This is a genomic window from Erythrobacter sp. (assembly GCA_019739335.1).
In the GTDB taxonomy this organism is placed as follows: domain Bacteria; phylum Pseudomonadota; class Alphaproteobacteria; order Sphingomonadales; family Sphingomonadaceae; genus Alteraurantiacibacter.
This window is the reverse complement of sequence record CP073261.1, coordinates 2709377-2939517: the sequence shown is the minus strand read 5'-3', so window position 1 is coordinate 2939517 and position 230141 is coordinate 2709377. Positions and strand designations below refer to the sequence as shown.

226 protein-coding genes and 3 tRNA genes (2 of these 229 running past the window's edge) are annotated in these 230141 nt (G+C 63.1%); 110 read left to right on the top strand and 119 right to left on the bottom strand.

Annotation, left to right across the window (positions count from 1 at the left end; all coding sequences use genetic code 11):
* Window positions 1-586, bottom strand: the 5' portion of a protein-coding gene (locus tag JY451_14390) for a cysteine hydrolase (GenBank protein ID QZH74818.1). 110 nt of this gene lie to the left of the window's left edge; only the first 586 of its 696 coding nucleotides appear in the window; it begins with the start codon at window positions 584-586; the stop codon falls past the left edge of the window.
* 147 nt (window positions 587-733) lie between these two features.
* Between JY451_14390 and JY451_14385 the strand changes: the two genes are divergently transcribed.
* Entirely contained in the window at window positions 734-1024 is a 291-nt protein-coding gene (locus JY451_14385; GenBank protein ID QZH74817.1) for a hypothetical protein, read from the top strand.
* A gap of 51 nt (window positions 1025-1075) precedes the next feature.
* Here JY451_14385 and JY451_14380 read toward each other — a convergent pair whose 3' ends face one another.
* The 4 genes from JY451_14380 to JY451_14365 form a co-directional block, all read right to left on the bottom strand.
* Window positions 1076-2242: an indoleamine 2,3-dioxygenase gene (locus JY451_14380; protein QZH76748.1), complete on the bottom strand. Its 1167-nt coding sequence runs from the start codon at window positions 2240-2242 to the stop codon at window positions 1076-1078.
* 98 nt (window positions 2243-2340) lie between these two features.
* Window positions 2341-2844, bottom strand: coding sequence for a PH domain-containing protein (locus tag JY451_14375; GenBank protein ID QZH74816.1), 504 nt, complete (start codon window positions 2842-2844; stop codon window positions 2341-2343).
* Window positions 2845-2871: 27 nt separating this feature from the next.
* Window positions 2872-3372 (bottom strand): vgr related protein, encoded by a 501-nt coding sequence (locus tag JY451_14370; GenBank protein QZH74815.1) that lies wholly within the window; start codon window positions 3370-3372, stop codon window positions 2872-2874.
* Window positions 3369-3872 (bottom strand): copper chaperone PCu(A)C, encoded by a 504-nt coding sequence (locus JY451_14365; protein ID QZH74814.1) that lies wholly within the window; start codon window positions 3870-3872, stop codon window positions 3369-3371. Before JY451_14365 ends, JY451_14370 begins: the two co-directional genes overlap by 4 nt.
* 185 nt (window positions 3873-4057) lie before the next feature.
* On the opposite strand from JY451_14365, the gene dnaK reads away from it, so the two are divergent.
* Both dnaK and dnaJ read left to right on the top strand, forming a co-directional pair.
* Window positions 4058-5992 (top strand): molecular chaperone DnaK, encoded by a 1935-nt coding sequence (gene dnaK, locus JY451_14360; GenBank protein ID QZH74813.1) that lies wholly within the window; start codon window positions 4058-4060, stop codon window positions 5990-5992.
* Between the two features lie 72 nt (window positions 5993-6064).
* Complete coding sequence (gene dnaJ, locus JY451_14355; protein ID QZH74812.1) at window positions 6065-7177, top strand: molecular chaperone DnaJ; 1113 nt, start codon at window positions 6065-6067, stop codon at window positions 7175-7177.
* A gap of 6 nt (window positions 7178-7183) precedes the next feature.
* Here dnaJ and JY451_14350 read toward each other — a convergent pair whose 3' ends face one another.
* Window positions 7184-9496 carry a patatin-like protein gene (locus JY451_14350; protein QZH76747.1) on the bottom strand — a complete coding sequence of 771 codons (2313 nt, stop codon included), beginning with the start codon at window positions 9494-9496 and terminating at the stop codon, window positions 7184-7186.
* A 109-nt stretch (window positions 9497-9605) separates the two neighbouring features.
* On the opposite strand from JY451_14350, the gene radA reads away from it, so the two are divergent.
* From radA to JY451_14310, 8 genes are all read left to right on the top strand, one after another.
* Window positions 9606-10973, top strand: a complete 1368-nt coding sequence (gene radA, locus JY451_14345; GenBank protein QZH74811.1) for a DNA repair protein RadA — start codon at window positions 9606-9608, stop codon at window positions 10971-10973.
* Window positions 10974-10984: 11 nt separating this feature from the next.
* On the top strand, window positions 10985-11515 hold the full coding sequence (locus JY451_14340; GenBank protein QZH74810.1) for a CvpA family protein: 531 nt from the start codon (window positions 10985-10987) through the stop codon (window positions 11513-11515).
* Window positions 11516-11541: 26 nt separating this feature from the next.
* Window positions 11542-11943, top strand: a complete 402-nt coding sequence (locus JY451_14335) for an iron-sulfur cluster assembly scaffold protein (GenBank protein QZH76746.1) — start codon at window positions 11542-11544, stop codon at window positions 11941-11943.
* Window positions 11944-11973: 30 nt separating this feature from the next.
* Complete coding sequence (locus tag JY451_14330) at window positions 11974-13599, top strand: MFS transporter (protein ID QZH74809.1); 1626 nt, start codon at window positions 11974-11976, stop codon at window positions 13597-13599.
* The gene (gene alr / locus JY451_14325) at window positions 13586-14632 is read left to right on the top strand and encodes an alanine racemase (GenBank protein QZH74808.1); all 1047 of its coding nucleotides are present in this window, start codon (window positions 13586-13588) and stop codon (window positions 14630-14632) included. Before JY451_14330 ends, alr begins: the two co-directional genes overlap by 14 nt.
* 76 nt (window positions 14633-14708) lie before the next feature.
* Window positions 14709-15278 carry a polyhydroxyalkanoate synthesis repressor PhaR gene (gene phaR / locus JY451_14320; protein ID QZH74807.1) on the top strand — a complete coding sequence of 190 codons (570 nt, stop codon included), beginning with the start codon at window positions 14709-14711 and terminating at the stop codon, window positions 15276-15278.
* Between the two features lie 104 nt (window positions 15279-15382).
* Window positions 15383-16927: a proline--tRNA ligase gene (locus tag JY451_14315; protein QZH74806.1), complete on the top strand. Its 1545-nt coding sequence runs from the start codon at window positions 15383-15385 to the stop codon at window positions 16925-16927.
* Between the two features lie 115 nt (window positions 16928-17042).
* Window positions 17043-17543: a DUF805 domain-containing protein gene (locus JY451_14310; protein ID QZH74805.1), complete on the top strand. Its 501-nt coding sequence runs from the start codon at window positions 17043-17045 to the stop codon at window positions 17541-17543.
* A 6-nt stretch (window positions 17544-17549) separates the two neighbouring features.
* Here JY451_14310 and JY451_14305 read toward each other — a convergent pair whose 3' ends face one another.
* Complete coding sequence (locus JY451_14305; GenBank protein QZH74804.1) at window positions 17550-19559, bottom strand: Zn-dependent oligopeptidase; 2010 nt, start codon at window positions 19557-19559, stop codon at window positions 17550-17552.
* Window positions 19560-19674: 115 nt separating this feature from the next.
* Here JY451_14305 and JY451_14300 point away from each other — a divergent pair, with 115 nt between their 5' ends.
* On the top strand, window positions 19675-21024 hold the full coding sequence (locus JY451_14300) for a M20/M25/M40 family metallo-hydrolase (protein QZH74803.1): 1350 nt from the start codon (window positions 19675-19677) through the stop codon (window positions 21022-21024).
* A gap of 18 nt (window positions 21025-21042) precedes the next feature.
* Window positions 21043-23343: a VacB/RNase II family 3'-5' exoribonuclease gene (locus JY451_14295; protein QZH74802.1), complete on the top strand. Its 2301-nt coding sequence runs from the start codon at window positions 21043-21045 to the stop codon at window positions 23341-23343.
* Here JY451_14295 and JY451_14290 read toward each other — a convergent pair.
* Window positions 23340-23792, bottom strand: coding sequence for a universal stress protein (locus tag JY451_14290; GenBank protein ID QZH74801.1), 453 nt, complete (start codon window positions 23790-23792; stop codon window positions 23340-23342). The two genes, JY451_14295 and JY451_14290, sit on opposite strands and share 4 nt — an antisense overlap.
* Before the next feature lie 151 nt (window positions 23793-23943).
* Between JY451_14290 and JY451_14285 the strand changes: the two genes are divergently transcribed.
* From JY451_14285 to JY451_14270, 4 genes are read left to right on the top strand one after another with little or no spacing between them, the layout of a single operon-like run.
* A complete protein-coding gene (locus tag JY451_14285) occupies window positions 23944-25359 on the top strand; it encodes a 2-oxo acid dehydrogenase subunit E2 (protein QZH74800.1) in 1416 nt (471 codons plus the stop codon).
* A gap of 42 nt (window positions 25360-25401) precedes the next feature.
* Window positions 25402-25740, top strand: a complete 339-nt coding sequence (locus JY451_14280; GenBank protein ID QZH76745.1) for an acyl-CoA thioesterase — start codon at window positions 25402-25404, stop codon at window positions 25738-25740.
* Window positions 25741-25746: 6 nt separating this feature from the next.
* On the top strand, window positions 25747-27156 hold the full coding sequence (gene lpdA, locus JY451_14275; protein ID QZH74799.1) for a dihydrolipoyl dehydrogenase: 1410 nt from the start codon (window positions 25747-25749) through the stop codon (window positions 27154-27156).
* Between the two features lie 12 nt (window positions 27157-27168).
* On the top strand, window positions 27169-27591 hold the full coding sequence (locus JY451_14270; protein ID QZH74798.1) for a hypothetical protein: 423 nt from the start codon (window positions 27169-27171) through the stop codon (window positions 27589-27591).
* Window positions 27592-27604: 13 nt separating this feature from the next.
* On the opposite strand, the gene JY451_14265 is transcribed toward JY451_14270, so the two are convergent.
* Window positions 27605-27694 (bottom strand) — tRNA-Ser (locus JY451_14265).
* Window positions 27695-27833: 139 nt separating this feature from the next.
* Between JY451_14265 and JY451_14260 the strand changes: the two genes are divergently transcribed.
* The 11 genes from JY451_14260 to mazG all read left to right on the top strand — a co-directional run bounded on the left by JY451_14260 (window position 27834) and on the right by mazG (window position 37803).
* Entirely contained in the window at window positions 27834-28694 is an 861-nt protein-coding gene (locus JY451_14260) for a hypothetical protein (GenBank protein QZH74797.1), read from the top strand.
* A 99-nt stretch (window positions 28695-28793) separates the two neighbouring features.
* A complete protein-coding gene (locus tag JY451_14255; GenBank protein ID QZH74796.1) occupies window positions 28794-29825 on the top strand; it encodes a lytic murein transglycosylase in 1032 nt (343 codons plus the stop codon).
* On the top strand, window positions 29809-30852 hold the full coding sequence (locus JY451_14250) for an SPOR domain-containing protein (GenBank protein ID QZH74795.1): 1044 nt from the start codon (window positions 29809-29811) through the stop codon (window positions 30850-30852). Before JY451_14255 ends, JY451_14250 begins: the two co-directional genes overlap by 17 nt.
* Before the next feature lie 61 nt (window positions 30853-30913).
* Complete coding sequence (locus JY451_14245; GenBank protein QZH76744.1) at window positions 30914-32038, top strand: D-alanyl-D-alanine carboxypeptidase; 1125 nt, start codon at window positions 30914-30916, stop codon at window positions 32036-32038.
* Window positions 32035-32661, top strand: coding sequence for a dTMP kinase (gene tmk / locus JY451_14240; protein QZH76743.1), 627 nt, complete (start codon window positions 32035-32037; stop codon window positions 32659-32661). The genes JY451_14245 and tmk overlap by 4 nt, the downstream gene beginning before the upstream one ends.
* Window positions 32658-33617: a DNA polymerase III subunit delta' gene (locus JY451_14235; protein QZH74794.1), complete on the top strand. Its 960-nt coding sequence runs from the start codon at window positions 32658-32660 to the stop codon at window positions 33615-33617. Before tmk ends, JY451_14235 begins: the two co-directional genes overlap by 4 nt.
* Window positions 33618-33628: 11 nt before the next feature.
* On the top strand, window positions 33629-35197 hold the full coding sequence (locus tag JY451_14230; GenBank protein QZH74793.1) for a methionine--tRNA ligase: 1569 nt from the start codon (window positions 33629-33631) through the stop codon (window positions 35195-35197).
* The gene (locus JY451_14225) at window positions 35197-35973 is read left to right on the top strand and encodes a TatD family hydrolase (protein ID QZH74792.1); all 777 of its coding nucleotides are present in this window, start codon (window positions 35197-35199) and stop codon (window positions 35971-35973) included. The genes JY451_14230 and JY451_14225 overlap by 1 nt, the downstream gene beginning before the upstream one ends.
* The gene (locus tag JY451_14220) at window positions 35970-36737 is read left to right on the top strand and encodes an MBL fold metallo-hydrolase (protein QZH74791.1); all 768 of its coding nucleotides are present in this window, start codon (window positions 35970-35972) and stop codon (window positions 36735-36737) included. The genes JY451_14225 and JY451_14220 overlap by 4 nt, the downstream gene beginning before the upstream one ends.
* On the top strand, window positions 36712-36924 hold the full coding sequence (locus JY451_14215) for a hypothetical protein (protein ID QZH74790.1): 213 nt from the start codon (window positions 36712-36714) through the stop codon (window positions 36922-36924). Before JY451_14220 ends, JY451_14215 begins: the two co-directional genes overlap by 26 nt.
* A 117-nt stretch (window positions 36925-37041) precedes the next feature.
* Window positions 37042-37803, top strand: coding sequence for a nucleoside triphosphate pyrophosphohydrolase (gene mazG / locus JY451_14210; protein ID QZH74789.1), 762 nt, complete (start codon window positions 37042-37044; stop codon window positions 37801-37803).
* On the opposite strand, the gene JY451_14205 is transcribed toward mazG, so the two are convergent.
* The 8 genes from JY451_14205 to dusB all read right to left on the bottom strand — a co-directional run bounded on the left by JY451_14205 (window position 37800) and on the right by dusB (window position 47919).
* Entirely contained in the window at window positions 37800-38549 is a 750-nt protein-coding gene (locus JY451_14205) for a hypothetical protein (GenBank protein ID QZH74788.1), read from the bottom strand. The genes mazG and JY451_14205 overlap by 4 nt on opposite strands.
* Before the next feature lie 32 nt (window positions 38550-38581).
* Window positions 38582-39907 (bottom strand): GTPase HflX, encoded by a 1326-nt coding sequence (gene hflX / locus JY451_14200; protein QZH76742.1) that lies wholly within the window; start codon window positions 39905-39907, stop codon window positions 38582-38584.
* Window positions 39907-40533, bottom strand: a complete 627-nt coding sequence (hfq, locus tag JY451_14195) for an RNA chaperone Hfq (protein ID QZH74787.1) — start codon at window positions 40531-40533, stop codon at window positions 39907-39909. Before hfq ends, hflX begins: the two co-directional genes overlap by 1 nt.
* Before the next feature lie 156 nt (window positions 40534-40689).
* A complete protein-coding gene (locus tag JY451_14190) occupies window positions 40690-42075 on the bottom strand; it encodes a sigma-54-dependent Fis family transcriptional regulator (protein QZH74786.1) in 1386 nt (461 codons plus the stop codon).
* Window positions 42076-42095: 20 nt separating this feature from the next.
* Window positions 42096-44261 (bottom strand): HAMP domain-containing protein, encoded by a 2166-nt coding sequence (locus JY451_14185; protein QZH76741.1) that lies wholly within the window; start codon window positions 44259-44261, stop codon window positions 42096-42098.
* A gap of 145 nt (window positions 44262-44406) precedes the next feature.
* Window positions 44407-45816 (bottom strand): sigma-54-dependent Fis family transcriptional regulator, encoded by a 1410-nt coding sequence (locus JY451_14180; protein ID QZH74785.1) that lies wholly within the window; start codon window positions 45814-45816, stop codon window positions 44407-44409.
* 19 nt (window positions 45817-45835) lie between these two features.
* On the bottom strand, window positions 45836-46837 hold the full coding sequence (locus tag JY451_14175; GenBank protein ID QZH76740.1) for a PAS domain-containing sensor histidine kinase: 1002 nt from the start codon (window positions 46835-46837) through the stop codon (window positions 45836-45838).
* Between the two features lie 65 nt (window positions 46838-46902).
* Entirely contained in the window at window positions 46903-47919 is a 1017-nt protein-coding gene (gene dusB, locus JY451_14170; GenBank protein QZH74784.1) for a tRNA dihydrouridine synthase DusB, read from the bottom strand.
* 74 nt (window positions 47920-47993) lie between these two features.
* On the opposite strand from dusB, the gene JY451_14165 reads away from it, so the two are divergent.
* Both JY451_14165 and JY451_14160 read left to right on the top strand, forming a co-directional pair.
* Window positions 47994-49169: a bifunctional 2-C-methyl-D-erythritol 4-phosphate cytidylyltransferase/2-C-methyl-D-erythritol 2,4-cyclodiphosphate synthase gene (locus tag JY451_14165; GenBank protein ID QZH74783.1), complete on the top strand. Its 1176-nt coding sequence runs from the start codon at window positions 47994-47996 to the stop codon at window positions 49167-49169.
* Window positions 49166-49663 carry a CinA family protein gene (locus tag JY451_14160; GenBank protein ID QZH74782.1) on the top strand — a complete coding sequence of 166 codons (498 nt, stop codon included), beginning with the start codon at window positions 49166-49168 and terminating at the stop codon, window positions 49661-49663. The genes JY451_14165 and JY451_14160 overlap by 4 nt, the downstream gene beginning before the upstream one ends.
* Here JY451_14160 and JY451_14155 read toward each other — a convergent pair.
* Window positions 49624-50085, bottom strand: coding sequence for a type II toxin-antitoxin system RatA family toxin (locus tag JY451_14155; protein ID QZH74781.1), 462 nt, complete (start codon window positions 50083-50085; stop codon window positions 49624-49626). The genes JY451_14160 and JY451_14155 overlap by 40 nt on opposite strands.
* 11 nt (window positions 50086-50096) lie before the next feature.
* Window positions 50097-51038: a lipoyl synthase gene (gene lipA, locus JY451_14150; protein ID QZH74780.1), complete on the bottom strand. Its 942-nt coding sequence runs from the start codon at window positions 51036-51038 to the stop codon at window positions 50097-50099.
* A gap of 95 nt (window positions 51039-51133) precedes the next feature.
* Here lipA and JY451_14145 point away from each other — a divergent pair, with 95 nt between their 5' ends.
* The 3 genes from JY451_14145 to JY451_14135 all read left to right on the top strand — a co-directional run bounded on the left by JY451_14145 (window position 51134) and on the right by JY451_14135 (window position 53789).
* Window positions 51134-51769 carry a carbonic anhydrase gene (locus tag JY451_14145; GenBank protein QZH74779.1) on the top strand — a complete coding sequence of 212 codons (636 nt, stop codon included), beginning with the start codon at window positions 51134-51136 and terminating at the stop codon, window positions 51767-51769.
* 192 nt (window positions 51770-51961) lie between these two features.
* Window positions 51962-52696 carry an NYN domain-containing protein gene (locus tag JY451_14140; protein QZH74778.1) on the top strand — a complete coding sequence of 245 codons (735 nt, stop codon included), beginning with the start codon at window positions 51962-51964 and terminating at the stop codon, window positions 52694-52696.
* 283 nt (window positions 52697-52979) lie between these two features.
* Window positions 52980-53789: a DUF1206 domain-containing protein gene (locus JY451_14135; protein QZH74777.1), complete on the top strand. Its 810-nt coding sequence runs from the start codon at window positions 52980-52982 to the stop codon at window positions 53787-53789.
* On the opposite strand, the gene JY451_14130 is transcribed toward JY451_14135, so the two are convergent.
* Both JY451_14130 and mutL read right to left on the bottom strand, forming a co-directional pair.
* Window positions 53790-54284 carry a hypothetical protein gene (locus JY451_14130; protein QZH74776.1) on the bottom strand — a complete coding sequence of 165 codons (495 nt, stop codon included), beginning with the start codon at window positions 54282-54284 and terminating at the stop codon, window positions 53790-53792. It lies immediately after the preceding gene.
* A gap of 8 nt (window positions 54285-54292) precedes the next feature.
* Window positions 54293-56104 (bottom strand): DNA mismatch repair endonuclease MutL, encoded by a 1812-nt coding sequence (gene mutL / locus JY451_14125; protein QZH74775.1) that lies wholly within the window; start codon window positions 56102-56104, stop codon window positions 54293-54295.
* A gap of 187 nt (window positions 56105-56291) precedes the next feature.
* Here mutL and JY451_14120 point away from each other — a divergent pair, with 187 nt between their 5' ends.
* From JY451_14120 to JY451_14085, 8 genes are all read left to right on the top strand, one after another.
* Complete coding sequence (locus JY451_14120; GenBank protein ID QZH76739.1) at window positions 56292-57338, top strand: rod shape-determining protein; 1047 nt, start codon at window positions 56292-56294, stop codon at window positions 57336-57338.
* Between the two features lie 32 nt (window positions 57339-57370).
* Window positions 57371-58303: a rod shape-determining protein MreC gene (locus JY451_14115; protein ID QZH74774.1), complete on the top strand. Its 933-nt coding sequence runs from the start codon at window positions 57371-57373 to the stop codon at window positions 58301-58303.
* Window positions 58303-58857, top strand: coding sequence for a rod shape-determining protein MreD (locus tag JY451_14110; GenBank protein QZH74773.1), 555 nt, complete (start codon window positions 58303-58305; stop codon window positions 58855-58857). The genes JY451_14115 and JY451_14110 overlap by 1 nt, the downstream gene beginning before the upstream one ends.
* Before the next feature lie 3 nt (window positions 58858-58860).
* Complete coding sequence (gene mrdA / locus JY451_14105; GenBank protein ID QZH74772.1) at window positions 58861-60888, top strand: penicillin-binding protein 2; 2028 nt, start codon at window positions 58861-58863, stop codon at window positions 60886-60888.
* A complete protein-coding gene (gene rodA / locus JY451_14100; GenBank protein QZH74771.1) occupies window positions 60885-62003 on the top strand; it encodes a rod shape-determining protein RodA in 1119 nt (372 codons plus the stop codon). Before mrdA ends, rodA begins: the two co-directional genes overlap by 4 nt.
* A 103-nt stretch (window positions 62004-62106) precedes the next feature.
* A tRNA-Lys gene (locus JY451_14095) sits at window positions 62107-62182 on the top strand.
* Between the two features lie 618 nt (window positions 62183-62800).
* Complete coding sequence (locus JY451_14090; protein QZH74770.1) at window positions 62801-63532, top strand: SDR family oxidoreductase; 732 nt, start codon at window positions 62801-62803, stop codon at window positions 63530-63532.
* 5 nt (window positions 63533-63537) lie between these two features.
* The gene (locus JY451_14085) at window positions 63538-64686 is read left to right on the top strand and encodes an alpha-hydroxy-acid oxidizing protein (GenBank protein QZH74769.1); all 1149 of its coding nucleotides are present in this window, start codon (window positions 63538-63540) and stop codon (window positions 64684-64686) included.
* Between the two features lie 62 nt (window positions 64687-64748).
* Here JY451_14085 and JY451_14080 read toward each other — a convergent pair whose 3' ends face one another.
* A complete protein-coding gene (locus JY451_14080; protein ID QZH74768.1) occupies window positions 64749-64973 on the bottom strand; it encodes a hypothetical protein in 225 nt (74 codons plus the stop codon).
* Window positions 64974-65225: 252 nt separating this feature from the next.
* On the opposite strand from JY451_14080, the gene JY451_14075 reads away from it, so the two are divergent.
* Window positions 65226-66188: a hypothetical protein gene (locus JY451_14075; protein ID QZH74767.1), complete on the top strand. Its 963-nt coding sequence runs from the start codon at window positions 65226-65228 to the stop codon at window positions 66186-66188.
* Here JY451_14075 and JY451_14070 read toward each other — a convergent pair.
* On the bottom strand, window positions 66185-66703 hold the full coding sequence (locus tag JY451_14070; protein QZH74766.1) for a flavin reductase family protein: 519 nt from the start codon (window positions 66701-66703) through the stop codon (window positions 66185-66187). The genes JY451_14075 and JY451_14070 overlap by 4 nt on opposite strands.
* A gap of 105 nt (window positions 66704-66808) precedes the next feature.
* On the opposite strand from JY451_14070, the gene ribB reads away from it, so the two are divergent.
* The 5 genes from ribB (at window position 66809) to JY451_14045 (ending at window position 71061) form a co-directional block, all read left to right on the top strand.
* Window positions 66809-68077: a 3,4-dihydroxy-2-butanone-4-phosphate synthase gene (ribB, locus tag JY451_14065; GenBank protein QZH74765.1), complete on the top strand. Its 1269-nt coding sequence runs from the start codon at window positions 66809-66811 to the stop codon at window positions 68075-68077.
* Between the two features lie 3 nt (window positions 68078-68080).
* Entirely contained in the window at window positions 68081-68500 is a 420-nt protein-coding gene (locus tag JY451_14060) for a 6,7-dimethyl-8-ribityllumazine synthase (GenBank protein ID QZH74764.1), read from the top strand.
* Entirely contained in the window at window positions 68497-69465 is a 969-nt protein-coding gene (locus JY451_14055) for an aldo/keto reductase (GenBank protein QZH74763.1), read from the top strand. The genes JY451_14060 and JY451_14055 overlap by 4 nt, the downstream gene beginning before the upstream one ends.
* 218 nt (window positions 69466-69683) lie before the next feature.
* Complete coding sequence (locus JY451_14050) at window positions 69684-69938, top strand: hypothetical protein (GenBank protein QZH74762.1); 255 nt, start codon at window positions 69684-69686, stop codon at window positions 69936-69938.
* A 115-nt stretch (window positions 69939-70053) separates the two neighbouring features.
* The gene (locus tag JY451_14045; protein ID QZH74761.1) at window positions 70054-71061 is read left to right on the top strand and encodes a hypothetical protein; all 1008 of its coding nucleotides are present in this window, start codon (window positions 70054-70056) and stop codon (window positions 71059-71061) included.
* A gap of 136 nt (window positions 71062-71197) precedes the next feature.
* On the opposite strand, the gene eno is transcribed toward JY451_14045, so the two are convergent.
* Window positions 71198-72484, bottom strand: a complete 1287-nt coding sequence (gene eno / locus JY451_14040; protein ID QZH74760.1) for a phosphopyruvate hydratase — start codon at window positions 72482-72484, stop codon at window positions 71198-71200.
* 162 nt (window positions 72485-72646) lie between these two features.
* Here eno and JY451_14035 point away from each other — a divergent pair, with 162 nt between their 5' ends.
* The 6 genes from JY451_14035 (at window position 72647) to JY451_14010 (ending at window position 75259) form a co-directional block, all read left to right on the top strand.
* Complete coding sequence (locus JY451_14035; protein ID QZH74759.1) at window positions 72647-73225, top strand: hypothetical protein; 579 nt, start codon at window positions 72647-72649, stop codon at window positions 73223-73225.
* Window positions 73226-73363: 138 nt separating this feature from the next.
* Entirely contained in the window at window positions 73364-73705 is a 342-nt protein-coding gene (locus JY451_14030; GenBank protein QZH74758.1) for a phage holin family protein, read from the top strand.
* On the top strand, window positions 73698-74060 hold the full coding sequence (locus JY451_14025) for a hypothetical protein (protein QZH74757.1): 363 nt from the start codon (window positions 73698-73700) through the stop codon (window positions 74058-74060). The genes JY451_14030 and JY451_14025 overlap by 8 nt, the downstream gene beginning before the upstream one ends.
* A 21-nt stretch (window positions 74061-74081) precedes the next feature.
* Window positions 74082-74573, top strand: coding sequence for a hypothetical protein (locus JY451_14020; GenBank protein ID QZH74756.1), 492 nt, complete (start codon window positions 74082-74084; stop codon window positions 74571-74573).
* A gap of 102 nt (window positions 74574-74675) precedes the next feature.
* On the top strand, window positions 74676-74906 hold the full coding sequence (locus JY451_14015) for a DUF4170 domain-containing protein (protein QZH74755.1): 231 nt from the start codon (window positions 74676-74678) through the stop codon (window positions 74904-74906).
* A gap of 32 nt (window positions 74907-74938) precedes the next feature.
* Window positions 74939-75259, top strand: a complete 321-nt coding sequence (locus JY451_14010; GenBank protein QZH74754.1) for a four helix bundle protein — start codon at window positions 74939-74941, stop codon at window positions 75257-75259.
* A 107-nt stretch (window positions 75260-75366) separates the two neighbouring features.
* On the opposite strand, the gene greA is transcribed toward JY451_14010, so the two are convergent.
* The 4 genes from greA to carA form a co-directional block, all read right to left on the bottom strand.
* Window positions 75367-75846 carry a transcription elongation factor GreA gene (gene greA, locus JY451_14005; GenBank protein QZH74753.1) on the bottom strand — a complete coding sequence of 160 codons (480 nt, stop codon included), beginning with the start codon at window positions 75844-75846 and terminating at the stop codon, window positions 75367-75369.
* Window positions 75847-75930: 84 nt separating this feature from the next.
* Window positions 75931-79260: a carbamoyl-phosphate synthase large subunit gene (gene carB / locus JY451_14000; GenBank protein ID QZH74752.1), complete on the bottom strand. Its 3330-nt coding sequence runs from the start codon at window positions 79258-79260 to the stop codon at window positions 75931-75933.
* Complete coding sequence (locus tag JY451_13995; protein QZH74751.1) at window positions 79260-79517, bottom strand: hypothetical protein; 258 nt, start codon at window positions 79515-79517, stop codon at window positions 79260-79262. The genes carB and JY451_13995 overlap by 1 nt, the downstream gene beginning before the upstream one ends.
* A 65-nt stretch (window positions 79518-79582) precedes the next feature.
* The gene (gene carA, locus JY451_13990; GenBank protein ID QZH74750.1) at window positions 79583-80761 is read right to left on the bottom strand and encodes a glutamine-hydrolyzing carbamoyl-phosphate synthase small subunit; all 1179 of its coding nucleotides are present in this window, start codon (window positions 80759-80761) and stop codon (window positions 79583-79585) included.
* 152 nt (window positions 80762-80913) lie between these two features.
* Here carA and JY451_13985 point away from each other — a divergent pair, with 152 nt between their 5' ends.
* The 3 genes from JY451_13985 to rpoD all read left to right on the top strand — a co-directional run bounded on the left by JY451_13985 (window position 80914) and on the right by rpoD (window position 85531).
* Window positions 80914-81366: a GatB/YqeY domain-containing protein gene (locus JY451_13985; protein ID QZH74749.1), complete on the top strand. Its 453-nt coding sequence runs from the start codon at window positions 80914-80916 to the stop codon at window positions 81364-81366.
* Window positions 81367-81601: 235 nt separating this feature from the next.
* Complete coding sequence (dnaG, locus tag JY451_13980) at window positions 81602-83485, top strand: DNA primase (GenBank protein QZH74748.1); 1884 nt, start codon at window positions 81602-81604, stop codon at window positions 83483-83485.
* Window positions 83486-83494: 9 nt separating this feature from the next.
* Window positions 83495-85531 (top strand): RNA polymerase sigma factor RpoD, encoded by a 2037-nt coding sequence (gene rpoD / locus JY451_13975; protein ID QZH74747.1) that lies wholly within the window; start codon window positions 83495-83497, stop codon window positions 85529-85531.
* A 19-nt stretch (window positions 85532-85550) separates the two neighbouring features.
* Here rpoD and JY451_13970 read toward each other — a convergent pair whose 3' ends face one another.
* Complete coding sequence (locus tag JY451_13970) at window positions 85551-86213, bottom strand: hypothetical protein (protein ID QZH74746.1); 663 nt, start codon at window positions 86211-86213, stop codon at window positions 85551-85553.
* Between the two features lie 74 nt (window positions 86214-86287).
* Between JY451_13970 and JY451_13965 the strand changes: the two genes are divergently transcribed.
* Entirely contained in the window at window positions 86288-86830 is a 543-nt protein-coding gene (locus tag JY451_13965; protein QZH74745.1) for a pseudouridine synthase, read from the top strand.
* A gap of 3 nt (window positions 86831-86833) precedes the next feature.
* On the opposite strand, the gene JY451_13960 is transcribed toward JY451_13965, so the two are convergent.
* Window positions 86834-88057 (bottom strand): sterol desaturase family protein, encoded by a 1224-nt coding sequence (locus tag JY451_13960; GenBank protein ID QZH74744.1) that lies wholly within the window; start codon window positions 88055-88057, stop codon window positions 86834-86836.
* 96 nt (window positions 88058-88153) lie between these two features.
* On the opposite strand from JY451_13960, the gene rpiB reads away from it, so the two are divergent.
* The 7 genes from rpiB to rpsD all read left to right on the top strand — a co-directional run bounded on the left by rpiB (window position 88154) and on the right by rpsD (window position 92543).
* On the top strand, window positions 88154-88615 hold the full coding sequence (rpiB, locus tag JY451_13955) for a ribose 5-phosphate isomerase B (protein ID QZH74743.1): 462 nt from the start codon (window positions 88154-88156) through the stop codon (window positions 88613-88615).
* A gap of 1 nt (window position 88616) precedes the next feature.
* Window positions 88617-89927: a serine hydroxymethyltransferase gene (locus tag JY451_13950; protein QZH74742.1), complete on the top strand. Its 1311-nt coding sequence runs from the start codon at window positions 88617-88619 to the stop codon at window positions 89925-89927.
* Window positions 89927-90163 carry a hypothetical protein gene (locus JY451_13945; protein ID QZH74741.1) on the top strand — a complete coding sequence of 79 codons (237 nt, stop codon included), beginning with the start codon at window positions 89927-89929 and terminating at the stop codon, window positions 90161-90163. Before JY451_13950 ends, JY451_13945 begins: the two co-directional genes overlap by 1 nt.
* A gap of 23 nt (window positions 90164-90186) precedes the next feature.
* A complete protein-coding gene (gene nrdR / locus JY451_13940) occupies window positions 90187-90648 on the top strand; it encodes a transcriptional repressor NrdR (protein ID QZH74740.1) in 462 nt (153 codons plus the stop codon).
* Window positions 90632-91363, top strand: a complete 732-nt coding sequence (locus JY451_13935; GenBank protein ID QZH74739.1) for an RNA methyltransferase — start codon at window positions 90632-90634, stop codon at window positions 91361-91363. The genes nrdR and JY451_13935 overlap by 17 nt, the downstream gene beginning before the upstream one ends.
* 68 nt (window positions 91364-91431) lie before the next feature.
* The gene (locus tag JY451_13930; GenBank protein QZH74738.1) at window positions 91432-91755 is read left to right on the top strand and encodes a hypothetical protein; all 324 of its coding nucleotides are present in this window, start codon (window positions 91432-91434) and stop codon (window positions 91753-91755) included.
* Between the two features lie 173 nt (window positions 91756-91928).
* Window positions 91929-92543, top strand: coding sequence for a 30S ribosomal protein S4 (gene rpsD / locus JY451_13925; protein ID QZH74737.1), 615 nt, complete (start codon window positions 91929-91931; stop codon window positions 92541-92543).
* Window positions 92544-92718: 175 nt separating this feature from the next.
* Here the strand turns inward: rpsD and JY451_13920 are convergent, their stop codons facing one another.
* The 7 genes from JY451_13920 to JY451_13890 form a co-directional block, all read right to left on the bottom strand.
* Complete coding sequence (locus JY451_13920; GenBank protein QZH76738.1) at window positions 92719-92997, bottom strand: chorismate mutase; 279 nt, start codon at window positions 92995-92997, stop codon at window positions 92719-92721.
* A 32-nt stretch (window positions 92998-93029) separates the two neighbouring features.
* Window positions 93030-95006 (bottom strand): S9 family peptidase, encoded by a 1977-nt coding sequence (locus JY451_13915; protein QZH74736.1) that lies wholly within the window; start codon window positions 95004-95006, stop codon window positions 93030-93032.
* 33 nt (window positions 95007-95039) lie between these two features.
* Window positions 95040-96179, bottom strand: coding sequence for a tRNA guanosine(34) transglycosylase Tgt (tgt, locus tag JY451_13910; GenBank protein QZH74735.1), 1140 nt, complete (start codon window positions 96177-96179; stop codon window positions 95040-95042).
* Entirely contained in the window at window positions 96169-97122 is a 954-nt protein-coding gene (locus JY451_13905) for a DUF481 domain-containing protein (GenBank protein ID QZH74734.1), read from the bottom strand. Before JY451_13905 ends, tgt begins: the two co-directional genes overlap by 11 nt.
* A 17-nt stretch (window positions 97123-97139) precedes the next feature.
* On the bottom strand, window positions 97140-97913 hold the full coding sequence (locus JY451_13900) for an ABC transporter permease (GenBank protein ID QZH74733.1): 774 nt from the start codon (window positions 97911-97913) through the stop codon (window positions 97140-97142).
* Entirely contained in the window at window positions 97910-98857 is a 948-nt protein-coding gene (locus JY451_13895; protein QZH74732.1) for an ABC transporter ATP-binding protein, read from the bottom strand. Before JY451_13895 ends, JY451_13900 begins: the two co-directional genes overlap by 4 nt.
* 90 nt (window positions 98858-98947) lie before the next feature.
* The gene (locus tag JY451_13890; GenBank protein QZH74731.1) at window positions 98948-99472 is read right to left on the bottom strand and encodes a hypothetical protein; all 525 of its coding nucleotides are present in this window, start codon (window positions 99470-99472) and stop codon (window positions 98948-98950) included.
* 233 nt (window positions 99473-99705) lie between these two features.
* Here JY451_13890 and JY451_13885 point away from each other — a divergent pair, with 233 nt between their 5' ends.
* Window positions 99706-100383, top strand: coding sequence for a hypothetical protein (locus JY451_13885; protein ID QZH74730.1), 678 nt, complete (start codon window positions 99706-99708; stop codon window positions 100381-100383).
* Here the strand turns inward: JY451_13885 and queA are convergent.
* The 5 genes from queA to JY451_13860 all read right to left on the bottom strand — a co-directional run bounded on the left by queA (window position 100380) and on the right by JY451_13860 (window position 104022).
* Window positions 100380-101426 carry a tRNA preQ1(34) S-adenosylmethionine ribosyltransferase-isomerase QueA gene (gene queA / locus JY451_13880; GenBank protein ID QZH74729.1) on the bottom strand — a complete coding sequence of 349 codons (1047 nt, stop codon included), beginning with the start codon at window positions 101424-101426 and terminating at the stop codon, window positions 100380-100382. The genes JY451_13885 and queA overlap by 4 nt on opposite strands.
* A gap of 20 nt (window positions 101427-101446) precedes the next feature.
* Window positions 101447-102157, bottom strand: coding sequence for a peptidylprolyl isomerase (locus JY451_13875; protein ID QZH74728.1), 711 nt, complete (start codon window positions 102155-102157; stop codon window positions 101447-101449).
* Between the two features lie 180 nt (window positions 102158-102337).
* A complete protein-coding gene (coaD, locus tag JY451_13870) occupies window positions 102338-102853 on the bottom strand; it encodes a pantetheine-phosphate adenylyltransferase (GenBank protein ID QZH74727.1) in 516 nt (171 codons plus the stop codon).
* Complete coding sequence (locus JY451_13865; GenBank protein QZH76737.1) at window positions 102850-103749, bottom strand: polyprenyl synthetase family protein; 900 nt, start codon at window positions 103747-103749, stop codon at window positions 102850-102852. Before JY451_13865 ends, coaD begins: the two co-directional genes overlap by 4 nt.
* Window positions 103750-103773: 24 nt before the next feature.
* Window positions 103774-104022 (bottom strand): exodeoxyribonuclease VII small subunit, encoded by a 249-nt coding sequence (locus tag JY451_13860; GenBank protein QZH74726.1) that lies wholly within the window; start codon window positions 104020-104022, stop codon window positions 103774-103776.
* A gap of 63 nt (window positions 104023-104085) precedes the next feature.
* Here JY451_13860 and JY451_13855 point away from each other — a divergent pair, with 63 nt between their 5' ends.
* Window positions 104086-104484: a DUF2177 family protein gene (locus JY451_13855; protein ID QZH74725.1), complete on the top strand. Its 399-nt coding sequence runs from the start codon at window positions 104086-104088 to the stop codon at window positions 104482-104484.
* Between the two features lie 38 nt (window positions 104485-104522).
* Here JY451_13855 and JY451_13850 read toward each other — a convergent pair whose 3' ends face one another.
* Window positions 104523-104975 (bottom strand): hypothetical protein, encoded by a 453-nt coding sequence (locus tag JY451_13850; GenBank protein QZH74724.1) that lies wholly within the window; start codon window positions 104973-104975, stop codon window positions 104523-104525.
* Between the two features lie 127 nt (window positions 104976-105102).
* Here JY451_13850 and purL point away from each other — a divergent pair, with 127 nt between their 5' ends.
* The 4 genes from purL to JY451_13830 all read left to right on the top strand — a co-directional run bounded on the left by purL (window position 105103) and on the right by JY451_13830 (window position 108900).
* On the top strand, window positions 105103-107337 hold the full coding sequence (purL, locus tag JY451_13845; GenBank protein QZH74723.1) for a phosphoribosylformylglycinamidine synthase subunit PurL: 2235 nt from the start codon (window positions 105103-105105) through the stop codon (window positions 107335-107337).
* A gap of 17 nt (window positions 107338-107354) precedes the next feature.
* Entirely contained in the window at window positions 107355-107762 is a 408-nt protein-coding gene (locus tag JY451_13840) for a DUF3052 family protein (GenBank protein QZH74722.1), read from the top strand.
* Window positions 107759-108445 carry a nitroreductase family protein gene (locus JY451_13835; GenBank protein ID QZH74721.1) on the top strand — a complete coding sequence of 229 codons (687 nt, stop codon included), beginning with the start codon at window positions 107759-107761 and terminating at the stop codon, window positions 108443-108445. The genes JY451_13840 and JY451_13835 overlap by 4 nt, the downstream gene beginning before the upstream one ends.
* 125 nt (window positions 108446-108570) lie before the next feature.
* The gene (locus JY451_13830; GenBank protein ID QZH74720.1) at window positions 108571-108900 is read left to right on the top strand and encodes a PEP-CTERM sorting domain-containing protein; all 330 of its coding nucleotides are present in this window, start codon (window positions 108571-108573) and stop codon (window positions 108898-108900) included.
* A 37-nt stretch (window positions 108901-108937) separates the two neighbouring features.
* Here JY451_13830 and JY451_13825 read toward each other — a convergent pair whose 3' ends face one another.
* Entirely contained in the window at window positions 108938-110068 is a 1131-nt protein-coding gene (locus JY451_13825) for a hypothetical protein (protein QZH74719.1), read from the bottom strand.
* Window positions 110069-110211: 143 nt separating this feature from the next.
* Between JY451_13825 and JY451_13820 the strand changes: the two genes are divergently transcribed.
* Window positions 110212-110946, top strand: coding sequence for a cistern family PEP-CTERM protein (locus tag JY451_13820; GenBank protein ID QZH74718.1), 735 nt, complete (start codon window positions 110212-110214; stop codon window positions 110944-110946).
* 78 nt (window positions 110947-111024) lie between these two features.
* Here the strand turns inward: JY451_13820 and JY451_13815 are convergent, their stop codons facing one another.
* Window positions 111025-112542 carry a tetratricopeptide repeat protein gene (locus JY451_13815; protein QZH74717.1) on the bottom strand — a complete coding sequence of 506 codons (1518 nt, stop codon included), beginning with the start codon at window positions 112540-112542 and terminating at the stop codon, window positions 111025-111027.
* A 127-nt stretch (window positions 112543-112669) separates the two neighbouring features.
* Here JY451_13815 and ychF point away from each other — a divergent pair, with 127 nt between their 5' ends.
* Window positions 112670-113770 carry a redox-regulated ATPase YchF gene (gene ychF / locus JY451_13810; GenBank protein QZH74716.1) on the top strand — a complete coding sequence of 367 codons (1101 nt, stop codon included), beginning with the start codon at window positions 112670-112672 and terminating at the stop codon, window positions 113768-113770.
* On the opposite strand, the gene JY451_13805 is transcribed toward ychF, so the two are convergent.
* A complete protein-coding gene (locus tag JY451_13805; protein ID QZH74715.1) occupies window positions 113760-114632 on the bottom strand; it encodes a DUF2167 domain-containing protein in 873 nt (290 codons plus the stop codon). The genes ychF and JY451_13805 overlap by 11 nt on opposite strands.
* 114 nt (window positions 114633-114746) lie before the next feature.
* Window positions 114747-116018 carry a hypothetical protein gene (locus JY451_13800; protein QZH74714.1) on the bottom strand — a complete coding sequence of 424 codons (1272 nt, stop codon included), beginning with the start codon at window positions 116016-116018 and terminating at the stop codon, window positions 114747-114749.
* 289 nt (window positions 116019-116307) lie between these two features.
* On the opposite strand from JY451_13800, the gene gyrA reads away from it, so the two are divergent.
* Window positions 116308-119133 carry a DNA gyrase subunit A gene (gyrA, locus tag JY451_13795; GenBank protein ID QZH74713.1) on the top strand — a complete coding sequence of 942 codons (2826 nt, stop codon included), beginning with the start codon at window positions 116308-116310 and terminating at the stop codon, window positions 119131-119133.
* Between the two features lie 36 nt (window positions 119134-119169).
* On the opposite strand, the gene JY451_13790 is transcribed toward gyrA, so the two are convergent.
* Window positions 119170-119862 (bottom strand): lysoplasmalogenase, encoded by a 693-nt coding sequence (locus JY451_13790; GenBank protein ID QZH74712.1) that lies wholly within the window; start codon window positions 119860-119862, stop codon window positions 119170-119172.
* A 65-nt stretch (window positions 119863-119927) separates the two neighbouring features.
* On the opposite strand from JY451_13790, the gene trmFO reads away from it, so the two are divergent.
* Entirely contained in the window at window positions 119928-121304 is a 1377-nt protein-coding gene (gene trmFO / locus JY451_13785; protein QZH74711.1) for a methylenetetrahydrofolate--tRNA-(uracil(54)-C(5))-methyltransferase (FADH(2)-oxidizing) TrmFO, read from the top strand.
* Between the two features lie 76 nt (window positions 121305-121380).
* Here the strand turns inward: trmFO and JY451_13780 are convergent, their stop codons facing one another.
* A complete protein-coding gene (locus JY451_13780; protein QZH74710.1) occupies window positions 121381-121845 on the bottom strand; it encodes a hypothetical protein in 465 nt (154 codons plus the stop codon).
* 32 nt (window positions 121846-121877) lie between these two features.
* Window positions 121878-122516, bottom strand: a complete 639-nt coding sequence (locus tag JY451_13775; GenBank protein ID QZH74709.1) for a hypothetical protein — start codon at window positions 122514-122516, stop codon at window positions 121878-121880.
* 176 nt (window positions 122517-122692) lie between these two features.
* On the opposite strand from JY451_13775, the gene JY451_13770 reads away from it, so the two are divergent.
* The 6 genes from JY451_13770 to JY451_13745 all read left to right on the top strand — a co-directional run bounded on the left by JY451_13770 (window position 122693) and on the right by JY451_13745 (window position 128525).
* Window positions 122693-124282 carry a hypothetical protein gene (locus JY451_13770; protein QZH74708.1) on the top strand — a complete coding sequence of 530 codons (1590 nt, stop codon included), beginning with the start codon at window positions 122693-122695 and terminating at the stop codon, window positions 124280-124282.
* Window positions 124279-124737 (top strand): pilus assembly protein, encoded by a 459-nt coding sequence (locus JY451_13765; GenBank protein QZH74707.1) that lies wholly within the window; start codon window positions 124279-124281, stop codon window positions 124735-124737. Before JY451_13770 ends, JY451_13765 begins: the two co-directional genes overlap by 4 nt.
* A gap of 2 nt (window positions 124738-124739) precedes the next feature.
* Complete coding sequence (locus tag JY451_13760; protein QZH74706.1) at window positions 124740-125171, top strand: pilus assembly protein; 432 nt, start codon at window positions 124740-124742, stop codon at window positions 125169-125171.
* A 182-nt stretch (window positions 125172-125353) separates the two neighbouring features.
* On the top strand, window positions 125354-127237 hold the full coding sequence (locus JY451_13755; GenBank protein ID QZH74705.1) for a VWA domain-containing protein: 1884 nt from the start codon (window positions 125354-125356) through the stop codon (window positions 127235-127237).
* A 41-nt stretch (window positions 127238-127278) separates the two neighbouring features.
* Window positions 127279-127827: a pilus assembly protein gene (locus JY451_13750; GenBank protein QZH74704.1), complete on the top strand. Its 549-nt coding sequence runs from the start codon at window positions 127279-127281 to the stop codon at window positions 127825-127827.
* Complete coding sequence (locus tag JY451_13745) at window positions 127824-128525, top strand: hypothetical protein (GenBank protein QZH74703.1); 702 nt, start codon at window positions 127824-127826, stop codon at window positions 128523-128525. The genes JY451_13750 and JY451_13745 overlap by 4 nt, the downstream gene beginning before the upstream one ends.
* Here JY451_13745 and JY451_13740 read toward each other — a convergent pair.
* The 3 genes from JY451_13740 to JY451_13730 form a co-directional block, all read right to left on the bottom strand.
* Window positions 128522-129910, bottom strand: a complete 1389-nt coding sequence (locus JY451_13740; protein ID QZH74702.1) for a pyruvate dehydrogenase complex E1 component subunit beta — start codon at window positions 129908-129910, stop codon at window positions 128522-128524. The genes JY451_13745 and JY451_13740 overlap by 4 nt on opposite strands.
* A gap of 3 nt (window positions 129911-129913) precedes the next feature.
* Window positions 129914-131005: a pyruvate dehydrogenase (acetyl-transferring) E1 component subunit alpha gene (pdhA, locus tag JY451_13735; protein ID QZH74701.1), complete on the bottom strand. Its 1092-nt coding sequence runs from the start codon at window positions 131003-131005 to the stop codon at window positions 129914-129916.
* Window positions 131006-131138: 133 nt separating this feature from the next.
* Window positions 131139-131459, bottom strand: coding sequence for a septum formation initiator family protein (locus tag JY451_13730; GenBank protein ID QZH74700.1), 321 nt, complete (start codon window positions 131457-131459; stop codon window positions 131139-131141).
* Between the two features lie 117 nt (window positions 131460-131576).
* Here JY451_13730 and hppD point away from each other — a divergent pair, with 117 nt between their 5' ends.
* The gene (hppD, locus tag JY451_13725) at window positions 131577-132686 is read left to right on the top strand and encodes a 4-hydroxyphenylpyruvate dioxygenase (protein QZH74699.1); all 1110 of its coding nucleotides are present in this window, start codon (window positions 131577-131579) and stop codon (window positions 132684-132686) included.
* Window positions 132687-132800: 114 nt separating this feature from the next.
* Window positions 132801-133349: a hypothetical protein gene (locus tag JY451_13720; protein QZH74698.1), complete on the top strand. Its 549-nt coding sequence runs from the start codon at window positions 132801-132803 to the stop codon at window positions 133347-133349.
* Window positions 133350-133355: 6 nt separating this feature from the next.
* Here the strand turns inward: JY451_13720 and JY451_13715 are convergent, their stop codons facing one another.
* Window positions 133356-134645, bottom strand: coding sequence for a winged helix-turn-helix transcriptional regulator (locus JY451_13715; GenBank protein ID QZH74697.1), 1290 nt, complete (start codon window positions 134643-134645; stop codon window positions 133356-133358).
* 714 nt (window positions 134646-135359) lie between these two features.
* Here JY451_13715 and JY451_13710 point away from each other — a divergent pair.
* The gene (locus JY451_13710; GenBank protein QZH76736.1) at window positions 135360-138446 is read left to right on the top strand and encodes a TonB-dependent receptor; all 3087 of its coding nucleotides are present in this window, start codon (window positions 135360-135362) and stop codon (window positions 138444-138446) included.
* Window positions 138447-138751: 305 nt separating this feature from the next.
* On the opposite strand, the gene JY451_13705 is transcribed toward JY451_13710, so the two are convergent.
* The 4 genes from JY451_13705 to grxC all read right to left on the bottom strand — a co-directional run bounded on the left by JY451_13705 (window position 138752) and on the right by grxC (window position 140457).
* Window positions 138752-138828, bottom strand: a tRNA-Arg gene (locus tag JY451_13705).
* A 38-nt stretch (window positions 138829-138866) separates the two neighbouring features.
* Entirely contained in the window at window positions 138867-139355 is a 489-nt protein-coding gene (locus tag JY451_13700) for a DUF1178 family protein (GenBank protein ID QZH74696.1), read from the bottom strand.
* 2 nt (window positions 139356-139357) lie between these two features.
* On the bottom strand, window positions 139358-140182 hold the full coding sequence (locus JY451_13695; GenBank protein ID QZH76735.1) for a carbon-nitrogen hydrolase family protein: 825 nt from the start codon (window positions 140180-140182) through the stop codon (window positions 139358-139360).
* 11 nt (window positions 140183-140193) lie between these two features.
* Window positions 140194-140457 (bottom strand): glutaredoxin 3, encoded by a 264-nt coding sequence (gene grxC, locus JY451_13690; GenBank protein ID QZH74695.1) that lies wholly within the window; start codon window positions 140455-140457, stop codon window positions 140194-140196.
* 129 nt (window positions 140458-140586) lie between these two features.
* Between grxC and JY451_13685 the strand changes: the two genes are divergently transcribed.
* Window positions 140587-141063, top strand: a complete 477-nt coding sequence (locus tag JY451_13685; GenBank protein ID QZH74694.1) for an Hsp20 family protein — start codon at window positions 140587-140589, stop codon at window positions 141061-141063.
* Window positions 141064-141398: 335 nt separating this feature from the next.
* On the opposite strand, the gene JY451_13680 is transcribed toward JY451_13685, so the two are convergent.
* The 3 genes from JY451_13680 to JY451_13670 form a co-directional block, all read right to left on the bottom strand.
* Window positions 141399-143036 carry a CTP synthase gene (locus tag JY451_13680; GenBank protein ID QZH74693.1) on the bottom strand — a complete coding sequence of 546 codons (1638 nt, stop codon included), beginning with the start codon at window positions 143034-143036 and terminating at the stop codon, window positions 141399-141401.
* A 103-nt stretch (window positions 143037-143139) separates the two neighbouring features.
* A complete protein-coding gene (gene secG, locus JY451_13675) occupies window positions 143140-143523 on the bottom strand; it encodes a preprotein translocase subunit SecG (protein ID QZH74692.1) in 384 nt (127 codons plus the stop codon).
* Between the two features lie 96 nt (window positions 143524-143619).
* Complete coding sequence (locus JY451_13670; protein ID QZH76734.1) at window positions 143620-144378, bottom strand: triose-phosphate isomerase; 759 nt, start codon at window positions 144376-144378, stop codon at window positions 143620-143622.
* A 244-nt stretch (window positions 144379-144622) separates the two neighbouring features.
* Between JY451_13670 and JY451_13665 the strand changes: the two genes are divergently transcribed.
* Both JY451_13665 and trpE read left to right on the top strand, forming a co-directional pair.
* Window positions 144623-146533, top strand: coding sequence for a peptidyl-prolyl cis-trans isomerase (locus JY451_13665; GenBank protein QZH74691.1), 1911 nt, complete (start codon window positions 144623-144625; stop codon window positions 146531-146533).
* 10 nt (window positions 146534-146543) lie between these two features.
* Window positions 146544-148058 carry an anthranilate synthase component I gene (gene trpE, locus JY451_13660; protein QZH74690.1) on the top strand — a complete coding sequence of 505 codons (1515 nt, stop codon included), beginning with the start codon at window positions 146544-146546 and terminating at the stop codon, window positions 148056-148058.
* A gap of 1 nt (window position 148059) precedes the next feature.
* On the opposite strand, the gene JY451_13655 is transcribed toward trpE, so the two are convergent.
* On the bottom strand, window positions 148060-148461 hold the full coding sequence (locus tag JY451_13655; GenBank protein ID QZH74689.1) for a hypothetical protein: 402 nt from the start codon (window positions 148459-148461) through the stop codon (window positions 148060-148062).
* Between the two features lie 95 nt (window positions 148462-148556).
* Here JY451_13655 and JY451_13650 point away from each other — a divergent pair, with 95 nt between their 5' ends.
* From JY451_13650 to lexA, 8 genes are all read left to right on the top strand, one after another.
* A complete protein-coding gene (locus tag JY451_13650) occupies window positions 148557-149342 on the top strand; it encodes a phosphodiester glycosidase family protein (protein QZH74688.1) in 786 nt (261 codons plus the stop codon).
* The gene (locus JY451_13645) at window positions 149339-149959 is read left to right on the top strand and encodes an aminodeoxychorismate/anthranilate synthase component II (GenBank protein ID QZH74687.1); all 621 of its coding nucleotides are present in this window, start codon (window positions 149339-149341) and stop codon (window positions 149957-149959) included. Before JY451_13650 ends, JY451_13645 begins: the two co-directional genes overlap by 4 nt.
* Window positions 149956-150948 (top strand): anthranilate phosphoribosyltransferase, encoded by a 993-nt coding sequence (gene trpD / locus JY451_13640; protein QZH74686.1) that lies wholly within the window; start codon window positions 149956-149958, stop codon window positions 150946-150948. Before JY451_13645 ends, trpD begins: the two co-directional genes overlap by 4 nt.
* Window positions 150945-151736, top strand: a complete 792-nt coding sequence (gene trpC, locus JY451_13635) for an indole-3-glycerol phosphate synthase TrpC (protein ID QZH74685.1) — start codon at window positions 150945-150947, stop codon at window positions 151734-151736. Before trpD ends, trpC begins: the two co-directional genes overlap by 4 nt.
* Window positions 151737-151814: 78 nt before the next feature.
* Window positions 151815-152219, top strand: coding sequence for a DUF3597 domain-containing protein (locus JY451_13630; GenBank protein ID QZH74684.1), 405 nt, complete (start codon window positions 151815-151817; stop codon window positions 152217-152219).
* A gap of 183 nt (window positions 152220-152402) precedes the next feature.
* Window positions 152403-152885 carry a cyclic pyranopterin monophosphate synthase MoaC gene (gene moaC / locus JY451_13625; GenBank protein QZH74683.1) on the top strand — a complete coding sequence of 161 codons (483 nt, stop codon included), beginning with the start codon at window positions 152403-152405 and terminating at the stop codon, window positions 152883-152885.
* Window positions 152882-154087 (top strand): molybdopterin molybdotransferase MoeA, encoded by a 1206-nt coding sequence (locus JY451_13620; GenBank protein ID QZH74682.1) that lies wholly within the window; start codon window positions 152882-152884, stop codon window positions 154085-154087. The genes moaC and JY451_13620 overlap by 4 nt, the downstream gene beginning before the upstream one ends.
* 72 nt (window positions 154088-154159) lie before the next feature.
* Window positions 154160-154822: a transcriptional repressor LexA gene (gene lexA / locus JY451_13615; GenBank protein QZH74681.1), complete on the top strand. Its 663-nt coding sequence runs from the start codon at window positions 154160-154162 to the stop codon at window positions 154820-154822.
* A gap of 27 nt (window positions 154823-154849) precedes the next feature.
* Here the strand turns inward: lexA and JY451_13610 are convergent, their stop codons facing one another.
* Window positions 154850-157033, bottom strand: a complete 2184-nt coding sequence (locus JY451_13610; protein ID QZH74680.1) for a ComEC/Rec2 family competence protein — start codon at window positions 157031-157033, stop codon at window positions 154850-154852.
* Between the two features lie 8 nt (window positions 157034-157041).
* On the opposite strand from JY451_13610, the gene JY451_13605 reads away from it, so the two are divergent.
* Together JY451_13605 and JY451_13600 are read left to right on the top strand one after the other, a co-directional pair.
* Window positions 157042-158496, top strand: coding sequence for a glutamate--tRNA ligase (locus tag JY451_13605; protein ID QZH74679.1), 1455 nt, complete (start codon window positions 157042-157044; stop codon window positions 158494-158496).
* Window positions 158497-158520: 24 nt separating this feature from the next.
* Window positions 158521-159807 carry a citrate synthase gene (locus tag JY451_13600; GenBank protein QZH74678.1) on the top strand — a complete coding sequence of 429 codons (1287 nt, stop codon included), beginning with the start codon at window positions 158521-158523 and terminating at the stop codon, window positions 159805-159807.
* A gap of 94 nt (window positions 159808-159901) precedes the next feature.
* Here the strand turns inward: JY451_13600 and JY451_13595 are convergent, their stop codons facing one another.
* From JY451_13595 to JY451_13580, 4 genes are all read right to left on the bottom strand, one after another.
* Entirely contained in the window at window positions 159902-161266 is a 1365-nt protein-coding gene (locus tag JY451_13595) for a HAMP domain-containing histidine kinase (GenBank protein ID QZH74677.1), read from the bottom strand.
* 5 nt (window positions 161267-161271) lie between these two features.
* A complete protein-coding gene (locus tag JY451_13590) occupies window positions 161272-162231 on the bottom strand; it encodes a hypothetical protein (GenBank protein ID QZH74676.1) in 960 nt (319 codons plus the stop codon).
* A 34-nt stretch (window positions 162232-162265) separates the two neighbouring features.
* Window positions 162266-163312, bottom strand: a complete 1047-nt coding sequence (locus tag JY451_13585) for a hypothetical protein (GenBank protein QZH74675.1) — start codon at window positions 163310-163312, stop codon at window positions 162266-162268.
* A 186-nt stretch (window positions 163313-163498) separates the two neighbouring features.
* Window positions 163499-163816: an Hpt domain-containing protein gene (locus JY451_13580; GenBank protein ID QZH74674.1), complete on the bottom strand. Its 318-nt coding sequence runs from the start codon at window positions 163814-163816 to the stop codon at window positions 163499-163501.
* A gap of 70 nt (window positions 163817-163886) precedes the next feature.
* On the opposite strand from JY451_13580, the gene JY451_13575 reads away from it, so the two are divergent.
* The gene (locus JY451_13575) at window positions 163887-166472 is read left to right on the top strand and encodes an ATPase (GenBank protein QZH74673.1); all 2586 of its coding nucleotides are present in this window, start codon (window positions 163887-163889) and stop codon (window positions 166470-166472) included.
* 3 nt (window positions 166473-166475) lie between these two features.
* Here JY451_13575 and JY451_13570 read toward each other — a convergent pair whose 3' ends face one another.
* The 26 genes from JY451_13570 to JY451_13445 form a co-directional block, all read right to left on the bottom strand.
* A complete protein-coding gene (locus JY451_13570) occupies window positions 166476-166751 on the bottom strand; it encodes a DUF1467 family protein (protein QZH74672.1) in 276 nt (91 codons plus the stop codon).
* 10 nt (window positions 166752-166761) lie between these two features.
* Window positions 166762-168408 carry a ribonuclease J gene (locus tag JY451_13565; protein ID QZH74671.1) on the bottom strand — a complete coding sequence of 549 codons (1647 nt, stop codon included), beginning with the start codon at window positions 168406-168408 and terminating at the stop codon, window positions 166762-166764.
* Window positions 168408-169196 (bottom strand): type III pantothenate kinase, encoded by a 789-nt coding sequence (locus JY451_13560; protein ID QZH74670.1) that lies wholly within the window; start codon window positions 169194-169196, stop codon window positions 168408-168410. The genes JY451_13565 and JY451_13560 overlap by 1 nt, the downstream gene beginning before the upstream one ends.
* The gene (locus JY451_13555) at window positions 169196-169912 is read right to left on the bottom strand and encodes a biotin--[acetyl-CoA-carboxylase] ligase (protein QZH74669.1); all 717 of its coding nucleotides are present in this window, start codon (window positions 169910-169912) and stop codon (window positions 169196-169198) included. The genes JY451_13560 and JY451_13555 overlap by 1 nt, the downstream gene beginning before the upstream one ends.
* 10 nt (window positions 169913-169922) lie before the next feature.
* Complete coding sequence (nuoN, locus tag JY451_13550; GenBank protein ID QZH74668.1) at window positions 169923-171386, bottom strand: NADH-quinone oxidoreductase subunit NuoN; 1464 nt, start codon at window positions 171384-171386, stop codon at window positions 169923-169925.
* The gene (locus tag JY451_13545) at window positions 171386-172915 is read right to left on the bottom strand and encodes an NADH-quinone oxidoreductase subunit M (GenBank protein QZH74667.1); all 1530 of its coding nucleotides are present in this window, start codon (window positions 172913-172915) and stop codon (window positions 171386-171388) included. Before JY451_13545 ends, nuoN begins: the two co-directional genes overlap by 1 nt.
* Complete coding sequence (gene nuoL, locus JY451_13540; protein ID QZH74666.1) at window positions 172915-174984, bottom strand: NADH-quinone oxidoreductase subunit L; 2070 nt, start codon at window positions 174982-174984, stop codon at window positions 172915-172917. Before nuoL ends, JY451_13545 begins: the two co-directional genes overlap by 1 nt.
* Window positions 174985-175099: 115 nt before the next feature.
* A complete protein-coding gene (nuoK, locus tag JY451_13535) occupies window positions 175100-175405 on the bottom strand; it encodes an NADH-quinone oxidoreductase subunit NuoK (protein ID QZH74665.1) in 306 nt (101 codons plus the stop codon).
* A complete protein-coding gene (locus tag JY451_13530) occupies window positions 175402-176019 on the bottom strand; it encodes an NADH-quinone oxidoreductase subunit J (GenBank protein ID QZH74664.1) in 618 nt (205 codons plus the stop codon). The genes nuoK and JY451_13530 overlap by 4 nt, the downstream gene beginning before the upstream one ends.
* A gap of 30 nt (window positions 176020-176049) precedes the next feature.
* Window positions 176050-176535: an NADH-quinone oxidoreductase subunit NuoI gene (nuoI, locus tag JY451_13525; protein ID QZH74663.1), complete on the bottom strand. Its 486-nt coding sequence runs from the start codon at window positions 176533-176535 to the stop codon at window positions 176050-176052.
* Window positions 176532-177677, bottom strand: a complete 1146-nt coding sequence (nuoH, locus tag JY451_13520; protein ID QZH74662.1) for an NADH-quinone oxidoreductase subunit NuoH — start codon at window positions 177675-177677, stop codon at window positions 176532-176534. Before nuoH ends, nuoI begins: the two co-directional genes overlap by 4 nt.
* A complete protein-coding gene (locus tag JY451_13515; protein ID QZH74661.1) occupies window positions 177674-177910 on the bottom strand; it encodes a hypothetical protein in 237 nt (78 codons plus the stop codon). The genes nuoH and JY451_13515 overlap by 4 nt, the downstream gene beginning before the upstream one ends.
* On the bottom strand, window positions 177907-179919 hold the full coding sequence (locus tag JY451_13510; protein ID QZH74660.1) for an NADH-quinone oxidoreductase subunit G: 2013 nt from the start codon (window positions 179917-179919) through the stop codon (window positions 177907-177909). The genes JY451_13515 and JY451_13510 overlap by 4 nt, the downstream gene beginning before the upstream one ends.
* Window positions 179912-180544 (bottom strand): hypothetical protein, encoded by a 633-nt coding sequence (locus tag JY451_13505; GenBank protein QZH74659.1) that lies wholly within the window; start codon window positions 180542-180544, stop codon window positions 179912-179914. Before JY451_13505 ends, JY451_13510 begins: the two co-directional genes overlap by 8 nt.
* A 3-nt stretch (window positions 180545-180547) precedes the next feature.
* A complete protein-coding gene (locus JY451_13500; GenBank protein ID QZH74658.1) occupies window positions 180548-181351 on the bottom strand; it encodes a hypothetical protein in 804 nt (267 codons plus the stop codon).
* On the bottom strand, window positions 181351-182106 hold the full coding sequence (locus tag JY451_13495; GenBank protein ID QZH74657.1) for a hypothetical protein: 756 nt from the start codon (window positions 182104-182106) through the stop codon (window positions 181351-181353). Before JY451_13495 ends, JY451_13500 begins: the two co-directional genes overlap by 1 nt.
* Complete coding sequence (gene nuoF, locus JY451_13490; protein QZH74656.1) at window positions 182103-183398, bottom strand: NADH-quinone oxidoreductase subunit NuoF; 1296 nt, start codon at window positions 183396-183398, stop codon at window positions 182103-182105. Before nuoF ends, JY451_13495 begins: the two co-directional genes overlap by 4 nt.
* A complete protein-coding gene (locus JY451_13485) occupies window positions 183395-183553 on the bottom strand; it encodes a hypothetical protein (protein ID QZH74655.1) in 159 nt (52 codons plus the stop codon). Before JY451_13485 ends, nuoF begins: the two co-directional genes overlap by 4 nt.
* Entirely contained in the window at window positions 183553-184221 is a 669-nt protein-coding gene (gene nuoE / locus JY451_13480) for an NADH-quinone oxidoreductase subunit NuoE (GenBank protein QZH74654.1), read from the bottom strand. The genes JY451_13485 and nuoE overlap by 1 nt, the downstream gene beginning before the upstream one ends.
* 118 nt (window positions 184222-184339) lie before the next feature.
* A complete protein-coding gene (locus JY451_13475) occupies window positions 184340-184663 on the bottom strand; it encodes a nuclear transport factor 2 family protein (protein ID QZH76733.1) in 324 nt (107 codons plus the stop codon).
* A 198-nt stretch (window positions 184664-184861) separates the two neighbouring features.
* Window positions 184862-186076, bottom strand: a complete 1215-nt coding sequence (locus JY451_13470) for an NADH-quinone oxidoreductase subunit D (protein QZH74653.1) — start codon at window positions 186074-186076, stop codon at window positions 184862-184864.
* Window positions 186073-186924 carry an NADH-quinone oxidoreductase subunit C gene (locus tag JY451_13465; GenBank protein ID QZH74652.1) on the bottom strand — a complete coding sequence of 284 codons (852 nt, stop codon included), beginning with the start codon at window positions 186922-186924 and terminating at the stop codon, window positions 186073-186075. Before JY451_13465 ends, JY451_13470 begins: the two co-directional genes overlap by 4 nt.
* The gene (locus JY451_13460; GenBank protein QZH76732.1) at window positions 186921-187394 is read right to left on the bottom strand and encodes an NADH-quinone oxidoreductase subunit B; all 474 of its coding nucleotides are present in this window, start codon (window positions 187392-187394) and stop codon (window positions 186921-186923) included. Before JY451_13460 ends, JY451_13465 begins: the two co-directional genes overlap by 4 nt.
* 143 nt (window positions 187395-187537) lie before the next feature.
* On the bottom strand, window positions 187538-187924 hold the full coding sequence (ndhC, locus tag JY451_13455) for an NADH-quinone oxidoreductase subunit A (GenBank protein ID QZH74651.1): 387 nt from the start codon (window positions 187922-187924) through the stop codon (window positions 187538-187540).
* An 82-nt stretch (window positions 187925-188006) separates the two neighbouring features.
* On the bottom strand, window positions 188007-189323 hold the full coding sequence (locus JY451_13450) for a hypothetical protein (GenBank protein ID QZH74650.1): 1317 nt from the start codon (window positions 189321-189323) through the stop codon (window positions 188007-188009).
* A 33-nt stretch (window positions 189324-189356) separates the two neighbouring features.
* Entirely contained in the window at window positions 189357-190784 is a 1428-nt protein-coding gene (locus tag JY451_13445; protein ID QZH74649.1) for a coniferyl aldehyde dehydrogenase, read from the bottom strand.
* Between the two features lie 134 nt (window positions 190785-190918).
* On the opposite strand from JY451_13445, the gene JY451_13440 reads away from it, so the two are divergent.
* From JY451_13440 to JY451_13430, 3 genes are all read left to right on the top strand, one after another.
* Window positions 190919-192115 (top strand): acetyl-CoA C-acyltransferase, encoded by a 1197-nt coding sequence (locus tag JY451_13440; protein ID QZH74648.1) that lies wholly within the window; start codon window positions 190919-190921, stop codon window positions 192113-192115.
* 91 nt (window positions 192116-192206) lie between these two features.
* Window positions 192207-192662 carry a hypothetical protein gene (locus JY451_13435; GenBank protein QZH74647.1) on the top strand — a complete coding sequence of 152 codons (456 nt, stop codon included), beginning with the start codon at window positions 192207-192209 and terminating at the stop codon, window positions 192660-192662.
* A 37-nt stretch (window positions 192663-192699) separates the two neighbouring features.
* Entirely contained in the window at window positions 192700-193089 is a 390-nt protein-coding gene (locus JY451_13430; protein ID QZH74646.1) for a hypothetical protein, read from the top strand.
* A 68-nt stretch (window positions 193090-193157) separates the two neighbouring features.
* Here the strand turns inward: JY451_13430 and JY451_13425 are convergent, their stop codons facing one another.
* Window positions 193158-193631, bottom strand: coding sequence for a hypothetical protein (locus tag JY451_13425; protein QZH74645.1), 474 nt, complete (start codon window positions 193629-193631; stop codon window positions 193158-193160).
* 132 nt (window positions 193632-193763) lie between these two features.
* On the opposite strand from JY451_13425, the gene JY451_13420 reads away from it, so the two are divergent.
* Window positions 193764-195089, top strand: coding sequence for an ammonium transporter (locus JY451_13420; protein QZH74644.1), 1326 nt, complete (start codon window positions 193764-193766; stop codon window positions 195087-195089).
* A gap of 28 nt (window positions 195090-195117) precedes the next feature.
* On the opposite strand, the gene JY451_13415 is transcribed toward JY451_13420, so the two are convergent.
* The 6 genes from JY451_13415 to lepB form a co-directional block, all read right to left on the bottom strand.
* Window positions 195118-196524 carry a nitronate monooxygenase gene (locus JY451_13415; protein QZH74643.1) on the bottom strand — a complete coding sequence of 469 codons (1407 nt, stop codon included), beginning with the start codon at window positions 196522-196524 and terminating at the stop codon, window positions 195118-195120.
* On the bottom strand, window positions 196514-197302 hold the full coding sequence (locus tag JY451_13410) for a class I SAM-dependent methyltransferase (GenBank protein QZH74642.1): 789 nt from the start codon (window positions 197300-197302) through the stop codon (window positions 196514-196516). Before JY451_13410 ends, JY451_13415 begins: the two co-directional genes overlap by 11 nt.
* A 41-nt stretch (window positions 197303-197343) precedes the next feature.
* A complete protein-coding gene (locus JY451_13405) occupies window positions 197344-198192 on the bottom strand; it encodes an SGNH/GDSL hydrolase family protein (GenBank protein QZH74641.1) in 849 nt (282 codons plus the stop codon).
* Window positions 198189-199103, bottom strand: a complete 915-nt coding sequence (gene era, locus JY451_13400; GenBank protein ID QZH74640.1) for a GTPase Era — start codon at window positions 199101-199103, stop codon at window positions 198189-198191. Before era ends, JY451_13405 begins: the two co-directional genes overlap by 4 nt.
* A 115-nt stretch (window positions 199104-199218) precedes the next feature.
* Complete coding sequence (gene rnc, locus JY451_13395; GenBank protein ID QZH74639.1) at window positions 199219-199890, bottom strand: ribonuclease III; 672 nt, start codon at window positions 199888-199890, stop codon at window positions 199219-199221.
* Window positions 199887-200729 carry a signal peptidase I gene (lepB, locus tag JY451_13390; protein QZH74638.1) on the bottom strand — a complete coding sequence of 281 codons (843 nt, stop codon included), beginning with the start codon at window positions 200727-200729 and terminating at the stop codon, window positions 199887-199889. The genes rnc and lepB overlap by 4 nt, the downstream gene beginning before the upstream one ends.
* 218 nt (window positions 200730-200947) lie before the next feature.
* On the opposite strand from lepB, the gene pgi reads away from it, so the two are divergent.
* Window positions 200948-202474, top strand: coding sequence for a glucose-6-phosphate isomerase (gene pgi, locus JY451_13385; GenBank protein QZH74637.1), 1527 nt, complete (start codon window positions 200948-200950; stop codon window positions 202472-202474).
* A gap of 130 nt (window positions 202475-202604) precedes the next feature.
* On the opposite strand, the gene JY451_13380 is transcribed toward pgi, so the two are convergent.
* From JY451_13380 to plsY, 7 genes are all read right to left on the bottom strand, one after another.
* Entirely contained in the window at window positions 202605-203996 is a 1392-nt protein-coding gene (locus JY451_13380; protein QZH74636.1) for an MFS transporter, read from the bottom strand.
* A gap of 31 nt (window positions 203997-204027) precedes the next feature.
* Entirely contained in the window at window positions 204028-204798 is a 771-nt protein-coding gene (locus JY451_13375) for a hypothetical protein (GenBank protein ID QZH74635.1), read from the bottom strand.
* A gap of 58 nt (window positions 204799-204856) precedes the next feature.
* A complete protein-coding gene (locus JY451_13370) occupies window positions 204857-205039 on the bottom strand; it encodes a hypothetical protein (GenBank protein ID QZH74634.1) in 183 nt (60 codons plus the stop codon).
* Window positions 205036-207642, bottom strand: a complete 2607-nt coding sequence (gene topA, locus JY451_13365; GenBank protein QZH74633.1) for a type I DNA topoisomerase — start codon at window positions 207640-207642, stop codon at window positions 205036-205038. Before topA ends, JY451_13370 begins: the two co-directional genes overlap by 4 nt.
* 92 nt (window positions 207643-207734) lie before the next feature.
* Complete coding sequence (locus JY451_13360) at window positions 207735-208259, bottom strand: hypothetical protein (protein ID QZH74632.1); 525 nt, start codon at window positions 208257-208259, stop codon at window positions 207735-207737.
* 53 nt (window positions 208260-208312) lie between these two features.
* Entirely contained in the window at window positions 208313-209422 is a 1110-nt protein-coding gene (gene dprA / locus JY451_13355) for a DNA-processing protein DprA (protein ID QZH74631.1), read from the bottom strand.
* On the bottom strand, window positions 209419-210012 hold the full coding sequence (gene plsY / locus JY451_13350) for a glycerol-3-phosphate 1-O-acyltransferase PlsY (GenBank protein QZH74630.1): 594 nt from the start codon (window positions 210010-210012) through the stop codon (window positions 209419-209421). The genes dprA and plsY overlap by 4 nt, the downstream gene beginning before the upstream one ends.
* Before the next feature lie 95 nt (window positions 210013-210107).
* On the opposite strand from plsY, the gene murI reads away from it, so the two are divergent.
* The 3 genes from murI to JY451_13335 all read left to right on the top strand — a co-directional run bounded on the left by murI (window position 210108) and on the right by JY451_13335 (window position 214562).
* Entirely contained in the window at window positions 210108-210878 is a 771-nt protein-coding gene (gene murI / locus JY451_13345; protein ID QZH76731.1) for a glutamate racemase, read from the top strand.
* A 121-nt stretch (window positions 210879-210999) separates the two neighbouring features.
* The gene (hemA, locus tag JY451_13340; GenBank protein QZH74629.1) at window positions 211000-212220 is read left to right on the top strand and encodes a 5-aminolevulinate synthase; all 1221 of its coding nucleotides are present in this window, start codon (window positions 211000-211002) and stop codon (window positions 212218-212220) included.
* Between the two features lie 131 nt (window positions 212221-212351).
* Entirely contained in the window at window positions 212352-214562 is a 2211-nt protein-coding gene (locus tag JY451_13335) for an EAL domain-containing protein (GenBank protein QZH74628.1), read from the top strand.
* Here JY451_13335 and JY451_13330 read toward each other — a convergent pair.
* The 3 genes from JY451_13330 to JY451_13320 all read right to left on the bottom strand — a co-directional run bounded on the left by JY451_13330 (window position 214559) and on the right by JY451_13320 (window position 217386).
* Window positions 214559-215440, bottom strand: coding sequence for a hypothetical protein (locus JY451_13330; GenBank protein ID QZH74627.1), 882 nt, complete (start codon window positions 215438-215440; stop codon window positions 214559-214561). The two genes, JY451_13335 and JY451_13330, sit on opposite strands and share 4 nt — an antisense overlap.
* A gap of 56 nt (window positions 215441-215496) precedes the next feature.
* Entirely contained in the window at window positions 215497-216702 is a 1206-nt protein-coding gene (locus JY451_13325) for a type III PLP-dependent enzyme (GenBank protein ID QZH74626.1), read from the bottom strand.
* A gap of 135 nt (window positions 216703-216837) precedes the next feature.
* The gene (locus JY451_13320; protein QZH74625.1) at window positions 216838-217386 is read right to left on the bottom strand and encodes a LemA family protein; all 549 of its coding nucleotides are present in this window, start codon (window positions 217384-217386) and stop codon (window positions 216838-216840) included.
* 72 nt (window positions 217387-217458) lie between these two features.
* On the opposite strand from JY451_13320, the gene JY451_13315 reads away from it, so the two are divergent.
* Window positions 217459-218409, top strand: a complete 951-nt coding sequence (locus tag JY451_13315; protein QZH74624.1) for a DUF3137 domain-containing protein — start codon at window positions 217459-217461, stop codon at window positions 218407-218409.
* On the opposite strand, the gene JY451_13310 is transcribed toward JY451_13315, so the two are convergent.
* Genes JY451_13310 through JY451_13300 form a run of 3 tightly spaced genes read right to left on the bottom strand, consistent with a single transcriptional unit; the run spans window position 218406 to window position 220672 of the window.
* Window positions 218406-218906: a GNAT family N-acetyltransferase gene (locus tag JY451_13310; GenBank protein ID QZH74623.1), complete on the bottom strand. Its 501-nt coding sequence runs from the start codon at window positions 218904-218906 to the stop codon at window positions 218406-218408. The two genes, JY451_13315 and JY451_13310, sit on opposite strands and share 4 nt — an antisense overlap.
* Entirely contained in the window at window positions 218903-219589 is a 687-nt protein-coding gene (locus JY451_13305; protein QZH74622.1) for a hypothetical protein, read from the bottom strand. The genes JY451_13310 and JY451_13305 overlap by 4 nt, the downstream gene beginning before the upstream one ends.
* A 24-nt stretch (window positions 219590-219613) precedes the next feature.
* A complete protein-coding gene (locus JY451_13300; GenBank protein ID QZH74621.1) occupies window positions 219614-220672 on the bottom strand; it encodes a deoxyhypusine synthase in 1059 nt (352 codons plus the stop codon).
* Between the two features lie 89 nt (window positions 220673-220761).
* Here JY451_13300 and JY451_13295 point away from each other — a divergent pair, with 89 nt between their 5' ends.
* The 3 genes from JY451_13295 to JY451_13285 all read left to right on the top strand — a co-directional run bounded on the left by JY451_13295 (window position 220762) and on the right by JY451_13285 (window position 222767).
* Complete coding sequence (locus JY451_13295; GenBank protein QZH74620.1) at window positions 220762-221739, top strand: pyridoxal-phosphate dependent enzyme; 978 nt, start codon at window positions 220762-220764, stop codon at window positions 221737-221739.
* Between the two features lie 67 nt (window positions 221740-221806).
* Entirely contained in the window at window positions 221807-222229 is a 423-nt protein-coding gene (locus tag JY451_13290; GenBank protein QZH74619.1) for an MAPEG family protein, read from the top strand.
* Between the two features lie 97 nt (window positions 222230-222326).
* Window positions 222327-222767: a response regulator gene (locus tag JY451_13285; protein ID QZH74618.1), complete on the top strand. Its 441-nt coding sequence runs from the start codon at window positions 222327-222329 to the stop codon at window positions 222765-222767.
* On the opposite strand, the gene JY451_13280 is transcribed toward JY451_13285, so the two are convergent.
* From JY451_13280 to JY451_13255, 6 genes are all read right to left on the bottom strand, one after another.
* On the bottom strand, window positions 222764-224164 hold the full coding sequence (locus JY451_13280) for a trehalose-6-phosphate synthase (GenBank protein QZH74617.1): 1401 nt from the start codon (window positions 224162-224164) through the stop codon (window positions 222764-222766). The genes JY451_13285 and JY451_13280 overlap by 4 nt on opposite strands.
* Window positions 224165-224185: 21 nt before the next feature.
* Window positions 224186-226012: a glycoside hydrolase family 15 protein gene (locus tag JY451_13275; GenBank protein QZH74616.1), complete on the bottom strand. Its 1827-nt coding sequence runs from the start codon at window positions 226010-226012 to the stop codon at window positions 224186-224188.
* A complete protein-coding gene (gene otsB, locus JY451_13270) occupies window positions 225997-226737 on the bottom strand; it encodes a trehalose-phosphatase (protein QZH74615.1) in 741 nt (246 codons plus the stop codon). The genes JY451_13275 and otsB overlap by 16 nt, the downstream gene beginning before the upstream one ends.
* A gap of 73 nt (window positions 226738-226810) precedes the next feature.
* Window positions 226811-227518: an OmpA family protein gene (locus tag JY451_13265; GenBank protein QZH74614.1), complete on the bottom strand. Its 708-nt coding sequence runs from the start codon at window positions 227516-227518 to the stop codon at window positions 226811-226813.
* Between the two features lie 136 nt (window positions 227519-227654).
* Complete coding sequence (locus JY451_13260; protein ID QZH74613.1) at window positions 227655-228383, bottom strand: OmpA family protein; 729 nt, start codon at window positions 228381-228383, stop codon at window positions 227655-227657.
* A 200-nt stretch (window positions 228384-228583) separates the two neighbouring features.
* Window positions 228584-229963, bottom strand: a complete 1380-nt coding sequence (locus tag JY451_13255; GenBank protein QZH74612.1) for a M23 family metallopeptidase — start codon at window positions 229961-229963, stop codon at window positions 228584-228586.
* A gap of 117 nt (window positions 229964-230080) precedes the next feature.
* On the opposite strand from JY451_13255, the gene JY451_13250 reads away from it, so the two are divergent.
* Window positions 230081-230141: the beginning of a serine/threonine-protein phosphatase gene (locus JY451_13250; protein ID QZH74611.1), read on the top strand. Its footprint extends 701 nt past the window's final position; 61 of the gene's 762 nt are visible here — the first part of the coding sequence; its start codon is at window positions 230081-230083; its stop codon lies beyond the right edge, outside the window.

Genomic DNA, 230141 nt, shown 5'->3' with positions numbered 1-230141 from the left:
TTAGCGCCGCGCAGGCATCGGCGGCGACGATCACCTTGTAATTCATCTGCATTGCATCGCGCGCGGTGCTTTCGCAGCAGCAATTGGTCAGCGTGCCGCTGATGATCAGCGTGTCGATCCCGCGCGCCTTGAGTTCGGCATCGAGCGTGCTGGTGCCCGGCGTAAAGCCGCTGAAGCGGTGCTTGTCGACCATCACGTCCTGCTCGGCCACGTCCAGCGTAGGCCACAATTGCCAATAATGGGCGCCCTTAGTGAAAGCGGCGCGGTGCGCGGCGATGCCTCCACCCATCCGCTCGGCAAACACCGGCCATGCCGCGGGTCCATGCGGATCGGGCGTGGTGAAACGAAGGAAGACATTCGTGCCACCAGCAAGGCGAACCGCGCGGCTCAGGCGGTTGATTTCCTCCACCACATCGCGGGCGGCAGGGACTTCAACGGGAGCGCCCGGCTCCATGAAGCCGCTTTGCATATCGACAACCAGGTGCGCAGTCTTCGCCGGGTCGATCGTGTCCCAGATGTTGTGCACCCCGCCGCGCGCGTCTGCGTAGCGCTCCAGTATCGCGGTATGATCGACAGTGTGCGGCATGGTGGCTCTCCTTGAGGACAGTTATCCGCTGCCTTTGTCCATCATGCAAGATAGCCCGATGAGCTGTCGCGTATCTCCGGATTGCGGAACCCACCACACCTTCAATCGTAACATCCTGACAACAGGGTAATTTGTTGGAGAACTGCCATGAATACGAAACTGCTGCTGGCTCCCGCCCTGATTGCATCCTCGCTTTCGCTGGGCGCCTGCGCCGAAAACTACGCAGTCGAAGGCGGTTTGGCCGGTGCTGCCGCCGGAGCGGGCCTGGCCGCCATCACGGGTGAGGATCTCACCACCTATGCGCTGGCCGGAGCCGCCATCGGCACCGTCGTGGGCTATGTGTCGGACAAAAATGACCGGTGCGACGGCTACTATGATAATCGTCGCTATGTCGATGACGATTGCCGCTACGACGATAGATACTCGCGCTACTTCTGACTGTGCGAGGATCGCCAGAAGGGCCGTCTTAACAGGCGGCCCTTTCCCGCATCAGCCCACCAGTTGCGCCGCGTTCTCGTCCCGGTGCTTTTTCAGGTAGCGCATGAACGGCGTGCCGCCCGTTCCCACATCGGGATCGTTGCCGGCGATGCTGCCTGCCTGCTTGTTGATATAGCTTGCCGCATATTCCAGATGCCGGGTGCGGAAGCGGGCGGACTGGTTGAGGCAGGCGTTGAAGGCATCCTTCAGACTGGCTGAACCCGAGCCCGCGACAAATTCCCGCAGGGTCGATTGTGCCGCCAGATCCTCGATAAAACGGCGATGCTGCACCGGACGATAGGCGTGCAATTCGTCGAGGAAGTGCTTGAGCGGATCGTCGCTGTGGCCGACCTGGAACAGTGCATCCATCGCGGGAACAATGGATGATTGTGAGCCGGTCTGCCCACGCAGCGCTTGCGGCTTGCCGGCGTATTTCTCCACGCCCTCGTAGATCATCCCGCCGCCCGCCAGCGCCGGATTGTTCGCCCAGCCGTGGATGTAGGGGCGCACGCGGTGGAAATAGACGTAGGGATCGCAGCGCTCGGGCATCCGCGCGAAATGGGTGTAGATTCGCTCCCACGCGGCATCCATTTCGATCAGTAGCCGCTCTGCCTCCACCGTGTCACCTTGCTTCGCTACACTGACCAATCGCGCAGCATTATCGAGCAACACGCCCGCCTCGGCTTCGATCGCAACGTGGATCATCACGAACCAGTTCTCGTCCGCGCCTCCGAGGAAGTTCTGCACCATGCGGATATTTTCGAGGATGATCGGACCAGTTTTGTCGATCCGCGCCCAGTTATCCAACACGTAGGCCGAATAGGGGAGCAGCGGTGCCTGATCGAGCCGGTCGGCAATCGCTACCATCGGCTGGGCGAGATTGGTGGGAAGGTGCGGGGGAGGCGTTGGCTCGCCCCAGACATAGGCCTGCACCAGGAAGGAGTAATGCACCATCGCGGTGCGCACTTGCTCGTCGGGAGCTTCGCGCGCCCAGTCTTCCAGTCCCGGATCGGCCAACTGGTCGAGCCAGTGGCGGATGCGGCCGGTGGAAAGCAGGCCGGAGAGATTTCCCGCCGTCGCCACTACCTCGGCAAATCGCGCGGGGAGGGTCACTTCGTCGATTTCGTAATGCGAAAGGAAGCCGCGCTCGCGCGACATGCCGTAGTCGGATAGCTGCATGTGATGAACCATCGCGCCGGGCGCGGGTTGGGCCGCCCGGATCAATAGACAATTGGTATCATTTGAAACCGACTGCGACAAGCCGCCTGTGGAGAGTTTCAGAAATCCTCGTGGACCATGTCGATTTCGCGCACCCCGCGTTCACGCCGCGCGGCATCGACCAGCCGACGAATTTCCTCCCGCCGAGCCTGCGCCTTGGCGATATGCGCCATCGATAGCTTGCCGTTGCGGGTGGTTTCGTCGCTGGAGGAAATCGTCAGGTTGCCGATACCCGCCATCTGGTTGAGCAGGCTGAAATCGAGCCGCACGTCCTTGATCCGATACAATTCGATCTCGTCGACGCTCTTCATTATGATCCCCCGCCGGACGATGACCCGCTGGGCGGTGATCTGAAAGCTCTCGCTCATCACCTGGAGCCATTTCCAGCCGACGATCAGCACTGCCAACGCGGTTAGCAGGAGGGGGTAAGGGCCATAGTTGCCCGCCGAGCCGACCATCACCGCGAACCCCGCCAAACCGAGCAGCAGAGTGCCCAGTCCCGCAGAAGTTCCCACCAGCCAGCGCCCCAGCGAAGACCGGAACGAATCGCGCACTTCATCCATGTCGAAAGTCTCCCCGTTTGCCGCAGCCTAAGCTGCCCCCGGAAAATTCACCAGTGCGGCGTAGGCCGCCTTGTCCGCTACCCCCGGCAAGCGTGCGCCGTTGCGCAGCAGGAAGGCGTGTTCGACGATCTTGGCCTGCTGCTCGATGCCGTACTGTTCCAGTTTCCAACCGGGTTTCAGCGCGTAGTCGTAGCGCGCCCACGGCATGCGGTTGAGCACCAGATACCAGTCGCCGCGCGTCTGGGTTTGCCAGACGTGGGTCATTTCATGGATGAACAGCGCCTGCCGGTGCAGCGGAGCATGGGCGAAATCGTCGCAATAGACATCGCCCAGCGGGTGAAAATGAAGGTGCCCGCGCGGGGCCATCGTCACTCTCTTCGGCTGGAAGAAGGCCCACTTGCGGCGGCGGATCGTCACCTTCGCGTAATCGATGGCCTCGCCGAACATGCTGCGGGCGAGCTTCACTTCGCCCGCACTCAGGCGGCGCTCCCCGCCCACGCGGCAGGCGAGCGCCGCGCCGGTGTTCATTCGGCGCTGCCCTCGGGCATCTGACCCGTCGGATAGGCGGTAACGGGGAAGCTACACTTGTCGCCGCCGACGAAGGTCAGCGTGACTTCGGTCTCGCCGCCCGGCTCCACCCCTTCGCCCATGCCGAATGCCATCACGTGCTTGCCGCCCGGTTCGAACAGCATCGTTTCACCGGCCGCCACGGGCTGCTGGAACAGCTCCTGCATATCTACTTCGTTGCTCCAGGTGGCGGTCTCATGCAGCATCGCGCTTTCCGCGCCCAGCACGCTGGCGGCGCGGATCGTCACCTGCGAATCGGTATCGTTGGCGATCGAGAAATAGACCGCGCCCGGATTGCCCGCCACGCCAGGCAGCGCCATCCAGCCACCGGTGACCGTAATCCCCGGCGGACAATCGCCGGGCGCTTCGGCCACCGGCGCTTCCGCCTCGCCCCCGCACGATGCCAGCAGAACGGCCATGCCAACGGTAGCAAGACTGGCGAAAACCTGACGAGACTTCATGTTATTCCCCTTGTGGTCCCATGATGGGAGGCGCCGATTTTCTAGGGGCTGGCATGTCTTGTGCCAAGCAAAAGCGCACCTATATCCGGCCCCGTTACACAGCTTTTTTCAGAGCTGCCGAATGGCCTTGCCGAACTGGCGGGAGGCCGACGTGCGGCGTCCAACATCGAGAGAGTGGGGAATACATGAGCAAGATTATCGGTATCGACCTTGGCACCACCAACAGCTGCGTCTCCGTTATGGAAGGCGGCAAACCCAAGGTGATCGAAAATTCCGAAGGCGCGCGCACCACGCCGTCGATCGTCGCCTTTACCAAGGACGGCGAACGCCTGATTGGTCAGCCGGCGAAGCGCCAGGCGGTGACCAATGGCGACAACACGATTTTCGCGGTGAAGCGCCTGATCGGCCGCCGCTTCGATGACCCGGTGACCAAGAAGGATACCGAGCTGGTTCCGTACCACATCGTCAAGGGCAAGAATGGCGATGCCTGGGTGCAGGCCGGTGGCGAAGACTATTCGCCTAGCCAGATTTCCGCCTTCATCCTGCAGAAGATGAAGGAAACCGCCGAGAGCTATCTGGGTGAGAACGTGACGCAGGCGGTCATTACCGTTCCCGCATACTTCAATGACGCGCAGCGGCAGGCGACCAAGGACGCCGGGCAGATCGCGGGCCTCGAAGTGCTGCGCATTATCAACGAGCCGACTGCGGCTGCGCTGGCCTATGGCCTCGACAAGGACGATGGCAAGACCATCGCCGTCTATGACCTCGGCGGCGGCACTTTCGACGTCTCGATCCTCGAGATCGGGGACGGCGTGTTTGAGGTGAAGTCGACCAACGGGGACACTTTCCTCGGCGGTGAGGACTTCGACAGTGCCGTGGTCGAATATCTCGCGGATTCCTTCAAGAAGAAGGAAAACATGGACCTCAAGACCGACAAGCTGGCGCTCCAGCGGCTGAAGGAAGCCGCCGAAAAGGCCAAGATCGAGCTGTCGTCGGCGCAGTCCACCGAAATCAACCTGCCCTTCATTACCGCCCGCATGGAAGGTGGCGCGACAACGCCGCTGCATCTGGTGGAAACGATCACCCGGTCGGATCTGGAAAAGATGGTGGCCAAGCTGATCGAGCGCACCAAGGAACCGATGAAGAAGGCGCTCGCCGATGCCGGTCTCACCGCCAAGGACATCGACGAAGTGGTGCTGGTGGGCGGTATGACCCGGATGCCGAAGGTCCGCGAGCATGTGAAGGAGTTCTTCGGGAAGGAACCGCATACCGGCGTCAACCCCGATGAAGTGGTGGCGATGGGCGCGGCGATCCAGGCAGGCGTCTTGCAGGGTGACGTCAAGGATGTGCTGCTGCTGGACGTCACGCCGCTTTCGCTCGGCATCGAGACGCTGGGCGGGGTGTTCACCCGCATGATCGATCGCAACACCACGATCCCGACCAAGAAGGCGCAGGTCTATTCCACTGCCGAGGACAACCAGAATGCGGTGACCATCCGCGTGTTCCAGGGCGAGCGGGAAATGGCAGCGGACAACAAGATGCTCGGCCAGTTCGATCTCGTCGGCATTCCGCCTGCACCGCGCGGCGTGCCGCAGGTGGAAGTGACCTTCGACATCGACGCCAACGGCATCGTCAACGTCAGCGCCAAGGACAAGGGCACCGGCAAGGAACAGCAGATCCGTATCCAGGCTTCGGGTGGTCTCAACGATGCCGATATCGAGCAAATGGTCCGCGATGCCGAGAAGTTTGCCGAAGAGGACAAGAAGCGCCGCGAGGCTGCCGAAGTCCGCAACAATCTCGACTCGATGGTCCATGCCACCGGCAAGCAGCTGGAAGAGAACGGCGAGAAGATCGACGCCGGGCTGAAGGGCGAAATCGAAGCGGCGATTGCCGAGGCGAAGACCGCGCTCGAAGGCGGCGAGACCGACGCGATGAAGGAAAAGAGCCAGAAGCTCACCGATGTCGCGATGAAGATGGGTCAGCAGATCTACGAAGCGAGCCAGGCTTCGGCCAGTGCCGGTGCTGCCGATGCGGCAGCCAGCGCCGATGCGTCTTCCGCTCCGGAGGAAGATGTTGTCGAGGCCGAGTTCACCGAAGTGGACGACGAGAAAAAGTCGTAACGCCGATCATGGAAAAGCGCACCGCCACCGACGCCCCGCGCGCCGGTGGCGGAATGCTTTGGGGAATCGCGAATGTCCGCTGAAGTCGATCTATACGAAGTACTCGGTGTCGCCCGCAATGCAGATGGCGCAGTGCTCAAGGCTGCCTATCGCAAGCTGGCGATGGAATTTCACCCTGACCGCAACCCCGGCAATGCCGAGGCGGAAGCGCGGTTCAAGGCGGTCAGCGCCGCCTACGATGTGCTGAAGGACCCGCAGAAGCGGGCCGCCTATGATCGCTTTGGTCACGCCGCCTTCCAGAACGGCGGCGGCGGGCAGCAGGATTTCGGCGATATCGGCGATATTTTCGAGACGATTTTCGGCAGTGCCTTCGGTGGCGGTGCCGCTGGCGGTCGCGCGCGTCCCCGGCGCGGGGCGGACCTGCGCTACGACATGCAGGTGACGCTGGAAGAGGCGTTCCACGGCAAGCAGAGCCAGATCGAAGTCGAAGTCTCCACTGCCTGCCAGCCATGTTCGGGCTCAGGCGCGGAACCGGGCACTTCGCGCCGCCGCTGCGAATTGTGCCACGGCGCGGGCAAGGTGCGCGCCAAGCAGGGGTTCTTCGTGATCGAGCGCCCCTGCCCGAATTGCCACGGCGCGGGGGAAGTGCTTGAAAGCCCCTGCCGCAATTGCCGCGGTGAGGGCAGGGTAGACACGGTGCAGACGCTCGATGTCGAGATGCCCGCAGGGGTGGACAACGGCACCCGTATCCGCCTTTCCGGCCGCGGCGAGGCCGGGCCGCGCGGGGCACCGGCGGGTGACCTGTACATTTTCATCCATGTGAAACCGCACACCGTGTTCGAGCGGGAGGGAACCTCGCTGTTCACCCGCGTGCCGGTCAGCTTCACCACCGCAGCGCTCGGCGACACCATCGAAATTCCCGGTCTCGACGGGGAAACCCACGCCATCGACATTCCCGCCGGCATCCAGTCAGGAAAGCAATTGCGCAAGCGCGGCGCCGGTATGCCAGTGCTGCAAGGGCGGGGGCGCGGCGATCTGGTGGTGGAAGTGCAGGTGGAAACGCCGACCAAACTCTCTACGCGCCAGAAAGAAATCCTGCGTGAATTCCGCGAGACCGAGACGGGTGACGAATGCCCTGAAAGCCGGGGCTTCTTCGAGAAGATCAAGGAAGCGTTCGGGGGTTAGGCCTGCCTAACCGAGCTTCGCCAGTATCTCCGCCCGCAATTCCGCCACCAACTTCGCGCTGCACAGACCGCGCCCGTCCTCCTCGTCGCAGATCGCCAGAAAGGCATCGCGCTTGAAGGACAGGAGCTCGGTATCGTCGAACCCGCCGGGCACCGTCGAACATACCAGATCGATCATCCGCTCCGCCCCGTGCAGGCGGCCCCAAAGGTAATCGTTCTCGCGATAGGCGCGGCTGAAGAAGGCGCCGAAGTTGAAGAATTCGGTCCCGCGCAGGGTCTCTGCCGTGCCGCCTTCTCGCAGGGACCGGGCATCGTCCGGGCTGATGCGATCGACCTTCACCGGATCGTATTCGGTCAGCCCCTCGTTGCGCAGAAGGGGCAGGGTGGCGACATCGTAGAAGGGGAAGCCGAGATAGGTCAGCAGTGCGCGGCGGCGCAGGTCCTTCGGCATGGCCTCCAGTGCTTCCGAGATGATCTTCTCGGCCTCGGTATCGGTTTCACGCAGCGCGCGTCGTTCGGCCAATGTGTCGAGCAAGTTCTCCGGATCATCCAGGACAGAAGCGGCGATGGCGGGGAAATCGGGTCCAAGGCCTTCAGGCTCTTCCCGCTGCTGGTATAGTGCCAGTGCGAGATAGACCTGCTCGCGTGCGGCCTCCAGATCGTTGTCCGGGATTTCGGGATCCGCATCCCATTCCCGCGAAAGCCGCCGCGCGAGCAAGCGCAGGCGGCGGATCCGGAAAGCGAGATCGTGATCGCGAAGGAAGTGGATTGCCGCTTCGCTCGCGCCGCCGCCCGGTGCGCTCAGGCTGTGAAGCCCACGCGCCTCCACGGCCTCATGCAGTCGCGCGGAGATGGTATGGACTTCGGGCCTTTGCATATAGGGCGTGGAATTGTGTGCTAGCTCGGCGATCCGCTCCACAATGCTCGCCAGTTTCGCCTGTGCATAGGATTGGAATGCGTAACCCGCCTGCTCTGCCGCGGCATTTTGCGCACGCGCGCGCCATGTGGCCAGCCTGGGGGGAGTGGGGTGATCGAGGAAGAAGGTGCGCCCGAAGAGCTTTTCGACGGCGCTATCCACTTCGGGTCTTAGTGCGGCCACCAGCTTGCGGAAACGGTGGGCTTCGCGGGTCTGCCGTTCCAGGGATTCCAGATTGTCGCGGATCGGCTGCTCACGCGGAATGGTCGAAAGCGAACCGACAATTGCGGAAAAGAATCCGACAGGGCGGACGGCCTCGCCGCTTGTCGCAATCCGTCGGTGCGGGGTGGGGTCAATGTAGACGAAACGACGATCCACCTCGCGTTGCGCGGGGCGTGCGCCAAGCCCCGCCATCGCTCCCTCGAACGGAGCGTTCACGAGCACCGAACCATCGATCAGGGCGACATGCTCGACAGTTGCGCGTTCGACATGGGTCGGCATCACGCGCCGCAGGAAGGCATCGCGGCTGTGCCATTCGCCGGGATAGAGCCGGTCGATCTCGCTCACCTGCATCGGCGGGAAGGCACCGGGAAAGCTGGCGGTGGCGCGTGCGGCAAAGGTCAATTCACACAGATGCGCCAGACCTTCCCCTCCGGCAGCGGGCGCATGCGAACGGAATGCGATCGGCATGCGGTGTTCACTTTCCTCCACGACGGGAGGGCTGTTGAGCCGGAGCATTTCGCGGTGGCCGCGATAGTCGGTGGCAGTCACTACGAGGTCCAGGGGATGGCCGGGCGGCAACAGCGGCTCCTCCGCCGCGCCCGTCTCCATCGCGCACAGCGCATCGTGCAGCAGATCGGTGAAGCCGGGGCCGGAGAAGGGTGGTTCGAACCAGCGCCCGCGCACGAGGTTCGACAGCTTGCGGCGCACTTCGGCGCGGGTTTCCACCGCCACGCTTTCGCTCACGGCATTGCCCGGGCGGTTGGTGAGATACCAGACGAACGGCCGCATGAATGGCTTGGCAGCAATGACCGACCAGGGGCGTGCTTCCTCGTCCACCAGCTTGTCGACATCGGCGTTCTCGAGCCACATCTCGGTCAGCGGCTCCAGGCTCTGTCCGGAGTGGATAGCCTGCGCGAGAAACACCGCATTGATGCCGCCCGCGCTCGCCCCGGTGACGATATCGGGCAGCATCCGCAGCCGCAGGGAATAGTGGCGCTCGATCCGCCGCAGCAGCTTGAGATAGACCGCTTCCACCCCGGTCTCCAGCTCGTCCGGCTTGGCGTGAAAGGTGCGACTGGCGCGGGCGAGTTTCCAGATCTCCTTGGTGACGCCATGCATGTAAACCGCCAGGCTCACCCCGCCATAGCAGACCAGCGCAATCCTCAGTTCCTTCTGCCGCATGGGGGACATGACTGGCAGATGTGCGCTTGCCTGCCTAGAGCGGGAAGCTGGCTATCCGCCGTTGTGAACCGCGCTTGTGTTCTTAATCTGTTCCGGTTAGTCGGGCTGCATGGCCAAGCCGAAGAAGCGTTACGTCTGTACCGAATGCGGCAGCATTGCCTCTCGCTGGCAGGGGCAATGCCCAGATTGCGCCGAGTGGAACACGCTGGTGGAGGACGTTCCCGAAACCGCCTTTGCCGCCAAGCACCACCTCGCCAGCGGGGGCCGCGCGATCATGTTCGAATCGCTCGATGCGCCGACCGTGCCGCTCGTGCGCCGCAGCACCGGCATCGCCGAGTTCGATCGGGCGCTGGGTGGTGGCCTGGTGCCCGGCTGCGCGATCCTGATGGGCGGGGAGCCGGGAATCGGAAAGAGCACCCTGTTGTTGCAGGCCGCCGCCGCGATCGCGCGGACGGGCGGCGAGGTCGTCTATGTCAGCGGAGAGGAAGCGACCGGGCAAGTGCGGCTTCGCGCGCAGCGGCTCGGGCTGGCCGATGCGCCTTTGAAGCTGGCCGCCGCGACCTCGGTGCGCGATATCCTGACCTCGCTGGGGAAGGGCGGAGCGCCCGACCTGCTGGTGGTCGATTCGATCCAGACGATGCATTCGGACATGATCGAGGGCGCTCCCGGCACTGTCAGCCAGGTGCGTGCGAGCGCGTTCGAACTGATCCGCTACGCCAAGGAAACCGGCACCTGTCTGGTGCTGGTCGGCCATGTCACCAAGGACGGAAGCATCGCCGGGCCGCGGGTGCTCGAACACATGGTCGATACAGTGATGAGTTTCGAGGGCGAGCGCAGCCACCAGTATCGCATCCTGCGCAGCCTCAAGAACCGCTTCGGCGCGGTGGACGAGATCGGTGTATTCGCGATGGAAGGGCACGGGCTGGCGGAAATCGCGAACCCGTCCTCGCTGTTCCTGTCGGGGCGGGAGGAGCCAATTGCGGGCAGCGCGGTGTTCCCGGCGATCGAGGGGACGCGGCCGGTGCTTGTGGAAATCCAGGCGCTGATCGTGAGGCTGCAATCGGGCGCTACCCCGCGCCGCGCGGTGGTGGGGTGGGACAGCGGGCGGCTGGCGATGCTGCTGGCGGTGCTCGAATCGCGCTGCGGGTTGAGCTTTTCCACAGCCGAGGTCTATCTCAATGTCGCGGGCGGTTATCGCCTATCCGATCCGGCGGCGGACCTTGCGGTGGCCGCTGCGCTGATCTCCGCGCTGGCGGACCGGCCGCTTGCAGCCGATGCTATCTGGTTGGGAGAAGTGGCGCTTTCGGGCGAAGTGCGGCCGGTGGCGCATTCGGCCCTGCGGCTGCGGGAGGCGGCCAAGCTGGGGTTCAAGCGCGCCAGCGGGCCGGTGGACGGGGGGCGCGAAGTGAAGCAAATCGGCTACACCGAAATCGGCGGTGTCGCCTCGCTCGTTGACCGGGTGATGGCCTCGGCATAGTTACGTAAGCGATGACGGGATTTGATCTGATCGTGCTGCTGATCGTCGGGGTCGGCGCGGTAGGCGGCTTCCTGCGCGGATTCGTGCAGGAAGTGCTGTCGCTCGCCGCCTGGGTGCTGGCGGTGCTGGCAATCTATTTCCTGCATACCGACCTGACTGCAGCGATCTTCGAATTCATCGGTTCGCCGGTCACCGCCAGCATCCTTGCGTTTTCCCTGTTGCTGCTGATCCCCTATGCGGCGATGAAACTGATCGCGAGCGTCGCAGGACGCAAATCGCGAAGCTCGGTACTCGGCCCGATCGACCGCGTGCTCGGTTTCGGTTTCGGGGCGGTGAAGGGTGTCATCATCGTCGTGATCGCCTTCTCGCTGCTGGTGCTGGGTTACGACACGATCTGGGGTGCGACTGGCAGGCCACTCTGGATTTCCGAAGCACGGAGTTATCAGCTCGTCGACGCCGGTTCGCGGGCGATGGTGCAGATGATCGAAGCGCGCAGGGCGCAGGTGCTGGCCGAAGAAGCCGCCATCGCGGACGAAGAGTGAGCGCGGAGAAGCTCTACACGCCCGAAATGCTGGCTGCTGCGGTCGAGTTGGCGCGTTATCCGGCACTGGCCGGTGCACCGCTGCACGGTTCGGCGCGCTCGGTCACTTGCGGTTCCACGCTCGATCTCGATCTGTGCGCCGATGCCGCCGGAGCCATCACGGAGCTCGGCCTCCGGGTGCGGGCTTGTGCCGTCGGTCAGGCCTCTGCCGCCATTTTCGCTCGTCATGCCGCGGGTCAATCGCTTGGCGAAATCGCGGCCATGTATGCCGCGATGCAGGCATGGCTCGAAAGCGACGGCCCGCAACCCGATTGGCCCGACATCAGCCTGATCGCTCCGGCGCGTGATTTTCGCGGGCGGCATGGGGCAATGTTGTTGCCGTGGAAGGCGGCAGTCGAAGCCCTTTCCAGCCTGCCATCGCCGCGCTAGTTGCGATAGCTCAATCGACCGGGGGAGCGCATGGCAGACGAGGCCGCACAGGACATCCGCGAACCGAGCGCAAAGGAAATTCGCCTCGTCATCGCCGCCAGTTCGGCGGGGACGATTTTCGAATGGTACGATTTCTTCATCTACGGCACGCTCGCGGCACTCATCGGCGCAGCGTTCTTCCCGTCAGATAACGAAACGCTGCAATTGCTGCTGGTCTGGGCCGGGTTCGCGGTCGGCTTCGGATTTCGCCCGCTGGGTGCGATCCTGTTCGGCTATCTGGGCGACAAGCTGGGGCGGAAATACACCTTCCTCGTTACCGTCACGCTGATGGGCGTGGCTACGGCGGGCGTAGGGCTGGTACCGACTGCAGCCAGCATCGGCATCGTCGCGCCGCTGATCGTTCTGTTCCTGCGTATCCTGCAAGGGCTGGCGCTGGGCGGCGAGTATGGAGGCGCGGCGATCTACGTCGCAGAGCATGCCCCTCCGGAAAAGCGCGGGTTCTACACCAGCTTCATCCAAGCCAGCGTAGTCGGCGGTTTCGTGCTGTCCATCCTTGTGGTGGTGACTTGCCGGGCGCTGATCCCGGCAGAAGATTTCGCCGCATGGGGCTGGCGCATTCCGTTCCTGCTCAGCCTGATCCTGCTCGGCATTTCGCTTTGGATGCGGCTCAAATTGTCCGAAAGCCCGGTGTTCCAGGCGATGAAGGCAGCGGGGGAAATGTCCGGCAATCCGTTTGTCGAGAGCTTCACCTATCCGGGCAACAAGAAACGCATCTTCGTCGCGCTGTTTGGTATCACCGGCATTCTGACGACGATCTGGTACACCGCCTTTTTCTCCGGCCTGTCGTTCCTGCGCGGACCGATGCGGATGGAGGAAGGCACGGTGGAACTGGTGCTGCTGGTGGCCGGGTTGATAGCGATGGGCTTCTATCTGGTCGTCGGCAAATGGTCGGACCGGGTCGGGCGCAAGAAGCCGATCGTGATCGGCGCGCTGCTGACGCTGGTACTGCTGTTTCCGATTTTCTGGGGCATGGGCGCACTGGCCAATCCAGGCTTGCAGCGGGCAGCGGCGGAAGCGCCCGTTTCGGTGAGCGGGGCGGCTTGCGAATTCGATCCGTTCGCTGACAGGCAGGCGACCGCTTGCGGGCGGGTGTTGCAGGATCTCACCGCGCTTGGTGTGCCATACACACTTCAGGACCAGGCAGCGCAAGGTTCGGTAGTGACCATCGGCGATTTCAGTCTCGATTACACCGATCTGGGCGATGACGAGCGCGGCGAGATCATCCGTGGCTCGCTGGAAGCGGCGGGGTACGACTTCGAACGGCAGTCTCCGCCGCTAACCCGCGTGCTCGGCATTATCGGCCTGCTGCTGGTTCTGGGCGCGCTTTCGGCGCTGACCTACGGTTCGGTGGCGGCGCTGCTGGCGGAGATGTTCCCGCCCAAGATCCGCTACTCCTCGATGTCGATTCCTTATCATATTGGCGCGGGCTATCTCGGTGGGTTCCTGCCGCTGATCGCCGGATACATCGTGGCCCGGACAGGGGATGTCTACTCGGGCTTGTGGTACACCTGGGCGGTGGTTGCCTTCGGGGTGGTGGTTGCATGGTGGGGCCTGCCGAACGGCCCGCCGCGAGATTTTGCCGATGATCCTGCCTGATCCGCCGCAGCGCAGCCTGCGCCTGCGGGTGGACAAGGATGCGCTGGCAAGCAACTGGCGGGCGCTGGATCGGCTTTCGGGCAACGCCAGTGCTGGCGCGGCGGTCAAGGCCAATGCCTATGGTCTGGGCGTGGACGCGGTAGTGCCTGCATTGCGCGATGCCGGGGCGCGGCAGTTCTTCCTGGCACACTGGAGCGAAGTTCCCGCCGTGCTGGCCCATGTGCCCGGCGATGCTATTGCCCTGCTCCACGGTGTCCGTAATGGCGCGGAGGCGGGCTATGCGCGGGCTACAGGTGTGCGGCCGGTCATCAATTCGCTGCAGCAGGCGCAAGTCTGGAACGCCAGTGGCGGGGGGACCTGCCATTTGATGGTAGACAGCGGGATCAACCGGTTGGGTCTGGCTCCGGGCGAATTATCCGATCCGGTAGTGCAGGCGCTGGAGGTAGATACGTTGCTCTCGCACCTTGCCTCGGCAGATGAGGATAGCCCTCAGAATGCCCGACAGCTGGCTACTTTCCGCGATGCCGCTGGGCTTGTGAAAGCGCGGCGGCTGAGCCTCGCCAATTCTGCGGGGATCATGCTGGGGGCGGACTATCACTTCGACCTGACCCGACCCGGTATCGCGCTCTACGGCGGCATTCCAAATCCTTCACTGGCAGGTAAAATCGGACAGGTCGCCTTTCCGCAGGCAGCGGTGATCCAGTTGCGCAATCTCTCGCCCGGCGATGCGGTTGGCTACAATGCAACATGGACGGCAAACCACCCGATCCGGGCTGCCACCGTCTCGATCGGCTATGCCGATGGATTGTTGCGGCAGATGGGCCCGGGATGTGCGTTGCAGCATGGGTGCAGCATGTTCCCGGTCATCGGCCGCGTATCGATGGACATGATCGTTGTCGATGCGGGAGAGAGCGGCATAAAGGAAGGCGATTTCCTAGACTTGCCTTTCGATTTGCAGAGCGTATCGCAACGCAGCGGCCTCTCGCAATACGAGCTGCTTACCGTACTCGGCCAGCGCTTTGCGCGAAATTAAGCTCATCTCTTTACCGCAATTGCAAACTCATTGCTGCAAGTGCTAAGGTGGGATTTCCCGAACAGAGGTATTATCCATGGCCGATAAGGCTGACAAAGGCTCCGAACCGGTCATCATCAAGAAGTACGCCAACCGTCGGCTCTACAACACCCGTTCCTCCAGCTACATCACGCTGGACGATCTGGCGGTGATGGTGCGTGAGGGTGTGGATTTCCAGGTGCTCGATGCAAAGACGGGCAACGATATCACCCATTCGATTCTGACCCAGATCATCATGGAGGAAGAAGCGAGCGGCGAACATATGCTGCCGGTCAGCTTCCTGCGCCAGTTGATCGGGATGTACGGCAATTCGATGCAGGCGATGATGCCTCCCTATCTCGAAGCGGCGATGGCCAACTTCCAGACCAACCAGAGCAAGCTGCAGGACGCGTTCAAGGCCAGTATCGGCCCCGATGCCTTCACCCGGATGGCCGAAACCAACATGGCGATGTTCCAGGCTGCAGCGAAGGCTTTCATGCCGGGTGCAGGGGGCAATGGTCCCGCGCCTGCGCCAACGGCGAGTGAAAGCAAGGGCGGCGAGGATATCGACGCACTGCGAGCACAGATGGCGGAAATGCAGCGCAAGTTGGACAAACTGGGCGAGTAGTCTCGCGCGGTATTTCGTTCTGAGTTCACGACACAAGTCTCGACAGGCTGCCATCTCGGCGGCAAGGGGGCTGCTTCCGTTCCATCCAGACAGGAAGCCACCCGATGTCCGCCATCCGCCACGCCCTGAATACCAAGCGCGAGGACGATTTTGCCGCCTGGTACCAAGAGGTTATCGCCGCTGCCGACATGGCAGAGGAATCGGGGGTGCGCGGTTGCATGGTGATCAAGCCGTGGGGCTATGGCATCTGGGAACGGATGCAACGGCTGCTCGACAACCGTATCAAGGCTGCGGGCATCCAGAACGCCTATTTCCCGCTGTTCATCCCGCTCGCCAATTTCGCCCGCGAGGCCGAGCATGTTGAAGGCTTTGCCAAGGAAATGGCAGTCGTTACCCATCACCGGCTGATTGCGGACGGGAAGGGCGGGCTGATCCCCGATCCCTCCGCCAAGCTGGAAGAGCCGCTGGTCGTGCGGCCAACCTCCGAAACGATCATCGGCGACGCGATGAGCCGCTGGGTGCAGAGCTGGCGCGACCTGCCGCTCAAGCTGAACCAGTGGGCAAACGTGGTCCGCTGGGAAATGCGCACGCGGATGTTCCTGCGCACCAGCGAATTCCTCTGGCAGGAAGGCCACACCGCCCACGCCACTGCGGAAGAGGCGAAAGCGGAAACCATGCGCGCGCTGGAAATGTACCGCGCCTTTGCCGAGGAAGACGTCGCCCTGCCGGTGATCGCGGGCGAGAAACCGGAGAACGAGCGGTTCCCCGGTGCGCGCGAGACATGGTCGATCGAAGCGATGATGCAGGACGGCAAGGCGCTCCAGGCGGGTACCAGCCACTATCTCGGCACCAGCTTCGCCGAGGCCTCGAACATCCGCTATCAGGACAAGGAAGGCGCGCAGGCGCTGGCGCATACCGCCAGCTGGGGCGTCTCCACCCGCATGGTCGGCGCGATGATCATGGCGCATGGCGACGATGACGGACTGCGAGTGCCCCCCGCGCTCGCTCCCCAGCAGGTAGTGATCCTGCCGATGTTGCGCGAAAGGCCGGAAGACGATGCCTTGCTGGCGTGGTGCGAGGAACTGCGCGCCATGCTCGCCGGGCAGGCGGCGCTGGGCGAACCCCTGCGCGTGCTGCTCGACACCCGGCCTGGCAAGGCCGCCGCCAAGCGGTGGGACTGGGTGCGGCGTGGTGCGCCGGTGATTATCGAAGTCGGATCGCGCGATATGGAAAATGGAGTGGTCAGCTTGCTGCGCCGCGATGCGCTGTGGGATATGGCAACCGGAAAGCCGGCGTTCCAAGCCCCTTCGCGTGAACTTGCGGTGCAAACCGTTCCTTCGATCCTCGCAGATATCCAGAACGCCTTATTCACCGAGGCGCAGGACCGGCGCGATGCGAACATCGTCCGCGACATGACCGATCTCGACGCGCTCGCCGCCTACTTCGGCGGGGATCGCAAGTATCCCGGCTGGGTCGAGGTACAGTGGTCGAAGCCTACCGGTGAGGGTTTGAAGGCGGTCGAAGAACAGCTGAAAGCGCACAAGCTCACATTCCGCAACGTGCCAATGCACGCCCTTCCTGCCGAAGGTCGGTGTATCTTCACTGGCGCACCAGCAGTGGAGCGGATATTCGTCGCGCGCGCTTACTGACGGCGCAAGACGGAGGGGGACGGGGCAATGGAACTGATACCCGCTATCAAGCATAACCTGACGCATCTTACCGTTTTTTTCCGGTCGCGACGCCCGGCCCACTTTCTGGTGGTATGTGCTGTTCCTGATTATCGCGCAATTCGTGGTGGGAATGTTGGCCAGCGTGCCGCTGCTGGCCTCTGGGATGGGATCGGCCTTCGAAGCCGCGCAGTCCGGGGCGGATCCGTCACAGCTAGAGGCGCAGATGATGGCGGGCATGGCGGACGGCCTTGCCGCTACAGTCTGGATTTCGGTCGCCACTGCCGCCCTTACTGCATTGCTGCTGGTGGCGTCATTCGTTCGCCGCCTGCACGATGTCGGCCAGCCGGGATATTGGGCTGCAATTCCGCTGGTAACGCAAGCCGCTGCACTGTGGGCAAGCATCGGTTCGGTCGATAAGGTCCGCGAGATGATGCTCTCCGCGCAATCGGCAGCGGAATTGCAGGCGATGCAGGGAGAGGTCGCCGGCGATCCGCTCAACTATGTCGGCTGGCTCGGCTACCTCGTGATTATCGTCTTTGGCATCATGAAGTCGCAGGAAGGCACCAACCCGTATGGCCTGCCCCCGGCCGCCTGATCCCGGCTATTCCTCCGGCAGCCCCCGCTCCAGCTCGGCACGGAACGCATCGAGCGAAATGTCGCGCCCGAGGAAATCGCGCACCAGTTCCGCCGCCGGTTTGGTGCCGCCGGGCGCCAGTATCAGCGTCCGGTAATCGCTGGCGGTTTCCGGATTGGTGATCCCTTCCGCAAGGAAGCGGCTGAACAGGTCGGTCGAGATCACCCGGCTCCAGCCATAAGTGTAATACGCAGCGCCATAGCCATCGAGGTGGCCGAAACTCGTCTGCATCTGGGACGTTTCGGAAACCGGGATGAGGCTGTATTCGTTGCGCCACTGGCGCGTCGCTGCACCCAGATCCGCAGGCACCGGCCGGGTGTAGAAGTTGAGCGACACGTTGCTCAGGCCCAACTGTGTCATTTCTCCCATGCCCTGGTTGAAATAGCGCGCCCGATTCATCCGCTCGACCAGATCGCGCGGGATCGTCTCGCCTTCCGCGTTCACCGCGAAAGTGGCGAGCGTATCGTAATCGTAGACCCAGTTTTCCAGCATCTGCGACGGGGCTTCGATGAAGTCCCACTCCACCCCGAACACGCCGCTGCCGGTGTATTCGTGGGCATTGCCGAACATCACGTGGAGGATGTGGCCGAATTCGTGGAGGAAGGTCTCGACCTGCCCGTGCTCCATAAGCCCGGTGGAATGATCGCCGCGGGGCAGGTTCTGCACCAGCGCCGCCACCGGCACGCCGCCATCCGGATCGCCGGGATAGAGCGGGACGACATTGGCATGGGTGTACTTGCCGGGGCGGGGGTGGCTGTCGAGGTAGAAGCGCCCGATCACTGCGCCATTCTCAACCAGTTCGAAAGCTTCCACCGATTCGTGCCACAGCGGCGTATCCCAGGCCCGTACTTCCACGCCGAACAGCCGCTGGGTGAGGGCAAAGATGCCGTCGCGCACGTTGTCATAGGCAAAATACTGGCGCGCTTCCTGCGGATCGAAATCGTAATTCGCCTGCTGCACCTTGGGGGAGAGCCAGCCGACCTGCCACGGTTCGATCCGGGTCGCCGCCGGATCGATGGTCTGGAGCACCGCCAGTGTCTGCGCGTAGTCGGCCTCGGCCACCGGGCGCGCTGCCTCGACCGTGGTGGCGATCAGGTCGGTGACCTGCTCCGGCGTGTTGAGCATCCGGTTTTCGAACTGCCAGGCGGCATAGTTCGGGTAGCCGGTCAGCGTTGCCAGCTCCTGCCGCAGAGTGAACATGCGGCGCAGCGGCTCCTCGTTCATCGGGTATGCGCGCTGGCCGTACAGCTCCGAATAACGGCGGCGGAGATCGTCGCTGTCGGCATAGGTCATCACCGGCTGGTAATCGGTGGAAGCGGTGGTGAGGGTGATCATCCCGTTCGCGCCGACTTCGCGCGAGGTGATGAAATCGTCCGGCAGGCCCGCCAGTTCTGCGGGCGACACTTCGATCGTGCGCACATCTTCGGCGATGTTGCGGGCGAAGACGGTGGTGATTTCCGCCAGCTCGCCGTTGATTTCCTGCACCCGCGCGCGGCCCGCATCGTCCAGCGCCACGCCCGAGCGGCGGAAAGTGGCGAGCGTTTCGGCCAGGTAATCCTGCACCACGCGGTCCTCTGCGGAGGCATCGAGCGCCGACAGCCGTTCGAAGATCGGCCGCGACAGGCCGATTTCGCTGTTTAGCGAGGCGATCCGCACCGAACATTCGCCCCCGGCAGCGCGCGCTTCCGGCGTGGCGAGAACCTGCTGGTAGAGCTCCATCTCGCCGCCTGCGCCCTGGCTCAGCGCCACAATGTCATCGAAGCGTTCGAGCGTGTTGGGAACCGTGGCCGCGTCGGCATCGCCTGCCAGCGCATCGCGGCGCAGATCGATCTGGTTGAGATAATAATCGCACCGCTCGGCGATCTGGCCGGGGGAGGGGTCGTGCATGATCGGGCCGAACAGGCCGTAGACGTCTGCTGCCTGCGCGGGTGCGGCGAGCGCGGTGGTGGCCAGCAATGCCAAGGCGAAGTGCTTCATCGATGATTCCCCCGTTGTGGCCGAGCGGCCATCACGCGGTCAGAATTACCCCGAATTGGTTACTCCTGCAATCGCCCAGCTTGCCAAACGGCAGGCAATCGGTAACTCCTGCAACATGCTGAAATTCCTCCCCGCTGCCGCTCTGGCCACCACCGTCCTGTCCTCACCGATTCTCGCGCAGGAGACGCCCGTTTCGCAGGAACGCCTGCAAGCCGATGTCGAAACGATGGTCGGCTTCGGTACTCGCCATACGCTGTCCAGCCAGACCGATCCGGAACGCGGCATCGGTGCGGCGCTGGCTTGGGGGAGGGGCGAATTCGACGAGGCCAGTGCAGCCTGCGGCGGCTGTCTTGAGACACGGTTCATTGAGGGCACTGTTACGGGGCGGCGAATTCCCGAGCCGGTGCTGATCCGCAATGCGCTGGCAATCCAGTGGGGCAGCGAGCGGCCGAATGAAGTGGTCATCATCCAGGGCCATATAGACAGTCGCGGGTCTGACGTCATGGACGCGCAAGTCGAAGCCCCCGGCGCGAACGACAACGCCAGCGGTTCGGCGCTGGTGCTGGAAGCGGCGCGAGTGCTCAGCGAGCGGCAGTTCCCGACCACCATCGTCTATGCGCTGCTCTCCGGTGAGGAGCAGGGACTCTATGGCGGACGCCTGCTGGCCGAATATGCGCGCGAGCAAGGCTGGACGGTGAAAGCCGTGCTCAACAACGATATTGTCGGCGGGTCCTGCGGCAGCGACGGTGTGTGCGATGCCGCGCACGTGCGGGTCTTCTCCGAAGGCACCCGCGCCGACGCCGATGACGCAACGCGCGCGCGGATGCGTAGCATGGGCGGCGGCAACGACAGCCCGAGCCGCAATCTCTCGCGCTGGGTCGATAGTCTTGCAGAGAATGGCGCGGAGGAACTCGACGTCCGGCAGGTCTGGCGCAGTGACCGGATGGGGCGGGGCGGGGATCACATCCCGTTTCTGGAAGCCGGCTTCCCGGCGATCCGCTTCTCGGTCGCCATCGAGGATTACGAACACCAGCATCAGGACCTGCGGGTCGAGAACGGGGTGACCTATGGCGATACGGCAGACGAGATGGACTTCGCCTATCTCGCCAGCGTCACCCGCCTGAACATTGCCGCCGCCGACGCACTCGCCCGTGCGCCGATGCCGCCGGTGGTTCAGATGGACGGCGTGGTGCGCGCCGATGTGCTGCTCGAGTGGCTGCCGGTGGAAGGTGCAGCCAGCTACAACGTTTGGCGCCGGGCCACCGACGCGCGCGACTGGACCTTGCGCGACACGCTGGTCAGCGATCCCGGAGCGGACCTCAACAGCCTGACGCTGTCCCCCGATCGCGGCGACGACTGGATCTTCGGCGTCAGCGCGGTGGCGGCGGACGGGGCCGAAAGTCCGGTCGCCAGCGCCGTGCCGGGCGGGGACTTTTACCCACTGCCGGTCGACAGCGCCGAGTAAAGCCCCATATAGCGGCGCATGAACAAACGCCCCGCCACGCGCAAACCCCTCGGCCTGCCCAGCAAGGAGCAAGTGCTCGAATTCGTGAAGACCGCCGATGGCCCCGTCGGTAAGCGCGAGATCGCCAAGCATTTCCGGCTGGCGGCGCAGGACAAGATCCTGCTCAAGGCGATGTTGAAGGATATGGCAGAAGAAGGCCTGATCGACGGAAGGAAAAGCGCTTTCCACCGCATGGGCGGCGTGCCGAAAGTCACCGTGCTGCGGATCGTCGAGATCGACGAGGGCGAACCGGTTGCCATTCCCGAAAGCTGGCAGCCCGACTCTGATGGCTCAGGGCCAACCCCGCCGCCGCGCCTGCGGGTGATCGAGAAGAAGAAACAGGCCGCCCTGCGCAAGGGTGACCGGATCCTCGCGCGCACCGAGGAAGCGGGGAAGGGCTGGATCGCCCATCCGATGAAGAAACTGCCTGCCGAAGAAGGCGCTATGCTCGGCGTGATCGAGATCGACGCCAGCGGTCAGGCCTGGCTCGCCCCGGTGGACAAGCGGGTGCGAACCTCCGCCAAGGTGGTCGATCGCGGCGCGGCCGAAGCCGGGCAACTGGTGCTGGCCGAACCGACCGGGCGCGGGCGTCATGCCGGGGTCAAGGTGATCGAAGTTCTCGGCGATCCGCTCGCGCCGCGCGCCTACAGCCTGATCGCGATCCACAAGTACGGCATCCCCAACGTGTTCACGCAGGAGGTGCTCGACGAAGCCGAACTGGCGGCGAAACTGCCGCTGAGTGAGGAGCACCGCGAGGACCTGCGCGCGCTTCCCATCGTCGCCATCGATCCCGCCGACGCGCGCGATCATGACGATGCGATCTGGGCTGAACCCGATGGTGCGGGCGGCTTCCGCGCCGTGGTCGCCATCGCCGATGTCTCGCACTATGTCCGCCCCGGCGGGAAGCTCGACCGCGAAGCGCGCAAACGCGGCAATTCGGTCTACTTCCCGGACCGCGTGGTGCCGATGCTGCCCGAAGTGCTTTCCGCCGATGTCTGCTCGCTGAAAGAAGGCGAGGACCGCGCGGCGATGGCCTGCCACCTCGTAATCGACGGGAAGGGGCAGGTGACGTCATGGCGCTTCACTCGCGCCACGGTGAGGATTGCGCATAACATTGCCTATGAGGACGCGCAGGCTGCAATCGACGCAGGCGATGCGCCCGAACACCTGCAAAACCTCTGGGCCGCATGGAAACTGCTCGCCGATGCGCGCGCCGGTCGTGATCCGCTCGATCTCGACTTGCCCGAACGCCGCGTTGTGCTGAACGAGCAGGGCCAGATCACCGAGATCGCCCTGCGCGAACGGCTCGATGCGCATCGGGTGGTGGAAGATTTCATGATCGCGGCCAATGTCGCGGCGGCGAAAGCGCTGGAAAGCAAGGCGCAGCCTATCGTCTATCGCATCCACGAACCGCCGACGCGCGAGAAGCTGATCGCCCTGCGCGAGTATTTCGATTCCATCGGCAAGAACCTGGCACTGGGGCAGGTCGTTACACCTGGGCTGTTCAACCGGATGATGAAAGACATCGGCGATCCGGCGGAAAAGGCGCTGGTGATGGAAGCGGTGCTGCGCAGCCAGACGCAGGCCTATTACGGCCCCGCCAATGCCGGACACTTCGGGCTGGCGCTGGGGAGCTACGCGCATTTCACTTCGCCGATCCGGCGTTATGCTGACTTGCTGGTGCACCGCGCTCTGGTCGATGCCTTCGCGCTGGAGCAGCCCCGCCCGAAGGGCAACCTGCCGCCGACCAGTGGACTGGCCGACAGGGACCGCGAGGATCTGGGCAAGATCACCGATGCCATCAGCCTGACCGAACGCCGGGCGATGGAAGCCGAGCGCGACACCATCGACCGCTATGTCGCGGCCTGGCTATCCGCGCGGGTGGGCGAGGTGTTCCCGACGCGCATCACCGGAGTGCAGAAGTTCGGCTTCTTCGCCACCATTGTCGGGCTTGGCGGGGACGGACTGGTGCCGATCTCCACGCTGGGGCGCGAATATTTCAGCTATGACGAGAACGCGCGCGTGTTGGTCGGCGAGCAGACCGGGACGCGCTACACCGTCGGCGATCTGCTCGACCTGCGGCTCGGCGAGGCCAACCCGCTCACCGGGGCGCTGAAATTCGAGCTGCCCGATGGTGGGGGGAACCAGCGTGTCGAACCTCGCGGAGCTCGCCCGGAAAAACGCGAAAGGCCGCGCAAGGATCACAAGGGCAAGCATCAAGTCGGCCAGCGTGGCAGGCCCGGAAATATCCGCCACCAGGGGCGAGGCAAGAAACGCTAGCTCAGCCGGTCGATCTCTTCGGTGGAAAGTCCGCCTGGAATAATGAACAGCGGGCAACTCAGAGAACCTGCATGGGTGGAAAAGTGCGTCACCAGCGGTCCCGGTGCGCCTTCCGCTGCTGCACCCAGCACCAGTGCCGCCACTTCGGGATGGTCCTCGAGGTATTCGGCGATCACGCCCTTGCCGTCCCCTACGCGCACCGCGATCTGCGGCATTTTCCCGCTTTCGTAGGCCAGTTCGCCTGCCGCGCTGTTTGCGAGCACTTCAGCCCGGTCGCGCGCTTCTTCCTCAATGGTCGCCTGCACTCCGCCAAATGCGCTGAACGCCTGTTTTGGCACCAGCGCCAGCAGGTTCACCATGCCGCCGGTCTTGGCCGCACGGCGGGCGGCGAAACGCAGCGCTACGCGCGCCTCGTCGGTTTCATCGATGATGACCAGATAGACGCGCATTCCTATTTCCCCGGCCCCCAAGCCCCCCGCGCTTGGATTACCCGCCTTTGCGAGGGATAAGCAAGACACCTTGCCCCGCGAGACGATTTTGGCCAATGAGCCTCCACGATCCAATTCCTGCAATTTCCTGCCGAGGGAGCCTGCCCCGCCCATGCCGATTGCCATCAAGATGCCCGCGCTTTCCCCGACGATGGAAGAAGGCACGCTCGCCCGCTGGCTGGTGAAAGTGGGCGACAGCGTTTCCTCCGGCGACATCATGGCCGAGATCGAGACCGACAAGGCGACGATGGAATTCGAAGCGGTGGACGAAGGCGTAATCGCCGAGATCGCAGTGGCCGAGGGAACCGAAGGTGTGAAGGTCGGCACGGTGATTGCCACGCTGACGGTCGAGGGCGAGGATGCTTCGGCTCCAGCGCCAGCTGCGGCTGCGGAACCTGCCACCAGTTCCGATGACGGAATCAAGATTTCTCCGAGCGCCCGCAAGCTGGCGGAAGAGAAGGGCGTCGATCTGGGCAGCGTGAAGGGCACCGGGCCCGAAGGGCGGATCGTCAAGGCGGATATCGAGAATGCGCCGGGTGGGGCTGTGAAGGCGGTGGCGCCAATGGCTGCGGTTGCTCCAAGCCCTTCGACAGGCTCAGGGCGAGCGGATGAAGGTGACAGGGTCATTGCCTCGCCCTTGGCCAAGCGGATTGCCGAGCAGAAGGGGTTGAGCCTTGCGCAGGTGAAAGGCACGGGCCCGAATGGCAGGATCGTCAAGGCGGACGTCGAAAACGTCCAACCCATCACCTCCGCTCGCGCTGAGCCTGTCGAAGCGCCGCGCGCAACGCCTGCCCCAAGTGCTCCAGCACCCACCCCAGTCGCCGCCAACGATTTCGGCATTCCGCACGAGGTCGAAAAGCTTTCCACCATGCGCAAGGTCATCGCCAAGCGGCTGACCGAGAGCAAGCAGACCGTTCCGCATATCTACCTCACGGTCGATATCCGCCTCGATGCCATGCTCAAGCTGCGCGGGGAGCTGAACAAGGCCCTCGAAGCTCAGGGCGTGAAGCTTTCGGTCAACGACATGCTGATCAAGGCACTGGGCAAATCGCTGGAGCTGGTGCCCGCCTGCAACGTGCAGTTTGCGGGCGATACGATGCTCAAGTTCAGCCGCGCGGACATCTCCGTGGCCGTCAGCATTCCCGGCGGTCTTATCACTCCCATTGTCACCGATGCGGGAGCCAAGTCGATCAGCAAGATCAGCACCGAGATGAAGGACCTTGCCGGTCGCGCCAAGGAAGGCAAGCTGGCCCCGCATGAGTTCCAGGGCGGCACTGCCAGCCTCTCCAACATGGGCATGTTCGGGATCAAGCAGTTCGAAGCCGTCATCAACCCGCCGCAGGGCATGATCATGGCCATCGGCGCGGGCGAGAAGCGCCCCTACGTGATCGACGACGCGCTCCAGATCGCCACCGTCATGAGCGCCACCGGCAGTTTCGACCACCGCGCCATCGACGGCGCGGACGGCGCGCAATTGATGAAGGTATTCAAGGAACTGGTCGAGGCACCGCTGGGGCTGGTGGCCTAGATCGCCGTCGTGGACCGCAACCCCGCCATCCGCGTCACCGCCATGCCCGCCGACGCCAATGCCTATGGCGACATCTTCGGCGGCTGGCTGGTGAGCCAGATGGATATGGGCGCTGGCCTTGTCGCCGCGCGCCATTCGCATGGCCGTGCCGTCACCGTGGCGATGGACGGGATGGTGTTCCACCAGCCGGTGAAGGTGGGGGACGAGGTCTCGGTCTATGCCACTATCGAGAAAGTTGGCCGCAGCAGCATGGTGATCGCTACCGAGAGCTTCCGCCGCGAACGGCATTCCGAAGAAGAAGTGCTCGTCACCTCGGCCAAGTTCACCTTTGTCGCCGTGGATGACAGCGGTCGCCCGCGCCCGATTGAAGAACAGGAGTAATCCAGCGTGTCCAATTACGACGTCATCATCCTCGGTTCCGGACCCGGCGGCTATGTCGCGGCGATCCGCTGTGCGCAGCTGGGGCTGAGCACGGCGATCGTGGAGCGCGAGCTGCTCGGGGGCATTTGCCTCAACTGGGGCTGCATCCCCACCAAGGCGCTGCTGCGTTCGGCGGAAATCTTGCACTATGCGCAGCACGCCAAGGACTACGGGCTGAAGATCGCCGGGACTATCGAGGCGGATATCGAAGCCGTGGTGAAGCGCAGCCGGGGGGTGGCGAAGCAGCTCAACCAGGGCGTTACCCATTTGATGAAGAAGAACAAGATCGCGGTGCATATGGGCGAGGGCACGCTGACCGGCCCCACCTCGATCACCGTAAAGGGCGAGAAGGGCGAGGAAAAGCTCACCGCCAAGCACGTGATCGTCGCCACCGGTGCCCGCGCGCGCGACCTGCCGTTCGCCAAGGCCGACGGCAAGCGGGTGTGGACCTATCGCCACGCCATGACTCCTGCCGAAATGCCGAGCAAGCTGCTGGTGATCGGCTCGGGCGCCATCGGGATCGAATTCGCCAGCTTCTACAACGATATGGGCGCGGAAGTTACCGTGGTGGAGATGCTCGACCGGATCGTGCCGGTGGAAGACAAGGACGTCTCCGCCTTCCTCGAAAAGAGCCTCACCAAGCAGGGCATGACGATCATGACCGGCGCAGGTGTGGAGGACATCAAGGCGCTCGACAAGGGCGTGACCGCGAAGATCAAGGGCAAGGACGGCACGGTCACCACCAATGAATTCAGCCATTGCATCGTCGCCATCGGCATCGTGCCAAATACAGAGAATATCGGACTGGAAACGCTGGCAGAACTGGATCGCGGCTTCATCCAGATCGATCCCTACGGCCGGACGAAATCGAAGGGTCTCTGGGCCATCGGCGACTGCACTCCCGGCCCGTGGCTGGCGCACAAGGCGAGCCACGAAGGCGTCACCGCCGCCGAGGCCATCGCGCAGGAACTCGGCAAGCCCGGCCTGCACCCGCACCCGCTCAATCGCGACGCCATCCCCGGCTGCACCTACTGCCACCCGCAGATCGCCAGCGTCGGCCTGACCGAAGCCAAGGCGAAGGAAGCAGGCCATGAGGTCAAGGTCGGCATGTTCCCCTTCATCGGCAACGGCAAGGCAATCGCGCTCGGCGAAGCGGAAGGCTTCACCAAGACGGTGTTTGACGCGAAAACCGGCGAACTGCTCGGTGCACATATGGTCGGCGCGGAAGTGACCGAGATGATTCAGGGCTATGTCATCGGCAAGACGCTGGAGACGACCGAAGCGGAACTGATGCAGACCGTTTTCCCGCACCCGACGATCAGCGAGTCCATGCACGAGAGCGTACTCGCGGCCTATGGGCGGGCGCTGCATATTTGAGGTAGATGGGGCATGTGGGGCGAGCTTTTCACTGACGGCCAGCCGGTCGAAATTGCGAAAGTGCTGTTGGTTCTGGCTGGAGTAGGATTCGTCATGCTGATCCCATTTGTTTGGGTGTGCAGCAAAATTCTCGCCTTGAAAGAGCAACCCGAAAGACGAGCGCTCTGGACCATAGCAGCTTCATATGCGGGCGCTGCGTTGATCCTGATCTTTGCTAGCGGGGAGTTCATAACCCCTTGGTTCGCTCCCCTTGTCCCCCTGCCGGGTGCGGTAGTTGTCTATTTTTGGTTGCGTTACACGTACCGCAAGGGTTGGATCGACGATGATCTCGTGCCCGATGGTACGAAGCTTGAAAACAGCGACTGGCGCGTCGGTGTTGGCGTGGTGGTGGGGGCAATTATCATCGCGGCAATCAAAGTGACCTTGAGTCGCTAACGGCTACCACCGCTGGCGGACAGGGTGGGATTCGAACCCACGGTAGATTTGCACCTACGGCGGTTTTCAAGACCGCTGCCTTAAACCACTCGGCCACCTGTCCGCACTAGCAAAGCGCCGTTAGCGCCTCAGAATCGAAATGTCACCAACCCCGTGACAGCGGCCCAGCCACGCGCTAGGAATCTCTTTGACAATGTCCGGACGCACTCCGGCACGCCATTCTGGAGAGGATCGCAACCATCATGAACCGCAAATTCTGCGCCCTGCTTGCCGCCGCCGCTACACTCGCCACTGCCACCCCCGCGCTTGCCCAGGGTTCCTGCACCCGCGAGCATTTGCAGGGCATGGCGGACGATTGGGTGGAGGCCATCGAAGCGGGCACCATGATGCGGATGCAACTGGGCGAGTGGGTCGATTATAACGAGAATTTCCAGCGCTCCTCGCTCGGCAGTTTCATGGATCGTCCGCGTGAAGTGAACTGGCATATGATCTTGCTCGATACCACCACCTGCCGGGTGTTCGTCGAAGCGGTGATGCTCGATCCCGAACGCCCGATCGTCACCGCCACCCAATTCGGCAGCGGGTTCTTCGGAGTCGGGCCGTTCGACAATATCCTCACCGATGCGGGCGACTGGCTATTTGATGCCAATGCCACCTACGAATATGCCCGGCGCGAAGACTGGAGCGATATCCCCGAAGGCGAGCGCGCCTCTCGCGAGGAACTGATCGCGGCAGCCGATGCATATCTCGACCTCTTCAACGACCCCACGGTGGAAGTGCCCTGGGGCGAGCCCTGCGCACGGCTCGAAGGCGGGGTTTATACCGGGCGCGGACTGCCCACCGACAGTTGCAATGTCGGGGTGCCGCAGGGCGTGCAGCTGGTCAACCGTCGCTACATTGTCGATCCGGTGAAGGGCGCGGTAAACGTGTTCCTCGAATTCGGCGAGAATGCCCTGCCGGACAGCCACACGTTCCGCGTCGAAAACGGTCGCTTGCGCTACATCCACACCGTCACCGCCTGCGAAACCGACAACTGCGGTTTCCGCCCGTTCGCGGAAATGCTGGCGGAGAATCCGGAGATGCAGCCGCCCTACGCCGATTGATCGCAGCCACAGGTCTGTTCGCCGCAGCAAGGAGTCACCCGGTCGCATGGGGTGAAAACAGGGATTTGCGGCGCGGGCGGCTTGGCATAGGGTAGAGCCATGAACCGCGCTCCCTTCCGCCACTTCGGCCTCGTTATCGCCGCCTGCCTGCTGACTGCCACTCCCGTGGCGGCGCAGGATCAGTCCTTCTCCAGCTATCTCGACAGCGTGGCCGTGCAGGCGCGCGCCGAAGGGGTGAGCCAGGCAACGATCAGCCGCGTGTTCGGCGATCTGACGCCAAACAACCGCGTGCTCGAACTGGACCGCGATAACGTCTCTTCCAGCGGCAGCAACACCTCGACCGGGTTCCCGTCGATGGCGGCCTATCTGGCGCGACACAACACCCAGGCGCGCATCAACGGCGGGGTACGGACCCTCTCGCGACTCGGCCCGCTCGCAGCGCAAGTAGAGCGCGAATACGGGGTTCCGGCGGAAATCATCGTTGCCATCTGGGGCCACGAGACGAGCTACGGCGCGGTGATGGGCAGTTTCGACCTGCCGCGCAGCCTTGCCACGCTGGCGTGGGATGGTCGGCGGCGGGCGCTGTTCGAGCGGGAACTAATCGACGTGCTCAAGATGATGGACCAGGGCGTGGCGCGCAGCCAACTGGTCGGAAGCTGGGCAGGGGCCTTCGGTAACGGCCAGTTCCTCCCCAGCGTTTACCTGCGCCTCGCCGTGGACGGAGACGGGGACGGGGATCGAGACATCTGGAACTCCGACGCCGATACCCTTGCTTCGATTGGCAATTATTTCCGCGATGCAGGCTGGCGGACCGGCCAGCCATGGGCCGTTCGCGCCTATGTGCCCAATTCGGCGGATCGCTCCGGCATTGAAAGCCCGACTACGTCGCCGGTCTGTCCGCGCGTCCACGAACGCCATAGCCGTTGGCTGACGGTGCGCGAATGGCGCGCGCGCGGCGTGGAACCGATGGCTCCGATCGGCGACGATGTGATGGCGGCGCTGTTCGAACCCGATGGCCCGGCCGCGCCCGGATATCTCTTAACTCAGAATTATAGGGTTATCCTCGAATATAACTGCTCGAATTACTACGCCATGAGTGTGGGGTTGCTTGCAGATGAGATTGCCCGATGACGTTCGCCCAGCCGCCTTTGGCCGCGGCCTGTTAACCCTTTCCGTTGTCGCTGGCCTGTCGGCTTGCGGCACTTTGGGCGGCGGTTCAGGAGGCTCAGACCTCGCAAGTGCCAGCAGCGCTCCCACGCCCATCGGCCAGCGCGCCAATGCGCCGCGCGCCGATTACCCGGCTACGGTGGGCGATCCCTACTTCGTGGGCGAAGTCGAATACGTCCCTTCCGATACGCTGAATTACGATCACGTCGGCTACCTGGCGGTTGATGCAGGGGCCATGGGCTACAGCGGCGCGCACCACACGCTGCCAGTACCAAGCTATGTCGAAGTGACATCGCTGGAAAGCGGGCGCACCGTGCTGGTGCGGCTGGAACGGCGCGGACCGATGGATTCGAACCACCTGCTCGCCTTATCCCCCGCAGCGCTGGCGCAACTGGGCGCAACTGCCGAGACTCCAGTGCGGGTACGCCGGGTCAATCCGCCCGAGGAACACCGCTATCTGCTGCGCGCGGGCGAACCGGCGCCGCTGCGGATGGATACGCCTGCCTCCTTGCTCACGGTGCTGCAACGGCGCTTACCTGCAAGCGGAGCGGCTCCGCTCCAGCCTGCTGCGCCCGCGCCTCTCGCCGAACCGGATAGCGGAATCGAGACCATCGAACTCGCGGCATCCGAAGCGGCGCAGTCGCCCGCGCCCGTTGTTGAGCCAGCACCCGCCGCCGCCACAGTTGCCGCAAACCGCGCCTTGCCTCCGGAACTTCCGGCGCTTGACGGTACGTCGGAGGCAGAAGTCATCGCACCATCCGTAGCTGTCGCACCCGTTGCCGAGGGCAGTTTCCACGTTCAGGCCGCCAGTTTCTCGACCATGGAACGCGCCGAAGCCGCTGCCGAAACGCTGGGCGGATCGGTCAGTCCTTCAGGCCGCTACTTCCGCGTCCGCACCGGGCCGTTCACCACCCGTGGAGAAGCCGAAGCCTCGCTCGCCAATGTCCGCCGCGCAGGCTATAGCGACGCCCGAATCCTGACCAGCGGCTGACCGGCTTTTCCGACTGTCCGTCGCCTCAAGCAGCGGAGTAGGTGTGAGGCAGTTTGCAGCGATGGCCGTAGCGGCTCTGGCAATCGCCGCACCTGCCAGCAGCCTCGCCGCGCCTGTTCCGCAAGACATTCCCGTCGCGCTGCTGGTCGATATCACCAGCGGGCAGGTGCTCTACGCGCGGGAGGCGCAGCGCCGCTTCATGCCTGCGTCGGTCACCAAGGTGATGACCGCCTACACCGCTTTCCGGCTGGTGGATGCGGGCGACCTGCGGCTCGATATGCCCTACCTCTACAGTCAGGCGCTGGAGGATCAGTGGTACAACGAAGGCTCCACGATGTTCCTCCGCGCGGGCGAACGACCCACGGTGGCGCAGTTGTTGCTGGGCATCACCACCGTATCGGGCAACGATGCCAGCGCCGCGCTGGCCGAGGCGGCAACGGGATCGCAAGCCGAATGGCTGGAGCTGATGAACGCCAACGCCCGCGATCTGGGGATGTATGACACGCATTTCGGATCGCCCAACGGCTTTCCCGATGGTGGGCAGACCTACACCACCGCGCAGGATCTGGTGCTGCTGGCCGAGGCGCTGACCGAGCACTATGCTGCGCTGTACCGCCGCTTCTTCGGCAGGCGCGCGCTGGCCTGGGGCGGCTATACGCAGCAAAACCACGATCCGGTGACCGGGCGCGTCGCGGGCGCGGACGGGATCAAGACCGGCTATACCAACGAGGCGGGCTTTACCTTCCTTGGATCTGCCGAACGGGACGGAAGGCGGCTGGCGATGGTGTTGGCAGGCGCACCCTCGGGGTCGATGCGCGATGCGGCCGCGCGCGCCATGCTCGAATGGGGTTTCGCCGGATTTGCCCGGCAGACCTTGCTCGAACGCGGGACGCTGGTGGGTACCGCGCGGGTGCAGGACGGGGCAGACAGCGAGGTCGGACTGCGGCTAGCGGAGGATTTCACCGTCGCCCTGCCGCCTGGCGCGGGTGCCGATCGCTGGCAGGTCGATCTGGTGTACAGCGGCCCGATCGAGGCACCGATTGCGGCGGGTGATCCTGTTGCCCGCCTGCGGCTGACGCTGGACGGTGAAGTGGTGCTGGAAACGCCGCTTGAAGCCGCTATGGACGTTCCGCGTGCCAATCCCTTCCAGCGCGTGGGCAATGCCTTCCGGACTTGGTTATCGTGACGCGCGGGCGGTTCATCACCTTCGAGGGCGGAGAAGGGGTGGGCAAAAGCACCCAAGCGCGGATGCTCGCGGAGGCGCTACGGGCGCGTGGGCTTGAGGTGCTGCTGACCCGCGAACCGGGGGGAACGCCGGGGGCCGAGGCGATCCGGGCGCTGCTGCTGGACAAGCAATACGACTGGGATGCACCTGCCGAAGCGCTGCTGTTCGCCGCTGCGCGCGCCGACCATGTCGATCACGCCATTCGCCCGGCGCTGGAACGCGGTGAATGGGTGGTGTGCGACCGGTTCGTCGATTCCTCGCGTGCTTATCAGGCGGGGGGAGGGGGCCTGTCGGATGAGGCGATATTGTCGCTGCACTCAATCGGCTCGCGCAGCCTGCTGCCCGACCTCACGATCCTGCTCCAAGCCGACAGCGCGGCAGTGGCGCGGCGGCTTGCCGAGCGCGACGGCGATAATGCCGACCGCATCGGCAGCCGCTCCGCCGATTATCACGCCCGCGTGGCACAGCGGTTCCGCGATCTTGCCGCGATGGACCCGGCGCGTTTCTTGCTGGTCGATGCCGATGGAACGCCTGAGCAGGTCCATGCCCGCGTCCTTAGCAGTCTGCCGGAAGCGGACGCGTGAGCAGCTACATCGGCCATGACCTCGCCTGGTCACAATGGCGCGATGCCATGGCGGGCGAGCGGATGCACCACGGCTGGATTCTCTCGGGCCGCCGGGGAGTGGGCAAGTCCGCCTTTGCCCTCGCCGCAGCGCGCGAACTCGTGGCAGAACCCGGCGTGCCACAGCCGACGGGGGATCACGCCGATATCCTCTACCTCACCCATGGGCCGAAGGACGACAAGGAAGAAAAGAAGCGCCAGGACGGCAAGCCTTTCGAACTGGCCCGCAACATCAAGATCAAGCAGATCCGCGATCTCCAGCGGCGGTTGACGACCCGCCCTACGCTTGGTGCGCGCAGGGCGGTCATTATCGATCCTGCCGATGATTTGGAGTCCGGCGCGTCCAACGCGCTGCTGAAAAGCCTCGAAGAACCGCCGCAGGGCACTTTCTTCCTGCTCGTCGCGCACCGGATCGGGCGGTTGCTGCCGACGATCCGCTCACGCTGCCGGGTGCTGCATTTCCCGCGCGTGTCCGACGCCGACATGGATGCGGTGCTGGCGCGCGAATCGCCGCAAGCCAGCGCCGAAATGCGCGCCGCAGCCATCGCCGCGGCCAGCGGTTCACCCGGCGCAGCGATCGATTTCGTCGAACTCGATCTGGGCAAGGTTCACGGCGCGATGCAGGCGATTGCCGATCACGGTGACCCTGACTTCACCCTGCGCAGCCGGCTCGCCAGCGCGATGGGGACCCGCCCGAACCGCGAAAAACAGCTCGCCGCCATTGAACTGGCCCGCGCAGTCGTGACGGCGCGGATGCACGGCGTTACCCCGGCGCAGATCCCGCAGCTGGTTGAAACGCACAGCGCACTGGTACGACTGGCCGGGCAGGCGCCCACCGCCAATTTCGACGCCGGACTGCTGGTGCTGGAAGTCGGCACGCTGCTCAGCAGTGTTGCGGCATCCAAGGGCGCGCACTAGGGACAGCAGCAATGGCTGATCCCTTCTATCTCACCACGGCGATTCACTATCCCAATGGCAGGCCGCATATCGGCCACGCCTATGAAACCATCGCCGCCGATGTCCTCGCCCGCTTCCACCGGCAGATGGGGCGCGAAGTGCGCTTCCAGACCGGTACCGACGAGCACGGCCTGAAGATGGCGCAGAAGGCGCGCGATCTGGGCACGACTCCTCGCGCACTCGCGGACGAGATGTCGGGATATTTCCGTGAGCTGTTCGATGCTCTGGACATTTCCTATGATCGCTTCATCCGCACCAGCGAAGACGAGCATCACCGCGCCAGCCAGGCAATCTGGAAAGCGATGGAAGCCAATGGTGACCTCTATCTGGATCGCTACGAAGGCTGGTACTCGATCCGCGACGAGGCCTATTACGACGAAAGCGAATTGGTCGCGGGCGAGGGTGGGGAGAAACTCTCCCCGCAAGGCACTCCGGTAGAATGGACGGTCGAGGAAAGCTGGTTCTTCCGCCTCTCGGCCTATCAGGACAAGCTGCTGGCGCTCTATGCCGAGCAGCCCCACTTCATCCGCCCCGAAAGCCGCCGCAATGAAGTGCTGCGCTTTGTCGAAGGCGGCCTGCGCGATCTTTCGGTCAGCCGCACCAGCTTCGACTGGGGTGTCAAGGTGCCGGGGGCCGAGGACCACGTGATGTACGTGTGGGTCGATGCGCTCACCAACTACCTCACCGGGCTGGGCTATCCCGATGCCACCGAAAACATGGCGAAGTTCTGGCCGGCGGACCTGCACCTGATTGGCAAGGACATCACCCGGTTCCACACCGTCTACTGGCCGGCCTTCCTTATGAGTGCGGGAATTTCCCTGCCCAAGCAGGTGTTCGCCCACGGCTTCCTGCTCAATCGCGGGCAGAAAGAATCGAAGTCGGTCGGCAATGTCACCGATCCCGGCGAACTGGCCTCGCTCTATGGCGTGGACGTGCTGCGATATTTCCTGCTCCGCGAATTCAGCTTCGGGCAGGATGGCAGCTATTCGCGCGAAGCCATTGTAAGCCGTAATAATTCCGAACTGGCGAACAGTTTCGGCAATCTGGCCCAGCGCACGCTCTCGCAGGTGTTCAAGAACTGCGAGGGCTATCTGCCCGCCATTTCCGGCCACACCGAGGCAGACGCCGCGCTGTTCGATCACGTCGACCGGGTGGTCCGTCACGAAATGCCCGCCGATTACAGCGATCTCGCCTTTGCCCAGGCGCTGGAAGCGTGGATGGGCGCAGTCTTCGCCTGCAACGCCTATATCGATTCCGAAGCACCATGGGCGCTGAAGAAAACCGATACCGAGCGGATGCAGACCGTGCTGGCCACGCTCTACATCTGTATCGCGCACCTTGCGGTGGCGGTGATCCCGGTGATGCCGGGCTCGATGGCGAAGCTGCTCGATGCGATGGGGATTGCCCCCGAACTGCGCACGCCTGAAGCGATCGGCTCGCACTGGTATTCGCCGCTGGCCGAGAGTGACTACCAGATTGCGCAGCCACAAGGCTTGTTCCCGCGGCTCGAATTGCCCGAGGTCGAGGAAGCGGCGGGCTGATGCTGATCGACAGCCATTGCCACCTCAATTACGCCGGGCTTGCCGAGCGGCAGGACGAAGTGCTCGCCAATGCGCGCGCCGCCGGGGTGCGCGGTTTTCTTAACATCTCGACCCGCGAAAGCGAATGGGGCGATGTCGTCGCCACGGCGGAGCGGGAAAGCGATGTCTGGGCCACCGTCGGCATCCACCCGCACGAGGCCGACAAGCACGCTGACCTGGGGCGCGAAGTGCTGCTGGAGGCGAGCCGCCATCCGCGCGTGATCGGACTGGGGGAAAGCGGGCTCGATTACTATTACGACAAGTCGGACCGGCAGGTGCAGCAGGCACTGTTCCGCATGCACATGGGGGTGGCGCGGGAGACCGGATTGCCGCTGGTGATCCACACCCGCGATGCCGATGCCGATACCGGCGATATCCTGGCCGAAGAGATGGGGAAGGGCGCCTTCCCTGCGCTGATCCATTGCTTCACTGCGTCGCCGGAATTCGGGCGGCGCGTGCTCGATCTGGGGCTGACGATCTCGATTTCGGGAATAGTCACCTTCAAAAATGCCACCCAACTACAGGAATTCACGAGAGAAATTCCTGGGGATCGCCTGCTGGTGGAAACCGACAGCCCCTTCCTCGCTCCGGTGCCGCATCGGGGCAGGAAGTGCGAACCGGCCTATGTTCGCGACACCGCGCAATTCGTCGCCAACCTGCGCGGGACGAGCGTGGAAGCACTGGGCGAGACGACCTCAGCGAATTTTTTCCGCCTGTTTGGAAAGGCCGCGACGTGAAACTGCTGGTGCTCGGTTGCGGCACCTCGACCGGAGTTCCGCGGATCGGCAACGACTGGGGGGAATGCGATCCCTACAATCCGAAGAACCGCCGCACCCGCGTTTCGATCATCGTCGAGAGCAATGCGGGATCGCGGCTGCTGGTCGATACGTCGCCCGACCTGCGCCAGCAATTGCTCGACAACAATGTGGCCAAAATCGACGGCGTTTTCTGGACCCACGATCACGCCGATCACTGCCACGGGATCGACGATTTGCGGCCGCTGCGGTTCGGGCGGCAGGCGGGAATTCCCGGTTTTGCCTCCGTCGAAACGGTGCGCCGGCTGCGGAATCGCTTTTCCTACGTGTTCACCGGCCAGTTCGGTTATCCCAACATTGTCGAGCTCAATACGCTGGATACTTTACGCATCCACGCAGGGTTCGGGGTGGAGACGATGGAAATGCCGCACGGGCCGATCCACACCACGGCCTATCGATTCGAGGCGGACGGTAAATCAATTGGTTATGCCACGGACTTCAGCGAATTGACCGATGAGATGGTGAATTTCTTCACCGATGTCGACGTGCTCGTTAGCGATTGTCTGCGTCGCGAGCCGCATCCCACCCATGCCAGCCTGCCGATTGCGCTGGAGTTTGCAGAGCGCACGAATGCCGGGGTGACCGTGCTTTCACATCTCGACAAGAGCATGGACTATGTGACGTTGGGTCTGGAAGTTCCTGCCAATGTGTTGGTCGGCTATGACGGCATGGAACTGGCGGCGTGAGGAGCACAGGCTGATGGGGTTTGGCGAGACGCAGTGGATTTCGATTGTTGCTTTGGCTGGCTGGCTGATCCTTGTGCTGGGTAGCTATCGCTCTTACCAGGTCAATGCCTCGCAGACGATCCGGATGGCACTGATCTGGGGCGCAGTGTTTGCGGGAGTGGCCTTCGTGTTCAGTCTTATCGTGTAATTTCAACGACACGGGAGCCTCGAAGGCCTCTCCATACTGTTCTCCATTTAACATAATATATATTATCATTTTCAAGGATCGTCCTTAGGACTGGCACCGCCACACCGCTCCCCTGCCATGACAGAACAACTCGACCGCCTTCTTGCCATCATGGCCCGCCTGCGCGATCCGCAGCACGGTTGCGAATGGGACCTCGCGCAAAACTTCGCGACGATCGCGCCGTACACGCTCGAAGAAGCCTACGAAGTCGCCGACGCCATCGAGCGTGCCGACATGGGCGACCTGCGCGGAGAACTTGGCGACCTGTTGCTCCAGGTCGTGTTCCACGCGCGCATGGCCGAGGAAGCCGGCCATTTTGCCTTCTCGGACGTGGCCCGGGCGATCAGCGACAAGATGGAAGCACGCCACCCGCACATTTTCGGTGACGAAGGCGGCGTGATGGACGGCGCGCGTTGGGAAGATCTCAAGGCTGCCGAGCGTCAATCCGAAGGCGCACGAAGTGCGATGGATGGCGTCGCCCGCGCGCTCCCGGCCTTGCTGCGTGCCGAAAAGCTGCAAAAGCGCGCCGCGCGCGACGGGTTTGACTGGCCCGATGTCCAGGGCCCGGCGGACAAGCTAACCGAGGAGATGCAGGAGCTGCGCGAAGCTCCTGCCGAGAAGCAATTCGAGGAAGCGGGCGATCTGCTCTTCGCTGCGGTCAATCTGGTGCGGGCGTACGGTATAGCGCCCGAGGATGCCCTTCGCGCTGCGAATGCCAAGTTCGAGCGGCGTTACCGCGCGATGGAAAGTCTGGCAGCGGCGGATGGCAAGGACTTTGCCGCGCTGTCGCTCGACGATCAGGAAGCCTATTGGCTGAAGGTCAAGCGCGGCGAAGGCTAACCGATCGCGTTTCGCCAGGCATCGCCTGCTGGCGCCTGGCGTTCGATCTGCGGCACCGCCACCCGCGCTTCCGGATCGAGCGCGACACCCAGAAAATCCGCAACCTGCCCCATTGCACCCGGCGGATCGGCAACCGCGTCTTCATACCACAGCACCAGCGGCACAATGCGAAGCGCGGCGAACATCTGAGCCCACGCACCTTCCTGCTCGTCCACCAGCGCCAGCGCGCGATCGAGAGCGGCTTGCGAGAATTGCGGCTCCGCCGCGCCAAGGCGCTCCTGTTCCTTGCGCCACACGCCCGAAAGCATGGCGCGAGCGTATGAAATGGCGTGGGCGGTGCGGTCACGGCGGCGGAGCTGCACCACCCTCGCCCCGCCCGGTGCGCCGAGCACGGTGCGCATCACTTCCCCCGTCAAAGCGGAATTGACCTGCTGCAAATGCTCCATCTGCAACGGAAACGCCTTGAGCCCGAACACCCCGTTGGACGATGTGCGATGCGCCAGCGCCCGCCGCCACAGCGCGCGCTGCGCAGCAGGATCAGCCTCCGCGAAACCCTGCGGCCCGGCTGGTTCGAAATTGCAGTATTCCAGCGGCGCGCCCAAGCATCCGCTTTCCCACAACAGGTGGCTGACAAAGGTGCTGCCGGTGCGCGGCACGGTCGCCAGCAGCCACGGCAGGGCAGGTGCGTCATGCGATTGCGGAAAGTCGAATTTCGCCTCGTATCCTGTCTCGATGCCGTCGATCATTACGTCAGGCTGGCCTGCAACGCCTGTGAAGGTCAAGCGTCAAGCATCTCGTAACGGCCGAATTCCTTATCGGTCAACCGCACGTCGACGCGCCGCAACGGGCCATGTTCGTCGGCACCCGCCTCTTCCTCGCCGATCACTTCGCCATGCGCGTGGAGCCAGGCAATTCGCGCACCGTCGCTCGCAGGTACAACGATCGAATGAGTGCGTGCGCCCTTGGTCAGCAGGGTGCCCAGGCTCTCCCGCAGCGCCTCGATCCCTTCGCCGGTGATCGCCGAAATCGGAAGCACGGAATCATCCACCGCGGCAATCCCGGCCAGCTCCTCGCGGGCATCGGCATCGAGCAGGTCCCACTTGTTCCACACCTCGATCACCGGGGCGTCCACCCCCTGCCCCGCTTCGTCGACCACGCCAAGTTCGTGCAGCACCGCCAGCACCTGCTTTTTCTGCTGCGCAGTATCGGGATTGGCGATATCGCGCACGTGCAGCACGACATCGGCGGCGGTCACTTCCTCCAGCGTGGCGCGAAAGGCGGCGACTAGCTGGGTCGGCAGGTCGGAAATGAACCCGACGGTGTCAGAGAGGATCGCCTTGTCCACCCCTGGCAAGCCGATTGCCCGCATGGTCGGATCAAGCGTAGCGAAGAGCAGGTCTTCCGCCATCACATCTGCGCCCGTCATCCGGTTGAAAAGCGTGGATTTCCCCGCATTGGTGTAGCCCACCAGCGCGATCACCGGCCACGGTGCCCTGCCCCGCCTCTTCCGGTGCAATTCGCGGGTCTTGCGCACCTGTTCCAGCTCACGGCGCAATTTGGCCATGCGATCGCGGATCAGGCGGCGGTCGGCCTCGATCTGGGTCTCGCCCGGACCACCAAGAAAGCCGAAGCCACCGCGCTGCCGCTCAAGGTGGGTCCAGCTTCGGACGAGCCGGCTCTGTTGGTAATCGAGATGTGCCAGTTCGACCTGCAACCGACCTTCGGCCGTTACTGCGCGTTCCCCGAAGATTTCGAGGATCAGGCCGGTCCGGTCGATTACTTTACGGCCGATCTTGGTTTCCAGATTGCGCTGCTGGATCGGCGACAAGGCGCCATCGATGATGACCAGCTCGGCCTCATACAGTTCGCAATCGGTGGTGATGCGCTGCACCTGACCTTCACCGAATAGCGTGTTCGGGCGCTTGTCGCGAATGGGGATGATGTAGCTTTCAGCCACGACAATGCCGATGGCGAGCGCGAGCCCCCTCGCCTCCTCCAGCCGGGCCTCGGGGTCTTCCCCGCTGCGCTTGCCGCGAATATCCGGGCACACCACGAGGGCCCGCGCGCCGCGCGTTACCTCGCCTTCGATGTCGCTATCGACAATCAGTTGCTGTCACCTTCAATTGGACGTTCTTCATCTTCATCTTCATCATCCTCGCCGAAGCCATCGTCCGTCAGGTCGACATGGGTGGCGGGCTGGATGGTGGAAACAGCGTGCTTGTATGCCAGTTGCACATAGCCATCGCGTTCCAGCAGCATGCAGAACAGGTCGTAGGCGGCAATGCGGCCCTGCAGCATCACGCCGTTGACGAGGAACATCGTCACCTGCACCCCGGCATCGCGCACCCGGCTGAGGAAAATATCCTGCAAAAGCCGCTGCTTGCCGTTGCCATTGAAGCCGGTGTCGAAGCTGTCTGCATCGATGGGGCTGCCCGGCATGATGGTGGAAATCGCATGCTTGTAAACCAGCTGCGATTGCCCGTCCCGCCGCAGCAGGATGGAGAAATTGTCGAACCAGGTAACAATGCCTTGCAGCTTCACGCCCTTGACGAGGAACATCGTTACCGGGGTCTTGTCCCGGCGAAGCTGGTTGAGGAAGAGGTCCTGCAGGTTGCCGCTCTTAGCCACCGCCGATGCAGCCTTTGCAGCCTTCTTGGCAGGCTTGTCGGCCGCGGGCTCGGGCTCCGGCTTGGGAGGACGCGGCTTTGCAGTCAAAGTTCCTTTGGCCATTCAAATGACTCCATGTGTTTTTGGCGAGCCGCCAGAGCGGGCCGCAGTCTGGCCACGTGTGAACCGGAGTTCAGTCGGCAACCGCATACAGTGTGCACGTGCAACATGGCACTTGTAGAAGTAAATTTGAAGACACGGAAATGGTTCCGGCCCGAATTATTCCTTTTCGTCTTCGTCGGCGCGATCGGTCATGCCCAGCAGTTTGAGTTTCCGGTGCAGGGCGGAGCGTTCCATGCCGATGAATCCCGCAGTCTTGGAGATATTGCCCGAGAAACGGCGGATCTGGATGCGGAGGTATTCGCGTTCAAAGCTCTCCCGCGCCTCTCGCAGCGGCACGCCCATGAGGCTCGACATGCCCGAGCCGCCTTCGCCCGATCCGCCAGTTATTTCCTCCGGCAGCATCCCCGGCGTGATCGTGGCGAACTTCTCGCGCGGGGCCAGGATTACCGTGCGTTCGATGACGTTGCGGAACTGGCGGACGTTGCCCGGCCAGTCATAGGCCTGCAACGCGGCCATTGCTTCAGCGGTTATCGTGGGCGGAGTAAGCCCCTGTTCGCGCGCATAACGGGTAAAGAAATGCTCGGCCAGCGCCGGGATATCGTCGCGCCGATCGGCCAGTTGCGGGATCGCGATGGGCACCACGTTGAGGCGGTAGAACAGGTCCTCGCGAAACCGGCGCTCGGCGATTTCGCCCAGCAGGTCCTTGGCGGTGGAGGAGACCACCCGTACGTCCACCCGCACCTGCCGGTTGCCACCCACCCGCACGAAGCTCTGCTCGGTCAGCACCCGCAAGATACGCGCCTGGGTGTTTTCCGGCATATCCGCCACTTCATCGAGATAGAGAGTGCCTCCGTCTGCCAGTTCGAGCAGGCCGGGCCGCACCAGCCTGCCCTCAGCCTCCTCGCCGAACAGCTCGTTCTCGAATTTCTCGGGGGTAATGCGGGCGGAATTGACCGTGACGAAGGCCTTGTCCGCGCGCGGGCTCCAGGCGTGGAGCAGCCGTGCCGCGACTTCCTTGCCCGCGCCCGCGGGACCGTTGATCAGCACCCGGCTGCCGGTATTGGCGACCCGCTTCAGCGTGGCACGCACCTGGTTGATGACCGAGGAATTGCCGGTGAATTCGTCGGGTGACGCCATGCCTTCACGTAACCGCTCGTTCTCGCGCCGCAGCCGCTCGGTCTCGGTCGCACGCTCGACAAGGTGGAGCAGCTTGCCCGCCTCGAACGGCTTTTCGATGAAGTCCATCGCCCCGCGGCTGACGGCGGAGACGGCGGTATCGATATTGCCGTGGCCGGAAAAGATGATGACCGGAAGCCCCGGCTCGCGCGCCTTGATCGCATCGAGCACTTCCAGCCCGTCACGCGGGGAGCCGTGGAGCCAGACATCGAGCAGGACGAGGCTTGGTCGGCGTTCATCGACCATGGCCAGCGCGGTCTCGCTATCCCCGGCGGTGCGGCATTCGTAGCCCTCGTCGCTCAGCACGCCGGCCACGAGATCGCGGATATCCCGCTCGTCATCGACTACGAGGATGTCCAGAGCCATTCAGTATGTCCTTCCGGTATTCATTCGGGGGTGTCGGTGTAATCGTGGTTTAAATCGGCGGGATCGGGGGCGAGATCGGCAGGGTGCATGGCGAAGCGCAGCGACACGCGGGTGCCGCCTTCGGGCAGGCTGGTGAAGGTGAGTTCGCCGCCGTGCTCCTCGACGATCTTCTTGACGATGGCGAGGCCGAGCCCGGTGCCCTTTTCGCGCGTCGTGACATAGGGCTCGATGATGTTGACACCGGACTGCGGGAGGCCAACCCCGTTGTCGCTGACATCAACCTGGATGAACTCGCCGTCCACCCGGACCCGGACCGAAATCCGCGCGCGCCAATCGATCGGCGCATCTTTCCTTCGGGTTTCAGTCGCTTCGGCGGCATTCTTGAGGACATTGGTCATCGCCTGCCCGAACTGGTGTCGGTCACATTCGATGGGCGGGACCTTGTCGTCGGTAGCGAAGGCGTAGGTGATCTCCGGGTGCGCGACCTCTTGCAGGAACAGCGACTGACGCACCAGATCGACCGCATCCTCGTTGCGGAACAAGGGCTTGGGCAGGCGGGCGAAGCTCGAGAACTCGTCCACCATCTTGCGCAGTTCGCCGACCTGCCGGATGATCGTACCAGTCAGCTCGTCGAACAGCTCGACATCCTTCTCGATCTGCTTGCCGTAACGCCGCTTGATCCTTTCAGTGGCGAGCTGGATCGGGGTGAGCGGGTTCTTGATTTCATGCGCGATCCGCCGCGCAACGTCGGACCAGGCGGCCTGCCGCTGATCGAGCAACTGGCGGGTGATATCCTCGAAGGTGATGACCATGCCTTCGGTTGCGGGCGCAAGCTGCACCGCCAGCGTCAGCAATTCGCCACCGCGCTGGTACTGGATGATTTCGCTAAGCGATCCTTCGTCCACCAGCTTGGCCAGTTCGGGGACTACGTCCGCCAGTTGTTGTCCCACGATTGCCGAATCGGGCTTTTCCAGCAGCAATTGCTGCGCGGAACTGTTGATGAGCAGGATGCGCCCTTCCCCGTCGAGCGAGACGATTCCAGCAGTAATCGATTCGAGCACCGCCTCGATAAAGGCGCGGCGTTCGGCGAGCTGGTGGTTGGCGCCTTTGAGCGCATCGGTCTGCCGTTCGATCTGCGCGGTCATGCGGTTGAAGGCGCGGTTGAGCAGGCCGATTTCATCCTGCCCGGTGCGTCCCTCCACTCGCATGGCGTAGTTGCCCATGCCGATTTCGCCCGCCGCCTCGGCCAGATCGGCGAGCGGTTTCACTTGCCGGTCGGCAAAGCGCAGAGCCGCATAAACCGCCAAGCCGACGAGCGCGAGGCTGACCATGAACAGCGCGACGTTGAACTGCAATTGCAGCACCCGGGCGCGCTGGGTGAGATCGGCGTAGGAACTGACGACAGTCTGCGCCTGGCCGTATAGGCGGGCCGCATCGGCCTGTGCTTCGCGCGCGACGTAAAGATAGGCATCGGAATCGCGATCAAGCAGCGCAATCCCCTCCACGCGCGTTTGCGACGTGCGCGCAACAAAGGACGTGCCAGTGTCGATGATTTCCATATCTTCCGGCAAGATCCGCACACGCTCGCGATCATCCTGCGGGTCGATAATGGCAACGAGACGGGCATCCCCTTCTTCCGAACGGCGATAGATGGCGCCCTCGCTCAGTTCGCGGGTGTAGAGTTGCTGGAGGAACTGATCCTGAAATTCGGGGCTGGTGACGGGCATGTTTTGCAGCACAAACCGCACATCGACCGCCATTGCCACCGCTTCGCGACCCACCGCTCGTTGGTTCTCGTCGTAATAGCCTTCCGCCAGTTCATTGGCGTTTTCCATGATTCCGCGCGAGCTATCGGAGAACCAGAACTCCACCCCGGACTGGAACAGGACCGAGGCAAAAACCGCCACGAACAGCGTCGGTATCGCTGCGATCAGCGAAAAGAAGAACACCAGATTGACGTGCAGCCGCGCCGTTGTTCCGCCTGCGCGGCGGATCGCCATCCGCCTGCCCCACAGTACCACGATACCCAGCGCCGGGATCAGCGTGCCCAACAGCAGCGCCGCCGCCTGTTCTGACGGCATGAGATTATTGCTATTGGCTCTCGCCGCTATCGTCAGGTAGGCGGTGACGAGCATCGCCACCAATGTCAGGCCGCAGAGGATTTCCAGCCACAGGAAAAGGTTCATCCGGCGCGCAGCCAGTTGCGCCCGCCGCCACCAGCGCGATCTCTTCGCTGCGGTTGTCTCCGCTCCAGGAACTGGCGTGCTGGCCACGTGGCAAGCTTACAACAACAGTGTTGCCCATTTGCAAGTGTTTTCTGGCGGCGTGGTGTCAGCCGTGCGTGAAATGCTCTGGATCGATGCCGAGTTCGCCAAGGCGCTTACGCAGAGTGTTGCGATTGATGCCCAGCATCTGCGCTGCCTTGAGCTGGTTGCCCCCAGTGCGAGAGAGAGCATGGCGGAACACCGGGCGCTCCAGCTCGGCCAGCGCGCCATCGTAGAGTTCACCGTCGGGAAACTCCGTCCGGGCCAGCCACTGCGCGATGGTTTCGGCCAGATCGGTGTGGTCGGCAGGTTGCGTTGTGAAGCCGCGATCATCCAGCAACCCTGCAATCGTCCCGGCATCAATCTCATCTTCGCGCGCCAGGAGGGCCGCGCGATAGATCAGGTTCTGCAATTCGCGGACGTTGCCGCGCCAAAGCTGCTTGTTGAGAAGGCGCGCGGCATCTCCAGACAAGGTCCGCTGCGGCAGACCTTCCTTCACCGCCCTGGCAAGGAAATGCCGCGCCAGCGGCTCCACGTCCCCTGCCCGCTCACGCAGCGGCGGCAATTTGATCGGCACCACGTTGAGGCGGTAATAGAGGTCCTCGCGGAACCGCCCGTCGGCGATCAGCGGCGCCAGATCGCGGTTGGTCGCAGCCACGATGCGAACATTCACTTCGATCTCCTCGTTCCCGCCCACCCGGCGAATGCGCCCCGATTGCAGCGCCCGCAGCAGCCGGGTCTGCGCCTCGGCAGGCATGTCGCCGATTTCGTCGAGGAACAGCGTGCCGCCGTTGGCCTGTTCGAACTTGCCAATATTGCGCGCGGTGGCCCCGGTGAAGGCCCCCTTCTCGTGCCCGAACAGTTCGCTTTCGATCAGCTCGCGCGGGATCGCGGCGGTATTGACCGCCACAAAGGGGCCGGTCTTGCGGCTGCCGAGCTGGTGGATCGCTTCCGCCACCAGTTCCTTGCCCGTCCCGCTTTCGCCCAGCACCAATACAGTGAGATCGTTGCGCAGCACGCGGGTGATGAGGCGATAGACCTCCTGCATCGGCTGGCTGCGGCCGATCAGCGGCAGGCCTTCGGGCTGATCCTCGGGCGCAATGCCCTTGATACCGTGCGAATCCGCCGCCTGCCGCGCCGCGCGCACCACTTCGTCCAGATCGAACGGCTTGGGAAAATACTCGAACGCCCCGCCATCGGTGGCGCGCACGGCGGTATCGAGGGTGTTCTGCGCCGAGAGAATAATCACCGGCATATCGGGATATTTCTGCCGCACCTCACCCAGAGTGGCGATCCCGTCCCCGTCGGTGAGCATGACGTCAGTCAGCATGACGTCATAGTCCGCAGCCGCCAGAGCGGCATCGCGCCCCGCCACGCTGTCGCGCACCGCCACGCTGAAGCCGTCGTCTTCCAGCCCGGCGACGATCACGGTGACGATGGCATTGTCGTCCTCGACCAGCAAAGCCTTGCGGCCCATGCCTCTTGTCCTCTCTCTTTTATCGCGAGACCGGCAGATGCACGCGGAAATGCGTCCATCCGCCAGTCTCGTCGCGTTCGTGGCCCACGCGCCCGTCCATGTCGCGCACCAGCTTCTGCACCAGTGCCAGGCCCAGCCCCTGCCCCTGTGGCTTGCTGGAGACGAAGGGTTCGAAAATGTGTTCGCCCAGCGCCGGATCAATGCCGCTGCCGTTGTCGCTCACCGTCACCTCGATCGGAAGCTTCACTGGGCGCCCCAATCGCATCACGTTCATTACCAATCCGCTGACGAAGCGGGTGCGGATCGTCACCTGCGGGGCGACATTGTCCATCGCTGCATCACGCGCATTGCCGAGCAGGTTGACGAGCACCTGCACCAGCGCCCCCTCATTGGCGAGCACCGGGGGCAGCGAGGGATCGAACTCCTCGCGCCATGCCACCGCTTGTTCGCTGGTCAGCTTCACCGTCTCGATTGCGCGGCGAATCGCCTGGTGGAGGTTGACCGGGGAAACCGGCTCGGACCGTTCGCGGCCCAACCGCTGCATCCGGTCAATAAGTTGGGCAATCCGGTCCACTTCGTCGGTGATCAGCGTAGTGAGCCGTTGCTCGTTCTCGCCCGCCTTGCGCGCCACCAGTTGCGCCGCTCCGCGTATCGCGGCGAGAGGATTTTTGATCTCGTGTGCCAATACGGCGGGGCCGCGCAGCGCCGGGCGGCGTTCCTGTTCCTCGAACCGCTCGCCCTGGCTGGCATCGGACAAGGTAACGATCCGCCACCCGGGATGGGTGACGATGGTGGAAACCGTGAGATTGAGGCGCAGGCGGCGCTCCCCCACCTGCACATCGAGCCCGCGCGCAACCAGTTGCGCTTCGGGCTCATCAAGCACCTGCGTCACCCGGTCCTGCGTCAGTTCCATCACATCGAGCAGGCTGCGACCGGCAAGGCGCGAAGCACTTGCTCCCAGCAAGACTTCGGCAGCGGGATTGGCTTCGGCAATGGCGAGATCGGGGCCAAGCAGCAGCATGGCAAAACTCAGCCCGGCGATCTGTTCGCGCGGGCCGGGAACGCCGGCGGGAATGTCCGATGGCGTCACGCGGCGCGGCGGATCAGGAAGGGTTCGTAGAACCGCTCCAGTTCACCCAGCACTGCCTGCGCATCGTCGATGAAGTTCACCTTCTGGCGGAATTCGGCGCTGCCGTGCAGCCCCTTGGTGTACCAACCGAGGTGCTTGCGGGCGATTTTCACCCCGACACCCTGCCCGTAATGCTCCAGCATGGCGGCATAGTGTTCGACGATGGTCTCGTACTGCTCGGCCAGCGGCGGGGTTTCCAGCATCTCGCCCGTACGCCACCAGTGCATCACCTGCCCCAGCAGCCACGGCTTGCCGTAGGCTCCGCGCCCGATCATCAGCCCGTCCGCGCCCGATTGCTCCAGCGCCATGGCGGCATCGGCGACGCTGCAAATATCGCCGTTGACGATCACCGGGATCTGCACCGCCGCCTTCACCTTGCGCACAAAGGACCAGTCGGCGCTGCCCTTGTACATCTGGTTGCGGGTGCGCCCGTGGACCGTGACCAGCTTCACGCCCAGGTCCTCGGCGATATGCGCCATTTCAGGGGCATTGAGGCTGTCATGATCCCAACCCATCCGCATCTTGACGGTGACGGGGACGTTGACGGCCTTCACCGTCGCTTCCATCAGCTTGCGCGCTAGCGGCACCTCGCGCATCAGCGCGCTGCCGGCGAACTGGCCGACCACCTTGCGCACCGGGCAACCGAAATTGATGTCGATGATCGCTGCACCCTGGTCCTGGCTTAGCCGGGCGGCGTCGGCCATGCTGGCAGGATCGCAGCCGACAAGCTGCATGGAGACCGGGTCCTCGCTTTGGTGCCAGCGCGCCTTTTGGATCGACTGGCGCGTTTCACGGATCGCCGCTTCGCTGGCAATCATCTCGGTGACATTGAGTCCGGAGCCATAGCGGCGCACCAGTTGGCGGAACGGCATATCCGTCACCCCGGTCATCGGGGCGAGCACGACCGGGCAATCGACCTGCACCGGGCCGATGGCGATGGGCGTGACGGGGGGAGGAACTGGGGCGCTGGTCATTGGTCTGCCTAAAATATGGGCAGGCGCATAGTGGATTGCGAGGGGCGGCTCAAGCGGGTAGCGCGCGAAGCCCGATGCCCGATGCTCCCGCGCCTCTCCCCCCATTCGCCGCCGTGGTCGTTGCGGCGGGCAAAGGCCTGCGCGCGGGGCAGCCATTGCCCAAGCAGTTTGCCCTGTGGCGGGGCAAGCCGGTGCTGCGGCATTCAGTAGAGGCCTTCGCGGCTGCGGGGGCGGCTCCGCTGGTGGTGATGATTCCAGATGGCGCGGACGCTGTGGCGCGCGACGCGCTGGCAGGTATCGAAGATATATCTCTGATAACAGGTGGTGAAACCCGGCAGGACAGCGTAAGGCTGGGGCTGGAGTTTTTCGCGAACACCGGTCCGGCCAACGTGCTGATTCACGATGCCGCCCGCCCCGATCTGCCCCGCGAGGTGATCGCGCGATTGCTTGGCGCTTTGCAGCAATCTCCCGGCGCAATCCCCGTCCTCCCGGTGGTGGACAGTATGATCCGCGCCGAGGGTGCCCTGATGGCAGGCGATGCGCAGCGCGAGACCCTGCGCCGGGTGCAGACCCCGCAGGCGTTTCACTTTGGCGAGATCCTCGCCGCGCACCGTGCGTGGGAAGGCCCAACCGCTGCCGGGGACGACGCGCAAGTGCTTCGCGCCGCTGGTCATGAGGTCGCGCTGGTCTCCGGCGACGAACGGCTGCGCAAACTCACTTTCGCGGAGGATTTCATGGACCGGCCCACCCCTCCCCCGCCCGCGATCCGCGTCGGCAGCGGTTACGATGTCCATCGCCTGGCCGAAGGCGAGGAATTGTGGCTGTGCGGCCTCAGGATCGAACACGACAAGGGACTCGCAGGGCATTCCGACGCCGATGTCGGCATTCACGCGCTGGTCGATGCGATTCTCGGCGCCTGTGGGCAAGGCGATATCGGCCAGCATTTCCCGCCGTCCGATCCGCAATGGCGCGGTGCGGCTTCGTCGGCTTTCCTCGAACACGCGGCCAAGCTGGCAAGACAGGCAGGCTGGGCCATCGGCAATGTCGATCTCACCCTGATCTGCGAAGCCCCGAAAATCGGTCCGCACCGGGACGCCATGCGCGCGCGGCTTGCCGAACTGCTGGGGGTGGGCCTAGACTGCGTCAGCGTAAAGGCCACCACCACCGAACGGCTCGGCTTCACCGGCCGCGGCGAAGGCATTGCTGCCCAGGCCGTGGCCACCCTTTCAGCAATAGCAGGCCCGAAATGAGTGATTCCAACCTCCCCGCCGATATTGTCGCCCTCGCCCAGCGGGTGGTCGACGAGAACGTCGCCGCCGGTCGCAAGATTGTGCTGGCGGAAAGCTGCACCGGCGGGCTGGTCGCCGCCGCGCTGACCGAGATTCCCGGCAGTTCGGAGGTTCTCGATCGTGCTTTCGTGACCTATTCCAACGCGGCCAAGCAGGCCGATCTGGGCGTGCCGCTCGATATTATCGACGCCTTCGGCGCGGTCTCGATCGCCTGCGCTTTCGAAATGGCCAAGGGTGCACTGCAACGCAGCCAGGCCGATGTCGCGGTGGCGGTCAGCGGTATTGCCGGACCGGGCGGCGGCACCGATCTGAAGCCCGTTGGCACGGTTGTTTTCGCCCGTGCCATTCGCGGCGAGGAACAGCCCGAAGCCGACGAACGCCTGTTTGCGGGCGAGAGCCGCGCCGGGGTGCGCCGTCAGGCGGTGCTCTGCGCGCTGGAACTGCTGCTGCCGTAAAGGTCTGCCGCCCGCGCTTCGAAGGCGGAGACCATCTTGCGGAAAGCGCGGTCGATGTATTGACCTGCCAGTGCTTCGAACATCATGTTCTTGAACGTGAAATCGACGCTGAATTCGATGTCGCAGCACTGTTCCCCGCAATTGCGGAAGGTCCAGTTGTTGTCGAGATCGCGCAGCGGCCCATCGACATAGTGCACATTGATAGAGTCCGGGCGGTGCTTCACCACCTTGGAGGTGAACTTCTCCCGCAGCGCCTTGAACCCCACCAGCATGTCGGCGGTCATCTCGCTGTCGCTGTCATGTCGCACCCGCGTGGCAACGACCCAGGGCAGGAATTCCGGATAGCGATCGACATCGGCCACAAGGTCGAACATCTGCTCTGCGCTGTAGGGGAGCCGCCGGGTTTCACGGATCGCGGGCATCAGGTCAGGTCCTAATTTGGCCGCTTGGCCAGCTTTGCTTCGCGCGCGGCGCGCATCTGCGCGAAATCATCGCCCGCGTGATAGCTGGAACGGGTCAGCGGAGTGGCTGCCACCTGCAGGAAGCCCTTCGCCCTCGCGATTGCGCCGTAGGCATCGAACGCCTTGGGCGGGACGAATTCCTCAACCGCCGCATGCTTGGGCGTCGGGCGCAGGTACTGGCCCATCGTCATGAAATCGACGTCCGCACAGCGCATGTCGTCCATCACCTGGTGCACTTCGAGCCGCTGCTCGCCCAGCCCCAGCATGATGCCGGACTTGGTGAAGATCATCGGATCGTGATGCTTCACTTCCTCCAGTAGCCGCAGCGAGGCGTAGTAGCGCGCGCCGGGGCGGATAGTCGGATAGAGCCGTGGCACGGTTTCGAGATTGTGGTTGTAAACGTCGGGCCCGGCTTCACAAATCGCCTCCACCGCCGCGCGCATCTTGCCGCGGAAATCGGGAGTGAGGATTTCGATGGTGGTGTTGGGCGTTTCCCGCCGCAGCGCCTTGATGACCTTGACGAATTGGCCCGCCCCGCCATCGGTCAGGTCGTCCCGGTCCACGCTGGTGATGACAATGTGTTCCAGCCCCATCTTGCCTGCCGCGACCGCGACGTTGTCCGGCTCCAGCGGATCGACCAGACGCGGCATCCCGGTCTTGACGTTGCAGAATGCACAGGCGCGGGTGCAGACATCGCCCAGGATCATCACCGTGGCGTGCTTCTTCGTCCAGCATTCGCCGATGTTCGGGCAAGCCGCTTCCTCGCAGACGGTGTTCAGCCCCAGATCGCGCATCAGCCGCCGGGTTTCGTGATAGCCCTTGCTGGTCGGTGCCTTGACTCGAATCCAGTCCGGCTTGCGCTCGCGGAGCGGATTCTGGTTGTCTGGAGCGGGCGCGGAGGAGAGATCGTTCATTGCGTGGCTCACTTAGTGCCCCCACCCTCCCCCGGCAACCCGATTGACCGCCTGCCCCCTTGCGAAATCCGAAAATCCGCGCCAGCGAAGCAGGCATGAAGACATTTGCCGAAATGATCGAAGGCTACGCCCGCTTCCGCGAAGGCGACTGGCATGAGCAGAAGGAACGCTGGGAGCAGCTGCGTGACGGCCAGTCCCCGCAGGTGATGGTAATCGCCTGTTCTGACAGCCGGGTGGACCCGGCACAGATCTTCGATGTCGATCCGGGCGAAATTTTCGTCGTCCGCAACGTCGCGGCGCTGGTGCCGCCCTTCGAAACTTCGCCCGGCCGGCACGGTGTATCCGCCGCGCTCGAATTCGCAGTGCAGTTCCTCAAGGTGCGCGAGATCGTGGTAATGGGGCACGGCATGTGCGGCGGCTGCCAGGCGGCGCTGACGCAAGACCTGCACGGCAACGAGCCGGGCGAAGGTGGCTTCGTGGCGCACTGGATTGATATGCTGGACGAGGTACGCGAACCGATCGCCGCTGAGCTTGGAACAACCGGACGCCCCGCCGAGCGGGCGATGGAGCAGGCAGCGGTGAAAGTGAGCCTCGCCAATCTTCGGACCTTCCCGTGTGTGCAGCACAAGGAAGCGAGCGGAAAGCTCACCCTGCGCGGTGCGTATTTTGCGATCTCGGATGGAATGCTGCACGTTCTTGACGAGGCGTCAGGCGCGTTTAACCCCGCTTGATTTCTATCGGGCTTGCGCTTGGCGCATCAGTCTTCCACACTATTGCGAACGATTCGCGAAAAACCCCTTCCACGCAGAGAGGGGCGGGACTCCATCGGGACTCCTGTCGTGAGCCAGTCCCCCTGACGGACCTGGAGAACCACTGGCAAGCCCCGCCTTGCATTCACCCCACCCCTTCGCCATCACGCTCCCATGCCTGAACCTGCACTCAAGAACATCGCCCTTCTGATCGACGCAGACAACGCCAGCCATGCAGGTATCGATCCTGTGCTGACCGTGCTGGCCGAACTGGGGCAGGTGAATATCCGCCGGGCTTATGGCAATTGGGCCAAGCCCGCACTCAGCAACTGGAACAAGATCACTCACCGCTTCGGCATCCAGCCGATGCAGCAGTTCGATCTGACCAAGGGCAAGAACGCTACCGACATCGCAATGGCCATCGATGCCATCGACCTGCTCAACGCCGGCAAGGTGGACGGCTTCGGGATCATGAGCAGTGACAGCGATTTCACCCCGCTGGTAACGCGGCTGCGACAGGACGGGATGATCGTTTACGGTTTCGGCAGTAGCTACAAGGCACCCGATGCCTTCAAATCGGTATGCACGCGCTTTATCGATGTCGACGCCCTTATCGCCACTGCGGACAGCGATGTCGAAGCTCCCCAGGCCGCGCCGAAAGCGACCGGCACCAAGACGCCGATAGACGATGAAGTGATCGACTTGCTCGGCAGGGCGTGGAAGGCGTCTCGCCGCGATGCGCAGGGCTATGCCAGCCTGGCGGAAGTCGGCAAGATCGCCAACAATCGCTCCAGCTTCGACGTGCGCAACTATGGCTTTGCGCGTCTCTCCGACCTGATCGAGGCCTGCAGCGATAACTTCAAGGTGGAACGGCGCGAGGACGGGGTGTTTGTCAAGCGGCTGAGGTAGGGTCCGCGCGCGCAGGACACTTTCCTACAGCGCAAAAATCCTACAGCGCAAAAATTTGCTGGGTGCGATGGCATGATAGTTCCGCCCGATTCACCGCTGAGCCTTCCTTCACCGCCATCCAGCAGCAGCCGACTTTTGCAGCCGCTCTTGGTGTCATCTTCGTGTCAACTTTCGTCATCCACACGATTGCTCCACACGATTGCCCCACACAATCGCTTAGACACCCAGGCACCAATCGCCCGCTGGGCCGTTCCCCTTGCAACGCAGGAGGAGCAGCAGCGCAATGGTCGATAAGTCGGAGAAATTCAATTGGCTGGTGCGTCTCGGGTACTTCAGCCGGGCCGTCCTCTATTCGGTGTTGGGACTCATCGCGCTTACCAGCGCCGAGCGCATCGCCGAGGGAACCAATGGAATCTTCCAGGCGATCGAAGGCTATCCGGCAGGCACCGCGATCCTGTGGCTGATGGTTGTGGGCCTAACTGCCTATGCGCTGTTTCGCTTCACCTCCACGGCTTTCGATATCGAGAACAATGGCAGTGACACCAAAGGTTGGGCGACCCGGGTCGGCCATGCTGGAAGCGGGATAGGGCATCTGGCGCTGGCGTGGTCTGCCTATCAGTTCGCTTCGACCGCAGGAAACGGCGGCGGGTCGGGCGGCGATGGAGCACAGGAAGCGGCGGCTGGTGTCCTGTCGGTCAATTTCGGCGGAGTCGTGCTGGGCCTGCTCGGCGTGGCGTTTCTGGCCACCGCCCTGTTCCAGTTCAAGAAAGGGATCTCCGGCAGCTTCATGCACCGCATTTCCGGTGCCGCACCCGACGCCACACGTTGGCTTGGAGGCGCGGGATATTGCGCGCGCGGCGTGGTTTACGGTGTGATCGGCTGGTCCCTGTTCAAGGCTGGATTCATGTCGGGCGGATCGCAGCAGGTGAAAACGCTGGGTGATGCCGTGGCGAGCCTGGCGGGAGAGGGCATCGTCTTCACGCTGACCGCTATCGGATTGTTGCTGTTTGGCTTGTTCAGCCTGGTTCTGGCCCGCTATCGGATCATTCCCGATATGAGCCCGAACGGCAAGGTGCCAAGCTTCCGGGCCTGATCAGGCGCCGCAATTGGCAGTTCCGCTGCCGGTGTAGACGACCCTATCGAAGCGATCGTAAAGCCACATAGTCCCTTCGTAGGTGGTATCCTCGATCTCGCCTTCCGCAACAACGTCCTCAACCGCTAGCCGGAGCGAGTATTCCCGACCATTGTAGAGGGTGCGCGACTTGGCCGGCAATTCACGCGATCCAGGGTCAGCGGCGAAGCGGACCATCTCACCGTCAATCTTCATGTAAGCATCGGTTTCCCGCGCAATCGCCCGTACCCCCATGCTGGTTCCAGGCGCGTATGAACAGGAAAGGCCGAGCAGGTCGTTGGCTTCCATGTCGGAATAGCCGATCACTTCGGGGAGGATCTCTTCCAGCGGACTGGCTGTGGCATTCGCCTCGCGCACCCGCTCTGCGATCGCTTCGTTCCGGGCGCGCTCCTCTTCCTCGGAAACGGTTTCACCGCATCCGGCCAGCAGCAACGCGGCAAGGAGTGCAGCAGTCAAAGGTCGCATCAATGCCTCCCAAACAGCTTTTCGACATCCTGCATGGACAGCTTCACCCATGTAGGCCTGCCATGATTGCACTGTCCCGAACGCGGAGTCGATTCCATCTCACGCAGCAGCGCGTTCATTTCGGCCACACTTAACGTCCGCCCCGCCCGCACCGATCCGTGGCAGGCCATGGTGGCGAGGACGTGCTCGATCTTCTCGGCCAGCAGCAACGAGGCTCCGTGCTGGGCCACATCGTCCGCCAGATCGCGCAGCAGTGCCTGCGGGTCTGCATGGCGGAGCGACGAGGGGATGGCGCGTACCAGCATGGCATCCGGGCCAAAGCGCTCCACAGCCAAGCCCAGGGCGGCGAAATGCTCCGCCTGCTCCTCCAGCCGATCACAGTCGGACTCGTCCAGCTCGACAACTTCGGGCATCAGCAATGCCTGACTGGCGGCGACCTTGTCCCCTGCCTCTGCCGCGCGCAGACGTTCGAGCACGATCCGCTCGTGCGCGGCGTGCTGGTCGACCAGCACCAGCCCATCCGCCGCCTCGGCAACGATATAGGTGTTGGCGACCTGCCCACGCGCAATGCCGAGCGGGTAGTCCGGCGCATCCTCCGGCAAGGGTTCTGCCGCCTCCGCCCGGCCCAGTGGCAAGGCGTGATCGGCGACGGGTTGGCTCCAGACCCCACTCGTCTCGGCGAGCCGGGCCGGTTCAGGCGCGGTCCAGTCCCGACCGGCAAAGATCGAGCGCAGCGCAGCGGTAGGCTCCGCCAGCGGTTCCGCCTGCCAACGCCCCATCGCGCCGCCATCGGGTGCCTGGGCACTGCGGCGATCTCCGGTGGAAAGCGCCTGCCGCAGTCCGCTGACGATAAACCCGCGCACTGCCGCAGCATCGCGGAACCGCACCTCGGTCTTGGCCGGATGCACGTTCACATCCACATCGGCGAAGGGTATTTCGAGAAACAGTGCCAGCACCGCATGACGATCCCGCGCCAGCATGTCGGCATAGGCTCCGCGCACCGCCCCGGTCAGCAAGCGGTCCTTCACCGGGCGCCCGTTGACGAACAGATACTGGTGATCTGCAACGCCCCGGTTCCATGTCGGCAGGCCGGCAATTCCGCTGAGCCGCATAACGCCCTCATCCGAAGGCCGCTCAAGATCGATTATCACGCTATTGTCCGCCAGGTCCCGAGCAACGATCTGCGCCACCCGTTCGGCGGCGTCCTGCCCCGGCTGAACGGCGATAATGCGCCGATCTCCATGTGTGAAAGCAAAACCGATATCCGGCCGCGCCATCGCCAGGCGACGGATAACGTCGTGGCAGGCGGCATATTCGCTGCGGGCGCTACGCAGGAACTTGCGGCGGGCGGGCACTTTGCCGAACAGGTTTTCAACCAGCACACGGGTTCCCGGCGGTAGCGCCGCAGGGCCTTCCCCGGCCAATACGCCGTGATCGATCACCCGTCGCCAGCCCTGCGGCGCATCGGCGGGGCGGCTCTCGATGGTAAGCCGGGCGACGCTGGCGATGCTCGGCAGCGCCTCGCCGCGAAATCCCAGCGTGGCGACCTGTTCGATAGCGTCGTCGGGCAGTTTCGAGGTAGCATGGCGCTCCAACGCCAGCGCCATTTCCTCGGACGTCATGCCGCAGCCATCATCGGTGACTTCAATCGAACCCAGTCCGCCCTCGACAATCGCCACTGCGATCCGCCGCGCACCCGAATCCACCGCGTTTTCCACGAGTTCCTTGAGCGCGGAAGCCGGGCGCTCCACGACCTCGCCCGCCGCAATGCGGTTGACCAGGGTTTCCGGAAGACGGCGAATGTGCGGCATAGATCCGGTCCCTACAGGCCACCCGAAGCCTTTTCGAGCCAAAGCGCGGCAAAACCGTGCACTTCTCGACAAATATTTTGGCCTTTCTCCCGGTCACGCGCTAAGGGGCGAGACCTTTCGCAACGCGCAGGTCTTCCACACGCGGACTCTCGCGTCTCCCGCGGCTATCATGACTACGGATTTCTCAATGGGCTCCTTCTTTTCCAATCTCTTCAAATTCGGTTCGCAGAATATGGCCATCGATCTCGGCACGGCGAATACGCTGGTTTATGTGCAGGATCGCGGGATCGTGCTCAACGAGCCTTCGGTGGTGGCGATTGAAACGATCAACGGCATCAAGCGGGTCAAGGCCGTGGGCGAGGACGCCAAGCTGATGATGGGCAAGACGCCCGACAGCATCGAAGCGATCCGCCCGCTGCGGGATGGGGTGATTGCCGACATCGAAATCGCCGAGGAAATGATCAAGCACTTCATTCGCAAAGTCCACGGCAAACGCACCCTGCTGCGCTATCCGGAAATCGTCATTTGCGTGCCTTCGGGTTCGACTTCGGTGGAGCGCCGCGCCATTCGCGATGCCGCCAGCAATGCCGGGGCTTCGGAAGTGTTCCTGATCCTCGAACCGATGGCCGCGGCCATCGGTGCGGACATGCCGGTCACTGAACCGGTTGGGTCGATGGTGGTCGATATCGGTGGCGGCACCACTGAAGTCGCGGTGCTCTCATTGCGCGGCTTGGCATACACCACCTCGGTTCGCACCGGTGGGGACAAGATGGATGAAGCCATCGTTTCCTACGTTCGCCGCCATCACAACCTGCTGATCGGTGAAGCCACGGCCGAGCGGATCAAGAAGGAGTATGGTGTTGCCACGGTGCCGGATGACGGCGTGGGTGAAACCATCGTCATCAAGGGCCGCGATCTGGTGAACGGCGTGCCCAAGGAAATCCAGATCAACCAGGCGCATGTGGCCGAAGCCCTTTCCGAACCGATTGGGGCGATTGTGGAGGGTGTGCGTATCGCGCTGGAGAACACCGCGCCCGAACTGGCGGCCGACATTGTCGATCAGGGTATCGTCCTCACCGGCGGCGGCGCGCTGATCAGCGGGCTGGACGCGCATATCCGCGAGGAAACCGGATTGCCGGTCAGCATTGCCGAAGATCCGCTCACCTGCGTGGCGCTCGGCACCGGCAGGGCAATGGAGGACCCGATCTACCGCGGGGTCCTGATGACGGCATAGAGGCGCAACACCAATAGGGGGAGCGGGCCGCAATGGCACCGCCTTCGGCACAAATATCCGGAACCAATAAAAAGGCGCAACTGGGCCGCTTTACCGGCTATGTCTTCGCCAGTGCGGGGGCAGCCATCGGTGCGCTCTTGCTGATCGTTTCGCTGTGGCGGCCCGAGGCCTTCTACGGCCTGCGGAGCATGGCGACCGACGCTGCCTCTCCCGTAGGAGAGGCGGGCGCAGTCACCCGCACCGGTTCGCGCAGCTTTTTTGAAGCTATCGCAGGTTATTACAACGCCGGATCGAAGAACGCGGAGCTGGAGGAGGAAATAGCCGTTGCCCGGGTGCAACTGGCCGAAGCACGCGCGCTGGAGCAAGAGAACGAGCGGCTGAAGGCGCTGCTGGGACTTGTGCAAAGCGATTTGCAGCCCGTCGCAACCGGGCGCCTTATCGGCTCCACCTCTGCTAGTACCCGGCGTTTCGGATACCTTTCCGCCGGAAGAAGCGATGGCGTTCGGGTGGGAATGCCGGTCACATCGCCGATGGGCTTGGTCGGGCGCATCCTCGAAACGGGTCGCTCTACTTCGCGGGTGCTGCTGTTGACCGATCCCGAAAGTATTGTTCCGGTGCGCCGGGCCACCGATGATGTCGTGGCATTTGCCGAAGGCCGTGCTGATGGTTCGCTGCGGATCCGGCTGATCAACCTGGGTATCAATCCGCTGGAGGAAGGTGATATCTTCGTCACTTCCGGTGCGGGCGGGCTTTTTCGCCCGAATGTTGCGGTAGCAATGGTGACCCGCCTCACCGACGACGGCGCGATCGGCCAGCTGCTGAGCAATCCTGCGGCAACCGATTACGTTGCTGTCGAACCGATGTTCGAGCCCGAATCCGTCGCCGCTGCGCAGGCGCCGTTGCTGACAGACCAACCGGTTGATTCGAATGCCGGTGAGCCGACCGCCGGGGATGGCGGCACCTGATGGACCGTCTTAACCCCGCATCCCGCCGCGACCGGTTCGGCAGCAAGATCAACCGCGATCACTCGCCGATCCTGGCATATGGCCTACCATGGATCACGATACTGCTCGGTTCAATGGCACCGATGTGGCCTATCATCGCGCCTGCACCAATCCTGCCACCGTTGGGTTATTCCCTGCTACTGGCGTGGCGGGTCTCGCGTCCCGGTCTTCTGCCGCTTTGGGCCGGACTGCCACTCGGATTTGCCGACGATCTCTTTTCAGGGCAGCCACTCGGCTTCGGCATCCTGTTCTTCTCGCTTACAATGATTGCACTCGATCTCATCGAAGTGCGTTTTCCCTGGCGGGGCTTCTGGCAGGACTGGGGGGTGGCGGCGCTGTGCATCGCCCTTTACCTTGTTCTGGGCGCACTGTTATCCGGGGCAGGTTTCTCGCTGGTTCAGCTAGGCCTCATCGTGCCACAGCTAGCTTTGTCGATCATGCTTTTCCCCGTTCTTGCCCAGTTTGCCGTCATGCTCGACAGGATCAGGCTTACGCGCATAAAGCGCATCGGCTGAATCATGGAACCCAAGCAATCTGCCAATTCCCTGAAGCAGACTTTTGAACGCCGCAGCTTCGTGATCGGCGGGATACAGGCCGGCATCGGTTGCCTGCTCGCGGCGCGGATGGGATATATCGCAGTCGCCGAGAACGAGCGGTACACGCTGGAGGCGGAAAGCAACCGGGTGAACCTTTCGCTCATTCCTCCACGCCGCGGCTGGATCCTTGATCGCGATGGCTCCCCGCTCGCTTCCAACCGCGCCGATTTCCGCGTCGATATTATTCCCGAACGTCTCCACGACGCAGACCGCACAGTCGATATCCTGAGCGAATTGCTCGAGTTCGATGCAGTTGCGAAGGCTGACTTGCTAGACCGGTTGAGGGAAAGCCGGGGCTTCGCCGCAGTACCTGTGGCAAGCGGGCTGGAATTCGACAAATTCGCCGCCGTCAGCGTCCGCTTGCCAGAATTGCCCGGCGTAATCCCGCAGCGCGGATTCTCGCGCTACTACCCCACCGGTCCGGCCGTCGGTCACCTGATCGGCTATGTCGGCGCTCCCAGCCGCGAGGAGTACGAGGTCGAACCCCAGCCGCTATTGCTCACTCCCGGCTTCAAGATGGGCAAGGACGGGCTGGAACAGCAGTTCGAACAGACGCTGCGGGGAGAGCCGGGTGCGCGGCGAGTAGAGGTGACGGCTTCCGGGCGGATCGTTCGTGATCTCGAAACGCGCGAGGATGTGCAGGGCAATCCGATCCGCCTGACCATCGACGGACCGTTGCAGGACTATGCCGCACGTCGCATCGGTCTGGAATCCGGCTCGGTGGTAGTGATGGATTGCCTTACCGGCGATCTATTGTGCATGGCTTCGATGCCCAGCTTCGATCCCAACAGTTTCTCCGATGGCATCGGCCGCCTCGAATACTCGATGCTGAGCGAGAACGAACGGGTCCCGCTCCGCAACAAGGTGCTACAGGGGCTTTACCCCCCCGGCTCCACGGTGAAGCCGACGGTCGGCATGGCGTTACTCGGGGCAGGGATCGACCCCGAGGAAACCGTGAACTGCGGCGGCGGCCTGCGCGTTGGCAACCGCGTGTTCGGTTGCTGGAACCGCAGGGGTCACGGCGCGGTCAATCTCGCCAAGGGCATCTACCAGAGTTGCGACGTTTATTTCTACGCCATGGCGCAGCGAACCGGCATGTGGCCGATCGCGGAGGCATGCAAACGCTACGGGATGCAGGAACGGTTCGACCTCCCGGTGGCCAGCCAGTTTTATGGGACAGTACCCGATCCGGATTGGAAGATGCGGAAATACGATGCCGAGTGGCAGCCGTTCGACACCGTCAATGCAACCATCGGCCAGGGCTATATGCTCGCCAATCCCCTACAGCTGGCCGTTATGGCTTCACGCCTCGCGACCTCCAATATGGTAACTCCCCGACTGCTACTCTCGAACACCGCGCCGAGTTTCGCGAGCATGGGCGTAAGCGCTGAATACAAGACCTATATCCGGCAGGCGATGAGTGATGTCGTCAACGGGCCGGGCACGGCCGGTCGCGCGAGATTACCTATCGATGACGTATTAATGGCGGGCAAGACAGGTACAGCCCAGGTGGTGGGCCTGAACCTTTCGGACGGCAGAACCGGCCCATGGCGCTTTCGCGACCACGGGCTGTTCATCTTCTTCGCCCCGTTCGATAATCCGCGTTATGCCGGAGCGGTGGTGATCGAGCACGGCGGCGGCTCGGGCGCTGCCTATCCGGTGGCGCGTGACGTGATGACATTTCTGTTCGATCCGCAGAAGGGGCTGGAAGCGCTCCATTCACTGGAGCGCCAGTGGGGCGGAACGGCGCAACAACGCCTGGATTCGCAATACGTCGCCTATGCCAGCGCAGCCGGAGTTGACCTGCCACCTGCGCCGCCGCCAGTCCAGCTTGCGCGCCAGGTCGATGCCGAAGCACGCGCAGCAGCGGCCGAGCCGGAGCAACCGGTAAACGATGCATTTACCCCGCGCGAAGATCCCAATCCTCGCGCCCCGGAATCGTTGACATGAAGGGCGGTATTGCCCTTCCCAGCCAGATCGCGGATTTCCCTTGGCGCGTTGTGATTCCGCTGACCTTGCTTGTGATGTTTGGCGCCGCTGTGCTTCATTCTGCGGCTGGCGGCTCGATGAGTCCTTACGCCACGTCGCACCTGGTCCGCTATGCGGTTTTCCTGATTGTGGCGCTGGTAATTTCGCTCATCCCGCGGGACTGGGCGAGGCTGGCGGCGATACCGGCCTATCTCGCGGTCCTGGTCCTCCTGATCGGCGTCGAGATTGTCGGGCAGGTTGGCGGGGGAAGCCAGCGGTGGCTCGAACTGGGATTTATCCGGCTGCAGCCTTCGGAGGTGATGAAGCCGGGAATCGTGCTCATCCTGGCCGCCTTCTACCATGCTCTGCCGGTGGGGATGATCGGGAATTGGCGGGCTCTCCTGATCCCGCTCGGGCTGATCGCAATTCCGATGGGATTTGTGTTGCTTCAGCCAGATCTTGGCACTGCTCTCGCCATCGGGTTTGGCGGAGTGGTCGTCATGTTTCTGGCAGGGTTACCGCAGAAATGGTTCATCGGTGGCGGAATCGCCGCGTTGATTGCCGCCCCTCTCGCCTTCTTCTTCGGATTGCAGGATTACCAGCAGCAGCGGGTGCTCACGTTCCTTGATCCCGAAAGCGACCCCCTTGGAACGGGATACCACATCACCCAGTCGAAGATCGCTATCGGTTCAGGCGGAATTGCCGGCAAGGGCTTTGGCGAGGGATCGCAGAGCCATCTCGATTATCTTCCGGAACCCCACACAGATTTCGTATTCGCGACGATGGCGGAGGAATGGGGGCTGGTGGGAGGACTGTTCGTATTGCTGATCTTCGGCATTATCCTGCGGTGGGGACTGATCGTGGCGCGCGAGGCCCCGGATCGCTTCTCGCGGCTGCTTGCTGGCGGATTGACGGCAACGATCTTCTTCTATGTCGGGGTGAATCTGATGATGGTAATGGGTATGGCCCCGGTCGTCGGCATCCCCCTGCCCTTCATGAGCCACGGCGGATCATCGATGATGACCAATATGCTCTGCGTGGGCGGACTGATGATGGTGGAACGCTGGACAAGGCAAGCGGGGCGCGGCGGACTCTAACCGCGAAATACCCCCTTTAACGCTGGCTCGGAATCGCTATACGGACGCCTCCCGGCGATTCGCTTGTGTGCATCAAAGGGCTTCCCGCGATATCCGCCGGAATGGACGCATAGCTCAGTTGGTAGAGCAGCTGACTCTTAATCAGCGGGTCCTAGGTTCGAGCCCTAGTGCGTCCACCATTTTTTTCAGAGATTTGGAAGAAGGCGGCGGGCATCAATCCCAGCCAATGTAACGAGCTAGCTAACGCAGCTAAGCGAGCGACGATCCCTCTGCCAGGTCCGCAGAAGCATCGGGACCGAACATCTCGAACTTGGAGATGCGCTCCAAGTCCCAGCGCACCAATTCGAGCAAGATCCTGCCGTACGGCAGGACGCGGTGAACGCTGTCACTGATCGCTTCCATTTTTCATCAGGAGCGCGCTGCCAGTTCGCGTCGGCCTCCCCAGCGTCGCATCAGGCGCACGGGAATGCGTGACTTCCAGCAAGGCGGCGCGGGCGCATTCATCGGCCACCGCGGCCATGCATTGAAATTGTCAGCAGAGATCTGCCACGCGCATAGGGCTGGCCGTGCAGCAGGCGATAGGCCTGCCAGTTGAGCGTTGGGGCAGCTGTCGATGGAAACCAACCGCCCATTGTCGAAGCTGTTGGCCTGAAGACCCATTGCGAATAGCGCAGTTTGCGCTGGGGCGTGACGCAGAATGAGCAGGCCCCAGGTTCGGCGCTGTTGCGGGCTCCTATTCTTTTTGTTGACTTTGTCCCGCCGTAATCGGCAACAGGATCTCTCGAACGGGAGGATCTATGATGAGCATACTTGCGGGCCGGGTCGCGGCGATCACGGGCGCCAGCTCCGGCATCGGTAAAGCTTGCGCCCTTGAGTTCGCGCGGAAGGGCGCCAAAGTAGTGCTCGCCGCGCGCCGGGCCGAGCGGCTGACAAGGTTAGTTGCGGATATCGAGAATATGGGAGGCGAAGCGCTGGCTGTGACCACCGATGTTACAGACGAAGCCGCTGTGGCGAACCTTTTTTCGAGTGCATTAGAGCGATTTGGCACGGTCGATGTGCTGATAAACAACGCCGGAATTGCCGACAGCACCCCTGCACACAAGCTTGATCTGGAGTTGTGGCGCAAGATTATCGATACCAACCTGACCAGCGCCTTCATCTGCGCCAAGCACGTCTGGCCGATATTCCTGACCGGCCGGCGCGGCAGGATCATCAATATTGGCTCGATCTCGGCCCGCGTCCCGCGTGCCGAAAGCCCGGCTTACACCGCCAGCAAGTTCGGGCTTGATGGGCTTACGAGAGCTCTTGCAGTAGATGGCCGCGAGCACGACATTGCGGTCTCAATCTTCCACCCCGGCATTGTTGCCACGGAAATCATGCCAGGGTCGGTCAAATTGCCCGAAAACTTCGCCGCTACGCCCGAAGAAATCGCTCAAGTGATCGTCCATATGTGCGATTTGCCAGATCATCTGAACTTCTATGAGGCGCTTGTTGTCCAGAACAAGCTGCCATTCCTCGGTCGCGGCTAATACGCGTGGCAGGAGTTTCCGACTGCCTCAATATCGCAGATTTGCGGCGCAGGGCCCGCGGCAGATTGCCCCGCGGCGTATGGGAATATCTTGAACGCGGGGTGGAGGACGAGACGGGACCCGCGCGCAATCGGGAGTCCTTCGATCGCATTGCGTTTTACCCCCGCGTACTGCGTGACGTTTCGGCAATAGATACGAGAACCACGATCCTCGGTAAGCCGAGCACCCTCCCCTTCGCCATCGCGCCTACGGGGGCGGCTGGGACGATGTGGTATCGTGGCGATGCAGAACTGGCGCAAGCGGCTGCGCGCGCTGGAATCCCCTTCACGATATCCAGTGCCAGCACGATGGACCTCGAGGAGATCATCCCGGCGGGAGGGCGGCAGTGGTTCCAGTTATATTTGTGGGAGAACCGCGAACTTTCGTGGGGGGTGCTGGATCGCGCCCATGCCGAGGGATGCGATACGCTATTTGTCACACTCGACCTGCCAGTGCCACCAAATCGGGAATATCTGCATCGCAACGGCTTCGGATCGCCCTTCGGGGTCAATCGCCGAAACGTGCCTGATATTCTTGCCCACCCCCGCTGGTTCGCAGCGGTAATCGGCAGATATATGCTGAATGGTGGATTGCCGCAGCAGGCGAATCTTCCGCCGCATTTGAAAAGTTCGGTAGTGAGAGGGGCAAAGCCGGGCGCACAGTTCAAGCAGGACGATCTCGACTGGGACGGGGTCGCACAAATCCGCGCCCGGTGGCCGGGGAAGCTGGTCCTGAAGGGTATCCTTCACCCGGATGATGCGCGGAAAGGAGTAGCGCTAGGTGCAGATGGCATTGTGGTTTCGAACCACGGCGGCCGCTCGCTTGATCACGCCATCGCAGCGATCGATGCCCTGCCCGAGATTGCCGAAGCAGTGAGAGAACAGACGACAATTTTTCTCGACAGCGGAATAAGGAGAGGCAGCGATCTGGTTAAAGCGCTCGCGCTTGGCGCGCATGCGGTGATGATTGGGCGCGCGCCGCTCTACGGATTGGCGGCCGCGGGCGAATCCGGAGTAACGCGAGCGATTGAGTTGCTGGCGGAAGAGCTCCGACGTGTGATGGCTATGGTTGGCGCACGCAGCATCGAGGAAATCGACCGCAGCCTTATTGCCTGAAATGTTGCGAAAAAGAAAAAGGCGGGACATGCCCGCCTCTTCCGTGTCAGAATTTCAAGTGCTTACGGGCTGACAGGCGGCTCATCCTCGTCGGCATCGCCGACCACGACAATCACAACGCCAGCCAAAATCAGCAAACCAAGCAGCCAACCCAAGCCCTTCATACCTGCCAGCTCGCTCTCGGCAATCGGAGCAGATGTTCGTGCATCGATCGGCATAGCAGAGGCAGCGGTGCTACCGATAAGAAGTCCCGCAGAAGCGAGGCCCAGAACAATCTTGCGAAGCATGACATTACCCTTTGTTCAATCCGCTTGCCGAATTAACAGCGGATATGACCATGTCAACGCGTTTATGCCGCAGATGCAGCATAAATCGGTTTCAGGTAAGTTCCCAGGTAATATTAACGAATTCAATGTGGTTTTGCGGACACATTATACCAAGCTGCATCGGGAAAGTATGTTGCGCTTGCTGCTGTCTCGCAATCAGGCCACAAAGGCTTGATGGGTTGCCAAAGCATCATCCGTGGCTTGGCCGCTGTGTTGACGCTCGTGTCGGTTGCTGGATTCGATGTTGGACAAGCGCGCGCGCAAAATGTGACCCAGTGGTCAGCGCTACAACGTGAAGACCTGCGTCTTGCATCGGTCGCTGATGGACTCTTGCGAGCCAATGCGCATCTGTGCCGCAATACAATGCCTGTAACTGGGCTGATCCTGCATAGCGCTGACCAATATCCTGACGGTGCAGCACAGGCGCGCTTTGCCAATGGCCCGGTTGCGGTTGCCGCAATAGTTCCCGGTTCTCCTGCGGCCCGAGCCGGCATCCTGCCTGACGACGGCATTCTGGAGATCGGGGGGGAGCCAACCGATGCGCTTTTAACGATGGGTAGGGGCAATCTGCGTGAATCTGCCTTCGACCTGCTCACTCGGCAGCCGTCTGGAGACTCCTTCCAGCTCCGGATCGCTCGGAACGGTGTAGATCTTGATTTCATCATTTTGGCCCCTCCTGGCTGCCGCACGCTGGTGGAGATTTTGGTCGGAACGGGTCCGCGTGCGCGCTCCGATGGCCGGGTAATCCAGATGCAGTATGACTTCGCGGGCGAGCTCGACGATGCGCAGATGGCAATCGTGCTGGCGCATGAACTGGCGCATACGGTACTAGAACACCGCCGGCGCAAGGAAGAAGCCGGAATCGACAATGGCATGTTCGCTGAACTGGGGCGCAATCAGCAGGCGAATCGTGCGGCGGAAGTGGAGGCCGACCGGCTCTCGGTCCACCTGCTGGCCAACGCAGGATACGATCCAGCCATTGCGCCGTTCTTCTGGCGTTCCGATGTCGGCCACAGGCTCGGCGGCGGGGCGATGCCCAGCTTCGTCTATCCCTCGCAAGAAGCGCGCGCGCAGCTGATCGAGCAGGAAATCGCCCTCTACCTGCCGCAGCGGCGGGGGCCGAGCTGGCCGGGTCACCTTTTAGCCTCGCGAGAACGCGGCTTCAGCGCCGACTAGCCGCGCCGCGATCGCTCCGGTGCAGCGCTGATGTCGATATAGTGGCGGTCGAAATAGGTCAGCGGAGTGGCATCCTCACGATGATTGGCTTCGATTAGCGCGCCGATGAAGATGGTGTGAGTGCCGAATACGTGCCGGTCCGCAACGGTACAAATGAGGCTCGATTGCGCGGAGGCGAGCACCGGAACGCCCTGCTGGTCGATCCAGTCACCCACGGCAAAGCGATCGGGCGTCGGCAGCATGAAATGTTCTGCAACATCACGATTGGCCAGCCCCAACACGTTGACGCAGAATCGCTCCGCCTGCGCCAATGGCTCGTGCAAGGATGCTTCCCGATTGATGCAGGCCAGCAGCGATGGCGGGGAAAAACTCAGCGAACTGACAGCCGTGGCGAGGATGCCGAACCGCTCGCCTTCATGTGCAGTAGTGACAGCGTAAACAGTCGCGGCAACGTGCCGCATCGCCGAACGGAACGCCTCGCCAAGCTCGATATCGCTCTGTTCTGCAGGGTGCATTGGACTTCATTGGCGGGGGATTGATAGAGGCGCAAGGGGGGAGAGGCTTTGGAGCAATGTGATGATCGCGCTTGTGCACACATTAGAATGTGCTAACGCCATTCCATGATGGAAACGACGATCGATAAGGTCCGCAAATTGGTAGCGGACGGGAAAATGTCCCGCACCGGTCTCGCCCGTGCTGCTGGGTTGCATGCAAATACCTTGCGCGATTGCACCGAGGAGGAGTGGAACCCCACCGTCGAAACCCTCGGGAAGCTCGACCGCTTTCTGGCGGAGAACGACTCCACCCCCGTTCTCGTCGGGATCGAGGAGATCATCGAGGAAGCGCGCAACGGCCGGATGTACATCCTTGTCGATGACGAGGACCGCGAGAACGAGGGCGACCTTATCATCCCGGCGCAGATGGCCACCCCCAACGCGATTAACTTCATGGCCACCCACGGGCGCGGGCTGATCTGCCTCTCGCTCACGGCCCGGCGGGGCAAGGAGCTCGGCCTCGAAATGATGAGCGCGCGCAACCGCACCCGTCACGAAACCGCCTTCACCGTGGCGATCGAGGCGCGCGAGGGCGTCACCACCGGCATCAGTGCCGCTGACCGGGCGCGCACAGTTTCGGTCGCCATCGACTCCTCAAAGGGGCCGGACGATATTGTCACTCCCGGCCACGTCTTCCCGCTGATCGCCCGCGAGGGCGGCGTGTTGGTGCGCGCCGGGCATACCGAAGCGGCGGTGGACATTTCCCGTCTCGCCGGGCTCAATCCCAGCGGCGTGATCTGCGAGATCATGAACGAGGACGGCACCATGGCGCGGCTGGAGGACCTGATCACCTTCGCCCGCAAGCACGGCCTGAAGATCGGCACGATCCGCGATCTCATCGCCTACCGGATGCGCAACGATCACCTCGTCAAGCGCACCAGCGAAAGCAGCCTGCAATCCGATTACGGTGGCGACTGGCGGGTGATGACCTACCGCAACACCGTCGATGGCTCGGTCAACGTGGTGCTGCAAAAGGGCCATGTCGTCCCCGGCCAGCCGGTGCTCACGCGGATGCATTCGATCTCCATTTTCGACGACATCCTGGGCCGCCCCGGAGAGAAGAAGCGCGCACTTCAACGCTCGATGGAAGCCGTCGGCAAGGAAGGTAGGGGGCTGATCGTGGTACTGATCCCCAACAAGCCCGACCTGTTACAGGACGAGATCGCCGGCCTGCCACGCGATACCTCCGAACTGCGCGAATACGGCATTGGCGCGCAGATCCTTGCCGACCTTGGCGTTACTGACATGATCCTGCTGTCCAATTCGCACCACAACGTCGTCGGCCTTGAAGGCTACGGCATTACCGTGGTCGAAACCCGCGCAATTCCGGAGTAATTCATGGCTCATTTCCTGATCATCGAAGCCCGTTTCTACAGCCATTTGAATGACATGCTGATCGCCGGAGCCAAGGGCGCGCTCGAAGCGGCAGGGCATTCGGCGGAAGTCGTCACCGTTCCCGGCGCGCTGGAAATTCCCGGCGCGATCGCGCTGGCCGCCGAGAGCGACCGCTATGACGGGTTTGTCGCCATTGGCGTGGTGATCCGGGGTGAAACCTACCACTTTGAAATCGTTGCCGGGGAAAGCGCCCGCGCGATTATGGCGCTGACGATGGAGGGCCTCGCCATCGGCAACGGCATTCTCACCACCGAAAGCGAGGCGCAGGCACTGGTCCGCGCCGATCCGGCGCAGAAGAACAAGGGCGGCGAAGCGGCTCAGGCGGCGATACGGATGCTGGAGCTGCGGGAGCAGTTCGCTTGACCGCGCACCCGGCCATCTCGGGCATTCCGCTGGTGCTCGGCGGCAATGTCTTCGGCTGGACCGCAACGGGCGACGAGGGCTTCGCCGTGCTCGACGCTTTCTACGAAGCGGGTGGGCGGATGATCGATACGGCCGATGTCTATTCGGCCTGGATTCCCGGCCATGTCGGCGGGGAATCAGAGACTTATATCGGGCAATGGCTGGCCTCACGTGGAGTGCGCAAGGACATGCGCATCCACACCAAAACCGGGATGCTGAGCGCTGCCAAGCCCGCCAGCCCCGGCGATATGGGCGATCCCGGCCTCTATGCGCCCGAGAAGGTGCTCGAACATCTCGATGCCTCGCTGGCGCGATTGCAGACCGACTATTGCGATCTCTACTACGCCCACCGCGACTTCGCGGAGCTGGAGGTGGGCCAGATTGTCGAGGCCTTCGACGGGGCGATGAAGACCGGCAAGGTCAAGTCACTGGGTGCTTCCAACTTCACCGCCCCGCGACTGCTCGCCGCTCTCGATTATGCCGATGCCAACGCGCTAACTCCCTTCATTGTGTTGCAAAACCAGTACAATCTGGTCGCGCGTGATGCCTACGGTCCTGAACTGCAACAGCTCTGCGTCGAGCGCGGTATTGCGATGCTGCCTTTCTTCGGACTCGCGGCCGGCTACCTGACCGGCAAGTATCGCGAGCCTGTCGACTTCGAGACAACTCGCGGCTATCGGGCCAGGGACTATGCCGAAGCAGGGCCGCCGGTGCTTGCCGCGATGGATGCGATAGCGGCGGAAACGGGCGCCAGCTTGCCCGCCATCGCGCTGGCTTGGCTGGTCCGCCAGCCCGGCATCCCTGCCCCGCTGGCGAGCGCGCGCAATGTCGAACAATTGCTGACTTTGCTCGAATTCACGCGAGTGGAATTGACTGAAGCGCAACTGGCGCGGCTTACAGGGGCGCTGCAAGTCGACGCACAATAGATTCAATCGGTCCCATTCCGTTCGTGCCGGGTTAGTCGAAGCATGACCGCTTTGGGCTGAGAATGTAGGAGCACCCTCGGCTGAGCGGGTTCCGGGTATCACATCGATTCACATTGAAATGTGATCGTGTTGGATTTGCGCCCTGCCTTTTGACGATTTTAGCGACGCACAACAGCGGCATAAAGGAACCTAACGGCATCAGGCGGCTTTAGCAGAGCATGGACGGACCACTCGAATGGGTAGCCGCAATCGGCACAATCATCGCTGCTTCTCTGGTCGCGTTCGACTTGGGCCGCCGCACCACAGCATGGGGCTTCGTCCTGTTCTGCCTCGTGTCTGCGCTCTGGATCGGCATCGGGCTGACCAGTGACGCCATGCCCATTGCGGCAATGAATCTTATCCTGCTGCTGATCAACGCTTGGGGTGTCTGGCAATACTGGTTCCACCCGAAGAACCGGAAGGCGAAGGATTGATCTTGCTCCGCAGACCCTCACCTTCTCCCGAAATGGAGTGGGCTTGAAGGTACCCCGCTGGTCAGCACGGTCGAACCGCGATAGGCTGCTGCTCATAGCCAAAGGAGAGCACCTGATGTTCGCACGAATTTCGCTAATCGCAACGACTGCAGCGCTGCTGCTCAGCACCTCCGCTTCTCTCGCACAGGATATCCCCGAGAGTGCGGCTGTCGATATCCGCGAATGGCCGGTGCCGTGGTCGGACACCCGCCCGCGCGATCCCTTTGCTGTGTCAGACAGCGAGGTGTGGTTCGTCGGCCAGCAAGGCCATTATGCCGCGCGGCTCAATCCGCAATCGGGCACATTCGAGCGGATCGACCTGCCCGAAGGCGCGGGTCCGCACAACCTGATCGTCGCCGACGACGGGGCGATATGGTATGCCGGAAACCTGACCGGGCACATCGGCAGGATCGACCCCGTCACCCGCGAAATCGAGCAGATCCCCATGCCCGATTCCGCCGCGCGCGATCCGCATACGCTCACTTTCGATGCTGCGGGCGATATCTGGTTCACCGTCCAGAACGGCAACTTCATCGGCAAGCTGACCGTGGCAACGCGCGAGGTGCAACTGATCCCCGTGCCGACCGAACGGGCGCGTCCCTATGGCATCGAGGTGGCAGCGGACGGGACCGTCTGGGCGGTGCTGCTGGCGACCAACAAGCTTGCCCGCATCGATCCCGCCACGATGGAACTGACCGAAATCCCCCTCCCCCGCGAAGAAACCCGCCCGCGCCGCATCGGCCTGACCGACGATGGCCGCGTCTGGTATGTCGACTGGCGTGAGGGTTTTCTGGGTGTTTACGATCCCGCAACCGGAGGCTTCGAGGAATGGGTCGCGCCCTCGGCCGAAAGCTCGATGCCCTATGGCATGGCAGTGGATGGCGAAGACCGGATCTGGTTCGTCGAAACCGGGGTGCAGCCGAATCGCTTCGTCGGCTTCGATCCGGAAACCGAGGAGTTCTTCGCCGGTGCCGATGTACCGTCAGGGGGTGGCTCGGTGCGGCATATGCATTACCATGAAGGCACAAACGCGATCTGGTTTGGGGCGGATGCGAATACGATCGGGCGGGTGGCGCTGGATTGAGGGGGCCTTAGTTTTTTTCCTAAACTTCGTCACCCCGGACTTGATCCGGGGTCCCGCTTTGATAGTCATGCGAGCGAGCGAAGCGGGACCCCGGCTCGGGGGCCCGGGTGACGAGAATCCTAGCTCAAACCCAGTCCTACCCAGCAAGCCGCCCGAAGCACCCCTTCCCCGCATAGAAAGCGCTCGAACCCAGCTCTTCCTCGATCCGGATCAGCTGGTTGTACTTCGCCAGCCGGTCGGAACGCGCGAGCGAGCCGGTCTTGATCTGGCCGCAGTTGGTGGCAACCGCGAGATCGGCGATGGTCGCGTCCTCGGTCTCGCCCGAGCGGTGGCTCATCACGCTGGTGTAGCCTGCGCGATGGGCAATATCGACGGCTTGCAGCGTCTCTGTGAGCGTGCCGATCTGGTTGACCTTCACCAGCAGCGAATTGGCCAGCCCCTGCTCGATCCCCATCCGCAGGCGGCTGGGATTGGTGACGAACAGGTCGTCTCCCACCAACTGGACCTTGTGGCCCACGGCATCGGTGATCGCCTTCCAGCCCTCGAAGTCGTCTTCGGACATTCCGTCCTCGATCGACTTGATCGGGTAATCTTCGCACAGCTTGGCGAGGTAATCGGCCATCTCATGGGGCGAGAGCGACAGCCCCTCGCCCGAAATTTCGTACTTGCCGTTGCGGAAGAATTCGGTTGCGGCGCAGTCCATTGCCAGCGCCACGTCGGTGCCCGGCGTGAACCCGGCCCTTTCGATCGAGGCCATGATGAAATCGAGCGCGTCACGGGTGCTGGCAAGGTTCGGCGCGAAGCCGCCCTCGTCGCCGACCGATGTCGCCAGGCCCTTTTCGTGCAGGCCCTTCTTGAGCGTGTGGAAGATTTCCGAACCCCAGCGCACCGCTTCGGCCAAAGTGGGAGCGCCCACCGGCATCACCATGAATTCCTGGAAATCGATCGGGTTGTCGGCGTGTTCGCCGCCATTGATGATGTTCATCATCGGCACCGGCAGCACGTGCGCGGAAACGCCGCCGAGATAGGCCCACAGCGGCATTCCGCGCGCCTGCGCCGCCGCCTTGGCCACCGCCATGCTCGCGCCAAGAATGGCATTGGCGCCGAGCGCAGACTTGTTGGCGCTGCCGTCGAGCGCGATCATGGCCATGTCGATATCGCGCTGGTCCTCGGCGTCCATTTCCAGCAGCAGATCGGCAATCGGGCCGTTCACTGCCGCCACCGCCTTGGTCACGCCCTTGCCGAGATAGCGGGTCTTGTCCCCGTCGCGCAGTTCGACGGCCTCGTGCGCACCGGTCGAAGCGCCCGATGGCACCGCCGCGCGGCCCATGCTGCCGTCCTCCAGCAATACATCGACTTCCACCGTGGGATTGCCCCGGCTGTCGAGAATTTCGCGGCCGTGGACGTCGATGATGGCGGTCATGCAAAGGCTCCTGTATGTCTGTTTGCGCGCGTCCTATAACCCGGAACCTTGCACTGCAACACGCGTTGAGTCCTTGAACATCGGTGTGTTACAACCATAACACAACCAAGGGACAAATTTATCGCGAGGGGTTCCCCCTCCATTACGGAAAGGGAAGTTGACATGGCTACCACGAAATCGACTGGCGGCACGACCCAGCCGCAGACCGCAACCATCGCTGCCACCGATGGTGCGGCCGAGACTGTCGGCACGACCGGCGCCGAGGCTACCGCCGCTGGAACCACTGCAGCTTCGCCGCGCACTGAAGAGGCTAAATCGCGCTTCAACGCCGCCCTGGAAGAGGCCAAGGCTGGCGCTACGGTCCTTACCGAAGAAGCCAAGGCACGCGCTGGCCAGTATCGTGATGATGCGAAGGCGCGCGGGCAGGACTGGTCGGTCGAGGCGAAGACCAAGGCGAGCGAACTGGCTGTTGAAGGCAAGCACAAGGCGAGCGAAGCACTGTCCGGCCTGTCGCGTGTGATCGACGAGAATGCCGCTACGCTGGATGAGAAGCTGGGCGCGAAATACGGCGATTATGCCCGCAGCGCTTCGCAGGCATTGCAGGAAAACGCCCGCAAGCTCGATGAAAAGAGCCTCGATCAATTGGCCGACGATTCGCGCGAAGCGATCCGCAAGAGCCCGGCAGCTGCTGTCGGCCTCGCGGCGCTGGTCGGCTTCCTGTTTGCCCGCCTGTTCCGCTGATCTTTCATGTTGGGACGCGCTGAAGAAAGCTCATTCGATCACCCCGGGAGCGGCTCTGTCCAACGGCCAGAGTCGCTCTCGAGTGAAACCGTAGCGTCAACTACCGATGATCAACCATCGGAAGGCCCGCGCCGTTCGTTGGTCGACGACTTCGAAGCGCTGATTGACGATGGGCGGACTTATTTCGAGGCCGAGCTTACCTACCAGAAAAGCCGCGCGGGATTTGTTGCCAACCGGCTGAAACTGGCGATCGTTTTCGGTGTCGTGGCGGCATTCTTTGCCGTTCTGGCAACAATCGGTCTGACTGTCGGCCTGATCATCGCCCTCACCCCGCTGATTAGCGCCTGGGGCGCCACTGCCGTGGTCGTGCTCGCATGGCTGCTGATTGCCTACCTGTTGGTGCGCCGGGCAAGCGGCGCATGGGCCGAGCTTTCGGCTGCAATGGATCCCTCGGCGAACGAAACGAGAGAAGATGTCTGATACCCTCATCCACCTCGAAGCGGACCGGCTGATGCGCGATGCGGCCAAGCGGCTTGTCCAAGCCGATATCCGCAACATTCGCGGCGATGTGAACGAACAGGGCGTCGGTTCCCGGATGGCACTGCGACTGCGCGAAGGTGCTGAAGGCGTGGGCGACGACATCGCTGCCTATACGCGCGAAAACCAGGCGCAGGTGGGAACGGTTCTTGTAATGGGCGCTGCCGTTTTGTTCGGATGGCTTTTCCGCGACTCGCTCGGCGATGCGATCGAGAAAGTCTGGCAAGATATCACGCTCACTCCCGAACCCACTCTTTCGGAACGTATCGCTGCCAAGGCGCGTTCGTTCACCGACTGAACAACCGACAGGAAACCATTCATGACCGACCAGAAAAGAGAAGAAATCAAGGCGCGGATTGCTGCTGCCGAGGAGCGCGAGAAGAGCCGTTCGGGCCAGACCCTCACGGAGCGCGCGAGTGAAGGTGCCAGCGATGCCGCCGATGCCTTCACCGACTTCGTGAAGAAGCATCCGCTCGCCGCAGCCGCAGGTGGGGTTGCGATTGGCATCCTGATTGCCGGCATGTTCAAGGGGCCGCGTCAGGCCGCCGCCCGCGGCGGAGCCAAGGCTGCCGGGCTGGCCGCCATCGGTGCCGAAATCGCGAGCGGCTTTGCCTCGCAACTGCTTGACGGTGCGACGGATCTGGGCCGCGAAGGCGCTCGCCGTGCAGGCGATCTGACCGACACCGCTGGAGACAGGGCGCGAGCAATCGGACGCACGACCACTCATAAGGTCGGCGATGCCGCCGATGCAGCGCGGATCGCCCGCCGCGAAACCGGCAAGGCTATCGCCCGCACACTGGGTCGCCGCTGATCTACTAAATTTGCCGCAATTTACCCCTTGCGCCGTCTGCCAGATTGTCTGACAGGCGGCGCAATTGCTTTGTTCATCAGTGCTCTAAAAGGGGAATATCCGATGCCAGAAGGCCAGCAACTGCTCCACCTCGTAATCGGCGGCCGGGTAATCGATCCGCAGGGCGTGCAGTTCCAGGACCTCAAGGACATCCACGTCGTCGGCTTCTACCCCAGCTATGCGGAGGCCGAGGAAGCCTGGCGCGCCTGGGCGCAACGCACCGTTGATGATGCCGAAATGAAGTATGTGATCGTGCATTTGCATCGGCTGTTGGAACCGAGTTTGGGGCGGTAGGCAGCAGGCAATAGGCAATAGGCAATAGGGCGGTGAGTTCGGTAAAATCTCATCGCGATCTGTTGGTTTGGCAGCGGGGCATAGTGCTGGCTGAAGAGGTGTATCTGCTCAGTCGCTCTTGGCCCAAAGACGAGTTGTACGCTCTCACCTCGCAAGCACGCCGAGCGGCTGTCTCGATTCCGTCAAACATTGCCGAAGGTTATGGGCGTCAAAGCCGTGCGAGTTATGCCCACCATCTTAAAATCGCGCGAGGATCACTGCTCGAACTGGAAACCCATTTGCTACTCGCGGAACGAGTGAGTGTCGCGAAAGACGGCAGTTGCAATGCGGCGCTCGCCAAGACTGAGGAGTGAGCAAAATGCTTGGCGCGCTAATCCGATCACTCGAATCGAAGGGCAATCAGCAGCAATAGTCCACTATTGCCTATTGCCTATTGCCTATTGCCCAATCCCTCCAATCCTCAAATAAACTCAATCTTCTCGATCGAATAAAACTTCTCGCCCGAAGGCACCGTCACTTCCACCTCGTCGCCAACGCTCTTGCCGATGAGCGCACGCGCCAGCGGGCTTTCATAGGAGATACGGCCGACCTTGGCGTCGCTCTCCGCAAGGCCGACGATCTGGTACTTCAGCGGCTTGTCGTCCTCATCTAGCACCGTCACCGTGGCGCCGAACATCACCTTGTCGCCCGAAAGCGAGGCCGGGTCGATGATCTGCGCGCGGCTGGTGCGGTCTTCGAGATCGGAAATCATCGCTTCCACCTGGCCCTGCCGTTCCTTGGCGGCGTGATACTCGGCGTTCTCGGAGAGATCGCCGTGCGCGCGCGCTTCCTCGATCGCGTCAACGATCTTCGGCCGTTCGGCCCGCAAGGCCTTGAGGTCTGCTGTCAGCTTTTCATAGCCTTCCGCCAGCATCGGCACTTTCTGCATCGTCTTGCCCATCTTTCCTGAGCCACCCGTCAAAACGGCCCTGCCCCGCCTGCAAGGCGGATGGCGCGGGCCTGAACTGGGTGGGGGGTGAGGTGTCTAGTCCTGACTATAATAGTCCTGCAGGCTCTTAACTGCAAGATCAGCCGCCGAAACGGTGACAATGGCATTCGCCGCCGCCGCCGATGCGGCCGCCGTGGTGTAGTAGGGCACCTTCATTTGCAGCGACGAAGCACGGATCGACTCGCTGTCCTTGTGGCTCTGCCAGCCTTCGGTCGTGTTGAACACCAGCGCGATCTCGCCGTCGCTGATCTTGTCGACGATGTGCGGGCGGCCCTCGGCCACCTTGTTCACCCGTTCGACTGCCAGCCCCTGTTCGGCAAGGTATCGCTGCGTTCCACCCGTCGCCACCACCCGGAATCCGTAACCGAGCAACTGCCGCACGGGTTCGATGATGTGCAGCTTGTCGCTGTCTTTCACCGAGACGAACAGGGTGCCGCTTTCGGGCAGCATCGACCCTTCGGCGATCTGCGACTTGATGTAGGCAGTGGCAAAATCCTTATCGATTCCCATCACTTCGCCGGTGCTCTTCATTTCCGGTGACAGCACCGGATCGGAACCGGGGAAGCGGGCAAAGGGGAACACCGCTTCCTTCACCGCGACATAGTCGAACTCGCGCTTCACCTTGGGGAGGTCGGCGAGCATTTCGCCCGCCATCACCCGCGCTGCGATCTTGGCGATCTGCGATCCGGTGGCCTTGGCGACGAAGGGCACGGTGCGGCTGGCGCGCGGATTGACCTCGATCAGGTACACCTCGCCGTCCTTCACCGCGAACTGCACGTTCATCAGCCCGCGCACCTTGAGCGCGAAGGCGAGCTGCTGCGATTGCCGTTCCAGCTCCGCAACGATTCCGTCGGGCAGGCTGTAAGGCGGCAGCGAGCAGGCGGAATCGCCGGAATGGACGCCGGCTTCCTCGATATGCTGCATCACGCCCGCGACAATTGCGTCGACTCCGTCGCACAGCACGTCGACATCGCATTCGATCGCGTCGCGCAAATATTGGTCCACCAGCACCGGGCTCTGGCCGGAGACATCGACAGCGGTGGCGATGTAGTTGTCGAGCTGCGCGTCACTATCGACGATTTCCATCGCCCGCCCGCCGAGCACGTAGCTGGGACGCAGCAGCACCGGATAACCGATGCGGTGCGCCACGGCCATCGCCTCATCACGGCTGTAGGCGATGCCGTTTTCCGGCTGCTTCAGCTTCAACTGGTTGACCAGCCGGGCAAACCGTTCGCGGTCTTCGGCCAAGTCGATGGCATCGGGCGAAGTGCCGAGGATCGGGATGCCCGCTTCCTCCAGCGCTGCCGCCAGCTTCAGCGGGGTCTGGCCGCCGAACTGCACGATCACGCCCTTCAGCTTGCCGCGCGTGTGCTCGACGCGGAGGATTTCCAGCACGTCTTCGGCGGTCAGCGGTTCGAAGTAGAGCCGGTCCGAAGTGTCGTAGTCGGTCGAGACCGTTTCCGGATTGCAGTTGACCATGATCGTTTCATAGCCCGCTGCCGAAAGCGCGAAGCAGGCGTGGACGCAGCAGTAATCGAATTCGATCCCCTGCCCGATCCGGTTCGGCCCGCCACCAAGGATCACAACCTTCTCGCGGTCGCTCGGCCATGCCTCGTTTTCCGCCTCGCCGAAGCTGGGAGCTTCGTAGGTGGAGTACATGTAGGGCGTGATCGCTTCGAACTCGGCGGCGCAGCTGTCGATGCGCTTGTAGACCGGCAGCACGCCGAGCTTCTGGCGCAACTGGCGCACTTCGGCTTCGCTGGTCGCCCCGGCCATCGCGCGCAGGGCATCGTGGAGCAGGCCGGAGCGCTTGGCCTGCGTTTCCGCCAGGCCGCCGGCCACGCCGACCGAACGCACGGCCAAGGTGGCGAGGCGTTTGTCCGAAAAGCCCATCGCTTTCAGGCGGCGCAGGTCCGCAGCATTGTTGGGCAGGCCTTCGTGGCCGATCATCGCCTCTTCGTGGATGATTTCCTCGATATGGCGCAGGAACCACGGATCGTAATGGGTGATCGCCTGAATTTCCTCGACGGTGAAGCCTTCGCGGAAGGCCTGGCCGACCTGGAGCAGTCGGTCCGGCGTGGCGCGGCTCAATGCGGCGGTGATGATCTCGCGGTTCGCGCCCTCGAGCGCGGGGACGCGGTTGAACCCGTCCAGCCCGGTTTCCAGCCCGCGCAGCGCCTTTTGCAGCGACTCCTTGAAGTTGCGTCCGATGGCCATGACTTCGCCGACCGACTTCATCGCCGTGGAGAGCAGGTTGTCCGCGCCCTTGAACTTCTCGAAGGCGAAGCGCGGGATTTTCGTCACCACGTAGTCGATGGTCGGTTCGAAACTCGCAGGGGTCGCGCCGGTGATCTCGTTGGTGATCTCGTCCAGCGTATAGCCCACTGCCAGCTTGGCAGCGACGCGGGCGATCGGGAAGCCGGTGGCCTTGGAAGCGAGCGCCGACGAGCGCGAGACGCGCGGGTTCATCTCGATCACGATCAGGCGGCCATCCTTGGGATTGACCGCGAACTGGACGTTCGATCCCCCCGTCTCGACCCCGATCTCGCGCAGCACCGCGATGCTGGCGTTGCGCATGATCTGGTATTCCTTGTCCGTCAGCGTCAGCGCCGGGGCGACGGTGATCGAATCCCCGGTGTGGACGCCCATCGGATCGACATTCTCGATCGAGCAGACGATGATCGCATTGTCCGCCTTGTCGCGGACCACTTCCATCTCGAATTCCTTCCAGCCGAGGAGCGATTCCTCGATCAGGACTTCGGTGGTAGGGCTGGCGTCGAGCCCGCTTTTGACGATCTTCTCGAACTCGGCCTTGTTGTAGGCGATGCCGCCGCCGGTGCCGCCCATGGTGAAGCTGGGGCGGATGATCGAAGGCAGGCCGGTGCGTTCGAGGATCGCGAAGGCCTCGTCCATCGAATGCGCTACGCCGGAGCGCGCGCTTTCGAGCCCGATCTTGTCCATCGCCTCGCGGAATCGCTGGCGGTTCTCGGCCTTGTCGATGGCATCGGCCTTGGCGCCGATCATCTCCACGCCGTATTCGGCCAGCACGCCAATTTCTTCCAGCTTGAGGGCGCAGTTCAGCGCGGTCTGCCCGCCCATCGTCGGCAGCAGTGCGTCGGGACGTTCCTTGGCGATGATCTTGGCGACGATATCGGGAGTTATCGGCTCGACATAGGTGGCATCCGCCATGTCCGGATCGGTCATGATCGTGGCGGGATTGGAATTGACGAGGATCACCCGATACCCGTCCTCCTTCAGCGCCTTGATCGCCTGGGTGCCGGAATAGTCGAACTCGCACGCCTGCCCGATGATGATGGGGCCTGCGCCGATGACGAGGATCGAGGAGATGTCAGTGCGTTTGGGCATTATTGGCCTTCATCTGGCGTCACATAGCGTTCGTTTCCAACAAAGCCGAACTTTGTCAGACCCGACTGTCTGATCTGGGTGAGTACACATGCGGCTGTTTCGTAATCCGGTGGGTTGGCGCCGCTCGCAAACTCTTCTTCCATTATAGGGATAAATCGCAGCTCAGAGCCTTCGAGCGACAGCCACTCACGTGGAGCGCTGCAAGCATCAGACATAGCATCAAGTTCTGCCTGTGTTGGGTTATCAGGGTCGGCCACATGAACTGTCGACTGCGCCGGCGCGCACGCAACCAGCAAGGCACCGGACCCGGGTAAAAAATATTTCACCCCAACATCCCCACAAACTTTTCGAACAGGTAGAACGAGTCCTGCGGCCCCGGCGAAGCTTCCGGGTGGTACTGCACTCCGAAGGCCTTCTTGCCCGCAATCGCGATCCCGCAGTTCGAGCCGTCGAACAACGACACGTGGGTTTGCTCCACGCCCGCCGGCAGGGTCGCTGCGTCCACTGCGAAGCCGTGGTTCATCGAGGTGATCTCGACCAGCCCGGCAGAGGCACCCCAGCCCTCCCCCACGCGCTGCACCGGATGGTTCGCGCCGCGGTGGCCCTGGTGCATCTTGAGCGTCTTCGCGCCCGCCGCCAGCGCCAGCATCTGGTGGCCGAGGCAAATGCCGAACAGCGGCACGTCGCGTTCCAGCAGCGCCCTGATCACCGGCACTGCATATTCCCCCGTCGCCGCCGGATCGCCGGGGCCGTTGGAGAGGAACACGCCATCGGGCTGGAGCGCCAGCACTTCCTCCAGCGTGGCCTTGGCCGGAACCACCGTCACCCGCGCCCCGGCGCGCACGAGGTTGCGAAAGATGTTGTCCTTGCTGCCGTAATCGATGGCGACGACATGCGACCGCGCCTCGCGCGAAGCGCGGCCATAGCCGTGGCCGAGCCGCCAGTAGCCGCCTTCCCAGCTTTCCTGCTTCTCCCGGCTCACCCGCACCGCCAGGTCCATCCCTTCCAGCCCCGGCCATTCCTGCGCGCGCTGGAGCAGCGCATCGACATCGAAGCGGCCCTTGGGATCGTGCGCGATCACCGCGTTGGGTGCGCCGTTCAGGCGGATGCGGCGGGTGAGCGCACGGGTATCGACGCCCGAGACGCCGATCTTGCCGTGATCCTTCATCCACTGGACGAATTCGCTGGTGGAGCGGAAGCTGGACTGGGGCGTCACTTCCTCGCGCACGATGCAGCCCACCGCGCCTTCGACCCGGCTTTCGAAATCCTCGTCATTCGCGCCGACATTGCCGATATGCGGGAAAGTGAAGGTGACGATCTGCGCAGCGTAGCTGGGATCGGTCAGCACTTCCTGATAGCCGGTCATCGCGGTGTTGAAGCAGATCTCGCCCACGGCAGAACCGACAGCGCCGAAGCCCATGCCCCAGACGATGGTGCCATCGGCGAAGACGATGCAGCCCGTCGCTTCCTTGTGCGCAGGCGAAGAGGCGAGAAAGGCCATATTGGCTCCCGTTGGACAAGTTAAACCGGCGATGTGTGCTAAGTCCCAGCGGCTAGATGGCGCGGGGCCATGCGTCAAGCACAAGGCTTGGCTTTATTTCGCCCGCGCCTTAGGTGGGCGCATTCATCCACAGGACAAACAAGAGAGACCCCATGCTGAGGGACCAGATCAAGGCCGAAACGCTCACCGCCATGAAGGCGGGCGACAAGACCCGCGTCGCCGCGCTGCGGCTGATCGCCGCGAAGATCAAGGATCGCGATATCGAGGAGCGGGTGAAGGCCAGCACCGGCGATGATGACGCGATGGTGATCGACGTGCTGCAGAAGATGGCCAAGCAGCGCCGCGAATCGATTGTGATGTTCGAGGACGGTGGCCGGCAGGAACTCGCCGAACAGGAAAAGGGCGAGCTGGCGGTGATCGAGGAATTCCTCCCGCAGCAGATGGACGAGGCCGAAACCAAGGCGGCGATCGAAGCGATCAAGGCCGAGCTTGGCGCCGGCGGCATGAAGGACATGGGCCGGGTCATGGCCGAACTGAAAGCGCGCCACGCGACCCAGCTCGATATGGGCCGGGCAAGTGGCTGGGTGAAGGAATTGCTTTCGTAGCGGCCCTCTCCCCCAAGCCCGCCCCCAAATACAACACCCGCTCACCCTGAGCTTGTCGAAGGGCAGCCACGGCCTCAGCCCAGCGAGGCGAACATGGTGGCTGTGCTTCGACAAGCTCAGCATGAGCGTGTTTTTGGTTTATAGAGGCGAGTGATCGGACTTTCTGTCTGGTCGCATCTTGCAATCTGGGGACAGCGCAATGGCGCGAATCGCGCCTCTCGCCTAAGGGGAGGTAATGGCCCTCACCCCGCAATGGCTGGACGAACTGAAGAGCCGGACCACGTTGTCCGCGCTCGTCATGCGCACGACCAAGCTCCAGCGCGCTGGGCGCGAGTGGAAGGCCTGTTGCCCGTTCCACCACGAAAACACCCCCAGCTTCTACGTCAACGACCAGAAGGGGTTCTACCACTGCTTCGGCTGCCAGGCGCACGGCTCTGCAATCGACTGGATGATCGAGCAGCGCGGGCTGGAATTCATGGATGCGGTGAAGGAACTGGCGGCGGCGGCGGGGATGGAAGTTCCGGCGATGGACCGGCAGGCGGCGCAGGCCGCGGAAAAGCGCGCCAGCCTCCACGATGTGATGCAGGCAGCGCAGGAATGGTTCGTCGGTCGGCTCCATTCGGACGAGGGCGTGGGCGCGCGCGACTATCTGGCACGACGCGGAATGTCGGCGCGGGTGATCGAGCAGTTCGGGTTCGGCTATGCGCCCGACGACAAGGCGGCGCTGGGCAAGGCGCTGGCGCAGTTCGACACCGCCATGCTGATCGAGGCGGGGCTGCTGATCGATGTCGAGGACAAGCTGCCCTACGCGCGGTTTCGCGGGCGGCTGATGCTGCCGATCCACGACGCGCGGGCGCGGGTGATCGCCTTCGGCGGGCGGATCCTCGAGAACCGTGACGGCGTGGCGAAGTATCTCAACAGCCCCGACACACCTTTGTTCGACAAGGGCCGCACGCTCTACAATCTCCACCGCGCCGGGCCTGCGAGCCGGAAAACTGACAGGGTAATCGCGGTCGAAGGCTATATGGACGTGATCGCGCTGGCGCAGGCGGGGATCGAGGACGTGGTCGCGCCGATGGGCACCGCGCTCACGCAGCAGCAGATCGAACTGCTCTGGCGGATGGCGGACAAGCCGGTGCTGTGCTTCGATGGCGACAATGCCGGCCAGCGCGCGGCGATGCGCGCGGCAGAACGGGTGCTGCCGCTGCTGCGCCCCGGCCACAGCCTGCAGATCGTCACCCTGCCCGCTGGTCTCGATCCGGACGATCTGGTGAAGCAGCGCGGCACCGTAGCGATGGAGAAGTTGCTCGCCGAACCCGCCTCGCTGCTCGATCTGGTGTGGGAACACGAACTGGCTGCGCAGCCGCTCGCCTCGCCCGAGGACAAGGCAGGGCTGAAGGCGCGTCTGCTCGATCATGTGGAAACAATCGAGCATCCCGACATCAAGTCGCTCTACCGCCGCGAAATGCTCGAACGCTACGGCAATTTCGCCTTCCCTCAGCGCGAGTTCAAGCCGTTCCAGAAGCGCGCGCCCTTCGGCAAGCCGGAGCCGCAGCGCGCCTCCCCCGAAGTGCGCGATCGCCTGCGCCGCGCGGCTGGGGGCATGTTCCGCGACATGCTCGCCAGCGCCGTGCTCAATGGCCTCGCCCGCCATCCGCAGGAGATCCACCGCCATGCCGATAGCCTGCTCGGCCTGTCGCGCAGCGATGCGACTATGGCGCAGGCGGTGGAATTTCTCCTCGATCACGGCCAAACGCTTGAAGCGGGCGACAAATCGCCCATATTTCCTCCAGGCACCCTGCCGCCGCCACCTGATAAAGCCCGTTTTTCCTTCCTGCTGGAAGGCACCGATCCGGATGTCGCGCGAGAGGATCTGGCCGAAGCCGTTTCCCTGCTGGTCGAAAGGCCTGCGCTGGAGGCGGCAATAGCTGCGGCCACCCGCCGCTTCGACGCCGACCCGGAGGGCGCTTTCGCCGAGCAGCAGCGGCTGCGCAAACGAAAGCTGGAAATCGAGTCGCGCTTGGGGCAGATGGCGCGCAAACGTGCTGCTTCGGCGGCACAGGTAAGTAATTCTCCCGATGATGCGCCAGGCATCAGCGGCGACATTGAAACGGATTGAACGGGACTTATGGCCGGAAACAACGACGGCAGCGACAAGGATGAAGACGCTCCGCTGATCGACCTGAACGAGGCATCTATCAAGAAGATGATCGCGAAGGCGAAGCGCAAGGGCTACATCACCTATGACGAACTGAACGAGGCGCTGCCCTCGGATCAGATGTCTGCCGATGCCATTGAGGACATCCAGACCGCGCTTTCCGATATGGGCGTGCAGATCGTCGAGAGCGACGAAGAAGCACAGGACGATGACGACGATGACGGTCCGGAGGAGCTTGCTCCCACCGGGTCCGAATCGCAGGCGGAAGATCGCCAGCACGTCCCCGAAAAGAAGAAGAGCGTCGCCGGCGAAGGGCGTACCGATGATCCGGTGCGGATGTACCTCCGCGAAATGGGCGCGGTCGAACTGCTCAGCCGCGAAGGCGAAATCGCCATCGCCAAGCGGATCGAGGCCGGGCGCGACACGATGATCATGGGGCTGTGCGAAAGTCCGATCACCTTCCACGCCATCATCACCTGGTCCGAAGCGCTCAACAACGAGGAAATGCAGCTGCGCGAGATCCTCGATCTCGATGCCATGCTGTCGAAGGAACCGCCGGTCGACAAGCTGGAGGAAGGCGCCGAGGACGACGACAGCGACGGCGAGATTTCCGAAGCGACTGCCGGCCCGACCATCCGTGACGATGACGAGGTGGAGGACGCGGAAGAAGAAGCCGACGAAGACGAGGATGGCGAGCCGAAGGCCCGCAAGCGCGAAGACGACGAGGACGAGGAGGACAACACCATGTCCCTCGCCCAGATGGAAGCCGCGCTGAAGCCTGACGCGCTCGAACGCTTTGCCCGCATCACCGACTTGTTCAAGAAGTTCGAAAAGCTCCAGGCCGAGCGGGTCGAAGTTCTGGGTGCCGGGGAAGCATTCCCCAAGGCGAAGGAAAACCGCTACGAGGAACTGCGCGAAGAGCTGACGGCGGAAGTCGAAAGCGTGCAGTTCCACGCCACCAAGATCGAATATCTGGTCGACAATCTCTATGCCTTCAACCGTCGCCTCACCGCGCTGGGCGGGCAGATGCTACGGCTGGCCGAACGCCACAAAGTGAAGCGGCTGGATTTCCTGCAGAGCTATGTCGGCAACGAGTTGGACGAAGGCTGGCTGGCCGACAAGGCGAAGAAGGACAAGAAGTGGGCCGCCTTCGCCGAGAAGGAAGCTGACGCGGTCGAACGCATCCGCGTCGAAATCGCCGATATCGCTGCCGCCACGGGCATGAGCCTCAACGAATTCCGCCGCATCGTGAACATGGTGCAGAAGGGCGAGCGTGAGGCGCGCATCGCCAAGAAGGAAATGGTCGAAGCGAACCTGCGGCTGGTGATCTCGATCGCCAAGAAATACACCAATCGCGGGCTGCAATTCCTTGATCTCATTCAGGAAGGCAACATCGGCCTGATGAAGGCGGTCGACAAGTTCGAATATCGCCGCGGGTACAAGTTCAGCACCTATGCCACCTGGTGGATCCGGCAGGCGATTACCCGCTCGATCGCCGATCAGGCGCGCACCATCCGTATCCCGGTGCACATGATCGAAACGATCAACAAGCTGGTCCGCACCAGCCGCCAGTTCCTGCACGAGCAGGGCCGCGAACCTACGCCCGAAGAAATGGCCGAGCGTCTGTCGATGCCGCTGGAGAAGGTGCGCAAGGTGATGAAAATCGCCAAGGAGCCGATCAGCCTCGAAACGCCGATCGGCGACGAGGAAGATTCGCACCTGGGCGATTTCATTGAGGACAAGAACGCGATCATTCCGGTCGATGCGGCGATCCAGGCCAATCTCAAGGAAACCGTAACCCGCGTGCTGGCTTCGCTAACTCCGCGCGAGGAACGCGTGCTGCGCATGCGCTTCGGCATCGGCATGAACACCGATCATACGCTGGAAGAAGTCGGCCAGCAGTTCTCGGTAACGCGCGAACGCATCCGCCAGATCGAAGCTAAGGCTCTGCGGAAGCTCAAGCATCCGAGCCGGTCAAGGAAGATGCGTTCATTCCTCGATCAGTGATTGTTGGGAGTTCGTTCCTTCAGTTCGCCTTGAACTCTTGGAACACGGCAAAGGAATTTGCCTTCGGGCTTCCGCCCAATTGACTGATCGACGTGCTGATGCCTTTCATCAAGGCGCTCCACGAAGCTGCCTGTGGGAATTTACCTCCGATCCGGACCAGCGCGTTTTCCGGGCGTGAGACGCCACGCGTGTAAAACTTGTAGCCTTGATCTACCTTCTCAAAGCCAAATTCTCGTGCCCCGTATTCAGGGTGTGTGCCGTATTTCTTGCAGGTGATAGTCTGAATATCGAACCAGCCTTCAGCATCTGAAGTGCCAAACCCGGAGGAGATCGCTACAACTACAATCGAACCATTGTCAGGACCAGCAATGTCGATGTCATAGATATCGCCTAGCTTAGGATCACCCGAAGTCCGCTTGGAAAACATGTTCATTGCATTGAAAAGGCCGTTATTTACCGTCCCGTTGAAGTCATTTGAAAAGCGACGGATATACTCACCTGCCGAGACATTGGACGGCATGCCGCTTATCAAAACACTGTATTCATCATAAGCATAGGTTCCGCTACCTCCCGACAGCGGCTGATATTTCGCCGAAGGATCGCTTGTTGAAGCAAGCTTCGGTTGCTCCGTTATCCACGACTCGGCTCGCAATCGCTTGTGACTTTGCTCCATTGTTGACATGCGCTTTCCCCCCAACGCCAACGGACTTGATAGACAACTGTATACCAGTTCCTGCAAAGTATGAAGTTATACAAATGTCCCGCCTGATCCTCTTCAACAAGCCGATGAACGTGCTGTCGCAGTTCACCGATCGCGGCAGCCCCACGGCGCGGGCGACGCTGTCCGACTACATCGATATTCCCGGCGTCTATCCCGCCGGGCGGCTCGACCGGGACAGCGAAGGCCTGTTGCTGCTCACCGATGACGGGCGCTTACAGGCGCGGATTGCCGATCCGAAGTTCAAGCTGGCCAAGACCTATCTGGTGCAGGTGGAGGGAGAGCCGGACGATGCAGCCCTTTCGCGGCTCCGCACCGGGGTCGATCTCAACGACGGACCTACCCGCCCTGCCTTCGCCGAACGCATTGCCGATCCGCAGCTCTGGCTGCGCGATCCGCCGGTGCGCTTTCGCAAGAGCGTGCCCGATTGCTGGCTCCGCCTCACCATCAGCGAAGGCCGCAACCGGCAGGTGCGGCGGATGACGGCGGCGGTCGGCCACCCGACCCTTAGACTGGTCCGCTGGAGCATTGGCGAATGGACGCTCGACGGCCTGCAACCAGGCGAGTGGCGCCCGGCCTGAAAATCATCGGATCCTGCGTCGCAGCGGCCAGACGAACTGGGCCAGCCAACCCGCGGGTGCTTTTTCATCGGCGATGCCATAACCCCCCGGCCATTGATCGGAGGGCAAGTGATGCGTGCCAAACCAGCGGTCGATCATCGGCAGGTGAACGGCAAAGTTCACATCGCGCGCTTCGGGTTCGATCGCATGGTGCCAGTGATGAAAGCGCGGCATCGCAATCCACCGCTCCAGCCACCGCGCACGCGGGGCGAAGTTGGCATGGATGAACACCGCGTGGAACGAGACCAGCGCGAGATAGGCATAGACGACACTCTGGGCGAATCCGGCGAGCACCAGAGCCAGCAGCACCAGTCCGCGCGTTACCAACACATCGACCAGATGCAGCCGCGATCCCGCCAGCCAGTCCATCGCTTCGACGCTATGATGAACCTTGTGGAACCGCCACAGCATCGGTGAAGCATGAAACGCGCGGTGGACGCCGTACTGCGCAAGATCCGCCAGCAGCAGGCAAAGCGCGAACTGCACCAGCCATGGCAGGGCCTGCATGATGCCTTGGCTCGCCTCCGGCGCAACCAGTGCGCCGAGATAAATCACTGGCGCGACTACCAGCACGCTCATCAGTTGCACCAGCGCATGACTGAAGAAGAAGTATTGCGCATCGGTCAGCCAGCCACGGCGGAACGGCCCCTGCTCGCGCCGCAGGGCAAAGGCACTTTCGAGCGGGACGAAGATTCCCACGGTGGAAAGCGTGCCGAGCACAAACCAGTCGAGACCGAGATAGAAGGCACTGCCTTCCCCGTCGCCCAAGGTCGCTCCGCCGCCGCCCAGCGCAAGTGCGGCACCGGCGAGAACAACCGCCGTTAGCCCCAACGCCTTGCGCCTCCGCAGGATCATCGACAATCCAGCCAGCAGCAAGACTAGCAGGATTGCCAGATCGATCGCCAGCCTGACCCATTCGAGCGGATACAGCGTCCGCAATTCGGGCAGGGTGAGGTATTGCGGGAAATGCAGGCACAATACTGCGATCAGCGCCAGAAGGCCAAGGAACACCGCCAGCACCCCGCTGATCCAGCCGGAACCGAACCGTCGCGGGGCAGCATCAGCGAATGTGCGTTCGAGCCAGCGCTCCGCACCGTCTGCCGAAGGGGACTCGCCCTGCGCCGACAGGTTCTGCGACGCACCAGCCACTGGCGCTATGTTCACCTGAAGCGGTTCTGCATCCCCCATGATCCGCATTGCTACAGCACCGCTTGTGGGGGACAAAGGATAAATGGCCCTTTTTCCGGGTGGCAAGGCGGGCTGCAAGTGCCTATGTCGCCCCCCATGCGTATCGCCATCGCCTCCGATCATGCCGCCGTCGACCTGAAAGCCGAATTGCGCGAGTGGATGATCGAGCAGGGTCACGAGGTCGCCGACCTTGGCCCGGACACTACTGCCAGCGTCGACTATCCCGATTATGGCTATCGCCTCGCCGCCGTGGTGGCGGATGGCACGGTGGAGCGCGGCGTGGCCCTGTGCGGTAGCGGGATCGGCATTGCCATCGCGGTCAACCGCAATCCGGCGGTGCGCTGCGCGCTGGTTTCGGAGCCGCTTTCGGCGCAGCTTTCCCGCTCGCATAACGATGCCAATGCCATCGCAATGGGCGCACGGCTGATCGGGCCGGAAATGGCCAAGGCCTGCCTCGCCGCCTTCCTCGATACCGAATTTCTGGGGGACCGCCATCAGCGGCGGGTCGACCAGCTTTCCAACCCCGCCCCCAGCCCCAACCTCAACAACGAGACCTGACATGAGCACGCGCCCCGCCGAAACTTCCCCGCTCGACCGCTTCTGGTACGACAGTCTCGAACAGGCCGATCCGCTGGTGCACGAAATCATCGGCAAGGAACTGGGTCGGCAGCGCCACGGGATCGAGCTGATCGCCAGCGAGAATATCGCCAGCCCCGCAGTGCTCGAAGCCTGCGGCTCTGTGTTCACCAACAAATATGCCGAGGGCTATCCGGGTCGCCGCTATTATGGCGGCTGTGAATATGCGGACGAGGTGGAACTGCTTGCGATCGCCCGCGCTTGCGAGCTGTTCGGCTGCAATTTTGCCAATGTTCAGCCCAATTCGGGCAGCCAGATGAACCAGGCGGTGTTCCTCGCCCTGCTCAATCCCGGCGATACCTTCATGGGGCTGGACCTCGCCAGCGGCGGGCACTTGACCCACGGTTCGCCGGTCAACATGAGCGGCAAGTGGTTCAACTGCGTGCCCTACGGCGTGCGGCGAGAGGACAGCCGGCTGGACATGGAGCAGGTCCGCCGACTGGCGCACGAGCACAAACCCAAGCTGATCATTTGCGGCGGCACCGCCTATCCGCGTCACTGGGATTTCGCCCAGTTCCGTCAGATCGCCGACGAGGTGGGGGCCTACCTGCTGGCTGATATGTCGCACTTCTCCGGCCTGGTAGCAGGCGGGGCGCATCCCACGCCCATCCCGCACGCGCACATCGTTACCTCGACCACGCACAAGAGCCTGCGCGGCCCTCGTTCGGGCATCATCCTGTGGAACGACGAGGCGCTGTCGAAGCCGCTCAACATGGCGGTGTTCCCCGGTATGCAGGGTGGCCCGCTGATGCATTACGTCGCCGCCAAGGCGGTGGCTTTCGGCGAAGCCTTGCGCCCCGAATTCCGCACCTATGCCGCGTCCATCGTCGAGAACGCAAAGGCGCTTGCAGCAAGCCTATCCGAGAACGGCCTCGATATTGTTTCCGGCGGTACCGACAATCACCTGATGCTGGCCGATCTCACGCCGATGGACGTAACCGGCAAGGCGGCGGAGAAGGGCCTCGATCGCGCGCTGCTCACCTGCAACAAGAACGGCATCCCGTTCGACACCCGCAGCCCGTTTGTCACCAGCGGCATTCGTCTGGGGACGCCGGCGGGCACCACGCGCGGATTCGGGCCTGCCGAATTCCGCAAGATCGGTGCTATGATTGCGGAAGTCGTAGGCGGCATGAGTCGCAATGGCGACGAGGGGGACGCCCAGGTGGAAGAACGCGTGCGTCGTGAAGTGGGCGAGATGTGCGCGGCCTTCCCCGTCTATCCGGGAAGAGTATGATGAACAACGATCCGCAGAAGAACCAGAACGACCCGATCGACAGCCGTATCCTTGTGGATGCCGTGGAAGAGGCCAAGGCGATGGGCCGCGAAGGTATGCAGCATCCTTCCACCAAGCCGGTGCTGACCGGCGCTGCAATCGGTGCAGTTGCCGGATGGGTCCTGCCGGTAGTCGGCCCGATCATCGGCGGTGTCGCGGGCGCAGGCTTCATGCTCTACAAGCGCGTGCGCCCCTGATCGATCATGCCCAATAAAGTCCGATGAGATGCCCTTTCTGCGCGCACGATGACAGCCAGGTAAAGGATTCGCGCCCCACCGAAGACAACACCTCGATCCGCCGCCGCCGCCAGTGCGAAGGCTGCGGGGCGCGCTTCACCACTTTCGAACGCGTGCAACTGCGTGAAGTGACCGTGGTAAAGTCGGGGGACCGCCGCGAAGGCTTCGACCGCGCCAAGATCGAGCAATCCGTCGCCCTCGCCTGCCGCAAGCGCGGAGTGGAGCAGGAACGGATCGACCAGCTCGTCTCGGGGATCCAGCGGCAGGTGGAGACCGCGGGTGAGAGCGAAGTCTCCTCCGAACGCATCGGTGAAATGGTGATGGACGGGCTGCGGCAACTGGACTCGGTCGCCTACATCCGCTTCGCCTCGGTCTATCGTGATTTCGGGGAGGCCAAGGATTTCGAGGAATTCGCCAGCACGGTGCGTGATGCCGCTGGCGACTGAGGCCCCTGTCATCGTCCTCGTTCGCCCACAGCTCGGCGAGAATATCGGCAAGGCGGCGCGGGCTATGCTCAATTTCGGGCTGACCGAACTGCGACTGGTCTCCCCGCGAGATGGCTGGCCCAATCCCTCCGCCGGGCCTGCCGCTTCGGGCGCGGACATTGTGCTGGAACAGGCGCGGGTGTTCGAGACCGCGGCAGAGGCAGTGGCCGATTGCGCGCATGTCTATGCCACTACGGTGCGCAAGCGCGGCGTGACCAAGCCGGTGCGCACGCCGGAGGAAGCCGCGCGCGAAGTGCCGCAGCAAAAGGGCCGCAGCGCTTTCCTGTTCGGGCCTGAACGCTCCGGGTTGGAGACCGACGATGTCGCGCTTGCCCGCACCATTGTCACCGCGCCGATCAATCCGGAGTTCGGCTCGCTCAACCTGGCGCAGGCGGTGATGCTGGTTGCATACGAGCTTTCGCGGCACCAGACGCTTGTGATGCCCACGCAGGAAGACCTGTTGCCCCCTGCCCCGCAGGAGGAGCTTGAGGGGCTGATCGACCACCTCGATGCCATGCTCGAACCGCTCGGCTACTACTTCCCCGAAGATCGCCGCGATGCCACCCGTCGCAATCTGCGCGGGATCCTGACCAAGCCGGGCTGGAACCACCTTGAAGTCCGCACCCTGCGCGGCGTGCTGACGACATTGCAAAGGCTCGCCCGCCGCGACAGTTGACGACAAATGCGCGCCTTCCAACTCCCCGCGATTCTGTGTTAAGATCCTCGATAAAGGGAGACAGGATCATGAAAACACTCATCACCGCCGTTGCCGCGCTGGCGCTGGGGAGCAGTTGGGCGCTGGCACAGGAAGCGACGACTGCCACCGCCCCCGCGCCAGCTGCCGAGACGGAAACCACCGCCCCTGCCACCGAAGAGCCCGATCCCGGCGAGGAAGTGATCTGCCGCCGCCAGCGCGCCACCGGCTCGCTCACCCGGCGGGTGGAAATCTGCATGACCCGCAACGAGTGGAACACCACCTCCCGTCGCAGCGGTGAAGCGCACAGTGCCACCGGGCGCGCTGCTTCTGGCGGGGTGCAGTGTCGCCCTGACCCCATGGGCGGCTGCTGAACCACGTCTCTGCTTGACTTTGGAACGCGCGAAGCTAAACGCGCGCCTTCGCTAAGTATTGGCTCCGCACCCCGGTGAAGCGGCAGCCGCGTCAGGCATTTCGGTCTGGCGGTGCGATACCGGGTTAAATGATCACCACTGGGGTGGTCCAGCAAGTAGAAGGAATCGTCAGCATGACGAAGCGCACCAGCGCCAAGCACAAACTCGACCGCCGGATGGGTGAAAACATCTGGGGTCGCCCGAATTCCCCGGTCAACAAGCGTTCGTACGGCCCCGGCCAGCACGGCCAGCGCCGCAAGGGCAAGGTCTCCGACTTCGGCCTGCAGCTGCGCGCCAAGCAGAAGCTGAAGGGCTACTACGGCGACGTGACCGAAAAGCAGTTCAAGTCCACCTACAAGGCGGCCAGCGCCATGAAGGGCGACACCGGCCAAAACCTGATCGGTCTGCTCGAACGCCGGCTGGACATGATCGTGTACCGCGCCAAGTTCGTGCCGACCATCTTCGCCGCGCGCCAGCTCGTTTCGCACGGCCACATCCGCGTCAACGGCGTGAAGTGCAACATAGCCAGCCGCCGCTGCGACGTGGGCGACGTGATCTCGCTGGGCGACAAGGCCAAGGAAATGGCGCTGGTGATCGAGGCGCAGAGCCTGGCCGAGCGTGATATTCCGGAATATGTGGCCGTGGACGGCAACGACAAGGTGACCTTCGCCCGCGTCCCGACGCTGGATGAAGTGCCCTACCCGGTGCAGATGGAACCGAACCTGGTGGTCGAGTTCTACTCGCGCTGATCCCTGAGTGAGTCCCCGTGCAGGCGGGGACCTCAGGCCGATAAAGATCTCCGCCTGCGCGGGGATTCGCAAACGGGCGGTCCTGCGGGGCCGCCCTTTTCGTTTTGCAGCGGACACGATGTCGGCGCAAGTGACCGTGATTGTAACAATCCGCAGCGACCTTGCCTCTCGCCAGTCAAGCCTTTCGCCTGAGACGATCCCATTCAGCCAGTTCGTAGCCGATAGAGCCTTCAACCAGCAGATCCCACATCCGTGCAATCACTTGCGACGGAATCCCACGCGCTTCGGCCTCGGCCACGGCCGCGGCGATCACTGCGGCCTTGCGCGCTTCGTCACGCACCTGCCCCCGCTCCGGCTTGATCCGCGCAGCCGCGCGCATGTAACCGAAGCGCGTGGCGAGCAGCGCCAGCAACTCGTGATCGACATTGTCCACCCCCGCCCGCACCTCTTCCATGGTGGAGCAGAGATCAGGCGCGAAAACCTCACTCACGGGGCGAGATGCTCGCCCAGAAACCCGTCGATCGCCAACAGCATGTTGCCGCGCACCTGGCCGTGATCGAGGTGGTGATCGAAACCTTCGTACTCGACATAGCGGACATCGGCCTCCGCCGCTTCCAGCCGGTCACGCATCCGGCGCGATTGGAAGTGGCCTACGTTCAGGTCTTCGGTGCCGTGGAACAGCAGTACCGGCGCGGCAAAACGGTCAGCGAAGTTGGCCGGGCTGCCTGCCTCAACATGCGGACCGTCGCCAATGAAGCGGCGCACCACCGCGAAGTTTGTGTAGTCCCGTGCTTCCTCCACTACCAGTTCCAGATCGGTGACCGGGGCAATCGCGACCACGGCCTGGTACAGTTCCGGATCAACCACCTGCGACTGCAGCGCCGCATAGCCGCCGTAGGACCAGCCAACCACGCCAAGGCGCGCCGGATCGGCAATCCCTTCCGCCACCAGCCAGCGCCCGGCATCGTTGACGTCGCCCACGGCCACTTCCCATTGCTGAAAGCCGTTTCGACCGAACCACGCCTCGCCGTATCCCGCCGAACCGCGGAAATTCGGCTGGAGCACCGCATAACCGCGTGCGGCGAAGAACTGCACCATCCAGTCGAAGCCCCATTCGTCGCGCGAACCCGGCCCGCCGTGCGGCATGACCACGGCGGGCATCGGCCCTTCGACATTGAGTGGCAGGGTGAGATAGCCGGGAATTTGGGTTCCGTCCGCCGCCGGGAAAGTGATCGGGCGCATCGGTGCCATCGGCAGTTCGGCCACGGCATCGCGCAGCGGCAGCAAGGGAGAGAGCGTATTGCTGTCCCGTTCCAGCAGGTAGGTCATGCCGGGATCGACATCGCTGGACGCGACGATGAGCAGCGTCCGCTCGTCCGCCGAGGCATCCGCGATGGAGATCAGCGGCGTGCCGGGGAGCGCGGCCTGCAAGCGGCTGGCCAGCCCCTCCAGTTCCTCGTCGAGATAGGCGATCTCGCGCTTCTCGGTTGCATAAGAAACGCCGACCACGCGCCGCTGCCGCCCGATCCGCATCAGCCCGTCAACATCGACATCGCTGCGTGACAGCACGACTTCGCTGTTGGCAGTGCCATCCAAAGCCACGCGATAGAGTGCCTGATAGCCATCGCGAGTCTGGAAACCATAGGCAACATTGTCCGCGGCGCTGACGGCGACCGGGTTGAAATCGGCCAGTTCCCCTTCGAACCTGATCCAGCGGCTGGAGTCGGGCGTACGATACCAGTACTGGGTCGCCCCGGTTAGACGACCGGCCCCGTCGCGCGGGTTACGAATTTTCAGGCGTACTTCGCCAGTCTCGTCGGCGATATAGCCGGTGGCGAACTGGTCCGGGTCTTCCACCGTGGTGCGGCGGTTGCGGGTGACATCGACACTTTCGACACCAAGCCCCGGTTCGGCATTACCCAGTCTGGAGCCGATTTCGGTGTCCTCGAGAAAATCGCGGGTGATGAGGACGCGGTTCTCCTCACCCTCCACGTCCAGTGCCAACACCGATCCGCCATCCTGCTGCACGCCGCGCGCGCTGGAGGACCGGCGGGCAGTCACCAGATTGGGGTCCGATCCGTCGGTGCCGACCGAAAGCAGCCGCGAATAGCTGATGGGAATGCTGCCATTGACGCGGCTAATGCCGACCACATTGCAGACAAGCCAGGTATCGTTGACCCAGTCGCAGCGGGTCATTTCGGCATTCGCCTCGCCCAGATAGAGCAGCGGCTCCGGTTCTGCCGTTCCGTTCAGATCGACGACGTTGAGGATCTCGGTAGTGGCGTTGTCCGAGGTGATGTAGGCGATCTTGGTGCCGGAGGGGGACAGGCTGATATCGAGAACCGTGGGCCGCGCGCCGTAACGGGCGGCGAGTTCCTCCGCCTCGCTTTGCTGGGCCAAGGCGGCGGGCGCACAGGCTAGGCATGCGGCGACAATAACGGCCGATAAGGTGTTGTTTTGCATAATCCCTCCGTTTGCCGGGAAGGTATCAGGCGATTACTTCACCGCAAGGTAATTCCGGCGAAACCCGCTCGCAAACGCCGCAAACCGTCCCTCGGCAATCGCATCGCGCATTGCCTGCATCAACTGCTGGTAGAACGACAGGTTATGTTCGGTCAGCAGCATGGCACCCAAAATCTCGCCCGATTTGTGCAGATGGTGCAGGTAGGCGCGCGAGTACTGCGAGCAGGTGGGGCAGGTGCAGCGCGGGTCGAGCGGGCCCGGGTCTTCCGCGTGGCGGGCATTGCGCAGGTTCACCGGGCCGTTCCAGGTGAAGGCTTGCCCGTTCCGCCCTGATCGCGTGGGTAGCACGCAGTCGAACATGTCCACCCCGCGTTCCACCGCGCCGACCAGATCGTCGGGCTTGCCCACGCCCATCAGGTAGCGCGGTGCGTCTTCGGGGAGCAGGCCGGGGGCGTAATCGAGCACGGCGAACATCGCTTCCTGCCCCTCGCCCACAGCCAGACCTCCGATCGCGTAACCGTCGAAGCCGATCTTGCGCAGCGCTTCGGCCGAGCGGGCACGCAGGCTCTCGTCCAACGCGCCCTGCTGGATGCCGAACAGCGCCGCATTGGCCGCGTGTTCGCCCCCGGCATCGAAGGCATCGCGGCTGCGCTGCGCCCAGCGCATCGACAATTCCATGCTCGCTTCGATTTCCGCCAGCGGACGGTCCGCACGGGGGCATTCATCGAAAGCCATCACGATGTCGCTGCCGAGCAGCCGCTGCACTTCCATGCTGCGTTCCGGGGTGAGCATATGCTTGCTGCCGTCGATATGGCTACGGAATTCGACGCCCTCCTCCGTCAGCTTGCGCAGGTCGGAAAGGCTCATCACCTGGTAACCGCCGGAGTCGGTCAGGATCGGGCGATCCCAGCGCATGAAATTGTGCAAGCCGCCGAGCCGCGCCACCCGCTCCGCGCCGGGGCGCAGCATCAGGTGGTAGGTGTTGCCGAGGATGATGTCGGCGCCCGTCTTGCGCACGTCCTCCACCTTCATCGCCTTCATCGTGGCGGCGGTGCCGACGGGCATGAAGGCAGGCGTGCGGATGGTGCCGCGGCGCATCTCGATCGCGCCGGTGCGCGCGCGCCCGTCGGTCGCGCTGACGGTGAAGCGGAACCTGGGGTTTTCAGAAGCCATAGATCAGCGTGAAGCGGGTCAGCGTGTCGGTGCCCACCGAACCGGCGGGCGGGTTGCTGTTGTAGTCGACGGTGTAGGAGACGCGCGCGGTCAGCCGCTCGGCCAGTCCCGCTTCCAGCCCGGTGACGGCATTGAGGCTGGTATTCGCCCCATCGACGATCAGCAGCACCTCACCCCCAGTTTCCGCCGTGGCATTGGCATCCTGCGTCAGCTTGAGCGAATCGGTGATCTGCCAGTCGAAATCGGCGCCGAACAGCCCGGCGATGCGGCTGGTGGTGGTGCCATCGTTGAAGCTGGTGATGCGGTAGGCAGGGCCGGCCTTGATCGCGAGATCGAGAGCGTCTCCGTCGATCAGGCGATAGCCAAGGCCTCCGGAAACGGCATAGCGTTCGGTGAAGCCCTGCCCCCGGTCCCGCTCGAACTGGGTGAGGCCATAGGCGAACAGGCGTTCGTTGATCTGGAAGCGCGGTTCGTATTGCGCGAGCAATTGTTCGCGGGTGGTCACGCCGTTGGCGCGACGGAAGTCGGCGGCGAAGCGGAGGCGATGTTCCCAGTCGATCCCGCGCCGGTGCAGTGCGAGGCTGGCGGTGCCGCCCAGTTCCTCGGTGTTGCCGGTGGAAAGGAACCCGCCGACTTCGCCCTGCCCGCTCCAGTTGTCGAACACGCCCGCTTGCCGCATCGCCGCCTCCTGCGCGGCGGCGGCGGCGGCGGCCTGCTCGGCGCGCCGGGCGTTGAAGGCGGCGTGCATGGCGTCGATTTCGGCGGTGTGATCGGGGAAGGCGCTGCGGGCGGCGGTGACGACGGCGCTGACGCTATCGGCATCGCCGGTGGCAATCGCCGCCTCGATCATCGCCCGCGCGGCATCAGGCAGCGCCGCATCCTGCGCCATGGCGGCGGGGGCGACCAGCAAAATGGGAGCGGTAACAATCCAAGCCTTGCTCATTGAGCTTCGCTAGCAAGTCAGCCGCGCAAGCGCCAGCCGGTCTTGAATATCCATGCAATTATGCCGACGCAGACCAGCAGGAAGGCCAGTGTCGCGCCGAGCGAAACCATAATCGGGAAATCCGACTGGCCGAGGAAGGTCCAGCGCAACCCGTTCACCAGATAAACCACCGGATTGAACAGCGCGACCGTGCGCCAAGGGCCTTCGAGCACGTCGATCGAATAGAATGTACCGCCAAGGAAGGTCAGCGGCATCAGGATCAGCAGCGGGATGATCTGCAACTTCTCGAACCCGTCCGCCCACAGCCCGATGATGAAGCCGAGCAGCGAGAAGGTGGCGGAGATCAGCAGGATGTAACCGAAGGCGAGCAGCGGATGGGCGATCTGGTAATCGACGATCAGTGCCGCCGTGCCGAGGATGATCGCCGCAAGGATCAGCGATTTCACTGCCGCCGCGCCGACAAAGCCGATCAGCGTTTCGATCACCCCTACCGGGGCAGATAGCAGTTCGTAAATCGCCCCGGTAAACTTGGGCATGTAAATGCCGAAGCTGGCGTTGCTGGTGCTTTCGGTCAGCAGCGTCAGCATCAGCAAACCCGGGACGATGAAGCTTGCGTAATCGACGCCGCCCGGAAGCTCCATCCGCCCGCCGATCGCCGCTCCAAACACCACCAGGTAAAGCGAGGTCGTGATCACCGGGGACAGGATCGAACCGAAAGCGGTGCGGAACATCCGCATCACCTCGTTCTTGAAAATGGCGAATGCGCCGCGCAGGTTGAGGCCGAAGGTCATGCCGCCAGCCCTTCGCGCTTGTCTTCGACAAGATCGACGAAAATATCCTCCAGAGTGCTTTCGCGGGTTTCGATGGCGGTGAACATGATCCCTTCGCGCGCCAGTATCTGCGCCACATCGGCCACTTCGCGCTTGCCCTTGCCCGTGCCGTCACCGCCGCGATAGACGAGGCTCAGCCCGTCATCCTCCAGGTGCAGCGGGAAGCTGGCGAAGGGGGCGGGAATGTACTCCAGCGGGGTCGCCAGGGTGAAGCAGGCTTCGGTCCTGCCGAGCTTGGCCATGATCGCGTCCTTGTCGTCCACCAGCAGGATCTGGCCCTTGTTGATGACGCCCACCCGGTCGGCCATTTCCTCGGCTTCCTCGATGTAATGGGTGGTGAGGATGATCGTCACGCCCCTGGCGCGCAGTGCATCGATCTGCCGCCACATGTCGCGCCGCAGTTCCACGTCCACCCCGGCGGTGGGTTCATCGAGGAACAGCAGTTCGGGATCGTGCGCCAGCGCCTTGGCGATCATCACGCGCCGCTTCATCCCGCCCGAAAGTTCGCGGATGGTGGCATCGCGCTTGTCCCACAGGCTGAGGCTGCGGAGGATTTCCTCCACCCGCGCCTCGTCCGGCGGGCAGCCGAACATGCCGCGCGAATAGCGGACCTGGCGGATCACCTTGTCGAAAATATCAAAGCTGAGTTCCTGCGGCACCAGCCCGATGCGGCGGCGCGCATCCTTCCAGTTGCGGGTGATATCCTGCCCGAACACTTCGATCGTGCCGCCCGTGGGGCGCACCAGCCCGCAGACCGCACCGATCAGCGTCGTCTTGCCCGCGCCATTGGGGCCGAGCAGCGCGAAGATCTCCCCGCGCCGGATGGTCAGATCGACGCCGCCCAGCGCCTTGACCCCGCCCTTGTAGGTCTTTTCGAGGCCGCGAATATCGAGGATGGATTCCATACCCGTCTATTGGGGTGAACGGCGGCAGGCGGCAAGGGTCATGCCGTTGCGAATCACTCCATTGGGAGACAAATGCCCCCTTTCCCTGTGTTACAATCCTTCAAGCCGCGCCGTAGTGGCCGGGAGATACTGGGTCTTGCCGTTCTTCTTGATCGCGGTGAGGAACTGCTTGCGGTTGCCGCTGGGCTTGTACGAACAATGCACCCAGCCCGACGCCATGCCACCTGCCGAGGTGTAGAATTCAAGGATCAGCTGATCGAAGGTCAGGTTGTCGTTGATCCACTTGGCCAACTCGCGATTGTCGGTTCCGGCAATCTCGAAATCCGCCGCCTGGCCGAACGAATGCTGCGACTTGGTGGACCCGCCGACCGCCTTGTTCACCGCGTCCGAGCGATAGCCGCTCGACACTTTCGGCGCCGTGCCGAAATGGGCGGCGACCGGTTCCAGCACGAACCATGCCAGCAAGTGCAAGTGCCACACCGTTTCCAGCCTGCTCGGCCAGTTGTCGGCTTTCTGCGAAGTGACTGTCAGCGATGCAACATCGTAGTGGGTCGAAAATTGCATGTTCTGCTTCTGGTTGATGACCGGCGAATAGATACCCAGCGCGTTCGACATTTTACACTCCCCCCGGAATCTTGATGCTCGATGTTACCATTCGTGCAGCAGAGCAACAACAGTGTTTCGGCCTCTTCACAGGATGTTTGGTTTTCTCGACTTCAGGAAGACTTGCCAGCAGACAATTCTCGCTTACAAAGCATGCAGAGGGTTGTCGAAGCAAAGCGAAATATCGCGTCAGTTCTCTTGGGGGGAATGGAATGCCGTGTCCGACTATCCATGAATTCGCCTGCATGGCCGATGCAATCTACTCGCCATCGAACAGCGTGCTGGTGCCCAACTACACCCGCATCAGCTTTCGTGAGCGCGCCAACGGCTTTAAGGGCGGCCTCTACCGGCAGTCGAGCGGCAGCAGCGTGACCAATATCATCGCATTCGCAGGAACCGATATGGGCGGCGAAAGCGGAACCGATATGCTCGACCTGGCGGCCGATGTGGGCTTTGCCGGGCGGAGCGTGACGCTGGCGGTGTTTCTCGCCAATCCCGGCGCTGCGGTAGCTATCGAGCTGGCGCGCCAACTGCTCGAATGGCAGTTCCGCGAAGCGCTGTCACTGGTGCGCGATACCGTCGGCACTTCACCGCGCGGATCTGCGACCTATGTTGTGGGCCATTCGCTCGGAGGGGGGCTGTCGCAAATGGTCGCATCCGAACTGGGGCTCAAGGGCATGGCCTTCAATGCGCCGACCTGTTCGCAACTGGGCCATTCGATCAGCCCCGCCAACCGTTTCCTGTGTGTCAATCAGTGGAACGATCCGGTCTCGCTGGCGACCAAGTCCATCGGCTGCCATCTCGGCGAGGAACTGATCATCAACAACGGCACCAGCGGGATGGATGCTCACAGCATGACGGGAATCGTCAGCTACCTCGGCAGCAGCGGCGGCAACTACTACGGACGGCAGGTGCGGTTCTAGCCCTCGGGCAGCAGCAGGCTCGAATCCCCGTAGCTGTAGAAGCGATAGCCATTGGCGATAGAGTGGGCATAGGCGGCCATCATCCGTTCGCAGCCCATCAGCGCGCTGACCAGCATCATCAGCGTTGATTTGGGCAGATGGAAATTGGTCATCAGCCCGTCGACCGCGCGGAACCGGTATCCCGGCGTAATGAAAATGGAGGTGTCCCCGGCGAAGGGCCGGACAATCCCGTCCGCATCCGCCGCGCTTTCGAGCAGGCGAAGGCTGGTTGTGCCGACGGCGATCACCCGTCCGCCGCTGACCCGCGCCGCGTTCAGCCGGGCGGCGACATCCGCCTCGATCCGTCCCCATTCCGCGTGCATCGCGTGATCGTCGGTATCCTCCGCCTTGACCGGCAGGAAAGTGCCCGCGCCCACGTGCAGCGTCAGCGTTTCGCGCCCCACCCCGCGCGCATCGAGCGCTGCGATCAGTTCGGACGTAAAATGCAGTGCTGCCGTGGGCGCAGCCACCGCGCCATCTTCCCGAGCGAACATCGTCTGGTAATCGCTGCGGTCCTGCGCATCGGTGGGGCGCTTGCCCGCGATGTAGGGGGGCAGCGGCATCGATCCGGCGCGTTCGAGCAGGACCTCGACCGGCTCCTCCCCGGCGAAGGCCAGGGTGAAAGAGCCGTCGGCATGGCGCGCCTCGGCCATTGCAGAAACGCCTGCCGGGAATTCGATCTCGTCGCCTTCTTTCAGGCGCTTGGCATTGCGGATAAAGGCCTGCCAGCGGCGCAGGTCGATGCGCTTGTGGAGTGTTGCTCCGATCCGCGCTTCGCCGCGCCCAGAAATTCTTTGGCCTTCGAGCTGCGCCGGGATCACGCGGGTATCGTTGAACACCAGCACGTCACCGGGTTCGAGCAACTCGGGCAGCTCGTGAACGTGGCGATCGGCGAAACGCTCACCGCCTCCCACCACCAGCATCCGCGCCGCATGACGCGGGCGCACCGGGCGCAGCGCGATCAGTTCGGGCGGCAGCTCGAAATCGAAGAGGTCAACGCGCATCGGCGCAAGCTAGATCGCGATCAGAACGCGTCGTCGAGCATGTCGAGGGTAATCTCTTCCTCCGGCGCCGCCATCCCCGGCATCACCTGCGGCAGACCGTCGGCGGCAATGCTGGCCTGGAGAATGCGGGTCGGGTTTTCCGGCGGTTCGCCGCGCGAAATCGCATCCACGGCGGGCATGTTCGAAATCACCCGGCCGAAATTGGTGTAGCGGCGATCGAGCGCGAAACGCGGGTAGAAGACGATGAAGAACTGGCTGTTGGCGCTGTTTTCGTCATCGGCGCGGGCCATCGAAACGGTGCCGCGCACGTGGGGAAGAAAATTGAACTCTTCTTCAAGATCGGGAAGCGTTGAGCCGCCCTGCCCGGTCCCGGTGGGGTCGCCCGATTGCGCCATGAACCCGTCGATCACGCGGTGGAACGGATTGCCGTTGTAGAACCCTTGGCGGGTGAGCGTCTTGATCCGCTCGACATGATTGGGCGCCCAGGCCGGCATCAGCCGGATCGCCACGCGCTCGCCAGTGGACAGATCGAGCAGGAGGATATTCTCCGGATCGTGCGCCATGTCGAAATTGACGGTCAGCGGAAGCGTTGAAGCCTCGGCATTGGTTGCCTCGACCGTCCCGAGCGCGGGCGACAGCGCGGTGTCCTGCGCCAGCGCAGGGGTGGAGACGGCAAGGATGGCGGCTCCAAGAAGGGCTATTGGTGTGGACAGCGCGAAAGTGCGGAGCATGAATGCGTCTCGATAGGATTGCTGGATCGGCGGCGTGTTACGGGAGCGTGACTGACAGTTCAATGAACATATTCTCCCCTCCCGCTTGCGGGAGGGGCCGGGGGTGGGCCTGTAACGGCATGGCTCGCTTCGCTCGCCCCCACCCCTAACCCCTCCCGCCAGCGGGAGGGGGACTTAAGCTCAATAGTCCCCCTTGCGCCCCAGTTCCGCTACTCGCGCTTCCACCAGCGCCTTTACCGCCGGGCTGACGAAGGGCGCTATATCGCCGCCGTAGAGCGCGATTTCCTTGACCAGCTTGGAGGCGATCGGCTGGAGCGAGACATCCGCCATCAGGAAGACCGTCTCGATCCCCGCGTTGATCTGCTGGTTCATCCCCGCCATCTGGTACTCGTACTCAAAATCCGCCACGGCGCGCAGGCCGCGGACGATGACGCTGGCGCCTTCGTGCTCGGCAAATTTCATCAGCAGCGCATCGAAGCCGCGAATCTCGACGTTCCTCAGCCCGAGTCCGGCGATCTCGCGCTTCATCATCGTCATCCGTTCCTCGGTCGAGAACATCGGATCTTTCGACGGATTGGTGGTGACGCCGATAATCAGCCGGTCCACCAGCCGCGACCCGCGGCGGATGATATCGGCATGGCCCAGCGTGCAGGGATCGAAAGTGCCGGGGTAGATGCCGATGCGTTCAGCCTTCACCGATCCCGCTCCACGATAAACCGCGCGAGCGCCCGCAGCAGGTCCGCTTCCGAACCGTGGCTGGCGAGGTGGCCGATGGCCTGGTCGGACAGCGCCCGCGCCTGTGCCCGCGCGCCATCGACGCCCATCAGCGACACGAACGTCGCCTTGCCCGCTTCGGCATCCTTGCGCAGCGCCTTGCCCGCCTTGGCTTCATCGCCCTCCTCGTCGAGCAGGTCGTCGGCGATCTGGAAGGCGAGGCCAATGTCGCGGGCGTAGGCGCGCAGGTGGGCCCTGCCCTCCTCCGGCACGCGGGCGAGGATTGCGCCCATTTCCACTGCCGCGCAGAGCAGCGCGCCGGTCTTGAGCTGTTGCAACCGGGTGATGGTGTGCAGGTCGAACGCCGCGCCCGCCTGTTCCGCCACGATGTCCATCATCTGCCCGCCCGCCATGCCCTTGTGCCCGCTGGCAGCGGCAAGCGCGTGGACCAGTTCGGCGCGGACGAAGGGATCGGTGCTGACCAGCGTGCCGCCGAGGATCTCGAAGGCGAGCGCGTGGAGCGAATCGCCCGCGAGCACGGCGGTCGCATCGTCGTACTGCTTGTGCACGGTGGGCTTGCCGTGGCGGGTATCATCATTGTCCATGCACGGCAGGTCGTCATGGATCAGCGAATAGACGTGGATCGCCTCGATCGCGCAGCCGGCGTAGATCGCCGCCGCGCGGCTGGCGCCGTACATTTCGGCCACGGTGGCGAGCAGCAGCGGACGCACCCGCTTGCCGCCGCCGATCGCGGCGTAGCGCATGGCTTCGACCAGCCGCGCGGAATTGTCGTCAGGAACGGGCAATAGCCCGTCGAACGCATCGTCGATCTCGCGCTGGATATGTTGCAGCCCGCGCCCGAGCACATCGTCGGCCATCAGCAGTGCCACCCCCCGCCGCCCTCAGCCGCCGTCGAAGGGCACGGTGCCCGTCGGTTTGCCGTCTGAGCCTTGCACGATCTTCTCGATCCGCTCCTGCGCCGCATCGAGCCGCGCCTGGCACACGCGCCGCAGAGCCTCGCCACGCTCGTACAGCGCAATCGACTGGTCGAGCGGCACGTCCCCACTCTCGAGACGGCGCACCACGTCTTCGAGCGCGCGCAGCGCGTCCTCGAAGGTCATGTCGGCTATGCTGGGATTGTCCTCTGCCATGCCCGCGACCATTGACCGCGCGCGGGCGCAGGGTCAAGCTGCGGTGCTGTTGAGGAGAGCCCGATGAAGTGGATTATCGCCTATTTCGCTGCCGCGCTGGCGTTCGGCATGCTGGACTTCTTCTGGCTGCGCTGGGCGGCCGACAATCTCTACCGCCCGGTGATCGGCAGCATCATGGCCGAGCAGTTCCGCATGGGCGCGGCGGCAGCGTTCTATGTGATCTATATCGCCGGGATGGTGTGGTTCGCGGTGAAGCCGGGGATCGAAAGCGGCAGCGTGGCCACCGCCGCCTTCAACGGCGCACTGCTGGGGGCGCTGTGTTATGCGACTTTCGACCTGACCAGCCAGGCGGTGATGAAGGTCTGGGCGACTCACATCAGCATAGCCGATATTGCCTGGGGCACCTTTGCCACGGCGGTGGCATCGGGCGTGGCGGCCTGGGCGGCGATGCGTTTGACCTGAGTGCCGTGGCTGCGCGTGCCCACTGCATCACTCCGAAGTCAGCGCACCGGAAAGGCAGCCCCGTCTTCGGCATAGGCCCTTTCGCATTCGATCCGAGCCTTGCGGGTGAAGAAGTAGCCGATTACGCCAAGCACAAGCGCGATCAGCAGGATCACCGGCGTCCCATCCCCGAATACCTCGTAAATAACGATGACCACCAGTGCGAACAAGGTTGCATAAAGTGCCAGCTTTTCGTTAGCGCCCGGAAAGCTGCCGACCGACTTGCCTGCCGCATTACGAAAACCGTAAATACCGCGCTGATCGGCACTGCTGAACAGGTAATACCTTCCCTCGCTGCCGGGGCTCAAATGCGGAATTACGTCCGTACTTACGAGCGCGTTCTTGATCGTGTGTGCTCGGCCATCCGCAGTCGCAAACCGGATTGTCGAAAACTGCGAAAAAGTCTTTCGTTCACGCTTCACCTCAGCCGCTTCCACGCGCCCGTCAATCACAGTTACCGCCATGGCGAATTACTCCAGAAGAGAAACCAGCGCGCCCGTTGAACGCAGACTACGCCAGCGCGGGATATTTGCAACGCCAGACTAGCGGCAGGCTGGCCTGCAAGCTAAGGGCAGCGACATGAGCGAAATCACCCCGGAAATCGTCGCCCAGCACGGGCTGTCCGAAGAAGAATATGCCCGCGTGCTGCACGCGCTGGGGCGCGAGCCGAACCTTGTCGAGCTCGGCATCTTCTCGGTGATGTGGTCCGAGCATTGCAGCTACAAGTCGAGCCGCCTGCACCTGAAGAAGCTGCCGACCGAAGCCCCGTGGGTGATCTGCGGCCCCGGCGAGAACGCCGGCGTGATCGACATCGGTGACGGCCAGGCGGCGATCTTCAAGATGGAGAGCCACAACCACCCCAGCTACATCGAGCCCTATCAGGGTGCGGCAACCGGCGTGGGCGGCATCCTGCGCGATGTCTTCACCATGGGCGCGCGGCCGGTGGCCAATGCCAATGCGCTGCGCTTCGGGCGGCCCGATCATCCCAAGATGAAGCATCTGGTGCAGGGTGTGGTCGCTGGAATCGGCGGCTACGGCAATTGCGTCGGCGTGCCGACCGTGTGCGGGGAAACCAATTTCCATCCCGCCTATGACGGCAACATCCTCGTCAACGCGATGACGGTGGGCGTGGCGCAGGCGGACAAGATATTCTATTCCGCCGCCACCGGCCTCGGCAATCCGATCGTCTATGTCGGCTCCAAAACCGGGCGCGACGGCATTCACGGTGCAACGATGGCCAGCGCCGATTTCGGCGAGGATGCCGATGCCAAGCGTCCGACGGTGCAGGTGGGCGATCCGTTCACCGAAAAGCTGCTGATCGAAGCCTGCCTCGAACTGATGGCCACCGACGCGATTGTCGCGATCCAGGACATGGGCGCGGCGGGCTTGACGTCCTCCAGCGTGGAAATGGCCACCAACGGCAAGGCGGGCATCCGGCTCGACATGGACAAGGTGCCGTGCCGCGAAGAAGGCATGACGCCCTACGAAATGATGCTCAGCGAAAGCCAGGAGCGGATGCTGATGGTGCTGAAGCCCGGCAAGGAGCCGATGGCCGAAGCGATCTTCCGCAAGTGGGAACTCGATTTCGCAGTGATCGGCGAAGTCACCGATACCGGTCACATGGTGCTCGAATGGCAGGGCGAAGTGGTCTGCGACATACCGCTTGGTCCGCTCGCCGCCGATGCGCCGCTGTATGACCGGCCCTATCTCTCCAAGGAAGAATACACCGCCTGGGCAGGCATTGCGCCGATGAACAATCGCCCGGACAGCGCGGATGTGGGCGCGGACCTGCTCAAGCTGCTCGCCAGCCCAAACCTCTCCTCGCGCGCATGGATTGCGCAGCAGTACGATTCGCAGGTCGGGGCGGATACGCTCCAGACCGGCGGCGATGCGGGCGTGGTGCGGGTGCACGGGACAAAGAAGGCGCTGGCGATCACCACCGATTGCACGCCGCGTTACGTGTTCGCCGATCCCTACGAAGGCGGCAAGCAGGCGATTGCCGAGGCCTATCGCAATCTTTGTGCCGTGGGTGCGCGGCCCCTCGCCGTCACCAATTGCCTCAACTTCGCCAATCCGCAGCGGCCCGAAATCATGGCGCAGCTGGTCCACGCGCTGGACGGCATGGGCGTGGCCTGCCGCGCACTCGACTTCCCGATCGTGTCGGGCAATGTCAGCCTTTATAACGAGAGCAAGGCGGCTGGTGGCGGCTCGGCGATCCTCCCCACCCCGGCCATCGGCGGGGTCGGCCTGATCGACGATTATGCGCTGATGATGACGATGCCGTTCAAGGCGGCGGGCGAGACGATCTACCTGATCGCGCCCGAGGCATGGGCGACACCCGATCCCGAACGCTCGCATCTGGGCAAGTCACTATGGCTGGCGGAAATCCACGGCCGCGACGAAGGCCGCACGCCCCCGACCGACCTGACGCTGGAGAAGGCCGCCGGACGGATCGTCCGCCAGTTGATCGCCGAGGGGCTGGTCTCCGCAGTGCACGACATTTCCGACGGCGGCTTGGCCGTGGCTCTCGCCGAAATGGCGATGGCGAGCGGCATCGGCGCGGACGTTTCGGGCGGTGAAGGCTTCACCCAGGCGCAGTGGTGGTTTGGCGAGGACCAAGGCCGCTATGTCATCACCGTGCCCGATACCGATGCCTTCAACCGCGCGCTCGCCAAAGGCACCGAGAACGACGAGACGGCCGCAGTCGGCTTCACCCGCATCGGCACGACCGGCGGCGACAGCCTGCTTGGCGTTTCGGTGGACGACCTCAAGGCCGCCCACCGCAGCTTCTTCAGCGAGTGGATGGAGAGCTAGGCCCGCCCTGACCTGTCATGACCGAGGGATACTCCGAAAAGCCGCTCGCCAAAAGGCTCTCGCTAAGGGACGGGCAGCGGGTGTGGTTCAATGCCATGCCCGAAAGCGTGCAGGAGGAAATCGGCGACTATGCGCTCGATCTCACTTTCGTCAGCGATCCTGCCGATGGGGTGGATTCGGCGCACATCTTTGTAACCGAGCGCGCCCTGCTCGCCGAATTGTTGGCCATGTTGCGCCAAGCCATAGCTGTCGACGGACAAATCTGGGTCAGTTGGCCCAAGCAGGCCTCCGGCGTTCCCACCGACATAGCCGAGGACACGATCCGCGAAGTGTGCCTGTCGCTGGGCCTGATCGATACGAAGGCGTGCGCTGTGGACGAAGTGTGGTCCGGGCTTAAGCTGGTAATCCGCAAGGAATTGCGATGAGCGAGGCGCAGCACCCCTTTCCTGCCCTGCCCGCCTATTCCGATGCCGAGCGCGTGGCCCGTGCCCATGCCGCCTTTGAACGCCTCCGCACCCGCCATTCGTGCCGCAGCTTTGCCGAAGCCCCGGTGCCACGCGCGGTGATCGAATACGCCATCGCCGCCGCCGGAACAGCGCCTAGCGGAGCCAACCACCAGCCGTGGCACTTCGCCGTGATCGGGTCAGCGGAAGTGAAGCGCGCAATCCGCGTGGCGGCGGAGGAAGAGGAGCGGGCCTTCTACGGCGCCGATGGCGGAAGGCACAAGGCGTCCGACGAATGGCTGGCCGCCCTCGTCCCGATCGGCACCGACGCAAGCAAACCCTTCCTAGAAAGCGCACCCTGGCTGATCGTCTGCTTCGCCCAGCGCAGCGGCGGGATCGCCGAGGACGGAAAAACGCAGAACTACTACGTCAACGAAAGCGTCGGCATTGCCTGCGGAATGCTGATCGCGACGCTGCACGAGGCGGGGCTGGCAACGCTAACGCACACTCCGTCACCGATGGGGTTCCTGCGCGAAATCTGCGGGCGGCCGAGCAACGAGAAACCGCTGATGATCGTAGTAGCGGGGCTTCCGGCTGCGGATGCGAGCGTGCCCGAACATGCGCTGAAAAAGAAGCCGCTGGAGCAGATTGCGAGCTGGCTCTAGATTGTCGACGGATTTGACACTCCACCCACCGCGTTGAATTCGTTAACCTTCGCCTTCCGCTGATTATCTAGCGTGGCACGCGGCTTGCTTCCTTTTGCGTTAACCGATCAAAAGGGGGCAAGACCATGAAGACGAAGATCGCCGCAATCACCATTTCTCTCGCCGCGCTGTCGATGGCAGCACCGGCCAGCGCCACCTGGTGGAGCTGGGGCTCGGGAAGCTGGAGCCATTCGCACTATTGCGGCTGCGGCCACCAGACCTGCAGCGGAACCTCTGGCGGCAGCACCACGACCACGACTGGCGGATCGACCACCACCGGCGGCACGACCACCGGCGGAAACACCACGACCACCACTTCGGGCGGCACAGCCGTTCCCGAACCGGGTGCGCTGGGCCTGATGGCTGCTGCACTGGCGGGCCTCGGCCTGGCACGCCGTCGCCGTCGCGACCGCTGATCCCAACCCGGAGGACCAGCAGCGCATCGCTGCCGGTTCAGCCGGCGGCGGCGCGATGGGCTATGTCGCGGTCGGCCTGCTCGGCGTCGGGACGCGAGGCAAAGGGCGCAATCACCTGCCGCGCCTCGCCCGCCTGCCCGCTTTCGAGCAGCACGAGCGCATAGGCACGGGCGAACATCGGGTTTTCGGGATAGCGGCGATAAAGCGGCGCAAGCTGCGCTCGCGCCAGTTCCACCTGACCCAGTTCCAGCAGCGCCTGGCCATAAAGGCCACGCGCGTCGGGATGCTCTGAGATCGCCGCCTCGCGCTGTTGCAGCAGGTTGCGAACTTCGGCCCATTGGCCTTCATCGGCTTTGAGCCGTGCGGTGAGATAGAAGAATTCGATGTCTTCGGGATAGGCCTCGCGCCCCCGGTGCACCAGCGGACGCAGAAGATCGACCCGCCCTGCATTGCCAAGTTCGGCAATCGCGCCGAGCAGTGCGGGCCGATCGAGGGGAGCGATGTCGAGAATGGCGAGGTAGGCGCGGGATGCCAGCTCCGGTTCGCCACGCAACTGCGCCAGCCTTGCGGAGACGAACAGCGTTTCGATACTTTGCGGTGCCAGCCGCTGCGCCTGTGCCACCGCGTCGCGAGCGGCGTCGGCATTGCCGCGGATGAGGTGAAAATTCGCTTCGGCGGTGAACAGGCGGTGCTGCTCGCCGTCCCCTGAGCGGCCCCGCGCAAAAGCAGCCAATGCGCCTGCTTCATCACCTTCCACAGCCGCCATCAAGGCGCGCAGCCGCCAGCTTTCGGCGCTGGTTTGTCCTTCCAGGAGTCTCTCGACCGCGTCCAGTTCACCGATCTGGAGCCGCGCTTCCGCTTCGATCAGGCGGGCCTCGGCAGGCAGCGATCCCGCTTCCTCCATCCGGGCAAGAGTGGCCAAGGCATCGCCTCCCAGCCCCATTGCCAGCTGAGTCCGGGCCAGTACTTCAAGCGCCGCATAATCGCGAGCATCCTCCACCAGCGCCGCCTGCGCATACTCGCGCGCAGCGGCATAGTCCTGCGCAGCGAAGGCCTGCTGCGCGTTCTCGAGCGGATCGGCCTGCATGACCGAACAGGCGGAAAGACCAAACGTGGCCAGTACGGGCATGAACAGCGAACGGATCATCCAGCGCAGTCTAGCGCCCAAGCGCAAACATTCGGTGAATCGTCGGTCCGTTTTACAAGTTAAGCTTTCGTGGCGGGCCGTTAACCATCGTAACGGCGCAATTCCCCAGTTGGCACGGCGATTGCTTTGAATCCTGTCAACCACTTCTCTTGGGGGTAAATCCAATGCGCAAGTTCGTTTCTGCATCCGTCGCAGCCGCCGCCATGGCCTTTGCAACGCCTGCGCTTGCCGATCCGATCACGCTTGGTTCCGGCGATGTCGGCTCGAGCTTCAGCATCGATTTCGATGGCTTTTCTGGCGATGCAGGCAACACCGTCGATAACCTGACCGGCACGCTGACGCTGGTGCTCGAAAGCGTGACCGGCAGCAGCTACAATTTCAGCTACCTGATGGAAAACACCACCAGCGGCGGGTTGACCTCGAACATCTCCAGCTTTGCTTTCAACGTCGATCCCGACATCTCCGGTGCCAGTTCGACAGGGGCATACCCATTTGCATTCGTCACTGACGGTTCGGGCAACGATCCCAGCTATCCCAACCAGATCGGCGCTGTCGATGTCTGCTTCAAGTCAGGCGGCAGCGGTTCGTGCTCTAATTCGGGCGGCGTGAGTGAAGGCAGCACTGGCAGCGGTCTGCTGTCGCTATTCTTCAGCCCAGATGCGACTTCGATAACGCTGGACGATTTCTTCGTCCGCTACCAGGGAATCACCGGCGCAGGCCACGTGACCTCGGCAAGCGGCCAGCAGACCTCGTCTTCCGGCGGAACTACCACTTCCAGCGGCACTCCGGTTCCGGCTCCCGGCGCGCTCGGCCTGATGGCTCTGGCTCTCGCGGCGCTGGGCTTCATGCGCCGCCGCCGTGGCAGCGAAAAGGCAATGGCGCGGCCCACCTTCGCCTGATCGCGGTTTCAGACAAGTTCCTGGTGAAAGGCGTCGCCCCCAACGGGGCGGCGCTTTTCGATTCTGGCCCGGGCGAATTCAGCTCTGCCGCGCGGTTTCCAGATGGCGGCGGATGGCGGCATTGTCCGGAGCAAGCGCTGCCGCTTCCTCCAGCAGTGCGACACCCCGTTCGGAATCGTTGCCGCTGCTCACCAGCAGCCAGCCGAGCGTATCCATGATCGAGGCATTGCGCGGCGCCAGCGCCAGCGCTTGTTCAGCCAGTTCGATCGCAGCATCCGCCTCCCCCGCCTGGCCGCGCGCATAGGCGAGATTGTTGAGCACCATGGCATTCGAATTGCCGGTCCACTCGCGCAGGTCTTCGTAGGCGTCGATCGCCCCGCGCCAATTGCCGTCGGCCATCGCCGCGTCGGCACGCGCGAGCAGATGCGCCAGCCGTTCGGCAGAAAGCTCGGCCGATTGCGCCGCGCCCAGATCGGCGGAACGGCCAGATGCGCGTGCCACCTCGGCAAACAGCGCCAGATCGCGCGCCGAGGCGTGGGCGCTAACCGCCAGCGGCTGGATCGTGGTGAAAGCGTCGCCGGCATCGCCCGCGTCGAGCTGCGCTTGTGCCAACAGGCGGCGCGCGGCCAGCGAATGCGGGGCGCGGCGCAGCAAAGTTGTCAGCCGGGGGAGCGCCTGTTCTGGCAGGTCGAGTTCCAGCAGCGCCCGCGAATAGAGCAGTTGTAGACGCGAATCCTCGCGGTTCTCCAATGGTTGCAGCTGTTGGCGTACCTCTTGCCAGTCGCCCTCCTCCGCAGACAATCGGGCGAGCAGGTAAACTACATCGGGATCGTCGGGCGTTTGCGTGGCCAGTTCCTCGATCAGCGGGCGCGCCTCGTCCATCCGGCCCATGTCACCGAGCATCCCTACCCGTCCGAGCAATGCCGCGCGGCTTTCGGGCCAATGCTGGACCGCCTGTTCGTAGAAGCCCAGTGCGGCAGCGTATTCACCCCCCGCCTGGGCAATCCGCGCGCTGGCGACCAGCGGGTCGAGTCCTTCGGCATCCGCTGCCCGCGCATCGGCGGCGAGCTGCACTGCCCGTTCCGGATCGCCCGTTCCCAGCGCATAGAGCGCATAGTCCGCCAGCAGCCGGGACCGTTCGCCGGGCAGGCCCAGTCCCGCTGCGAAACTCTCCCCAGCAGCTTCCTCGTCGCCCAGCCCGATCTGCGCCAGTGCCATGATCCGCGCACCTTCCGCGCTGCGCAATTCGCTGGCGACCGCGAGTGCGCCTTCGAAATTGCGGCGCAGGAGCTCGGCCTCGGCCAGCAGCGTCGGCAGGTCATCCGGGCTACGCCCCGCCGCCACCAACCGTTCGAGCGTTGCCGCCGCCCCTTCCCCGTCTCCCAGCTGCAACTGCGTGCGCGCCAGCAATTCGAGCGCGGCGACATTGCCCGCGTCCCCCTGTAATACGCTGGCGAGATCCAGCCGCGCTTCGCTGAAGCGGTTTTCGGCGAAAGCTTCGCTCGCGCGTTCGAGCCGCTCCTCGGGCGAGAGGCCACAGGCGGTAAGCGCAAGGGCGAGAAATCCGGCGGACAGGGCGGTGCGAATTGTCTTCATCGCGGCAGGCTAGCCAGAGTCTGTTGAAAAGCGGTTTACCTCTACCGCTTTCCTGCTCTGGCCATCGGCGGGCCAGCCCGCTAAGGCGCGCGCAACCATTCTCCGATTTGCCAGAGGTAACACTTCCATGGGATTCCGCTGCGGGATCGTCGGCCTGCCCAATGTCGGCAAGTCCACCCTTTTCAACGCCCTCACCGAAACGCAGGCCGCGCAGGCCGCGAACTATCCATTCTGCACGATCGAGCCGAACGTCGGCAATGTCGGTGTGCCCGATCCCCGGCTGGACAAGCTGGCGGCGATTGCCGGTTCGGCGAAGACCATTCCCACCCAACTGGGCTTTGTCGATATCGCCGGCCTCGTGCGCGGGGCGAGCAAGGGCGAGGGCCTGGGCAACCAGTTCCTCGGCAATATCCGCGAAGTCGATGCCATCGTCCACGTGCTGCGCTGCTTCGAGGATGACGACATCCAGCACGTCGAAAACAAGGTCGATCCGGTCTCGGATGCCGAGACGGTCGAGACAGAGCTGATGCTGTCCGATCTCGAAAGCCTCGAGAAGCGCGTACCCGCTGCGCAGAAGAAGGCCGCGCAGGGCGACAAGGAAGCCAAGCTGCTGGCATCGGTGCTGGCCCCGGCGCTCGACATGCTCCGGGAGGGCAAGCCCGCCCGCCTCGCCTGGCCGAGTGACGAGGAGGAACGCAAGGTATTCGCCTCGGCGCAATTGCTCACCGCCAAGCCGGTGCTTTACGTGTGCAACGTGGACGAGGACAGCGCGGCGGAAGGCAACGCCTTTTCGCAGGCCGTGTTCGCCAAGGCCAAGGATGACGGGGCCAACGCAGTGATCGTTTCCGCCGCCATCGAAAGCGAGCTGGTAGGGATGGAACCGGAGGAGCGGCTGGTGTTCCTCGAAGAAATGGGCTTGCACGAAACCGGCCTCGCCCGCGTGATCCGCTCCGGGTACGACCTGCTGCACCTCATCACCTTCTTCACCGTCGGACCGAAGGAAGCGCGGGCCTGGACAGTACATGTCGGAGCGAAGGCACCGCAAGCGGCAGGAGAAATCCATTCGGACTTCGAACGCGGCTTCATCCGCGCCGAAACCATCGCCTACGAAGACTACGTGGCGCTGGGCGGCGAAAGTGGAGCGAAGGAAGCGGGCAAGCTGCGGCAGGAAGGCAAGGAATATGTCGTGCAGGATGGCGACGTAATGCTGTTCAAATTCAACGTCTAGACCTCTCGCGCCTACTGCCAAACCACCGCCTGAACGGCGTAACCAGAGCCGCCGCCAGCACCAGCAGCGCAATCCCGATGGGTTGCGCCAGCTTGCCCAGCAGCGCCAGCGCGCCAAGGTTCTTGGCCACAGCCACCCCCACGCCCGTCGCCACCAGCCCCGCCACGCCATAGCTGGCGACTTCGTCGCGCTCGGCATCGAAATCTTCGTAGCGCGCGCCGGAATTGAATTGCGTACGGCGCGCGAGTTCGCCGGCTGCGGCACGGATTTCCCCCAGCTGGTCGATCTCGCCGACCATGTTCATGCTCAGCACCCCGCGCCGCCCCAGCAGCCGCATATCGTAATGCAGCGCATGGGGGCTGCCGTCGAAGAAGCGTAGTTCGCGCGCCCAGGCGACTGTGTTGGCGACACTGTCGTGCCGCGGTTGCTGCGCCCAGCCCAGCACCTGCACTTCGGGATAGCCTTGCGCGCGTCGTTCGCGGTTCAGCGCCCGGGCGTCGGCCTGCATCTGCGCCAGCATCGCGTCATAATCGGCATCGCGTGCATCATCGCTGGCGACCCAGCCTACCGGTTCCCAGGTGATAATCGCGCCCCAAGATCGTTCGTGCGGCGAAGCCCCGGCTGGCATTATTATGCCCAGCACTCCCTCGGCTTCGGATGGCGGATTCTCCCAGAGATCGACAAGGATCGTGCGCGCGTCTGCGGGGTCGTAGAAATCGAATTCGGTGCCCAGCGCGAGTTCGGCATCGGCATCCGCAAGCGCGACAGTTCCGGATTGTGGAGACAATCGCGTATCCGTCTGCGCGGCGGCAGGAAGGGCGGGCATCAGCAGGGCAAGCAGGGCGAACAGCACAAGGCGCATGGCCGTGCCCTAGCGCAGAAGCCTTACCTTCCGGTGCATATCCCCTGCCAAACACGAAAACGGCGCGGAAAGCGATGTGCCTTCCGCGCCGCAAATGCTTGCCAGTTCCGCGATTTATTGCGCGGAAAGCGTATCGACATAGACCGACCACAACCGGGCCATTGGTTCGCGCGTGCCGTTCACACTCGCAAAGGCTTCCTTGGCAGCAGGATAGTCACCGGCCTTGGTGAGTGCGATGCCAAGACGGGTGTTCGCCGTGTTGCTGTCCAGACCCCGCTCCGCAGCAAGCTGGTAGAAGCGTGCAGCCTGGGTGTAATCTTCCAGCGAATAGAGAACATCGCCGGTGGCCAGAGCGTCGCGGGCGTCACCGCCCTCGCCTTCCCGAACATAGGTCGCGACCTGGCGACGATCTTCTGCCGCACGCGGTTCGGCAATGCCGCGCACTTCGACATAGTAGGGATCGTCGGCAGCAAACTCACCGGCATCCATCCCCGCCTGCAACACCTTGAGCACCTCGCCGCCCATGATGCGCGGATCGAGATCTTCGGCAAAGCGGACGAACTCAGGACGCTGCGTCAGCGCATCGGTCGCCAGCATCAGCCGGGCCAGATCCACGCGTTCTGCCGGTTCCAGCTCGGTCAGCACGGAGACGACCTGAAGCGTGTTGATCCAATTCTGCCGGGTGGGGTTGGCTTGCAGCAGCAGCACCGAAACATCGGTCGCTTCGGCAGCGAGCTCGGCATCATAGGAATCCTGCAAGCCGCGCAGCAGGTAGCGTTCTGGCAACGGGTTGCCTGCCGCCTGCCGGGTTTCGGCCAAATCGGTAAGATAGGCCAGAGCCGCCGCCGGATTTCCTTCAGCAATATAGCTCTGCATGTAGATATATTCGGGATCGTTCTGCGGCTGGTCGTCGCTGTCGACATAGCCGTTAGCCAATGCCGCGTCGATCGAGGTCCGCGCGGCGGCATATTCACCGGCATTGTAGGCAAAATTGGCGACATACCAGTGGAACGAGCCGAGCTGCTCAGGCGCAACCTTGCCGCTGGCGATCATCATTTCGAGGCCCTGACGGCGCAAGCCGTCGTCATCCAGGTTCTGTCCTGCAATCAGCGTCAGGTTGCCCGCAGCCATGCGATCATCGGGTGTCTGGATGGCGGCGTGAACAGCGGGAAGCTGCGCGCGCAGGCCAGCATAATCCGGAGCGTCCCCCTGCGTCAGAGCAGCGGCAGGCTGATAGACTTCGACGAAGCCTTCGGAATAGTCCTGATCCTGCGCATAGGCGGCAGGAGCGAACGCGGTGGAACCCAGAGCTACGCCTCCAGCCAAAGCCAGAGCGAGGGCGAAATGCGAGGACTTCCGGCGAGCGGTGCGGAAAGCGCGAAACATGGATATCTTCTCCTGAAAACTTCTTGTGGCAGCCACGTGCTGTCGAGACGTTCACGGGCGGCTTCATGCATACAACGCCCGGGATTGCAAACTTGTCCTGACAAAATGCCGCTGAATGGCGATTTAACGCTTCGGTCAGGCAATAGGGCGGTTCAACGATCCGGCCTTGGGAGCAAGTGTGGAAAAACGCATTGTTCTCCCCATATCAAAGGGGTCGAAAACTGGCGCTTGCTGCACCCTTCGCCTAGGTTTTCGCCGATAACCGGAACAATACGGACACCAATTTCCAGTGAGCGACGAGACCGATAATCTCACGCCGCCAGCGGCACCCGAAATCTATGGTCGCATCGACATCGTCGATGAGATGAAGACGAGCTATCTCGATTACGCGATGAGCGTGATCGTCAGCCGCGCGCTGCCCGACGTGCGCGACGGGCTGAAGCCGGTCCACCGGCGGATTCTCTATGCCGCGCAGGTCGGCGGCTATACGTCCACCAAGCCATATCGCAAGTCGGCCAAGATCGTCGGCGAAGTCATGGGTTCGTACCATCCGCACGGCGACAGCGCGATTTACGACGCGCTCGCCCGGATGGTCCAGCCGTGGAGCCTGCGGCTGCCGCTGATCGACGGCCAGGGCAATTTCGGCAGCATGGACCCCGATCCACCGGCGGCGATGCGCTATACCGAAAGCCGGCTGGCGAAGGCGGCGGATTCGCTGCTCGCCGATCTGGAAAAGGATACCGTCGATTTCGTCCCCAACTACGACGGGTCGGAGAAGGAGCCTTCGGTCCTCCCCGCGCGATTCCCCAACCTGCTGGTCAACGGCGCGGGCGGCATCGCGGTGGGCATGGCGACCAATATCCCGCCGCACAATCTGGGCGAAGTGATCGACGCCTGCTTCGCCTATATGGACGACCCGGGGATTACCTCGGAACAATTGCACGAGATCATTCCCGGCCCCGATTTCCCCACCAGTCCGCTAATCCTCGGCAAGAGCGGCGCGCGGCTGGCCTATACCACCGGGCGTGGCTCGATCCTGATGCGGGCGCGGCATGAAATCGAGACGGGGCGCAATGATCGCCAATCGATTGTGCTTACCTCGATTCCTTATCAGGTCGGCAAATCCGGGTTGGTCGAAAAGATCGCCGAAGCCGCCAAAGACAAGCGCATCGAAGGTATTACCGATGTGCGCGACGAATCCAGCCGGATGGGCGTGCGCGTGGTCATCGAGTTGAAGCGCGACGCCACCGCCGAAGTGGTGTTGAACCAATTGTGGCGGCACACCCCCGCCCAATCGAGCTTTCCCGCCAATATGCTCGCCATTCGCGGCGGGCGGCCCGAAACCTTGATGCTGCGCGATTTTATCCAGGCATTTATCCAGTTTCGCGAAATCGTCATCACCCGGCGCACAAAGTTCGAACTGAACAAGGCGCGGGACCGGGCACATATCCTGCTCGGACTGGTAGTGGCGGTCTCCAATCTGGACGAAGTCGTGGCGATGATCCGCGGATCATCCAACCCGCAGATCGCACGCGACAAGCTGCTCGCCAAGGAGTGGCCGATTGGCGACATCGCCCAGTATATCCGCCTGGTCGAGGCGATCGAACCTTCGGCAGACGAAAGCGGTGGGACTTACCAGCTCTCCGAACGACAGGTCAAAGCCATCCTCGAACTGCGCCTGCATCGCCTGACCGCGATGGGCCGGGACGAGATTGGTGAGGAATTGCAGGAACTTGCCGACAAGATCGAATATTATCTCTCGATCCTGGCTGACCGGGTCAAGCTCTATGGCGTGATGCGGGCCGAGTTGCAGGAAGTGCGCGACCAGTTCGCCACTCCCCGCATGTCCGAAATTGCGCCCGCGTGGGACGGGTTGGACGACGAAGACCTGATCGAGCGGGAGGAGATGGTCGTCACCGTCACCCACTCCGGCTATATCAAGCGCACGCCCCTCGCCACGTTCCGGGCGCAGGCCCGCGGCGGCAAGGGCCGCAGCGGCATGGCGACGAAGGACGAGGATGCGGTCGTCGAAATGTTCGTCACTTCGACGCATAACCCTGTGCTTTTCTTCACAAATACCGGGCGCGTGTATCGCCTGAAGGTGTGGAAACTGCCCGAAGGCGGTCCGCAGACCAAGGGTCGTCCGATGGTCAACCTGCTGCCGCTGGGGAACGAGGAACGGGTAACCAACGTGCTCTCGCTGCCCGAGGACGAGAATGACTGGGAAGCGCTCAACATTGTCTTCGCCACCGAGCAGGGCATGGTGCGCCGCAATTCGATGGATGCCTTCACCAATGTCCCGACGGCAGGCAAATATGCGATGGGCTTTGTCGAAGACAGCGGGGACCGGCTGATCGGGGTGAAACTGCTCAGCGAAGGGCAGGAAGTGTTCCTCGCCGCCGATTCGGGCAAGGCGATCCGTTTCCCCGCCAGCGACGCCCGCGAAACCAAGAGCCGCACGGGCATAGGTGTGCGCGGGATGACGCTGAAAGACGGGGCGAAGGTGGTTTCGATGGCGGTGCTCAATGAAGGCGGAGCCGATACCGAAACACGCGATGCCTACATCCGGTCGGCGGGCTGGAAGGACAATCCGGCAGAACCGGCGCTGGATAACGATACCATGCAGCAGATGGCGCGGGAGGAGGAGTTCATTCTCACCCTCACCGCCAATGGCTATGGGAAGATCAGTTCTGCCTACGAGTACCGCACCATCGGGCGTGGTGGACAGGGTCTGACCAACATTACCGATCCGGATTCGCAGCCGGGTCGTAATGGTCCGGTGGTCGCCTCCATGCCGGTGCGCCACGGATCCCAACTGCTGCTGGTGACCGACCAGGCCAAGATGATCCGCACCACCATCGAACTGCGCCACCTGCTGGGCAGCGATGAAGGATTCCGCGTGGTCGGCCGCAGCACCTCGGGCGTGCGCATCTTCAACGTGGCGAAGGGTGAGCATATCGTTGGCGCCGCACTGATCGACGATGACGAAAGCCCGGAGAACCCGGCGGAAGAAGCCGTTGTCGAGGAAATGCTCGAACGCCGTGGCGGCGGAGACGAGACGGCGGTGGAGCCGACGGTAGATCGGGACGACAGTGAAGACTTGGGTGGAGAGTAGGCTGCAATGATTGTGGTCGGGCTGCGCCGCACACAATCAGTGTAGCGTCTCCCGTCCACCCTGCACCACACGCAGTTCGGGATCGCGCTTGCGCAGCGTCGTCACCACCCCGATGGCGATCAGGAACATGCCAAGGTAGTATACCGGCCATACGAGAAACTGCGGCACCGTACTGCCCGACAGCGGCCCCATTTCGGCAAATATCAGCAGGTCGGAGATGGTGAACAGGATAGCTCCCGCCCCTACCCGCAATCGCGGGAAATCGCTCGCCCAGGCTCCCGCCGCCATCGCGCCCAATGCCAGCGCATACAGTGCCACCGACCAGCGCATCCCTTGATCATAGGGCAGGAAATAAGCGACAAACGGCGTCCCCAGCAGCAAAGCGATGAAGACCAGGCTGTCCCGACCCTCCAATGGCGCACCCCGGTGTCGGAGGAAGAGCGTCAGCGCCACGACATGGTAAAGGAAGAAAGCCACCGCGCCCGCGATCAGGTCGAACTCGATCGCCATGTCCCCCACCGCCGCCGCTGCCAGCGCGCCTGCCAGCATCTGCGCCGATTTGCTCGAATGCCGCATCCACGCATAGAGTGCGAGGAATCCCACCGCGCAGCCCTTGATCGGGATCAGGTAAAGGCCGGGCAGATTCGTCACCTGCAGATAGAAGAAGGCGAGTGCCGCCACCACACTCAGCACCAGATAGGGGCGTTTGTCTGCAAGGGCTCTGCGCATCGGGCGAGGGTTAGCGGCGAGCCAGCGTTTGCACCAGCAGGCAAACGCACTTATCTGTCGCCACCATGACACATCAGGTCCACATCATCGGCGGCGGCTTGGCCGGAAGCGAAGCGGCATGGCAGCTGGCGCAGCGCGGCATTCGCGTGCGACTGTCCGAAATGCGCGGAGCCAAGGACGGCAAAGGTGGGTCCACGCCTGCACATCACACGGACGGGCTGGCGGAACTGGTATGCTCCAACTCTTTCCGCAGTGACGATGACGCCAAGAATGCGGTGGGGCTGCTCCACCACGAGATGCGGCGGCTCGATTCCATCATAATGCGCGCGGGCGAAATGGCGCGGGTTCCGGCGGGCAGCGCGATGGCGGTGGACCGCGACCTGTTCAGCGCGCAGGTGCAGGCAGCACTGGAGGCGCATCCCAACATCGAAGTTGTGCGCGAATTGGTGGAGAATTTGCCCGCAGACGGCCTCACCATCGTCGCCACCGGCCCGCTCACCGCCGCCGCGCTGGCGCAGAGCATCGTCAGGGCCACCGGCGAGGACCGGCTCGCCTTCTTCGATGCCATCGCCCCGATTGTTTACCGCGACTCCATCGACATGTCGAAGGCATGGATCCAGTCACGCTGGAACAAGACCACCTCGGCCTCGAACGAAGGCGGGGATTACATCAATTGCCCGATGACCAAGGAGCAGTACCTCGCCTTCCACCAGGGGCTGATGCAGGCCGAGAAGGGCGAGTTCAAGGAATGGGAAGCCGACACGCCTTACTTTGATGGCTGCATGCCGATCGAAGTGATGGCCGAGCGCGGGGTGGAAACGCTGCGCTACGGACCGATGAAGGGCGTCGGGCTGGACGATCCACGCACGGCTTGCGAGGAATTCCCCAACGGTCGCTGGCCCTATGCCGTGGTGCAATTGCGGCAGGACAACAAGCTGGGCACGCTGTGGAACATGGTCGGCTTCCAGACAAAGATGAAGCACGGTGCGCAGTTGGAACTGTTCCGCACGATACCGGGGCTGGAGAACGCCGAATTCGCGCGACTGGGCGGGATGCATCGCAATACCTTCATCAATTCGCCCGAGCTGCTGGACAGGCAGTTGCGGCTGAAAAGCGCGCCGCATATCCGCTTTGCCGGGCAGGTAACGGGGTGCGAGGGTTATGTCGAAAGCAGCGCCGTGGGGCTGCTGGCGGGGATGATGGCGGCGGCGGAACTGGTGGGCGAGGCGTGGGCGCCCCCTCCCCCCACCACCGCGATGGGCGCGCTGCTCAGCCATATTACCGGCGATGCCGAGGCCAAGCACTTCCAGCCGATGAACGTCAATTTCGGACTGTTCCCGCCGCTGCACGAAGTCGGGAAGAAGGTCCGCAAGGAAGCCTATACCGAGCGGGCGAAGGCGGATTTTGGAGCGTGGCTGGCCGAGAGCCGAGTCCCCGCGTAGGCGGGGACCTCATTCGGTTGTAGCACATGGTCGTCTGAGGTCCCCGCCTGCGCGGGGACTCACTGATTGGTGAACATCAGCAATTGCACCTTGCTCGCGCAGCCGGTCGGGGCGGCGGCGCGCTGGTGGCGAATTCAGCCGGGGTGAGCTCGCTGTCGCCGTTGCCGTCCATTTCCTCGAACCGGGTGGCGGTGGTGACGGCCCATTCCTCGAAGGTCAGCAAGTTGTTTCCGTCAGTGTCCAGGTCGCGGAAGGCATCGGTGCGGGTGGAAAGCATCTCGTTGCGGGTGATCTTGCCGTCGCGGTTGCGATCATAGCGGAAAAACCGGCGTTGTTCGCGCGTCAGTTCGCTCGCTTCGGGCGGCGCGGGGCCGACCATGTCGGCGGGATCGGCAGTGGGCAGCGCATCGGGATCGACCGGCGCGCCCTCTGCGCGTGGCGGCGGCGCAGCCTCTTCCACCTGCGCCCTGCCCTGCATCCAGAACAGGCCAAGCGTCGCCAGCACCAGCGCGCTAAAGGCTCCCAAAAGAATGCGGTTCATGCGTGATTCCCAATAGCTGGCCGGAATTTACGCTATCGCCCGGTAATGCCAACCCGCAAGGCGAGCAGCATGGCAGCGGGGCCGTCGAGCAGTTCGGTATTGCCACGGTCCAATGCGCGCAGGCCCAGCGCGCGGAGCACCGCCAGGGGGCGAAGGTTGCGCGAACATGCGGGGAAGCCCCTCCCCCGCGACTCGGCAAGCAAAGCCGTCGCATCCTCGCGCTCCGGCCCCGGCTCCAGATGAAGCGCCAGATCGGCAAGGGCATACTGGCAGGCGACCAGTGTATCGGCAGCGGAATTTCCCGCTTCCGCCCATGCAGCGGCCCTTGCAGATGCAAATTCTTGTATCGTCCTGCGGTCGAGCTGCTCTCCCAGCAACACCTCCCACCCATCGACGAGACCGCTTAGCACCTCCCTGTTACCCGGCCATTCTCGCAGCAATTCAAGCAACGGCTCCCCCCGTGGCCATTGCTCTGCGGGCTCCCCGAACCGGTCCCGCCACCAGGCGAGTTTCATCTGCGCAATTATCGCCTCGCCCTTCTGGCGCAGGACCGCCGAGAGCCGTGCTTCCAGTGCCATCAGTGCCAGCACAGGCGTCCGTGCGCGCCGCGGAGCGTAACTTAAGGCCAGCCGATGGGGCAGCGGCAAGGTTTCGATAAGGTCTGCATTCATGGGCCTGCGCCGTGCCCCCACAGCCACGCTCCCGTCAACTCCGGGATTGGCGGAATGCTGCGCTAGGTGGTGCTGTAAGGGTTGTTAACCAGCTGCGTTTACAGCTCGGTTACTACACCGCGCGTATCATACCGGAGCGACCGAAGATTGCGCGATAATGAAAACAGGTAGGCCCAATGATCACGAAGATCCGTCGTAACATCGCCCGCATGGCAGGCTGCTCGAGCGGCAATGCCACCTTGCTTGTCGCTTTGGGAATGCCGGTGTTGATCGGCGGCGCCGGCTTGGGCGTGGACATGACCCAATGGTACATGTGGAAACGCGAATTGCAGTTTGCCGCTGATCAGGCCGCGATCGCCGGTGCCTGGGCACGGGCGGACGAGGATACCGAGGAAACCTACCAGACCCGGGCGCTACAGGAATTCAACGCCAATCTTTCCGTCACCGACGATTTCAACCAGGATCCAACGGTGCAATTGGCCGACTATGCCGGTGGCACGCAGAATTCGGTCGCGGTGTCGGTTACGGCCGCAAAGGAATTGCCGTTCAGCAGCTTCATCACCGGGGGCAGCACCGAGATTTACGCCTATGCACAGGCGAGTTTCGAGGAAGGTACCACTTTCACCAGCTGCCTGATCGCGCTCGACGACGAAGACGAAGGCGCCATCACGATCGGCGGCAACTCCATCCTTACCGCCAGTTGTGGTCTCGCCGCGCTTTCGACCGACGACCTTTCTATCAAGGTCGACGGCAATCCCGAAGTGGAAGCAGGCTGGATCATTTCGGCGGGCGGCATCGACCAGTGGCTGAAAGACAATACCGACGATATCATCCTCGAGAACCAGGATGGACTCTACGATCCGTTCGAGGAGCTGTCGCCGCCAAATCCCGCTGCCTCGCAGGTCGATCGCACCTATAGCTGCGGTGCCGAGCCGACGACAACGACGGCGGATATCGAAACCCGCACCGTCACCGTCTACGACTATTTCCAGGGTTCGACCCAGCGCAATGCGACCGGCTGGTCGAACACCGAGGGAAAGTCGGACACTGACCTGACAACCTCTGCCTATGACCAGACCGTTCCCAATGGAACAACCGCGGGCACGACAACGTCCACCTCGGAAGTCTGGACCCGGATCGGCAGCCAGGGCGGCGGGAACCAGAAGTGGGAACGCCGGACCCAGACGGTTTACAACACCTACAGCGACATACAGATCGCCGGCGGCATGCCAGCAGGCTCCGTGCGCCCGGGCACATATACCGACATCCACATCTCCTGTAATACCGCCTTTGCCCCCGGTGTTTACAACATCGTCGGTGGCGGATTGAAGATCACCGGCCAGCACGAAGTTACCGGATCCGGCGTCATGTTCGTGCTATATGACGGCGCTTGGATCGACGTTGCCGGGGGCGCGGACATCAGCCTGACAGCCATGCAGGCGTCCGACCTGATGTCGCTGGGTGTCTCGGCAGACGATGCCAATGATCTGGCTGGCATGCTTGTGTTCGAAGATCGCGACTCCGAAGGCAGCGGCAGGACCAAGCTGAACGGCAACGCCAATACCGTGCTTAACGGCACGCTGTATTTCCCGATCAGCGAAGTGTTCTTTGCCGGAACCGTTGGCGTCACCAGCCAGTGCCTGATGATCGCGGCGAACAACATCACCATCACCGGCACCACCAACATGTCCACCTTCTGTCCCGCCGGGTCGTCGGAAGACACGGCGGTCATTTCCACCGCCGCCCGCGTCAGGCTGGTCGCATGATCCGCGCCCTCTCCCGGGTCACGCAGTTCCGTCGCAACGACGACGGATCGATGGCCATCGAAACTGCTTTCGTCGCGCCGATCCTGCTGGTGCTGGCGCTCGGCGGCTTCGAAGTCAGTTCGATGGTTGCCCGGCAGACGGAATTGCAGAGCGCCGCTGCGGAGGCCGCATCCGTGGTCCGCGCGGTCGCTCCGGAAACGCCCGAAGAAATGACGACAGTGCGCGACATCGTCGTCGCTTCCACCGGATTAACGAACGATCACGTGACAATCACGCCAATATTTCGCTGCGGCGTCACATCGACCTATGTCACCACTGCAGACAGTTGCGGTTCGGATGTCGAGTACAAGTTCATCCAGGTCGACATAACCGACACATACGAACCTGTCTGGACCAAGTTCGGTGTCACAACCGGGTTCGATTACAACATCAGCCGCACCGTACAGATCGGATAGCCATGCGCCATTTCCTGACCCGTCTCCGCCGCGACAAAGCCGGTGTCGCCGCGATCGAATTCGCGCTGATCGGCCCCGCCTTCATCGTGATGATCCTGGGCGTACTCCAGGTGGGGATGGGGCTGCAAAGCTACAATGCGATGCGGAATCTGTCCGCTGATGTCGCACGCTATGCGATGGTGCAATACCAGACCGGCAATGCGCTTTCTAATTCGCAGATCCGCAGCTGGGCCCGCAATCACGCTCAGGGTGCGCCCTACCTGATGAACCCGGACCGGCTCGGCGTGATTATTGTCGACGCACCCACACAGCGAGTTGCCGGAGCGCGTGAACTCGACATTACCGTGACGTACCGGATCACCAGCGTGCTCGAATTCATCGATATCGAAGGCCCTACACTCGATTTCAGTCGTCCGATTTTCCTGACAGTGTGACCGTCGGCTAGCCCTGCGGGGTGGCTGTGATCTGGCATTCAAGGCATTGACGAAACACGTCATTTTACAACTTGCAAGGCAAATTTAACCCCGTTTCTTCGGGATTGCCTCAACCCTGCCAGCCTATAACACTTGCCATGCGCAAGCCTGGAAACCACTGTTCGATCCCTCACGGTCGGGTAATGTCCCGTCTGGCGCGCGACACGTCGGGCAATGTGCTGGCGATGATCGCGGCTTCGCTGTTTCCACTTCTCGCCCTGCTTGGCGGCGGGATCGACATGGGCCGCGGGTATCTGGCGCAGAGCCGCCTGCAGCAGGCCTGCGACGCCGGCACTCTGGCGGCGCGCAAGCGGCTGGGGTCCAGCGTGGCGGTAGACGGCGTGGTTCCGAACGATGTGGTCGAAACCGGTCAGCGGTTCTTCAACCTCAACTTTCAGGACGGCGCTTACGGCACCGAAAACCGTAGCTTCGAGATGGCGCTGGAAGAAAACTATTCTATCAGCGGCACCGCCAGGGTCGATGTGCCCACCACACTGATGGCCGTCTTTGGCTTCGACGAGGTCGAAGTCTCGGTCGATTGCGCTTCGATCCTCAACTTCAGCGATCTCGACATCATGATGGTGGTCGATACCACCGGATCGATGCGGCACACCAATCCGGGTGATACGCTGAACCGGCTGGATTCAGTCAAACAGGTGATCCGCGATTTCTATACCCAGATCGACAGCAACAAGGCACCCAACACCGAAATCCGCTACGGCTTCGTGCCTTACGCCACCAACGTGAACGTCGGCCACCTGCTGGAAGACGACTGGGTGGTTGATGAATGGACGTACCAAAGCCGCGAACAATCGAACCAGGTCGTCGTTTCCCATGGAACGACCTATACGCGCAACTGGACCTATGTTTCGGGCACCCGCACCCCCTGGGGAACATGGATCACCCAGTCCACCTATCCCGCAACCTGGAATCCGGCCACCAGCTGGGACCAGCGCGGATACTATAGCTGCAACGGAGCGACCCCGGCCGACACGATCGTCTACACGCCAACGGAAAACGGCACCGAGTACAACGAGGTAAAGACCCAGCCTGCGGCGATCCTTTCGGTCCAGCCGATGCAGATGCTGGAGAACGGCAAGGTATTCCGTTCCCACGTGAACGGCAGCATCTGTGAAGTCCAGTACCGCATGTCGACCAACTATGTGCAGAATTACGAGGAAGTCACCGAAGTCCCTGCGCTGGAATACAAGTGGCTTTACCGTCCGATCTCCCGCAATGTCGCCAACTGGCGTACAGAGCAGGATGGCTGCATCGAGGAACGCGATACCTACCGGATTACAGATTACGACAACGTCGATTTCACCCGCGCGCTCGATCTCGATATCGATCTGGTGCCTACAGCGGGCGATCCTTCAACCCAGTGGCGGCCTCGCTATCCCGAAGCGATATATGTCCGCTCCATGCAGCACAACGGCAGCGGCTCATTCACGACCGCCGAGGTGACGACAGAGCAGGAATTTGTCGACAGCGGTAACTGGTGGTTCTCCGACTGCCCTGCCCCGGCCCAACGCCTGACAGAAATGACGAGCGCCAGTCTCGACGGTTATCTCGCTACGCTCCAGCCCTTTGGCGCCACCTACCACGACATCGGGATGATCTGGGGCGGACGCCTGCTTTCGCCGACCGGGCTGTTCGCCGCCGACAATGCCGATGAAGGCGGCCGCACCCGCAGCCGCCACATGATCTGGCTGACCGATGGACAAACGGAGCCATTCGATCTTGCTTACGGTGCCTATGGCATCGATGGCCTCGACCAGCGCCGCTGGCTGCCGGGCGGCAGCGAAACCCTGCGCCAGACCATAGAGAACCGCTTCAGCGTTGTCTGCGAGCAGGTAAAGAACCGCAACATTACCGTTTGGGTAGTGGCCTTCGGCACCACGCTCAACCCGATCATGGAGGAATGCGGCGGACCTGGAAGAACCTTCGAGGCTTCGAGCGCCGAAGAGCTGAACGACGCATTCCAGGAAATCGCCCGATCCATGAGCGAACTGCGGGTTTCAAGTTGATGTGCGCGAGAAGCTCTGGGCTCGGTCGCGACGAGGCTGGCGTGACAGTCGTCGAGTTCGCGCTGCTGGCCCCGGTGCTGCTGGTGACGATGATGGGTTTGTTCGATTTTTCGTACAACATCTACGCGGAATCGATGATTGAAGGAGCGGTGCAAAAGGCCGCGCGCGATTCCACTATCGAACAATTCGCAAACAACCCCGCTGCCTTGGATACCAAGGTGCGTGAAGCCGTGCAGAAGGTCGTGCCTTCGTCCAATGTCACTTTCACCCGCTCCGCCTATCGCAATTATTCCGACATGGGCCGCGCGGAGGAGTTCACCGACACCAATGGTGACGGGGTTTGCAACAACAACGAGACATTCGTCGATCTGAACAGCAACGGCTTCTGGGATAGCACCCGCGCTCGTGACGCCGCCAACAGCGCGCGCGATGCAGTGCTCTACGAAGTGAATGCCAGCTATGATCGCGCTTTTCCGCTGGCGGGATTGCTGGGCTTCGATGACACTGTGAACGTCAGCGCCCGAACCGTGCTGCGCAACCAGCCGTTCAACATGACCGAGGAAACCTTCACGACGGGAAACTGCGCATGATGCCGGCTGCTCTTCCCACCTTGCTGCGCCGCCTGCGCCGGGACGTGTCCGGCGTCGCGATGACCGAGTTCGCGCTCGCCATGCCGTTCGTGCTGGGGGTCGGCCTGATGGGACTGGAGACCGCCAATCGCGCGTTGGTGCAGATGCAGATTTCGCAGCTGGCCATCCAGATCGCAGATAACGCTTCGCGCATCGGTGACACGTCCGTCCTCCAGGATCGAAAGATCTACGAAGCCGATATCAACGATCTTTTCTACGGTGCCCATATGCAGAGCAGCGCGGGAGTAGATCTCTACGCGCATGGCAGGGTGATCCTGAGCAGCCTGCAAGTGGTGGAGGGAACCACGGACCGGCAGTACATCGAATGGCAGCGATGCATGGGCACGAAGCTCCATGACAGCAGCTACGGAGAAGAAGGCGACGGCACTGCGGGAGGCTTCCCCGGCATGGGACCAGCCGGGGAAGAAGTCATTGCCTTTGCCGACGATGCCGTGATGTTCGTCGAGATATCGTACGATTACCAGCCGCTGGTGGGCGATCCCTTTTCGTTCGCATCACACGAAATCACCGCCATCGCCAGCTTCACCGTCCGTGACGACCGCGACTTGACGCAAATATACCAGCGCGATTCTGCCGCTCCGGACCCGGTCGCCAGCTGCGATGAACACGGCGGCTCCGGGCTCTCGATGGGCAACTAATCCCGGTAGCAGACCTTGCGGCAGGCGGCGATTACGCGTTCCTTGTCGATCAGCGCCAGCTTTTCCAGATTGGCGGCATAGGGCAGCGGCACATCCTCGTTGCACACCCGCAGCGCCGGCGCATCGAGATGGTCGAAGCCGTCCTCCATGCAGATCGCCACGATTTCTGAGGCAATCGAGCAGGTCGGCCAACCCTCTTCGGCGATCACCACCCGATTGGTCTTGGCCAATGAGGTGAGAATGGCTTCCTTGTCGAGCGGGCGCAGGGTGCGCAGGTCGATCACTTCGGCGTCGATCCCCTGCTCGGCTAGCTCCTCTGCCGCCTTCAGCGCGATGCCGACGGCGATCGAGTAGGAGACGATGGTGACATCCGAACCCTCGCGCATGATCCGCGCCTTGCCGATGGGCAGCACGTGATCGTCCAGCTGCGCCAGTTCGAAAGTCTGGCCGTAGATCAACTCGTTTTCGAGGAAGACTACCGGATCGTCGCTGCGGATAGCCGATTTCAGCAGGCCTTTGGCATCCTGCGCATCGTAGGGTGCAATTACGATCAGGCCAGGGACGCTGGCGTACCACGGGCCGTAGTTCTGGCTGTGCTGCGCGCCGACGCGGCTGGCGGCACCGTTGGGGCCACGGAACACTACCGGGCAGCGCATCTGCCCGCCGGACATGTAATTCGTCTTGGCGGCGGAATTGATGATGTGATCGATCGCCTGCATGGCGAAATTGAAGGTCATGAATTCCACGATCGGCCGCAGGCCGCCCATCGCCGCACCGGTGCCGATCCCGGCAAAGCCGTATTCGGTGATCGGGGTGTCGATCACCCGCTTGGGGCCGAATTCGTCGAGCAACCCCTGCGTCACCTTGTAGGCGCCCTGATACTCGGCGACTTCCTCGCCCATCACGAATACCCGCTGGTCGCGGCGCATTTCCTCGGCCATCGCATCGCGCAGGGCCTCGCGCAGGGTCAGCTTGACCATGTTGGTGCCGGAGGGGATGGCGGGGTCTTCGACCTTGGCGGCGGGTTGGGGCTTGGTTATTTCGGGTTCGTCCTCATCCCGACCCACGTCCTTACCTTCGCCCGGCTGGCTATCCACCTTCTCTGCTGGCGCGGCAGGCTTCTCGACGTCGGAAGCATCCTCACCCTCGCCCAGCAACACTGCAATCACCGTGCCGACTTTCACATTCTCGCTGCCCTCGGCCACCAGAATGCTGCCTACGGTGCCTTCGTCGATGCTTTCGAATTCCATCGTCGCCTTGTCGGTTTCGATCTCGGCCAGCACGTCTCCGGCGGCAACGCTGTCGCCTTCCTTCACCAGCCAGCGCGCCAGCGTGCCTTCTTCCATGGTAGGCGAAAGCGCAGGCATTTTCAGTTCGATAGCCATCGCTCAGTACCTCCCCACCAGAACATCGGTGTAGAGTTCGCTCGCATCCGGTTCGGGCGAACTTTCGGCAAAGTCGGCAGCTTCGGCCACTACTGCGCGGATATCCTTGTCAATTTCCTTCAACTTGTCCTCGCCGATACCGGCCGCGGCCAGATCTTTCTTTACCCGTTCGATCGGGTCATTGTTCTCGCGCTGGCCCTGCACTTCTTCACGCGTGCGGTACTTGGCCGGGTCGGACATTGAGTGCCCGCGATACCGATAGGTGTTGCATTCCATCAGTACCGGGCCGTTGCCTTCGCGGACATGGGCAAACGCGACTTCGGCGGCCTGCCGCACGGCGAGAACGTCCATCCCGTCCACATCCATGCCGGGAATGCGGAAAGCTGTGCCCCGCCGATAGAATTCGGTTTCTGCGGAGGACCGGCCCACGGCGGTGCCCATCGCATACTGGTTGTTCTCCACCACGAACACCATCGGCAGCTTCCACAGCGCCGCCATGTTCATCGTTTCGTAGACCTGCCCCTGGTTGGCCGCGCCATCGCCGAAGTAGGCCAGGCACAGTCCGCCATCCTCGTTGTACTTGTGCGCGAAGGCGAGCCCGCCGCCAAGCGACACCTGCGCGCCGACGATGCCATGGCCGCCGTAGAATTTGTGCTCGGTGCTGAACATGTGCATCGAGCCGCCCTTGCCCTTGGAAATGCCCGCTGCGCGGCCCGTCAGTTCGGCCATGATGACCTTGGGATCAATGCCGTAGGCGAGCATGTGGCCGTGATCGCGATAGCCGGTGATCACACTGTCGCGATCATTGTCGAGCGCCGATTGCAACCCGATCGCCACCGCTTCCTGGCCGATGTAGAGGTGGCAGAAGCCGCCGATCAGGCCAAGGCCGTAAAGCTGCCCGGCCTTCTCTTCAAAGCGACGAATGAGCAGCATCTGCTCGTAGAAATGCATCAGCTGTTCGTCGCTGGCGGAATACCGCTCCTGCTCTTCAATCTTGGCCTGCAGGCTGCGCAGCGCGAAACTGTCCGCGTCCTCTTGAGCAGACTTGCTCGTCTGCTTGCTTTTCGCTGAACTTGAAGTAGCGGCTTTGGCCAAGGCGTATCCCCTGCTGGACCCCGTCCGGGGCGTCGTTTGGTATGGATTGGCAACGCCTATAGGCGCGGATTCGTTGCAGAGGCAACGCCATGCATACGAATTTCGCCAGTCTGGTTCGTTTGCTTTGAAGTGCTTACCGCACAGGTTCGAGATCGTAGATGAACTCGTCCTTATGTGCGACATTCAGATCGCGACGGGCAAGCTCGCTGGCAAGGTCGGGATCGACATGATCGGGGTGCAGCAGATCGACACGGTTCGCCAGCACTGCGCGCTCTTCTTCAAGCGTGGCGATGCGGGCATGATATTGTTCCAGCTTGGCTGCGTGATCGGTCCAGGCAAGCAAGCCGGACGGCCCCATCAGCGCCAACAGGGCAATCAGCACCAACACCAGGAGTGCCAGCCCGTTGACCAACTTTTCGCGCACCGCTTCGCGCCGAGTCACCCTGATGTTCATGCGCCCTTGAATCACAGGAAGCGTCAGGATTCAAGCGCCTTGCCTTGAAACATGCGAAACTTTCGTCGTCCTCGCGGAGGCTTGCCGAATCTCGGCGAACAAGTTACATATGAAACCATGACTGATCTCTTCGAAAACCCCATCGGCCTCGACGGCTTTGAATTTGTAGAATTCTGCGCACCGGAAAAGGGTGTTGTTGAGCCGGTATTCAAGGCGATGGGCTTTACCCACGTGGCGGACCACCGTTCCAAGGACGTTCAACTGTGGCGACAGGGGCAGATCAACCTGATCCTCAATTACGAACCGCGCAGCGCGGCATGGTTCTTCGCCCGCGAACACGGCCCTTCGGCCTGCGGCATGGGCTTCCGCGTCAAGGACGCGGCCAAAGCCTATGCCGAATTGCTGGCGCGCGGGGCCGAGCCGGTTGAAGTTACCACCGGCCCGATGGAGCTGCGCATTCCCGCCATTCGCGGGATCGGCGGCGCGATCGTCTATCTGATTGACCGCTACGAAGATGAAAACGGCAACGGTCTTTCGATCTACGACATCGATTTCGTCTACCGGCCCGGCGCGGACAGGCACCCCGAAGGCGCGGGCTTCAAGCTGATCGATCACCTGACCCACAACGTCTACACCGGACGCATGGCCTACTGGGCGGACTATTACGAAAGGCTGTTCAACTTCCGCGAGATCCGCTTCTTCGACATCAAGGGCGAATATACCGGCCTTACCAGCAAGGCACTGACCGCGCCGGACGGAAAGATCCGCATCCCGCTCAACGAGGAAGGCGAAGGCGGCAAGGGCCAGATCGAAGAATTCCTGCGGGAGTTCAACGGCGAGGGAATCCAGCATATTGCGCTGATCTGTGACGACCTCGTGGCAGCCTGGGATCGCCTGAAGGAGTTTGGCGTGCCGTTCATGACCGCCCCGCCCGCCACCTATTACGCCATGCTCGACGAACGCCTGCCCGGCCACGGCGAGGACAAGCAGGCGCTGCAGATGCGCGGCATCCTGCTCGACGGCAAGACTGTTGGTGAGGATGGCTCAGGCGGCCAGCCCCGCCTTTTGCTGCAAATCTTTGCGCAGGCGCAGGTTGGGCCGGTGTTTTTCGAATTCATCCAGCGCAAGGGCGACGAAGGCTTTGGCGAGGGTAATTTCAAGGCGCTGTTCGAGAGCATGGAGCGCGACCAGATCGAGCGCGGGGCGCTGACGGTGGACGAGGCCTGACGCTTCGCGAATCCGGGCCTGACGCACCTCCCCCGCGTTCAGTGCGGCGCAATCCGCTTGCGCAGACAAACCTTCCGCGCCATCACGCCCGCGAGTTGAGGAGTCTTTCTGCACATGACTGCGTTTCGCGCCCATTTCCTGATCGCCGCCGCCCTGCCCTTTGCCGCCATCGCCACCCCCGCGGCGGCGCAGGTGAGCGACGAGGTTGTGCTCAACATCCTGCGCAACTGCGCCCAGATCGACGATGCGACCGCGCGGCTTGCCTGTTACGACAACAATATCCGCTCCGCCGACGGTTCTTCGATGCGGACTTCGGTTCCGGGCAGCATGGATAGTCCGGCAGCATCCGGCGGCGCTCCGCTGGCGAATACGGGCGCAAGCGGTTTCGGGCGCGAGAATATTCGCGGCCCGGAACGGTTCCAGACCCCCGCAGGCGAACTGGAACAGATTCGTGCCCGTGTCTCGTCGGTCACCGAGCGCCAGCGCGGCGTCTATCTGGTAACCCTGGAAGATGGTGCGCAGTGGCTGTTCGCCGAAAGCGTTCCTTTCGCTTACCGCCCGCCGCGCGTTGGGGAGAGTGTCGAAATCGATCGCGGCGCGCTGGGCAGCTTCCTGCTTACGTACGACAGCCAGAGTTCGGTGCGGGTCCGCCGCGTCCAGTAAAGCGGGTTACTGCGCGCCCAGCTCGTCGAAGGTTCGCTCGCGCTCCAGCTGCACCACCGCATTGCGGCGCACCTTCTCGAAGGTAGCGAGGAATTGTTCCCGCTCGCGCGCCGAAAGCGGCGCCATAAGGAAGGTGCTGCGCTGGCGGCTGGCATCCTGGATGATCTGGAACAGACGCTGACCCTCTGTGGTCGGGCCGAATCGCCCGTGCCGCCGCCCCGGCTTGCCGCTGCGTTCCACCAGTCCGCGCTCCATCAGCGCCCGAACGGTCCGCCCGGCCTGGCTGTGATCGCGATCGAGTCGCTCGACCAGGTTGTTCCATTCGATCGGCGCGTCCATGGCGATCTCGTTGAGCACCCAGCTTTCGAAATTGCTGAGCCCGGTCAGGCGCTTGAACGCCAAGGCTCCACTGCGGCTAAAGTATGCGGATAGCGTCATAAGCGGCGAAAGGATGCGTGAACGATCAACCCGGACCGGCTGCCCGCTGCCAGGCTCGTAATCGGGGTCGGGAGTGAACGGATTCGCCGTCTCGGCGTCGCCTTGCCCGCGCGCGCGCTCCTGATCGTAGAGCATGACGGCACGCTGGAGCAGCTTTTCGATCACCGCGTAGAAATCCGCCAGCTCGCTGTCGCCGATGTCGAACGTCAGTTCGCGGTTGCGCAATTCGGCCAGGCGCAGCAGCCGGTCCGAGAGCGTGGTCCCTTTGCGCGTCAGCCGGATCGGGGCCCGGATCTGGTCACGGTCAACCATGCGGAATTCGAGCAGGCGCTTGACCGAGCGGGATACCTGCGCCTTGTCCACTCCTACCGCGCCCGAGATATCCGCCGGCACCAGCGGTCCGGCGGTTCGCAACAGGAAGAGGATGCGCCGGTCGAGTTCGACGAGGTCGATTTCGCGGGCGTAAGAAAGCTCAGCGCTCTCACGGACCTTGTAAAGGAGCTGCCATAGGTCCTGCTGGATCACGTTACCGGGCGCAGCATCGCCCTGCCGCTGCTGTTCTGCTTCTGGGGCGAGTCCGTTGAGGATAATCGCCAGCCGGGTTTCGAACTCGGGTGGAATTTCGGTATCGCCCGCTTCACCATCGCGGGAGCGTGCACCGACGGCGAAGGCTTCGACGATCCGCAACGCTTCTTCCGCCATGGGGCCAAGCATGCCGTTCAGCTGCTTGCGGGTGCCGTCATCGGCGAGCGCCTTTACGCCCTTGCCACCGTCTCGATAGACAGCCCGCGCGTGGGTATTGAGCAGGCCTCGCCAATCGTCGCGTTTCGCGGCCTGCTTTGCGCCCCTGGCTGCCATTCGATGTCCTGCTCCGCCTGCCCGTGTCCAACGCAACGAACGCCGGTCATAGTCAAATGGTTTGGATTTGCACAGTGCAGATTCGGGCGAGCCGACATGCCGGGGCTCGGCAACTGCAAAAGGCAACAATTGGCCCTCGCTTCAGCACATTCCGGACAGGGTCAACGACGTCCCTGCAACGATTTTCGGGGCGGTGCAGCTTGGCAACACTTTTAACGAGCGTTAGAGTGGGCCCGGAGAGAAATGGCGGTTTTCCTAGGGTTTTTGGAGTTTCATGGGAAACCAAACCGGCCCTTTGCGCCATGATACAGCTCTTTGTACTACCATGGGACAAAGGCCGTATCGGCTCTTCCCACATGGCTTATGCGGCCAAAGCTAGACACAATCAATTTACCGCCATAAAGCCGGTTTCTGCGCGGAAAGCGGGCGATTCATGCCCCACCGCCAGGGGGAGGAGATGAGGATGCACCTTGCGCATGACAGCGCTACGTCGGGACGACTCCCGTGCGTGCAATCCTCATATCGTCCCTTGGGACTTTCAATCCATCAGTCCCGCAGCACCGGTCATAGGTCCGAAGCAACCAGAGCGATTGCGAAGGACCAGGCCGAAATTGCGGCTCTGATGAAATGCCGCCCGATCCGCCAACGGACGGGCAACCACCGTGAAGGGAGCACATCGTGAGGAAATTCAGCAACCAGCAGGTCTTCAGGGCCATGCTCATGGCAGGCGGCGCCAGCGTCCTTGTCGCAGCGACACCAGTCTTCGCGCAGGATGCGGATGAGCCGGAAGGCGAGCGTATCGTCGTCACCGGTTCGCGCATCGCGTCGCAGGATTACGATTCGAACAGCCCGATGGTCACCGTCGATGAAGGCCTGCTTGAAAATACCGGCACCGCCGCGATCGAGCAGAGCCTGAACCGCCTGCCGCAGTTCGTGCCTGCGCAGACCCCGACCGCCGGCGGCGACATCCAGCCGACCGCCACCAACACCCCCGGCGCGGCGACCATCTCGCTGCGCGGCATCGGTGCCAACCGCAACCTCGTGCTGATCGACGGCCGCCGCGGCACGCCCGGCAACGCTTCGGGCGTGGTCGACATCTCGACGCTCCCCTCTGCCGCGATCGAGCGCATCGAAGTCATCTCCGGCGGCGCTTCTGCCACCTACGGTGCCGACGCTGTGGCCGGTGTCACCAACTTCCGCCTCAAGCAGGATTTCGTTGGCCTCGAACTCGACGGCCAGATCGGCATCACCCAGGAAGGCGACAACTTCGAATACCAGCTCGGCGGCATCATGGGTGCCGATTTCGACGATGGCCGCGGCAACGTCTCGCTCGCCATGTCGATGAACACCCGCGAAGCCAATTTCCAGCGCGATCGCGACTGGTACCAGGACCTGTGGGCCGACCCGAACATCGCCGGCACCCAGTTCTTCATACCCGCACCGGGCTTTGCCTCGCCGGGCAACCTGCCGGACTACCGGACGGTGTTTCCCAATGCGCCCGCTCCGGGCGTTGCGCCGAATACCACCGTATACTTCACGCCTGAAGGACGTGCGTTCACCATCGGTGCGAATGGCACCAACCAGAACTTCGGCAACGACCGCGCTCCGCTTGACGATCCGCGGTTCAAGCAGTCGATCAACGGGGCGGTCGGCAGCAACAACACCAATCAGTATCTGATCCTGCCGCTCACCCGCTACAACTTCTTCGCTCGCGGCAATTACGAGATCAACGACTATATCGGCGTGTTCGGGCAGGCCTTGTTCAGCCATGTCGAGACCTTCACCCGCAACGAACCTTCGCCTGCGGTGACAGGCTGGACGGTCAACATCGATCCGACCCAGATCGACCGCAGCGAACTGCCTGCCGACATGTGGCGCCTGCTTGACAGTCGGCCTAATCCGGACGGTGTCTTTACGATTAACTCGCTGCTCGCAGACGATCGCGAAACCTTTACCGACGTCACGACCTACAACATGACGGCAGGTCTCGAAGGATCGATCCCCGGCACCAACCTGGACTGGGAAACCTTCGTCAGCCACGGTATTTCGTCCACCTTCGCACGGCAGACGGGTATCAACTCACTCACCCGCTTCCAGACCGTTCTGAGTGCGCCCAACTTCGGTCGCGGGTTCACCGCAACCGGCAACCAGGGTGCGCCAAACTTCGGCTTCGGCGCATCGACCGCAACCTGTACCTCGGGCCTGAATTTCTATCAGCCGCCGCAGGGTGGGTTCTCTGAAGACTGCCTCGAAGCGATCCGGGCCGATCTCAAGAACCGTTCCGAGCTGACGCAGACGATTGCCGAAGCCAACGTGTTCGGCGGGCTGTTCGATCTGCCTGCCGGTGAACTCGGCTTCGCGCTGGGTGCCAGCTATCGCGAAGTGCAATACGAATTCACCAACGATACGCTGACCACGGCGGGTCGCTCGTTCCTCGATCAGGCGCAGGGTATCTACCCCAGCGGCGAAGTCGATGCGACGTACGACGTGCACGAGCTCTACGGCGAATTGCTGATCCCGATCCTGTCCAACATCCCGGCAATCCAGCAGTTCAATCTGGAACTTGGCGGGCGTATCTCGGACTATTCGACGACCGGGACCAGCTACACCTACAAGATCCTCGGCGACTGGGAAGTGACCGACTGGATGCGTTTCCGTGGCGGTTACAACCGTGCGGAACGTGCTCCGAACATTGGCGAGCTGTTCCTTGCGGCGCAGCAGACCTTCGGGGTCAACACGGCGGGCGATCCCTGCTCGCTGGCCAACCCGCTGTCCTTCTCTGCGAATCAGGATGGTGACGCTTTCGCCGGCGGCAATGCCAATGGCGCAGCGGTCCAGGCAGTCTGTCGCATCCAGATGGAAGCCTCGGGCAACGTCCAGGCAGACGATGACTACTACAATGGCGTGCAAAGCCCGGCCACGTTCGGCTTCGCTTTCCCGACTACGGTAGGCAATCCCAACCTGGTTCCGGAAAAGGCGGATACCTGGACGGCCGGTGTGGTTCTCACCTCGCCGTTCGAATCTGCACTGCTCAATCGCTTCCGCCTCTCGCTCGACTGGTTCAGCATCAACATCGATGATGCGATTGGCGAACAGACCGTGGCGATTGCACTGCAGCAGTGCTACGACCCGTCGCTGAACCCTGCCTGGGCCAGCAACAACCCGGCGGAAGTCGCGGCCTCGCAGTTCTGTCAGAACGTGCCTCGCAACGCCACCGGCGCGCTGGGCAATGTCCAGCGTACCTACGTCAACAACGGACGGGTGGAAGTTCAGGGTATCGACCTTGCGCTCGACTGGGGCTTCGATGTCGGGCCCGGCGCGGTCAACCTGAACGTGCTCGCCAACTACCTGCTGGACTTCAAGTCTGCACCGCTGCCCACCCTGCCGCTGATTGACTATGTCGGCACGCAGGGAACGACCGAGAACGGCCTGAACGCGAATGCTTACGAGTATCGCGTCCTTGCCAACCTCGGTTACACCATCGGCGGAGCCTCGATTGGGCTGCAGTGGCAGCACTATCCGGCGATCGAGGATACGGCTGAAGCCCAGTTCGGCAATCCGACGCCGACCACGGGTTATCCGGCGTACAACCTGTTCCACCTCAATGGACGGTATGCGCTGACCGATGATCTGACCTTCCGCTTCGGGGTGGAAAACCTCCTCAACGAAGCGCCGCCGATCGGCGGGGTGAACTCGGCTGCCGATCCTTCGCTCGGCCAGTTGGCGGGGGGTGCGTTCAACTCCACCTTCTACGATACCAATGGTCGTCGCTTCTACCTGGGTGCGAACGTCCGCTTCTAGGCGACGGCATGCCCTGAATTTGGGAGGGGTCTTTCCGCAAGGAAAGGCCCCTTTCTTTTGTGTAGTTCGGCGGGCTTTGGCCCGGCTCCAGGCCGATAAGGTGCTTTCCTACAGTGTCGCTCGTGTGCAAGCCTTCGGCCCATGCGCAAAGTCTCAATTCGCCTAATTCCGACGTCTCGATGGAGAAGTTCCGCAGCGCGCAAGCGGCGACAATAGGATTTGCGTTTCGACGACGATTTTGGTGTCAACTTCGCGTCAACTTTGCCTCGCCACGAGGACGAAGGCGCAAGAACGGCAAAGGAAAATGGTGCACCCAACTGGATTCGAACCAGTGGCCCCCAGATTAGGAATCTGATGCTCTATCCTGCTGAGCTATGGGTGCGTCGCAAGACCTCTAGAAAAACCGATGCGCCGTGGCAATCAGTTCAGCTTATCCGGCGGGGCGAAGGGGAAAGGCAGCGGCGCAACGGGCACGCCCTCTTCCAGCAGTTCCCTGGCTTCCTGCGCGCTCGCCTCGCCGTGGATCGGCGCGTGGTCCTGCTCGCCGTAGTGCATGGCGCGGGACTGGTTGGCGAAATCCTTGCCGACCCACTTGCTGTCCTTCAGCGCCTTGGCCTGCGCCTGTGCCAGCTGCTCCAGCGCCTGCGCCACTTCGGGCGGCATCGGCGCATTGGTGAGTGCCTTGCCCGGTGCGGAAGGAGCCTCCCCGGCCCCGGCACGCGGTCTGGCGACGCGCTGGTTGCCCTTCTTGCCGACTGCCGGCGCCATCGGTGCCTTGGCAACGTTCGCCGAGCCACACTGGGGGCAGAGCAGCTTTCCGCTCTCGCGCTGGCTGGCGAAATCACCGGACGAACCGAACCAGCCTTCGAATCGGTGGCCGTTGGCGCAGGAGAGGTCGAACACGATCATGATCAGCGCGCTGTAGGGATGTCGCGCTTGTTGGCAAGACTCGGCAATTGGCGGCGCACTTTTGCGATCCGGCCAAGATCGATATCGCACACACCCAACCCTGGGGCGTCGCCGCCCATGTCGAGCAACACTTCGCCCCAAGGGTCTACCACCAGCGAATGGCCATAGGTTTGGCGGCCATCAGCATGCAATCCGACCTGTGCAGCCGCGATCACGAAAGCGCTCGCTTCGACGGCGCGGGCGCGCTGGAGCAGGTGCCAGTGCGCCTTGCCGGTAGGCACGGTGAAGGCGGCGGGAATGGCGATGGCGTCGCACTCGCGCCGACCGAGCTCATCGAACAGCGCTGGGAAGCGGATATCGTAGCATATCGTCAGCCCCAGCCTACCAATCGGGGTATTCTCGACAGTGACGACTTCCTCGCCCGGTCTGTAAGCGCTGCTTTCCCGCCAACTTTCTCCAGTCGCGAGCTCTACGTCGAACATGTGCATCTTATCGTAGCTGGCTTCGAGAAGAGCCATGTGACCTATGTAAAGCGACCTGTTCGCCCATTTGCCGTGGCTCGTGCTTACGGGCAACGATCCGACCGCCAAGTCGATCATATATGCCGTCGCAATATATTCGAGAGCGCCGATCATGTCCTCTGAAGCTGGGCTTTCAATCCACTCAGCGGCACGCTTGCGGTTGCGATCAAGCAACAACGCCATTTCGGGCAGAAACAGGATCTGTGCATCGTTCTCTGCGGCTTCCTTTGCAGCATTATCTATCGCCGCCAGGTTCGCTTCGGGATCGATTCCCGAAGTCATCTGCAACAGCGCGACGCGAACCACCCCGGACACGCTCACCGCCCCAACAGCGCGTCCAGCTTGCCCTCGCGCTCCAGCATGGCGAGGTCGTCCGAACCGCCGATTGCCCGGTCATCGATGAATATCTGCGGCACCGTGCGCGCGTCGGGCTTGCGCGCCATCATCTGGTCCCGCTTTTCCCCGCCCATCGAGATATCGTATTCAACATAGTCCACCCCCTTCTCGTCGAGCAGGCGTTTGGCCCTGCTGCAATAACCGCAGAACATCTTGGTGTAGATTTCGACCTTGGGTGGAGTCACGACAATTCCTCTGGTTCGGCGTGTTTGGCAGGCCTTGAAACGCCCTACGCCCTAACTACATTTTTCAACGCGGGCGCCGTCTTATGGGTCCGCACAGTGTCAAATTGCTCAAAAGAGGATTTGTTGCAAATGAACCGTTTCGATCTGACTCCCTATCGCCGTTCAACCGTCGGTTTCGACCGGCTGTTCGACCTGCTGGAAAACAACGCCCGCGGGTCTTCTGGCGACAATTACCCCCCCTTCAATATCGAGCGGCGCGATTCCGATGCCTATCGCATCACCATCGCCGTCGCCGGGTTCCGCGCGGGCGATCTCGACATCACCGCGCAGCAGAACCTGCTCACCGTGGTCGGCCGCAGGCGCGATGAAAGCGTGGAGGGCGAAATGCTCCACGTCGGCATCGCCAACCGCGGGTTCGAGCGCCGTTTCGAACTGGCGGATTATGTCCGCGTCGCCCATGCCGATCTGAAGGACGGGCTGCTGGTGATCGACCTTGTCCGCGAAGTGCCAGATGCGATGAAGCCGAAGAAAATCGCCATTGGCGGCAATACGCTGGAAGTGGTCGAAGGTGATCGCAAGGACGGCGACCAGGCCGACGCAGCCTGATCGCCTTGCGACAGCAACACCGCTGAAAAGTTGGGGGCGGACCCGCTAAGGCCCGCCCCCTCGACGCTCGCGCGCCGACGTGCCGCATGAACTGGCTGTCCGGGTCGCAAGAGACAGCCTATTCCGCAGGCAAGACCGAGCCGACAACACGCGGGTAACCCCCGTTGCCCGCGCGGGGCCGGTCCAATTCTGCGAGAGCCAATTCCGGGAAAAATACTGACGTCATAGACGAATGAAGTCAGGCACGCCCCCACGGCCCATAAGCGGACTTAGGCGTTGGTTCGGAACAAAGGCAAGTAGTATTTCTAGGGTGAACTAACCCGGTACAATCGCGGTTAGACCAATCGCGATTGCTTCAATGCTGCTTCGATAAAGCCGGAAAATAGCGGGTGCGGATCGAAGGGGCGGCTTTTCAGTTCAGGGTGGAACTGCACCCCGACAAACCACGGATGGTCCGGCCGTTCGACGATTTCGGGCAGCAGACCATCGGGGGACATGCCGGAGAAGATCAGCCCGCCCGCTTCAAGCCGGTCCTTGTAGGCCGAATTGACCTCGTACCGATGACGGTGGCGCTCGGAAATCTCGCTCGCCCCGCCGTAGATGCCCGAAACATGGCTGTTGCCTGCCAGCTTGGCGGTATAGGCGCCAAGCCGCATGGTGCCACCCAGGTCGGTCTCGGCAGAGCGCTGTTGCAGTCCTTCGGCGCTCATCCATTCGGTGATAATGCCGACCACCGGTTCGCTCGTCTCGCCGAATTCGGTAGAGGAAGCGGCGGTAATCCCCGCCTCCCGCGCAGCCTCGATGCAGGCCATCTGCATCCCTAGGCATATCCCAAGGAAGGGCACATTCCGTTCGCGGGCGAAGCGGACCGAGGAAATCTTGCCCTCACTCCCGCGCTCCCCAAATCCGCCGGGCACCAGAATGCCGTGCAGCGGTTCGAGCCTGGCGACGATCTCGCTGTCATCCTGCTCGAACAGTTCGGCATCGATCCAGCGGATATTGACCTTGGTGCGATTGGCCATGCCGCCATGCACCAGCGCTTCGTTCAGCGACTTGTAGGCATCGGGCAGGCCGACATATTTGCCCACCACGCCGATGTTGACTTCGCCTTCCGGGTGTTCGTAGCGATCGACCACGTCCACCCAGCGCGCCATATCCGGCGCGCGTGACACTTCCAGCATGCCGAAGTGGCGCAGCACTTCGGTGTCCAGCCCCTCGGCATGATACTGCGCCGGCACCGCATAGATAGAACTGGCATCAAGCGCGGGTATCACCGCCTCGCGCCGCACGTTGCAGAACAAGGCGATCTTGTTGCGCTCGCTTTGGGGCAGCGGGTGTTCACAACGGCACAGCAGCACGTTGGGCTGCACGCCAAGACTGGTGAGTTCGCGCACCGAATGCTGCGTCGGCTTGGTCTTCAGTTCCCCGGCCGCCGAGATATAGGGCACCAACGTCACGTGGATCAGGCAGGTCTGGTCCACCGGCAACTCGTTGCGCAGCTGGCGGATCGCTTCGATGAACGGCAGGCTCTCGATATCGCCTACCGTGCCGCCGATCTCGCAGAGGATGAAATCGTGATCGTCCTGGTCCTGAAGCGCGAAGGCCTTGATCGCATCGGTGACGTGCGGGATCACCTGTACTGTCGCGCCGAGATAGTCGCCGCGCCGCTCGCGGGTGATGATATCGCGATAGACCCGGCCGCTGGTGATATTGTCGTTCTGGTGCGCGGAAACGCCGGTGAAGCGTTCGTAATGCCCCAAATCGAGATCGGTCTCCGCCCCATCGTCGGTGACATAGACCTCGCCGTGCTGATACGGGCTCATCGTGCCCGGATCGACATTGAGGTATGGGTCGAACTTGCGGATGCGGACCTTGTATCCGCGTGCCTGCAGGACCGCCGCCAGGGAAGCAGCCATCAGTCCTTTGCCAAGCGAAGAGACCACGCCGCCGGTGATGAAAATGTACCGCGCCATGGGAGTCGAGCCTTAAGGGCAGCGCCGGATTCGGCGCAAGCATCTTGCGGTGAAATAAGAGTGAGTGCGGAGGCTTTTCCCCCGCTGTCGCATTTACCGGATTTTATTCGGCTACGTCGGCAAGCGGGTCGTCTTCCGCTGGCGCGGCAGGTGCTTCTCCCGCAGGATCGCCGGGGATCACTGTCGCGGTGTTCGCATCGGCCGGAGTAACGGACCGATCAAGCGTATCGTCGAAGTCGCTGCCGCCGGTAGCTCCGACAGCCAGCGAGGCCAATACAATCGCCAAGGCGACGAAGATGATGGCCGACCACTTGGTTGCCCGCGTCAGGAAATCCGCCGCGCCGCGCGCCGACATCACCCCGCCGGGGCTGCCACCCCCGCCAATCCCGAGGCCGCCACCCTCAGATCGCTGCATCAGCACCAGCGTAACGAGCGTTGCGGCCACGAGGCCCTGGATGACGAGGAGGAAATTGAAAAGCGAGTTCATGGCCGTTCAGTCAGTCAATAAGAATGCACGAATGCGGCGCATGTAGGCTGCATGGCCCTTTCCCACAAGGGGAGACGCGCCTTCCGGAATGGATGCCTAACTGTCGCCGTTCTCGGCAGCAGAGACGATAATGCCGAGAAAACTCTCGGCAGTCAGGCTTGCACCGCCCACCAGAGCGCCGCCGACCTCGTCCGCCGCCAGCAGTTCGGCGGCGTTGTCCGGCTTCACCGATCCACCGTAGAGGATCCGCACGCCCGCGCCTGCATCGCCATACAACGAAACGAGCTGCGCGCGGATATGCCGGTGCATCGCGCCGACATCGTCCGGAGTCGGGGTCTTTCCGGTGCCGATGGCCCAGACAGGTTCGTAGGCAACGGTGATCTTCGCCGTAACTTCGTCACCAACAGGCAGCGAACCGGCCAGCTGGCGCGCAACGACGTTCTCGGCTTCACCGGCATCGCGCTCCGCTTCGGTCTCGCCGACACAGACGATAACACTCATTCCGGCGGCAAGGACGGCCTGTGCCTTCTGCTGTACGAGCGCATCGGTTTCGCCATGATCGGCACGCCGCTCGCTGTGGCCGACAATAGTAAAGCCTGCGCCCGCATCCTTCACCATCGCGGCGGAAATGTCGCCTGTGTGCGCCCCACCTTCCGCCGGATGGCAATCCTGCGCACCGATGCCGATCAGGCTGGCTTCCTTGCGGGTGGCGTGGAGCAGAGTGAACGGCGGAGCGATCGCCACTTCCACTTTCATCAACCGTTCCGCCGCACGATCGATCGCACGCGCTTCGGAAAGCATGGCGCGAGTGCCGTGCATCTTCCAGTTGCCAACAATGTAAGGGCGAATGGTCATTGATTTTCCTGCAATTTCTGGAACCTGATAAGGATCGCAATCCCACGTAAGGTAAACGTAACATCGCGCGCTAATGCGCCGTTGCGGGCTTGTCAAAGCCGCTTGTGCACAATGCGGGAAACCACCTGCGCCCTGTTGCGGCAGCGCCGCAGGCGGGATAAGGCGCGTGGACTTTGCGCAAGGGATAGATCTCTGGCGCCAATATTCACGGCCCCCCGGCCAAGCGAGAGCTGACTTTAACGCCATGATCCAGTTTTTCCGCAGATTTTTTCAATCCAAGATCGGTATCGGGGTTACGCTAGGTTTCCTCGCCCTGATTGCGCTCGCCTTTGCCAGTTCGGACGTGGCCAATACAGGTATGTTCGGCGGAGTGGCCGGAGGAGACCGGGTGGCCGTGGTGGGAGACCGCACGATCTCCACCTCAGACCTGAGCCAGAACGCGAATAATGCGCTGCGGCAGGCGCGGGAGGAGAACCCCACACTTTCGATGGAAGGCTTCGTGGCGCAAGGCGGGTTCGATGATGTCATCGAACAGATGCTCAGCCGCGCGGCCATCGCCGAATTCGCCGAAATCCTGGGCCTGCGCGCGGGAACGCGGCTGGTGGATAGCGAGCTCGTGGCAGGCGGCGCTACCGATGCCGAGGCATTCCGCGCCCAGTTGCGCCAACGCGGTCTCACCGAAAGCCTCGTGCGCGATGATCTGGCAATGAGCCTGCTGGCGCGGCAGTCGGTGGTTCCGATCGCCTATCAGGCGCGGATGCCCAGCAGCATCGCACGCACCTATGCGCAACTGCTGGGCGAAACCCGCACCGGCACCGCCGCAATGTTCCCGGCAGAAGCCTTCGCGCCCGCAGCCGACCCCACGGCAGCACAGTTGCAGGAATATTATGACGAAAACCGTGCGAGCTACATCCGGCCCGAACGCCGGGTGATCCGCTACGCAGCTTTCGGCGCCGACGCGGTGGGCGATCTGCCGCCAGTTACCAATGCGCAGATTGCTGCACGCTATGAAGCCGATCAGGCCCAATATCAGGCGACCGAACGGCGCAGCTTTACCCAGCTGGTCGTGCCGACCCAGGCCGCCGCACAGGCAGTGATTGCCGAAGTTCGCGGAGGCATGTCGCTGGAGGATTCTGCAACTTCCAAAGGCCTCGCTACCACCACGGTCGAAGCCGTCGAACGCGCCGACTACGCCAGCACTGCTTCGCAGGCAGTGGCTGCTGCCGGTTTCGACGCTGCCGAGGGGGCTCTCGCCGGTCCGGTACAGGGTTCGCTCGGCTGGTACGTGCTTCGCGTGAACGAGGTAACCCCGATCGCCGGCCGCACGCTGGCGCAGGCGAGCGAGGAAATTCGCGAGACGCTGCTGACCGAACGCAGAGCGAAAGCGCTTGAGGAGCTTACCGAACGGCTCGACACCGAATTCTCGCGCGGGCGGACGCTTGAGGAAGCGGCGCGCGAACTGGGCATCGAACTGGAAATCACTCCGCCCTTGCTCGCCACTGGGCAGGTATACGAGCAACAGACGCAGGCACCGCCGCAACTGGCCCGGGCAGTCGGCTTTGCCTTCGAGCTGGACGAAGGACAGGCGGCGATTTCCGAGCTGGAGGCAGGCGAGACCTTCCTGATCTTCGACGTTGCCGAAATCACCCGCAGCGCCACCGCTCCGCTCGCGGAAATCCGCCCGCAACTGGTGGCGCGCTGGAAACGGGACCGGGGCATGGCCGCGGCCGGGCAGGCTGCGGAGCGCGTGCGCGAGCGGGTTGAAGGCGGGATGTCGCTGGCCGACGCCCTGCGCGAGGAAGACGTTGCTCTTCCCGCCCCGCAAGCGCTCAGCATCAATCGCCGCGCGCTGGCGCAGCAGCAGCAGATCACGCGTGCCACCATCCTGTTCTTCTCGATGGCCGAAGGCACGGTGAAGCGGGTCGCCGAGCAGGAAACCAGCCGCTGGTTCGTCGTCGAGCTCGACGAAATCGAAACTGCCGAACTCGCCGCCGACAGTTCTGAAGTGATGCAGACCGCGCTCCAGCTCTCCAGTGTGCTGGGCGAGGAATACGTGGAGCATTTCGTCGCTGCCGCACAGGCTTCTCTCGACATCGAGCGCAACGAGGCGGGTATCGAAGCGGTCCGCGCGCAGCTGACCGGCGCGACCAATTAGGTTCGATCGTTTGGGCACCGCTCCCAACCACGCAGACGCTGCGCGCGAGGCACTGGCCGGTGGGCGCAACACGCTCGTCTGGCGGCGGGTGGTAGCCGATACCGAGACTCCGATCGGCGGCGCGCTCAAGCTGATCGAGGAAGGGCGCGGCGATTTCCTGCTCGAATCGGTAGAGGGCGGCGAAATCCGCGGGCGGTACAGCCTGCTCGGGCTCGATCCGGACCTGCTGTTCCGCGCCACCGGAGCCGTTGCCGAAATCAACCGGGCATGGCGGCATGACCGCGAGGCATTCGCACCGCTCCCTGGCGATGCAATGGCCGAACTGCGCGCGCTGGTGCAGGCCTGCCGGATCGACGTGCCTGAAGGACTGCCGCCCGCCCTCGCCTGCCTCGTCGGCTATTTCGGTTACGAAACCATCGGCCTGGTCGAAAAACTGCCGCGCGCGCCGCAGAGCGATCTCGCCCTGCCCGACATGCTGTTCGCCCGCCCGACGCTGGTGCTGGTGTTCGACCGGCTGACCGACGGGCTGTTCGTCATCGCCCCGCTATGGACGGACAATGGCAGCGATCCCGCCAGCGCGGTCGAACGCGCCGGTGAGCGGATCGACGAAGCCCTGCGCAGGCTGGGCGAAAAAGTGCCCGAAGCACCGCGCTTGGCCGAAGTGCCCGACTGCGCGCTCTCGCCGGTGCTGGCCGAGGGTGACTATGCCGAGATCGTCTTGCGGGCGAAGGATTACATCGCTGCGGGCGACATTTTCCAGGTGGTGCTGGCACAGCGTTTCACCTGCCCCTTCCCGCTCCCTCCGCTGGCGCTCTATCGCGCGCTGCGACGGGTGAATCCCTCGCCGTTCCTCTACTTCCTCGACCTGCCGGGTTTTGCCGTGGTTGGCTCCTCTCCAGAGATCCTGGTGCGGGTGCGCGATGGTGAAGTCACGATCCGCCCGATCGCCGGAACCCGCCCGCGCGGGGGCAACGATGCCGAGGACAAGGCCAACGAAGCCAGCCTGCTTGCCGATCCCAAGGAGTGCGCCGAGCACCTGATGCTGCTCGATCTGGGCCGCAACGATGTAGGCCGGGTGGCCACGGCGGGCAGCGTCGAAGTCACCGACAGCTTCACCATCGAACGCTACAGCCACGTGATGCACATCGTCAGCAATGTCGTCGGGCAACTGGCAGGGGAGAAGGACGCGCTCGATGCGCTGTTCGCGGGGTTCCCGGCGGGCACCGTCAGCGGAGCCCCCAAGATCCGCGCCTGCGAGATCATCGCCGAGCTCGAGCCCGAGACGCGCGGAGCCTATGCTGGCGGCGTCGGCTATTTCGCGCCCGATGGCTCGGTGGACAGTTGCATCGTCCTGCGCACCGCCGTGGTGAAAGACGGGGTGATGCACGTACAGGCGGGCGCGGGCATCGTGGCCGACAGCGTGCCGGAGTACGAAGCCGCCGAATGCCGCCACAAGGCCGGCGCGCTGATCGCCGCCGCGCGCGAAGCGGTGCGGATCGCGGGTGAGGCGGGTTTCGGGCAGTAGGTCAGCCTACCAAGCCGAACCACGCGAAGTAGCCGACCAGCGCAGCGCCGATCATCGTGCCCCAGCCGATCCGGTCGCTTTTACTGGCTGGCGGACTGAACAGATGCCACGCGCCGCCGCCAAACAACACGGCACAAACGAACACGATCACTCCGCACAGCAGCTGGAACAGCGCCGTGCCCACGGCGTCCAGCCAGCCGCCCTGTGCGTCGATCCAGTTGGAAGCATCGTCGAGATCGACGCCGAGCAGCAACAGGATCACCGCCACCACGGCGAAGATCAGGAAGAAAAACAGGTACAGCGCCGATGCCCCGCTGCGCGGCCGCAATTCGTCGCTGACCGATACCCACGAGACACGCGAGTACCGCCACAAGCCAGCGATGAAATTGCCGATCCAGCGCATCGCGCTCCCCCCGGAATTGCCGGGATGACGAATTGGCCTGTTCGGCCTGCAAGTCAATCTCGCGCTCCGTCCTCCATCGCGCTAAGGCCTTGGCGATGGTCGAGACACCCCACTTTCTGGTGGCACTTGCGCTAGGGCTGCTGCTGGGCGGGTGCGACGCGCGGTTTGATAGTGATGCGGCGGCGGAACTCGAATCGCCTTGCGAGCCGGTGATGTTCGAGGACACCCCCTTCACCCATTGCACCGCCAATCCCGCGCGTCACACAGTGGGCATGGACCTCGCGCCCGAAGGTTCGGACGCGCCCTACCGCTCACTGACCGCCTTCGCAGAAACCAACCCCACCAGGGTCATCATGGCAATGAACGGCGGCATGTATGACACGGAGGGCCAACCCATCGGCTATTTCGTCGAAGACGGTCGCCGCCTCGCCGTGCTCAACCAGAACGAAGGCCCCGGGAATTTCCACCTGCTCCCCAACGGCGTTTTCTTCGGCGAGGCCGATGGCCCGTGGCGGGTGCTCGATACGGAAACCTTCGCCGCGCAAATCACCGACCGCCCCCAATTCGCCACCCAGTCCGGTCCGATGCTCGTTATCCGAGGCGAACTGCACCCGGAGATCGATCCGGACGGCACCTCGCACAAGCTCCGCAACGCCGTGGGCGTGGACGCTAGCGGCCGCGCACATTTCCTCATCAGCGAAGCCCCGGTCAGCTTCGGCAAGCTCGCCCGCTATTACCGCGACGTGCTGAACGTGGACAACGCGCTGTTCCTCGACGGCAGCGTGTCGCAGCTCTGGGACCCGGCGAACGACCGGCTCGACACAGGACCGCCCATTGGCCCCTTGATCGTGGTGCGAAATCGGGCAGAGGGGGCGGAATGAGCCACATCCTCGTCATCGACAATTACGACAGCTTCACCTTCAACCTCGTCCACTACCTGATGGAACTGGGCGCCGAGGTCGAAGTGGTGCGCAATGATGCGCTCTCCGCCGCGCAGGCCCTGTCCAGCGGCGCGGCGGGGTTCCTGCTGTCGCCCGGCCCCTGCACGCCGAACGAAGCGGGGATCAGCCTTGATCTGGTCGCTGCTTGCGCCGATGCGGGCAAGCCGCTGCTCGGCGTGTGCCTTGGCCATCAGGCGATCGGGCAACATTTCGGCGGCACCGTGGCGCGCGGCGGGCTGATGCACGGCAAGACCTCGCCGGTGGAGCATGACGGTTCCGGCGTCTTCGCGGGCCTGCCCTCGCCCTTCACCGCCACGCGCTATCACTCGCTGATCGTGGAAGACATTCCCGGTTGCCTGCTGGTCAATGCCACCAGCGAGACGCCGGGGCTGGACGGCACCGCGGTAATGGGCTTCCGCCACGCCAGCCTTCCGATCCACGGCGTGCAGTTCCACCCGGAAAGCATCGCCACCGAGCACGGGCACGACCTGCTCGCCAACTTCCTCGACCTCTGCGGCATCACTCCCGTGCGCGGGCTGACCGGAGTGGCCGCGTGAGCGTGCTGCCCCCCACCGACATTCCGCTGACCGAAGCCGATGCCGAACGCGCCTTCGGAGACATGCTCGACGGAAAGCCTGCGGACGAGGAAATCGCCCGCTTCCTCTCCGAACTGTCCGATCGCGGCGAACGCGCCGAGGAAATCGCCGGGGCCGCGCGGGCCATGCGCAAGCGGCTGATTCCGATCGACGCGCCCGACAACGCCATCGACGTCTGCGGCACCGGGGGCGACGGGCACCATACGCTCAACGTCTCCACTGCCGTGTCGCTGGTGGTCGCCGCCTGCGGTGTCCCGGTGGCCAAGCACGGCAACCGCGCCGCCAGCTCCAAGGCAGGCGCGGCGGATACGCTTGAAGCGCTGGGGCTGGACATGGACGCCGCCGGGCGCACGGCGGAAAAGACCTTGGCAGAAATCGGCATCTGCTTCCTGTTCGCCAAGAACCACCACCCGGCGATGGCGCGGATCCAGCCGATCCGGCAGAAGCTGGGCAAGCGGACGATTTTCAACCTGATGGGGCCGCTGTCGAACCCGGCGAAAGTCCGCCGCCAGTTGATCGGCATCGCCCGCCCCGCCTATGTGCCGATCTATGCCGATGCCATGGCGCGGCTGGGGACCGACCGCAGCTTTATCGTCTCAGGCGACGAGGGGCTGGACGAACTGAGCCTCGATCACGGCAACGAATTGGCCGACGTGCAAGGCCGCGAAGTGCGGATGCGCCGCGTCGATGCGAGCGAGGCGGGCTTGGCCCATGCTCCGGTCGAAGCTATTCGCGGTTCCGACGCGAAGCACAATGCCCGCGCGCTCGAAGCCCTGCTGATGGGTGCACCCGGCCCCTATCGCGATGCGGTGCTGTTCAATGCGGCGGGTGCGCTGATGGTGGCGGGTGAAGTCGAAAGCTGGGCCGAAGGGGTGGAGGAAGCCGGCGAAGCGCTCGACAAGGGGCTGGCCAAGGCACTGCTCGCCTGCTGGATCGATACTGCAAAATGACCGACAAACTTGCCGAAATCTGCGCCACCAAGCGCGAGGAAGTCGCCGCGCGAAAGGCGCTCAAGACGCTGGAGGATTGCGACCGGATCGCGGCGAAATCCTCTGCCCCGCGCGGGTTCATCCGCGCGCTGGAGGAAAAGGCCGCCACAGGCTTCGCGCTGATCGCCGAAATCAAGAAGGCCAGCCCGTCCAAAGGGCTGATCCGCGCCGATTTCCGCCCGCATGAACACGCGATGGCCTATGCCAACGGAGGCGCAGCCTGTCTTTCCGTGCTCACCGATGCCCCTTATTTCCAGGGGCATGAGGCCTTCATGATGGAAGCCCGCGCCAGCACCACCCTTCCCGTGCTGCGCAAGGATTTCATGGTCGATCCGTGGCAGGTGGCCGAAAGCCGGATGTTCGGTGCCGATGCCATTCTCATCATCGTCGCCGCGCTCGACGATGCACTGATGGTCGAGATCGAAGCGGCGGCGCTGGAGCGCGGCATGGACGTGCTGATCGAGGTCCATGACGAAGCGGAGATGGAACGCGCGGGCAAGCACCTCGCCTCGCGCCTGATCGGGGTGAACAATCGCGATCTGCGAACGTTCAAAACCGATCTCGCCACTACCGAACGGCTCGCACCGCTGGCTCCGGAAGGCAGCCTGCTGGTGGGTGAGAGCGGCATCAATTCGCACGCCGATTGCCTGCGTCTGGCCGAAGCCGGAGTGCGCTGCTTCCTCGTCGGCGAAAGCCTGATGCGGCAGCAGGATGTCGAGGCGGCGACCCGAATTTTGTTGCAAGGCTAGATTTTACACACCCTTTCACGCCTTCGGGCGTTAGATGTTGTATCGGCCAGCCGGCCATCAGCAAATAAGGGGAATGTCATGGGTATTTTCGGCTCGATCAAGAACGCGATTTTCGGGGACGACGAAGCGGAAGAAGCCAAGGCCGCTGCGCCTGCGCCCGCTGCCAGGCCCGCTACCGCCACGCCGCCCGCGGCCAAGTCCGGCTTCGGGGCCGCTTCGACCAAGGCGATTACCGAAGTCGACATCGAAGCCCGGCTCGATGCGAAGGAAGGGGCGGACAAGCTCAACTGGCGTACGTCGATCGTCGACCTGATGAAGCTGGTCGGGCTCGATCCGACCTACGAGAACCGCAAGGAACTGGCGACAGAGCTGGGCGACACCGACTATTCGGGCAAGGCCGAGGAAAACATCTGGCTGCACAAGCAGGTGATGAACAAGCTCGCCGCCGCCGGTGGCCGGGTCCCGGCCGACCTGCGCGACTGAGCCGGGTCTGTCCTACGCCACGTGACTGTGGCAAGGGGCGGGAATGAACTGCCGCACTTGCCCGCACTCGTCAGCAAACCGCCCTGCCCGCGCCCCTCGCGCGGCAGGGCGTTTTTCTTCCTTTGAACCGTGTAACACCCGGTCCATGTCTTCCAACACGCCCTCGTTTGGCATGGCCGTCGCATGAGCAGCCTGACCCATCTTGACGAAACTGGCGCGGCGCGGATGGTCGATGTCGGTGCCAAGCTGGAAACGGCGCGCAGTGCCACGGCCAGCGGTCGCATTACCATGTCTTCCGCCACGCTAGCGGCCGTGCGGGATGGCAGTGGGCCCAAGGGGGACGTGCTGGCGACGGCGCGAATAGCGGGAATCATGGCGGCCAAGCGGACCGGAGAACTGATCCCGCTGTGCCACCCTCTCGCGCTCGACAGCGTCACGGTCGATTTCACTTTCGAGGATGGCGGCGTGGCCGTCACCGCCCGCGCCAGTCTGACGGGCAAGACCGGGGTGGAAATGGAAGCCCTCACAGCCGCCTCCGTGGCGCTGCTGACGATCTACGACATGGCCAAGGCGCTGGAAAAGGGCATGGTGATCGAACAGGTGCGGCTGCTGGAAAAGACCGGCGGCAAGAGCGGCGACTGGCACGCCGACCCGCTACCCGCGTGAACCCGAAGCCGCTGATCCCGCTGGAAGAGGCGCAGGCGCGCCTGCTGGCGCTGGCCAAACCGCTGGGCAGCGCAATCGTGCCAGTCGAGGAGGCGGTTGGACACTACCTCGCCGAGCCGCTGCTGGCCCGGCGCACCCAGCCTGCGGCGGACCTTTCGGCGATGGACGGCTATGCGGTGGGCGAGGCGGACCTCTCCGGCCCATGGCGCGTGATCGGAGAAAGTGCGGCAGGGCATCCGTTTGCAGGAACGCTCGCGCCGCGCGAGGCGGTGCGTATCTCCACCGGCGCGATGATGCCTTCAGGTGGCGGCGCGGTGCTGTTGCAGGAAGATGCGATCCTTGACGGCGGGACACTGCGGCTGTCCGGCAGCGACAGCGCGACGCCGCGGCATATCCGCCGCAAGGGGTTCGATTTTGCGGAGGGCGATCTGCTGCTGGAAGCCGGAAGCCGAATCGGCCCCGCGCAACTCGCGCTTGCAATCGGCAGCGGGCATGGGGAATTGCCGGTCGGAAGGCGCGCTAGCCTCTGCGTGATCGACAGCGGGGACGAACTCGCCAGCGATCCGGCGCAGGCACTCGGCCATCAGATCCCTGCCAGCAACGGGCCGATGCTTGCCACAATGGCTGCGCCGTTCGTGGGCGAGTGTCGCCGGATCGGCCCGGTGGCGGACCGGCTGGAGGCGCTGGTTGCTGCCTTCGAACAGACGGGGGACGCCGATGTCATTGTCACCAGCGGCGGCGCATCGGTGGGCGATCACGACCTGGTGCGCCCGGCGCTGGAAGCATGGGGCGCGACAATAGATTTCTGGCGGATTGCGCTGAGGCCGGGAAAGCCGCTGCTGGTGGCTCGCAAGGGGACTACGCTGGTGCTTGGACTACCGGGCAATCCGGTATCGAGCTACGTCACCGCGTTCCTGTTCCTGCTGCCGCTGCTGCGCAATCTGGCGGGCGCGGGCAATCCGCTGCCCAAATCCATTCTCCTGCCTCTGGGCGGAGTCTTGCCCGAGACCGGCCCGCGCACCGAGTTCTACCGGGCCTCCCTGGAACCCGGAGGCGTGCTCCCATACGATCAGCGCGACAGCAGTGCGCTCCGCTCACTAGCCGCTGCCAACGCCCTGATCGCCCGGCGGGCAGGGGCCGCCGCAGCCTCGGTCGGCGACACGGTCGAGGTATTTCCGCTCCAGAATGGCGGTATCGCTTGACTTGCGCGAATCTGTTTCATACTTGTTCCTTATTCGTTCCCAAAGTGGAACATTTGTGTGAGGAACTGGCCGATGTTGACTGCCAAACAACACGAATTGCTGCTTTTCATCAACCGCAGGCTTGAAGCATCGGGCATTTCGCCCAGCTTCGAGGAAATGAAGGAAGCGCTCGATCTGAAGAGCAAGTCCGGCGTCCACCGGCTGATTTCGGCACTCGAGGAACGCGGCTTCATCCGCCGACTGGCCAACCGGGCGCGCGCGCTGGAAGTGGTGAAAATGCCGGAGAACATGGCGAACGATCCGGTCGCCAAAGTGGTTGCTCCGCCTGCTGCGGTTCGCGAACCTGCCAACGATGTGATCGAAATCCCGCTGCACGGCAAGATCGCCGCCGGTCTGCCGCTCGAGGCTTTGGAGTCCGACAGATCGCTGCCAGTACCGGCCGCCCTGCTCGGCCCCGGTGATCACTACGCGCTCGAGGTATCTGGCGACTCGATGATCGAGGCAGGCATTTTCGACGGCGATTATGCGCTGGTGCGCAAGGCAGACACCGCGCGCGACGGGGATATTGTGGTGGCGCTGATCAACGACGAAGAAGCGACGCTGAAGTACCTCTACCACGAAAGTGGCAAGATCCGGCTCGATCCGGCCAATTCGTCGCACGATCCGCAGATCTATGCCGACAGCCAGGTGAAGGTACAAGGCAAGCTAGCAGGGCTGCTGCGCCGCTATCATTGAGCCAGGGTTGGCGCGGGTGGTCTGGGTCTAATCCCCCCGCCGCCCGCGCCACCAGCCATGCTCGCCCTGCCCCTCGACAACGCTGCGTATCGAAGGCCCGTCGAGCACCAGCGCCAGTCCGCCGCTTTCCTCCAGCATCCGCCGGTCGGCCTTCAACCAGCGCGGCTCGCAGCTTCGCGGCAACCAGCGGTCGGCAACAACGATGTCAGCGCGTTCACAGGCGGCGGCGAGTGCACGCTCCTCCACAGCATCGCGACTGCGGGCGAGCAGCAGGTGCCAGTCGCGCCCACCGCGCGTCAGGGTAATGGCACAGAAATCGCGACTGCAATCTGCCCCCGGCCATTCGGCCAGCGGCACCGGATCGCCCTCCACTCCCGCCAGTTCGAGCAGGTTGTCGCGTGTGAACTCGCTGTCGGTATCGCGCAGTACCAGCAGTCGCTCGTCTTCGCCGACGATCCCCACATGCCGCCCGTCTCCTGAGATCAACACATCGGGAACAGGCGTGAGCAACAGCACAATGCTCCCGAAGGTAGGGAGCACAAGCCCGAGCAGTCGTGCCTTCCCGCGCCACAACGCCAGCCATAGTCCACCCGCTACGAACAGCGCCACCGTGCCCAGCGTCATCTGCGGCACCAGCTTCACCGCTCCCGGCTGCCCGGCCGTGAAATGTGCAATCCACACCAGCAGATCGAGCGAGCCTCCCGCAAGCCACCACAAGGGTGCCCCCGCCCCCGCCAGATCGAACAGCAGCGCCAGCGCGATCAGCGGCATGGAGACAAAGGTCACCAGTGGAATCGCCACCACATTGGCCAGCGCCCCGTAGAGTCCGGCGCGGTGGAAGTGGAACAGCACGATTGGCATCAGTGCCAGCTCGATCACCACGCCCGTAAGCAGCAACATCGCCAGCCGCCGCCCTCCGCGCGCCAGCCAGCTCTCCTCCCGCGCCGCCAGAAAGCGCTTCACCGGCTCTGCCGTGTGAAGCGCAATGATTGCGATCACTGCAGAAAAGCTCATCTGGAAGCTCGGCCCGACCACGCTTTCGGGCCAGACCAGCAGCACCCCGGCCACCGCCACCGCCACCATCCGCATAGACAGCGGTTCGCGACCGATTGCCAGCGCCACAAGCACCAGCAGCGCGCCGATGCAACTGCGCACGGTCGGCACCTCGGCTCCCGTCAACAGGGTATAGCCGATACCCGCGAGCGCGGCGATTCCTGCTGCTACCACCGGAAGCCGCACTCGCAACACAAGCCACGGCCACAAGGCCAGCAGCTTGATCGCCAGTAGATAAGTCGCGCCAATCAGTGCACTGACATGCAGACCGCTGATCGAGAGCAAATGCGTCAGCCCGGAATCGCGCATCGCATCTTCATCGGCGACGGAAATGGCCCCACGATCACCGCTGGCAAAGGCCGCCGCAATAGCCCCCGCCGATCCATCCAGCTCGCCCCTAACGTGCGCCGAGAGCTGCCGCTGCACGCTGGCGATCAGCGCTTCTCTCGGCAGCGCAGGTTCGAGCACTTCGATCTCGCCCTGCAAGCTGCCCGTGGCCGCAAGCCCCTCGAACCAGGCGGTGCGCGCGAAGTCGTATCCTCCCGGCAGCATCGGCGACGACGGCGGCATCAGCCGCGCCTGTGCCCGTACCAGTGCGCCCTCGCCCATCGCGGCGCTCGCCTGATCTAGCGGCACGTTCACCCGCACCCGTACCGGCTCGCCATCCTCCGGACTGCGGATCGCCAACACCAGCCGGATCCGGTCTTGCGCGGGCTGCTCGATCCGCTCCAGCACCCGCCCTTCGATCACGGCCGAAAGCGGTCGCTCGAATGCCGCTGCACCCGCCACTTCCGAGCGCACCCAGATCAAGGCGACGCCGAAGGCGAACACCAGCCCGCAAGTGACCAGCGCGATCACCAGATGCGCGCGATCTTCCCGCCCCTTCCACAGTGCCAATGCCCCCGACGCCGTCAGCAGGCCGAGCGCAATCGAAGCAATCCAGCCCGCCGCATCGGGCAGCACGAACCACGCCGCGATCCCCGCTGCCAGCAAGGCCGCGATCCAGGGGCCGCGATCAAATCCCGCGCGGGCGAGAAATGCGTCTGCCGCATCGGTCAGACTGGACAAAGAGGCACGCTTTCGCCAAGGCGTCTGCTGCATCGCAGCATCGCGCTCGTCTCCCCCCAGCGGGACCAGTACCGGCGGACGCGCTGCCATCACGGATAATGGACAGGAAACCGCAGGCAATGGCAAGTTCGGAAGGCACAGGGGACAAAGCCGCTCGCCCGGTGGTGACGCGCTTTGCCCCCAGCCCAACCGGCTTCCTGCACATCGGCAATGCCCGTACGGGCCTGTTTTCCTGGCTTTACGCCCGTCACCACGGTGGCCGCGCGCTTTTGCGTATCGAGGATACCGACAAAGCGCGCAGCACGCAGGAAGCGATTGACGTGATCCTGGATGGGCTCGACTGGCTCGGCCTCGAGTTCGATGGCGAGACCGTGTATCAGAGCGAACGCGCAGGCCGCCACGCCGAGATTGCGCACAAGCTGCTCGAAGCCGGACGCGCCTACAAGTGTTTCGCCACTCCCGAAGAATTGACCGAAATGCGCGAAGCCCAAAGGGCTGCCAAGCAGCCGATGCGCTATGATGGCCGCTGGCGCGACCGCGATCCGGCGGAGGCGCCCGCTGGCGCGCCCTATGTCATCCGTATCAAGACGCCAGAAGGCGGCGAGACGGTAATCGAGGATGCGGTGCAGGGCCGCGTGAAAGTGGACAATCGCGAGATCGACGATTTCATCCTCCTGCGCGGCGACGGCACCCCCACCTATATGCTTGCCGTGGTGGTGGACGATGCCGACATGGGCTGCACCCACATCATCCGCGGGGACGATCATCTCAACAATGCCTTCCGCCAGATCCAGGTGATCGACGCGATGCAGGGGCTGGAAGACGGCTGGGAACGACCGATCTATGCCCACGTCCCGCTGATCCACGGCAATGACGGGGCCAAGCTTTCCAAGCGCCACGGTGCACTCGGCGTGCGCGATTATCGCGACATGGGCATCCTGCCCGAAACGTTGTTCAATTACCTGCTGCGGCTGGGTTGGGGCCACGGCGACCAGGAAGAATTCACCCGCGAGGAAGCCATCGCGCTGTTCGATATCGACGCGGTCGGCAAGGGGCCGAGCCGTTTCGACATGAAGAAGCTGCTCAACATGAACGGGCATTACCTGCGCGCGGCTGACGATGCCCGGCTGGCAGGGTTGGTAGCGGCCCTGATCGGTCCGCGGGCCGATGTCGCGCTGCTCACTGAGGCAATGCCGGTCCTGAAGACCCGCGCGCGCGACATGAACGAACTGGCGGACGGTGCCGCGTTCCTGTTCAAGACTCGCCCGCTGGCGCTGGATGACAAGGCCGCCGCCCTGTTGGACGACGCTGCACGCGCCATGCTGGCGGAAATCGCCAGCCGGTTGCGCGGTGAAACGGACTGGACTTTGCCCGCGCTGGAGGCCAATCTTAACGCCTATGCGGAAGAACTGGGGCTGGGCCTCGGCAAACTTGCGCAGCCGCTCCGCGCGGCACTGACAGGGCAAACCACCTCGCCCGGCATTTTCGATGTGCTGGTCCTCCTCGGACGGGAGGAAAGCCTCGCGCGGATCGACGCGCAGGCAGCGGCCTAACTGGATTTTTGAAGGAGATTTCCCTTGGCGGACAAGCAGGCAACACTGGCAGTCGGCGGCGAAAGCTATGATTTCCCCACGTTGGAGGGAAGTTGCGGGCCCGATGTGATCGACATCCGCAAGCTGTACGGCACCACGGGTAAGTTCACGTTCGACCCGGGCTACAAGTCCACCGCCAGTTGCGAAAGCGCGCTGACTTTTATCGACGGCGATGAAGGCGTGCTTTTGCATCGCGGCTATCCGATCGGCCAGTTGGCCGAACAATCCAGCTTCATGGAGGTCAGCTACCTTCTACTGAACGGCGAACTGCCGAGCGCTGCCGAGCTCGAGGATTTCACCTATACCATCACTCGCCACACAATGCTGCATGAGCAGCTTTCGACCTTCTATCGCGGTTTCCGTCGCGATGCGCATCCCATGGCAATCATGTGCGGCGTAGTCGGGGCGCTCTCCGCCTTCTATCATGACAGCACCGACATCTCGGATCCGGAACATCGCAAGATCAGCTCGCACCGGCTGATCGCCAAGATGCCGACGATTGCGGCAATGGCGTACAAGTATTCGGTCGGCCAGCCTTTCATGCAGCCGCTCAATTCGCTGAGCTATACCGGCAATTTCCTGCGCATGACCTTCGGTGTTCCGGCTGAGGAGTACGAAGTGATCCCGGCGGTGGAAAAGGCGATGGACCGGATTTTCATCCTCCACGCCGATCACGAACAGAACGCTTCCACCTCCACCGTGCGGCTCGCCGGTTCGTCGGGCGCGAACCCGTTCGCGTGCATTTCCGCCGGCATCGCCTGTCTGTGGGGCCCTGCGCATGGCGGCGCGAACGAGGCGGCGCTGAACATGTTGCGCGAAATCGGCACCCCTGACCGGATTCCGCACTATCTGGAGCGGGCCAAGGACAAGAACGATCCGTTCCGCCTGATGGGCTTCGGTCACCGGGTGTACAAGAACTACGATCCGCGCGCGACGGTGATGCAGAAGACGGTGCGCGAAGTGTTCGATGCGCTGAACGTCAAGGATCCCGTGTTCGAAACGGCCTTGCAGCTTGAGGAAATGGCGCTGAACGACGACTATTTCATCGAGAAGAAGCTCTTCCCCAACGTCGATTTCTATTCCGGCGTGATCCTTTCAGCCATCGGCTTCCCGACTACGATGTTCACCGCGCTGTTCGCGCTGGCACGCACCGTGGGCTGGGTGGCGCAGTGGAACGAAATGATTTCTGATCCCGGCCAGGTCATCGGTCGCCCGCGGCAGTTGTATACCGGGCCTACCGAGCGCGATTATGTTCCCGTGAGCGAACGCTAAACTCTCGTGGCTCCCTGCTGAGGCGGGGACCTCAGGAGAGCAAGGTGCTCCCTCCGAGGAGGAACCCGCCTCTGCGGGGATTCACAACTTCTGGCTACGCATCCAGATTGCCCGGCAGTTCGAGCGTGAAACGGGCCCCCTGCCCTTTCGCGCTCTCCACGCTGAGCGAACCACCCATCGCTTCGGCAAGGCGGCGCGAGATGTAGAGGCCGAGGCCTGAACCGCCATCGCCCTGCCGCCCAAGGCGTTCGAACTTGGCGAACACCCGCGCCTGTTCTTCCGCATCCAGCCCTTCGCCCTGATCGGCGACCGTAATGCGCGCGCGCATGCCCGCCTGTTCAACTCTGATCCACACTCGCCCGCCTTCGGGCGAATAGCGGATGGCATTGCCGACCAGATTGAGCAGGACCTGCAGGGTCCGGCGGAATTCGCCCACCGCAGGCACGCTCTCGCCATCCTTCGGCGCATCGAGAATGATCCCCCGATCCCTTGCCCGGACACCGAGTATGCCCGCCGCACGACGCGCCACATCGGCAAGATCGATGGGATCTGGAGCAGGTGCGAAGTCCTCATCTTCGACCATTTCCAGGGTGGTAAGGTCGTCGATCAGCCCCAGTAGATGTTCCCCGGCTGACGCGATATCGGCGGCGTAATTGCTGTATTCATCCGCCAATGGCCCGGCAAGCTGGGTGCGGATTGTTTCCGCATTGGCGATGATCCGGCTGACCGGCTGACGCAACACAGGCGCAATATCGCGGCCGATGCCCTTGCCACGATCGGACTTCCGCGATGGTTTCGGTTGCGTCTCGGGCAGTGGTCGGTCCGGCACCAGATAGAGATCGAATCCTTCGCTGCCGGGATCCTCGCGACCGAGTGGAACCAGTCGCGCAGCCCATTCGCGTTGCGATCCGGCTGCGGAAACCTTCGCTCCATCAAGCAGGCGCCAGTGCAACGGCTGCCGGTGATTGTCGCCTTCGGGGACGGCAAAATCGGTCCACGGGCGACCAACACCCGCCATCATCGCTTCGCCCAGTTCGTCCATATCCGGGGCAGTCCAGTCTACCGCGAGCAGCCCTTGGCTGGCATCGAGCCGCGCGAAAAGCCCGGCCAGGTGCCGCACCAGCGCCAGGTGCCCCACGTTTCGGTCGCCCGCATTCTGGGCCGGAATTTCCTGAGCGGTCCAAGTGGTAAGGTTGACAATTGTGCCCGCCTTGCCCGGCACCACTTCGGCCCAGGCGGAGATGCTTTCGAGCGAGTCTTGCGCCCGGATCGCGCGCGCCACGCGTTTCCCGCTCTTGCGCGCTTTGCGCACCAGTTCAAGCAGCGCGGGGGTGACGATCGGCCCCGGCAATTCGCCGCCAGCGCGCAGATGAAAACTCGCCAACGGTTCTTCCGCCTCGATGAGCCTGTCATCGGCATCGGTGCGCGCACGGGCCGAATAGGTTTTTGCGGCACCCATCGGGATCATTGCAGCGCCCAAGGTTGCGCATCGACAAGCATGATTGCGGCCTGGTCGGCTCGCAAAGTATCGAATCCTTCGGGCAGCGTTATGTCCGGGTGGAGGAAATGGAACTGATCTTCCACCGCTGTCTGTTCCAGACCCGCCGCCCTAAGGCTCAATGCGAAGCGCGCGACCTGGTTCTCGCCCAGCGAGAGCACGGCGATATCACGCGGTTGGCCTGATGCCACGTGCAGCGCGGTGATGAAGATCGCTACACCTGCGTGATCCATTTCCAGCGCACGCTTTGCCCGTCGCTCCAAAGCGCCGATAAGTCGGCTCATTCTTGCCACGCGGCAGGCAGCAGGATCGTATTGAGCCCGCAGCGTCGCCTCTGCTGCCGACGTGTCAGCGAGAGTTTCGGCCGAAACTTCACGGAACACGGTTAAGATCAGATCGAAGTATTCTTGGGGTAATTCGCTTAGCGGCAGTTCCATCCGTCGAGCTTGCTGCATGAACCGCGCTTGCGCCGCGAGCGTTTGCATTGCCAGACCGGATATTTCTGGGTCTCTGTCAGCCATCAGTTCCTGCAAGAGCGGCGAAAGCACGACATCGATTCCACTACGACGGCTCAACCGATCGCTGAGGTTGGCTTCGATTGTGAGGGCATGGGCATGGCCAAGTAGCGCAGCCCGATCCAGCAGGGCTGCCGCCAGCATATCAACCCGCGCGCCCACGAATGCTCCGTGATCCTGCGTATCCTCATGTGCGGCCTGTGCGTGCAACAACTGGATGGCAAGGTGGTTCATCATTCCCCGCACGCTGGCCAAGACTTGATCGCTGAACAGGCCCTGCCCGTCATTTACAAGCAAATGGCGCAGGATCGGGCGCGCCGTGGCCAGGATGCCGTCGCCATGAGCCAGCTCTTCGCGCAGGACTCCTTCGACCGAATCCGCCGTGGTCCCGGAAAGGCTCTGCTTGCTCATGCGTGCGGAATACCCGGTCAGCGTTAATTCCGCGTTATCCGCGCTGGATTCCTCGCGGAACCAGCATGGCGACCAGCACCAACAGCGCCGCCAGCATGATCGCCACTTCAGGCGAGACTATGCCTGAGAGCAGCGCGATACTGCCTGCGAGAATAGCTCTGTCACTTATAGGTTCGATGAAGGGGCGCACCACGCTTCGGTCCAGCAACAGTAAGGCAAGTACCAGCACCAGAGGCGGGAAAAGCGCGCGCTGGGCCAGGCTGTCGATCGCCAACACTCCGATGACCAAAAGTGCAGCATCGACAGCGCGCCGCAACCATACCAGTCTCCCGACCTTGCCGAACGGAGCCACGGCGAGTCTCGACAAGGCGAGGAAACCTTCGAGCATCACAGCCGCCAGCGCCGCCAGCGCAAAGCCCGCCGCGGGCATTTCGTACCATGCGCTTGCCAAACCTCCGCCCAACAGCAGGGCAGCCAGCCCCAACAACGCAGGTCGCGGCCAGCTACGCTCACTCAGCCAAGCCCCCGCCCGGCCGATTGCTTGCCGCGCCAGCCAGCGCGAGGGGGCAGAGTGCTGCACGTCACCCAGCGTCGCGCGCAACCAGCTCTTTTCCTGCACCTGCGCGGCTTCCATGTTGGACACGATTGCCCAGCGCCCGTCATCCAGCACGCCATCGGCCAGGCGTGCCTCCGGCAGGCGCTGTTGCAGGGCAATGCGGAGCAGCGCGGCTTGCGGAGCCACGTCCTCTGGCAAGCTGTTGAGCCGCGTCAGCCATGTGCCCGGCAAGGTCAGCGCCCCGCCCCATGCACGGTCAAGATCGATCCGCTCGAACCCCGCAGCCGTGCCCGGTCCGGCGGAGACGACCAGGACCCGATCCCCTTCCGCGCGCAGCAGGTCGAGCGCCACGCGCGCTTCCGGCAACAGGCCGGGTTGCAGCACCAGCAAGGTGTCAGCTTCGCCGATGGCTCCGGGCAAGGCATGGCTGGTCGAAATCGCCTGATAGCGCATTCCGGCGCGCTCTGCTGCGTGCCGCAGGGCGACTGCATCGGGCGAAGCTCCGCCGCCATGTGCAATTACCATTGAGCATCCGCATTCCCGCGCGAACAGCAATTGCCGTTGCGCGATGCTTTTGCCGGCTATCAAAGGCTGAGCGCCCTCCCCCGGTTGTGGCAGGCTGATAAGTACGGCGCGCAAAAACTTCAGGCTCCCGGCCAACGATCCCAAGCCCGCAAGCTAGGGGCGCGGAGCCGTGCTGCCAAGCTGCGATCAGGTGTGGGCGGAGAACTGCCCTGAGAATTGGGCGGCGAAAACACCCAGCTTGCGCAACACCACCGGATCGCCGGGAGCACCTTCCAGGGCCTCTTCCGCTAGCGACACCAGGTCACCTGCGTGAAAACTCGCCCCGAGTCCACGCAAGCGCTGTGCGGCAGTGCGCCAGTTGCCATCGCACCGCGCCCGCTGGAGGAGATCGATCTGACCGTCCAGGCTTTCGGCAAAGCCACGGCGCAATTCCGCAAACAACGCGGCGTCGTCACCAGCGGCAGCGGTCAAAGCAAGTTCGAAGTCACCCTTTGCATAAGCCATTCCCACCTGATGGAGGAGAACCGGTTAAGACGGGGTTTCAAGCGTTTTACATTGTGTTAGGTATAGCGACATGACCAGCCGCCGCAGCCTCCTGTCCTTCGAGGAAGGAACCGACACCCTCAGCGAACCCACGTTTGGCCGGGACGAGGACTGTGCCGAAGCCGCGCACGAGGAACCTGCCTATCGGGAACCGGAATACGGCGAAGGCGGATGGACGGAGGAAGCGCCAAGCGCGCCGCGCGGGGTCTGGGTTACACCAGCTATAGCCATCGCCGTGATCCTCGGCTGGACCGGCTTTTTCGGCTGGGTTCACGGCCCGCAAATGCTCACCGGAGCCACGCCTGAAGCATGGACCGGCTGGATCGCAAACTGGTCCATGCCGGTACTGCTGGTAATCGGCGTATGGCTACTGGCAATGCGCAACAGCCGCCGTGAAGCCAACCGATTTACTGACGCGGCGCGGGCGCTGGCAAAGGAATCTTCGCTGCTCGAAGCGCGGCTCACCGTGGTCAACCGCGAGCTGAGCCTGGCGCGCGAATTCATTGCCGCGCAATCGCGCGATCTGGAATCGCTGGGTCGCGTGGCGAGCGAGCGTCTCTCCGAAAATGCCGATCGTTTGCAGGGTCTTATACGGGACAACAGCGCCCAGGTCGAAACCATCGGCCAGGTCAGCACTGGCGCGCTCGCCAATATGGAAAGCCTGCGCGATCAACTGCCGGTGCTTACCAATGCCGCGCGCGACATGAGCAACCAGATCGGCAACGCCGGCAATGTGGCGCACCAGCAAATCGACGGGCTGGTGGATGGTTTTGCCCGCCTGAACGAGTTCGGCGAAGCCGGGCAGAAGCACGTCGAGCAAATCGGCGACAAGGTGCGCGCAACGCTCGATTCGTTTGATCGGCAGATCGAAACTCTTGGCGAAGTGACGCAGGCCCGCTTCGGCAAGTTGCGCGAAGTGAGCGAGGCTTTTCGTACCGACATGGTTGAATCCGAGGATGCCGCCTTTGCCTCACTACGCCTGCGCGCGGACGAACTCGCCTCCACTCTTTCTGTCCGCATGGCCGGTCAACGCGAAGCCGAGCAGGAAGCACTTTCGGCCCTGCAGGTTCGGTTGGAGATGCTCTCCAGCGATGGTGAAACCTTGCTGTCCCGGCTTCAGGACGGCCACGAATCGGCGCGCACCGCGTGGTCCGCGGCTGTAGCTGCACTCGAAGCGCGGATGGCCGATGCCCTGGCCGAGATCGCCCGGGCTGACGAGGCTGGCCTCTCATCGGCGCGACATAGGCTAACCCTTATCTCCCAGGAGGCAGGCGAGGCTGAAGCGCGGATTGCAGGAAGTCTGGCGTCCTTCGATGCGGATATTGTCGAGAGGCGGGCTGCGATTCGTCACAACGAAGAGCGAGAGTTGTCCGAACTCGAAGCGCGGATTGCAGCCTTCGAGAAGCGACTGGCGCAGCGGCGCGAGGATTACGTCGCGCTGGTCGAAGAACTGGCAAAACGCAGCGAGGGCCTTTACGAGCGTCTCTCCGAGATCGACGCCGATATGCGCCGCATCGCCTGCGAAGGCGACGATGCCCGCACCGGCCTGGGAATGGCAGCTCAGGAGTTCGCCGAGCGGCTGGAACTGAGCCGTGCCGCACTGGAAGAAAACAGCGCTCATGTCGCCCGGCTGACCGATGACGGCGTGCGCCTGCTCGAAATCATTCGTGCCAGCGCCGAACATTCGCAAGGCTCGCTCGCTCAGGCCATAGGCAGCGCCGAGGCGCGGCTCAGCAATTTCGCCGATGAGGCGACCCGGCTGGCAAGTGTGGTAGCCGACGCCGAAAGCCACGGAGCGGCACTGGCGATGCATGTCGGTTCGGCCGAGCAGGGCAGCGTTTCCGCCATCGGGCATCTGCGCGCGCTGGAAAACCAGATTGCTGTGCTCAATGACGAAACCGGGAAGCTGGCCGAGCGCACCGGCGACGAATTGCGCAATGCAATCGAGGTGCTTTCGGGTTCGGCCACGCAGGCTCTGGCGGGGCTGCGGGACAACCAGCGCGAGATGGTTGAGGAAATCGCCGGGACTATCGCCGGCCAGAGCCGAGAGCGGGTGGCCGAGGCAATCCGCGAGGATGCCGCCGCCGCCATCGCCGAACTCGAAGCCGCAGCCGCACAGGCTGCCGAGCGGGGCCGCAGGACGACCGTCGCGCTGCGCGATCAGCTGGCCAAGGTGAACGAGTTGACGGGCAATCTCGAGAGCCGCATCGCCTATGCCCGCGAACGCACCGAAGAGCGGATCGATACCGATTTTTCGCGCCGCATCGCGCTGATAACCGAATCGCTCAATTCTTCTTCGATCGATATCTCCAAGGCCTTCGACAACGAAGTGTCAGATACGCAGTGGGCGCATTATCTGCGCGGGGACCGCGGGATTTTCACCCGCCGCGCGGTGCGCTTGCTCAATCGGCAGGAGTCGCGTGCGGTGGTGGAAATCTATGGCGAGGATGCCGAATTCCGCGAGACCGTGAACCGCTTCATCCACGATTTCGAAGCGATGCTGCGCGAAGTGCTGTCGACCCGCGATGGCAATGCGCTGGCAGTTACCCTGCTATCCAGCGATGCGGGCAAGCTCTATGTAGCGTTGGCGCAGGCCATCGACCGGCTGCGGACATAAGGCTCAGTATCCCGGCGGGGTGCCAAAGATGTTGATGTCGTCCACCGTCACCCAACCCTCGACATAGTTCGCCACGTACAGTCCGCAGACGACCGCCGCGAACACCGTGGCGCGCAGGGCCAGCCTGCCGGGGCGGAAATCCACCGGCGCGCTGTCGGCCTGACCCGGCACTTTCTCGACCCCCGCCTCGTCTGCCGTGCGCACGCCGAAGGGGAGCAGCAGGAAGGCGCACATCACCCAGCACAGGGCATAGATCGCAACGATGGAGGTGATCTTCATCGCGGTGTCCTTAGCCGACCATTATCACTCGCGTCTGCGGCTTTTTGCCGGACCAGCGCTGCGCGGCCTTTCGCGCGGCAAGCCGGGCGGCTTCCATGATCGCGTCAGGATCGGCGCGGCGGCCCTTTTGCAGCTTGCCCAGCGCCGCCACCACATCGGCCTGCGCTTCGGCGACGAAGAGGTCGTAGTCCTCGTCCAGCGGCAGGCCGATCCCGTCGATCTGCACCCCGCCCTGCCCGTCCAGCACCACATAGAGCATCCCGTCGCGGGAGATTCGGCGGCGCATGGTGATCGCATCTCCATCGGAGGGCACGAGGATATCGCCGTCCAGCACCAGCCTCCCGGTGCGCACCTCGGCCAGCTTGGACGGGACGCCGGGAGCCAAGCGTATGATATCGCCGTTCTTCTGGAACACGTTGTGCTCAATCCCGGCGGCACGGCCCACCCGCACCTGTTCCTGCATGTGGCGGATTTCGCCGTGCACCGGGACGAGAATATCCGGCCGCAGCCAACCATAGAGCGCTTCCAGCTCCGGCCTGCCGGGATGGCCGGACACATGGATATCCGCCTGCCGGTCGCTCACCATCACGATCCCGCGCGTCGCGAGCATGTTTTGCACCCGCCCGATAGCAATCTCGTTGCCGGGAATGACACGGCTGGAGAACAATACGACGTCGCCCTGTGACAGTTCGATCTGGTGACTTTCCTCGGCGATACGGCTCAACGCCGCACGCGGCTCGCCCTGGCCGCCGGTGGCGAGGATCATGACTTCACCGCGCGGAAGGGCCATCGCAGTGTTGAAGTCCACCGTCTCCGGGAAATCGCGCAGGTAGCCGCTGCCCTTGGCGACTTCGATGATCCGGTCGAGCGAGCGCCCGGCAATGCACAGTCGCCGCCCGGTTTCCTGCGCCACCGCGCCCAATGTCTGCAACCGGGCGACGTTCGAAGCAAAGGTCGTCACCAGTACACGCTTGCCGCGGTGGTTGCCCACTTCCTCCAGCAGCCCGCGATAGACCGCGCCCTCGCTGCCCGACGCCTCCGGATTGAAGACATTTGTTGAATCGCACACCATCGCCAGCACGCCTTCGTCACCGATGGCGGTGAGTTCGGCCACCGTAGCGGGCACGCCGACGATAGGGTCTTCATCCAGCTTCCAGTCGCCGGTATGGAACACGCGACCGTACGGCGTGTCGATCAGCAGCGCGTTACCCTCGGCAATCGAGTGCGCCAGCGGTAGGTAGGTGATCCCGAAAGGGCCGATATTGAAGCTGCCGTGATCCTCGTCGATCACGTTCAGCTCGACAGCCCGGCTCAGCCCGGCCTCGTCCAGCTTGCGACGGATCAGTTCGGCGGTGAACGGCGTTGCATAGAGCGGCACGCCGAGATCGGCGGCGAAGTAGGGGATCGCGCCGATATGGTCCTCGTGCCCGTGGGTCAACACGATGGCGAGCAGGTCCTTTGCGCGGTCCTCGATGAATTCCGGATCGGCGAACATCAGTTCGGTGCCCGGATACTCGTTCGCGCCGAAGCTCATGCCGAGATCGACCATCAGCCACTTGCCCTGGCAACCGTAGAGATTGACGTTCATGCCGATCTCGCCGCTGCCACCGAGCGCGAGAAACAGCAGTTCGTCCTGCGGGGTAAAATCTTTTTTCATTATGCTCCTGGCCGCGCGGCCACCCGGTCTGCAAGGATTTGCAGGCCGCGGATGGTCAGATCGGCATCAACCCGATCGAAAATGTCGGTTTTCTCATCGAACAATATGGCGAGCCCGCCGGTTGCTACAACCGTTACCGGGCGGGCTATTTCGGCTTTCATGCGCGCTATCAGCCCTTCCATCATCGCCACGTAGCCCCAGAACACCCCGATCAGCATCTGGTCCTCGGTATTGCGCCCGATCACGCTGGCGCTGTCGGGCGCGCGGATGGCGATGCGCGGCAGCTTGGCGGTGTTGCCCACCAGCGCATCGAGCGAGAGGTTGATGCCCGGCGCGATGATCCCGCCCTTGTAGGCCCCGGTGTAATCGACCACTTCGAACTTGGTAGCCGTGCCGAAATCGACGACGATCATGTCCCCGCCCACAAGCGCGTGCGCCGCGATGCAATTCACCGCGCGATCCGCCCCCAGCGTGTGCGGCTGCTCAACATCGATGGCGAAATCCCACGCCGCCGCGCCCTGTCCGGCAAACAGCGGCTCGACGCCGAAATACTTCTGCGCCAGCACGGTAAGGTTATGATCGGCGCGCGGAACAACCGACGAAAAGATGATCCGGTCGATTGCGGCGCGCTCGATCTTCTCAATCGCCAGCAACTGGATAAGCCAGACGGCATACTCATCACCCGTGCGGCGCGGGTCGGTGGCGATGCGCCAGCGGGCGCGCATATCCTCACCCTCGAACAGGGCGAAAACGACATTGGTGTTCCCGACATCGACCGCCAGCAGCATCAGCCATCCTCCAGCATTACATCGCCCGCGTGAATGGCACGGGTGGAGCCATCCGGCAAACGCAGGTGCAGCGTGCCGTCGTCGCCGATTGAATCAAATGTGCCGCGCGTTGACGTGCCATCGGACTCTTGGAGGGTGAGCAAAGTGCCCGGTGGATGTGCTGCGGCGCGCCAGCGGTTGAGGATCGGCCCAATACCGAACTCGCGCCAGCGCCGCACTTCGGTGGCCATCTGCGCGGCCAGATCGGCGGCGAAGGCGTCGCGTGCAGGAGCAGGGCCGCTGCTGGCCAGCGATCCCACCGTACGCCCCTCCACCAGTGGCGCGGCGGCGAGGTTTACGCCGATTCCGATCACCGCATAGTCTCCCTCGCGTTCGAGCAGGATGCCGCTCAGCTTGGCACGATCGAGCATGAGGTCATTGGGCCACTTGAGTTGCAAGGCCGATGGATTCGCAAGGCGGGGCAGAACGGCTTCATACACCGCCAGCGCAGCAACCAGACTCAAAGTCGCGGGTGAAGGATCCTGCGGGTAAAGCCGCACCACAGTGGAGCCCATGAAGTTGCCCGGAGCATCGATCCACGCGCGCCCTTGCCTGCCCTTACCCGCACTCTGCCGGTCAGCGACCAGCCAGTCACCTTCGGCGAGCCGCTCGCCTGAGCGCAGTCGCGCCAGCAGATCGGCACTGGTGCTGCCGGTTTCGGAGACTACTTCGATCAAGTTCAGCCCGTCAGACGGGAAGCATCAGCGATGCCGCCGCCATGTCCGCCAGATCGCCCAGCCACACGGTCAGCAGATAGCCGAGCGGCGAGAGGATCACGGCGCAGATCAGCAGCAGCGCCCAGTGGGGGACATCGCCCTCACCCTTCACCGTATCGGCAGGCGCATCGAAGAACATCACCTTGACGATCTTGATATAATAGAACGCGCCGATCACGCTTGCAGCGATACCGATGGCGGCTAGCGCCAACAGGTCTGCCTCCACCGCTGCCTGGAACACGACGAACTTGCCCCAGAAGCCGAACAGGGGAGGGATGCCGGCAAGGCTGAACATCAGCGCCATCAGGCTCCAGGCGATTGCCGGACGCGTGGTGGACAGGCCCGCGAGGTCGGACACGGCTTCCAGCTGGTTGCCCTCGGCATCGCGCAGCAGCAGCACTGCCACGAAACTGCCGATCGTCATCACCACGTAGATCGCCAGATAGACAAGCATGGCACTCGCCCCGGCGACCGTCCCGGCGGCGAGCCCGATCAGGATGAAGCCGACGTTGTTGATCGAGGAATAGGCGAGCAGCCGCTTCAGGTTGTCCTGCCCGATCGCACCAAGCGCGCCGATCACGATGGAGAGCAGCGCGGCGGCGATCACCACTTGCCGCCATGCATCCACCTGCGTTCCGAAGGCTTCCATGCTCACTCGCGTCAGCAGCACGACGGCGGCGACCTTGGGCGCGCTGGCGAAGAACATCGTCACCGGGGTGGGCGCGCCCTGATAGACGTCGGGCGTCCACATATGGAATGGCGCGGCGCTGATCTTGAAGGCGAGACCAGACAGCATGAAGATCAGCCCGAACAGCATCCCCATGTTGAGCCCGCCGGATACGGCCACCGCGATCCCGCCGAAATTGGTGGTGCCGGTGAAGCCGTAAACGAGGCTCATGCCGAACAGCAGGATGCCGCTGGCGAGCGCGCCGAGCACGAAGTACTTGAGCCCGGCCTCGGCGGAGCGGTCATCATCGCGCAGGAACGAGGCCAGCACGTAGGCGCTAAGCGATTGCAGTTCGAGGCCGATGTAGAGCGTAATGAGATCGGTGGCCGAAACCATGATGCTCATACCCAGTGCAGCGAACAGGATCAGGATCGGATATTCGGCGCGCATCGCCCCGATCCGGTCGAAGAAGCGCGGGGCGACCATCAGCGCCGCACCGCTGGCGGCGTAGATCATCAGCTTGGCTAGCCCGGCGAAAGCATCGGCGCGGAACTGGCCGGCGAAGGCCAGCGTATCCGGCCCGCTCGCACCGGCGCATACCGACGGCGCGACCAATGCGAAGGCGCCGCCCAGCGCGATGGCGCAGCAAATGCTGATCGTGCTGGCGAGCTTGTCCCCCGCCCAGGCGGCGAAGAGCAGCATGACGAGACCGGTCAAGGACAGGATGATTTCCGGCGCAATCAGGCCGAGGGAAGTGGCGTAGTCCATCAGTGCGCTCCCCCGTGCGCGGCTTCTTCGGTTTGCACGGGCTCACCCACCACCAGCTGCGCATCGCTCTCCGGCGCGGCATCGGCAAGCCTTGCATCGAGCAGCGCGATATCGGCGCGCATCGGGGCAAGGAAACTCTCGGGATAGACCCCCATCCACAGCACTGCCGCCGCAATCGGGCCGAGCAGCAGGTATTCGCGCAGCGACAGGTCAGGCATGGCGGCAGTATCGGCATTCACCTGCGGCCCGAAGGCCACCCGGCGGTAAAGGTAGAGCATGTAGGCTGCGCCCAGAATGATGCCGGTGGTGCAGACGAAGGCGACCCAGCTGTTGACCTGGTAAATGCCTGCCAATGCGAGGAATTCGCCGACGAAATTGCTCGTTCCCGGCAGGCCGACGCTGGCCATGGTGAACAGCAGGAACAGCGTGGCGTAGGCGGGCATGTTGATCGAAAGGCCGCCGTAACGGGCGATCTCGCGGGTGTGCAACCGGTCGTAGATCACGCCGACGCAGAGGAACAGCGCGCCCGAGACAAGCCCGTGGCCCAGCATCACCATCATCGCCCCTTCGAGCCCCTGCACGTTGAAGGCGAACAGTCCCACCGTCACGATCGCCATGTGCGCGACGGAGGAATAGGCGATCAGCTTCTTCATATCGTGCTGGACCAGCGCGATCAGGCTGGTGGCAACCACCGCGATCATGCTCAGCCCCCAGATCAGCCACACGAACTGCGCGCTGGCATCGGGGAACATCGGCAGGCTGAACCGGATGAACCCGTATCCGCCCAGCTTCAGCAGCACGCCGGCAAGGATCACCGAACCTGCTGTGGGTGCTTGAACGTGGGCATCGGGGAGCCAGGTGTGGACCGGCCACATCGGCATCTTCACCGCGAAGCTGGCGAAGAAGGCCAGCCACAGCCAGGTCTGCGCCCCGGCGGCAAAGTCGTATTCCATCAGGTACGGAATGTACGTCGTGCCAGAGACGTTCGCCATCCACAGCATGGCGATCAGCATCAGCACCGATCCCAGCAGCGTGTAGAGGAAGAACTTGTAGCTGGCGTAAATCCGGTTGTCCCCGCCCCAGACGCCGATGATAAGGTACATCGGGATCAGCCCGGCTTCGAAGAAGATGTAGAACAGGAACAGGTCCTGCGCGGCGAACACGCCGATCATCAGCACTTCCATGAACAGGAAGGCGGCCATGTATTCGCCGACACGCTTGGTGATCGACGTCCAGCTCGCGCCGATGCAGATCGGCATCAGGAATACGCTGAGCATGATGAGCATCAGCGCGATGCCATCAATGCCAAGCGCATAGGCAAAACCCGCGAATATCGCGTGGTATTCCTGGAACTGCCACTGCGCGCCGCCGATGTCGTAGTTCAGCCACAGCACCACGCCGAGGACGAGGTTGGCCAGAGTTGCCACCAGCGCCACCAGTCGCGCCGATGAAGCGCTCAGGAACAGGCACGCGATCGCGCCGAGCAACGGCACTGCCAGCATGGCGGAAAGGATCGGGAAGCCGCCCATCAGAACAGCACCCAGGTGATGGCGGCGACAAGGCCGATAAGCATGATCAGGGCGTAACTCGTAAGAAAACCGGACTGGAAGCGCTTGGCGATCACCGAACCCTGCATCACCGCCCAGGCCGCGCCATCGGGGCCGAAGCGGTTGATGATGCCTTCGTCACCCTGCTTCCAGAACAGGCGACCGAGCCAGAAGGCGGGGACGACGAAGAGGTAGTGGTAGAGCTCGTCGAACATCCACTTGCGGTAAACGAAGGTGTGGATCGGGCCGAGCTGCTCGACCACCTTTGCCGGGACATCGGGGCGGATCAGGTAAGCGTAGATCGCGCCGAGCAGGCCGATCACCATGACGATGAAAGCCGCATACTTCACCAGATAGGGCACCTCGTGCATCGCGTGCATCAGTCCCGCGTTATAGGCGATCGAGCCGGCCCAGAACGCTTCACTGTCGAGGAAGGCATCGTGGAACACCTGCCCAGCAAACACCGCGCCTATGCTCAGCAAGACGAGCGGCACCAGCATGGTCCACGGGCTTTCGTGCGGGTGATAGCCGCCGGTACCTTCGTGATGCGCGGGATCGGGAACGGAATGGGTTGCATCGTGACCGGCATCCTCCTGCGAGGCAGGATTGTGTTCCTCCGGCGTGTCATGCCCGTGATGCAGCGCGTGCTGGATATGCTCCGATTGCGCCCAGCGCGGCTTCCCCCAGAACGTGAGGAACATCAGCCGCCAGCTGTAGAAACTGGTCAGCAGCGCAGCAATCGTGCCCAGCCAGAACGCCGTATAGGAGAAGCTGCCGTTGGCGGCATAGGCGACTTCAAGGATCGCATCCTTCGACCAGAAGCCCGCGAAGCCTGCGCCGAGGTGATAGATCCCCACCCCGGTGATCGCCAGCGTCCCCGCCATCATCGCCCAGAACGTAAACGGAATTTCCTTCCGCAGCCCGCCGTAGAACCGCATATCCTGTTCGTGGTGCATCGCGTGAATCACCGAACCCGCGCCAAGGAACAGCAGCGCCTTGAAGAAGGCGTGGGTGAACAGGTGGAACATCGCCGCGCCATAGGCGCCGACACCGGCCGCGAAGAACATGTAACCAAGCTGCGAGCAGGTCGAATAGGCGATCACCCGCTTGATGTCCCACTGCGTGGTGCCGATGGTGGCGGCGAAGAAGCAGGTCGCCGCCCCGATCACCGTGACGAAACCCAGCGCGGCTGGCGCGGCTTCGAACATCGGTGAAAGGCGGCAGACCATGAATACGCCTGCGGTCACCATCGTCGCCGCGTGGATCAGCGCGGAAACCGGGGTCGGCCCTTCCATCGCGTCGGGCAGCCAGGTGTGCAGGCCAAGCTGCGCAGACTTGCCCATCGCGCCGATGAACAGGAGGATGCAGAGCACTGTCATCGTATCGACGCGCATGCCCATGAAGCCGATGGTACTGGCCCCCTGCATCGCCGGAGCGGCGGCGAGGATTTCAGGAATGCTGGTCGTCTGGAACACCAGGAAGGTGCCGAAAATGCCGAGCATGAAGCCCAGATCGCCCACGCGGTTGACCACGAAGGCCTTGATCGCGGCGGCATTGGCGCTGGGTTTCTTGAACCAGAAACCGATCAGCAGGTAGCTGGCGAGGCCCACGCCTTCCCAGCCGAAGAACATCTGCACCAGGTTGTCGGCGGTCACCAGCATCAGCATGGCGAAGGTGAATAGCGAGAGGTAAGCGAAGAAGCGCGGCTGGTCCGGGTCTTCGTTCATGTAGCCCCAGCTATAGAGGTGGACGAGCGCGGAAACGCTGGTGATCACCACCAGCATGATCGCGGTAAGCGTATCGACCCGCAGCGCCCAGTCGAAACTCATCGCGCCGCTTTCGACCCACTTCATCACCGGGACCACGGTGGCGGTCTCGCTGCCATTGAGGAAGCCGAGGAAGATCGGCCAGCTCAGCCCGCAGGCGAGGAACAGCGCACCGGTGGTGATGGCCTTCGCGACAACATTGCCGAGCATCCGGTTGCCCAGCCCGGCGATGATCGCCGCCAGCAAGGGGGCGAATACGATGATGAGGATAAAGGTTTGGCTCATGACTCCCCTCCCGCTGGCGGGAGGGGCCGGGGGTGGGCCAGTCCGGGCGTGCCACTCAGGCCCACCCCTAACCCCTCCCGCAAGCGGGAGGGGGACTTGCGATGCAGCACAACCATCACCCCTTCATCCGGTTGACATCGTCCACCGCGATCGTGCCGCGCGAACGGAAGTAAATTACCAGGATCGCCAACCCGATGGCCGCCTCGCCCGCTGCCACGGTCAGCACGAACATGGCGAAAATCTGCCCCGTCAGGTCCCCGAGATAGGCGCTGAAGGCCACCAGATTGAGGTTTACGGACAGCAGAATCAATTCAATCGCCATCAGCACCACGATCACATTCTTGCGGTTCATGAAAATGCCGAGCACCCCCAGCACGAACAGGATCGAGCTGACGACAAGATAATGTTCGATGCCGATCATAGCTCGACTCCCTGCCCGACTTCGGGCCGCTTGAGTACGGTTGCATCCTGCGGGCGACGGGCGTTCTGTTTGGCGATGTCCTGGTGCCCGCGATGGCTGCGACCTTCGCGGTGGGTCAGCACGATCGCGCCGATCATCGCCACCAGCAGGATGATGCCCGCCGTTTCGAACAGGAACAGGTATTCGGTGTAGAGCAGCGCGCCGATGCTCTCGATATTGCTTTCACCCAGCAGCGGCGCGGCGCTACCATCCGGCACGCCGAGCTCAAGGCCACCCGCGCGATAGGCACCAATGCCGAGCACCAGTTCCGCAAGCAGTACCACCGCGATCGCCGCGCCCAGCGGGGCGTTCTTCATGAAACCGGCGCGCAGTTCGGCGAAATCGATGTTGAGCATCATCACCACGAACAGGAACAGCACCGCCACCGCGCCGACGTAAACGATTACCAGCAGCATCGCGATGAATTCCGCCCCCACCAGTACCATCAGCCCGGCGGCGTTGAAGAAGGCGAGGATCAGCCAGAGGACCGAATGCACCGGGTTGCGCGCCAGCACCGTCAAGGCCCCGGAGGCGATGACGAGCGCGGCAAACAGGTAGAAGGCAAATGCAGTCACAGGTGATCCCCGTTGAGTCTCGCGGCGCGCTTAACGATACGGCGCATCGGCTTCAAGGTTCGCGGCGATGGCCCGCTCCCACTTGTCCCCGTTCGCCAGCAGTTTGGCCTTGTCGTAGAGCAGTTCCTCGCGCGTTTCGGTGGCGTATTCGAAGTTCGGCCCTTCGACCACGGCATCCACGGGGCAGGCTTCCTGGCAGAAGCCGCAGTAGATGCACTTGGTCATGTCGATATCGTAGCGCGTGGTGCGGCGGCTGCCGTCGCTGCGCGGCTCGCTCTCGATGGTGATCGCCAGCGCCGGGCAGACCGCTTCGCACAGCTTGCAGGCGATGCACCGCTCCTCGCCATTGGGATAGCGGCGCAGCGCGTGCTCGCCGCGAAAGCGCGGGGACAGCGGGTTCTTCTCGAAGGGATAGTTGATCGTCGCCTTGGGCTTGAAGAAATACTTCAAGGTGAGCGCGTGCGCCTTGAGGAATTCCCAGAGGGTGAAGGATTTGATGAGTTGGGCGACGGTCATCTTTCGACTTTCACGGTGTAAGGTTGCCCCGGAACCACTTCGACTATGTCGCCGTTTTCATCTACGATTTCCGAGTAGGGGTGAACGATCTGTGTCTGGCTATCCCCATACCTCGTCAGCATCAGCCAGCCCGAAATCAGCACCACGAACAGCAGGCTCATCGGCAGGAACACCTTCCAGCCCAGCCGCATCAGCTGGTCATAGCGGTAACGCGGCACGGTCGCCCAGATCCAGCTGAACATCAGGAAAAACATGAAGGTTTTCAGCAGGAACCACACGAAACCCGGCACATAGTACAGCGGTGCCCAGTCCAGCGGAGGCAGCCAGCCGCCGAAGAACAGCAGCGTGTTGAGCGAGCACATCAGCAGGATGTTGGCATATTCGCCCAGCCAGAACAGCGCGAAGGCCATCGAACTGTATTCGGTCTGATAGCCCGCCACCAGTTCGCTTTCCGCCTCGGGCAGGTCGAACGGCGCGCGCTGCGTCTCCGCAAGGCTGGAGATGAAGAACAGCACCCACATGGGGAACAGCAGCGGGTGGACGACATAGGCGTTGATCGGACCCGCGAAAGCTTGCTGCCCGCGCACGATATCATTCAGGTTGAACGTGCCCGCAAACAGCACCACGCAGACGAGGATGAAGCCGATCGAGACTTCGTACGAAATCATCTGCGCAGCGGCGCGCATGGCGGAGAAGAACGGGTACTTCGAATTGCTCGCCCAGCCCGCCATCGTCACCCCGTAAACCGAGAGCGACGAGATCGCGAGAATGTACAGCAGGCCGACATTGATATCCGCCAGCACCCAGGTCTCGCTGAACGGGATCACCGCCCAGGCCACCAGTGCCACGGTGAAAGTGATGATCGGCGCGAGCAGGAAGATGCCCTTGTTCGCCGCGCTGGGAATGATGGTTTCCTGCAGGAACACCTTCAGCCCGTCGGCAAAGCTTTGCAACAGCCCGAACGGCCCGACCACGTTCGGCCCGCGCCGCAGCATAACCGCGCCAAGCACCTTGCGATCGACATAGATGACCATCGCGACGGCGAGCATCACCGGAAAAGCGATCAGCAGGATGCCGACGATCGAGCCGACCACCATCGCCCAGCCGTGGGCCATGCCGAGATTGGTGAAGAATTCGGTCATTCCGGCTTCTCCAGAAATTTGTCAGCTCGCCAGATGAGTGCAGCACCGATCCACGGAATGACGGCGGCATTGATCGCAGCAGTAAGACCAATCAGTATTGCGCCGATGAAGTTGCGGCCACCAAATCCCGACGATCCGATGGCTACTGACCCTATCAAGGTCGCGATACCCAGCACCCAACCGATAGCGAAAAGCACCTTCGCCGCGTTCGGCATAAAGGATTGAAAGTTCATTCCGCCGCCTCCCGCACGTCATTGCCGTGCAGCAATTCGTCCGAACAGCGCTGCATCACTACACTCGCCCGTGCAATCGGATTGGTGAGGTAGAAATCCTTCACCGGATAACCTGCAATCGTGTCCTTTGTCTCAGCCGAAGCGGGAGCCGCAGGCAGCGCGCCGTAATCGGCAATCGCGCCCTCGTCACCCAAGGCAGGCACTTCCGCCACCATCGCGGCGCGCAATTCGCCGAAGCTGTCGAACCCGACCGAGACGCCCAGCGCATCGGCCAAGGCCCGCAGGATCGTCCAGTCCTCGCGCGCATCACCGGGAGCAAAGACTGCCTTGTCGGCCAGTTGCACGCGGCCTTCGGTGTTCACATAGGTGCCGGGCTTTTCGGTATAGGCGGCGGCGGGCAGCACGATGTCCGCCGCGTGTGCGCCCTTGTCCCCGTGGTGGCCGATGTAGACCTTGAGCGCGCCATCGAAGCGGCTCCAGTCCACTTCGTCCGCACCCAGCGCCAGCACCACCTTGGGCTTGGCATCGGCCAGATCGGCAATCCCGCCCTTCTGCGCGAAGCCGAGCATCAGCGCGCCCATCCGCGCGGCGGAGAAGTGGAGCGCGTTGAAGCCGTTCCAGCCGTCTTTCACCATGCCGAAATCGTGCGCCAGCTTCAGCGCCGCGCCATGTGCGCCGGCCGCCAGCCCTGCGCCACCAATAATCACCGCCGGGCGCTCCGCAGCCTTGAAAGCATCCGCCACATGATCGGGCAAATTGCCGAGCACCGACAGATCGGAACCGAGGAATTCGGCCTTGTAGGTGGTTTCCCACTCCGGCCCGACCACGAACACTTTCGCGCCGCGCTTCACTGCCTTGCGCAGCCGCACATTCACCAGCGGCGCTTCCCAGCGCAGATGGCTGCCGATGATCAGCACCGCGTCTGCCGTCTCGATCCCGGCGAAGGTGGAATTGAAATTCACCCCGGCGAGGCTGGAGCAATCGTAGTCCATCCCCGTCTGGCGGCTCTCAATCAGCGAGGAACCGCTCGCGCGGAGCAGTGCCTTGGCGGCGAACATCGTTTCGCAATCGACCATGTCGCCCGCGACCGCCGCGATGCTCGCACCGGGCTTGGCAGCGGCGATGGCGGCGAACGCCTCGTCCCAGCTCGCCTGCGCCAGTTTGCCGTCGCGGCGGATCCACACCTTGTCGAGCCGACGGCGGGTCAGGCCATCGACCTGGTAGCGCGCCTTGTCCGAAATCCACTCCTCGTTCACGTCATCGTTGATGCGCGGCAGCACGCGGAGCACTTCACGCCCGCGGCTGTCGACGCGGATATTCGCACCGACCGCGTCCGACACGTCGATGCCTAGCGTTTTCTTCAGTTCCCACGGGCGGCTTTCGTAGGCGTATGGCCCGCTGGTGAGCGCGCCGACCGGGCACAGGTCGATCACGTTGGCGCTCAGTTCGTGCTTGGCCGCCTGCTCCAGATAGGTGGTGATCTGCATATCCTCGCCGCGATAGAGCGCGCCGATTTCATCCACGCCGGCGATCTCTTCGGAGAAGCGCACGCAGCGGGTGCAATGGATACAGCGGGTCATGATCGTCTTGATCAGCGGGCCCATGAACTTCTCGGTCACCGCCCGCTTGTTCTCGTGATAGCGGCTGCCCCCGCGCCCGTAGGCGACGGCCTGGTCCTGAAGGTCGCACTCGCCGCCCTGATCGCAGATCGGGCAATCGAGCGGGTGATTGATCAGAAGGAATTCCATCACCCCTTCGCGCGCGGTCTTCACCATTGGCGTATCGGTGCGGATTTCCTGCCCTTCGGTCGCGGGCAACGCGCAGCTCGCCTGCGGCTTGGGCGGCCCCGGCTTCACTTCGACCAGGCACATGCGGCAATTGCCCGCGATGCTCAGCCGTTCGTGATAGCAGAAGCGCGGAATCTCCTTCCCCGCCAGCTCGCACGCCTGGAGCACGGTGGCGCCATCGGGAACTTCGATTTCGGTGCCGTCTACGGTGACTTTAGGCATCAGGATTCTCTGACTGGGCGACAAGGCGAAGAGCCGCGGTTGCTATCATGGCGCGCAAGGCGGGGACCGACATTTCGATCCGCGAGGTGATTTCGGCCGCCTGTGAACATGGTTCGATCGCGGCGAGCAATGGCGAGGCCGAAGTGCCTTCGGCGGAGTCGCCCGGAACAGTGGCGAACAGCGCGCCAACCTGATCGGGCATCGAGCGAACGAGGCACTGCGCCACGGCATCCGTCGGCGCGAAAGTCTCGGCAGGTGTTTCCACGGCGCGGGCAATGCGGACGTTCACCGGCGCATCGCCCTGCTCGAGCCAGTTTTCGGCGATGGACCCAGCCATCAGCAGATTGCTGCTGCGCAGGGCATTGCGCTGGCCGACCGCATCGTAAGCACAGTCGCCACGCGAATCGCTGGCGAGCAATCGGAGCCCGTTACGATAGGCGTTGGTGCGAAAATCGCGGTTTAGCACCCGCAAGCTTTCCCCCGGATCGCGCTCCGCCACGCAGGCGGCGAACGCATCGAGAGCCACGCGGGCGGCGGTCTCCGCTTCCGGATTGGCCTCTTGCGCTTGCACCATGGGAGTCCATGCCGCGAGAGTCAGTGTCGCAAGAAAAATCGAACGCGCCATTCGTCAATCTCCTCCGCCAGCTTCTGTCGAAGCCGGACGCGAATTGCGCGATGCATGCCACAGCCCTTCGCCAAGCCACACCCGCATGGCGAACGGATCGAGCTCGAAATCCTGCCCTGCGGGAACACACGGCCCGATGGCCGGTACCAGCGCCCTGAGCGCCGCAGTCTGGTCGGGCGAGCTGGGCTGCGTGCGGAAATACAAGTCCGAGCCGTACGGATCGCCCGCGACAATGCAATCTGCCAGATTCATCGCCGACTGAACCGCGCCATTGTTCGCCGAGAGCGGATATTCGCGCGGGGCCACCGCATAGCCAGGCCGAACCCATGTCGCACCATCGGGATAATACTCGAGATAGGCGGCCTGGATATACCAGCGCCGCATACCATCCGCGCTGTATCTAAGCTGGACTCCGGAATTGTTGCGACTGGCCACCCGACTGAGGCAGGTGCGGATCGGATACCGATCGATCACGTCGTCATTGGTGAGGCCGATCTGGGCAAAGCTGGTGAAGCCGAAGTCGGTGCGCGCCAGCATATCCAACCCGTCTTCGTTCGAACGGTCCCAGATACACTTGGCAAAATGATCGATCATGTCGAGACTGCGTCGACGGGTGACTTCGCTGACTTCTGCCGGAGCGACGCCACGCGGCTCGGTCGGGAATTGCCGGTCCCGCCTGATGCGCGAATTGAGCGGCGTATAGTCGTTGTCATTGGTCTGTGCCCACGCGGCACTGCCGTAAAGGGGAGCAGCCGGTTCCACCGCGACAAAAAGTGAAGCCAGCAAGATGAGGGCGGCAAAACGCATCACTGCCCGCTTCCCGTGACTGACGCCAAAGCATAATGACTGCGCGACCACATGCCGTCCGCAGCAATCTGCCGAAGCAGCGAAGTCGCCACAGTCAATTCCGCCTCGCCGGAACTCGCACAGGCAGCAAGGATCGGGCCAAGCGCGTCCACGGCCGCCAGTTCGCTGTCCGATCCGGGACGTGACACGAGCAGTTCATGCGCCTGTGCGCCACCGCTGAAGGTGAGGCAATCTGCCAGGGCTGCCATCGTGCTCACTTGCGGATGGACCCGCTCGCCCGCGAAGCGACCAGCCACATCCTGCGTGCTGTCTGCGCCAATCGCGGGCGCATTATCGAAATCCTGCAAATAGGCCTCTTCCGCCAGCAGGTTGCGCAGGGTCGAGAAGGGGACATTCATGTACAAGCGATATGTCTCGTTATCCGCTCCGCGCATGAGGCGACCCATGCAGAAGCTGACTTCCAGATCGTCGAAAATTGTGTCGGGTTCGTGATCAACGGCGTCAAAGTCGATCGAGTAAAAGTTGCTATTCGCCAGAATTGCACGGACTTCATCGCGGTTGCGGTTGAACACGCACATGGCCACCCGCTTCTGCATCCAGCGCGCTTCGGCCGCGCCCGCCGTCTCCGGCTCCCTGGCGAAGCGGGTTCCGGTCTGCAACTCGGTGTTGGGATGCACATCGTCCTGCGCCCACGCGGCTTCGGCGGGAAAACCCGCGCCGAGCAACAGCACGAAGGGCAGGAGCGCCCGCATCACTCCGCTGCCTCCGCCATCACGCCATCCCGTTCCGCAATGCGGCGTTCCAGTTCCGGGCGGAAGTGCTTGAGCAGGCCCTGGATCGGCCATGCTGCCGCGTCGCCCAGCGCGCAGATCGTGTGGCCCTCCACCTGCTTGGTGACCTGGTAGAGCATGTCGATCTCTTCGGATGAGCTTTCGCCTACCCGCAGCCGTTCCATCACGCGCCACATCCAGCCGGTGCCTTCGCGGCACGGCGTGCACTGGCCGCAGCTTTCGTGTTTGTAGAAATACGACAGGCGGCTGATCGCGCGGACGATGTCGGTGCTCTTGTCCATCACAATCACGCCTGCGGTGCCCAGCCCGCTGCCCAATTCCTTCAGCCCGTCAAAATCCATATGCGCGTGGCGTATCTGTTCGGCGGGGACGAGCGGGACCGAAGATCCGCCGGGGATCACCGCCAGCAGGTTGTCCCACCCGCCACGAATGCCGCCGCAGTGCTTCTCGATCAGCTCCTCGAAAGTGATGCTCATCGCTTCCTCGACCACGCAGGGCGTGTTTACGTGCCCGCTGATCTGGAACAGCTTGGTGCCCTTGTTGCCCTCGCGGCCGAAGCTGCTGAACCAGCTCGCGCCGCGCCGCAGGATGGTCGGCACCACCGCAATGCTCTCGACATTGTTGACCGTTGTCGGGCAGCCGTAGAGCCCTGCGCCTGCCGGGAACGGCGGCTTGAGGCGCGGCTGGCCCTTCTTGCCTTCGAGACTTTCGATCATCGCGGTTTCTTCACCGCAGATGTAGGCCCCTGCCCCGCGATGCATGAACACATCGAAATCGTAGCCCGAGCCGCTAGCGTTCCTGCCCAGCAGCCCCGCGTTGTAGGCTTCCTCGATTGCCGCCTGCAAAGCCTCGGCCTCGCGGATATATTCGCCGCGAATGTAGATATAGGCGGCACGCGCGCGCATCGCGTAGCCCGCGATCAGCGCGCCTTCGATCAGCTTGTGCGGATCGTGGCGGATGATTTCGCGATCCTTGCAGCTGCCCGGTTCGGACTCGTCCGCGTTGATGACGAGGAAGCTGGGCCGGCCGTCCTTGCTTTCCTTGGGCATGAAGGACCACTTCATGCCGGTCGGGAACCCCGCCCCGCCGCGCCCGCGCAGACCGCTGGCCTTGATCTCGTCGATTATGGCATCCTGCCCGACGGCCATCAGCTTCCTGGTATCGTCCCAGTCGCCACGCTTTCTGGCAGCCTTCAGTCCGGGAGACTGGAAGCCGTAGACGTTGGTGAAGATGCGGTCTTTGTCTTGAAGGCTCATGCCAACGCTCCCGCCAAAGCACCCGATTGCCAGACCCACAATGCCGCTGCCGCGAGGATCACGACCAGCACCACTGTTTTCGCGAGGCCTGCGACCACTTTCCAGGCGATGATGACGAGCACCAGCGCGATGATGATGGGGATAATCAGGTCCATCACCAATCCCCCCGGTAGTCGTGGTTGGCATCCACCATCTCGCGCAAGGTGGTCGGCCCGCCCGCCGGTTCGCTGGTGTGCCGCCCCGGTTCCTGCGTGCCCGTCTTCGGAAGCTCGCCGCGAGCCAAAGCATCGAGAACCGCGTCGAGCCGTTCGGCGGTCAGGTCTTCGTAATTGTCGTCGTTGATCTGCACCATCGGCGCGGTGGCGCAATTGCCCATGCATTCTACCTCGGTGAAGGACCACAGCCCATCGTCCGAGATGTGCCCCTTCTTCATGCCGCGCGCCTTGCAGGCGGCGAGCAGGTCGTCGGAGCCGCGCAGCATGCACGGGGTAGTGCCGCAGACCTGCACGTGGAACCTGCCCACCGGGGCGAGGTTATACATGGTGTAGAAGGTGGCGACTTCGAGCACGCGGATCACCGGCATGTCGAGATAGGCGGCGACATATTCGATCACCGGAATCGGCAGCCACCCTTGCGTATCGGTTTCCGCGCCCACCTGCCGCTGGGCCAGGTCGAGCAGCGGCATCACCGCGCTTTTCTGGCGGCCTTCGGGGTATTTCCTGATGTGCCAGTCGGCCTTCTCGCGGTTTTCCGGCGTGAACACCCAGCCACCCCAGCGGGCGCGCAGTTCGGGCGTATCGGGGGCGATGTGTCTAGCGGCCATTATTTCCTAGCCTCAACCGTCACCCCGGACTTGATCCGGGGTCCCGCTGCCTTGGAGCAAGCGGGAAAGGAGCGGGACCCCGGCTCGGAGGCCGGGGTGACGAAGAAAGGAGAAAACTTCACCGGATGAACTCCACGCGCGAGCACTTGTCGCCTTCGAAGCTGTAGACCGCGATCACCTCGAACGGTTCGACCAGTTCCGAGCCATCGGAGGTCGGGCCGCGCGTGACGTGTTCGCGCATCAGCACATAGTTGCCGATGGCCTGCTTCTCGACGATCTCGGCATGGTTATGCGGCCAGCGGGCGAAAGCGGCGGCAAGGCCTGAACGCGTGCCTTCCTTGCCCTCCCGCACGACATCGCCGCGATAGTTCGCCTCGCAGGCATCATCGGTCATGTACGAAACGTAGAGGTCCACGTCCTGCGCGTTGTAAGCCGCGATCATGGCTTCTGCGGTGGTGAGGTTGTCAGACATTAGTCACCCGCCGTTGCATCACCCATTTGCCCGCGATCACCAAAAGGCCAAGAATGGCTACTGCAGCGCAGAAATAGTAGACGGATCGAGCTGATGCTAAACCGCTCACTACAAAACTCGCAGCGACATAACCTCCGCCTGCTCCGTACAATAGACGCTCAAGAGTTTTCACCGGTCACACTCCCCGAACACCACGTCGATCGCGCCCAGGATCGCGGTCGCGTCGGGGAGCATGTGGCCCTTGGTCATCATGTCCATCGCCTGCAGGTGCGAGAAGGCCGTGGGGCGGATCTTGCAGCGGTAGGGCTTGTTCGATCCGTCGCTGACCAGATAGACGCCGAATTCGCCCTTCGGGCTTTCGGTCGCCACGTAGACTTCGCCCGCAGGCACGTGGAATCCTTCGGTGTAGAGCTTGAAGTGGTGGATCAGCGCTTCCATGCTCTGCTTCATGTCGGCGCGCTTGGGCGGGGCAACCTTGCGGTCGATGCTCTGCACCGGTCCTTCGGGCATTTCGGCAAGGCACTGCTTGATGATGCGCGCGGACTGCATCACTTCCTGGCAGCGGACCATGAACCGGTCGTAGCAATCCGAATTGGTGCCCACCGGAACGTCGAACTCCATCCGGTCATAGATGTCGTAGGGCTGGCTCTTGCGCAGATCCCACGGAATTCCGGCGGCGCGGATCATCGGGCCGGAAAAGCCCCAGGCGATCGCGTCTTCCTTGCTCACCACCGCAATATCGACATTGCGCTGCTTGAAGATGCGATTGTCCTGCACCAGGCTCATCGCGTCGCCGAACAGTTCGGGCAGCCGCTTGTCCACCCAGTCGCCGATATCGGTGAGCAGCTTCAGCGGCACATCCTGATGCACTCCGCCTGGCCGGAACCAGGCCGCGTGCATCCGCGCGCCGCTCGCCCTCTCGTAGAAATTCATGCAGTCTTCGCGCAGCTCGAACATCCACAGGTTGGGCGTCATCGCGCCGACATCCATCACGTGGCTGCCGAGGTTGAGCATGTGGTTCTTGATGCGGGTCAGCTCCGCAAACAGCACCCGGAGGTACTGCGCCCGGATCGGCACTTCGATGTTCAGCAGCTTCTCGATCGCGAGCACATAGGAATGTTCCATGCACATCGGCGAGCAGTAATCGAGCCGGTCGAAGTAAGGCAGCGCCTGCAGGTAGGTCTTGTATTCGATCAGCTTTTCGGTGCCTCGGTGAAGCAGGCCGACGTGCGGATCGACCCGCTCGACGATTTCGCCGTCCAGCTCCATCACCATCCGCAGCACTCCGTGCGCCGCAGGGTGCTGGGGGCCGAAGTTGATCGTGTAATTGCTGATGACTTCGTCACCCGTGGTGGGGGACTCTTCGAGAGTCAGGCCGCTCATTTGTCGTCCCCATCTGTCTCGGTGGCGCCTTTGGTGTCGCGGCTCTTGCCCTTGCGCGGCTTGCGATCGGGCTGGTCCTCGGTCGGATCGGGAGCGCCCGGCTCGTCGACCGCAGTATCGGTTTCGGCGGGGGAGCGGGGGCTGACATGCTCCGCCGCCTTGGCATCGGTCTTCGCGCCTGCGCCCGTCTGCGAGGGCTTATCGGTCGTCTTCACTTCGTTGGCGGGCGAAATCGCCGCCTTCTCGTCGCCGGGGAGCACGTAGTCCGCGCCTTCCCATGGCGACATGAAGTCGAAATTGCGAAAGTCTTGCGCCAGTTCCACCGGCTCATAGACCACCCGCTTCTCTTCCTCGGAATAGCGCACTTCGGTGTAGCCGGTCAGCGGGAAATCCTTGCGGAAGGGATGCCCTTCGAAGCCGTAATCGGTGAGGATGCGGCGCAGATCGGTGTTGCCGTCGAAAGTGACGCCGAACAGGTCGAACACCTCGCGTTCCAGCCATCCGGCGACCGGCCACAGCGTGGTGACGGTTGGGACCGGCGTGTTCTCGTCGGTGTTCACCTTCACCATCACGCGGTGGTTCTTGGTCAGGCTCAGGAGCATGTAGACGACTTCAAACCGTTCGGCCCGCTGCGGATAGTCGACGCCCGCGATCTCGACAAGCTGCTGGTAGGCATGCTCATCGCGCAGCAGCCGCAGCGCATCCTCGACGCTCTCGCGCGTCACGGAGATGATGATCTCGCCATGCTCTTCGCTGGAGTCGAGGACGATGGAGCCTAGCGCGGCTACGAGCGTGTCACGCACGCCTTCGTTCGAAGCGAAGCGGGGGGCGGAGTGGAGAACACTCATCGCTCGATCGTCCCGCTGCGCCTAATCTTCCGCTGCAACTGCATCACCCCGTAGAGCAACGCTTCTGCTGTCGGCGGGCAACCGGGGATGTAGATGTCCACCGGCACGATCCGATCACACCCGCGCACGACCGAATAGCTGTAATGGTAATAGCCGCCGCCATTGGCGCAGCTGCCCATCGAGATCACGTATTTCGGGTCCGACATCTGGTCATACACCCGGCGCAATGCTGGGGCCATCTTGTTGCACAGGGTTCCCGCCACGATCATCACGTCCGACTGGCGCGGGCTGGCGCGCGGGACCACGCCGAACCGCTCCATGTCATAGCGCGGCATGTTAACGTGGATCATTTCCACCGCGCAGCAGGCGAGGCCGAAAGTCATCCACCACAGGCTGCCCGTGCGCGCCCACTGGAACAGGTCTTCGGTGCTGGTGACGAGGAAACCCTTGTCGTTCACCTCGGCCTGCATCGCCTTGAAGTATTCCGCATCGGGTAGGTAGGTTTCCCCGCCCTTCGCGGTTTCCCCTTGGTGCAGCATCCGGTTGTGATCCGCCGCCGGACGATCCCGCCCGTCCTGGAATGCCGGGTAGAGCGCGGGCTCGGGCTTGTCCTTCACTCCCATTCCAGGGCTCCCTTCTTCCACGCATAGGCCAGGCCGATCGCGAGTTCGCCGAGGAAGATCATCATCGTGATCCAGCCCGGCCAACCGGTCAGGTCGAGGCTGACGGCCCAGGGAAACAGGAACGCGGCTTCAAGATCGAAGATGATGAACAGGATCGCCACCAGATAGAAGCGCACGTCGAACTGGCTGCGCGGGTCTTCGAAAGCGGGGAAGCCGCATTCGTACTCGGTCAGCTTGGCTTCGGTGGGCTTGTGGCTGCCGGTCAGCCGCGAAACTCCCATCGGCAGGAACACGAATGCTGCCGACAATAGCGCCGCGATTCCGAGGAACAGCAGGATTGGCAGGTACTCTGCGAAATAGGTTGATTGATCGGCCAAGGCGGACTCGATTGATTGCTAGCGGGTTCGCGGCGCGTCTAGGCAATGCGATGCGGCGATGCAAGGCAGCTAAAGCGCCTAATCACTGGGTTTGCGCGGGAGTTTCCACCAGTTGCAGCGCGTGAATGTTGGAAGGGCGCGGTTCAGCCTCTTCGGCAAGTGCCCCGCCCTGACCGTAAAGGTGCCACTGCCCGGTGCCGACATAGTAGAGCACCCCGCCGCTGATCGCTCCACCGAGCGGCTCGGTCCACGCGGGATTGGCGCGTTCGAGCACCACGGCCGAAGCGATTACCCCGATCCCCTCGCCCAGCGTGAAGGCGGTGATGCGGTGCGGATTGACGCCGTTCTGCACCGCAATCAGCCGGTTGCCGAGCAACCACAGCCCGTCCACTCCGTCGAGCAGCATCGGCTGGGCCGCGCGCATCCGGTAGGCGTGGCGGCTGCGGAGCATGACCTGCGCCAGGCCGTAGCGGTAATCGCTGACATAGAGAGCGGTGTTGTCGGGCCGAACTGCGATCCCTTGCGGCGAGCGGAAGGTTCCGGGGGCGATAAAGGTCTGCATCTGCGCATCGGTTGGTGCGGCAATGTAGACCCCGCCGCCCAGCGGATCGCTGCCGTAGACGGAGCCATCCGGGCCCACGGCGATGTCGGAAATCGTAACGCCATCCGGCGCGGGAACCCGACGGCGTTCCTCCAATGTAATGCGGTCAATCGCAATCACCCCGCGAAAGGCGCTGGCCGGATCGGGCGTCGCCTCGACGACACCCGACCCCACCCAGATCAGCCCGCGCGGCGCGTCGAGCGCGATTCCCGCGAGGCTGCCGGTCTCGGCGAGCGGCACTTGCTGCCACTCTCCGCCCTGCTCCTGCACGAACAACCCTCGCGAGACGATGGAGGTGGCGAACATTCGCCGTTGTTGCGTATCGTAGAATGCGGCCTCTGGCAGGCGTATCACGGCGGGAATTGTTGCTGCGTTGGTGCTGGCAGCCAGCGGGGCTGGATCACTGGCAAAACGATCACCGAGTTCGTCGGCCTGCGCTCCGGCGAACATGGTGACAAGTTGGCCCTCTGCTCCCGGTGAGAAGGCATAGCCCCTGCCCGTCAGCCATTGGACCTCATCAAAAGCGCCCGGCAAGTCCTCCGCCGCCAATTGCCCATTGAGCAAGCGCAGCCGAACCGAAGCCGAGTCGGGAAAGTCCGTCGCCAACTGCTCCAGCCCCGGCACATCGGCAATTTGCCCGGTAGTGCCATCCACTGCCCGCCAATCCTCCGGCGGGCCCATGTCCTCCACCGCCACCTGCGCTTCGACCGGAGCCAGCACGCTGCCCGGCAATTCGATACGGCTGGCGCAGGAAGTCAGCGCGAGTGCGGCCAGTGCGAGCGGAAGGGCGGCTTTCATTCCATCAGTCTAGCGCGCCCCCGCCGGAAGTCACTATTTGCGCGCCAGCAGCTTCAGCACCTTTTGCGCTCTCTCGCCATAGGGCGGCTTCAGCCCCGCCAGCCCCGCCACGTCAATCTTCGGCTGCGTATAGACGCTGCGCGCATGGCTGAATTCGCGGAACCCTTCCGGGCCGTGGTAGGCGCCGATCCCGCTCGGACCGGTGCCACCGAACGGCAGGTCTTCCGCCGATACGTGAAAGATAACATCGTTGATCGTCACGCCGCCCGATATGGTCCGCGTCAGCACCCGCTCGCGCTCCGCTGCATCCTCGCCGAAATAGTAGAGGCCTAGCGGGCGATCGGCCCCGTTGATCCGGGCAATCGCCTCATCGATGTGCCGATAGGTGAGGATCGGCAGCACCGGGCCGAAAATTTCTTCCTGCATCGCCTGCATGGCATCGGTCGGATTGCGGATCACGGTAAGCGGCATCTTGCGCTGGTTGCCCGCGCTGAAATCCTCGTTCGCGGGGTTGATCTCGATCACCTCCCCGCCCTTCTCACGCGCATCGGCCACCATCGCCTGCAAACGGGCGAATTGCTTGTCGTTAATAACGCTTGCGTAATCGGGATTGTCGCGGAGGGTGGGATACTGGTCCATCACCCCGAGTTCCAACGACGCAATGACGCCATCTTCCATGCCTTCGGGCACCAGCAGGTAATCGGGGGCGAGGCAGATTTGCCCCGCGTTCATCAGCTTGCCGGTGACGATCCGCGATCCCGCCCGCTCCAGATCGGCGTGCTTGCCGATCACCACCGGGCTCTTGCCGCCCAGTTCCAGAGTCACCGGCACCAGGTTTGCCGCCGCCGCCTGCATCACCTTGCGCCCGGTGGCGGTCGATCCGGTAAAGACGAGGTGATCGAAGGGCAGCGCCGAGAAGTCCGCCGCCACATCCGCCCCGCCGATCACCACGGCCACTTCCTCCGGAGCGAAATGCTTGGCCACCAGCTCGGCAATCAGATCGCTGGTCACCGGGGTAAACTCGCTCGGCTTGAGCATCGCCCGGTTGCCTGCCGCCAGAACCTGCGCCAACGGCCCGAAGGCGAGGTTCACCGGGAAATTCCACGGGCTGATGATCCCCACCACGCCCTTGGGTTCATACCGCACCTGCGCCTTGGCCCCCAGCATCCCGAGCGGGAATTGCACGCTGCGATTGCTCGGCTTTGCCCAGCGGGAAATATTGCCCCGGCAGTATTTGGCAAACTGGATCGAAACCAGCACGTCCGAAATCATGCTCTGCACTGGAGAGCGGTTGCCATAATCCTCGCTCATCGCGTCGCACAGCGCCTTGGAATTGTCGGCCAGCAGCGCGATCAGCCGATCAAGCCGGTCCTTGCGCACGGCCAGCGTTTCTGGCCGCGCGGCAATGAAGGCCTGTCGCTGGAGGCCCAGAAGAGCTGTGAGCGAGTCGGCGGTGGGCATGGGGAGGTCCTGTCAAGTCAGCGGGAGGCGATAGGCGTTCCTCCTCCCAACGCGCGCGGTTTGCATTCGTTGCACTGCAACATTAGAGGAATAGCGAAACCGCTGATACCCGCATTACCGAAAGGCTCCCGCCGATGTCCACGTTCAACGCTGCCGATCCGATTGTCATCCTCTCCTACGCGCGCACGCCGATGGGTGCGATGCAGGGCGTGCTGGCGGATGTCTCCGCCACCGATCTGGGCGCAACTGCGGTGAAGGCGGCAGTCGAGCGCGCGGGTGTTTCTGGCGATGATGTCGATCGCATTTATATGGGCTGCGTGCTCCCCGCCGGTCTGGGCCAGGCCCCTGCCCGTCAGGCGGCCATCAAGGCAGGCCTGCCGCTCTCCGCACAGGCGACCACGGTGAACAAGGTCTGTGGCAGCGGAATGCAGACGGTCATCATGGGGGCGGAAGCACTCGCCACCGGCAATGTCGATACGGTGATCGCGGGCGGCATGGAGAGCATGACCAATGCGCCCTACCTGCTCAAGAAACACCGCAGCGGCGCCCGGATCGGGCACGATACGGCCTACGATCACATGTTCCTCGACGGGCTGGAAGATGCCTACGAAAATGGCCGCGCGATGGGCACTTTCGCGCAAGACATGGCCGACAAGTACCAGCTCACTCGCGAGGAGATGGATGACTATTCGGTAACTTCGCTCTCCCGCGCCAATGCCGCCATCGCCAGCGGTGCGTTCGCCGACGAGATCGTGCCAGTAACCTATTCGAGCCGTGCGGGCGAAGTGACGGTCGACACCGACGAGGCACCCGGCAAGGGTCGCCCGGAGAAAATTCCAACGCTGCGCCCCGCCTTTGCGAAGGACGGCACGATCACCGCCGCCACATCTTCCTCGATTTCCGACGGCGCGGCTGCCGTAGTGCTTACGCGCAAGAGCGTGGCCGATGCCAAGAGCCTGGCCCCCGTCGCCACAGTGATCGGCATGACCGCTCACGCGCAGGCCCCGGCTGAGTTCACCATCGCCCCGGTGGGCGCGATCCAGAAGTTGCTTGACCAGACCGGCTGGAGCGTTGCCGACGTCGATCTATGGGAAGTAAACGAAGCATTTGCCTGCGTCGCCATGTTCGCCATGCAGGATATCGGCATCGCCCACGACAAGATCAACGTGAACGGCGGCGGCACTGCGCTTGGCCACCCCATCGGCGCCAGCGGCACCCGGATCATCGTCACCCTGCTCAATGCCCTGAAGCAGCAAGGCAAGAAGCGCGGTATTGCCAGCCTGTGCATCGGTGGTGGCGAAGCGACAGCAGTAGCCGTGGAACTCGCCTGATACCTCGTGCGTTACCCGCTCTGATCAGTCAGACTTTGTCAACGTTCGAGAAACCTGGCATGGTCTGGCTGGAAGAGGGAGAGAGGGTTCCATGAAGAAATTTGCACTACTCGCGGCAAGCGCCGCGTTCGCGCTTGTCGCCTGCAACGGCACAGAAGCGCCTTCGGGTGAGGAAGCCACAAGTGTGGATAGCGGCGACGCTTCTGACATACTCGAAGGCGAGGCACCGGGCTTCGAAGCGGTTGCCACCGGAACCTATGAAGTCACCCGCGCAGATGGCTCGGTCGATTACATCGAGATTTTCGACGGCATGACCTATTCACGCATCGCCGCTGACGGCGCGGCTACCGGCGGCACCATTTTCATGCAGGGTGGCCAGACCTGCTTTGTGGTCGAGGGTGAAGAGGGCCAGAACTGCTTTACCGACGGCCCCAAAGCCGAAGATGGTTCGATGCAGACCACTTCCGAAAATGGTGATGTGGCCACGGTGCGCCCGGTTGAAGGCGGGCTTGCCGATCACGTGAACGATGTAGTAGCTGCCGAATAGCGGCATTATCCCCCATCGAACAACACAAGGAATTGCCATGAAGAAGATTATCGCACTTGCCGGAGCCTTCGCACTGGCCGCCTGCGGCGGAAACGATGCCGAAGCACCGGCGGACGGTGAAATCGCTGTCGAGGATACTGCGGCCGATGCGCCGATGCCGACCACGCAGACCGGTACCTACAGCTCGCTTTCCGATGATGGCACTGAAGTGGCCGTAACGCTGAATGCGGACAACACCTACACGGTGATGGAAGGCGAGACTTCGGTCGAGACCGGCACCTGGGAAGATAACGTGCGCGGCACCTGCCTTACACCTGCTTCCGGTGGCGGCGAGAATTGCTGGAACATCCAGCCCGGCACCGAAGCGGGGACGATGGATATCACCGATGCCGATGGGGAAACCCGGACCTACACTTTTGAAGGCTGAGGTTCTCGCGATACTAAATCGGTAAGGGCGGCCCGAGGGCCGCCCTTTTTCGTTCTGCCGCCCTCCTCCTAGGCCTCCTCAGCCCCGAACAATCGCGCCTGTTCCACCCAGCCACGATGCCCTTCGACATCGAGCTGGCACCAGCCACCGGCACAAGTTCCAAGCTCGCCGATCACGCCGGGTTCGAGATTCCAGCGAAGGGTTGCGCCGGCCGAACCTGCATCACGCATCGGCGCCAGCCCTTCCCCCGTCACCATTGCGGTGCGACGTTCGCTAAGCAGGCTAGCATAGATCCACCCCTCCGCCCCGTCGGGGTCGCGCACCAGCCGCCAGCCCTGATGGAACCGGATCACCTGCACCGGCAGCCCGGGCCGGGTGTAGACCCATTCGATCGGGAACCGCTCCCCCGCTCCTGCCCGCATGTTGGCGGTCTCAGCGGAAATGCTCGCCCAATAGGGCAGTTCGCGCTCCTGCGCGGCTGCGGGCGACGCTACTGCAAGCGACGCGGAAGCAAACAGGGCGAAGCGGGCAAGCGATCTCATAGCCCCTGCCTTTAGCGTGCAGCAAAGAGTCGCGGCAACAGCGCTATGCAGCCTTGCGGCCCCGCATCATTGAGTCCATTGATCCGCGCTGGACGCAATACCGCCGCCAGAGCGGGCAGCAGGGGAACATCAATGTTACGCAACACGGGTTTCGCCAGGCTCGCGGCGCTGGTGCTCACGCCATTCGCAGGGGTTGCCACACCGCAACTGGCACTGGCCCAGGAATTGACCAGCGTCGCCCAGAACGACAGCGGCGATACGGCTTGGGTGATGGTCTGTAGTGCGTTGGTGCTGCTGATGGCGCTGCCGGGTCTCGGCCTGTTCTATGGCGGGCTGGTACGGGCGAAGAACTTCCTTTCGGTGCTGCTGCAAGTCGCGGCGGTTGCCGGGCTGGCTTCGGTGCTGTGGGTAATGGTCGGCTATACACTCGCCTTCGGGGACAGCCTCAGCGGCATGATCGGCAACGGCGCGAAATGGATGCTGATCGATCTCACCATCCTGCGCGAAGGCATGGTCTTGCCCGAAAGCACTTTCGCCCTGTTCCAGATGACCTTTGCCGCGATTACTCCCGCGCTGATGGTGGGCGCCTGGGTGGACCGTGCGCGGTTCGGCTGGGTGCTGGCTTTCACCGCGCTCTGGGGCCTGCTGGTCTATGCTCCAGTGGCGCATTGGATCTGGGGCGGCGGCTGGCTGGGGCAGCTGGGCGTGGTCGATTTCGCCGGTGGGCTGGTGGTGCATACCACGGCGGGCGTTTCCGCGCTCGTGGTGGCACTGTTGCTGGGCAAGCGGCAGGGCTTCCCCGGCCCGGCCCTGCTGCCCCACGCACCCGGACTGACGATGCTCGGCGCGATGCTGCTGTGGGTCGGCTGGTTCGGCTTCAACGGCGGCAGCGCGCTGACCGCGACCGACGACGCCTCCAGCGCGATCATCAACACCCATGTCGCCGCCGCGGTGGCCGCGCTGGTGTGGGTGGCGGTGGAAAAGGCCAAGTTCGGCAAGCCCACCACGGTCGGCTTTGCCACGGGAGCGATCGCCGGGCTGGCGACCATCACGCCCGCCGCAGGCTTTATCACCCCCGGTTCGGCAATCCTGATCGGCGTGGCCGGGGCGCTGGTGTGCTTCTGGGCAATCGGGCTGGTGAAGAACAAGCTGGCGATCGACGATTCGCTCGATGTCTTCGCCGTGCACGGTGTGGGCGGAATGCTCGGCACTGTGCTGCTGGGCGTGTTCATCTGGGGCGGCGTCGGCGGCATGGGTTACACCGCGCTTGTCGATATGCCGCTGGCTGTGGGCGTGCAGGCATTCGGCGTGCTGGTGGTGGCGTTATTCAGCGCCGTCGCGACCGCCCTGATCGCCGTGGGCGTCAGCATGTTTATTCCGATGCGAGTGACCGAGGACGAGGAAGTCCAGGGACTCGACCTGACCAGCCACGGCGAACGCGGATGGTCGATGGATTGATCGGGTAGGCGGGGCGAAAAGCCCGGCCTCAATCTCCCGTCAAAATCCGGTCGACCAACTGCTTCACTGTCGGAGTGTAATTGTTCGAATAGAACGGGTCGGTCTTGAACCGGTAGGCAGCGTGTCCCGCAAACGCGAGGTTTTCGTCCACCGGGCCGCCGTGGGCGATGTCCTGCAATGTCTTCTGGATGCAGAAGCTGCGCGGATCGGCGAGGCGACCGGTCGTGTAATCGTCGTGGTCCTTCCACGAGGAGAACCCGCAGTGCGACAGGCAGCCCATGCAATCGGCCTGGTCCTTGCGGATCACCGCACGTTCTTCCGGGGTGACGAACACTACCGTGTCATCGGGTGTCTTCAGCGCTTCGGTATGGCCCAGCGCCGCCCAGCCGCGGGCGCGTTCGCGATCCTGCGGGGTGACCCAGAAGTTCTTGCCCTTCACCCCGACATCGAGCTGCACCGTATGCTCGCCCGCAGAAACCTTCGAATAGGGGATCTGCCGCTCGCTGCGTGCTTCCAGATTGCGCAGGAAGGGATTGCGCACAGCCGAGCTGTAGAAGCCGGTGGGGCTGAAGCGGTGCAGCAGGATGTCGCCCTCGTCGAGCGTGCGGAGCAGGTCCTTCCAACCCTGTGGGATCGGGCTCTCCTCGGTCAGTAGCGGGCGCGTGCCGTACTGAAAGGCGATCTGGCCCAGCTCGGGATTGTCGATCCAATTGTCCCATTCGCGCAGGAACCACACTCCGCCCGCCATGATGATCGGCACCGAGTCCGAAATCCCTTCCGCCCGCATAGTTGCGCGCAAGGCGGCTACACGGGGGTACGGATCTTCGGGCTTCTTCGGGTCTTCCGCGTTCGAAAGGCCGTTGTGCCCCCCTGCCAGCCAAGGGTCTTCATAGACCACAGCCGCCATCAGCTCGGAAACCTTGTGATAGCTGCGCTTCCACAGCGCGCGGAAAGCGCGGGCGGAGCTGATGATCGGCAGGTAATTCACTTCATACCGCGCGGCGATCTCGGCCAGCTTGTACGGCATCCCCGCACCGCAGGTGACGCCGGTGACCAGCCCCTTGGTCTGTTCGAGCACGCCTTCGAGCACTTGCTGCGCGCCGCCCATTTCCCACAATACGTTGATGTTGATCGCGCCCTGCCCGCCGGAAATCTCGTGCGCGCGCTTCACCTGTTCGGTCGCGCCGTCGATGGCGTAGCGGACCAGTTGTTCGTGCCGTTCCTTGCGGGTCAGTGCATCGTACACCTGCGGTACGATCTTGCCTTCGGCGTCGTAGCTGTCGGCATTCACCGCGCTGACCGTGCCGATGCCGCCCGCGGCCGCCCAGGCGCCGCTGCTGGCGTGGTTGGTTGCCGAAACGCCCTTGCCGCCTTCCACTAGCGGCCAAACTTCCTTGCCGCCATAAACAATGGGAGTGAGTCCCTTAAATGCCATTATCGTCCCCGGAAGAGCCGCCATCCGCGATGGTCGTCTCGCTAAAATCCTCGCCCGGCTGAACGCAGGGCTCTATGTCTTGTGGTTCCGGCCGTTCGCCGGAAACTTCGAATTGCGCGTAATACCCTGCAATCTGGGGCTTTCGTACGAATTCGACAAGCCGATAGCCGACCCGTTCGAATTCGCAAAACAGAAGCTGCGGATTTATTCCGTGCTGGTCCGCCGGGCGATCGACATCGACCACGATCACTTGCCCGCCCTCGCGCAGCGCCGGGCGCATCCGCCAGATGAAAGCATATGGCTCGGTAATCTCGTGATACATGTGCACCATGAAGATGCGGTCGAAACTGTTCTCGGGCAGATTGGGATCGTCTAGGTCGCCCCTGATGATCGAAACGTTGTCCAGCCGGTCACGCTCCACACGGCTGCCAAGGCGGCGCAGCACCGCATCGTCGATATCCTGTGCCAGCACCCGCCCTTCCGGGCCGACGCGGGCGGCGAGGCGGACGGTGTAATAGCCCTCCCCCGCGCCGATGTCGGCCACGGTCATTCCTTCGGTGATGGCTGCCTGATCCATCACCGTATCGGCTTCGCGGCGGTCGTCGCGGGCTTGCTCGGTGGAGAAGGCATTGCCGGCCAATTGGGAAACCGGCCGATATGGACGCGGGAAATCGCGCGAGGTTTCCGGACGGTTGTCCTGTTCGGCCGTATCGCATGCGGCCAATGCGCAGCACAGGCCAACCGCCGCCAGAATCCTCACTGATCCTCTCCGCTTCATCCGCCGCGCTCTAGCCACAGTTATGGCGCTTGGCAAAGTGCCTAAACCTCGTCAGCATTCAGCAAGCGGGCAAGCTCCTGCGCGATGGCGGCGTGCCCTTCGCGGCTGGGATGCCATGGTGCGCCCTGCGCGGGATCGAAACCGTCACCAAGTCCGTGTGCCCACGGTTCGGGATCGCAGGGCGTGTGATTGGCTGAAAACTCGTCCATCGCCAGCACTTCCGCCCCGGCGCGTTCCGCCGCCCGTTCACTTGCCTCCGCCAAAGCAGCGGCGACGCCCTGCGCAATTGCTGCGTGTTCCGGCGACAGCGGCGCCGCCGCACAGTCGCTATCGCCTGCCAGCGCGACGTATTGCACCAGCACCACTCGCGCCCGCGGGGCTCGCACCCGGATCTCGGAAAGCAGCCTTGCCAGATCGTCCTCCAGCGCCTGCACCCTTGCTGGTTCGGGCAAGACAGGCTCGCGGCATTCGCCCGTTGCCGGATCGACGAGCCGCGTATCGCGCATTCCCGCGTGGCAACTCGCTGCGAACATCACGCCCATATAGGCGAGATCGTTGCCGCCGATGGTGATCGTCACCAGCCGCGTATCCAGCCGCACCGCCTCGATCTGCGGCGGCAGTTCGTTCCACGGCCCCAGCACATGGGCAGTCGTCGCCCCGCCGCAGCTCGCATCGGTGAGGTCCAGCCCCAGCCGATCTGCCAGCAAGCGGGCATAACTAACCTGTGAGGCGCCGCACCGCTCGGGCCGGTCGGTCGCCAGCGGCGGAATGCCCGCGCCTGCCGCGAAGGAGCTTCCCAGCGCCGCATAATGCGCACCGGGAGCCAGTGGGGCACTGGTTGCGCAGCCTGCGAGAAGCCCGCACGCGAGGGCCAGTGCGGCGACCCTCATCGCACCCAGTCCAGCCCCATCTCCTCGTAGATCTCGCGGCTTTCGGACCAGCGTTCATCCACCTTCACGTGGAGGAACAGGTGGACCTTCACGCCGAGGATTTCGGATAGTTCGTTGCGCGCAGCCTCGCCGATTTCCTTGATCCGCTGTCCGCGCTTGCCGAGCACGATGGGTTTCTGGCTGTCGCGCGCGATCACGATCTGCTGGCGGATTTCGACGCTGCCATCGGGGCGCACCGTATAGCTTTCCGGGCGCACTGCGGCGTCGTAGGGGAGTTCCTCGTGCAACTGGCGGTACAGCTGCTCGCGGGTCACTTCGGTAGCGAGCAGCCGTTCGCTGGCGTCGGAGACCTGATCCTCGGGGTAATGCCACGGGCTTTCAGGCATTAGTTCTGCCAGCCGATCCTTCAGCTCGGGCACCCCGTCTCCTGTCAACGCAGAGACGAAGAAGACTTCGCCGAATTCCACTTCGCCGCTCAGTTCCTGCGCCAGTTCGAGCAGCGGCTCCTTCTTGCTGACATCGACCTTGTTGAGAACGAGGATCTTCTTTTCCGGCCGTTCCTTCAGCGCCTCAAGCAGCGGCATCAGTTCGTGCCGCCGCTGCTTGACGGGATCGACTACCAGCATGACCGCATCGGCCGCCGTGGTGCCTTCCCATGCGGCGCTGACCATTGCCCGATCGAGCCGCCGCTTGGGTTCGAAAATGCCGGGGGTATCGACGAGCAGCAACTGCGTTTCCGCAGCATCGTTCTTGTGCAGCGCAATGCCGAGCAGCTTGGCGCGGGTGGTCTGCGCTTTGGCGGAAGTGATCGCCACTTTCTGGCCGACAAGCTGGTTCACCAGCGTGGACTTGCCCGCATTCGGCGCGCCGATTACCGCGACCAGGCCGCATTTCTGAGTAGCCTGGGTCATAACTCCCCTCCCGCTGGCGGGAGGGGCCGGGGGTGGGCCTGTCCAAGGGTAGCGCGCAGGCCCACCCCTAACCCCTCCCGCCAGCGGGAGGGGGACTTGTTGCCCTGCAATCGCATCATCCGAAACGCTCCATAAACAACCGTGCAGCCTCGGTTTCGGCTTCCTGCTTGCCGCTCGCAGTTGCTTCGACTTCACCGACTTTGTGCACCATAACCCGCACGGTGAAACGGCGCGCGTGATCGGGACCGGAGATGTCGACCACGGCATATTCGGGCGGGCGGCGCTGGCTGCCAGCGGCCCATTCCTGCAAGGCGCTTTTGGGATGTTTCGACTGGCCGGCCTTACCGGCCACCGCGCCCTGCCAGATCTGCCGGATGAGCGCCTCGGTGGCGTCGAACCCGGCTTCGAGGAAGTTGGCGCCGAGCAGCGATTCCATGATGTCCCCCAGCACGTTGTCGCTGTCCTGCGCGCCGTCGTCGCGCGCCTGCTTGCCCATGCGGACATGCGGGGCAACACCGATTTCGCGCGCATGCATGGCGCAGGCGCCCTTGGAGACCAGCGCGTTCAACCGCTGTGCCATTTTGCCTTCAGCGCTGCCATCCTGCGCGTAGAGCCAATGAGCGATGGCGAGCGCCAGCACCCGGTCCCCCAGGAACTCCAGCCGCTGGTAATCGCGCGCTTCGCCCAGGCTGCCGTGAGTCAGCGCATCGCGCCACAGGGCTTCGTCCTTCATCGTAAAGCCCTTGGACAGCAGCCAGGCTTTCGTACCGGCGTCGAGCCCGCTCATATGCCGCGGAACATCCGGCTCCAGCGGGCTGCGGAGAACCATGTCCACGGCAGAAGCCATTCGGAACTGCCGTCGGTAGACCAGTACATGAAGCTCGCCTCGGCAACGAGGTTCTGCTGCGGCACCAGCCCGATGCCCCTGCCCGGTTCGGCCGGGAAGCGGCTGTCGAGCGAATTGTCGCGGTTGTCGCCCATCAGGAAAAGCATGCCTTCGGGCACCGTGACCGGCGCAGTATTGTCCTGCGGCAGTTCGCCCAGATCGAGCACGTTGTACGACACTCCGTCCGGCAGCGTTTCGCGGAACTGCGGGTAGGCGCAGGCATAGTCGCCGTCATCGGTGCGCGTGACGAAAGTGGCCGAACGGCAACGTCCATCCGCCGCGATCGGCAGGACGTAATCCTCCACCCGCTCCAGCCCCACCGGTGCGCCGTTCAGGTGCAGCACGCCATCGACCATCTGCACGGTATCGCCCGGCAGGCCGATCACCCGCTTGATGTAGTCCGTGTAGTCGATCGGATGCTTGAATATCACCACGTCGCCGCGATCCGGCTGGCTGGCCAGAACGCGCCCGTCACCCACGTCGATCCCGAACGGCAGCGAGTGGGTGGAATAGCCGTAGGACCATTTCTGCGAGAACAGGTAATCGCCCACCAGCAGGCGCGGCATCATGCTTTCGGAGGGGATGTTGAAGCTGGTGAAGAAGAAGGTGCGGAACACCAGCACCACCACCACCAGCTTGACCAGGAAGACGCCGAAGCTCTTCCAGTCTTCCTTCTCCGCAGGCTTGTCGGCCTTGGCGCCGGCAGGCTCCTCGATCTCTCTGATATGTGCGTCGGTCATCGGGGCTAGCTCTTGTTGCGGGAGGGGCGCTGCGTCAAGCGCGATGATGGTGGGCAATTATGGAGCACATGGAGCACAGTCCCGGGAGCAAAAACCGGCACGGTGGCGAAAGTCCCTGCCAAGCGGCGTTGCGCATAGGAATTTCGCGCCGTTTTACGGTTTTCAATCATGCCCCGAACGCCTAGCCGTTGGGCAGGACAGTTGGAAAGGATTTCGCTTTGACCCTGACGCGTGACGAGGCCTGGCACACCATCGCCCTCCATCCCGATCACACGCTGGCGGAGCTGTTCGCACAGGATCCGGAGCGGGTGGAAAAGCTGTCCGCGCGGATGAAGCTGGGGGTGGAACAAAGCGCAGCATCGATCCTGTTCGACTGGTCCAAGACCCACCTGACCGACGCAATCATCGCAGACTTCGAAGCGCTGGCCGAGGCCGCCGGGTTCGATGACATGCGCGACAAGCTGTTCGCGGGCGAAGTGGTCAATCCCACCGAGGGACGTGCCGCCGAACATTCCGCGCTGCGCGGTGTGGGGCTCGATACCAGCGTGGAGGAAGCCGAGGCCCTGCGCGAACGGATGCGGCTGCTGGTCGGCGCAATCCACGAAGGCGTGCTTGGCGAGATCAATCACCTGATCCACGTCGGCATCGGTGGCAGCGCGCTTGGCCCGGCGCTGGCGGTGGATGCCCTGGCGCGCGACCTGCCGCTGGTCGATGTCCACATTGTCTCCAATATCGACGGAGTGGCGCTGGAGGAGGCGTTCGGCAAGTGCGATCCGGCCACCACTTTCGTCGCCGTCGCGTCTAAGACTTTCACCACCATCGAGACCATGACCAACGCCCAGTCGGTGCTCAAATGGATGGCGGACAATGGCGTATCGGACCCGCTTGGCCGGGTGATCGCGCTCACCGCCGCGCCCGAAAAGGCCGTGGAATGGGGCGTGGACGAAACCCGCATCCTCCCCTTCGCCGAAAGCGTGGGCGGGCGCTATTCGCTGTGGTCGAGCATCGGCTTCCCGGTGGCGGTGGCGGTGGGCTGGGACGATTTCCAGGCCATGCTCGATGGCGCCGCAGCAGTGGACAAGCATTTCCGCGATACCGATGGGCGCGCCAACCTGCCGCTGCGCGCCGCCTTCGCCGATCTGTTCTATTCCCGGCTCAAGGGCGCACAGACCCGCGCGGTGTTCGCCTATGACGAGCGGCTGCGGCTGTTCCCCGATTACCTCCAGCAGCTCGAAATGGAATCGAACGGCAAGAGCGTGACGGTGGACGGCCACCCCTCCGGCCCGACCGCGCCGATCACCTGGGGCGGCGTGGGCACCGATGCGCAGCACGCGGTGTTCCAGTTGCTGCACCAGGGCACGCACCTGATCCCGGTCGATTTCATCGCCAGCGTGGAGGCGGGCGACACGCTCGATCCGGCGCATCACACGATCCTGCTGATGAACTGCTTTGCGCAAGGGGCGGCGCTGATGGCGGGCAAGCCAAGCGATGATCCGCACCGCAACTACCCCGGCAACCGCCCCTCGGCGACGATCCTGTGCGATGATATCGACGCCATGACATTCGGCGCGCTGGTGGCATTCCACGAACATCGCACCTTTGCGAATGCGGTGCTGATGGACATCAACCCGTTCGACCAGTTCGGCGTGGAACTCGGCAAGGAGATCGCGAAGAAGATCGAAAAGGGCGGCGAGCGGTTCGATGCGAGCACCGAGGCGCTGCTCAAGGCGGCTGGGTTGGGGTGATAGGGTTAGTCGCTGGGACTTCGTAACCTCCGCTCATGCTGAGCCTGTTGCAGCATGGCCACTAGGTTTGAATGTTGCGCAACACGCCTCGGCATCCTCAGCGCGAACTGGGTCGGGACGGTCTGAATCGTCAGCCTTTCACCACTCTCTCCCGCTTCGCAAACCGCGCCAGGCTGCACAGCGCCGCCACCACGGCCAGCGCGCAAGCCAGATACAGAGGCGCAGGCCCCGTCCCCATCCCGTTCGCCAGCAAGATCCCCACCACCACCGCCGCAAAGGTCTGGCCGACCAGCCGCGAAGTCGAAAGCAGCCCGCCCGCCGCTGCGGCGCGATCCTTGGGCGCGCGACCGATAATAAGGCGTGAATTGGGCGCGAAGAACATGCCGAAGCCGAGCGCCGCCAGCGCCAGCCGCCACGCTATCGCGGTACTATCCGGATCGTTCGGCAACATGGCGAGCAGCGCCATTCCCGCAATCGCCAGCGCCATCCCTGCCACGCCCAGCTTGGTCGCGGCGATCCTGTCGGATGCCCAGCCTGCCAGAGGGGCGACGAACAGCAGGGTGAGCGGGAACGGCAGCAGCAGCAGTCCAACGGTCTGCGGGTCATAACCCATCGCCTCCTCCAGCCGAAACGGCAGCGAAATCATCATCGAACTCGCGGCGATAAAGGCGCACATCGCTGCCAGCGCCGAGAGGCCGAGCACCGGCTTCGCCAGCAGGTCCACCGGCAGCACCGGCGATGTGCGCTTGCGTTCGCGCTTCACCAGCAGCACGGTGGAAATCACGCCTGCCGCGCCAATCGCCACCCCCAGCGGCACATTGCCATGCGTGCCGACCTGCATCCCGCCAACCAGCAGCAGCATCGTGGCCGCGCTCCACAGCCCGCTGGTCCATTCCACCGGCACATCGCGCTTTTCCGGGTCGGGCAGCGCCCTGCCCAGCAGCAGCGAGACCACCGCCAGCGGCGCGGCGATCACGAACACCAGTTGCCACTCCAGATTGCCGACCACATAGCCGCCTACCGTGGGTGCGAGTGCCGCCGAGCTGGCAACGATTACCGAGTTGACGCCCATTCCGGTGCCCAGCCTGCTCGCCGGATAGATCGCCCGCAACATCGCCGCCGAAACGCTCAGCGCCATCGCCGCGCCGACGGCCTGCACTCCGCGCAGAGCCAGCAGGGTCACGAAGTCCTCGGCGAACCAGCACGCCGCGCTCGCCGCCATGAACAGCACCTGCCCGGCCTGGTAAAATGTCCGGTGGCCGATCCGGTCTCCCAGCGAGGCGAAGGGGAACAGCAGCATCACCAGCACCAGCTGGTACACGGTGACGACATTGGTGATCGCGGCGTTTGTCACACCCAGATCGCGGGCGATGGTGGGCAACGCGACATTGGCGATCTGCCCGTCGATCACCAGCAGCGCGGTACCGAAACTGATCGCGGCAATCGCCCACAGGCGGCGCGGTCGGGGGAGTCCGGAGTTGTCGTCGGTAACGGGAGTTGCCTGCCCGGCTGCGGTGCTCATCCTGCGCCAATGCGCGGGAAGGCAAAAGGGTTCAACCCTCGTTGTTCGCAACTGCAATAAGCGCCGCAGCCTCCCGCTCCATCGCCGCCTGCGGCACCTGTATCACCCCGCTGCGCGGACGATCGAGATCGAGCACGGTGATGAAAGCAATCGCCAGCAGGACCAGGAATACCAGCACCGCCGGCCGGTGGACGCGGGGCTGGCCCGCGCGATTGTATCCCAGCATCCCGGCGCCCGCGATGATGAACACACATAGCAGCACCATCACCGCATCGGGCAAGTGGGCTTCGCGAGCCGCCAGGCGCATGGCGGCCACATCGCCCGCTTCGTTGAAGGGCTGGAGCAGGACCGGCCCGCGGGTATCGGGCGGGGTGGATTCGAGCGCAGCATAGATCGCGTCCCCTGCCCGCGCCATGATTGCCTCCGCCAATTCAAAGGCCTCGGCAGCCGTGTCGTCGGTGGCTGCCTCGCCGAACGCCAGCCGCGCCACTGCATATTCGCCCAGCAGCGATCGCACCGTTGCCTCATCTGCAGGTTGCAACAGCGCCAGTCGACTCGACAGGGTCGACAGGGCAGTCGCTTCCGCCACCACGAGGTCGCGCCGCTCCTCGTACCGGTCCAGCGCCAGACCGAAGGAAAAGGCCAGCAGCAGGGCGAGCAGGCCAAACACGCCTGATAGCGTGTGGCCATCGCTATCGTCCCCCTCCGCGCGCCGCTGCGCCGCCAAACGCGACGCGAGCGCCAGCCCGCCTTCGAAGGCGGCCACGCTTGCCACCAGCAGCAGCAGAAAATCCAGCCACAAGGGCGACCCGGCAAAAACCATTCGTTATTACCCCCCCCTTTGCCCCCTGCGAACCTCGCTAACGCTTCTTGGCAATGGCGATGGAATTGGCCTTGGCGAAGTCCTTGGTCGATTCCTCGCTGCGGTTCAGGGCCTTGGCGATTTCCTTGAGCCCCTTGCCCTTGCCCGCGAGCGTGCGCAGCTTGCCCGCTTCCTCGCCGTTCCACGGCTGCTTGTGGCGTTCGAACCGTTCGGCCATCATTCGGTCTCCACTTTGGCTGGAGCCTTCTTCGCCGCAGGCTTCTTGGCGGGCGCTTTCTTCTTGGCCGGGGCCTTTTTTGCCGGAGCCTTCTTTGCCGCCGCTTTCTTCGCCGGAGCTTTCTTGCGTCCCTTGCCCTTCACTGGCCCCTTGGCAGCCTTTTCCGCGATCAGCACCAGCGCTTCTTCCAGCGTCAGCGCGTCCTGCGGCTTGTCCTTGGGCAGCGTGGCGTTGATGGTGCCATCGGTGACATAGGCGCCGTAGCGGCCTTCCATCAGCTTGACGTCATCGCCAGCCTCGGTCTTGCCGAGCACCTTCAAAGGCTCACGACTGCCGCGCCCCGCTCCGCCCCGGTTCGCCGCTTCGGCCAGCAGGTCGACCGCGCGGTTCATGCCGACCTCGAACACGTCGCGGGTGCCGGTCAGCTTCGCGTACTTGCCGTCATGCCGCAGGTATGGCCCGTAACGCCCTATTGCGGCTTCGATATCCTTCCCCGTCTCCGGATGCGGGCCGATGATGCGCGGCAGCGCCAGCAGTTTGAGCGCCCATTCGAGATCGAAATCGTCGATATCCTTGGGGATCGAGGCGCGCTTGGCTTCCTTCCCCTCCCCCAATTGGACGTAGGGGCCGAAGCGCCCCGTACGGCGTTCCACCGGCAGACCGGTTTCCGGGTCCACGCCCATCGTGCTGTCTTCGGAACCGTCGCCATCGCCCGGCGTGCCGAACTTGCGGCGGAAATTGCATTCCGGATAGTTCACGCAGGCGATGAACGCCCCGAACCGCCCGCCGCGCAGGTGCAGTTCGCCGCCATCGCGGCCTTGCTCGGCGCAGAGCGGGCACCAGCGCGGATCGTGCCCGTCGGCGCGCGGGGGGAACAGGAAATCGGCGAGGAAAGTATCGAGATCCGCCGTCACTTCGCTTGGCTGGCGCTCCATCACCTCGTCGCTCTTGGGCTTGAAATCGCGCCAGAAGGCTTCGAGCAGCGCCTTGTATTGCGCCCGCCCGCCGGAGACATCATCCAGTTCCTCTTCCATCTCGGCGGTGAAATCGTAGCCGACATAGCGGGGGAAGAAGCGTTCGAGAAAGGCTGTCAGAAGCCGCCCGGAATCTTCTGCGAAGAAACGGTTTTTTTCCATCCGCACATAGTCACGGTCGCGCAGCGTCTGGATGGTGGAGGCATAGGTGGACGGCCGCCCGATCCCCAGTTCCTCCAGCCGCTTGACCAGGCTGGCTTCGGAAAAGCGCGGCGGTGGCTGGGTGAAGTGCTGTACGGCCTCGACACCCTTCTTGGCGGGAACATCGCCCTTGCGCATCAGCGGCAGCAGGTTGTCGTCGTCATCCTCCGATTTCTCGTCGAAACTTTCGGAATAGACCGCGAGGAAGCCGGGGAATTTCACCACCTGCCCCGTGGCGCGCAGTTCGTGTTGGCCGGTGGGATCGCGCATGGTGACGGTCGTGCGCTCAAGCTGCGCGCTCGCCATCTGGCTCGCCATCGCGCGCTTGAAGATCAGGTCGTAGAGCTTGGCCTCGTCGCCCGATCCGGCGCGATCCTTGCGGAAATCTGTCGGGCGGATCGCCTCGTGCGCTTCCTGCGCATTCTTGGCCTTGCTGGTGTAGAAGCGCGGCTTTTCCGGGCGGTATTCCTCGGTAAAGCGTTCGGCGATGGCATCGCGCGCGGCAAGAATCGCGCTCATGTCCATCTGCACGCCGTCGGTCCGCATGTAGGTGATCGCGCCCGCTTCGTAGAGCGACTGCGCGCAGCGCATCGTGTGGCTGGCGGAAAAGCCCAGCTTGCGCGCGGCTTCCTGTTGCAGGGTGGAAGTGGTGAAGGGCGGCGCAGGGCTGCGCTTCATCGGCTTGGTTTCGACGTCCTCGACCGTGAAGCGCCCGTCTTCCACCGCCGCCTTGGCGGCATGGGCCATGCCCTGCTCGCCGATGGTCAGCCGTTCCAGCTTCTTGCCGTCGAACTTCACCAGCCGCGCGTCGAAGGCCGTGCCGTCATGCTCCATCTTGGCGGTGACGGACCAGTATTCCTGCGCCACGAACACTTCGATCTCGCGCTCGCGCTGGCAGATCAGCCGCAGCGCCACCGATTGCACCCGGCCCGCCGACTTGGCCCCCGGCAGCTTGCGCCACAGCACCGGCGAGAGGGTAAAACCGAACAGGTAATCGAGCGCGCGGCGGGCGAGATAGGCGTCGATCAGGTCCTTATCGAGCTGGCGCGGCTTCTTCATCGCCTCGGTCACCGCCGCCTTGGTGATGGCGTTGAAAGTGACGCGCTCCACCTCGGCGGGCAGCGCCTTGCGGTTCTTGAGCAGTTCCATCACGTGCCAGCTGATCGCCTCACCCTCGCGGTCAGGGTCGGTGGCGAGGATCAGCCGGTCGGCCTTCTTGGCAGCGTCCGAGATGGCCTTCACCTGGTCGCGGTTGCGCTTGTCGGCATAGACTTCCCAGTCCATCGCGAAATCCTCGTCCGGCCGCACGCTGCCATCCTTGGGCGGCAGATCGCGGACATGGCCATAGGAGGCGAGAACCTTGAAGTCCTTGCCGAGGTATTTCTCGATGGTCTTCGCCTTGGCGGGCGATTCGACGATAACAAGCTGCATGATGGTGTGACGCGGTCCTTATCTGTGCCCTTACGTGTGCACGTGTGCGCGAGGGTGGTGGGGATGGGCTTGGTTCGTCAAGCGGGTTTGAATCAAGGATGGTCGTCTGAACTGCAATCTATAATGCGAACGGGAAAATGATCGCGAGGCGCCGGGTGATCTTGTAATGCTTCGCTGATCGAGTGCCGCAAGCGCCAGAGAAATGTATGGATTTGCTGGCACTCACCTTCGCTAAACAGCGTCGTCTCACCACCGGTAACAGCCAAAAACTCAAACTCTCGCTTGTTAGGAAATGATGTCTTCCATACCTCTCCTGAGATGTCAGATATATCTGCATCGGAGTGCGCATAGACCTTGTTTCGCGCATCAATGAGATTTTGGTGAAGAACCTTTTCAGCTGAAGTAAGTGACCAACACTTGGGCATAAGCCCCCACGAGAACGGCGCAACACCCCCGCGCGCTGCTGAAAATGGTCGGGCGTAACTCACCACAAGCGCCGTCTCGAAGCATTTCAGTCGCCTCGCAACTTCGTTACGGAAGTTTGGCGCTGTGCGATCTTCTTCGAGTAGGAAAGTAGCCGCGCTCAGCGCATGTCGGAAATCAATATTCGACATCATAAGGCGCGATAGTTGTCTCCGCAGTTGATCGGGCGATGGTTGTTTTGCTGAGTTCATAGTGTGACTAAACTCACCCTCCCCCCAGCGTGCCGCACAAGTCGCCCCGCAATCTCCAGTTCCAGCAGCGCCATCTGCACGGCGCCCGCGCCGGTCCCCGCCTGCCGGACCAGTTCATCCACCGGCACCGGCGCGGTGGTCAGCAGGCTCTCGATATCGGGCGCGGAATCATCGTCGTAATCGTCGAAATGGCCGTAGTCGGCGGGCAGCACGGGTTCGCGGAAGCTGGAGCGCGGCGTGCCGTCGAAGCTGCTGAGCAATTCGATCACTTCCTCCGGCTGCTGGACCAGCACTGCGCCTTCGCGGATCAGGTGGTTGCAGCCGTGGCTGCGCGCTTCGAGCGGGCTGCCGGGGATCGCCATGACTTCGCGCCCCGCTTCCCCCGCCAGCCGCGCGGTGATCAGCGAGCCTGACTTGGGCGCGGCTTCCACCACCAGCGTGCCGAGCGCCAGCCCGGCGATGATGCGGTTGCGCTTGGGGAAATGCTGCCCGCGCGGCTGGGTGCCGGGGGCTTCCTCGGCGATCAGCAGCGCTTCATTGGCAATCCGTTCCTGCAGGTCGGCGTGCTGCGGCGGGTAGGCAATGTCGATCCCGCTGGCGATCACGCCGATGGTGTGCGGAAACGCGCCTTCGTGACACGCCCCGTCGATCCCGCGCGCCAGCCCAGAGACGACGGTGAACCCGCTTTCCCCCAGCGCCCGCCCGAAATCGCGCGCCAGCTTCACCGCCGCCGCCGAGGCATTGCGCGCGCCGACCAGCGCCACGCAGGGCTTGCGCGCCAGCGCGAGATCGCCGCGCACGGTGAGAATCGGCGGAGCGCTTTCGAGTTCGGCGAGCAGCGGCGGATATTCGGGACTGTCGTGGAAAACGTAGCGCGCCCCTGCCCGTCGTGCTTCGACAATCTCCGCCTCGATCCGCTCACGCGCAGCAGGCTGGTAATCGCGCTTGGCCCCGCGCCGGGCCAGATCGGGCAGCGCCTCGATTGCGGCAACAGCCGTGCCGAAGCGGGCGAGCAACTGGGCATAGCTGACCGGGCCGATATTGGCCGACCGCAGCAGGCGGATGCGGGCGAAAGCCTCTTCCTGCGTCAGCGCGGGTGCGCTCACTTGCCCCCACCACCGCTACTGCCGATCCTCGGTTCCTCACCCTTCATCAGGCGGGAGATGTTCGCCCGGTGCTGCACCAGCACGATGGCGGCGATGGCTACCAGCGGCACGACCACCTGCGGATAGCCGAGCAACCACGCGAGCAGCGGCGCGGCCACCACCGTGACCATCGAGGAGACCGAGGAAATCCGGCTCAGCGCCAGCGTCGCCGCCCAGACCCCGGCGCAGGCGAGCATCGCCGGCCAGGCCAGCGCGCCCAGAACTCCAGCAGCCGTGGCAAAGCCCTTGCCGCCCCGGAACCCCAGCCACGGGGTGAAGCAATGCCCGGCCACCGCCGCCACCGCCGCCCAGCCCTCGGTTCCGGGCCAGAAATACGCCGCTGCAAGCACCGGAACAGCGCCCTTGGCCGCGTCCAGCAGCACCGTGGCCGCCGCCAGTCCCTTGTTGCCGGTACGCAGCACATTGGTCGCGCCGATGCTGCCCGAACCGATCTGGCGCACGTCGCCTAGCCCCGCAGCGCGGGTGAGCAGCAGGCCGAAGGGGATCGAGCCGCAGAGGAAGCCGAGAGCGATGGCGAACAACTGGTCCATAGGGCGATCCTTAGCGGCAATGCCCGTGCTTGTGAAAGGCCCACCTTTGCCTCTAGAGCGGCACTGTGTCCGTTTCCGCGCATTCCCCGATCCTGCTGTTCGATTCCGGCCTCGGCGGGCTGTCGGTGCTGGCGGAATTGCACAAGGTCCTGCCGCAAGCCCCGGTGATCTACGCCGCCGATCTCGCGGGCCTGCCCTATGGCGAGAAGACCGAGGCGCAGGTGGCGGCGCGGGTGGCGGGATTGCTCGGGCGGATGAGCGAACGCTATCGCCCGCGGCTGATCTGCATCGCCTGCAACACCGCCAGCACCATCGCGCTCGGCATGGTGCGGGACGTGCTGGAAGTGCCGATTGTCGGCACTGTCCCGGCGATCAAGCCCGCTGCTGCGCTGACACAGAGCGGCACCATCGGCCTGCTCGGCACGGCAGCAACGATTCGGCAGAAATATGTCGACGATCTCGAAGCGCAATTCGCCGCCGACAAGCGCCTGCTCCGTTTCGCTGCGCCGGAACTGGTCGGCGCAGCGGAACTGAAACTGCGCGGTGGCACGCCCGATCCGGCGATCTTCGCCCGCACTGCTGCAGGCCTCACGAGCCAGCCGGGCGGCGAGTCCATCGATATGGTGGTGCTCGCCTGCACCCACTTTCCCTTGCTGGAGGCCGAATTGCGCACGGCTTTTGGGTCAGGGGTCCGCTTCGTCGATGGCGCAGAGGGAATTGCCCGGCGAATCGCATTCCTTACCCAAGGACAGAACTTTACCTCAGAAAATCAGGATTTTGCCGTGGTAACCGGAGCCCAGAACATCGACGATCCGCTCCTCCATGCGTTGCGTCCCTACGGACTGCACGAGGTCCATCCGCTCTGATGCGAATCTCTCGCAAACTTCGTACTTCAAACCCGGCGCGGGATTGACTAAGTCCCCCCCGGAACAAGCAATGTATCAAGGGCCTCCGGAACAAGCGGGCGGCATAGCACGGATAAATGCCTTGAATTACGAGCACATTTTCGACCAGGCGATCGACCGGCTGCATTCCGAAGGCCGCTATCGCGTGTTCATCGACATCCTGCGCAACAAGGGTGCCTACCCCAACGCGCGCTGCTTTGCCGGACACAACGGTCCGAAGCCGATCACCGTCTGGTGTTCGAACGATTACCTAGCGATGGGCCAGCACCCCAAGGTCATCGAAGCGATGGAAGAAGCGCTGCACGATGTCGGCGCAGGATCGGGCGGCACGCGCAATATTGGTGGCAACACCCATTATCACGTGCAGCTCGAGGCCGAACTGGCCGACCTTCACGGCAAGGAAGCCGCGCTGCTGTTTACCAGCGGCTACGTTTCCAACGATGCCACGCTGTCCACCCTGGCCAAGCTGCTGCCGGGTTGCGTGATCTTCTCCGACGAGTTGAACCACGCCAGCATGATCGCGGGCATCCGCAACTCGGGCTGCGAAAAGCGGGTATGGCGCCACAACGATCTGGCCCATCTTGAAGAGCTGCTGGCGGCAGAAGACGCCGAGGTTCCCAAGCTGATCGCTTTCGAAAGCGTCTATTCGATGGACGGCGATGTCGCCCCGATCCACGCAATCTGCGACCTGGCCGAAAAGTACAATGCGCTCACCTATATCGACGAAGTCCACGCGGTGGGCATGTACGGCGCACGCGGCGGCGGGATTTCGGAGCGGGATGAAGCCGCGCACCGGATCGACCTGATCGAAGGCACGCTGGGCAAGGCTTTCGGCGTGATGGGCGGCTATGTCGCCGCCAGCCGCAAGGTGATCGACTGCATCCGTTCCTACGCACCCGGCTTCATCTTCACCACCTCGCTCAGCCCGGTGCTGGTGGCGGGTGTGCTGGCGTCGGTACGCCACCTCAAGGCCAGCAGCATGGAGCGCGAGGCGCAGCAGACGAACGCCGCCACGCTGAAGCGCTGCTTTCGCGAAGCTGGCTTGCCGGTGATGGATTCGACTACCCATATCGTGCCGCTGATGGTGGGCGATCCGGTTCGGGCAAAGAAAATCAGCGACATCCTGCTCGCCGAATACGGCGTTTATGTGCAGCCGATCAATTACCCCACCGTGCCGCGCGGAACGGAACGGCTGCGCTTCACCCCCGGCCCCTCGCACACCCCCGCAATGATGGCCGAACTGACCGAAGCGCTGGTGGAAATCTGGGAACGGCTCGAACTCGATCTGCGCCTCGCCGCTTAGACTTTCCAATACATTGTACGATTTTTAGCCAATCGTTTAGTCTGCCTCGTTAGCGCGTTAGTAACCAAACCAGCGGCATAGTCCTTGCGAACCCACCGGAGATTCCGGTGCATGGAACCTGTGGACGCGGCATGACGGTGAGAGGACTACTGAGAGGCTTAGGCGGCGGGCAAGTGGCGCCCGTGACCGATGCGCCTCGCGTCATCGCTGCCGCCGACAGCGAACGTCGCCTGCAAGTGCTCGACGATTACGAGCAGACCGGCATTTCGTGGATCTGGGCGACCGACAGCGATGACCGGCTGATCTACTTCTCCCCCAGCGCCGACGAGATGCTCGAAGGCGGGCTGGAGCAATTACTCGACCAGCCGTTATGCGACCTGTTCGAAGTCGATCCGGACAACACCAGCGGCTCTGTCCGACCGCTCAATTTCCAGCTCAAGGCGCGCAACAAGATCGTCGATCTGCCAGTGCGGCTGATCCGCCAGATCGGCAACGCGGCGATCAAGGAACGCTGGTGGTCGCTTTCCGGCCATCCGAAGTTCTCGCCCGAAGGCGAGTTCCTCGGCTATCGCGGCAGCGCCAAGGATGTGACCCTGGCCTACATGCGCCAGCGCGAGGATTCGCGGCTGGCGGAATACGATTCGCTTACCGGCCTTGCCAACCGCCACCGGATGAACCGCAAGCTGGAAAGCACGCTGGCAGCCTACCGCTCGGCCAAGCGCTGCTGCGCGCTGCTGATGCTCGATCTGGACAAGTTCAAGCAGGTGAATGACACGCTCGGCCATCAGGCAGGCGACGACCTGCTACGTCAGGTCGCGGCACGCCTGCAAGCCATCCTTGGCGAGCGCGGCGGGGAGATCGGACGGCTTGGCGGTGATGAATTCCAGGTCATGCTCCCCGATATCGACGATCGCGGCAAACTGGGCGACCTGGCGGAAAAGATCATCCAGATGCTCTCCTCGCCCTATCAGGTGGACGGCAGACGGGCGATCATCGGCGCATCGGTGGGCATTTCCATCGCCCCCTATGACGGGGTGGAGGCGGAGGAAATCGTCCGCAACGCCGATCTGGCGCTTTATGCCGCCAAGAACAGCGGGCGCGGCACCTATCGCTTCTACTCTGCCGATCTGAAGGATCTGGAGCAAGAACGCGCCGAACTGCTCGCCGACCTGCGCGAAGCCCTGGTGAGCGATCAACTGGCCATGCATTACCAGCCGGTCGTCCGCACGCGGGACAATGCCATCGTCGGCTTCGAAGCGCTGATGCGCTGGGAACACGCCGAGCGCGGTTATGTGCCGCCCAACGTGTTCATCCCGGCGGCGGAAGAATGCGACCTCATCCAGCAGCTTGGCCATTGGGCCCTGCGACGTGCCTGCGAGGATGCGATGCAATGGCCCGAAGCCGTGCGCATTGCCGTGAACGTCTCGGCCAAGCAATTCGCCAATCCCGGCTTCCCCGCCGTGGTGATGCAGGTGCTGGCAGAGACTGGCATCGCGCCCGACCGGGTCGAGCTGGAACTGACCGAAACGGTGTTCATGGGCGATACCGAGGCCACCACCGCCACCTTCAAGGTGCTGAAGGAACTGGGCGTGCGACTGGCGCTCGACGATTTCGGCACCGGCTATTCCTCGCTCAGCTACCTGCGCCACGCCCCGTTCGACAAGATCAAGGTGGACAAGAGCTTCGTCGATACCTGCACCCAGAAGAACGAAAACAGCGCCAAGATCATCACCGCGATCATCGGCCTGTCCGAAGCCCTGGGAATGGATGTGACGGTCGAGGGCGTAGAGGCTTTCGACCAGTTGCGGCTGGTGACTGAAAGGGGCGCGAAATACATTCAGGGCTGGATCTATTCCAAGGCCCGCCCGCAGGCCGATATCCTCGCCGATATCGCCAATGGCGGTTACGAAATCGAACCCGCCGGGCCGGAGAACTACCGCCCCGAACGCCGCAGCGTGTTCCGCAGGATTGGCATTATCCATGAGGATCACCGCTATGAAGCGGTGATGCGTGACCTGTCACAGACCGGCGCGCGGATCGAGGGGCTGATCGGCGTGCCGGTGGGCGCCGGGATGGTGCTTGATCTGGGTGGGGGACAACTGGTGGTCTGCACCGTTCGGCGGACGCAGGACGCGATGTTCGGCGTGGAATTCGAAGTGCCGCTGGTAAAAGACGGCGCAGGCGGACTCGTCACCCGTCACCGCGTCTCCCCCTATGCGCTCGCCGCCGCCGGAATGCCGCTCGCGGCCCTGCCGCCGGGCAATTACCCGCTCCAGATCGGCGAAGTTGGCGCGCCGCAGAGCAAGCCGCAGTTCCTGCAAGTGACGGTGCAGCGCAGCTAGCCGAGCGGCATCGCTTCGCCGACCGGAGCTTCGCCGGCTGCCGCAGCATCGATCAGGAAGGGCATCGGCTCGACCAGCCGGTAACCCGGGACGCGCTGGACGAAGTGTCTGAGCCAGGTCAGGTGACCACTTCCCACGATCACAAGCACCCGGTCGCCCGGCTCGGCGATCATGTCCAGCTTGGCAAACATCTTGGCGTTGCGCATGTACCAGTAGGCGTTGAGTTCGGCACCCGGTTGCGCGTCGCCATCGCCAATTTGCAATAGCGAATAATAGGCGCGATCATGATCGCGCTCGACAATCTCCGGATCGTTGTGGACGAACAGGCTTTCGGCGATCGTTTGCTGGGCAAGATCCGCTTGCTGCGCGTTCAAGCGGGCCTCGATCTCGGCGAACAGCTCTTCGATCATTGCCATCCGGCCGCTTTCGACAGCGAATTGCTGGACCGCACCAAAGGGAAAGTAGTCCGGCTCACCGTCAGACGGCTGTTCATCGAAACCGTAAACCGCATCGTGACCAAGCATCCGCGCCAGCCGAAAGCCCAGTTGAACACTTTCGTTCCGACGCTCTGCCAGCAGTTCTTCCGCTTCGGCATATTCCGGAACAGTCAGGCCGGGCGGCTCTGCCAGCCATTCAACGACGATATGCGTCGGCTGCCATTGGGCAAGTGACTCGGCAAGGACGGCGATCTCGCGCTGGCGCCTCGGCGCCAGAACGTCATCGACTTGCATGTTGATCACGTCGCGGCCCGGATTGGACCAGTGATAGGTGCCGAGGACCATCACTTCGGTCGGCCGGGCCTGGGGGTCGGGATCACTCTGCGCGGTTGCCTCGACGGGACTGGCCGCCATTGCCGCGATCGCCAGCAACCATTTCATAGCTTGTCTCCCGTAGCGTGTTAGCTCAATAACACACTGAAGGAGTGTAGCCAAGTCTAGCGCAGGCTCACCACATTGTCGCTCGCGCGCGGGTCCTTGCGGTCGCCGCGATAGAGGCTCGCCATCGGTTCGTCGGTCACCACTGCGCCCTCGGTCGCGCCGAAGCCGTTGAAGCCGGTCTTCATCGCCGCGCCATAAGCACCAAGCATTCCGATCTCGATATAGTCGCCGGACTGGATATCCTCGGGCAGCTGGAACGGGCCCTGCATGTAATCGGCATCGTCACAGGTCGGGCCGTAGAAGGCGAAATCGGCCAGCGGCTTGATGAGATCGTCCTCCAGCGCCTGCACCGGGAAGCGCCAGTCGACATGCGCCGCATCGAACAGCGCGCCATAGGCACCGTCGTTGATATACAGCTCGTTGTCACGACGCTTTTCAACCCGCACCACGATCGAGGAGTATTCGGCGCACAGGGCACGGCCAGGCTCCGCCCAAAGCTCCGCCGAGTACGAAATCGGCAGCGATTCGAAGTGGCGGTGGATAAGCGCGAAGTAATCCTCCAGCGGCGGGGGTTCGAGGCCCGGATAGATGCTCGGGAAGCCGCCGCCGACATCGATGATGTCAACGGTCACTGCCGCCTCGGCAATCGCCGCGCGCACCCGCTCAAGCGCCTGCACATAGGCAAACGGCGTCATCGCCTGACTGCCCACATGGAAGCAGATGCCCAGCGCGTCGCAGTGCTGGCGGGTGGCCTGCAACAGCGGCGCGGCATCGGTGAGATCGGCGCCAAACTTGCTTGCCAGCGACAGCTCCGAATGCTCGGAAGAAACGCGCAGCCGCACCAGCAGGTTGAGATCGGTCGCCGGATTGCCCGCTCTGTCGGTGGTTGCTTCGACGATCTTCGCCAGTTCTTCCGTCGTATCGAGGCTGTAGGTCTTCACCCCGTGCTCGAAATAGGCCTCGGTAATCGCGCGCGGGGTCTTCACCGGGTGCATGAAGCACAGCACGGCTTCAGGCAGCAAGGCGCGCACCATGCGGACTTCACCGATCGAAGCGACGTCATAGTGAGAGATGCCGTTATCCCACAGGATACGGATCAGTTCGGGGGAAGGGTTGGCCTTGACCGCATACATCGCCTTGCCCGGAAACTTCTCGGTAAAGAAGCGGGCAGCGCGCGCCGCAGCATGCGGGCGGGTGAGGATAACGGGTTCGTCCGGCGAAATCGCGCGAACTACAGCCTTGGCGTCGGGATACTGGAGCAATTCAAGGGACCCCCTACGGTGTTATACCAACAAGCAAATACTGCCTTGCGGAGGGTGTCCCATGGGGCAGCGGAAGCGCGCATATAAGCGCGATTCGCTGAATCGCAAGTGAATTCCGACGGCCTGAAAGCTGCCTCAGAATTGCACGTTCGGCACTTGGTCGACCACGCCCTTTTCGCTGTCGTCCAGCCGGTGAAAATCGGCCTGCTGGAAGCCGAGCATTCCGGCAAACAGCACTGCAGGAAAGCTTTCCCGCCCGGTGTTGTAACGCGAGACAGCAGCGTTGAGCGCGCGGCGAGAGGCGGCGAGCTTGTCTTCCACTTCGGCAAGTTCGCGCTGCAATTCCTGGAAGTTGGTGTTGGCCTTGAGATCGGGATAGGCCTCCCCGAGTGCCAGCATCTTGTCGAGCGCGATCCGCAGCGCCTGCTCGTTGCCTGAATTGGGTGAGCCGCTGGCGGCACTGTTGCGCGCCAAGATCACCTGTTCGAGCGTTTCCTGCTCGTGCGTGGCATAGCCCTTCACCGTGTTGACCAGATTGGGGATCAGATCGTGCCGCTGGCGCAATTGCGCGTCGATATCGGCCACGCCCTGGTTCACATTCTGCCGCAGTCGCACCAGCTTGTTGTAAATGCCGATAGCGACAAAAATGAGCACGACGACAATGCCGATAAGTACGAATTCCATAGTGTCGATTCCCCGTTTCCCCTGATATGAAACGTTGTGCCATTATCGGGGCATGGGGGGAATACCACAAAGATGATCGAGCGACCGAATATTGATTCGCTGTTGGCGGGCGAGCTTGGCCAGTGGCTTGAGGGACAAGGCACTGTCCGCGAAGAAGCAAAACAGCAAACGAAAAGTCGCCGCTTCAAGGTGATGATCGTCATGCTGCCGCTGGCTGCTGCGGCGCTGCTGTTAGAGGCCGATACATCCTTCGTGGCCTGGGGTGTCATCATGCTCGGCTTCGCCGGCCTGGCCTGGGCCCAGGGCCCGGTCAACAAGGCGGTGAAAGACGTCAAGGTCGGCATCAACGAAGCCATCGCCGGCGCGCTGGGGCTTGCGTACAGCCACGATTGCGACGGCGGCGAGCCCTTCCAGCTGGCCAAGGAATGCCGCCTGCTGCCCAATCATGACCGGGCTTCGTTCGAAGACCAGTGGAGCGGCAGGATCGGCGACATTCCGTTCATGCTGCACGAAGCCAAGCTGGAAGAGCGGCGCGGTTCGGGCAAGAACCGCCGCTGGGTCACGGTATTTCAGGGCGTCGTGATGAGCGTTGGCTATGCCCGCCGCTTCCACGGCACCACGCTGCTGGCTCGCGACAATGCCTTCCGCCAGTTCTTCGGTGGCAAGAAGGACAGCATCAAGGTGATCGGCAAGCACCTCGATTACGCGGAAATGGTGCACCCGGATTTCGAGGACAAATTCGATATCTACACCACTGACCAGACCGAGGCGCGGCACCTGATCGATCCACTCTATGTCGAGCGGCTGATCGCGCTGGAAACCAGCTATCGCGGCGAGGGTGTCACCACGATTTTCCATGAAGGCAGCCTGGTGGTGACGCTGAAAGCAGGCAACATGTTCGAAAGCGGCAGCATCGAAGCGCGGGATGACCGCGCACGGATGGAGACGACCATCGATCAGTTTGCCCGGATTGCCGATCTGGCGCGCGAGTTGAACACGCGGGGGCCCGCAGCTGGGCGTTAGCCCAGTTTGCGTCCGAACACGGAAGAGAGTTTCTCAAACCCCTCGCGCTCGAAGAAGCCATGCGCGCCTTCGTTTTCCCGCCCGCTTTCGAGGAATACCCATTCCACCCCGCGTTTGCGAATGCGCGCTTCCGCCTGCAGCAGCATTTCCTTGCCGACGCCATGCGAACGTAGTTCGGGATCGACCGCCATGTCCTCGATCACTGCATAGCGGCGGCGGGGGTTCTCTTCCCAGGCAACGATCAGGATCGCCCGTACGTCGCCCGCGTCGTCGCGCCCCACAAGCATATCCCGCTCGCCCGGATCAGCGAAATCTTTGGCGTAGAGGTCGGCCAGGTCGGGCACCCAGGTCTGCCCGTCGTCGCTCAGGCCGGTCTGGATTTCGCCGTGACTGATATATTGTGGTGCCGCGCCGATAATCCGCCCCGCGAAAGCAGCGGCTGGACCGATATCAGCGGGATCGTTCCAGCGATAGGAAAGGTCCGCTGCGAGAGTCATCGAGGGTTCTCTCCAAGTGGCACCAGCACCAGTTTGCCGTGTTCCGCGGGGGGCCATTGCGGTGTCATGCCAACATCGTCCGGCCAGTTCTCGATGATCGGGCAGCCGCCGAACAGATGGCCCACCGCCTTGTAGAATTCGCGCCGTCGCTGTTCCGGGTCGCTATGCAGGTAATAAATGCGCAAGCCGGTGTCGAAAATGTGGCGGACATCGGGCGTATAGTTCTCGCGCATCTCTCCAACCCATAGCTCGCGAAAATACCACTGGTCGAGCACTTCGTGGAACCATGCAACCCAGCTGGCATAGACGTGCTTGTCCACCACGCCGTTGCGCCGGAAATTCGAGCACACTTCGAACAGGTTGAGGCATTGGAAGTAATACTGCCGCGTAAGCTGGGCGTTCTTCCGGTCGCCCTTTGGAAGACGGGCCGGACGGTCGGTCGATTCATATGGAAGCATGGCCTCGCAGTGATCGGCCGCGAAGCGGAAGGCTTCAGAGGAGTGCACTTCAAGTTCGAGATAGGCGGTCGATTTCTCCACCCGGTCATCCCGCGCGGCGACATGCTTGCCAAGCATTGTCGTCTCGCGCGAGTTGAACCAGGTGTAGATGAGGGCGATCAGTGAAACGGACAGGGCGCCAATGGCGATGGAATTCGCCGCAAGCTGGCTTCCCATGTCCATCATCGCCGCGCCCCCGCTGTTGTACTCTTACTCGGAAGCGAACAGCTTTGCCCAGCGGCGCTTCTCGCGGGTCTTCCAGTGGCCGCGATGGTAGGCGTCGCTTGCCAGCAGCGGCATCACGGAACCCGCTTCGGCGAAGACCATCTGCTCGATCCCGGTGTTGACCTTGCCCCAGCTCGCCGCTTCCTGCAGCGTCGAGGAGGAACAGGCACCGTCACGCACGTCGGCCACGGTGATCTGCACTGCGTACTTGTGCACCGACACGTCCTCATGGCCGAGGATTTCGGCGCAGACGACGGTGTCCTGGATGAAGTTCTTGGGTACTCCGCCGCCGACCATCAGCAGGCCGGAATCACAGCTCTTGATCTTGATATCGGTCAGTTCGCGGAAATCGGCGATGGCATCGAGCATCATGTAACGCTCGCCCTTGGCCATCTGGTCCACCTGGTGCTTGACGAGGCCAAAGCCTGCCGAACTGTCCACAAAGGCGGGGCAGAAGATCGGCACGTCATGCTCGTAGGCGAGTTTGACCAGGCTGTTGTCCTTCTTGCCATGCTCGCACAGGTACTTGCCCATCTCGCGGATGAATTCGCGGCTGGAATAGCCGCGGTGCTCAAGCCCGTTGGCGATCTTGTTGATGGTGAAATCGCAGTCCTGCAACTGCTCTTCATCGATATAGGTATCGTAGATCCGGTCGATATAGAGGCTGCGCAGCGTATCGTCGTCCGGCACTTCCAGCGCCTGATAGTGCTTGTGGCCCAGCCCTTCGAAGAAATCCATGTCGACGATGGTGGCACCGGTCGCCACCACGCAATCGACCATGTTGCTGCGGATCAATTCGGCATAGAGATCCATGCAGCCGCCCGCGCTGGTAGAACCGGCGATGACGAGGAAGATCGTGCAATCGGGATCGCTGAGCATCTGGTTGTAAATGCCGGTGGCGCGCGCGAGATCGCGGCTGGTAAAGCTCATCTTGCTCATGCCGTCGATGATCGGGCGGGCATCGAAGCTGGTGATGTCGATATGTTCGACCTGCGTGGAAAGGAGTTCCTTCTTGCGCGTGTCGTTGACTGCCGAATCGCTCATCTGCTTCAATCTCCTCTGCGTTCCCGACGGGGAAAGGGGCGCGCCATTAGGCGCTGGTCTCCCCCCGGTAAAGAAGTAATAGAGCGGGAATGAGACAAACTCCACCTGAACGCGCGCCAAGCCGAGAAGGCGTGCTACGCGCCGCCGCCAAGATCGCCGCCATCCTCCCCCCTACCCCGCTGCTGCCGTTCGAGTTCGAAGGCCGTACCCTGTGGGCCAAGGCGGATTGCCTGCAACCGATGGGCGCGTTCAAGATTCGCGGCGGCTGGCACCGGCTTTCTGACCTTTCCGACGAGGAAAAGGCGCGCGGCGTGGTGGCGGTTTCGAGCGGCAACCATGCGCAGGGGGTGGCCTGGGCGGCGCGCGAACTGGGGATTGCGGCAACCATCGTGATGCCCGCCGACGCTCCGGCAGTGAAATTGCAGCGCACGGCTGAATTCGGCGCGCGGGTCGTCACCTATGACCGCAAGACCGAGAACCGGGAGGCTATCGCCAAGGCGCTGGCCGAAGAAGCCGGGGCGACCTACGTCCACGCTTTCGGCGATCCGTGGGTGATCGAGGGGCAAGGCAGCGCGGGGATCGAAATTGCCGCGCAGATGCAGGCGCAGGCCGGGCGCGGGGTATCGCGCATTGTCTCCTGTTGCGGCGGTGGCGGTCTGACCGCCGGGCTCGCGCTTGCCTGCCCCGATGCCGCCGTGGTCCCGGTGGAGCCCGAAGGCTGGGACGATGTGTGCCGGAGCCTTGAAGCAGGCGAGATCAAGGACGTTGGCAGCAGCCCTCCGCCGACCGCCTGCGATGCCCTCCAGACCTTCGCCACCTTCCCGCTCAATTTCGCGGTTTTGAAAGAGCGGTGCCACGAGTGGGCGCGGGTGTCCGAGGCCGAGATCCGCACAGCACAGCGGTTCGCCTTCGCCCGATTGCGCGTGGTTCTCGAACCCGGCGGCGCGGCGGCACTGGCGGCGGTGCTGGCGGGCAAGGTTGCAGTGGACGATGCCACGGCAGTCATGCTCACCGGAGGCAACACCGACGCTGCGGCTTTCGCCAAGGTGATCGGTCACAGTGAATAGGTTGCAATTGACAATCTAATCTGCCCGCTACATCCTCCATCCTGCCTGAACGGGGAGAGGGAAACCAATGGATACCGCAATTCTCGCACCAGCCGCAGCGCTCGCTGTCTGGTCTATGGTAATGCTGGTGTGGATGGCTGCGACACGTCTTCCCGCCCTTGCCAAGCTGAAGCTGGATCCGGAACAGTCACGCGGCGGGCGCGGGTCCGATCTCGATGGCGTGCTGCCGGGACACATCCAGTGGAAAGCCCACAATTACAATCACCTGATGGAACAGCCGACAGTGTTCTACGCGGTGTGCATCATTATCGCGCTGGTGGGAGCGAGCCAGCTCGATCTCTATCTCGCCTGGGCCTACTTTGGGCTGCGCGTGGTGCATTCGCTCTGGCAGGCGCTGGTCAACACCGTGCCGGTGCGGCTGACTATTTTCACAATTTCCAGCATCGTCCTGCTGATGCTGAGTGTCCATGCCCTGCTCTACACCCTGTAATTTCCGCAGCTAAGGGTTCGCGCCTAGTTAACCATATACCTTCCCGAGATGGCTGGGCAGCTAGACGGTCCTCAGCCAATCAAAGGAGGTCCGACGCGTGGCGCATATTCTTGTTGTCGATGATGACGACATTCTGGCCGAACTGGCTTCCCGCATCCTGATCGGCGCTGGATACGGCTGCGGGTTTGTCTGCGATACCGTTGCCGCCCAACAGGTGCTGGCGCGCCGCAAACCCGATCTGGTGCTGCTCGACCAGAACCTGCCGGGTGAAAACGGTACCGCGCTGCTACGGCGGATGCGCCTCTCTCCGCGCCTTTACGACATTCCGGTGATGATGCTGACCGGCGTGTACGGTGAAAACGAAGAGCAGATCGCTTACCATCACGGCGCGAAGGATTACATTCGCAAGCCGTTTACGGCCAAGCATCTGGTCCATCGAGTCAATCGGACATTACGCCTGCACGGATGCGCGCCAAGACAAGAGGAATTCCCGCTCTGCCAACCCGCTCAGGCGGTCTTGCCGAAGCGGATGCTCTAAACCTCTACCGCCGCCAGATCCCCGATGAAGTTATCCGCCCAGCGCTGCACATTCTCTTCCCGCACGGTCTCGATCAGGTTCTCATAGCGCGCTTTGCGCTCGTGCAGAGGCATATCGAGCGCGAGCTTGATATTGTGGGCGATATCGTCGGCGCTGTGGGGATTGATCAGCAGGGCACCCTGCCCGTCGCATTCCATCTGCTGCGCCGCCCCTGCAAAACGGGAGAGAATCAGCACGCCGGGATCGTCCGGGTCCTGCGCGGCGACATATTCCTTGGCGACAAGGTTCATGCCGTCCCGCAGCGGCGTCACCAGCCCGATCTTCGCTCCGCGATAAAAACCGTACAGCTCTTCCTGGCTATAGCCCCGGTTCACATAACGGACCGGCACCATATCGACATCGCTGCGCGCGCCGTTGATCTGCCCCGCCTTCTGTTCCAGCGTGGCTCGGATATCCTGATAGCTGCCGATATCGGCGCGGCTGGGTGGCGCAATCTGGATGAACACCACATCGCGGACATGTTCGGGAAAGCGATCGAAAAAGCGCGAAATGCCGTCGAGCCGTTCGGGCAATCCCTTTGAGTAGTCGAGGCGGTCGACCCCGATCATCGCCGTGCGGTGGCGGGTGGAAGACAGCAGCCGCTGCTGCGCCTGCCGGGCGTCCCCGGTTTGCCCCTTGGCGGTGAAGTGTTCGTAATCGATCCCGATCGGATAGGCACGGGCAATCACCGCCCGCCCGTTCAGCGTGATTTCGCCGCTCTCAAGATCGACGTGGGCGCCGAGTTCGCGCTCGCAGTAATGGAGGAAGCTTTCCAGCCACGCATCGCACTGGAACCCGAGAAGGTCGTATTGCAGCATGGCTTCCACCAGCCGCTCGTGAAACGGCAAGGACACAAACAGGTTGCGCGGCGGCCAGGGGGTGTGGAGAAAGAAACCGATGCGGTTTTTCACGCCGAGAGCGCGCAGCCGCTCACCCAGCGGCAGCAGGTGATAATCGTGCACCCAGACGTGATCTTCAGCCTCGATAAGCGGCAGGGCGCTCTCGGCAAACCGCTCGTTGACCCGCTCATATCCCTTGCCGAATTCGTTTTCGTACCTGGTGAGGTCGATCCGGTAGTGAAACAGCGGCCAGAGCGTCGAATTGGCGTAGCCGCTGTAATATTCTTCGACGTCCTGGTGTTCGAGATCGATGGTGGCGGTGGTGACGCCTTCGGCGGAGCGGACGAAGTCGATCTTCCCGGTAAACTCATCGACCTCCTGCCCGGACCAGCCGAACCACACCCCGTCATTTACCTTCAGCGCGGCGTTCAGTGCCCCTGCCAATCCGCCCTGCGCACCGGCCTTGCCACGCGCCTGCGGCACGGCCACCCGGTTTGAAATGACAAACAGTCTCGGCACGATTCCCCTGTCGTCCTGCAATCAGCGAACGGTGTTCCAGCTCTTTGATAAAAGCGCGGCGCAATTGATCGTTCCGACCAGCGAATAGGTTTGCGGGAAATTGCCCCACAATTCGCCGGTCTCGAAATCCATGTCTTCAGAAAGCAACCCGGATTGCGTGCGATGCCCCAGCATCGTTTCGAACAATTCGCGCGCCTCTTCCTTGCGGTCCATCAGTGCCAGTGCTTCGATCAGCCAGAAAGTGCAGATGTTGAACGCGGTTTCGGGCGCACCGAAGTCGTCCTCGGCAGCGTAGCGCAACATATGCTCGCCGCGACGCAAATCACGCTCGATCATGGCGAAGGTGGCGCGGAAGCGCGGATCATCCGGGGCGATGTAGCGCAGTTCGACCAGTTGCAGCAAACTCGCGTCGAGGTAATCACTCTCGAAACTGGCTCCGTAGTGGCCGCCCTCGCCGCTGCCCTTCCACGCCTTCGCCTCGATCGTCGCGCGGATTGCGTCAGCCCGTTCGCGCCAGAGCTGTGCACGATCGGTTTTGCCCAGATGTTCGGCAACATTGGCCAGCCTGTCGCACGCGGCCCAGCTCATCACGGCGGAGTAAGTATGCACTTCCTGCCGAGTGCGGAATTCCCACAGGCCGGCATCCGGCTGGTCGTGCATTTCCCACGCCCGCTCACCCACTTCTTCAAGACTCGCGAAATCGGCATCGTCGGCAATCCGTAGCAAACGCCTGTCGAGAAATCCCTGCGCGGTAGGCAGCACGATCTGACCGTAGCAATCGTACTGCACCTGCTGGTATGCGGCATTGCCGATCCGCACCGGCCCCATGCCGCGATAGCCCGCCAGATGCGCGGCAGTGGTTTCGCTCAGTTCACTCTGGCCCATCACCGAATAAAGCGGCTGGATCTGCCCGCCCTTGGCTGCATCGACGATATTGCGCAGGTAGCCGAGATATTTCTCCAGTACATCCAGCGCGCCGAGCCGGTTGAGCGCCTGCACCGTGTAATAGGAATCGCGAATCCAGCAATAACGGTAATCCCAGTTGCGCTCGCTGCCCGGCGCTTCGGGAATCGAGGTGGTGAGCGCGGCGACAATCGCGCCGGTTTCCTCGTGCTGGCACAATTTCAGGGAGATCGCGCAGCGAATGACCTCGTCTTGCCATTCGAACGGCGTGGCCAGCCCGCGAGACCAGTGCTGCCAATACTTGCGCGTCGCCTGCTCCATCCGCCGGATTTCCTCGCGCAGATTTCCCGCGAAGGGCTCGTCCGGACCGAGAAAAAAGTGCGTGTCGTCCTCGATCCGGAAGGACCGGTTCTCGAGGATATAGCCCACCGGCGCATCGGTGGAGAGGCGCAGCGCGTGCTTGTCGATCAGGTAGCGGATGTGATTAGTGCCGTGGGTCGTTTCCGCCAGCGCCGCCCCGTGGTTCTTCATCGGCCTCAGGATCACCCGCAGGCGCGGGATGCCAGCAATTGGGCGGACGATACGCGAATAGGCGACCGGGCGATACATCCGCCCCAGCCGCTCGAATCGCGGACAGAAGTCGAGCACCTCTACCGCGCTGCCGTCTGCGGCTTCCAGCGTGGTAAGAAGGATCGGCGTGTTGCGGATATATCCCTGCCGCGCGCTGACCTGCCCTTCAAGTTCGAACCGCCAGACGCCCGCATCCTGCGCGTCGCCATTCATTAAGGCGCAGAAGACAGGATCGCCATCGACCCGCGGCACGCAACCCCATACGAGTCCACCGCGTCGGTCGATCAGGCCTGAGACCTGGCAATTGCCGATGGGCCAGAGTTCAAGATCGGGCTGGTGTTTGCTTTCGGTTTGATCAGTCACAGGTCCAACCATTGCTGCACTGCAGCAGTGGAATCAAGGGCATATCGGGCATTTTCGCTCGGCCGTTCGCCTACGGCGATGCCGAATCCCCCCATTTCCGTAGCGGCGCGCATCCCGTCCTCATCGGTCACGTCGTCGCCGATGAAGACGGGCATCGAGCCGACAAAGGGTTCGATCTGCATCAGCGTCTGCACGGCACTCGCCTTACCCACGCCCCGCCCGACCAGTTCAATAACATACTTCCCGCGCTTCACCTGGAGCCCGTGACGCTCGGCAAAGTTCTTGGCGAAGGCCAACCCTGGCTCCTCCAGTGAAGGATCGCCACGGTAATGCAGAGCTGCGCCGTGCGGCTTGTCTTCACGAGCAAAGCCTTGGGACTGCGCAAACTCGGCGAATTCCGTCAAGGCGTCGGCTGAAAGCGCGCGAGGAGCACTCCCTACGCGCACCCCTTCGGCACTGCGGCAATCGCTGCCATGCGATCCGGCGCTGGCAATCGCCAGCGGCCCGAGATGATTCTCGAGATCCTGGATTGCCCGTCCACTTACCAGAGCAACGCGGCCCTGAAGTCGTTCAGCCAAGGCTGCGAGACGCTGCGAAAGGTCGGGCGGCACCGTAATCCCATCGGGAGTGGGGGCAATCTCCACCAGCGTGCCGTCGAAGTCGACGAATAGCGAAACCGGCCCATCATTCAGGAGATGCGCGAGATCAGGAGGCGGAGGAACGTTGTTAGCCGACATCGCCGCCACGGTTGGACCATGGCGGCGGCAAGGTCAAATGTCGGGAGCGACGAGCAGGTTCACCGCCGCTGGATCAGGATGTGCAGGATTGCCCAGCGCCCGCTTCGGCGGAACCGCGCACGATCTCAACGCGGCGATTGCGCGCATCGGTAGCGGGGACTCCGGGTTGCAGGTTCTGTTGGCCATAGCCCACCGCCTGCAACTGGCTTTCCGAAACACCAAGCCTGACCATGAAGTCGACGACGCTTTCCGCCCTTGCCAGCGACAAGGCGCAATTGCGGGTTTCGGTCCCCGTCACATCGGTATGACCAGCGATGACGAACCGCTCCGTCGACTGGTTGGCGAGCATGGACTCGGCGAACACGCGGATCTGGCTCCGCGCGCGTTCGGTGAGTTGGGACGAACCGAGGCGAAAGGTCAGGCACATATTGAGCGCTTCACTCTGGCTGGGAGCACAGCGTTCCGGAATCGCGACCGAGCGTGGGCGCGAGGTCGCTGCGGGAGTGGCCGGACGGCGCGGGGCAGCCGCCGGGCGCGGGGCAGCGGCGGGGGCATTGCGGGTGGTGGCGCCACCAAGGAACACCACGGTATTGCGTTCCCCGCAGATCGTTTCCTGTCCGGTGCGTACGACTTCTTCGTCCGATGCAGGCTGACAGTCCCCGCCGACAGTCTCGCCAGACGCGACAATCGAGCCGCCAGTGATGAAAGCATCGACAACTTCCCGCGGGAGGTCGGCATCCTGCGCAGCCGCGCCACCCGAAGCGAATGCCACTATGGCCATGCACGAGCTTGCTAGAAAGCGATCCATATCTGTTCCCCTAACGGAGTTTGGTCTATCTGGCGCGCAATCGCCAGCTAAAGACGGGATGTCGTTATCCGAGGCCTGGACGGTCCGGCGAAGGATCCAGGTCCCCGCTTCAACCTGTACAGGATTGCCCGGCACCCGTCTCGGCGGAACCGCGCACGATTTCGACGCGACGGTTGCGCGGGTCATTGGCCGGGATGCCATCCTGCAGGGCCTGCTGGCCAAAGCCTACCGCCTGCACCTGGCTGGGTGACACGCCCAGTCCGACCATGAACGCAACCACACTATCGGCCCGCGCCTGCGACAGTTCGCAATTGCGCGTTTCGTCGCCACTGGTGTCCGTATGCCCGGCGATCACGAACCGCTCGGTCGACTGATTGGCGAGCATGCTTTCAGCGAAGACGCGGATCTGGCTCCTGGCGCGGTCGGTCAATTCGGACGAACCGAGACCGAAAGTCAGGCACATGTTGAGCGCCTCGCTCTGGCTCGGGGCACAACGCTCGGGAATGGCGATCGGGCGCGGAGCAGGGGCCGGGGTGGTTGGACGACGCGGAGTTGCCACAGGCGTGGGCGCAGGCGAAGCTGTCGGCCGCCTCGGAGCAGGAGCAGGAGCAGGAGTGTTTCGAGTGGTGTTGCCGCCGAGGAAGACCACCGTATTGCGCTCGGCACAGATCGTCTCCTGTCCGGTGCGCATATATTCTTCATCCGAAGTAGGCTGGCATTCGCCACCCGAAGAATCGCCCGAAGCCACGATGGAGCCGCCGGTGATGAAGGCATCGACGACCTCGCGCGGAATGTCCTCATCCTGCGCAGCAGCGGCGGTGGACGCCACGGCCAGCATGGCCAAGCATGAGCTAGCTAAAAAGCGCTTCATTTTCATTCCCCCAAATCGGCAACATCCCGCTACGGCGAGATTACGAAAGTATTTATACAGCAATCGGGTCATGCCAGCAAGCAGATGAACCGGCGATGTCGGACTATGGCGCATCTTGGGACGGTAAAAATGCCATATATTACAGTCGTTTTTGTATAAACGCGACATTACGCTGCTGTCTGCACCGCCAGTTGACGCCCCAGATCGATTTCATCGCGGACATTTTCGAACTCCTGCAGCGAGTCGCCCGTAAGAGAATTACGCTCATCCGAACCCTGCACTGTCATCGGATCCAGCTTCTCGCCATTCAGATGAACCTCGTAATGCAAATGCGGGCCGGTCGATCCGCCGGTGGAGCCGACCGCACCGATTACCTGCCCCTGCTCTACCCGCTCACCCACAGCAATACCGGGCGCAAAAGCGCTCATATGCAGATACAGCGTACGAAACCCGCTATCGTGCTGGATGGCAATATAGCTGCCGTTGCCCCGCGTTGCCGTTGGTGCCCAGCTCGCAACTTCGATCACTCCTGAACCCGAAGCGAATATCGATGTCCCGGTTGGTGCGGCAAAGTCCACTCCTCCGTGCAGGCGCGAACGATTGTAGATCGGGTGATGCCGCATCCCGAAAACAGAACTGATACGCGCCCCGTCCACCGGGGTACGCATCAGCGCGCGCTGGATGTTCTGCCCGCTCGAATCGAACCAGGCCGGCTCGCCGTCCTCATCGACGAAACGATAGACGTTGGCAGTGCGTGAGGGTGTGGTCATCGATGCATAGACCAGTACCGGCGCACCTACAGGCTCTCCATCGTCATTCACCGTCTGGCGGTAGGCGATCTCGAAGGCATCGTTGGATTCGATTTCACGCGCGAAGTCGAAGTCAAAGGCAAGTGCTTCGAAGAAATCGTCGATCAGGGTGTTGGGCATGCCTGCGGCGAGTACCGAGGTGTAGAGACTGACTTCGTCGATTTTCCCGCTGCGGACGAAAATCTGTTCGGTCAATTGCGAAGAGATCGGCGAGATCGATAGCTGCCCGTCCGCCATCGCCATCGCCACGCCCGAACTGTCCTGCTTGCGCAGGTCGATACGCGAGAACTGCAAGGCTTCGCCTTCCCCGATCAGGAAGTCGAGTGTGCCGCGCACCTGCTCTCCGGGGGCGAAGTAGGGGGCCGCACCCGCCACGATCTGCTGCACCAGCGCGGGATCGAGCCCCGAGGCGGTGAGCGAGGCCTGCAATTCGCCGATATCGGACAGCCTGAAAGTACGGGTAATCCCAGGCGGCGCCTCCGCAAGTGCCTCCTGCAGTTCCGCCACGTTGGCATCGCCTTCGATCGCGTCGCCGTCGGTGCGCATAAAAAAGAACCAGATTGCCACCGCCAGCAGTGCCGCGAGCAGCAGGCCACCGCCAATCAGCAGCGGCTTCGGCACTCCCTCCACCACAGCGGCCTTCGGCCGGGTAGCCGCAGCTTGCGCCGCGCGTGCCGTTTCCCACGCCCGTGCCCATGCGCGCGGGTCGTATGACTGGACCGGTGCCACGCTGGCCATTGCCGCTATCCCCCCTTTCTTGCATCGCAAGGCTACGAAAATGCCGCCGCCTGTTGCCCCAGCCCAGATTAATCGCATAGTATCGCCAATTGAAACTGGGGGGAAGGATTTCGATTGGTGGATCTTCGGACGGAATCCTTCGCGGCAACCGATGTCGGTTCGGTGCGCGAACTCAACG

Coding starts and splice junctions, on each gene's coding strand:
- JY451_14385 (QZH74817.1), top strand. CDS start 734: ATGAATACGAAACTGCTGCTGGCTCCCGCCCTGATTGCATCCTCGCTT.
- JY451_14380 (QZH76748.1), bottom strand. CDS start 2,242: ATGCAGCTATCCGACTACGGCATGTCGCGCGAGCGCGGCTTCCTTTCG.
- JY451_14375 (QZH74816.1), bottom strand. CDS start 2,844: ATGGATGAAGTGCGCGATTCGTTCCGGTCTTCGCTGGGGCGCTGGCTG.
- JY451_14370 (QZH74815.1), bottom strand. CDS start 3,372: ATGAACACCGGCGCGGCGCTCGCCTGCCGCGTGGGCGGGGAGCGCCGC.
- JY451_14365 (QZH74814.1), bottom strand. CDS start 3,872: ATGAAGTCTCGTCAGGTTTTCGCCAGTCTTGCTACCGTTGGCATGGCC.
- dnaK (QZH74813.1), top strand. CDS start 4,058: ATGAGCAAGATTATCGGTATCGACCTTGGCACCACCAACAGCTGCGTC.
- dnaJ (QZH74812.1), top strand. CDS start 6,065: ATGTCCGCTGAAGTCGATCTATACGAAGTACTCGGTGTCGCCCGCAAT.
- JY451_14350 (QZH76747.1), bottom strand. CDS start 9,496: ATGCGGCAGAAGGAACTGAGGATTGCGCTGGTCTGCTATGGCGGGGTG.
- radA (QZH74811.1), top strand. CDS start 9,606: ATGGCCAAGCCGAAGAAGCGTTACGTCTGTACCGAATGCGGCAGCATT.
- JY451_14340 (QZH74810.1), top strand. CDS start 10,985: ATGACGGGATTTGATCTGATCGTGCTGCTGATCGTCGGGGTCGGCGCG.
- JY451_14335 (QZH76746.1), top strand. CDS start 11,542: ATGCTGGCTGCTGCGGTCGAGTTGGCGCGTTATCCGGCACTGGCCGGT.
- JY451_14330 (QZH74809.1), top strand. CDS start 11,974: ATGGCAGACGAGGCCGCACAGGACATCCGCGAACCGAGCGCAAAGGAA.
- alr (QZH74808.1), top strand. CDS start 13,586: ATGATCCTGCCTGATCCGCCGCAGCGCAGCCTGCGCCTGCGGGTGGAC.
- phaR (QZH74807.1), top strand. CDS start 14,709: ATGGCCGATAAGGCTGACAAAGGCTCCGAACCGGTCATCATCAAGAAG.
- JY451_14315 (QZH74806.1), top strand. CDS start 15,383: ATGTCCGCCATCCGCCACGCCCTGAATACCAAGCGCGAGGACGATTTT.
- JY451_14305 (QZH74804.1), bottom strand. CDS start 19,559: ATGAAGCACTTCGCCTTGGCATTGCTGGCCACCACCGCGCTCGCCGCA.
- JY451_14300 (QZH74803.1), top strand. CDS start 19,675: ATGCTGAAATTCCTCCCCGCTGCCGCTCTGGCCACCACCGTCCTGTCC.
- JY451_14295 (QZH74802.1), top strand. CDS start 21,043: ATGAACAAACGCCCCGCCACGCGCAAACCCCTCGGCCTGCCCAGCAAG.
- JY451_14290 (QZH74801.1), bottom strand. CDS start 23,792: ATGCGCGTCTATCTGGTCATCATCGATGAAACCGACGAGGCGCGCGTA.
- JY451_14285 (QZH74800.1), top strand. CDS start 23,944: ATGCCGATTGCCATCAAGATGCCCGCGCTTTCCCCGACGATGGAAGAA.
- JY451_14280 (QZH76745.1), top strand. CDS start 25,402: ATGCCCGCCGACGCCAATGCCTATGGCGACATCTTCGGCGGCTGGCTG.
- JY451_14270 (QZH74798.1), top strand. CDS start 27,169: ATGTGGGGCGAGCTTTTCACTGACGGCCAGCCGGTCGAAATTGCGAAA.
- JY451_14260 (QZH74797.1), top strand. CDS start 27,834: ATGAACCGCAAATTCTGCGCCCTGCTTGCCGCCGCCGCTACACTCGCC.
- JY451_14255 (QZH74796.1), top strand. CDS start 28,794: ATGAACCGCGCTCCCTTCCGCCACTTCGGCCTCGTTATCGCCGCCTGC.
- JY451_14250 (QZH74795.1), top strand. CDS start 29,809: ATGAGATTGCCCGATGACGTTCGCCCAGCCGCCTTTGGCCGCGGCCTG.
- JY451_14245 (QZH76744.1), top strand. CDS start 30,914: ATGGCCGTAGCGGCTCTGGCAATCGCCGCACCTGCCAGCAGCCTCGCC.
- JY451_14230 (QZH74793.1), top strand. CDS start 33,629: ATGGCTGATCCCTTCTATCTCACCACGGCGATTCACTATCCCAATGGC.
- JY451_14225 (QZH74792.1), top strand. CDS start 35,197: ATGCTGATCGACAGCCATTGCCACCTCAATTACGCCGGGCTTGCCGAG.
- JY451_14215 (QZH74790.1), top strand. CDS start 36,712: ATGACGGCATGGAACTGGCGGCGTGAGGAGCACAGGCTGATGGGGTTT.
- mazG (QZH74789.1), top strand. CDS start 37,042: ATGACAGAACAACTCGACCGCCTTCTTGCCATCATGGCCCGCCTGCGC.
- JY451_14205 (QZH74788.1), bottom strand. CDS start 38,549: ATGATCGACGGCATCGAGACAGGATACGAGGCGAAATTCGACTTTCCG.
- hfq (QZH74787.1), bottom strand. CDS start 40,533: ATGGCCAAAGGAACTTTGACTGCAAAGCCGCGTCCTCCCAAGCCGGAG.
- JY451_14190 (QZH74786.1), bottom strand. CDS start 42,075: ATGGCTCTGGACATCCTCGTAGTCGATGACGAGCGGGATATCCGCGAT.
- JY451_14185 (QZH76741.1), bottom strand. CDS start 44,261: ATGAACCTTTTCCTGTGGCTGGAAATCCTCTGCGGCCTGACATTGGTG.
- JY451_14180 (QZH74785.1), bottom strand. CDS start 45,816: ATGGGCCGCAAGGCTTTGCTGGTCGAGGACGACAATGCCATCGTCACC.
- JY451_14175 (QZH76740.1), bottom strand. CDS start 46,837: ATGCTGCTGCTTGGCCCCGATCTCGCCATTGCCGAAGCCAATCCCGCT.
- dusB (QZH74784.1), bottom strand. CDS start 47,919: ATGACCAGCGCCCCAGTTCCTCCCCCCGTCACGCCCATCGCCATCGGC.
- JY451_14165 (QZH74783.1), top strand. CDS start 47,994: ATGCCCGATGCTCCCGCGCCTCTCCCCCCATTCGCCGCCGTGGTCGTT.
- JY451_14160 (QZH74782.1), top strand. CDS start 49,166: ATGAGTGATTCCAACCTCCCCGCCGATATTGTCGCCCTCGCCCAGCGG.
- JY451_14155 (QZH74781.1), bottom strand. CDS start 50,085: ATGCCCGCGATCCGTGAAACCCGGCGGCTCCCCTACAGCGCAGAGCAG.
- lipA (QZH74780.1), bottom strand. CDS start 51,038: ATGAACGATCTCTCCTCCGCGCCCGCTCCAGACAACCAGAATCCGCTC.
- JY451_14145 (QZH74779.1), top strand. CDS start 51,134: ATGAAGACATTTGCCGAAATGATCGAAGGCTACGCCCGCTTCCGCGAA.
- JY451_14140 (QZH74778.1), top strand. CDS start 51,962: ATGCCTGAACCTGCACTCAAGAACATCGCCCTTCTGATCGACGCAGAC.
- JY451_14135 (QZH74777.1), top strand. CDS start 52,980: ATGGTCGATAAGTCGGAGAAATTCAATTGGCTGGTGCGTCTCGGGTAC.
- mutL (QZH74775.1), bottom strand. CDS start 56,104: ATGCCGCACATTCGCCGTCTTCCGGAAACCCTGGTCAACCGCATTGCG.
- JY451_14120 (QZH76739.1), top strand. CDS start 56,292: ATGGGCTCCTTCTTTTCCAATCTCTTCAAATTCGGTTCGCAGAATATG.
- JY451_14115 (QZH74774.1), top strand. CDS start 57,371: ATGGCACCGCCTTCGGCACAAATATCCGGAACCAATAAAAAGGCGCAA.
- JY451_14110 (QZH74773.1), top strand. CDS start 58,303: ATGGACCGTCTTAACCCCGCATCCCGCCGCGACCGGTTCGGCAGCAAG.
- mrdA (QZH74772.1), top strand. CDS start 58,861: ATGGAACCCAAGCAATCTGCCAATTCCCTGAAGCAGACTTTTGAACGC.
- rodA (QZH74771.1), top strand. CDS start 60,885: ATGAAGGGCGGTATTGCCCTTCCCAGCCAGATCGCGGATTTCCCTTGG.
- JY451_14090 (QZH74770.1), top strand. CDS start 62,801: ATGATGAGCATACTTGCGGGCCGGGTCGCGGCGATCACGGGCGCCAGC.
- JY451_14080 (QZH74768.1), bottom strand. CDS start 64,973: ATGCTTCGCAAGATTGTTCTGGGCCTCGCTTCTGCGGGACTTCTTATC.
- JY451_14070 (QZH74766.1), bottom strand. CDS start 66,703: ATGCACCCTGCAGAACAGAGCGATATCGAGCTTGGCGAGGCGTTCCGT.
- ribB (QZH74765.1), top strand. CDS start 66,809: ATGATGGAAACGACGATCGATAAGGTCCGCAAATTGGTAGCGGACGGG.
- JY451_14060 (QZH74764.1), top strand. CDS start 68,081: ATGGCTCATTTCCTGATCATCGAAGCCCGTTTCTACAGCCATTTGAAT.
- JY451_14050 (QZH74762.1), top strand. CDS start 69,684: ATGGACGGACCACTCGAATGGGTAGCCGCAATCGGCACAATCATCGCT.
- JY451_14045 (QZH74761.1), top strand. CDS start 70,054: ATGTTCGCACGAATTTCGCTAATCGCAACGACTGCAGCGCTGCTGCTC.
- eno (QZH74760.1), bottom strand. CDS start 72,484: ATGACCGCCATCATCGACGTCCACGGCCGCGAAATTCTCGACAGCCGG.
- JY451_14035 (QZH74759.1), top strand. CDS start 72,647: ATGGCTACCACGAAATCGACTGGCGGCACGACCCAGCCGCAGACCGCA.
- JY451_14025 (QZH74757.1), top strand. CDS start 73,698: ATGTCTGATACCCTCATCCACCTCGAAGCGGACCGGCTGATGCGCGAT.
- JY451_14020 (QZH74756.1), top strand. CDS start 74,082: ATGACCGACCAGAAAAGAGAAGAAATCAAGGCGCGGATTGCTGCTGCC.
- JY451_14015 (QZH74755.1), top strand. CDS start 74,676: ATGCCAGAAGGCCAGCAACTGCTCCACCTCGTAATCGGCGGCCGGGTA.
- greA (QZH74753.1), bottom strand. CDS start 75,846: ATGGGCAAGACGATGCAGAAAGTGCCGATGCTGGCGGAAGGCTATGAA.
- carB (QZH74752.1), bottom strand. CDS start 79,260: ATGCCCAAACGCACTGACATCTCCTCGATCCTCGTCATCGGCGCAGGC.
- carA (QZH74750.1), bottom strand. CDS start 80,761: ATGGCCTTTCTCGCCTCTTCGCCTGCGCACAAGGAAGCGACGGGCTGC.
- JY451_13985 (QZH74749.1), top strand. CDS start 80,914: ATGCTGAGGGACCAGATCAAGGCCGAAACGCTCACCGCCATGAAGGCG.
- dnaG (QZH74748.1), top strand. CDS start 81,602: ATGGCCCTCACCCCGCAATGGCTGGACGAACTGAAGAGCCGGACCACG.
- rpoD (QZH74747.1), top strand. CDS start 83,495: ATGGCCGGAAACAACGACGGCAGCGACAAGGATGAAGACGCTCCGCTG.
- JY451_13970 (QZH74746.1), bottom strand. CDS start 86,213: ATGTCAACAATGGAGCAAAGTCACAAGCGATTGCGAGCCGAGTCGTGG.
- JY451_13965 (QZH74745.1), top strand. CDS start 86,288: ATGTCCCGCCTGATCCTCTTCAACAAGCCGATGAACGTGCTGTCGCAG.
- JY451_13960 (QZH74744.1), bottom strand. CDS start 88,057: ATGGGGGATGCAGAACCGCTTCAGGTGAACATAGCGCCAGTGGCTGGT.
- rpiB (QZH74743.1), top strand. CDS start 88,154: ATGCGTATCGCCATCGCCTCCGATCATGCCGCCGTCGACCTGAAAGCC.
- JY451_13950 (QZH74742.1), top strand. CDS start 88,617: ATGAGCACGCGCCCCGCCGAAACTTCCCCGCTCGACCGCTTCTGGTAC.
- JY451_13945 (QZH74741.1), top strand. CDS start 89,927: ATGAACAACGATCCGCAGAAGAACCAGAACGACCCGATCGACAGCCGT.
- nrdR (QZH74740.1), top strand. CDS start 90,187: ATGAGATGCCCTTTCTGCGCGCACGATGACAGCCAGGTAAAGGATTCG.
- JY451_13935 (QZH74739.1), top strand. CDS start 90,632: ATGCCGCTGGCGACTGAGGCCCCTGTCATCGTCCTCGTTCGCCCACAG.
- JY451_13930 (QZH74738.1), top strand. CDS start 91,432: ATGAAAACACTCATCACCGCCGTTGCCGCGCTGGCGCTGGGGAGCAGT.
- rpsD (QZH74737.1), top strand. CDS start 91,929: ATGACGAAGCGCACCAGCGCCAAGCACAAACTCGACCGCCGGATGGGT.
- JY451_13920 (QZH76738.1), bottom strand. CDS start 92,997: ATGGAAGAGGTGCGGGCGGGGGTGGACAATGTCGATCACGAGTTGCTG.
- JY451_13915 (QZH74736.1), bottom strand. CDS start 95,006: ATGCAAAACAACACCTTATCGGCCGTTATTGTCGCCGCATGCCTAGCC.
- tgt (QZH74735.1), bottom strand. CDS start 96,179: ATGGCTTCTGAAAACCCCAGGTTCCGCTTCACCGTCAGCGCGACCGAC.
- JY451_13905 (QZH74734.1), bottom strand. CDS start 97,122: ATGAGCAAGGCTTGGATTGTTACCGCTCCCATTTTGCTGGTCGCCCCC.
- JY451_13900 (QZH74733.1), bottom strand. CDS start 97,913: ATGACCTTCGGCCTCAACCTGCGCGGCGCATTCGCCATTTTCAAGAAC.
- JY451_13895 (QZH74732.1), bottom strand. CDS start 98,857: ATGGAATCCATCCTCGATATTCGCGGCCTCGAAAAGACCTACAAGGGC.
- JY451_13890 (QZH74731.1), bottom strand. CDS start 99,472: ATGTCGAACGCGCTGGGTATCTATTCGCCGGTCATCAACCAGAAGCAG.
- JY451_13885 (QZH74730.1), top strand. CDS start 99,706: ATGGCCGATGCAATCTACTCGCCATCGAACAGCGTGCTGGTGCCCAAC.
- queA (QZH74729.1), bottom strand. CDS start 101,426: ATGCGCGTTGACCTCTTCGATTTCGAGCTGCCGCCCGAACTGATCGCG.
- JY451_13875 (QZH74728.1), bottom strand. CDS start 102,157: ATGCTCCGCACTTTCGCGCTGTCCACACCAATAGCCCTTCTTGGAGCC.
- JY451_13865 (QZH76737.1), bottom strand. CDS start 103,749: ATGGCCGACGATGTGCTCGGGCGCGGGCTGCAACATATCCAGCGCGAG.
- JY451_13860 (QZH74726.1), bottom strand. CDS start 104,022: ATGGCAGAGGACAATCCCAGCATAGCCGACATGACCTTCGAGGACGCG.
- JY451_13855 (QZH74725.1), top strand. CDS start 104,086: ATGAAGTGGATTATCGCCTATTTCGCTGCCGCGCTGGCGTTCGGCATG.
- purL (QZH74723.1), top strand. CDS start 105,103: ATGAGCGAAATCACCCCGGAAATCGTCGCCCAGCACGGGCTGTCCGAA.
- JY451_13840 (QZH74722.1), top strand. CDS start 107,355: ATGACCGAGGGATACTCCGAAAAGCCGCTCGCCAAAAGGCTCTCGCTA.
- JY451_13835 (QZH74721.1), top strand. CDS start 107,759: ATGAGCGAGGCGCAGCACCCCTTTCCTGCCCTGCCCGCCTATTCCGAT.
- JY451_13830 (QZH74720.1), top strand. CDS start 108,571: ATGAAGACGAAGATCGCCGCAATCACCATTTCTCTCGCCGCGCTGTCG.
- JY451_13820 (QZH74718.1), top strand. CDS start 110,212: ATGCGCAAGTTCGTTTCTGCATCCGTCGCAGCCGCCGCCATGGCCTTT.
- JY451_13815 (QZH74717.1), bottom strand. CDS start 112,542: ATGAAGACAATTCGCACCGCCCTGTCCGCCGGATTTCTCGCCCTTGCG.
- ychF (QZH74716.1), top strand. CDS start 112,670: ATGGGATTCCGCTGCGGGATCGTCGGCCTGCCCAATGTCGGCAAGTCC.
- JY451_13805 (QZH74715.1), bottom strand. CDS start 114,632: ATGCGCCTTGTGCTGTTCGCCCTGCTTGCCCTGCTGATGCCCGCCCTT.
- JY451_13800 (QZH74714.1), bottom strand. CDS start 116,018: ATGTTTCGCGCTTTCCGCACCGCTCGCCGGAAGTCCTCGCATTTCGCC.
- JY451_13790 (QZH74712.1), bottom strand. CDS start 119,862: ATGCGCAGAGCCCTTGCAGACAAACGCCCCTATCTGGTGCTGAGTGTG.
- trmFO (QZH74711.1), top strand. CDS start 119,928: ATGACACATCAGGTCCACATCATCGGCGGCGGCTTGGCCGGAAGCGAA.
- JY451_13780 (QZH74710.1), bottom strand. CDS start 121,845: ATGAACCGCATTCTTTTGGGAGCCTTTAGCGCGCTGGTGCTGGCGACG.
- JY451_13775 (QZH74709.1), bottom strand. CDS start 122,516: ATGAATGCAGACCTTATCGAAACCTTGCCGCTGCCCCATCGGCTGGCC.
- JY451_13770 (QZH74708.1), top strand. CDS start 122,693: ATGATCACGAAGATCCGTCGTAACATCGCCCGCATGGCAGGCTGCTCG.
- JY451_13765 (QZH74707.1), top strand. CDS start 124,279: ATGATCCGCGCCCTCTCCCGGGTCACGCAGTTCCGTCGCAACGACGAC.
- JY451_13760 (QZH74706.1), top strand. CDS start 124,740: ATGCGCCATTTCCTGACCCGTCTCCGCCGCGACAAAGCCGGTGTCGCC.
- JY451_13755 (QZH74705.1), top strand. CDS start 125,354: ATGTCCCGTCTGGCGCGCGACACGTCGGGCAATGTGCTGGCGATGATC.
- JY451_13745 (QZH74703.1), top strand. CDS start 127,824: ATGATGCCGGCTGCTCTTCCCACCTTGCTGCGCCGCCTGCGCCGGGAC.
- JY451_13740 (QZH74702.1), bottom strand. CDS start 129,910: ATGGCTATCGAACTGAAAATGCCTGCGCTTTCGCCTACCATGGAAGAA.
- JY451_13730 (QZH74700.1), bottom strand. CDS start 131,459: ATGAACATCAGGGTGACTCGGCGCGAAGCGGTGCGCGAAAAGTTGGTC.
- hppD (QZH74699.1), top strand. CDS start 131,577: ATGACTGATCTCTTCGAAAACCCCATCGGCCTCGACGGCTTTGAATTT.
- JY451_13720 (QZH74698.1), top strand. CDS start 132,801: ATGACTGCGTTTCGCGCCCATTTCCTGATCGCCGCCGCCCTGCCCTTT.
- JY451_13715 (QZH74697.1), bottom strand. CDS start 134,645: ATGGCAGCCAGGGGCGCAAAGCAGGCCGCGAAACGCGACGATTGGCGA.
- JY451_13710 (QZH76736.1), top strand. CDS start 135,360: ATGCTCATGGCAGGCGGCGCCAGCGTCCTTGTCGCAGCGACACCAGTC.
- JY451_13700 (QZH74696.1), bottom strand. CDS start 139,355: ATGATCGTGTTCGACCTCTCCTGCGCCAACGGCCACCGATTCGAAGGC.
- JY451_13685 (QZH74694.1), top strand. CDS start 140,587: ATGAACCGTTTCGATCTGACTCCCTATCGCCGTTCAACCGTCGGTTTC.
- JY451_13680 (QZH74693.1), bottom strand. CDS start 143,036: ATGGCGCGGTACATTTTCATCACCGGCGGCGTGGTCTCTTCGCTTGGC.
- secG (QZH74692.1), bottom strand. CDS start 143,523: ATGAACTCGCTTTTCAATTTCCTCCTCGTCATCCAGGGCCTCGTGGCC.
- JY451_13670 (QZH76734.1), bottom strand. CDS start 144,378: ATGACCATTCGCCCTTACATTGTTGGCAACTGGAAGATGCACGGCACT.
- JY451_13665 (QZH74691.1), top strand. CDS start 144,623: ATGATCCAGTTTTTCCGCAGATTTTTTCAATCCAAGATCGGTATCGGG.
- JY451_13655 (QZH74689.1), bottom strand. CDS start 148,461: ATGCGCTGGATCGGCAATTTCATCGCTGGCTTGTGGCGGTACTCGCGT.
- JY451_13650 (QZH74688.1), top strand. CDS start 148,557: ATGGTCGAGACACCCCACTTTCTGGTGGCACTTGCGCTAGGGCTGCTG.
- JY451_13645 (QZH74687.1), top strand. CDS start 149,339: ATGAGCCACATCCTCGTCATCGACAATTACGACAGCTTCACCTTCAAC.
- trpC (QZH74685.1), top strand. CDS start 150,945: ATGACCGACAAACTTGCCGAAATCTGCGCCACCAAGCGCGAGGAAGTC.
- JY451_13630 (QZH74684.1), top strand. CDS start 151,815: ATGGGTATTTTCGGCTCGATCAAGAACGCGATTTTCGGGGACGACGAA.
- moaC (QZH74683.1), top strand. CDS start 152,403: ATGAGCAGCCTGACCCATCTTGACGAAACTGGCGCGGCGCGGATGGTC.
- lexA (QZH74681.1), top strand. CDS start 154,160: ATGTTGACTGCCAAACAACACGAATTGCTGCTTTTCATCAACCGCAGG.
- JY451_13610 (QZH74680.1), bottom strand. CDS start 157,033: ATGGCAGCGCGTCCGCCGGTACTGGTCCCGCTGGGGGGAGACGAGCGC.
- JY451_13605 (QZH74679.1), top strand. CDS start 157,042: ATGGACAGGAAACCGCAGGCAATGGCAAGTTCGGAAGGCACAGGGGAC.
- JY451_13595 (QZH74677.1), bottom strand. CDS start 161,266: ATGGGTGCCGCAAAAACCTATTCGGCCCGTGCGCGCACCGATGCCGAT.
- JY451_13590 (QZH74676.1), bottom strand. CDS start 162,231: ATGAGCAAGCAGAGCCTTTCCGGGACCACGGCGGATTCGGTCGAAGGA.
- JY451_13585 (QZH74675.1), bottom strand. CDS start 163,312: ATGGTAATTGCACATGGCGGCGGAGCTTCGCCCGATGCAGTCGCCCTG.
- JY451_13580 (QZH74674.1), bottom strand. CDS start 163,816: ATGGCTTATGCAAAGGGTGACTTCGAACTTGCTTTGACCGCTGCCGCT.
- JY451_13575 (QZH74673.1), top strand. CDS start 163,887: ATGACCAGCCGCCGCAGCCTCCTGTCCTTCGAGGAAGGAACCGACACC.
- JY451_13570 (QZH74672.1), bottom strand. CDS start 166,751: ATGAAGATCACCTCCATCGTTGCGATCTATGCCCTGTGCTGGGTGATG.
- JY451_13565 (QZH74671.1), bottom strand. CDS start 168,408: ATGAAAAAAGATTTTACCCCGCAGGACGAACTGCTGTTTCTCGCGCTC.
- JY451_13560 (QZH74670.1), bottom strand. CDS start 169,196: ATGCTGCTGGCGGTCGATGTCGGGAACACCAATGTCGTTTTCGCCCTG.
- nuoN (QZH74668.1), bottom strand. CDS start 171,386: ATGGACTACGCCACTTCCCTCGGCCTGATTGCGCCGGAAATCATCCTG.
- JY451_13545 (QZH74667.1), bottom strand. CDS start 172,915: ATGGGCGGCTTCCCGATCCTTTCCGCCATGCTGGCAGTGCCGTTGCTC.
- nuoL (QZH74666.1), bottom strand. CDS start 174,984: ATGAGCCAAACCTTTATCCTCATCATCGTATTCGCCCCCTTGCTGGCG.
- nuoK (QZH74665.1), bottom strand. CDS start 175,405: ATGATCGGCATCGAACATTATCTTGTCGTCAGCTCGATCCTGTTCGTG.
- nuoI (QZH74663.1), bottom strand. CDS start 176,535: ATGACCGTCGCCCAACTCATCAAATCCTTCACCCTCTGGGAATTCCTC.
- nuoH (QZH74662.1), bottom strand. CDS start 177,677: ATGACCGAATTCTTCACCAATCTCGGCATGGCCCACGGCTGGGCGATG.
- JY451_13515 (QZH74661.1), bottom strand. CDS start 177,910: ATGAACTTTCAATCCTTTATGCCGAACGCGGCGAAGGTGCTTTTCGCT.
- JY451_13510 (QZH74660.1), bottom strand. CDS start 179,919: ATGCCTAAAGTCACCGTAGACGGCACCGAAATCGAAGTTCCCGATGGC.
- JY451_13505 (QZH74659.1), bottom strand. CDS start 180,544: ATGGCGCGTTCGATTTTTCTTGCGACACTGACTCTCGCGGCATGGACT.
- JY451_13500 (QZH74658.1), bottom strand. CDS start 181,351: ATGCGTTTTGCCGCCCTCATCTTGCTGGCTTCACTTTTTGTCGCGGTG.
- nuoF (QZH74656.1), bottom strand. CDS start 183,398: ATGAGCCTTCAAGACAAAGACCGCATCTTCACCAACGTCTACGGCTTC.
- JY451_13485 (QZH74655.1), bottom strand. CDS start 183,553: ATGGACCTGATTATCCCCATCATCATCGCGCTGGTGCTCGTCATCATC.
- nuoE (QZH74654.1), bottom strand. CDS start 184,221: ATGGCCGCTAGACACATCGCCCCCGATACGCCCGAACTGCGCGCCCGC.
- JY451_13475 (QZH76733.1), bottom strand. CDS start 184,663: ATGATCGCGGCTTACAACGCGCAGGACGTGGACCTCTACGTTTCGTAC.
- JY451_13470 (QZH74653.1), bottom strand. CDS start 186,076: ATGAGCGGCCTGACTCTCGAAGAGTCCCCCACCACGGGTGACGAAGTC.
- JY451_13465 (QZH74652.1), bottom strand. CDS start 186,924: ATGAGTGTTCTCCACTCCGCCCCCCGCTTCGCTTCGAACGAAGGCGTG.
- JY451_13460 (QZH76732.1), bottom strand. CDS start 187,394: ATGCAGGCCGAGGTGAACGACAAGGGTTTCCTCGTCACCAGCACCGAA.
- JY451_13450 (QZH74650.1), bottom strand. CDS start 189,323: ATGAAAGCCGCCCTTCCGCTCGCACTGGCCGCACTCGCGCTGACTTCC.
- JY451_13445 (QZH74649.1), bottom strand. CDS start 190,784: ATGCCCACCGCCGACTCGCTCACAGCTCTTCTGGGCCTCCAGCGACAG.
- JY451_13440 (QZH74648.1), top strand. CDS start 190,919: ATGTCCACGTTCAACGCTGCCGATCCGATTGTCATCCTCTCCTACGCG.
- JY451_13435 (QZH74647.1), top strand. CDS start 192,207: ATGAAGAAATTTGCACTACTCGCGGCAAGCGCCGCGTTCGCGCTTGTC.
- JY451_13430 (QZH74646.1), top strand. CDS start 192,700: ATGAAGAAGATTATCGCACTTGCCGGAGCCTTCGCACTGGCCGCCTGC.
- JY451_13425 (QZH74645.1), bottom strand. CDS start 193,631: ATGAGATCGCTTGCCCGCTTCGCCCTGTTTGCTTCCGCGTCGCTTGCA.
- JY451_13420 (QZH74644.1), top strand. CDS start 193,764: ATGTTACGCAACACGGGTTTCGCCAGGCTCGCGGCGCTGGTGCTCACG.
- JY451_13415 (QZH74643.1), bottom strand. CDS start 196,524: ATGGCATTTAAGGGACTCACTCCCATTGTTTATGGCGGCAAGGAAGTT.
- JY451_13410 (QZH74642.1), bottom strand. CDS start 197,302: ATGAAGCGGAGAGGATCAGTGAGGATTCTGGCGGCGGTTGGCCTGTGC.
- JY451_13405 (QZH74641.1), bottom strand. CDS start 198,192: ATGAGGGTCGCCGCACTGGCCCTCGCGTGCGGGCTTCTCGCAGGCTGC.
- era (QZH74640.1), bottom strand. CDS start 199,103: ATGACCCAGGCTACTCAGAAATGCGGCCTGGTCGCGGTAATCGGCGCG.
- rnc (QZH74639.1), bottom strand. CDS start 199,890: ATGAGCGGGCTCGACGCCGGTACGAAAGCCTGGCTGCTGTCCAAGGGC.
- lepB (QZH74638.1), bottom strand. CDS start 200,729: ATGACCGACGCACATATCAGAGAGATCGAGGAGCCTGCCGGCGCCAAG.
- JY451_13380 (QZH74636.1), bottom strand. CDS start 203,996: ATGAGCACCGCAGCCGGGCAGGCAACTCCCGTTACCGACGACAACTCC.
- JY451_13370 (QZH74634.1), bottom strand. CDS start 205,039: ATGATGGCCGAACGGTTCGAACGCCACAAGCAGCCGTGGAACGGCGAG.
- topA (QZH74633.1), bottom strand. CDS start 207,642: ATGCAGCTTGTTATCGTCGAATCGCCCGCCAAGGCGAAGACCATCGAG.
- JY451_13360 (QZH74632.1), bottom strand. CDS start 208,259: ATGATGTCGAATATTGATTTCCGACATGCGCTGAGCGCGGCTACTTTC.
- plsY (QZH74630.1), bottom strand. CDS start 210,012: ATGGACCAGTTGTTCGCCATCGCTCTCGGCTTCCTCTGCGGCTCGATC.
- JY451_13335 (QZH74628.1), top strand. CDS start 212,352: ATGACGGTGAGAGGACTACTGAGAGGCTTAGGCGGCGGGCAAGTGGCG.
- JY451_13330 (QZH74627.1), bottom strand. CDS start 215,440: ATGAAATGGTTGCTGGCGATCGCGGCAATGGCGGCCAGTCCCGTCGAG.
- JY451_13320 (QZH74625.1), bottom strand. CDS start 217,386: ATGGAATTCGTACTTATCGGCATTGTCGTCGTGCTCATTTTTGTCGCT.
- JY451_13315 (QZH74624.1), top strand. CDS start 217,459: ATGATCGAGCGACCGAATATTGATTCGCTGTTGGCGGGCGAGCTTGGC.
- JY451_13310 (QZH74623.1), bottom strand. CDS start 218,906: ATGACTCTCGCAGCGGACCTTTCCTATCGCTGGAACGATCCCGCTGAT.
- JY451_13305 (QZH74622.1), bottom strand. CDS start 219,589: ATGATGGACATGGGAAGCCAGCTTGCGGCGAATTCCATCGCCATTGGC.
- JY451_13300 (QZH74621.1), bottom strand. CDS start 220,672: ATGAGCGATTCGGCAGTCAACGACACGCGCAAGAAGGAACTCCTTTCC.
- JY451_13295 (QZH74620.1), top strand. CDS start 220,762: ATGAGACAAACTCCACCTGAACGCGCGCCAAGCCGAGAAGGCGTGCTA.
- JY451_13290 (QZH74619.1), top strand. CDS start 221,807: ATGGATACCGCAATTCTCGCACCAGCCGCAGCGCTCGCTGTCTGGTCT.
- JY451_13275 (QZH74616.1), bottom strand. CDS start 226,012: ATGGTTGGACCTGTGACTGATCAAACCGAAAGCAAACACCAGCCCGAT.
- otsB (QZH74615.1), bottom strand. CDS start 226,737: ATGTCGGCTAACAACGTTCCTCCGCCTCCTGATCTCGCGCATCTCCTG.
- JY451_13265 (QZH74614.1), bottom strand. CDS start 227,518: ATGGCCATAGTGGCATTCGCTTCGGGTGGCGCGGCTGCGCAGGATGCC.
- JY451_13260 (QZH74613.1), bottom strand. CDS start 228,383: ATGCTGGCCGTGGCGTCCACCGCCGCTGCTGCGCAGGATGAGGACATT.
- JY451_13255 (QZH74612.1), bottom strand. CDS start 229,963: ATGGCCAGCGTGGCACCGGTCCAGTCATACGACCCGCGCGCATGGGCA.